Genomic DNA, 222,661 nt, shown 5'->3' on the forward strand with positions numbered 1-222,661 from the left:
ACGGAGCATCCCATGCGCGATCACGACGACTACGAACCGCATCATGAATCCTCACCCACCGACCATGTCCTCAACGAACTCCAGCTCCACGGCTACCGTCCCTTCACCGACGAGCCCGACCAGCGGCTTCTGCCCGACGGCAACCAGGTCGCGGGCGCCGTCGCCGACATCTTCGACGCCCTGATCGGCACCCTAGAGGACACGCGCCTCGAACCCGATCTCGACGATCTCCTCTGGTCGACCGTCAACGTCTTCCACCGCGCGACCGATCGGATCGGCCGGGAACTGGACGACAACGAGCAGGCCCAGAAGCGAGCGCAGCGCGAACAGGACGGCAGCGAGGTGAAGTCGGTCGAACTGGAGCGCCTGATCGCCGAAGGCATGACGCTCATCGAGCGGCAGAACGCCTTCGAACTGATGCGCGACCAGGCCGCCGAGCACTACGAACGCCATGTCGGCAAGCCGTGGCTCCCGCGCAGCGGATCGAAGGTCAACCATCGCAATCTGACCTCGGCGATGATCGACAGCCGCGACTTCCTGATGGCGAAGAAGCGCGCCGACCAGGAGGTGCTTCTGCCACCCGGTCCCAAGATCGTCGTCACCGGCGGGCTCGACTATGACGATCATCGGCTGATCTGGGCCAAGCTCGACCAGGTGCATACGAAGCACCCCGACATGGTGCTGGTGCACGGAAAGTCGCCCAAAGGCGCCGAAAAGATTGCCTCGCTGTGGGCCAAGAACCGCGACGTTCCCCAGATCGGCTTTGGACCCGACTGGACAAAGCACGGGCGCTCTGCGCCGTTCAAGCGCAACGATCAGATGCTGGAGATCATGCCGAAGGGCGTGTTGCATTTCCCGGGGACCGGCATCAACGACAACCTCGCCGACAAGGCCAAAAAGCTCGGCATCCCGGTGTGGAAGCACGGCGGCGCGTAAGCGCCGCCACGCACGCGATCCACTTAGCGCTTCATCTTCGTGACTTTGTAGACGCGCCCTGAGCTATCGTAGGTCGTCCACTCACCGACTTGCTGACCTTGATCAAAGTGGCCGGACCGCAGCTTCGAGCCATCGCGGCGGAACCACTCCCAATATCCGGTAGGTTGCCCATCCATCGTCTGGCCTACGACCCACAAGCTGCCGTCCTTGTGTAGCTTCTCGAAGGGGACCGTCGCCGCCATTCCGCGCCTCGCGCTCAGTCCGGCTCGCCGGTAACGGCGATCCGAGCGGAACGCGCGTAAAAGGCAAGCTCGGTATCGTTCTCGATCAGCACGTCGAGCAGCCTCTTCATGTCGGCCTGATCGGAGGCCGACTGAAATGGTCCCGGCTGCCGCTCGATCGCCAGCACCGCGATCGTCAGAGCTTTCTTCACGAGGTGCAGATCCCTGCCTGTGAACTCGGCCATCATCAGTCCTTCGCGACTCCACGCCCGCTACGTCGAGCATAGCGCAAATATCACCCTCAGAAGACTCCGAGGCGAACTAAGCAATGCGAGCATCGAGACTATGGGATGGTCTCCCGACGCGAAGCCACCTCCGCCTATCAGCGCTGATCCTTGGTCCATCCGCGAAATTGGCGCCATCAACCCGTAAAGGGTCGGCTATGCGAGCATGCCGCCGCTTCGGCTGCGCCTATGCGGTGATTGCAGTCCACGGCCGGACACTTCGGGCGCCTGTCGGCGGGGGATGGTCCCCCGCTCCAACAGGAGCCGCAACATGTCCCTCAACGACGCCCAGGCCTTCGCTTTCAGCCTCGCCACGACCCTGATGGCCGCGATCGTCATCTTCCAGGCAGGCGACGGCACCCTCTCGGTGACGCCCGCCAGCGAATATGATGGCGACATGGCCGCGATCGTCCACGAGATCGATCCCTTTGCCCCATAACCGGGGCAAACCAGCGCCGCCGTGCGGAAGGCGCTCGCGTTTTCCGCTCCCGCAAAAACCGATTTTCAGCTATAGTTCGAGCGCGCCGTGGTGGTGGTGGAGGCGCGACCGTCAGACCTTTCTTACGGAGCCACCACCATGATCCTACTTGCTATTATCGCGTCGCTCACGGCCATCGGCCTGCTCTGCTGGCTGCTTTTCACGCTGGCGGTCTTCGCTCTGCCAGCGTTCGTCGGCGCGACCGCTGGCGCCTGGGCGCACAGCATCGGCGCCGGCATCCCCGGCGCCCTTCTAATCGGGGTCGCCGCCGCAGCGCTCACACTCGCCGCCGGCCATCTTCTCATCACTTTCGTTCGGCCGATATGGCTAAAGCTGATCGTGGCCGCAGCTTTCGTAGCACCGGCGGCGATCGCCGGGTTCCACGCTACCCATGGCATTGTGAAGCACCTCATGCCCTCCGACGGCTGGCAGACCACGTTCTCCGTGATCGGCGCGGTCGCCGTCGGCATCACCGCCTTTGTACGGGTCGCTGGAATAGCGGCGGCTCCAGCTTCCTCCGGCGGGGCCGTCGCACAAGCCTGACCATCGTCATCACCGTTAGGAGGATCGCGGCAGCAGTGGTCGTGATCGCGCCCGCCATCTTGGGTCCGAGCGATGGGCGTGTGTGACGCGGATCGATGCTTCCCAGAAAGCCGGCCCTTGTTGCAGCGCTGGGGCTCCACATCATCTTGGCGGGCACCGGACATCGGGCGCTCGGCGATTTCCGTGATGGCAGCGGAAGGCCAGAATGCATCGACGCTAGCCTGCCGGGGAGAAGACCATGCCGGTAAGCATGTCGTGACGCCGGCTTGTCGACGCGGGATGGAAGCCATCCTCTCCGTTACCTGACCGTGCCTCGACCGCTCCAAACGGCCTCTTCAATGGCCTGATCTGACCGAAGGTCGGCTGCGCCTCGATCGCCTATGACGCAACAGCCGCGTCACACTTTCTTCCCCTGCCGGCTGCGCCGCCATTCCTCGCGAAACAAGAAAGTCCTCCTTAGCTGTCAGGCCCCTTCGGGGTGCGCCGCCGATCGCCTCCGGCCTGCCGATCGCCATCGAGGCCGCAATGGTGCGGGCTCGGGAACGGAAAACGGAGACTTACAATGGCGACCATCGGCACCTTCAAGAAGACCGGCTCGAACGAGTTCACCGGCGACATCGTCACCCTCAGCGTCCAGGCCAAGGGCGTGCGCATCGTCCCCGACCAGCGCGCCACCGGGGAAAACGCCCCCAGCCACCGGGTTCTGGTCGGCCGCGCCGAGATCGGCGCCGCATGGTCCAAGCGCTCCAACGAGGGCCGCGACTATCTGGGCCTCAAACTGGACGATCCCAGCTTCAACGCCCCGATCTACGCCAACCTTTTCGATGACGAAGACGGCGATACCTTCTCGCTGATCTGGTCCCGCCCCAATGGGCGACGCGGAGACTAAGGCGATCGCGCAAGGCCCCGGCCGGATCAGGCCGGGGCCGCCCTCTTTTGAGGGCGACCGAATCAGGCATCAAGAACCAAGCCTCCGCACTCGCCGAACGAGGCAGAAAACGGATGACCCAGCAGACCAGAGCGACTATAATAGTCGTAGTTCTGGCGTGTGCGTAGGTCCGAGTGGGAGGTGATCATGCATGATCACCGCCCGACAATCGCGGGCCGCACGCGCGTTGCTGGGTTGGACGCAGGAGACGCTCGCTGACAAGGCTCGGGTCTCTCTGACCGCGCTCAAGCGCCTCGAGTCTGAAAGCGGCTTGGAGGTGTACGAGAGTACGCGAGACGAGGTGAGACCCACCTTCGAACACGCAGGGATCGTGCTCCTCAACTCCGACCAAGGCGTGGGAGTCATGCTCGTTGATCGCAAAGGCCAAACCTGAAGCCTCACATCTGCAGCCAGCGACGCGGCGGTCCGGTTGTGTGGCGTGTGCACGAACCGACGCCTCAACGTCGTTAACAATTAGCTCCAAATCGGATAGATGCGCCCGCCGGGGGACACCTTGACGACCCGCGAATATCTTGATGAGCCACCAGGTGGCACCGCTTTGACCGCCTACGATCAGGCGAATGTGAAGCTGTACCTGCGCCTGCTCGACGCAGAGGCGCAGGGGGCGTCTTGGATGGAGGTGGTCGAGGCGCTCTTCGGCATCTCCGTCGATGCTGAACCTGATCGCGCAGCACGGGTGCATGGCTCTCACTTGGCCCGAGCCCGGTGGATGACGGAAAGTGGGTTCGCCGTGCTGCTGGCTGGCCGAATGAATTGAGGTGATGCACTCCACGCATCACGTTGCCCGTCCTTCGCTATTCCCAGGCCTAACACAACTTGGAATCTTCACAGCCACATAACTCGCGTTGAACGAAATTGCGCGGAGGTCGTGGAGGATGTCCGAAGAGGATAGCTGGCGGTCAGAAACTGCCTACGAGTATATTGACGCGTTAACTCCCGGCGAACTTGCGTGGGAGTTTCTCCGGCGGAACCTCGATTATATGACCGCCTACGAAGACTTACTCTCCGACGGCGAGATGACCGGGGAGGCGGCACGCGATTTCGCGTCGAAGTGGGGTTTGCGATTTCGTGGCAGATCCTACGCGGTCAGCATTGGCTCAGCCCATTTTTTGGACGGCACGGGTCGATCCTGCGGTCATCGTCCTACGCCCACAACTCACTGCTGATTGCGTCCAGGCGATCACGACCGATCGCCTCGCGCCGCACGTAGTCAGCCAGCCTGCCGATAGCGTGGTGCGGTTGTGTATCGGCGGGGAGCGCTTTGACGCTGATTTACCCGTGCCCGGAGACCAAGAACCTTTTGGCGCTTTGATCTTGCTCGATGAGCTGACGCCCGATCGTCTCGGCGCTCTTTCGCGGTTCTGGATGGCCCTCGCCGGGAAGAGCATTCCCCCTGATACGCGGCTCACCGGACAGCGCCGAAAGCGGGCGCGAGACATGCTGCGTGCCATCGATGGTCGCGCTACGGGCGCAACGTATCGAGCCGTTGGGGAAGGGATTTTTCCCCATCATGATTTGGACGCTGCGTCCTGGGTCGGCAGCGCTATCCGCGAAACAACAATCCGACTCGTCCGGGATGGGATGAAGCTCGTGCGCGGCGGCTACCGGTCCATCCTTCAGCAACCACGTCGGAAACGCTGACGCCACTGGTGTCGAAATTAACGCGATTACTTCGACATCGTCCCGCCCGCCTACCTCGCGCCACCGTGCTCGCAATCCGCCGCTTGTTCGAAGCGGCCGCCGCGAAAACACGGAGGTTCGATTATGGCCGAAGCAGCCACCCAAATGCCGCCACGCTACCTGAGGACCCAGGAGGCGGCGCGCTTTCTCGGCCTTTCGGAGCGTACCCTCGAAAAACACCGGACTTACGGCACCGGACCGACCTACCGCAAACTGGGTGGCCGGGTCGTCTATGGGTTGGAAGACCTCCAGGCATGGGCCGACCGGGGCACAGTCACGTCAACGTCGGACCCCAGGGGCGGCATCGTCGCTCCTGCCAAACCCGCAAGTGCGGCTGAAGCGGGCGCCTCTGCTCGCGCTGTCCGCTGAGCCGACTGCCGATGTTGCCCGGTCACCAGCGAGGGGAACGCGCGCAGCTCGATCTGTTCCGGGCCCTCCCGGGCGACCTCGCTCCCCGCGACGCCCAGGACCTGATGGCTTACCCGTTCTTCTCGCTCGCAAAATCAAAGCGCCTGGCGCCCATCGATTTCAAATCGGGCACGGTCAAGATCCGTGTCGAGGCCGTCCCTGAGCACGGCATGGCCACGATCTGGGATGCCGATATCCTGATCTGGGCTGCTTCCCAGATCGTGGAAGCCCGCGATGTCGGGATTCGGCCATCGCGCCTTATGGCGACCACCCCCTATGAGATACTGAACTTCATCGGCCGCGGCGTGTCGCTACGCGATTACGACCGCCTCAAGGCCGCCTTGGACCGGCTGCAGTCGACAACCGTCGCGACTTCGATCCGCCAGCCGACCGAGCGGCGGATGCACCGATTCTCCTGGATCAACGAATGGAAGGAGCGCGCCGATCACCGAGGCCGGCCGCTCGGCCTGGAGCTGATCGTACCCGACTGGTTCTACGGCGCCGTGCTCGATGACGCGCTCGTACTGACGATCGACCGCAATTACTTCGGCCTGACAGGCGGCTTAGAGCGCTGGCTCTACCGCCTCGTGCGCAAGCATGGCGGCCGCCAGGAGTTCGGTTGGAGCTTCGACTTCCCGCATCTCCACGCCAAGTCAGGCAGCCTCTCGCCGCTCAAGCACTTCGCCTACGACCTGCGTGACATCGTCCGACGCCAGCCGCTGCCCGGCTACCGCCTGGCCATCGAGCAGTGCCTCGGCGGTCCCGAAATCCTCTCCTTCGTGCCGACCGATCCAGATGCCCTCGGCATCCCGCGCCGGCGTCGACGGACCAAACCTCACCCTGGGGATAAGCTGTGAATCGTCTCGTGCTATCAGGGACCGGCACTATCGTGCCATCGGGGACCGGAATCTCGTGCTATCGGGGACCGAAATCGCCGAATTTACCCGTTGAATCAGTAAGTTACAGGCCCCGTAACTTATCTAACCAGAATTACTACGTAATTCTTCTAACGCGACCGCGCTTTTCGGCCGCTGTGGACGGGTCCCCGATCGCCGGGAAACCGTCATGATCGTCGCTCTGCTCAATCAGAAGGGCGGCGTCGGCAAGACGACGCTCGCCTTGCACCTGGCAGGCGAGTGGGCTCGCCATGGACAGCGTGTCACGCTGATCGACGCCGATCCCCAAGGGTCAGCGCTCGACTGGTCACAGCAACGCAGCCGGGAAGGGCTGGAGCGGCTGTTCCGTGTCGTCGGCTTGGCCCGCGACACCCTTCATCGTGAAGCGCCGGAGCTGGCTCGCGACGCCGACCATGTCGTCATCGACGGCCCGCCACGCGTCGCCGGGTTGATGCGATCGGCGCTGCTCGCCGCCGACCTCGTGCTGATCCCGGTGCAGCCTTCGCCGCTCGATGGCTGGGCGTCCGCCGAAATGCTCGCGTTGCTCGGCGAGGCGCGGATCTACCGCCCACAGCTCGCCGCGCGCTTCGTGCTAAACCGCTGCGCGGCCCGCACCGTGCTCGCCCGCGAGACCGCCGAGACGCTGGCGGATCACGACCCTCCCTTGCTCGCGACCACGATCGGTCAGCGCATCGTTTTCGCCGACGTCTTGCAGACCGGCCGGCTCGCTGCCGAGCAGGACGAGGATTGCCCCGGAGCACACGAGATCGCCGCGCTTGCAGCGGAAGTCGCGAGGATCGGCGCATGAGCGCGCGGTCCCCGAAACGCAGCTTTGCGACGCGTCCAGCCGATCCCGAAGACTGGATCAAGGCACCCGAACGCCAGGCTACCCGTAGCCATCCCGCCGAAGACTTCTCGGCCCGGCTGACGATCGACGTCACCGCCGACATGCGCGGCCGCATCAAGATCGTCGCCTTCCAGCGCGGCCAGACGGTCGCCGACATGCTGCGCGCGCTGTTCGAGCGGGAATTCCCACCGCCGTCAGGAGAAGGATCATGACCGGCCTCATCGCCGCGCCCCCACGCTCCAGCCGTGCTGCTGCCGAGCCGCCGACCGACGATCTCACTCAGGTAGAGCTGGTCTGGATCGAGAAGCAGACGGAGCACTGGATCCGCTTCGGCCGCGACGTGCGCGAGCAGATCCTCGATCGGCGCCGCCGCATCCTCTTCTTCCCTCCCGGCGCGGTTTTCGGCCTCGTGCGATGGGCCGCGAACGAGCACGGGACCGTGCTGTCCCGGCTCGACATCGTGCGGGCTATCGCTCCCGGCCGGCCCCTCCAGACCGTACCGACAGTGACGCCTGGCGGCGAGGTGCTGCTGCGCGCCGACGGCTGGCCGAAAGTCGAGCGGGTGCTCCAGCTCATCGATGGCATAGAGGCCATAGGCGTCGATCCGGTGGACGTCGCGCCCGACCATTGGCGCCACGTCCACAACCGTCTCGCCGTCGGCGAGGCACCGCGCGCCTATACCCTGCGGCGTCACCGCGCCTTCCTGCTTCGTCAGGAGATCGGCGCATGATCCGGCTCGGCTACGCCATCGCCACGACCTGCGCGGTGTCTGTCATGGGCGTGATTTCCATCGTCACATTCGTGCCGAGGGTCATCTGGAACGCCTCCGCCAGCACCCCGATCGGCTTCTACACCATCGACCCCGCCCCGTCGCCGCAGGTCACCGATCTGGTCGCTATCCGTGCCCCCGAGCCCCTCGCATCCTTCATGGTCGAGCGCGGCTACATAGGTCGCGGCGTGCCCCTGATGAAGCGCATCGCCGCGCTTCCAGGGCAGCGCGTCTGCCGGGCGGGTCAAGACATCACCGTCGACGCCATCAAGCTCGGCGAGGCGCTCGACCGCGACAGCAGCGGGCGTCCCTTGCCCGTCTGGCAGGGCTGCCGCGTCATCGCTGATGGCGAGCTGTTCCTGATGAACTGGCAGGTCCGCGGCAGCCTCGACGGCCGCTATTTCGGACCACTCCCGGCCTCCGCCGTGATCGGCCGGGCCACTCCCCTCTACACCGACGAAGATGGCGATGGCCGCTTCGTCTGGCGCGCGCCGACGCGGTGACGGCGCTCGCACGACCCTCTTCACCGCAATCTGAAGGAGACCTCCAATGTCCGTGATCGGCCAATTCATGCGCGAGAACGACGGCTTCATCGGCCACCTGACGACGCTGTCGCTGCATCAGGACATCATCCTCGTCGCGGCCGAGCCGTCCGATGCAGAGAACGCGCCCGACTATCGCGTCCATTTGCTCGACACCATGAGCAACGAGACCGGCGCGGAGATCGGCGCTGGTTGGAAGCGCACCGGCGAGAAGGCGGGCGACTACGTCTCGCTACAGCTCGATGACCCGACGTTCGCGCACCCGATCCGCGCCAACCTCTTCCAGTCCGCTGACGACAAGGCCGCATGGGGCCTGCACTGGAACCGCCCACCCAAGCGCAGCGAGCGGGACTGAGCGATGCCCATCGCCCGCATTCTGCCTGCCGTCGGAGGGAGGATCACCCTCCGGCGCGCAGCCTTCCTTTTCCTTTCCGGCCTGATCCTCGTGGAGGCGGGCGCAGTCCCTGCTCACGCGCAGCAGGCGCCGGCCGAGCGGCCGTCACCCCGCGATCCCTATGGCGCTTACATCGCCGAGGCGGCGCAGCGGTTCGGCGTTCCCGAAGCATGGATTCGCGCCGTCATGCGCGTCGAAAGCGCAGGCGATGTGCGCGCCATCTCTTCGGCCGGCGCGATGGGCCTGATGCAGGTCATGCCCGCCACATGGGCGGAGTTGCGCGTCCGGCATCGGCTCGGCGGCAATCCCTACGACCCGCGCGACAATATCCTGGCGGGCGCTGCGTATCTGCGCGAGATGCACGATCGCTACGGATCGCCCGGCTTCCTGGCGGCCTACAATGCCGGTCCGGGCCGTTACGAAGAGTATCTCGCCGGTCGTCCGTTGCCGGCCGAAACGCGCGCCTATGTCGCGACGCTCGCCCCCATTGTCGGCGGCGGTGATCTAGCCGGCCCTGTCGTGGTAGCGGCCGCCGATCCGCTCGCCTGGACCCGGGCGCCGCTCTTCGTCGTGCAATCAACCGGCAGCGGACCTGCCGCGCCGGTGCAGTCCGAAGGCGCGCCCGGTGACAGCACGGCGGCCGGTCCCGCGCGCGATCAAGGCCCGGTGGCTTCGCGCGCCGAAGGCCTTTTCGTTGCCCGCAATATCCCGGGTGGCCCGCGATGATCGCGTTCGCACCTCCTCGCACTGTAGCGTGTTCTGGCGGACGAAGGGCGGTCTGGAGAGGAGAAGTCGACAGCACAACCGCACGATGGCGAGATAAAAGCCGGCGATGTGCGGCTTGGTGCGGTCGTGTGTTTTCAGTGGCTTATGGCGCATCTGCGCGAGGTGCGCCTGATCGGCGCAGCCTGCGCATTCGCCATTTCGCCAAGGCTTTCCGCGCGTTTGCGCGATGTGCGGGGCCCCGACCATGAGCGGCGAGGACGATTTCCGCATCCGGCCCGGCCGCATCCGTTCGACCCGTGCGCAGCAGGCGCGGCCCTTCATTGCCCAGGCGCTCGCCGCCGCACAGCGGGCCGGTGGACGCGTCTCGCGCTCCGGCCAGATCAGCAAGGGCAATCGCTCGCGGTTCGGACGCGGACAGCGCGCGACCGTGCAGGCCAATCGGCTGCTCACGAGCCGATCGCGCAACACAGTCATCAAGGCACGCGTCGTCCGTCATAGCGCGCGGGCCGCGCCGCTCTCTGCACACCTCAGCTATCTCCGCCGCGAGGGCGTCACCCGGGATGGGGAGAAGGCGCACCTGTTCGGCCCCGCGTCCGAGGACGCCGATCCAAAGGCCTTCGCCGAGCGCACCCAGGACGATCGGCATCACTTCCGGTTCATCGTCTCGCCCGAGGACGCGACCGAGATGTCCGACCTCAAAGGCTTCGCGCGCGAGCTAATGGACCAGATGGAGAAGGACCTTGGCACCAAGCTCGACTGGGTCGGCGTCGATCACTGGAACACCGACAATCCCCACGTCCACATCATCCTGCGTGGGCGCACGGATGACGGCCAGGACCTCGTCATCTCCCGCGACTACATCAAGGAGGGCATGCGCGCCCGCGCGCAGGATCTCGTCACCCAGGAGTTGGGGCCGCGCACCGAGCAGGAGATCCGGCGCAACCTAGGGCGTCAGGTCGAGGCGGAGCGCTGGACCGATCTCGATCGCCAGATCGCCCGCGACAGCTATCGCACGGGCGTCGCCGACCTCGCCCCACATCCCGATCGGCAACCGGACGAATTCCACGCGCTGAAGGTCGGTCGCCTGCGCAAGCTGGAGACACTCGGCCTCGCCGATCAGGTCGGTCCCGGCCAGTGGGTCGTATCGGAGAATGCCGAGAAGACGCTGCGCGCGCTCGGCGAACGCGGCGACATCATCAAGCGCATCCACCGCAGCCTGACCGAACGCGGCATCGAGCGCGGTGCCGCGAGCTATGTGCTTGCCGGCGAGAGCATCAACGATCCGGTCATCGGTCGGCTGGTCGACCGCGGCCTCGATGACGAGCTGAAGGGCACGGTCTATGCCGTGGTCGACGGCACCGATGGGCGCACCCACCACATCAAGCTCGCCGATCTCGACGCCGCCGGGGACAGCGCACCGGGTTCGATCGTCGAGCTGCGCAAGTTCGACGACGCGCAGGGCCGCCGGCGTGTCGCGCTCGCCGTTCGCTCTGATTTCGATATCGAGCGACAGGTCCATGCGACGGGCGCCACCTGGCTCGACCGGCAGGCCATCGCCCGCGAGCCGGTAGCGCTCGGCGGCGGCGGCTTCGGCGCGGAGGTGCGTCAGGCGATGGACCGGCGCGCCGACCATCTCATCGCCCAGGGGCTCGCCGAGCGGCAGACGCGCGGCGTCAGCTTCTCGCCGGGGCTGATCGAAACCTTGCGCCAGCGTGAGGTCGAAGCACTCGGAGAGAAGCTCGCGGCCGAGACCGGCCGACCATTCTCGAAGGCCGGAACGGGCGAGTATGTGGCAGGCACCTATCGGCAGCGCTTCGCGCTCGCCTCGGGCCGCTTCGCCATGATCGACGACGGCCTCGGCTTCCAGCTCGTGCCCTGGTCGCCATCCCTCGAACGCCAGCTCGGCCAGCACGTCTCCGGCGTCTCGCGCGGAGGCGGCGGCGTCGACTGGAGCTTCGGCCGCAGTCGCGGCCTTGGCATGTAGCCCAACCAAGAAAGGAGCGCCCCGCCATGTCAGCGACAAAAATCCTCTGGGGTCAGATCCTCACCGTCTTCCTGATCGTGTTGATGACGACCTGGGGCGCGACACAATGGACGGCCTACCGTCTCGGCTTCCAACCACAGCTCGGAGTACCCTGGTTCGAACTGGCGGGCTGGCCGATCTACGATCCGCCCGCCTTCTTCTGGTGGTGGTATTTCTACGACGCCTATGCGCCGCCGATCTTCGTCGAGGGGGCCTATATCGCCGCGTCGGGCGGCTTCATCTCCATCGCCGTCGCCATCGGCATGTCCGTGTGGCGGGCGCGAGAAGCGAAGAACGTGGAGACCTACGGCTCGGCCCGCTGGGCGCGGCCGGAAGAGGTGAAGGCCGCGGGCCTGCTCGGTCCGGATGGCGTCGTGCTCGGCAAACACGAGCGCGACTATCTTCGACATGACGGCCCCGAGCATGTGCTGTGCTTCGCGCCGACGCGTTCCGGCAAAGGCGTGGGGCTGGTCGTGCCCTCGCTCCTGACCTGGCCGGGCTCAGCGATCGTCCATGACATCAAGGGCGAGAACTGGACGCTGACCGCCGGCTATCGCGCTCGGCATGGCCGCGTGCTGCTCTTCGATCCCACAAACGCGAAGTCCGCCGCCTACAATCCGTTGCTCGAGGTGCGACGCGGCGAGTGGGAAGTCCGCGACGTGCAGAACATCGCCGACATCCTTGTCGACCCGGAAGGCTCGCTCGAGAAGCGGAACCACTGGGAAAAGACGTCGCACGCGCTCTTGGTCGGGGCCATCCTCCACGTCCTTTATGCCGAGGCCGACAAGACGCTGGCCGGCGTCGCCGCGTTCCTGTCCGATCCGAAGCGGCCGATCGAGTCGACCCTCGCGGCGATGATGAAGACCGCCCATCTCGGCGAGGCCGGCCCGCATCCAGTCATTGCCAGCGCGGCGCGCGAACTGCTCAACAAATCCGACAACGAGCGATCCGGCGTGCTGTCGACGGCGATGTCGTTCCTGGGCCTGTATCGCGATCCCGTCGTCGCCGAGGTCACCCGTCGCTGCGATTGGCGCATCGCCGACATGGTCGGCGGCAAGCATCCGACCACCCTCTACCTCGTGGTGCCGCCCTCCGATATCAACCGAACCAAGCCGCTCATCCGCCTGATTCTCAACCAGGTCGGGCGCCGGTTGACCGAGGACCTGCAGGCGAAGGGCAACCGACACCGGTTGCTGTTGATGCTCGACGAGTTTCCGGCGCTCGGCCGCCTCGACTTCTTCGAGAGCGCCTTGGCGTTCATGGCGGGTTACGGCCTGAAGGCCTTCCTCATCGCCCAATCCCTGAACCAGATCGAGAAAGCCTACGGCCCGAACAATTCGATCCTCGACAATTGCCATGTGCGCGTGAGCTTCGCGACCAATGACGAGCGCACAGCCAAGCGCGTTTCGGACGCGCTCGGCACCGCCACAGAGATGAAGGCGATGAAGAACTATGCCGGCCACCGGCTCTCGCCCTGGCTTGGCCACATGATGGTGTCGCGCTCGGAAACGGCCCGGCAGCTGCTGACGCCGGGCGAAATCATGCAGCTTCCGCCGTCCGACGAGATCGTCATGGTCGCCGGCACTCCACCCATCCGCGCGAAAAAGGCCCGCTACTACGAGGATCGGAGGTTTCAGGAGCGCATCCTCACGCCGCCCACACTCACCAAGCCGACGAGCGCGAGGGTCGACGACTGGAGCGCGCTCGCGATACCGGAGCGCCCGGTGCGGAGCACGACCGTCGCGGGCGATGCCCTGACCGACGATGATCCGACGGATTCCGAGCGCCGTCACCAGCCCGAACTGAGCCGAACCAAGACCGTCGAGCGCAAGCCGATCATCGAAAACGAATTCGAGATCGATCCACGCGATGATGTCGACGAGGATGCCGCCCGCCTCAGCCGCATGACGCAGACGATGCGCCAGGTCGCGCGCCAAGCGTCGCTCGATCCGGGCGACGGCATCGATTTATAGGAGGCGGCCTTGATCAAGCCCCCCAAGAAGCAACGCCTGTCGGTCTATCTCGACCCGGACCTGATGAGGTCGCTCGCGGCCCATGCGGCGCGACGAGACCTCTCCCTATCGCTGGTTGCCGAGGCGGGCATCGCGTCGTTCGTCTCGCCAGACGCAGCGGAGCGACAGGAAGCGGCAACGACGAAGCGGCTCGATCAACTCGACCGGCGCATGGCCCGCTTGGAGCGGGATCTCGGCATATCGGTCGAGACGCTCGCCGTGTTCATCCGCTTCTGGCTGACCTCAAATCCGCCGCTGCCGGAGCCGGCACAGGCTGCGGCGCGCGCCAAGGCGGCGGAGCGCTACGAAGCCTTCGTGACCGCGCTCGGCAGACGGCTCGCGCAGGGTCCGAAGCTTAGGCAGGAGATCGCGGAAGACATCGCGCCCGCGCGCGACGCGGAATAATCACTGATCCGCGCATCACAAGTATTCCTGCGTTCCGCCATTTCCCTGTCTTTGTACGCCACAGTACGACGGCCACATGATGGTTGTTGTCAGGCCATGATTTCTGTCTCTTCTACTCATCCCCGATCCAGGGCCGCGCATCGCGGACCCACACAAGAACGGGGACGACGTGGCGGCAACTCACCAGAAATCGGAGGCGATCCTTCGCGGCGCGCGCATGCTGCGCACCGCGCTTGGCCCCGCCATCGCCCGGTTTCTGGAAGACCCCGCGATCGTCGAGGTAATGCTCAACCCCGATGGGCGGCTCTGGGTCGACCGTCTCTCCCAAGGACTTTCCGACACCGGTGAGCTGCTGTCGCCGTCGGACGGCGAGCGGATCATCCGCCTCGTCGCGCACCACGTCGGCGCCGAGGTCCATCCCGGCGCACCACGCGTCTCGGCTGAACTGCCCGATACGGGGGAGCGGTTCGAGGGGCTATTGCCTCCCGTGGTCTCCGCTCCGGCTTTCGCGATCCGCAAGCCCGCCGTCGCGGTGTTCACGCTCGACGACTACGTCGCCGCCGGCATCATGGCAGCGGGTCAGGCCGAGACGCTGCGCCAGGCCGTGGGGGATCGGCGCAACATCCTAGTCGCCGGTGGCACATCCACCGGCAAGACGACCCTCACCAACGCGCTGCTCGCCGAAGTCTCCAAGACCTCGGACCGCGTCGTCCTCATCGAGGACACCCGCGAACTGCAATGCGCCGCGCCCAATCTGGTCGCGATGCGGACGAAGGATGGCGTCGCCTCGCTCTCCGATCTCGTCCGGTCCTCTCTGCGCCTGCGCCCCGACCGCATTCCAATTGGCGAAGTGCGCGGTGCCGAGGCGCTCGACCTCTTGAAGGCTTGGGGCACTGGCCACCCCGGCGGTGTGGGGACGATTCACGCCGGCACCGCCATCGGCGCGCTGCGCCGCATGGAGCAGCTCATCCAGGAAGCCGTCGTCACCGTCCCGCGCGCGCTGATCGCCGAAACGATCGATCTGGTCGCAGTGCTTTCCGGCCGCGGCTCTTCGCGCCGCCTAGCCGAACTCGCCCGCATAGAGGGCCTCGGCCCCGACGGCGACTACCGCGTCACCCCCGCAAGCCAGCCCCTCACAGGAGACCTGCCATGATCAAGCATGCTTTGCGCATTCGCCGCCACATCGCCACGGCGGTGTCCGTCACGTTCCTGACGCTTGCCCTCGCGCCGGCCGCCCATGCGTCCGGTTCGTCGATGCCCTGGGAAGCACCGCTTCAGTCGATCCTCGAATCCATCGAGGGGCCGGTCGCCAAGATCATTGCCGTGATGATCATTATCATCACCGGCCTGACGCTCGCCTTCGGCGACACGTCGGGCGGCGCACGGCGCCTGATCCAGATCGTATTTGGCCTGTCGATCGCCTTCGCCGCGTCAAGCTTCTTCCTGTCGTTCTTCTCGTTCGGCGGCGGGGCGCTCGTCTGATGGCCGACGGCGCGGAACATGGCGGCGAGGTTCCGGGCTTTTCCGTTCCGGTGCACCGGGCGCTGACCGAGCACATCCTCCTCGGCGGCGCGCCGCGTTCGCTCGCCATCCTCAACGGCACGCTGGCCGCTGCGCTCGGCCTTGGCCTCCGCCTCTGGCTCGTCGGCCTCGGCCTGTGGGCCGTGGGGCATTTCGCGGCCGTCTGGGCGGCCAAGCGCGATCCCCAGTTCGTCGACGTCGTGCGCAAGCATCTGCGCATCCCCGGCCACCTGTCGGTCTGAGGAGCGACGCTGATGATGGACCTTGCCGAATATCGCAACCGCAACACCCGACTTGCCGACTACCTCCCTTGGGTCGCGCTAGTCGGCGAAGGCGTCGTGCTGAACAAGGACGGGAGCTTTCAGCGCACCGCGCGCTTCCGCGGCCCCGACCTCGACAGCGCCGTCCCGGCGGAGCTGGTCGCCGTCGCCGGCCGGCTCAACAATGCGTTCCGGCGTCTCGGTTCGGGCTGGGCCATTTTCGTCGAGGCGCAGCGCCACGGCGCCGCGACCTATCCCACCAGCGTGTTTGCCGACAGCGCCTCCGCGCTCGTCGACGCCGAACGCAAGGCCGACTTCGAAGAGGCCGGTGCGCATTTCGAGTCCAGCTACTTCCTCACCTTCCTCTTTCTTCCGCCGGCCGAGGATGCCGCCCGTGCCGAGACTTGGCTCTACGAGGGCCGCGATCACGCCGGTGTCGATGCGCATGAGATTCTGCGCGGCTTCATCGATCGAACCGATCGCATCTTGAACCTGATCGACGCCTTCATGCCCGAATGCGCCTGGCTCGATGATGGCGAGACGCTGACCTATCTGCATTCAACTGTATCGACGAAGCGCCATCGCGTCCGCGTGCCCGAGACGCCAATGTACCTTGACGCGCTGCTCGCCGATCAGCCGCTCACCGGCGGCCTGGAGCCCCGGCTTGGGGACGCCCAAGTTCGCATCCTCACCATCGTCGGCTTCCCGACGGCGACGACGCCTGGCATCCTCGATGAGCTTAACCGTCTCGCCTTTCCCTATCGCTGGTCGACCCGGGCGGTCCTGCTCGACAAGACAGACGCGACCAAGCTGCTGACCAAGATACGGCGGCAGTGGTTCGCCAAGCGCAAGTCGATCGCCGCCATCCTCAAGGAGGTGATGACCAACGAAGCCTCGGCCTTGGTCGATACCGATGCGGCCAACAAGGCGGCCGACGCCGATATGGCCCTGCAGGAACTCGGCGCCGACTATGCTGGCCAGGCCTATGTGACGGCGACCATCACCGTCTGGGACGACGATCCGCGCATCGCCGCCGAGAAGCTGCGGCTGGTGGAGAAGGTCATCCAGGGCCGCGACTTCACGGCGATGGCCGAGACCATCAATGCCGTGGATGCGTGGCTGGGCTCGCTGCCCGGTCATGTCTACGCCAATGTCCGCCAGCCGCCCATCAGCACATTGAACCTCGCCCACATGATCCCGCTCTCGGCGGTGTGGGCGGGACCGGAACGGGACGAGCACTTCGATGCACCCCCACTGCTTTACGGCAGAACCGAGGGCTCGACCCCGTTCCGGCTTTCCGTCCATGTCGGGGACGTCGGCCATACGCTGATCGTCGGGCCGACCGGCGCCGGCAAGTCTGTGCTGCTCGCGCTCATGGCGCTTCAGTTCCGGCGGTATCCGCAATCTCAGGTTTTCGCCTTCGATTTCGGCGGATCGATCCGCGCCGCGGCACTCGCTATGGGCGGCGACTGGCATGATCTCGGCGGCGGATTGACGGACGGCGCTGACGACAGCGTCTCGCTACAGCCGCTCGCCCGCATCGACGACGTCGCCGAGCGTGCCTGGGCCTCCGACTGGCTGATCGCGATCCTCTCCCGTGAGAGCGTGCAGGTCACGCCCGAGGTCAAGGAACACCTCTGGTCGGCGCTATCGTCGCTAGCGTCGGCGCCGGTCGCCGAGCGCACGCTGACGGGCCTGTCCGTCCTGCTCCAGTCCAACGACCTGAAGCAGGCGCTGCGACCTTATTGTGTCGGCGGTCCCTATGGCCGGCTGCTCGACGCCGAGTCCGAATATCTCGGCGAGGCAAATGTCCAGGCCTTTGAGACCGAGGGCCTGATCGGCACCGGCGCCGCCGCCGCCGTGCTCGCCTATCTCTTCCATCGCATCGAGGATCGCCTCGACGGCCGACCGACCCTCCTGATCGTCGATGAGGGCTGGCTCGCTCTCGACGACGAGGGGTTCGCCGGGCAGCTCCGCGAGTGGCTGAAGACACTGCGCAAGAAGAACGCCAGCGTGATCTTCGCTACCCAGTCGCTGTCCGACATCGACGGCTCGGCGATCGCGCCGGCCATCATCGAGAGCTGCCAGACGCGGATCCTGCTCCCCAACGAGCGCGCGATCGAGCCGCAGATCACTGCCATCTACCGCCGCTTCGGTCTCAACGACCGCCAGATCGAAATCCTCGCGCGAGCCATGCCCAAGCGCGACTATTACTGCCAATCCCGCCGCGGGAACCGCCTCTTCGAGCTGGGCCTCTCCGACGTCGCGCTGGCGCTCTGCGCCGCTTCTTCCAAGCAGAAGCAGGCCCTCATCGCCGAGGTCTACGCGCGCAGCGGCACCTCCGGATTTCTTGGCGAATGGCTGGCGGTGAACGGTCTCGGCTGGGCCGCAGACCTCATCCCCGACCTCACGAACGTCAATCCCCAAGCAGAACAGGAGGTATTGCCATGACACGCTCGATCCATGCGCGCTCGCGCGCACTGCGGTTTGCCGCGACCATCATCGCGGCGCCAATCGCCATCTCGCCTTTCATCAGCACGCCTGCGGCGGCTCAGTTCGGTGGCATCGTCTACGATCCGACGAACTACGCGCAGAATGTGCTGACCGCCGCTCGGACACTCCAGCAGGTCAACCAGCAGATCACGCAGCTTCAGAACGAAGCGACCATGCTGATCAATCAGGCCCGCAACCTCGCGAGTCTGCCGTACTCGTCGCTTCAGCAGCTCCAGCGGTCTGTCCAACAAACTCAGCAGCTGCTCCGGCAAGCGCAGGGCATCGCCTACGATGTCCAGCGCATCGACCAAGCTTTCACTTCCACCTACGGCAACGCGTCCATGACCGCCTCCGATCAGGCGCTCGTCGCAGGAGCGCGGGAGCGCTGGCAGAACACAGTCGGTGGGTTGCAGGACGCAATGCGCGTCCAGGCTGGCGTCGTCGGCAACATCGACACCAATCGCGCGGAGATGTCGGCGTTGGTTGGCCAGAGCCAAGGCGCCACCGGCGCTTTGCAGGCAACGCAGGCCGGCAACCAGCTCCTCGCACTTCAAGCCCAGCAGCTCGCGGACCTTACCGCCGTCGTTGCCGCCAACGGGCGGGCTCAAAGCCTCTCCGAGGCCGAACGTGCCGCCGCCGCCGAACAAGGGCGAGAGCAGCGCCGGCGCTTCCTCACACCCGGCAGCGGCTACCAGCCGGGCAATGCCCGCATGTTCCCGAACAGCGGAAACTGAGCATGGCTATGGACGGCAAGCTGCTCGCTCGCATCGGCGCCGTGGTCTTCGTCGCCGTCGCGATCACCGCGACCGCGATCGAGATGACCCGTAAGGAGGCGACGCCCGAGCGGTGGCCGTCAGGCCGTACAGTCGAAGCGCCGGCCGATCCGCTGCGCGATGCGCTGGTACGATGCCAAGCCCTGGGCGAAGAGGGGCCGCGCGATCCTGAATGCCGTCTCGCCTGGGCCGAGAACCGGAGACGTTTCCTGGCGCCAGGGGCCCGACCTCTGGAAAGGCTGCCACAAGCATTTCCGACACAGCCGGAGGGCCTCACGCCGCAAGCTCAACCTGACATCGAGCCCATGTCGCACGCCAAAGAAGCGCGGTAACGAGATGGGCAATACCGGCGTCATCGACCATTTCCTCGAAGTCTTCACTCGCTACATCGACAGCGGGTTCGGACTGCTCAGCGGCGAAGTAGCCTTCATCGCCACCACGCTGATTGTCATTGATGTGACGCTCGCGGCGCTCCTCTGGAGCTGGGGCGCCGACGACGACATCATGGCTCGGCTGGTTAAGAAGACGCTGTTCGTCGGCGTCTTCGCCTACATCATCGGCAACTGGAACAACCTGGCCCGCATCATTTTCGAGAGCTTTGCCGGCCTTGGCCTGAAGGCGAGCGGAACCAGCTTCTCGACCCCCGACCTGATGCGTCCGGGTAAGGTCGCGCAGACTGGTCTGGATGCCGGCCGGCCGCTACTCGACTCCATCTCAAGCCTGATGGGCTACTGGTCGTTCTTCGAGAACTTCATCCAGATCGCCTGCATGTTTCTCGCCTGGGCGCTGGTCCTGCTCGCCTTCTTCATCCTCGCCATCCAGCTTTTCGTCACGCTTATCGAGTTCAAGCTGACGACGCTCGCGGGCTTCGTGCTGATCCCGTTCGGCCTGTTCGGTAAGTCCGCCTTCATGGCGGAGCGCGTGCTCGGCAACGTCATTTCGTCCGGCATCAAGGTGCTGGTGCTCGCCGTCATCATCGGGATCGGCTCGACACTCTTCTCCGAGTTCACGTCCGGGTTCGGTGGCCAGAACCCCTCCATCGACGAGGCTATGGCGATCGTTCTCGCCGCTCTCTCGCTACTCGGCCTCGGCATCTTTGGACCGGGCATTGCCAGCGGCCTCGTGTCCGGCGGCCCACAGCTCAGCGCAGGCGCGGCCGTCGGAACGGGTCTGGCTGCGGGTGGCATGGTTGCGCTCGGCGCTAGCGCCGTTGGCGCAGCCGCCTCCGGTGGCGCAGCCTTGGCGGGAGGTGCTGCAGCAGCTGCCCGCGGTGGCGCCGCGATCGCAGGAGGCGCATCGACAGCCTACAGTCTCGGCGCAGCCGGACAGTCCGGTGCGGCCGGCGTCGCATCCGGTCTCGGCGGCGTCGCTCGTGCAGGCGGCAGCGCCGCCGTGTCGCCTCTGCGCCGTGCCGCCTCTCGCGCGGCCGACAGCATGAAGTCGAGCTTCAATGCCGGTGGCAAGGCGGCGTTTGAAGCCACGGGTGGCACATCCACCATGGGGTCGATCGGTGGTGACGCGGTGGCCGACGTGGCGGCGCCCGCGAGCGCCGGAGGCCCGCCCGCCTGGGCGCAGCGCATGCGCCGTTCTCAACGCGTGACCCACGCCGTCCAGGCCACGGCCCACGCCGTCCGCTCCGGCGACGCCCATGGCGGCGGCTCTTCCGTCAATCTGTCCGAAAGCGACCGCTGATGTTCAAACGACCCTCCACTCACTATGGCAAGGCACCCGAGCCGGAAACGCCGTATCAGCGCGCAGCTCAGGTCTGGGATGACCGCATCGGCGCCTCACGTATCCAGGCAAAGAACTGGCGCCTCATGGCGTTCGGTTCACTCATCTTGTCGGGAGGTTTCGCCGGCGCGCTTGTCGTGCAGTCGGCGCGCGGCACGATCGTTCCCTGGGTGGTGCAGGTCGATCGCCTGGGTCAGGCGCAGGCGGTAGCGCCCGCCGAAGCCGACTATCGACCGAGCGATCCTCAGATCGCGTTCCACCTGGCTCGCTTCATCGAACAGGTTCGCAGCATCCCGGCCGATGCGATCATCGTCCGGCAAAATTGGCTGCGCGCCTACGACTTCACGACCGATCGCGGAGCGATTGCGCTCAATGACTATGCGCGGTCGAACGACCCGTTCACGCGGGTCGGCCGTCAGCAGGTCGCCATCGACGTCTCCAGTGTTATCCGCGCCTCTCCGGACAGTTTTCGCGTCGCGTGGGTCGAGCGCCGGTACGAGAACGGCCAACTCGCCGAGACCACGCGGTGGACCGCGATCCTGACGATCGTCGTGCAGGTCCCCCGAAACGCCGATCGGCTGAGGGCAAATCCGCTCGGCATCTACGTCAACGCCATCAACTGGTCACGGGAGCTTGGGCAATGAAGCCGTCTTTCCGTAAAGCCGGAAACCCGGCTTCGCACACATCCGCAATTCCGGCTCTACGCAGGGCGGCGATCCCGATGGTTCTGCTGGCGACGACCGCGCTTGCGGGCTGCGCCACCACCAATCCGCCGCCCGAGATTTCTTACGACAACGTGGCTCCCGCCGTGCAGGCCGTCGATCCGCCGGCGCCCGTCACCGTGGTCGAGCTGCCGCGACCGCTGCCGCTGCCCGGCCAGTTGCAACGCGTGGAGCCTTCGCCGCGCGCGCCCGAGCCGACAGATCCGACCGCGCGGGTGAACCAGGCCAATGCCGCAGCCCGCATCCAGCCGGTGCGCGACGGCTTCATCAATTCGATGCAGGTCTACCCGTTCACGCAAGGGGCGCTCTATCAAGTCTATACGGCCGTGGGTCAGATCACCGACATCGCGTTGCAGCCGGGCGAGCAGCTCGTCGGCTCAGGTCCCGTCGCTGCCGGCGACACGGTCCGCTGGATCATCGGCGACACCGAGAGCGGATCGGGGGCGACACGGCAGATCCATATCCTGGTGAAGCCAACGCGGTCCGACCTGATGACGAACCTCGTCATCAACACCAACCTGCGCACCTACCACATGGAGCTTCGCTCGACCGAACGGACCTATATGGCGTCGGTCTCCTGGCAGTATCCGCAGGACCAGCTCATCGCGCTGCGCCGGCAGAACGCCGAGGCACAGGCCGCTCAACCAGTGGTGAGCGGCGTCGACCTCGCCAACGTCAACTTCCGCTATGCGATCGAAGGCGACCGAGCGCCATGGCGGCCGCTTCGCGCCTTCGACGACGGCCGCCAGGTCTTTATCGAGTTTCCGCGCGGCATCGGCCAGGGTGAGATGCCGCCGCTCTTCGTCGTCGGCCCGGAGGGCAATACATCCGAGTTGGTGAACTACCGGGTTCGCGGCCACCACATGATCGTCGACCGCCTCTTCGCGGCCGCCGAGCTGCGCTTCGGCGCCGGCGACCGCCAGCGGCGCGTCCGCATCACCCGCACCGATGGGAGGCCGACCTCGTGAGCGAGAACCCACCCCGGAATGAGGAAGTGTTGGACGACGCCGCCCAGCCGCTGAACGGCGAGCCGGCCAGCGCCGCGCCGATGCGGCTGCGCGCCGATCCGCCGCGTGTCACCCGGCTGTCGCGCAAGGTTCTCGCGGGCGCGGGTCTCGTCGCCAGCGTCGGGCTCGGCGGTGCGCTGATCTACGCGCTCCAGACCCGCGACGGGGTCCGGCCGAACGAAGAATTGTATTCTACGGAAAATCGCTCGACCGCCGATGGGCTCGCCGGTCTCCCGCGCGATTACAGCGGGGTGCCGCGATTGGGTCCGCCGCTGCCGGGCGATCTGGGAAGGCCAATCGTTGGCGCTCAGGAGCGCGGCCAGCCTGTACCGACGCCGAATGTCGCCACGCCAAATCCCGGCATCAGTCCAGAGGAGCAGAGGCGCCTTCAGGAGATCGAGACCGCGCGAACCAGTCGGCTGTTCTCCGGGACCGAGACCCGCGCCGGTGCGACCGCGTCGGCCCCTGCCATCGTGCCGCCTCCAGCGCCGGACTTGGCGAGCCTCGGACTCGCGCCGACGCCATCCACACCTTCAGCGCAGGACCGCCAGAACGCCTTTCTCAATGCGGCCGCCGACCGGAGGACGGTCGCGCCCGATCGCGTCGCTGCACCGGCGTCGCCGAACATCCTTCAAGCGGGCGCCGTGATATCCGCCGCGCTGATCACCGGCATCCGCTCCGATCTTCCAGGCCAGATCACGGCACAGGTCACCGAGAACATCTACGATAGCCCGACCGGCCGCATCCTTCTCGTGCCGCAGGGCACCCGGGTCATCGGGCAGTACGACAACAATGTGCAGTTTGGGCAGAGCCGCGTGCTGCTGGTCTGGAACCGGATGATCTTTCCAAACGGTCGGTCGATCGTTCTCGAGCGGCAGCCCGGCGCTGACGCCGAGGGATATGCCGGCCTGCAGGACAGCGTAGATTATCATTGGTGGGACCTCGCGAAGGCCGCTGGTCTCTCAACCCTACTTAGCATCGGCGCTGAGCTGGCCGTCGACGATGACGATCGCCTTCTGCGCGCGATCCGGAGCGGCGGGCAGGACACATTCAATCAGGCCGGACAAGACATAGTCCGACGCCAACTCAATATTGCCCCGACGCTGACAATCATGCCGGGTTTCCCCGTTCGCGTGATCGTAACTCGCGACATCGTGCTTGAACCCTACGGAGGATGACGGTGGCGAATTTGAAGCTTGGCCCCATCGCTGACGACAAGCCTGTCAAAGTGACGCTTGAACTCCCAGCAGAACTTAACCGAGACCTGTCCGCTTATGCTCAGGCACTTGCGCAAGAGGGAGGCGGACCAGCAATCGAGCCCGTGCGTCTGATAGTCCCCATGCTTGAGCGCTTTATCGCCACCGATCGTGGGTTCGCCAAGTACCGGCGCCAGGTAGCGGGCTAGGCTGGTACTGTTGTCGCAGCTGTCTGGTGAGGTTCTTCACAGCCGGGTTGGTGCTGCTGTTTGACCAGACCGCGCTCCAACAGAAGTGGTCCGCCGCCTTCACGGAGACGAGCTGCAAGCCCGGGTAGGTCGCGCCTAGCATCGACTTTGCCGCCAGCGTCAGGCCGAAACCTTCCTCCACAAGATACATAAGATTGTCCCGTCCCACGCGCTGCAGGGAAATGTGCGGCTTGCGCCCGAACCGCCGAAGCTGCGCGCCGATCACCTCAGCAACCTTCATACCGAAAGCGTCAGAGCTGATGAGAAAGGTCTCGTCGGCCAAGTCGCGCCACCGAACAGCAAAGTTTTTGGCAATGGGATGCTCGACCGGTGCCGCAACGAGTAGAGGCTCGTCCCAGATGCGAATGGCGTCACAGCCTTCAACCTGCGGCTCTCCGATAACGAATGCTATGTCGAGCCGGCCGCGCGAAATGCCTGCGAGGTTGTCGTCAAAGCTGGCCTCTTCGACGCGGATCTTTATGCCTGGATAGCTTGTTCGAAAGCTCGCGAGCAACTCTGGAAGCGGCCCTTGGACGATAGTGCCCATGAGTCCGATCCGTAACTGACCTTCATGGCCAGCACGCAGCGAAGCCAGCTCCTTGACGGCCCTGTGGAGTTGCTCCGCACCTATACGCGCCTCCTGGAGGAAATGACTTCCGAGGGGTGTCAGTGCAACACCCGTCCTTCTGCGCTCGAAAAGGATGATTCCGAGGCGCCGCTCAAGCAACTGCACGCGGCGCGTCAAGGTCGATTGATTAACGCCAATAGCTTGCGCAGCACGTCGAAACGACCCGTACTCCGCCACCAGGTGAGCGTATCGCAAGTACCTTAAGTCCAAAGCAAGATCGGGCATTCAGATGCGCCAAGTTATGCGCGCGCTACCGGCTGGACCATGCGCAATGTTTCACCGCCGCCCGTCCCATGCCATGGGACAGTGCGCGGCCACCAATCTCTTCGATGCCGCGGGCTGAAACCGTCAAAACCTCGTGCAGTGGCGTCCTTGAGTGAGCGAAGGGCGGGTAGTTTGAGAGACATCAGCTTTTCATGTTCAGAAGCTGCCTGCGCGGAGGCCGAGACCATGTCTCAGCGCCGCGCCGTTCGGTCGGGCGGAAGAAGATCATCGAAGCCCAGCCGTTCAACGAAGCGAGCCTGCGCATCGCTGACGGCCATGGCGATGGCCTCGGCGCCCTTCGCTTGCCCATCAACGAAGACATGATCGCGCCGCCTGCCTTGCGGCAGTTGAAGAGCCGCCACGAGACGTTCGCCCACCGCTTGCACCGTCAGGCCGAGACCTTCCTCCTGGTCGATGCTTTCGATCCGCCTGTTTAGCGCGGGAAGCCGGCCTGCCAAGGCAGCATAGGCGCCGGTTCGCTCCGCATCGTCCCCGCTGTGTGCATCGGCGAAATGGTCGGTGCCTACGGGGAAGGCTCCGGGCACCAGGAATAGGCTCTCGATCCCGAACGGTCTAACTTCCAGCGCCATGGCCCGTGCAAGCGCATCGCCTGCAGCCTTGCTCGCCTCATAGACGCCGATGAAGGGCTCGGGGATGTAGGTCGTGGTGCTGCCGACATACACGATTGTTCCGTGACCTTGAGCGCGCAGCACCGGAAGGACAGCGCGATTGACCCGCAGCCAGGACACGGCATTGGTGTCAAGGATCGACAGGAACTGGTCCGGCGTGAAACTCTCGGCCATGCCGTTCATCAACATGCCGGCGTTGTTGACCACCACGTCAAGCCTGCCGCCGGCGCGATGACTCTCCTCGACCGCCGCCACGCAGCTCTCCTCGGACAGGACGTCCATCTCGATCGGATGGACGCGGTCCCCGCCCTCGGCACGTAGCGACCCGGCCGCTTCGGCATTGTGACCTTCGACGCCGCGCATGCCAGCATAGACGATGTAGCCGGCGTCGCGCAGCGCTTCGGTCACCGAGCGCCCAATCCCCGAGGCCGAGCCGGTTACCAGCGCCACCTGGCGCTCTTCCTTATGAGCAGTCATGCCATGCCTCCATTGGCGCGCACGCTCTGACCGCTGATCCACTGTGCCTTGTCCGAGACGAGCAGTTCGATGGCGTCGGCGATGTCGTCGGGTTGCCCCAAACGCCCCGCAGGTGAGCCCGCAGCGCGCGCGGCGATCTCGTCCTTGCTCTTGCCTTTCAGGAAGAACTCGGTTTCGACCGGTCCCGGCGCGACGCAGTTGGCGGTGATGCCGCGCCCGCCCACTTCCTTGGCAAGGACGGCGATCATTGCCTCGATCGCACCCTTCGCGGCGTTGTAGATGCCGTAACCCGGAGGCTTCAGCGCGAGCGTCGTGGTCGAGATCGCCACGATCCGGCCGCCGTCACGCAGCCGCTTCGCTGCCTGGGCGAGGCATAGGAAGGTCCCCTTCAGATTGACCGCCATTTCGCGGTCGAAGTGCGCGTCGTCGGCTTCAGCAAAGGTGGCCGGCTTGAAGATGCCGGCGGCGGTCACCAGCACGTCGACGCCGCCGAACCGGTCTTCGGCCTTGTCGAACAGCGCCACGACCTCGCCAGCATCCGCAACGTTGGTCTTCATGATGATGACGGTGCCCGGCAGATCCCCGCTTGCATCCACGAGGGCCTGCGCCTCCTGCTCCGACGAGGAATAGCTCGCGACAACATCGTAGCCGCTCGCAGCGAGCCGGAGCACGGTCTCGCGGCCGATGCCGCCCGAACCGCCGGTGACGATGGCGACCTGTCCCGCGCCGCTCATTTCTCGTCTCCTTCGGAAGTGACGGGCCAGGCGCCGATCTGGTTCAGGAAGCCGAACCAGTCCTCCATGTGCCAGGTGTAGGCGATCTGCGTGCCGTGGAAGGTGTGGAACTCGTGCAGGCGAATGGCGTAGGATTTGCCGGTCGCGGCTACTCCGAAGAAATCTTGCGAGTGCGTGCCGCGCATCTCGGCGCGGACGGCCGCCTTGTCGTCGCCAAATACGACGTCCTTGATCTCGATCGTGAGATCGGGAAGCGCCTGGCGTACGCCGGCGATGAACCGCTTCATCGGCTCGCGTCCCGGCGCCTGTCCCTGGTTACGCGGTTCCTCGTCCCAATCGACGGCGATCGCGTGGTCGAGCTGGGCCGCATCGCCGGTAGAGAACACGCCGTAGAAGCGTTGGAGCGCTTCCAGACGCGCGGCTTGCGTCGCAGTCTTCGTAACGGTTGTTGTGGTCATAAGACTGTCTTCCTCGTGAATGTCGTTTGTGGATATGCGCCCGGTCAGAGTTGTGACGGCGCGATTGACGATGGGCTGGGCGATAAGGAGCGCCGGAAACGCCACGACCCAGGCGCTCGCCCAGGCCGAGATCCAGACACAGAAGGCGGGCAGCGCTCCAGCTACTCTCACGATCGCGACGAAGGCCACGAGACCGCTCATCAGGAGCGAGAGCAGGACGGGACGTAGCAACGCCTCCAGTCTGGAGTTGGGAGCAAACACCGTGACGGTCCGGTGCGCTCGGCTCAGTCGCGCGGCTTGAAGATGATCTTGCCCTTCGCCTCGCCGGCTGCCTGCCGGGCAAAGGCCTCCGCGCCGTTCTCGAGACCGACCATCCGGTCGAGGCGCACCTTCACTCCGTGATCGGCGCGCTCCGCGACATGGCCGAGCTTGGTGGCATCGGACATGTGAAAGACGAACTTTGCTTCGACACCGGCTTGGCGCGCGCGTTCCTCGTCCGGCGGCATTGGCGTGGCGATGAGCGTACCGCCCTGCTTGAGCACCTTCAGCGAGCGCTCCTCGACATCACCCCCGACCGTGTCGATGACCAGATCGATGTCGGACAGTTCGTCCTCGAAACGCTGGTTCTGGTAGTCGATCACCTTCGTGGCGCCGAGGCCGCGGACATAGTCGGCATCGGCACCCGACGCGGTGACGAACACATCTGCGCCCGCCTGGACCGCGAGCTGTGTAGCGAAGGCACCGACAGGGCCTGCTGCGCCATGAACGAGCACTCGCTGGCCCGGGGCTACAGCAAACTCCTCGAACAGGATCTGCCAGGCCGTCCCGCCGATCGTGACGAGGCCCGCGCTCTCCGCGAGCGGCATCGACGTCGGTGCGCGCACCAGCTGATCGGCCGCAACCACGGCGAACTCGGCAAAGGCGCCGCCCTTGGACGGGTCGAGCCTGGCGATGACCTCGTCCCCGGTCTTCCAGTCCGAGACGCCGTCGCCGACCGTCTCGATCGTGCCTGAGATGTCGGTGCCCGGCACATAGGGAAAAGCGACCGGAAAGAAATCTGTCATGTAGCCGGCATGGATCTTGGTATCGAGCGGATTGACCGCCGCGCCAGCGACCTTGACGAGCACTTCGCTCGTCGCAGCCTGTGGCACAGGACGTTCGGCAACGGCCGGCACCTGTCCATAGTCGGTGTATTCCAGGGTCTTCATCATGACTTGCTCCTTGATCATGCGATCAATGTGGCAAGCCAACCATCATTGCGTAAGTCGATAATCATGATACTACATTATCAGCAGTGGTTATATACGAGTTGGTGAAGGCGGTCTGTGGGCCATGAATCTCAGCAGTATTGATCTTAATCTGCTTGTCGGCTTCGAAGCGCTCATGGCCGAGCGCAACGTCACCCGCGCCGCGGCACGGGTCGGACGCACGCAGCCCGCGATGAGCGGCACGCTGGCCCGGCTGCGCGAGTTGATGGAGGACGAACTCTTCATCCGCACGGCGGACGGTCTTCAGCCCACGCCCCGCGCGCTCGAACTGCATGAACCCGTGGGCAAGGCGCTGGCGCAGATCGAGGCGGCGTTCTCGTTTCGCGACCGCTTCGTGCCGGAGACCGCCGAGATGGCGTTCACCATCGCGATGTCGAATCCGCCCACGATCTCGCTCCTTCCCGCGTTGTTCGAGGAACTGACGCGAGCCGCGCCGGGCATCACCATGCATGTGCGCGGCTTCGACGATCGCGACGAGGCGATCGCGCTCCTAGACAGCGGCGTGGTCGACGTCGCGATTGGCGTCCCGCCGACCGAGAAGGCCGGTCGGATTCTTTCGCGGCCGCTGTTCGAGGACGGCTTCGTCACGATGATGCGCGCCGGCCACCCTGCAGCGTCGAGCACATTGACCCGGACCACTTTCCTCGCCTGGCCGCATGTCCTCTTCTCACCTGAGGACGATCGGTTCGGGATTGTCGACGAACGTCTCGAGAAGCTGGGCCTGAAGCGCAAACTCGTGCTGACCGTGCCCAATGCCACCGCCGCGGCGCTCGTCGTCGAACGAACCGACGCGCTGTGTACGATGCTGACCGGTCTCGCGCTTCAGTTTCAATCAGCCGGCAGGGTGGTTCTCGCCAAGACGCCGCTCGATCTGCCCTCCGCGCCGTTCACGATGAACTGGCACCGCCGTAATGATGCCAATCTCGCGCAGCGCTGGTTCAGGGGTCTGATCGGCCAGACGGCGATGAAGCGTGATCGTTCGCCCGGGCAGACGGCGAGGCAACCCGCCCCGACAAAGATCCCTCAGACAGATTTGTCCGACAGCCACTGAGCGATGGCGCGATTGGTGCCGTCGGGGTCTTCGAGCGCGAGTTGGTGAGCGGCATCGATGATCACCTCGGTTAGATCGCTGCAGTCCTCGCGCATAGGTTGAGCAAGCGGGCTGCGCACGGTCTCGCAGACATCGTCGCGCGCGCCATGGAGGAACAGGACCGGCATCGCGAGACGCCCGAAATCATGCGCCTCTCGCGCATATTCCATGTTTGCATCGTCGTTCAGATACCAGGCGATTGGCCCGGAGAAACCGTTAGCGGCAAAGTCGCGCGCCATTTCCTCGACATACTGATCCTCCAGCAGGAGGTTGTCGCGGGGAATGTGTGCGAGACCGATGCCGCCGAACAGGCCGCCGCGCTGCCGCGCTGTCGCCGAAAATGCCGGACCACGCGTAGCGGACAGTGGTTTGCTGGGTTGAAAGACGAGGCGCAGGATGCCGGCGGGGTCTGCTTCCATGGTGCGCGCGACGGGGGTGAAGCGTTCGCGAAAAGCGAGCCAATAATCCCATTGACCGACAGGGAAGTCCTCGGCCGAGTAGATCTCGCGATCGAGCAGCGGAACGAGCGCCGGCAGCGCGAAGCCGCGCGCGAGATAGGGGATGCTGGCGCTCGCAACGCCACGACAGCGCTCGGGATAGTGCGCAGCAAGCGCCCAGACCACGGGGCTGCCCCAGTCGTGCCCGATCCAGACTGCCGGCGCACCGCCGAGGCTGTCATGCAGCTCGACAAGGTCGGCGACCGTTTCTCGGTTGGCGTAGGCGGCGACGTTGTTCGGGACCGACGAGGCCCCGTAGCCGCGCATCCAGGGTGCGATGCAGCGCCAGCCTTGCGCGACGAAATATTCGATCTGGCGGATCCAGACGAATGGCGCCTCGGGCCAGCCATGAACGAAGATCATCAGCGGGCCGTCGGACGGACCTGCCTGCAGATAGGCGGTACGATGCCTGTCGGTCTCGAACGTCTTTCTATCGATCATCATCTCACCTGATCCTTTGCATGCACGATGGCCGTGACAACCGTCACCCTGGCACACGCAGCGTCGTTCAGGCCTGAAGGCCGAACTGCTCACTGATTGAAGCTGCGAAGGCCGCGTCGTCCGTCTTGCGTCGAATCGCGAGCAGTTGCTGTGCGTCCTCGCCCGCTTCGAAGCGCAGTCGGTCGGTCGTGTCAGTCGCAGCGGCGTGGACGACCGCGGCGATGGCGTCCGCGGGCGACGCGCCCGCAGTGAGTTCACTGAACACTTGCATCACCTGCGCGACGGTGGGCTGATATTCGGCGAGCGTTTCGTCATTGCTGAAGGCAAGCGACCGTCCGGCAAAATCGGTGGCAATCTGTCCCGGCTCGACGATCTTCACGCGCACGCCGATCGGTGCCAGCTCATAGGCGAGTGCCTCCGAGAAGCCTTCGACCGCGTATTTCGAACTGTGGTACAGCGTACCAAGCGGGAAGGCGACGCGACCGCCCATCGACGAGATGTTGACGATCGTTCCCGAGCGATGGTGTCGGAAATGGGGGAGCAGCGCCTTCGTCGTCTCGATCATCCCGAACAGGTTCACATCGAACTGACGGCGGATCTCGTCGGACGACGTCGCCTCCAGCACGCCATAGGCGCCGTACCCCGCATTGTTGAGCAGCACGTCGATTTGTCCGAAGGTGTCGATACCGGCCGTGATCGCGCTGGTGATCGAGGATAGCTCCTCGACGTCGAGCCGTGCGACGAGGACGTTGTCGAGCGTATTCAACTCGGTTTCCGCGTGAGGTGAGCGCATGGTGGCTACCACATTCCAGCCTTGTGACTGGAACAGCTTGGCGCTCGCGCGACCCAGACCACTGGATGCGCCTGTGATGAGAACGGTCTTGGACATTGATGGACTCCTTATCGTGGCGTGTCGTTCAAATTCGAGCGGGCGCGGCAAGCGACGGCCTTGGCAAAACGGCCGTTCGGCGCTCCGCAAAATGCGCGATGATGTTCGTCATGCAGACGTCCATGTAGCCCTTCCACTGCGTGCTCACGAACAGACGGAGCGGAACCTTGGCGAGCCGATTTCTCGCGCGGAAGGTGTAGGTCCAGCGAACCTCGGTGCCGTGATTTGCCTCGGCAAACCAGAACTCGCCCCGCGCCTCGATCATCAGGTGCTTCAGCGCGAAGCTTGGGTCGCTAACCCTGTAGGCGAAGTATTGCGGCCGGTCGTAATGGGTAACACCCTCACGCACATGGCTTCCGTCAAGCAGATGGACGGTCCGCCGCGAGCCCGGCTGATCCCATGGGCCGGTGATGTCGGACGTGTGCGAAATTCCGGGCAAAAGACGATAGCCGGTAAGGATCTTCGGAAGGACATCCTCGGCAGCGACGAAGTCGAAGACGTCGCGGGTCGCGCCGGGAACGCGAGCCTCGCGCGTTACCGCAACGTCGTTCGGATCGCGGACGGGATCGGCAGTGCGGGTCATGGCGCATCTCCAGTTTCTGCGTCGGAGATTATGTCCTCGCCGGACGGCGAATAGAGGCGCGATTGGAACTGATCGTTCCACCAGAGAGACAGTTAGTTCCTGCTCCGCGTTCCGCGAGTGAAACGGCGCGTTCAAAATCCGCGGCTAGTGCAAGCACGGCGGCCCCTTAGCTTGCAGGTCGATCCAAACTTCGACCGCGAAGGACACGCCATGATCTATTCGACCGCCACCGTCCCGGTGAATTCCGAAGGCGAAATTCCTCTGACCCGCGACCAGGTCTGGAAAGGCCTCGAGCGCAAGGCGCGCGATGCGCGGCTGTTCCTGCCGCCCGGCGTCTGCACGCGTTGCGAGGTGACCGAAGAAAGCGCTACCCATTTGGTGCGCGAGGCGACCATCGCGAAGGAAGATGTGCGCGAGATCATTGTGCTCGAGCCGCAGTCCAAGGTGACATTCTTCCAAGCCAGCGGCCCGCGCGAAGGCGCGATTATCAACGAGCTGTTCGAGGACGATGAAGGCGCGCTGCAGCTCAAATTCTACTCCTATCTGGGTCTGCGCGGCAAAGAGCCTGGCGGACCGGAAGAACAGGCCGAACAGAAGCAATTCGACAGCGACAAGGGCTACAAAGCGGCACTTCTGTCGACCCTGAAGCGAACGCGCGAGATGCTGGCCGACGGCGCGCTGTAGAAGCGCGCTACCCCATCGAGTAAGTCAGCCTCTTGAAAACGGAACCATGTTCCGTATCTACATCCCCTGACTCGGCGACGTTGCCGGGGCCAAGGAATTGCCAATGCCAGCACATGCCAATCCCACAATTCGCTCAACCGCCATGGACCTCGCGCCCGCGCTGTCCATGGGACCTCTCTCGCTGCCGATCAAAGGGCGCGGCGAGGATCTGACCTATCGCGTCACCGCGCCTGCCGAAGGCGACAGCCTGCCCGTCATTATGTTCTCGCACGGCAACGGCCAGTCGCTTTACACCTACGGTCCGCTCGTCAATTACTGGGCCTCGCACGGGTTTGCGGTGATCAATCCGACCCATCTCGATTCCCGGATGATCGCGCTCGCCGGCGACGATCCGCGTCGGTCCCAGCTCTGGCGGCTCCGCGAGCAGGACATTCTCGCCCTGCTCGACAATCTCGATGCGGTCGAGCAGGCGGTTCCGTTCATCAAGGGCCGGATCGATCGGGACCGCATCGCGGTGGCGGGCCACTCCTGGGGTGCTCAGACGGCCAGCATGTTCCTCGGCGCCACCCATCCCGACCCCGACGACGGCTCGACCGTTTCGCTGCGCGACGCGCGGGTAAAGGCCGGCGTGCTGTTCGCAGTGCCAGGCACGGGCGGAGAAAACCTGAGCGCGTTCGCCGCCCAAAACTTCCCGTTTATGCACCCGGACTTCTCGGGGCTCGAGACCCCGACGCTGGTGGTCGCAGGCGACAACGACAACGGCGCGATGACGGTGCGCGGACCCGAATGGTGGCGCGAAGCCTACGATCTCAGCCCTGGCGCCAAGGCTCTGTTCGAAGTCAGCGGCGGCGAGCATTCGCTCGGCGGTATTCCGAACTACGAAGCCCGGGAGACAACGGACGAGGATCCGGCTCGGGTCGCCGCTGTCCAGCAGCTCTCGGCCGCCTTCCTGCTCAGCATTCTGTCGGGCTCGGAAGCGGCGTGGAAGTCGGCAGTGAGCGACATCAGTGGTGCCGCCGTCCCAAAGGGATTCATCGAACAGAAATGATCCAGGCCGGGGTCGGCCCCCGCAATCAGTGTTGCGGGCTGACGGAGTGTGCGTCAGTCAGCCCGCAGTCCATCGATCAGCACCTCCAGCATGCGCTGGCCCAGTCCCGTATCCTCGGGCGAGACAAGCCTGGCCACGGTCTTGACCAGATCGTCAGCTGTTAGACCCTGCCGGATCACCGCTGCTTTACGCGCGGTGTCCAGAAGCCCATCCAGGGCCGGGTAGAACCTTTTCTCAAAATGGACCGGCAATCCCGCATAGGCTGGATCGCCCGAATGCAGCGCGGCCGAGAAGCCGCGCTTGGTCGCAATGAAGGCCGCGAACCGTCGTAACCATTCGGCCAGCGCTTCGAAGGGCACCCGGGTTGCCGCCAGCTCGTCAGCCGCGGCCGCGCAGGCATCGATCTCCTGGCGGAAGACCGCAGCGATGAGGTCGGCGCGGGTCGGGAAGCGCCGGTAGAGCGTGCCGACGCCCACACCGGCGGTCTCCGCGATCGTCCGGTTGGGCACGTCGATCCCTTCGGCCGCGAACAGCGCACGGGCTGCTTCGATCACCGCCTCCTCGCTGCGACGCGCGTCCGCACGTAATCCGGATGGCTGTACCATGACCATGTGCGTTCCCTAGCCTGCGAGTGCGGCCGCAAATTCCTGCGGCGTCGGCGAAACCTCGAAGCTGGGTGTGTCATTTCCGATTGTCAGCCAAGGCTGCTTTTGCCGGATCCAGATATGCATGGCAGGCGCAACCTCGCTGCTGCGGTCAAGCGTGCCCACGCGAAGCACAAGCAAGCTCGGCAGTGCTGGATTGCGATTGGCAATCCGGGTGAGGCAGGCGGCGCATCCAATATGGTCGGACGACATGACCTCCTGTCCCTCGGGCAGACGAAACGCATGCGCGCTGTCGCTGATAGTAAGCGCGTCCTCAGCCACGATCGCGTGCAGCGCGAACGCGGACCCGCTCCAGGTCTGGCAATCGACACAATGGCAGGCATAAGTCAGCGGGAGATCGTCGACCGCCAGCTCGTATCGCACCGCGCCGCAGCGGCAACCACCTTCAAAACTCATTGAACCTGTCCTTTACAATACGTAATTCCAGCGCTGCGCTATTTGTGTGTGGAGCAACGCCAGGTGCTGTCCTGATCTATTTTGCGCGCGAGTAATCGACTCGATGCTTCGGCGAGAGACCATCAAGCGTGCCGCACTCAGCATGTATTCAGCCTGATTGTCTTGGTGAACTCCCGAACGTCCTTTTGTACGCGAAACCGAAGGCGCTTTGGGACACATAGCCGACCCGGCGTGCAACCTGCTCAACACTGATGTCGTTTCGCGCCAAAAGCTGCTGCGCAAGCATCATCCGCCAATGCCGCAGGTAGTCGAGCGGGGGGCGTCCTACCTTGCGTGAGAATCGCTCGGAGAAGCCCGATCGGGACATGCCGACCTCGGCCGCAAGACGCGGGACGGTCCATTGCCCTGCCGGATCGGCATGGATCAATGTGAGCGCCTCACCAACCTGCCGGTCACCCAACGCACCGATCCATCCGACGCAGAATGCTCCTTCCCCTGCGATGAAAACGCGAACGCCTTCGATCAGGAGCAGCTCGGCCAATCGCATGGCAGCGAGCCTGCTGCCCGGCCGCTCTAGCCGTGCTTCACGGTCGACGAACTCGAGCAGACGAGAGATCGACCCCGCTTCGCTGCGATCACCGGCAATCCGATAGAAGGGCGGCAGCGCATCCAGCACGAAGCCCGCGCCCGCGTCATCCAGTCCGACGCTGGAACCGATCAGCAGCACATCATCGCCGCCGAGGCGCAACGTATCTCCATCGCCCTGCGCGTAAAGCTCTGATCCATCCGCCGGCTCCAGGTGCGGGTCGCTTGCCACCACATAGTCGGTGCGCCCGATCAACAGCACGTCACCCTCTTTCAACCATGCGGGTTCCTGGTTCGGAAACAACAGACAGCATGTCCCGCGTACCAGGCCGATGAACTTGAGCCGATCCCGCGACGCGAAATGCAACGCCCAGTCGCCCGTTGCCTCGAGGCGCGTTGCCTGCGCTGCGCCGGTACCGAAGGCCATCAGCGCATCGGATAGCGGATCAAGGGCGATTCTGGAGATTCTCGACAAAATCATGGCATCTTGAGTGTAGTTAATCCGCCTCCCTCTGACTAGCTTGTTGCGTAAGGGAGATCAAAATGAGCGTAGAAGGCAAAGTCGTCGTGATCACCGGGGCGGGTAGCGGCATCGGCCGTGCCACCGCTCTTCGCCTTGCGGCATCGGGCGCCATACCCGTTCTGGGCGGGCGGCGCTCGGAACAATTGGCGGCAGCGGTCGCGGAGATCGAGGGAAGCGGCGGAACCGCTGCCTGGCGAGCGACCGACGTCACCCGACGCGAGGATGTCGATGTGCTCGTCGGCTTTGCATGCGAGCGGTTCGGGCAGGTCGATGTACTGATCAATAACGCCGGCATCAGCCCGACGTCCCGGTTCGACGCACTCCGGGTGGCCGACTGGGACGCGATGATTGACGTCAATCTGCGCGGAGTCCTCTACGGTATCGCTGCCGTGCTTCCGATCTTCGCGCGCCAGGGAAGCGGCCACATCGTCAATGTCGTCTCGACCGCTGGCCTGCGGATCGTGCCCACGATGGGGGTGTACGCGGCGACCAAGAATGCGGTCAGGACCATCACCGAAGCGCTACGTCAGGAAGCAGGTTCGACGTTGCGGGTGACGGAGATTTCGCCCGGCTTCACAGCCACCGAACTTGCTTCTTCGATGACGGACGATGCCGCCCGGTCCGCGACGCAGCACCGGATGGATGAGCTGGCCCTTCCCCCCGATGCGATCGCCAAGGCCATCGCTTTCGCCATCGAACAACCTCCTGAAGTCGATGTTGGAAGCATCGTCGTGCGCCCCACAGCTCAGGATTAAGCAGCGTGGGAGGGGTGGATCACTGACCATGGGCCAGTCCCTCAGAATTGAAAGGAACGCTCCAATGCAAATCGATCTTACAGCGAAAGTCGCTCTAGTGACGGGAGCCAGTTCGGGGATCGGCTTTGCCATCGCCAAGCGCCTGATCGAAAGCGGGGCGACTGTCGTCATCACCGGGCGCAAGCAGGATGCGATCGAAGAGGCAGCGGCCGCGCTTGGCGAGGATTGCATTCCGCTCGTCGCCGACGTGACGCAGGCAAGCGAGATGGATGGCGTTGTCCGACGGATCCAACAGACACTTGGCAAGCTAGACATCGTGGTCGCCAACGCCGGCGTGGGCGCAAACGCGCCGCTCGGAGAGATCGACGACGAAAAGTTCGAAAAAGTTATCGGCACGAATCTGAAAGGTGCTCTCAACACGGTTCAATCGGCCCTGCCGATGCTCCGGCCGGGAGCTTCCATCGTACTGATCGGATCGACCGGCTCATTCGAGGCACCCTCGACCATGAGCGTGTATGGGGCGACCAAAGCAGGCCTGCGCGCCTTCGCCAAAACATGGATCAAGGACATCGAGGGCCGCGGCATCCGCATAAATGTCGTGAGCCCCGGAGCGATCGACACGCCGTCGTTGCGTGACGCTCTGGGAGGTAACGGGAACAGCGCCATCAATGCCCTGAACGAGCGCAGCCCCATCGGGCGGATAGGCACGCCTGAAGAGGTTGCCAATGTCGTCGCCTTCTTCGCGAGCGATGCCGCCAGCTACATCAATGGGGAGGAACTTTATGTGGACGGCGGCCTAAAGGTATGACCGATCCTTCGTCCCGTTGACGGAACGACACATCCCAACTCCGTGTCTTATTAGCCTAGAACGGAACAGCTATCTCCGATGACAGAGAGACGGAAACGCTTTTCCGGCTCCAGCCATCAAGGAGAAGCACCATGAAGAACAGCGGCAACACCATCATCCTCACTGGCGGCGGCTCGGGCATCGGACGCCTGCTGGCGCAGCGTCTGCACGATGCCGGCAACACGGTCATCATCGCGAGCCGCAACATAGCTGCACTCGCCAACACGGCCGAAGGCTACGGCAACATCCACGCGCTGGAACTCGATCAGACCGATCCGGCGAGCATCGAGGCTTTCACGAAGCGAATCGCCGACAACTTCCCGCAGGCGAACGTCCTCATCAACAATGCCGGCATCATGCGCATGGAAGGCTCGCTCGCTTCCAAGCGCGACCTTGCCGACGCTGAGGAATCGGTCACCAACAACCTCCTTGGCCCGATCCGCCTCACCAATGCACTGATCGACCAGCTGGTCGCGCAGAGCGACGCAGCGCTGATCAACGTGACCTCGGGGCTCGCCTTCGTTCCGCTGGTGCTCGCGCCGACCTATTCGGCGATAAAGGCGGCCATCCACAACTACACCGTATCGCTGCGTGCGGTGCTCAAGGACCAGGTCGAGGTGATCGAGGTCGCCCCGCCGGCGCTGCGCACCACGCTGACGCCGGGCCAGGAGAACAACGAGCGCTTCATGCCGCCCGAGGTCTTCGTCGATCAGGTGATAGACCTGCTGCAGCGCGATCCCACCCCGGCGGAGGTGCTGGTCGAGGAAGTCGACTTCATGCGCCGCGCCGAGAAGGAGGACCGCTTCGAGGAGACGGTTGCCGCAATCAACCCCTTCCTCGCCAAGTCATGACGCGTCGTCTTACGACACCCCTTCACGAAAACCGGGCAGCGCCACCGCTGCCCGGCGACACATGCGTAACAGCGATACGTTGCCGTAAATTACACGTTGATTGTTTCGCGGCCGGGGCGGAAGGTGCCGATTATCACCCAATCGTTCTGTAGGTGGAACATGGATCTCGTCGCGCTTGCCGATTTCAACCTCGTCGCTCGCCATGGCGGCTTCAGCAAAGCGGCGCGGGAGGCCAATCGTCCCAAGGCGACCTTGTCGCGGCGTGTCGCGGAATTCGAGGCAGCTCTGGGGCTGCGCCTCTTTGAGCGCGGCGGCCGCGATCTAAAGCTCACCGAGGAGGGCCGCGCGCTATATGAGCGCAGCGCGAAGCTGCTGACCGATCTCGACGAGACGGTGACAGCCATCGCCTCGGGCGGCGAGACACCGCGCGGACACATGAAGATCAGCGCGCCGCTGCTGTTCTGCCAGATCGCGATGGGCGAGGTCGCCGCGCGCTTCGCCGCTGCCTATCCCGAAGTGCAGCTCGAGGTCATCACGGAGGACCGGGCGGTGAACATGGTCGAAGAGGGCGTCGATCTGGTGATCCGGATCAATCCTAGTGCCGACGCCAACCTCGTCGGCCGGGTGTTCCTGCGTGATTACCAGGTCGTCGTCGCACCCCCCGGTCTCAAGCGGCCGTCGGCGCGCAAGGCCGTGCCCGCGATCGTTCGCAGCACCGACTGGAAACAGACGAGTTGGCGGCTGCGTCATGGTGGCGACGGAATCGAGAAGGTCGATATCGAGCCAATCCTGTCGCTCTCCTCGCTCGTCATGGTGCGCGACGCCCTGCGCGATGCCAACGCCGCGGCGGCGCTGCCCTATTCGCTCGTCCATAACGAGGTTGAGCGCGGGGACCTGGTGCTGTGGGGCGAACTCGATGCACCGCGAACCGAACTCTGGGCGCTCTATCCCTCCCGGCGCCTGCTGAGCTCACGCGTGTCCGCCTTCCTCGATCATCTCAAGGCCATTTTCCCGACGGGATCAGCCGACGAGCTGGCGGCCTTCGTTCGCTGAGATGCTCGCGTGCGTTTCGTCCCGCTGATGGGACGGCGCGTCCAGATTGATGCTCTGCCGAGCGGTGTGGCGGGACGCTAGATTGCTGACCGTCACCAATCGAAGGAATCGACCATGAGCATCATTCATCACGACGAGGCGTTCCGCGACCGTGCCGCCATGCTGGCGATGCGCGCCATGATCGCCGTCTCGGGCAGCTTCTCGATCGAGCCGGGCGCCCGCGATGCCTATGACCAATTGATCGCCCGCACCAAGATCGTCGACGGCGTCGAGACCTCACAAGGCGAGGTCGCCGGCGTCAGCGGGTGGTGGGTCATTCCCGCCGGCACGCGCGCCGAGAACGGCGCCATCCTCTACGTCCACGGCGGCGGCTATGTTCTCGGCAGCGCCGAGGCCTATCGCGGGCTGGCGAGTCAGATCGCCTCACGCGCTGGTCGCCCGGTCTTCGTCATCGACTATGCGCTCGCGCCTGAGAATCCTTTTCCCTCCGCCTATGACGATGTGAGCAAGGCCTATGCCGAGCTTGCCCGCACCACCGGTGGCAAGGTTGCACTGATGGGCGATTCCGCGGGTGGCGGCGCGGTTTTCTCGGTGGCAATGAACCGCGACGAAGCGACGCCCGCTCCGGTCGCCATCATCGCCTATTCGCCGTGGACCGATCCCGCACTCAAGGGCGCGAGCGTTCAGACCCGTGCCGACGTCGATCCGATCCTCAACGAACGATCGCTCTCCGATGGCGCGCGGCAGTATCTTGCCGGTGCGGACCCGAGCGACCCGCGCGTCAACGCACTGAAGGGCGATTTCTCCAATCTGCCGCCGGTGCGCATCGACGTCGGCGACGACGAGATCCTGCTCGACGACTCGCTGCGTCTCGAGGCGCTGGCGGGCGAAGCGGGGCGTCAGGTGGAAACGCATGTCTGGAAAGGCATGGTCCATGTCTTCCCGACCAACGTCGCGATGCTGAAGGCGGCGGCCCAAGCGCTCGACGGCACCGCGGAGTTCCTCAATCGGTACTTCTGAACCAAGCCTGCAAGTTCCCGCACCTTGCCGTCGACATCGACGATCCCTGGTGCGGGACTTGTGGCCTTATCCGCTCGACGGCGGACAGACTTCCCGCAGCCCTTGTGCCACCGCCAGGAGGGGTGCGGGAAATTCTGCCGGCGCCGCGCTGGGCCGCTCGCTGAAGGCGGCGTACCAATCTATCAGCGAAGGGCAGACTTCAGGAACGGGAACGCCGTACAGCCTCTCGGCGAATTGCAACGTGGCCATCGCGATGCAATCGGCGATGGTGGGCTGATCGCCAGCAAGGAATCGTCCTTCCGTCTCGCCAGCCAGTGTGTCGAGCAGGCGCAAGCGGCGATGATACGCATCGGCCGCGAACGTCGCGGCTTCGATGCTTTGCGGTTCGCGCCCCGCGAACGCAGGGCTGCCCTTGTGACACCAGATACCAAATTGCAGCGCGGCTTCATCGATCACCGCGATCAACTCACGCGTCCGTGCCCGCATGGCCGGCGTTTGGCCGAGCATGTCAGGCGACGGAAAGCGCTCTTCCAAATATTCGAGGATCGCGATCGAGGAGCGGATCAGCGTGCCGCCCTCGGTTCTTAGGATCGGCACCGTGGCGAGCGGGCTCAATCGTTCCAGATCGGGCGGGGGCCATCCGGCCATGAGATCGAACGCCACCCGGTCAATGCCGGTGATCCCTTTTTCTGCCAAATAGATGCCGACGCGCCTGGGGTAGAGTTCCCAAGCGAGTTCATAGAGCTCCATGCTCATCATGATTGTCCCGTAACAGGCGGCTCGAACACCAGCGATTGGTGCAGCGAGATTCCGGCGGTGACGCCATCGGCGGCCGCCCAGCTGGCATTGTGCGGCGCGCGGGCGATGTCACCTGCCGCATAGACGCCGGCGATGCTGGTCAGCTTGGCCGCATCGGTGCGGATGATGGGGCCGAACGGCCCTTCGTCGAGCGCGCAGCCGAGCCGCTCGGCAATCGGACTGTTCAATCGCGAGCGCGGGGCGAGGAACAGTGCGTCGATTTCCGCCACTCGGCCGTCATCCAGCAGCAGCGAGGCCAGCGTGCCGTCTTCGCCCTGCAGCGAGCGGATCGGCGCGGGTTCGATCGTCACGCCGCGCCGGTCGAGCAGCGTCCGCGCGTCCCCCTCGGGCATGGCGTTGCCGTCGAGGTAGAGCGTGGTCGCACCCCAATCGGCGATGAGCGCCGCCTGATGCGCCGACAGGGCCGCGGTCCACAAGACCCCCAGCGTGCCGTCGCCATGTTCGTAGCCGTGGCAATACGGGCAATGCAGCACGGTCTCGCCCCACCGCTCGGCAAGGCCGGGAATCTCGGGAAGCACGTCGGAGATTCCGAAGGCCAGCACCAGCTTTCTGCCCGCAACTCTGCCCCCTCCGGCGAGAGCCACCTCGAAGCCTCCGTCCGCACCACCGACATCGGTCGCGGCGTCCGCGATCGTCCGCACGCCGGGATAGGCCTCCACCTGTGCCTTGGCTCCGCCGATCATCGCCGCCGGAGCGGCGCCATCCTGGCCGAAGAAGCCGTGAGAGGCGCTGGCGAAGCGGTTGCGCGGCGAGGCGGTATCGATGACGCAGACCGACCGGCGCGCTCGCGCGATGTGGATCGCGGCGGACAAGCCGGCATAGCTCCCGCCGATGACGACGGCGTCATACTTCATGGTATGTCTCCTGATCGGCAGTTTTTCCACGCGCGATCATGCGGCCGTGAAAATCGGCGCTGAGGTCGGCGAGCGTCACGGCGGCGAACCGATCGAGCAGCAGGGTCCGCGCTTCTTCGAAGGCGCCACCCAGCGCCGCATTGACCGCTTCCTCCACCAGGCATCCGGGCGCATCGGTCCGGTTGCCCATGGCGAACAGCTCGGGGCTGTCCAACGCGGCATAGAGGTCGCGCAGTGTGATCTTCGAAAGCGCGCGCTCGATCGTCCAGCCTCCACCATGACCCTTCTCCGATCGGACCAGCCCGGCTTCGCGCAGCCCCGACATCGTCCGCCGCATCGCGGCGGGATTGCTGCCCATGATGGTCGCCATCGTCTCGGACGTGACCGGTTCGTCCCGCTCGGCCATATGCAGCAGCACATGCAGCACACCCGACAATCTGCTATCTCGTCTCATGAGACTTTAAATGTTACGTGATTCTCGTTAGGTCAAGGGTCTTCAATAATTGCATCTTGATAAGAGCTCGCATCGAGAAGGGAGAGCGCCTCATGGCGACTGATGACAGACCTGTAGCCGTGGTAGTCGGAGCCGGTCCGGGGAACGGCGCGGCGCTTGCCGAGCGGTTCAGCAAAGGCGGTTACCAGGTCGCGCTGCTGGCGCGCGGTGCTGAGAAGCTCGAGACGATGGCGTCGCAAATTGCGCACGCGCAGGCCGTCGCCTGCGATGTGACCGATGCCGCATCAATCGAGGACGCCTTTTCGCAAATTCGCGAGACGATGGGGCCGGTGGAGGCGCTGCTTTACAATGCCGGCTCTGGTGTCTTCACGACCGTCCAGGAGCTCTCGCCGGATGATTTCGAGGCGTCTTGGCGGATCAACGCGATGGGGTTGCTACTGTGCGCGCAGCAGGTCATCCCGGCGATGACTGATAAGGGTTCGGGCTCGATCATCGTCACCGGTGCTACCGCGTCCCTACGCGGATCCCCGAAGACGGCCGCCTTCGCACCAGCCAAGGCGGCACAGCGCGCGCTTGCGCAATCCATGGCGAAGTCGCTCTGGCCGCTGGGCATCCACGTCGGCCTGCTGATCGTCGACGGCGTTATCGATCAGCCCACCGTCCGCGCGATGATGCGGGACAAGCCCGACGACTTCTTCGTCTCGCCCGATGGTTTGGCTGAGACCGCCTGGTCGCTGCATAGGCAGGATCGGCAGGCGTGGAGCTTCGAGGTCGAAGTCCGGCCCTATCGCGAGAACTGGTAGGATAGGTCTCCCTCGGCACGATGACGGGAAGAGCGACCCGATCGCTCCTCCCTCGCCCGGTTCCGGGTTCAGTCGACGGGGCGCATCAGGTAAGGCGTCGGCAGAATCTGGGCGATCTGCTGGCCTTCGGGGGTCGACCAATCCTGCGTCAGCTCGGCGATGATCGTGTTCGTCACCGTCATCTCGACGCCGGCACGATCGAGCCGATGCCGCGAGATGTCCTCGTTGATCCGATAGGGCGAACTCGACGCGTCCATCACCGCCTGCACCTCGTATCCCGCCTCGTGTGCGCTGATCGCGGGCAGGACCAGGCAGATATCGGTGGTGATCGCACCGATGATCAGCTGCCTGCGCCCGGTCTCCTCGACCGCAGCGCGGAAGGCGGGATCCTGCCAGGCATCGATCACGCCGCTGCGCAGGACGCGGCCTTCGTATGCCTCCGGGACGACGCGCGAGAACCAGTCGTGCGTGGGGCCCTGCACGCGGTCCTCTTGGCTGGCGGTCAGCACGACCGGGATGCCCAGCACCTTGGCGGCCTTGGCAAGCACGATCGCGTTGCGCAGCGCTTCATAGGCGGGCGTGGTGTTGGCAAGCTGAAGCGTGCCGACCTGATAGTCGACAAGCAGCAGCGCGGCGTCGGCGGATTTGAAGTGATATGTCATCGCTGCTCTCCAATTTCAGGCGGAGAAATCGTCTGCCGTCCGCAGATGGATCGGCACGGGGCAATCCGCCTCACGAGGTGCCCGGAGGCGGGGCCAGGCCGAGCCCGGCTCCGCCGCGAAAATCAGGCAGTTTCCAGCACGGGATAGTCGACGTAGCCCTCGGTGCCCGCGCCGTAGAATTTGTCGTATTTCACCTCGTTGAGCGGAGCGCCCATTCTGAGCCGGGCGACCAGATCGGGGTTCGACAGGCTCATCACGCCGATCGATTCCATGTCGGCCGTGCCTGCAGCGATATCGCTGCCGACCTGCTCGCGCGTACGGCCTGGCCGGTTGACGATCAGCGTGCCGGAGAACCGGTCCCGGATGTCGGCCAGCAGCTGCTCGTTGCCGCCATGCAGCAGGTGAATGTAGGCAAGACCGATCCGATCGAATTGCTCGGCGAGGTAGCGATAGACCTCGTCGTTCTCGCTGCCCTCCTTGATGCCGCCCATCGGAATGCCTGGCGAGAGACGGATGCCGGTGCGATCGGCGCCGATTGCGTCGGCGATCGCTTGGGCGACCTCCACGGCGAAACGCGCATGGTTCTCGACCGAGCCGCCATAGGCATCGATGCGGGTATTCGCGTTCGGCGCCAGAAACTGGTGCACGATATAGCCGTTCGCGCCGTGAATCTCGACCGCGTCGGCACCGGCTTCGATGGCGCGCCGTGCGGCGTAGGCGAAGTCGGCCACGGTCTGGGCGATCTCGTCGGTCTCCAACGCGCGAGGCTCCGGAATGTCGAGCATGCCGGTTGCCGTGAACATCTCGACCCCAGGCGCGATGGCGGAGGGCGCGACCGGCTGACGGCCGTGCGGCGTGTTGCTAGGGTGCGACATCCGGCCGACGTGCATCAGCTGGATGGCCAGCTTACCGCCTTCCGCGTGCACCGCGTCGGCGACCTGGCGCCAGCCTTTCACATGGGCGTCGGTATAGATGCCCGGCGTGGTCAGATAACCCTGGCCGTCGTCCGAAGGTTGCGTGCCTTCGGTGATGAGCAGGCCCATCGAAGCGCGTTGCTGATAATATTGCGCCGCGAGAGCGCCGGGCGTGCCGTCGACCTGCGCACGGCTGCGTGTCATCGGTGCCATTGCCAACCGGTGGGGCAGGCTCATGCGGCCAACGGTGATGGGGGACCAGATATCCGTCATGGCGAAAACTCCTTCATGGCAAGGAAGCACCGGGTTCGGTCGACCATCGACCTGGGCGCGCCTCATGCTGAGGAGATAATCGGTTCGCGAGGCGTGCAGGAGTGCATCAATGTGAACACAACGTCTCGCAGGCGGAACAGTGCTACATCGAAGAGGCGTGACTAGGCCTCCTAGCCATCCTGCAAGTTCGGCGCGACTTTACGGACAAGCTCTGCGACCAGAGTCACGGCGGGGTCCATGTCAGTGCGGCTGTGCCGCACAAGGTGGAGCGATATCGGATCTAGAGGTATCGGCGCGGGCTTGGACACCAGGCCCGCTGCCGCGGCGCTGCTCATGACAATTTGTGGGAAAGCAGCGATCAGGTCCGTGTCGCGCAGCAGTTCGAGTGCGTGCAGGAAGCTGGGCGCGACGGCGGCAACCCGCCGCTGTCGGCCGATGCGATCAAGAGCGGCATCTACCGATCCCCGCCTATCCCCTCGTCCGGAAACGACGAGATGAGGAAATGCCAGCCATAGATCGGTATCGAGCACCTCCGCGTCGGCAGCCGGATGCTTGCGGCGCATCACGATCGAATAAGCGTAGCTTCCCAGCGGCTCGCTGCGCAGTGATGCGCCCGAAGCGGATGTGACGCTGACGACGATATCGACCTCACCGCGTTCCAGGCGATCGACTTCGTCCCCCACGTGCCAGGGATGGAAGACCAAGTCTATTCCGGGTGCCCGCTGGGCCAGTTCTTTGGTGAGAACGCCACCGAGCGGCGCAGCCAGAATGTCCGCGGCGACAATCCGGACGGCGCCGCGAAGTCCTGCCAGGCTAATCGGGCCAAGTGAAACAACCCCGGCCAACTCAGCGAGAGCAACTCGGAGAGGTTCGCGAATCGCCTCTGCACGCGGTGTGCGGCGGAACCCCTTGGAAGACGCACGCACCAGAAGCGGATCGTCAAATAGGGCGCGTGCGCGCGCCAGCGCGTTCGAGGCCGCAGGCTGCGTAAGGCCGAGGCGCTCCGCCGCACGGCCCACATGCGCCTCGTCCAGCAACGCATCCACGATGACGAGCAGGTTGAGATCGACGGATCGTAAATTCATCGCGTGAATGATCTGGCATAAGAAACATCATTTTGAAAGATGGCGGCGAGGCGATCAGGTTTGGCAATGCAAGGAGACTTACATGACGACCGCACTGCTGCTCGCGCATCCTAATCTTGCGGCCTCCCGTGCCAATCGCGCGCTGCTCTCCGGCCTGGATGACCTGCCCGGACTTGAGATCGTCGATCTCTACGCCGCATATCCCGATGAAAAGATCGACCTCTCGGCTGAGCGCGACCGCCTGCTGCGGGCCGATCGTCTGGTTCTTCAATTTCCTATGTTCTGGTACTCTACACCGCCCCTGCTCAAGCGCTGGCAAGATGTGGTTCTAACTCCCTTGATTTACCTCGAACCAAACACCGCTTCACTGCTGAAAGGCCTCCCGGTCATGGCGGCCACCACGACGGGCGGACCTGCTGCGAGCTATCGTCAGACCGGCATGTCCATCGAGGAGCTATTTGCGCCCCTTAAGGCGACAGCGCGGAAGGCGCGCTGGGAATGGCAGACACCGTTCGCGCTGCACGACGTGCGCGCCCTCGATGACGAGGCAATGAGCGCGGCAAGCCAAAACTTCCGTTCGGCTGTTCTTTCCATGCCTACCAGGTCAGTAGTTGCACGGCGGTTAGCCCCGTCCGCGACATGATAGTCATGTTAAGGAACTATTTGTTCACCAACTTCATCGGGGCAAAGTCGTGGGGCAGCACGCCATGGCAGCGCTACTGTCGGAGCGATCGAGGTCCGAGATATTCGGTGACGCCTCAAGGCTGGTCGACGAAAATGGTCGTTACGGTCGAAAACGGACCGTCTCAGCAGAAGCGAAGCCCTCTTAATTCACAAGCCACGAAGGGGGTGCGCTCTTGGAACGCCGATAGAAGGTAGCAACGAAGTCGCCACTCTAAACAGCACGACCAACGTCCGCGGCTGGCGGCGTTGTCAATGAAGCCATCTCAATGAGAGAGATGGCGCCCCGCGCAGGATAAACATAACGAATATATTTCGCCGTTCGTACTACTCTAGAGGCGTCCGCAATCGCCTGGTCCTGCCGCCTGCCGTTCTCCGCGGCCGCAAATGCTACGCTCGGGCGATTTTCGCTTCTCGCCACAGTGAGAAGCTGTCGCTATCGAAGGCTCGTGGCATTGGGCTGGCGCCTCCGCTTATCGTGAGGTTATCCGCGGGAACCTGTGCGGGCGTAATCCGTAAGGCTTGCGCTTCAACGAACAGCAGCCCGAATCTCGGGCAGCATATCCTGCGTAACCTCGGCCGACCGCGCCGGCAGTGGCTGGGTGCCGCGTTCGCCGTTCCGATCGATGTCTTCGATGAGGAGCTTCATCTCGGCGATCTCGCGGACCTGGCTGGCGATGATCTGGTCGGCCAGCACGCGAACCCGGGGATCGCTGATGCTGGCCTTGCGCGCGTTGTTGATCGCGATCGAATGGTGCGGGATCATCGACTTCATGAAGGTGACGTCGGAGATAAGCGCCTGACTGCGATTGACCAGAAGCGAGGCCACGCCGAGGACCAGCGCAAACGCCAAGATCCCGAGCTTGATCGCCATGCCCTTGTACATCGACCACATGAAGCCGAGCATCACCATTGTCATCACCGCGCCCATCACCAGCGAGGCGACCAGCCGGTTGATGCTGAACATCAGATGCTCGGACGAATAGACGAGCTGGTACATCAGGAAGAACATGATCAACGTGGAGGTTGCGATCATCGCCGCAAAGCGACCCCACGACATACTCTTCATTTCGTGATCCTGTTCCATCGATTGAACCTTCCTATCTTTAGTGACGCGCGAACACTCGCTGGCCGTTCTCTCCGAAGGCGATGACGACGTAAGGCTGTCGCTTGGCGCCGGCGACTTCCATCCCGGGGGAGCCGATCGGCATGCCGGCCACGGCGAGGCCCTTGACACCCGCCGGGCGCGCGGCGAGCGCGCGCTTCATATCGGCGATCGGGACGTGCCCTTCGAACGCCATGCCATCGACGATCGCGGTGTGGCAGGACGACTGCGCGGCTGGGACACCGAGCCGGGCCTTAAGCGCCGCGCGGTTGGGATCGTCAATCATTCTGACTTGACGATCGAACCCGGCCTTCACTTGGCGTGCCCACTGCTCGCAGCAGCCGCAGCCCGGATCGCGATGAACGACGATGGGTCCCGCTGCCATCGTGACCGCCGGTGTGCCCAGCGCCAGTGCAAGAGCGAGAGTACGGAACATCTTCATCATTTATCTCCTTTCGACCTGGCGTGCCGTTCGCGCGCGGCTCGATCGTCCTGTCTAGTTCAGAACCAGGTCCTGATCCCAAACACGATGCTGGTGGATGACGGATTCTCACCCGCCGTGCGCGCGAAGTCGGCGGTGTCGCCGATCTTCCTGTCCCACGACACGCCGATATAGGGCGCGAACTGGCGTGTGATCTCGTAGCGCAGGCGCAGGCCAAGCTCGATGTCCGACAGGCCGGAGCCGATGCCGGTTTCCGGCACATCCTGCGCGGCAAGATTAAACTCGGCGCGCGGCTGCAGGATCAACCGCTGGGTGATCCGCTGGTCGTAATAGCCTTCGAGCCGGCCGAGCACGTCGCCTTTGTCGGAGAGGAACAGCGCGCCCTCGACCTCGAACCAATAGGGCGCAAGCCCCTCGAAGCCGATCGTGGCGTAGGTGCGTGAGGGATTGGGTTTGAAGTCGTAGCGGATGCCGGCCTGGAGGTTGAAGTAGGGGCCGATCGCGCGCGAATAGAGCGCCTGAATTTCGGCATCCTCGACCCCTTCGCCGAACGCGCCCGAGCCTTCGATCTTCACCACGAGCCGGTTGACGTCGCCGCCGAACCAACCCTCGCCGTCCCAGCGGAAGCCGTCGGCACCCTCGCGCGCCTGATATTCCGCGAGGTTGAACATCACCTGATAGAAAGGCTGGCCGCCCTGCTCGAACATCATCTGGCGGCGGGCATCCGCCATCTCTTCGGGTGGAAACTGGCGATCGGCATAATGATCCTCCGGCGGCTGCGGCGCCGGGGCATTGCCGGCCGGAAGCGCGGTGCCGGTCATCTCCATCGCGGGCGCCGCCTGGGCCGCGTCCGGCATGGCATGGCCCGCGTGCGGATCGGTTGCGGGCTTGGGCGTGCAATTGCCCATCGCTGCGTGCTCGGGCGAGCAATCGGGAGCGGCGGGGGCGGGGGCGGCATCTTGTGCCGCCGAAGGCGAAGGCGGCTGCTGAGCAGGTCTGGGCGCCGGCTCCGCTTGCGCCGGCATCGTCATGCCGGGCATGTTGGAATGGTCCATCGTCTGCGCCGCGGCGGGCGCGGCCAGGAGGACGACGGGAGCGGCGCCGAGCCGAAGCAGCGTCTTCATGCCGCGTCTCCCCGCGGCCGCACGCTCACGACGCGCATCATGCCCGCGTGCATGTGATAGAGGAGGTGGCAGTGGAACGCCCAGTCGCCGACCGCGTCGGCGGTGAAGTCCCAGGTCACCTTGCCGCCCGGCTGGACGATGACGGTGTGCTTTCTTGGCGCGCGGTCGCCGTGCCCCGTCACCAGCTCGAAGAAGTGGCCGTGGATGTGGATCGGGTGCCCCATCATGCTGTCGTTGATGAGGTTCACGCGCACGCGCTCGCCTTCGATGAACGGGATCGGCTCGTGGACGTCCGACATCTTCTCGCCGTCGAACGACCACATGAAACGCTCCATGTTGCCGGTGAGGTGGATGTCGATACTGCGCGACGGTGCGCGGACGTCGGGGTTGCGGTCGAGCGCCATCAGGTCGCGGTAGACGAGCACCTTGTGCCCGACATTCTCCAGCCCCTGGCCGGGCTCGCCGGTCCGGTCCATCGGCATCGGCGAGATCGTCTGGACGCCTGGGCCTTTCTTGACCTGCGGCGCATTGGAAAAATCGCGCATGCTCATCGAGCCCATGTCCATCGAACCGTGGTCCATGCCCGCCATCGCGCCGGACTGTCCGCCCATCGCCGAATGATCCATCCCGGCCATCCCGCCCGATTGGCCGGCCATGGCGCCGTGATCCATGCCGGCCATGCCGGAATGGTCCATCGGCATCGTGCTGTGATCCATATTGCCCACCGCCGCCGCGCCGCCGGCCATCGCGCCGGTCGCGAGCGCGGCCGATGGGTTCTGCTCGGCGGTGGGATCGACGCCGCGCATCCCGCCCGACATGTCCATCCCGCCCATGCCGCCATGATCCATCGACATGTCGCCCATGCCCATGTCCTTCATGGTCGCGAGCGGACGCTCGCGCAGCGGCGGCACCGCGGCGCTCATGCCGGCGCGCGGCGCCAGCGTGGCGCGCGCCATGCCCGAGCGGTCGATCGCCTCGCCGACTAGCGTGAAGGCCCGGTCCTCGCTCGGCGTGACGATCGCGTCGTAGGTTTCGGCGACGCCGATCTGGAACTCTTGGACCTCGACCGGCATGACGTTCTGCCCGTCAGCCTGGACGATGCTCATCGGCAATCCTGGTATGCGGACGTTGAAGGTGGTCATCGCCGATGCGTTGATGAACCTCAGGCGCACGCGCTCGCCCGGCGTGAACAGCGCGGTCCAGTTGTCCATCGGGCCGTGGCCGTTGACCAGGTAGGTGTAGATCGAGCCGGTTGCGTCCGAAATGTCGGTCGGGTCCATCCGCATGCCGCCCCACATCAGGCGTTGCGATGCTGTCTGGTCCCGTCCCGCCAGCAGGCCGGCCAGGGTCTGCTTCTGGAAATTGAACCCGCCGGGATTGAGCTTCATGTTCCGGAAGATCGCCTCGGGCGACATCCGGCTGTGGTCCGAAAGCACGATGACGTGCTCGCGGTCATACTGGGCCGGATCCTCGCCGACGGGGTCGATGACGATCGGGCCATAATGGCCGAGTTGTTCCTGCAGCCCCGAATGGCTGTGATACCAATAGGTGCCGTTCTGCTTGATCGGGAATTCGTAGAGATAATTCGATCGCGGCTTGATACCGGGAAACGAGACGCCCGGCACGCCGTCGTGCTGCGGCGGAACGAGGAGGCCGTGCCAGTGGATCGAGCTGTCCTCGTCTAGGTCGTTCACGACATTGAGCCGCACCATCTGGCCTTCGCGCAGCCGAATGAGCGGTGCCGGCACGGTGCCGTTGATACCGATCGCGGGCGAGGATCGCCCGTCGATCATCATCGTCTGGCGCGCGATGGTGAGCGTGATGTCCTCGCCTGAAACGGTCGGGAGCGGCCTTACGAGGCCTTGCGAGACGGGCTGCGCCCAGGCGGGAAACCATGCGGCAAGCGCGGCCGTGCCGCCCAGCGCGGCGGTTCCGCGAAGCAGTGTCCGGCGATCAATCGAAGCGGTCATTCATCGTCCTGAAATCTTGGCGAGGCTTACCGAACCATACGCGCGCGGCGATCATGCCCCTCATGGCGGAGTCGAAAAAAGCTGAAGGCAAGATGGGGTCTGACACCATGTCAGGGTCAAGCGTCTATCGTTGCCGGTCGATCTCGGCCGCGAGTCGCAGCCGGGCGCGATAGAGGCGCGTCTCGACCGCCTTCTCGCTGATTCCCAGCGCCTCGGCGGTTTCCGCCTGGCTCATGCCCTCGATCGCGCGCAGCACCAGCGTCTCGCGCAGATTGGCCGGAAGCGTGGCGATCGCCGCGCCCACCTGCCGCAGTTCTTCGCGGTCGGCCGCGAGCGTGTCGACCGCGGGCTGGTCGTCGGCGATGTCCGATGCGTGCTCGATGGGCAGCACCGCCCAAATCAATCGCCGCACCGCTCGGCGTCGCCGCCAGTCGCGCGCCTTGTTGATCGCGATGCGCGCGAGCCAGGCACGCATCGGCCGCCCCATGTCGAACCGGCGCAGCGATCCGTGCGCCGCGACGAACACGTCCTGGAGGACGTCGAGCGCTTCGTCGTCATCGCCGATGATCCGGGCGATCAGGCGGTGGAGCGGCTGCTTGTGCCGGCTGACGATCTCGGCGAAGGCCGCCTCCGGGCCGCCCAGCGCCAGCGCGACGAGCTCGCCGTCCGTGCGGTCGGCCAGACCGTCGTTCACCGGGGTTCTTCGGTCAGCGCCCTGGTCACGGCGGCATCGAACTTTGCCGCCTGCTCCGGTTTCAACAGCGCGCGCATCGCGAAGATGTGCGCCAGCGTCTCCTTCTGGAGCTGGCCCATCGTCCGGTGCGAGGCGTCGACCGCGGCGGCGACGCGAGGGCCATTGCCGTGCTCGGCGGCGATGGCATCGGCAAGACGGGCATTCTCGGCGCGCATCTCGAGCTCAAGCGCACGGCGCCGAACCGCGAAGCTCGCTTCCAGCGCTTCAAGCCGTCGCTCCTGCTCCGGATCGAGCGAAAGCTGCTCGTGCAGCACCGCGTGGAGCTCGGCCGCCGGCTGCGGCGGAGCGGGAACGAAATACCGCCCGACCAGCACCCCGATGACCGCAGCAGCGAACGCGATCAACCCGATGAGGATAAGCTGACGCGCTCTCATCGCGGTTCGAGCAGCAAGGAGGAGGGCGCCAGCGGGCTCGGCGCGCCGAACGGCGCGAGCGTCGACACCGCGCGCGCTTCGGCCAGCGGCACGGCATTGCTGACGATGCCGAGCACCAGCGCGAATGCGGCCGCACTCAGCGATGCGCCCATCGCCAGACCCGAAGACGACGATCGGCTCGCGATCGCGCACATTACGCGGTCTTCGAGCCCGGCGAGGCCGGCATGCGGTTCCGCCCCGGCGAAGCGAGCCAGCGCGCTGTCGATATCGTTGTTCATCGCCTGACCTTTCCTTCTGCCTCCCTCATACGCATGGCGCGGATTGTGCCCTCATCCAAGCTGGCGTGAGGGATGCGCGCGGCAACTGCGTATCGCCTAACATGGATTGCAAAAGGAGTTTGATATGAAGTTCCGATCGCTGATCGCCCCGTTCGCGGTGATGGCCGCACTGAGCGTGCCCGCCGCCGCGCACGCGCACCCGAAGATCGTCGCGGCGACGCCCGCCGCGAACGCCACCGTCGCACCGACCACGACGGTGCAGCTCACCTTCAGCGAGCGCGTCATGCCCCGATTGTCGAGCGCAACGCTGACGATGACCTCCATGCCGGGCATGGCGAACCACGTCATGAAGATGACGGGCGTGACGAGCGCGGTATCGGAGGACGGGAAGTCGATTACCCTCACCAGCGCCAGGCCGCTTTCGACAGGGAGCTACCGGGTCGATTGGGTGATCGTCGGCGCCGACACGCACCGCATCACGGGCACGCACGCCTTCTCGGTCCGCTAGGACATGACCGACTGGATCGGCGTGGCGCTGCGCTTCGGGGTCTATGCCGATCTGCTGCTGCTGTTCGGGCTGGCCGTGTATCCGCTTTATGCGGCCAGCCCATCTCGGCCATTCGGCGACCGCCTGATGATCGCCGGCCTCGCCGGGCTCGGCCTGCTGCTCTCGAACCTGTCCTTCTTGCAGATGGTCGCGTCGATGTCGAGCGCTACGATCACCGGCATCGGTCGCGAGACGTTCGATTTCGTCCTGTTCGAAACGCCGCCGGGTGCCGCATTTCTGTGGCGCACCGCGGCGCTCGCGACAGCGTTCGTCGCGGCGCTCTTGCAATCCGCGAAGATCCGATCGCCGGTGGTGACCCTCGGCGCCGGCGTCGCACTCGGCACGCTCGCCTGGACGGGCCATGCCGTAGTGACCGAAGGCGCTGCGGGCACCATCCATCGCCTGGCGGACGGGCTGCATCTGCTGGCGGCAGGTGCCTGGCTCGGCGCGCTCGCGGTCCTCGTCACGCTGCTCTTCGCGCGCATCGAGGACGATCAGTCGGTCGCCGCGGCACGCTCGGCGCTGGCGGGGTTTGCCGTGGCTGGCTCGATCATCGTCGCGCTGATCGTGGCTACAGGGCTCATCAACGTCTGGATGATCGTCGGCGTGGAGGGCGCCCTGCGGCTGCCGACGACACTCTACGGACAGCTCCTGATCGCAAAGCTGGTGCTGTTCGCGGCGATGCTCGGGCTTGCCGCCGCCAACCGGTGGCGGCTCACGCCGCGATTGGCATCGGGGGACGCCGGTGGCGCTTCCGGCGGTGTGCGTGCGCTGCGGGGCAGCATCGCGCTCGAAACGAGCGCGGCCATGCTGATCCTCGCGCTGGTCGCGTGGCTCGGGACGCTGTCGCCGCAGCCGACGATCTAGCATGTCTTGACTCTGACATGATGTCAGACTCCATATGAGTGGGCATGGAAGGATTCCCGCTATGAACCATGCCGATCACCACCATCATCAAGGCGCGAGTTGCTGCGCGACCAAGCCGGCGACCGGCGGCGCGATCGATCCCGTATGCGGGATGACCGTCGATCCCGCGACGACCCCGCACCACGCCCGACATGACGGCGAGGACTATCATTTCTGCAGCGCTGGCTGTCGCACGAAGTTCCTCGGCGATCCCGAGCGCTATCTCGGCGATGGGCCGCGCCCCGAGCCCGAAGCGACGCCGGGCGCGATCTGGACCTGCCCGATGCACCCCGAGATCCGGCGGGAGGGCCCGGGCACTTGCCCGATCTGCGGCATGGCGCTCGAACCCGAAGAACCGAGCCTCGACGATGCGCCCAACCCCGAACTGGTCGACTTCACGCGGCGCTTCTGGGTGTCGGCGGTGCTGGCGGTACCGCTCCTGGTCGTGTCGATGGTGGGCGAAATGCTCGGCTTGCAAATCGTCAGTCCGCAAGCCTCGCCTTGGGTGCAGCTCACCCTGACCGCGCCGATCGTGCTTTGGGCGGGCAAGCCGTTCTTCGAGCGCGGCTGGGCGTCGATCAGGACGCGCCATCTCAACATGTTCACGCTGATCGCGATCGGCGTCGGCGCGGCCTTCCTCTACAGCCTCGTCGCGACCTTCGCGCCCGGGCTGTTTCCGCCGACCTTCCGCATGCACGGCGGGATGGTCCCGGTCTATTATGAAGCCGCGGGCGTGGTGGTGACGCTGGTGCTGCTCGGACAGGTGCTCGAGTTGCGCGCCCGCGCCGCCACCGGCAAGGCGATCCGCGCGCTGCTCGACCTTGCGCCCAAGACCGCGCGCCGCATTCGTGATGACGGCTCGGAGGAAGAGGTATCGGTCGGCGACGTTATGGCCGGCGACCGCCTGCGCATCCGGCCCGGCGACGCAATACCGGTCGACGGCGTCGTAATCGAGGGCCGGTCCTCGGTCGACGAGTCGATGCTGACCGGCGAGCCGGTGCCGGTCGAAAAGATATCCGAGGCGCAGCTCACCGGCGGCACCGTCAACGGGACCGGCAGCCTCGTCATGGAAGCCCGCGCGGTCGGCGCCGACACGATGCTCGCGCGGATCGTTCGCATGGTCGCCGAGGCGCAGCGGAGCCGCGCCCCGATCCAAGCGGTTGCCGACCGCATCTCGGGCTGGTTCGTGCCCTTGGTCGTCGCCATCGCGCTCGCTGCCTTCGTAGTGTGGAACTTCGTCGGCCCCGAGCCGCGCTTCGGCCATGCGCTGCTGAACGCCATCGCCGTGCTCATCATCGCCTGTCCCTGTGCGCTCGGCCTCGCCACGCCGATGTCGATCATGGTCGGCACCGGCCGCGGGGCGCATGCCGGCGTGCTCGTCAAGAATGCCGAAGCGCTGCAGGCGCTGGAGACGGTCGACACGCTGGTCATCGACAAGACCGGCACGATCACCGAGGGCAAGCCGAGGCTTATTGCGGCCAAGACACTTGCCGGCGAGGACGAGGACGATCTTCTCGCGCTCGCCGCCGCGGTCGAGGCGCAATCGGAGCACCCGCTCGCGCATGCGATCGTCACGGCGGCGCAGGAGCGCGGATTGAAGCTGGCAGCGGTTCAGGATTTCGAATCGCAGACCGGACTTGGGGTCAGCGCAAACGTGGGCGGACGGTCGGTGGTGATCGGCAACGCCGCGCAGCTGCGTCGGATCGGTGCCGACCCTGGACCACTCGAAGAACTGGCGCAGTCGCACCGCGCAGACGGCGCCGGCGTCATGCTGGTGGCGATCGACGACCGGCCCGCCGGCCTGCTCGCGGTCGCCGATCCGGTCCGCGCCAATGCCCGCGAGGCGATCGCGGCGCTGCGCGCCGACGGGCTCAAGGTGATGATGCTCACCGGCGACAATGCGGCGACCGCCGAAGCCGTGGCGCGGCAGGTGGGCGGGCTCGATGCGGTCCATGCCGATTTGAGGTCCGACGACAAGGCGCGGATCGTCGGCGAGCTCAAGGCGTCGGGCGCCAGGCTGGCGATGGCCGGCGACGGTATCAACGACGCGCCCGCGCTCGCCGCCGCCGATGTCGGCCTCGCCATGGGCACAGGCACCGACGTGGCGATCGAGAGCGCCGGGATGACGCTGACCCGCGGCGACCTCTCCGCGATCGTGCGCGCCCGCCGGCTGGCTGACGCGACCATGCGCAACATCCGCCAGAACCTGTTCTTCTCGTTCCTGTTCAACGGCATCGGCGTGCCGGTGGCGGCGGGCGTGCTCTATCCGCCGTTCGGCATCCTGATGTCGCCGATGTTCGCAGGCGCGGCGATGGCGCTGTCCTCGTTCACCGTCGTCGCCAATGCGCTGCGCCTCAATCGGGTAAAGCTGTGAAGATCGGCGCCGCCTCGGACGCGAGCGGCGTCTCGCAGCGGATGATCCGCCACTATGAGAAGATCGGCCTGGTGCCGCAGCCGCCGCGCCGCGACAGCGGCTATCGCGATTATTCCGCCGCCGATGTCCAGCGGCTCCGCTTCATCGCCAACGCCCGCGACCTTGGCTTTCCGATCGAGGAAATCCGGACGCTGCTCGAACTGTGGAGCGATCGCGCCCGTTCCTCGTCCGACGTGAAGCGGCTGGCGACGACGCGCGCCGATGAATTGCACCGCAAGGCACAGGCGCTGGAGAGAATGCGCCTCGCCCTGCTCGACCTCGCGACCCGCTGTCACGGCGACGACCGGCCAGATTGTCCGATCATCGACACCCTCGAACGCCGTTAGTGATCGGGTTTGCGGGCAGCACAACCCTCACGCCTCGTGACGGAAGTACAGCATCGCCTCGAGGTGAATGACGCCCGTTAGGTTCGTTTCACCCGGAGCGATTCGAACGGCATCGCCGAAGCGCACCGCTGCGCCTACTACGTTGAACTCCCAGCGATTTCGCCGATCATAGCCATCGCGGTTCCTGCGTAGAAGACGGCGGCAGTCGGCGGTATTTGGCGCCCCGCACCGGATAAACATAACGAATACATTTCGCCATTCATACTACCCTAGACCCGCCGAGCACCGCCGATTAGCGGCCTCCGCCGCTTAACCTTGCCGCTCGCACTTCGACACCTTGGCGTGCTCGATTGTGGGCGATGCTTCATGAATGTTGGCGCCTTGGCAATCAACGCGCGGCCGACCTTGCCGGCGAGATTGGCCAACCGGCCGGATTCATCGGGCTGCCGGGCGGCTTGACAGCAGGCTCAGCGCGATCGGGAAGACGGCGTCGGCAAAGCCTTCGAACGGCCGGTGGGGTGCCGCGGGGACGATCTGGTTCCGATCGGTTCCTTGACGCATTGCGATGACTCCGACCGCGGCCCCGCACCCCACGGTCCTTGAGGGACGTCGATCTTGCCGCATTTGTTCACGCCGCCAGGAACGAACAAGGAGCAGCGGTAGTTGAAGCCTGAGAACGGCCCTCGCCTCGCGACGCCACTGTGCACATCGATGGGACGGTGACGCGGCAGCCGCGAAACGCCGGTCGAAAATGATCCAAGCGATCAACCCAAGGAAAACGTCATGACCATCAGCCAAGTATCCGTATCGCTCGAAGACGCACAGCGCGTGATCGCTGCCGGTCAGGCCAAGGCGGGCGAGATCGGGTCGCCGAGCAATGTGACCGTGGTCGACGCGGGCGGCAACCTCGTCTCCCACATCCGCATGGACAATGCGTGGGTGGGCAGCATCGACATCTCGATCAACAAGGCCCTTCACGGCGCGCGCGTTCGACATCGCCACCACGGACCTGGGGGAGAACGCTCAGCCCGGAAAGCAGTTCTACGGCATCCAGAACTCCAACCATGGCCGGGTGATGATCTTCGCCGGGGGCATCCCACTTCGCCAAGACGGCCAGGTAGTCGGGGCGGTAGGAGTGAGCGGGGGCAGCGGCGAGCAGGATCAGACGGTCGCCGAGGCGGCCGCAGCCGCGTTTTGATCATCGCGACAACCCGAGCAAGGCAAAGGAGAGATTCAAGATGGCAACGCAAGTCAGCAAAGCGGTTCTGGTACGCCTCGAAGCACTACCCGGCAAAGAGGACGATCTCCGCGCCTTCTTGAACCAGGGGCTGTCGATCGTCGAAGGGGAGCCCAAGACCGTAAGGTGGTTCGCAATCCAGTTCGGACCCTCGTCGTTCGGGATATTCGACGCCTTTCCCGACGAAGACGGGCGCCAGGCGCACCTGTCGGGCGACGTCGGGAAAGCGCTCGGTGAGAACACGGGCGTTCTCTTCGAGAAGCCCACGATCGAGCAGCTCGATGTCGTGGCGGAGAAGCAGCCTGCCTAGAACAGGTGGCGCCCGCGGGGCGGTGCGGATCAACCCAGACGCTGCATGAAGCGGGAGTTTGATTGGGGCGCTGGTCCGCGTGGCGTTCGGAGGGGGCGAGCCGCGGGCCAGACGGTTAGTTGGTTGAAGAGTTAGGGGTAGACGAAGCCAATCTCGAAGTGACAACTTGTAGGAGATGGAGAGATGGCGAATGAGATTCTCGTCGGCCTGAAGGTTGCGATCCTACTGACGGACGGATTCGAACAGGTGTCGCCGCGGGCGGTGGCCGCGTGACACACGCCGCCGCGCAGCAGGGGCCGTCTTCGCCGGGACAGGAGACCATGGAGCGGCGTCCCTTCGGTGCCGCACCCGGCGACGTCCCGGTGATCGGCCAGGGGACCTGGTATATCGACGACGCGCACCGGCCCACCGCGGTCGCCGCGCTGCGTCACGGCATCGACCTCGGCATGACCCACATCGACACCGCTGAGATGTACGGCGAAGCCGAGGTTGTGGTCGGAGAGGCCATAGCGGGGCGGCGAGACGAGGTTTTCCTCGTCTCGAAGGTGCTCCCCAGCAACGCTTCCCGTAGCGGGACGGTCGCCGCCTGCGAGCGCTCGCTCGCGCGCCTCCGGACTGACAGGTTGGACTGCTACCTCTTGCATTGGCCCGGGTCGTACCCCCTCGAGGAAACCTTCGCCGCCTTTGAGCGGCTCTGCGAACAGGGAAAGATCCTATCTTGGGGCGTAAGCAACTTCGACGTTCCCGACCTCGATGCCGCTTGGAAAGCCGGCGGCGAGGGCCGGATCGCCTGCAACCAAGTTCTCTACAATCTTGGTGAGCGCGCGATCGAGCATGCCGTGCTGCCTTGGTGTGAGGAGCACGGCGTCGCCGTGGTTGCCTACAGCCCGTTCGGCCATGGCAATTTCCCTGGCCCGGACACGCCGGGCGGCCGCGTGCTGGAGGAGATTGCAGCGAGCCATGGCGCGACAGCACGCCAGGTGGCGCTGCGCTTCCTTGTGCGTCGGCCATCGCTGTTCGCTATCCCCAAGGCGTCCAGCGCGGAGCACGCTGCCGACAATGCGGGCGCCGGCGCGCTGCGGCTGACGGACGCCGAACTCGCCATGATCGACGCGGCGTTCCCGCTTGGCGCCCGGCCGCGCGAACTTCCCATGATTTAGGCCCAGGACGCCTTCCGTGGAGCTCGAGGCGCTACCTTCGGAACAAGGAGAGAAAAGATGCACAAGGCACTGTTTGTAGGCATTGAAGCCGGGCCGACCCACCAGGAAGATGCCGCTGAATTCCTCCGGGGTGCGCTGGAGCCGGTCGAGCATGAGCAGGACACGCGGCACTGGTACGCGCTGCGCTTTGGCCCCGCCGACTTCGCCATCTTCGATACCTTCCCCGGCAATGCCGGCCGGCTGAAGCATCTGTTCGGCACGGTCGGCCGGGCGCTGGTGGTGAAGACCTTCACCATCCTCAACGGCTTGCCGGAGATCGAGCCGGCCGACATCCTCGCCCTCAAGGTGCCGGCGGCGGACGCCCTGCCGCGCCTGGCCCTGCATGTTCCGCTTGAAGCACGGGACGGTGCGGAGGAAGAGGTTGCCCGCTTCCTGCAAGGAGCCCGATCGGCCGTGGAGCGGGAGCCGGGCACCCTGTCGTGGTACGCTCTGCGTCTCGGAAAGACTCGGTTCGCCATCGTCGATACCTTCGCCGACGAGGCAGGGCGCGAGGCGCATCTGTCGGGCGAAGTCGGCACGGCGCTATCCGGAAGCTCCGCTTCGCTGTTCGCCGAGCCTCCCCAGATCCACCGCGCAGAGATCCTGGCGTTCAAGATTGCGTCCGCTGGTGATGAGGAGAGGACGAGCAGCAACACGTCGGTCACGCGGCCGCTTGAGAGAGGGACAGTCTGATGGACACGAAGCAGAAGGCGCTCGTCGGAGCCACCGTTGCCGGCACCGCAGCAGCCGGAGCCGCGTTCGCGTTCAAGTTCGCGGGCACGGATTCGAAGCTCACCAAGGTCGCGGATTTCGGCCATCAGGTGACCGGCGTAAGCGTCACCGAGGACGGCCGGATCTTCGTCTGTTTCCCGCGCTGGACCGACGACGCCCCGATCTCGGTCGCCGAGCTGCTGCCGAGCGGAAAGCTCAAAGCCTATCCGGACGAGAAATGGAATTCGTGGCGCAACGCGAAGGCGAGCGAAATGCCGGTCGACGAGTATTTCGTCTGCGTGCAATCGATCGTGGCAGACGGTCGAGGCGCCCTGTGGGTGCTCGATCCAGCGGCGCCCGGCAATGAAAAGATTTTGCCCGGCGGCCCCAAGCTGGTCGGCATCGATCTTGGCGCCGATCAGGTCACCAAGACGATCCTGTTCGACGAGACGGTGGCGCTGCAGGGCACCTATCTCAATGACATCCGCTTCAGCGCTGACGGCAAGACCGGCTACATCACCGATTCCGGCACGCGCGGCGCGATCATCGTCGTTGACCTTGACACCGGTGACGCCTTCCGCGCGCTCGACGGCCATAAGTCGACGCAGGTCGAGAAGGACGTGATCGTCGAGATTGACGGCAAGCCGCTGCGTCGGCCCGACGGCCGCCAGCCGACCTTCTCGTCGGACAGCCTCGCGATTTCCAACGATGGCGGCACGCTTTACTGGCAGGCACTTACCGGCCGAACGCTCTATTCGATCGAAACGTCGAAACTCAGCAAGGGCACTCCGACCTCCGACGTCGAAGCGGCAGTGAAGACCGTCGGCACGACCAATGTCGCGGACGGACTCTGGATGGGCAGCGACGACACACTCTATGTCACCTCGCCAACCGACAATTCGGTAAAATATTGGACGGGCGATGCGCTGGAGCCGGTGGTGACCGACAAGAGATTGCGCTGGCCCGATACGCTGTCGGAAGGGCCGGACGGGACGATCTACGTCACTGCCTCGCACATCCAGGATACGAACTGGTATAAGCCGGGCGCGCCTGCTTCGCTGCCAACCGCGCTTTTTTCCTTTCGTCGGTGACGCGATACGGTGAAGACCCAGACCCCTATCACGCAATCGAACCGACGCCCGGCGTGTCAGGGGCCAGGAGTCTCGCATGGGAGATAACAAGGCCTCCGGCTTCGTGTGCGTGCGCGGGGCGCGGGAGCACAATCTAAAGAACGTCGATGTCGACATACCGCGCGACGCTTTGGTCGTGTTCACCGGCGTGTCGGGATCGGGCAAGTCGTCGCTCGCTTTCTCCACCCTCTATGCGGAGGCCCAGCGCCGCTATCTGGAATCGGTCTCGCCTTATGCACGCCGCCTGTTCCACCAGATGGAGGTGCCCGAGGTCGACGAGATAGAGGGCCTGCCGCCGGCGGTGGCACTGCAGCAGCAGCGCGGGTCGCCAACCAGCCGCTCGTCGGTCGGCAGCGTCACCACCCTCTCCAACCTGCTGCGCATGCTGTACTCGCGCGCCGGCGACTATCCGCCGGGCCAGGCCCATCTCGATGCCGAATCCTTCTCTCCCAATACGCCCGAGGGCGCCTGCCCGCGCTGCCACGGCCTCGGCCGGATCCACGAGGTCACGGAAGCCTCAATGGTGCCCGATCCTTCGAAGACCATCCGGGAGCGCGCCATCGCCGCCTGGCCAACGGCCTGGGGCGGCCAGAATCTGCGCGACATCCTGATCAGCCTCGGGATCGACGTCGACACGCCGTGGCGCGACCTGCCGAAGAAGGTGCGCAAGTGGGTATTGTTCACTGACGAGCAGCCGCAGGTGCCCGTCTATCCCGGGTGGAGCCATGACGAGATCCAGCGCGCGATCCGTCGCAAGATCGAGCCGGCCTATATGGGCACCTTCTCGAGCGCCCAGCGTCATGTCACCCACAGTTTTGCGACCACCCAGAGCGCGATGATGAAGAAGCGCGCGGCGCGCTTCATGATCGGCCGTGCCTGCCCGCTCTGCGACGGCAAGAGGCTGCGCCGGGAAGCCCTGTCGGTCAGGTTCGAGGGGCTCGACGTCGCAGAGATGGGCCGGCTGCCCATGGCGCGCTTCTCGAAGATCTTCGCGCCTTATGCCGAGGGCCGAAGCGGCAAGCTCAAGGCGCTGCGCAAGACCCATCCCGGAAAGGCGCTGGTGGTGGAGCGGATCGCCGCCGATCTCTGCCGCAGGCTGTCCATTCTGCTCGACCTCGGCCTCGGCTATCTGACGCTGGAACGCAGCACCCCGACCTTGTCGCCCGGCGAGCTCCAGCGGCTGCGGCTGGCGACCCAGGTGGTCTCCAACCTGTTCGGGGTCGTCTATGTGATGGACGAGCCGTCTGCCGGGCTCCATCCCGCCGATACCGAGGCTCTGCTGCGCGCACTCGACGGATTAAAGGCGGTCGGCAATTCGCTGTTCGTCGTCGAGCATGAGATGGACGTGGTCCGACGCGCAGACTGGATCGTCGATGTGGGCCCCGCCGCCGGCGAGCATGGCGGCGAGATTCTCTACAGCGGCCCGATCGAGGGCCTGCGCAAGGTCGCCGCGTCGGAGACAAGGCGCCATCTGTTCGACGAAGGCGGCGGGATGCCGAGCCGGAAACGCGAGCCCGCCGGCTGGCTGCGTCTGGAGGGGGTTTCGCGCAACAATCTGAAGCAGGTCGACTGCGCAATCCCACTCGGCGTAATGACCACTGTCACCGGAATCTCCGGCTCAGGGAAATCGAGCCTGGTCAGCCAGGCGCTGGTCGAGCTGGTCGCCGCCGCGCTCGGCACTCCGGTCCCGGCCGAAGATGAGGCGGATGCCGAAGCCGCGCTTGAAGACCGCCCCGCCGGCCCCACCGAGGGCGGCATTCTCGGCGCTCTCGAAGGGATCAGGCGGCTGATCGAGGTCGACCAGAAACCCATCGGTCGCACCCCGCGCTCCAACCTCGCCACTTATACCGGCCTGTTTGACCATGTCCGCGCCCTGTTCGCGGCGACTCCCGAAGCCAGGAAACGCCGCTACGATGCCGGGCGCTTCTCGTTCAACGTAGTCAAGGGCCGCTGCCCGCGCTGCGAGGGGGAAGGCTTCGTGATGGTAGAACTGCTCTTCCTGCCGAGCGTCTACGCCCCCTGTCCGACATGTCACGGCACGCGCTACAACCCGAAGACGCTTGAGATCCGCTATCGCGGCAAGACCATCGCCGAGGTGCTCGCGCTCACTGTCGAGGGTGCTTCGGAGTTCTTCGACGACGCGCCCAACGTCTGCCGGTCGCTCAAGGTGCTTCGCGAGGTCGGGCTCGACTATCTCCGCCTCGGCCAGCCGGCGACTGAATTTTCTGGCGGTGAAGCGCAAAGGGTGAAGCTCGCCACCGAGTTGCAGCGCGCGCAGCGCGGCGGCGCGCTCTATGTGCTCGACGAGCCGACCACCGGCCTCCACCCGACCGATGTCGAGCGGCTGCTAGGCCAGCTTCACGCCTTAGTCGACGCGGGCAACAGTATCATCCTGGTCGATCACGACATGAAGGTGGCGGCGGCGAGCGACTGGGTAATCGACATCGGCCCCGGTGCCGGCGACGAGGGCGGGCGGATCGTCGCGAGCGGCCCGCCGGCCAAGATCGCCGCCTGCCAGGCGAGCCGCACCGCGCCCTATCTCGATCGCGCGCTCAGCGGACGGCTGGTCGCCGCAGCCACCTGAGCGTCGGCACCGAAGCGTTCTTCTCGCAGGCCGCGGCCACCGCGTCCTCTTTGCCTTCCTTGGCTTCGATGCGAATGAGCAAGGGTGCGATCAATCGTTTGTTCTCTCCTCTTCGCTCGGTTCTTCCCCCGACCGGTAGCGGGGCTTGGGCTGCGGCAATATCCAGTAGGCGGTGGCGGCGAAGCTGAGGCCAAGGCCGAGCCGAGGAGCGACCAGCGCGATCAGCACCGCAAGCGCCAGAACCGCCGTTCCCGCCACGTAGCGCCGCGTCATCTGAGTGACGTAGTCGGGCGCGAGGCGACGATCGATCAGCCGACGGTGTCGGCTCGCGTAGAACCACTTCATGAGCCAGAACAGCGATGGGAGCAGTAGCACGGCCGCGAGGATCGCACTCGCCTCAGCCTCTCCCGCGCTGCCCAGGTGAAAAGCCCAAAGCCGTGCCGGGTACGGCAAAGCCCCGATGCCGAGGAAGCTGACGATCAGCGCCAGGTGATCTCGCCACTGTTCGGCCACCGCCCGCGCGACGTCCGCGGCGGCGGGCGGCCCGTCCGGACTGCCGGGCGGCTGGATCTCGACGAACAGCAAGGTCAGCGCGATCGCGAAGACAGCGTCGGTGAATCCTGCGAAGCGCTTCAGCCCGTGCTCAGCACCATGCGTGGAAGCCATCAGCCTATCCCTGCCTAACTCCTGGCCCGCAGTTTCCAGCGTGCGCTGTAGCTGCTCGGTGGCAGGCGAGGTCCGGCCCGCCCGTACCTAGAAATGCCTGCGCCTGCGGCCACGACTTCATGTCGCACCTCACGGGCCAGATCGAGGCGTACCTTAACGCTGACTCGTCTCCGAGAGCCCTTAGATCGGCCTAACCAGCTGCTCCGGCATGGCGGATGTGGGTTCCATCGTCGAGGTCGATCCGGATCACATCGAGCCTGCGGCGTCTCCGGGCCGCAGAACCACCTTGATCACGCCGTTCTCTTTGTCGCGGAACTGCTTGTACAGTTCGGGCGCGTCTTCGAGGCTGGCGGGGTGGGTGACGACGAAGCTCGGGTCGATATCGCCGGCGACGATCCTGTCGAGCAAAGGCTTGGTATAGGCCTGGACATGGGTCTGCCCCATCTTGAAGGTCAGCCCCTTGTTCATCGCGGCGCCGATCGAGATTTTGTCGCCCATGCCGACGTAGACGCCCGGGATTGAGATGGTCCCCGCCTTGCGCACGCTCATGATCGCTTCGCGCAGGACATGGACGCGATCGGTAGCGAGGCGGACGGCCGCCTTGGCCTTGTCGAGTACGGCGTCGGCGGATCCGTGCCCCGAAGCTTCGCAGCCGACGCAGTCGATCGCGCTGTCGGGCCCGCGATTGTCAGTGCGGGACATCAGCTCGTCATACACATCGACGTCGGCGAAGTTGATCGTCTCGGCCCCGCCGGCCTCGGCCATGGCGAGCCGTTCGGGCACTTCGTCGATAGCGATCACACGGCCGGCGCCCATCATCAGCGCCGAGCGGATCGCGAACTGGCCAACCGGGCCGCAGCCCCAGATCGCAACGGTGTCGCCCGGCTTTATCTGGGCGTTCTCGGCCGCCATGTAACCGGTCGGGAAGATGTCGGACAGGAACAAGGCTTGCTCGTCGGTGATGTTGTCCGGAATCTTGATCGGGCCGACATCGGCCATCGGCACGCGCAGATATTCGGCCTGGCCGCCGCAATAGCCGCCCATCATGTGACTGAAGCCAAACAGGCCGGCAGGCGAATGGCCCATCGCCTTGATCGCCATCTCGGCATTGGGGTTGGTGGTGTCGCAGCAGGAAAACAGACCCTGCTTGCAGAACCAACACGAACCGCAGCTGATGGTGAACGGAACGACGACGCGGTCGCCCTTCTGCAGGTTTGTGATCTCGGAGCCGACCTCGACCACTTCGCCCATGTTCTCGTGGCCCAGGATGTCGCCGGCTTCCATGGTCGGCTGATAGCCGTCGAGCAAATGGAGGTCGGAGCCGCAGATCGCGCAGGCGGTGATCTTGATGATGACGTCGCGCGGATGCTTGATCTCGGGATCGGGGACGGTGTCCACCCGAACATCGCCTTTTCCGTGCCAGCAGAGCGCGCGCATGTCGGGTCTCCTTTTTGGTTAATGGTAGGTGAACTGGTCGCCTGACGAAACGTTCCCTGTCGTTACGGTGCCATTCAAACTAATCGAAGAAATAGTCACGAACTTGCTGCTCGCCCGACTTGTTGGCGTTATCGAATCGATTCTCGACGACCTGAAGGGACAGTCCGTGGGCACGAAGCAAAAGGCGCTGATTGGAGCAGCCGTCGCCAGCACCGCGGCTGCCGGAGCCGCGCTCGCGTTCAAGTTCGCGGGCACGGATTCGAAGCTCACTAAGGTGGCCGATTTCGACCACCAGGTGACCGGCGTAAGCGTCACCGCGGACGGCCGGATCTTCGTCTGTTTCCCGCGCTGGACTGACGACGCCCCGATCTCGGTCGCCGAGCTGCTGCCGAGCGGAAAGCTCAAGGCCTATCCGGACGAAAAATGGAATTCGTGGCGCAACGCCAAGGCGAACGAGATGCCGGTCGGCGAATATTTCGTCTGCGTGCAGTCGATCGTGGCAGATGGTCGGGGCGCCTTGTGGGTGCTCGACCCCGCCGCGCGCGGCAATGAAAAAATTCTTCCCGGCGGCCCCAAGCTGGTCCGGGTCGATCTCGCCACCGATCAAGTCACCAAGACGATCCTGTTCGACGAGACGGTGGCGCTGCAGGGCACCTATCTCAATGACATCCGCTTCAGCGCTGACGGCAAGACCGGCTACATCACCGATTCCGGCACGCGCGGCGCGATCATCGTCGTTGACCTTGACACCGGTGACGCCTTCCGCGCGCTCGACGGCCATAAGTCGACGCAGGTCGAGAAGGACGTGATCGTCGAGATTGACGGCAAGCCGCTGCGTCGGCCCGACGGCCGCCAGCCGACCTTCTCGTCGGACAGCCTCGCGATTTCCAACGATGGCGGCACGCTTTACTGGCAGGCACTTACCGGCCGAACGCTCTATTCGATCGAAACGTCGAAACTCAGCAAGGGCACTCCGACCTCCGACGTCGAAGCGGCAGTGAAGACCGTCGGCACGACCAATGTCGCGGACGGACTCTGGATGGGCAGCGACGACACACTCTATGTCACCTCGCCAACCGACAATTCGGTAAAATATTGGACGGGCGATGCGCTGGAGCCGGTGGTGACCGACAAGAGATTGCGCTGGCCCGATACGCTGTCGGAAGGGCCGGACGGGACGATCTACGTCACTGCCTCGCACATCCAGGATACGAACTGGTATAAGCCGGGCGCCCCCGCTTCGCTGCCAACCGCGCTCTTTTCCTTTCGTCGGTAACGCGCTGCCATCGATTATATGCGCCGGCTCGCTCAAGGCATCGCTGGCCCGGTGGCCTCGCTCGTTCGCACTGGGCCGCGAGGCGTGATTCGAACTCCGTCACCGACAAGGGGCGCCGGACCTGCTACCCTGACGTAGTCGGGGCGGCAGACGGGCTGGACACGGCGGCTTACGGCGGTAGCTGGCGCACCCATCAGGATTCGAACCTGAGGCCTCTACCTTCGGAGGGTAGCGCTCTATCCAGCTGAGCTATGGGTGCCTGTTGCTTACGCGGTGCTTACGCGGAAACTCTATGAGTTGGAAGCTCCATCGATGTCCTTTGCAAGCCCTTGTAAATCAACTACTTTCATTCATCTCTTTCCGACCATAACCCGTTGACAGCAGCCTTCGGAGGGCAGCGCTCTATCCAGCTGAGCTACGGGTGCGTTGCAGGGCGCTTAGCAAAGGGCGGGGGGCGCGGCTAGGATGAAATAGGCTGGGCTGAAATGGGGGCGGGGGTCTTCGGGGTGTAGGGGCAGAGGTCGTCCACCGGGCAGCGCCAGCATTCCGGGCGGCGCGCCTTGCAGATGTAGCGGCCGTGCAGGATCAGCCAGTGATGGGCATGGGCGCGGTAACGCTTCGGGGTGACCTTCTCCAGCCCCAGTTCGACCGCCAGCGGGGTCTTGCCGGGGGCGAGCCTGGTCCGGTTCGAGACGCGAAAGATGTGGGTGTCGACGGCGATCGTCTCCGCGCCGAAGGCGACGTTCATGACGACGTTGGCGGTCTTGCGGCCGACGCCGGGCAGCGCCTCCAGCGCGGCGCGGTCGCGCGGGACCTCTCCGCCATGTTGATCCACGAGGATGCGGGCGGCGGCGATGACGTTGCGGGCCTTGGTGTTGAACAGGCCGATGGTGCGGATGTGGCGCTTCAGCCCTTCCTCGCCGAGATCGAGCATGGCCTGCGGCGTCGTCACCTGTTGGAAAAGGAGGCGGGTGGCCTTGTTGACGCCGACATCGGTCGCCTGCGCCGAGAGGGCGACGGCGACCAGGAGGGTGTAGGGATTGACCCATTCCAGCTCGGTCTCGGGCGCTGGGTCGGCAGCGGCGAGACGGGCGTAGAACGCTTCGACATCGGTCTTCTTCATCTTTGATCATCGTTGATAATAAAGGAAAATCCAGCTTAAGTTGCGAAAGTTGCGGCTGGCGAAGGGTTAAGTTGCGGCTCGACTTAGCTGATGCCGAGCACGTCCGGCATGGCATAGCGCCCCGGCGCGCGGCCGATCAGCCAGCGCGCCGCCTTCACCGCGCCGCGCGCGAAGATGGCGCGGCTTTCGGCGCGATGGCCGAGTTCGATGCGCTCGCCCTCGGCCGCGAAGATGACGTTGTGGTCGCCGGCAACGGAGCCGCCGCGCAGCGAGGCGAAGCCGATGGCGCCCTCCCGCCGCGCGCCGGTCACGCCGTCGCGCCCGCGATCGGCGACGGTGGCGAGATCGACGCCACGCCCTGCCGCCGCCACCTGGCCGAGGAGGAGGGCGGTGCCGGAGGGGGCGTCAACCTTGTGACGGTGGTGCATCTCGACGATCTCGATGTCCCAGTCGGTGCCGAGGCGGGCGGCCGCCTCCTGCACGAGATGGGCGAGGAGGGTGACGCCGAGCGAGGTGTTGCCGGTCTGCAGGACCGGGATCGTGGCAGCGGCGCGGTCGATCGCGGCATGGTGATCGGGTTCGAGGCCGGTGGTGCCGATGACGAGCGGGAGGCCGGCGCGAACCGCGGCGTCGATCACGGCGGGCAGAGCGGCCGGATTGGAGAAATCCACGACGACGTCGGCGTTCGCAGATGAAAGGCCGCTGAGATCGTCGCCCGCATCGAAGAGCGGCCCGAGGATGCAGTCGGGGCTGCCGTCAAGCGCCAAGGCGATCGCCTGACCCATGCGACCGCGCGCGCCGATGAGCGCGATGCGTGTCATGCGGTCACCGCGAGAGATGCAGAAGATGCGGGGAACGTGGAATTATGTTTCAACGACGCGGCCTTCCGTCCGAAGCTCGGCCGTCAATGACAGCAAGACGGCGTGTAGGACAGAGCCATCATTTCAGGGAGGCGTCGATCCTGAAGTTGATCGTATGAGCATTGCCCGAGCAACCGATTGCCCCTTCGGGGCGGAAGCGTTGTTCGTACCGTGTGTCACGGACGACACCCAGGCTGGCGGCTTCGAAAACTATAGGCGGGTAAGCGACGACGACCCGCTGGTTGGCGGTGCGGCCATCTGCGGTGATGTCGTATTCGATGCGGGTGAAGCCTTCGAAGCCCCAGCGCATGGCTTCCATGGGGAAGTCGGCTGAACTTGCACCGGAGCTTTTCATAACCGGACGCGCATCTACTAGCGCGCATTGTTCGGCTTCCAGGCCGGTCTTCCTGAAGCTCTGCTCCGCGGCGGCGAAGTCCCGTTCCTGCGCCTGCAGATTGGCGAGACGGATCCATGCGCCGACGCGGAGAGGGTCGCGATCGGCCAGGCGATCGTCCTTAGCCACGGCTTCGATCATGGCGCGGCGGGCAGGAGCGGAGAGGGTGCGGCGGTCGGCCGCGAGAAGTCGTGCGGCGGCAGAGACCACCGGGTCTGCCGCGACCATCGGGTCGGTAAGGTAGCGCTGCAGAGCCTCGGCAAAGCCCTTCCTCCCGATATCGTCGTAGCTTGAGAGAAGAGACTCGATCTCGGGGTAGGCGCGCGCCGACAAAGGGGCGGATGCCGTGCGCAACCGTTCACGAATGTCGGCGCTCATCCGGTCGCCCTCCTCTTCCGGAATCAAATGGCTGTTGAGAAGCGCCATTTCGACGGGGATCGGATCAAGCGGATTTTGCGATGTCTTACGTGCGGCCAGATCGGCGCGAATGATCTCCAGCCCGCGCGCGCTGTTCACATTGGCACTCGCCACCGTAGAGCTGAGGGGTGCCACGTTCTGCGTGTTCAGCCATTCGAGCGTGCGATCGGCCAGCAGGGACATGATCGACGGAGTCTGCATCTCCCGCGTGCAGCGGAGCTGGAGACGGGTGCCGGCGCGGTAGAAGGCGGGGATCTTGGCGAGTTCCTCCGGCCGCCAGCTCCAGCTCCGCACGGCCTTGGCGAAGGCGGCGGCGATCGGCCCCGCACGTGAGGCGTAGATCGGCTGGACGTAGGAAACGGTGCCGTCTTCCCTGATGCCAAACTGTATGATCGCCATGTCGGTGGGCAGAAGCCCTGCCTCTCCGCCGCATTCCGCCAAGCTGCGTTCCAGGGGGTTGGTGAACGACGCCTGCTCGATGCGGCCCGCCCCGGTGTAGGCGAGAAGCTGGCGCGCATATGAGGTACGCTTGGCGAGCAGGGCGGTGATGGCGGCATCGCCGCGCGTCATGGCTTCCTGAAAGCTGGTCTTGAGCGTCAGGCCGCCCTGCAGGGACAACGCCTTCGCGAACGTGGCCTGCGCACCCTCGACGTCACCGGCGTTGAGCTGTGCGCGGCCTTTCAGTGCGTAGTAGCTGGAGAGAGCGTCCTTACCGAGGGGCGGCTGGGCCTTTTCGGCCAGCACGACTGCATCAGCAGCGTAGGATACGGCCTTTCCGTCACCATCGAACAATGTGTCACGCGCGAGAGCGCCCAGTGCGATCAACCGTGCGGCGTCCGATTCCGCAGTGTGGAGGGCAATCTGCGCGGCTGCGCGAGCGGCGGGATAGTCGACGGCGCGCTCTTCGACTCCGTGGAGCGTCAAGGCCGCATCGTGCCGTTCGCCGCGGGGCAGATCGGGCACGGCAAGCGCGGCGAGGAGTGCCGTCCGTGCACCCGCGTCGTCGCCCATCGCGGACAGAACGTAACCTCTACGCCCCTGAACGATTGCCAGTCCGGACGTCTTGTTCGACTTGGTGAGGCGGACCTGCAGGCCGTCGAGGATGGCGAGCGCGTCGGCATAGCGCTTCTCACCGGCGGCGGCGCTGGCGCGATCGAACAGGATCTGCGCGCTTTCCGGCTCGGCAGGAGCGGGTGCGACGGCCTGGACCATCAGAAGCAGCGGCAACATGCGGTGAACTCCCCCTCGTTCGCGGACAACATGCATGGGGCCGGGGGATCGTGCAATCGCGGCCCGCGACAGCGCGGACTGGCCATTGTTCCGGTTGGCCACCATATCTGCGGCAACCGACTCAACCGCCAAGAAGCGAGTGCCATGACCACCCACAAGACCCGCATGCTCATCCTCGGATCCGGCCCGGCCGGGCTTTCCGCCGCGATCTATGGCGCGCGGGCGGGGATGGAGCCGATCGTGGTGCAGGGCATCCAGCCGGGCGGGCAGCTGACCACCACCACCGATGTGGAGAACTATCCGGGGTTCCGCGACGTGATCCAGGGCCCCTGGCTGATGGAGGAAATGCAGGCGCAGGCCGAGCATGTCGGCACGCGGATGATCTGGGACCAGATCACCTCGGTCGACCTGTCGCAGCGGCCGTTCCGCCTGATCGGCGATGGCGGCGACGTATATGAGGGCGAGACCCTCGTCATCGCGACGGGGGCGCAGGCGAAATGGCTAGGCCTGCCGAGCGAGACGCATCTGCGCGGCAAGGGCGTGTCCGCCTGCGCGACATGCGACGGGTTCTTCTATCGCGGCAAGAAGGTGGCGGTGATCGGCGGCGGCAATACCGCGGTCGAGGAGGCGCTGTACCTGACCAACCATTCGCCCGACGTGACGCTGATCCACCGGCGCGACAGCCTGCGCGCGGAGAAGATCCTGCAGGAGCGGCTGTTCAAGCACCCGAACATCAAGGTGCTGTGGAACACGGCGGTCGAGCATTTCGTCGGCGGCGGCGAGCCGGAGGGGCTGGTCGCGCTCGATCTGAAGAACACGGTGACGGGCGAGAAGAGCCGGCTGGATATCGACGGCGGCTTCGTCGCGATCGGCCATGCGCCGGCGACCGAGCTGTTCCGGGGCCACCTGGCGCTGGACGAGGACGGCTATCTCATCGTCGAGAAGGGCGGCACGCGGACCAATGTGCCCGGCGTGTTCGGATGCGGCGACGTGGCGGACAAGACCTACCGGCAGGCGGTCACGGCGGCGGGCACCGGCTGCATGGCGGCGCTGGATGCCGAACGCTTCCTGGCGGAGGCGGAGTTCGAGGCGGAGCAGGCCAGCGAGGCGGCGTAAGTGCCGGCCTGCCCCGGAGGTCAGCCGAGCGCCTTGGCCTTCACGAATTCCAGCAGCGCGCCGAAGGTCTCCAGCATCTCGCCATCGACCTCGTCATCGTCGATGACGATGCCGAGGCGGTCCTCCATTTCGGTGAGGAGGGTGGCGACGGCCATCGAATCCAGCTCCGGCAGGGCACCGAAGAGGCCGGTGTTCGCGTCGAATGCGGCGACGCGATCGGGGGCGAGGCCCAGGCTGTCGGCCAGCACCGTGCGTACGGTCTGCTCCACCTCCGCTGCATCGGACAATGCCATCACTCCGCGACTCCCTGTTTTTTATAGGCGGGGGCGTAGCGAAGTGAGGGCGGTTTTCCAATCCTTCGCGCGTGCAGCATGATCGCGCCTGATTCCACGCCGTTTCCGATCGATCATCTGACGCGGCGGGGCGATCCGGCGGCGGCGGCGCTGGTGACCAAGGCGCGCGTGTTCGATTTCGCGGCGTTGGAGGCGGCGGTGGGGGCGGCCGCCCTGTGGCTGCGGGAGCAGGGGCTGCGGCCGGGGGAGCGGGTAGCGAGCTGGCTGCCGAAGACAGCGCTCGCCTGCATCCTGCCGCTGGCGGCGGCGCGGGCGGGGCTGATCCATGTGCCGGTCAACCCGCTGCTGAAGCGGGGGCAGGTGGCGCATATCCTGACGGACAGCGGCGCGGCGATGCTGGTGACGCAAGGGCCGAGGGCGGCGACGTTGCAGGCCGGGGATGTGCCGGCGGGTTGTCGCGTTGTCGAGGAGGGCGTGGTGCCGCTTGATGGCGCGGGGTTGCCGCCGTCCGGGGCCGATCCGGATGATCTGGCGGCGATCCTCTACACCTCCGGCTCGACGGGGCGGCCGAAGGGGGTGATGCTGAGCCACGCCAATCTCTGGCTCGGGGCGGTGTCGGTGGCGTCCTATCTGGGGCTGGCGGCGGACGACCGGACTTTGTGCGTGCTGCCTTTCGCGTTCGATTACGGGCAGAACCAGCTGTTCAGCAGCTGGTATGCGGGCGGGGCGGCGGTGCCGCTCGACTATCTGCTGGCGAAGGACGTGGTGAAGGCGGTGGCGCGGCACGGCATCACCACGCTGGCCGGTGTGCCGCCCTTGTGGTTGCAGCTTGTCGAGGCGGCGTGGCCGGTGGATGCGTTGGCTTCGCTCCGGCGGCTGACCAATTCTGGCGGACGGCTGCCGGTGCCGCTGGTTCGGCGGATGCGGGCGATGTTTCCGGAGGCCCGACTGTTCTCGATGTACGGGCTGACCGAGGCGTTCCGGTCGACCTATCTCGATCCCGAGCTCATCGACGCACATCCCGATGCGATCGGTGCTGCGATCCCCTTTGCCGAGGTGATGGTGGTGAAGGATGGGGTGGAGGCGGAGGCGGGCGAGCTGGTCCATGCCGGGCCGCTGGTCGCCAAGGGATATTGGCGCGATGCGGAGCGGACGGCGGCGCGGTTCCGGCCTGCTCCGGCGTTTTCAAAGATGGGGGGCATGGCTGTGTGGTCCGGCGACACGGCGACGCGGGGGGCTGACGGGCTGCTCCGCTTCGTCGGGCGCGACGACGAGATGATCAAGACCAGCGGCAACCGCGTCAGCCCGACCGAGGTGGAGGAGGCGGCGCTGGCGAGCGGGATGGTGGCCGAGGCGGTGGCGCTGGGTGTGGCGGATGCCGCGCTGGGGCAGGCGATCCGGCTGGTGGTGCGGGGGGGTGGCGATGATGCTGGGTTGCGGGCTTATCTCAAGGCCGAGCTCCCGGGGTTCATGCAGCCGCGCGAGGTGCTGTGGCGCGAGGAGATGCCGCGCACGCCGAACGGAAAGCTTGATCGCGCGGCCCTGAAGCGCGAGGCGGAGGCATGAAGCCGACCGGTCCAATCCCGCCCGATTTCTCCGCCAGCGAGGGCCAGCTTGTAATCGGCGGACAGAGTGTCCGCGAGATCCTCGACGGGGCCGAGACGCCTTTGTTCGTCTATGACGGCGGGGTGGTGCGGGCGCGGGTGGCGCGGCTGCGCGCGACGATGCCGGAGGGGCTGGGCATCCATTATGCGGTGAAGGCGAACCCGTATCGGCCGCTCCTGGCGATGCTCGGCGATCTGGTGGACGGGTTCGACGTCGCCTCGCGCGGGGAGATGATCCTGGCGGCGGAGGCGGGGATGGATACGGAGGCGATCTCCTTCGCGGGGCCGGGCAAGCGCGATGCCGAGCTTGAGGCGGCGGTGCGGCACCGGGTGACGGTGAACGTCGAGTCCGAGGGCGAGGCGACCCGGCTGCTGGCGATCGGCGCCCGGATCGGGGTGACGCCGTGCGCGGCGGTGCGGATCAATCCCGACTTCGACCTCAAGGGCTCCGGCCTGCGCATGGGCGGCGGGGCGAAGCAGTTCGGGGTGGATGCGGAGGTTGCGGCACCGCTGATCCGGCGGCTGGTTGACGCGGGCGTGGACTATCGCGGGCTGCACATCTTCGCCGGGTCTCAGGCGCTGGATGCCGGGGCGGTGGCCGAGACGCAGCGGCAGACGGTGGAACTGGCGGGCCGGTTGTCGGAGGAGGCGTGCGTGGCACCGCCGCGCGTCAATCTGGGGGGCGGGTTCGGGGTGCCTTACTTTGCCGGGGACAAGCCGCTGGATGTCGAGGCGGTCGGCGCGGCCCTGGGGGATGTGCTGGCCGCGCGGGTGGAGGTGTTGAAGGGCACCGCATTCGCCATCGAGCTGGGGCGCTGGCTGGTGGCGGAGGCGGGGGTTTACCTGACGCGGGTGATCGACCGGAAGGAGAGCCGGGGCGAGACCTTCCTGGTGGTCGACGGCGGGTTGAACCATGTGCTGGCGGCGAGCGGGAATTTCGGGACGGTGGTGCGGCGGAACTACCCGATCGCGGTGGCCGGGTGGTTCGGGGCTGCGGCGGAGGAGGTCGTGAGCGTGGTGGGGCCATTGTGCACGCCGCTCGACCGGCTGGGGGATCGCGTGGAGTTGCCGCGCGCGGAAGCGGGGGATGTGATCGCGCTGTTCATGACGGGGGCTTATGGGCGGAGCGCGAGTCCGGAGGGGTTCTTGAGCCATCCGGCGGCGGGAGAGATGTTGGTGCGCGGCTGACATCCTCCCTGAGCTTGCTCGGGGAGGGGGACCGCTCGGCGAAAGCCGAGTGGTGGAGGGGCCGGCGGGCGCAGTCCGCCGTCTTCGCGGCGGCCCCTCCAGCGCCTTCGGCGGTCCCCCTCCCCATCGCAGATGGGGAGGGTGTTAGGGGTAGGTCGCCTCCACGAAATACAGGCCGTCGGGTGGGGCGTTGAGGCCCAAGCGGGCGCGGTCTTTGGCTTCGAGCGCGTCGATCAGGTCCTGTTCGCTCCATCGTCCACGACCCACCAATGCCAGGCAGCCGACCATCGAACGCACCTGATGGTGGAGGAAGGAGCGGGCGGCAGCGTGGATCTCTACGACCTCACCGCTGCGGATCACGTCGAGGCGGTCGAGGGATTTGACCGGGCTGGCCGACTGGCAATGGGCGGAGCGGAAGGTTGTGAAGTCGTGGAGGCCGGTCAGGGCTTGCGCGGCGCGGTGCATGGCCTCGGCATCCAGAGCGGCGGGCACGCGCCAGGCGAGGCCGTTTTCCAGCGCGAGCGGCGCGCGGCGGTTGATGATGCGGTAGATGTAGGCGCGGCCGGTGCAGCTGAAGCGGGCGTGCCAGTCGTCCGGGACCACCGCGCAGTCGAGGATCGCGACGGGGTGCGGGCGGAGCCTCGCGTTCAGGGCCTCCATCAGCCGGAAGGGGGTGATGGCGCGGGCGATGTCGACATGGGCGGACATGGCGCGGGCGTGGACGCCGGCGTCGGTGCGGCCGGCGGCATGGGCGGTGACCTGTTCACCGGTGATCGCCTGCGCCGCTTCCTCGATCGCCTGCTGCACGCTGGGACCGTGGGCCTGACGCTGCCAACCCATGAAGGGGCGGCCTTCATATTCGACGGTCAGGCGGAAGCGGGTCACGTGAGGCGGGTGCCGGCGGCTACGGGCAAGCCGCGCAGGAGTTCGGCGGCGGCCATGCGGCTCTTTCCGGCGCGCTGGACGGCGAGCGGGCGTATCGCGCCTTCTCCGCAGGCGATGGTGAGTTGCGTGTCGAGGACGGTGCCGGGCTCGCCGGTCGCGTCCACGATCTCGGCGGAGAGGAGCTTGATACGTTCACCGCCGAGGCAGAACCATGCGCCGGGGGCAGGATCATAGGCGCGGGCGGCGCGCTCGATCTCTTCAGCGGTGCGGGCGAAGTCGAGATGCGCCTCGGCCTTGTCGATCTTGGCCGCGTAGGTGACGCCCTCCTCCGGCTGGGGGACGGGGGAATGCGCGGGGAGGTCGGCGAGGGTGGCGACCATCGCCTCCGCACCGAGCCGGGCCAGTTCGGCGGTGAGTTCACCCGCGTTCTTGCCGTCGATCGGTGTCGTCACGGTGCGGCGCACGGGGCCGGTGTCGAGGCCGCGTTCCATCTGCATGATGCAGACACCGGTCTCCTGATCTCCCGCGAGGATGGCGCGTTGGACGGGGGCCGCGCCCCGCCAGCGGGGGAGGAGCGAGCCGTGGACGTTGAGGCAGCCGTGGCGTGGTGCGTCGAGGATCGGCTGGGGCAGGATCAGGCCATAGGCGGCGACCACCGCGACATCGAGGTCGAGTGCGGCGAAGGCGGCCTGTTCCTCCGCACCCTTCAGCGAGATGGGGTGGCGGACTTCGAGGCCGAGCGCGTCGGCGCGCTGCTGGATGGGGGAAGGGCGGGGAGCCTTGCCGCGTCCGGCGGGACGGGGGGGCTGGCAGTAGACCGCCGCGATGTCGTGACCGGCGGCGACGAGCGCCTCCAGCGTCGGCACGGCGAAGTCGGGGGTTCCCATGAAGGCGATCCGCATGACGGGTCTGAACTCACCTAAAACGTGGTCGTGACGGGCTTCGCCCGCCGCTTCGCGGTTGACCATGAAGAACCGCCGAACGGCGTCGCTTGCTTGCGCGTAGCATGAGCTACGCGACTGCGCTGCGCTCCTTGTCGGCGGCTCTTCATGGTCAATCCCGTTCCTCGTTTCAGGTAAGTTCAGACCCTGGACGCCTTGCGACGCTGGCATCACCCCAGGCAACCCCCTATCTGTTCTCCTCTATGGCTTCCCATGAGATCGAGACGTTGACGCAGGCTTTGGCGCGGTTGCCGGGGCTGGGGCCGCGATCGGCGCGGCGGGCGGTCCTGCACCTCGTCAAGAAGCGGGAGACGGCGCTGGTGCCGCTGCTCCGCGCGATGGAGGCGGTGAGCGAGCGGCTGGCGACGTGTTCGACCTGCGGCAATGTCGACACGACCGATCCTTGCGCGATCTGTTCGGACCCGCGCCGCGACGCGCGCGCGCTGTGCGTGGTGGAGGAGGTGGCGGACCTCTGGGCGTTGGAGCGGTCGCGGCTTTTCCCCGGGCGGTTTCATGTGCTGGGCGGGCGGCTGGCGGCGCTGGAGGGGGTACGGCCGGAGGATCTGTCGATCGACGCGCTGGTCGGGCGGATCGCCGGTGGCGGGATCGACGAGGTGGTGCTGGCGATGAACGCCACGCTGGAGGGACAGACGACGGCGCATTATGTGGCGGACCGGCTGGAGAAGTTCCCGATCCGGTTGACGCAGCTGGCGCATGGTTTGCCGGTTGGGGGTGAGCTGGATTATCTGGACGAGGGGACTTTGGCGCAGGCTTTGCGGGCGAGAAGGCCGGTTGGGTAGTATCCTCGGCCGTTCGCGCTGAGCTTGCCGAAGGGCCGGCGCTGGGGCTTCGGCAGGCTCAGCCCGAGCGGCCGGGGAGATGTACTCCACCGCACAATCTTGACGTTACGGCTCCGTCCACCTAGCTGAAAACTATGGCCATTCGTCCGATCCTTGAGGCGCCGGATCCCCGGTTGCGCGTGAAGTCCACGCCTGTCGACACCGTCGATGACGAGGTGCGGGCGCTGATCGCCGACATGTTCGACACAATGTACGATGCGCCGGGCATCGGCCTTGCCGCGATCCAGGTCGGCGTGCCGAAGCGCATCCTGGTGATCGACCTGCAGGAGCCGGAGGAGGAGGGCGGCGAGCCGGTCCGCAATCCCCGCGTCTTCATCAACCCGGAGATCTCGGACGGGTCGGAAGAGCTGAACGTCTATCAGGAAGGGTGCCTTTCGGTCCCCGACCAGTTCGCCGATGTCGAGCGGCCGAAGCATATCCGCGCGAAGTGGCTGGACGAGAAGGGCAAGGCGCATGACCAGCTGATCGACGGGATGCTGGCGACCTGCTTGCAGCATGAGATGGATCATCTCGAAGGCGTATTGTTCATCGACCACCTGTCGCGGCTGAAGCGCGAGATGATCCTGAAGAAGCTGGACAAGGCGCGGCGCCTGCGGGCGGCCTGATGCCGCTCTACCGCCTCGGCACCGATGCGCCGAAGCTAAGCGAGGGCGTCTGGGTGGCGCCTTCCGCCGATGTGATCGGCGATGCGGTACTCGGCGCGGAAAGCAGCGTCTGGTTCGGCGCGGTGATCCGGGCGGACAACACCACCATCGCAATCGGCGCGCGCAGCAATGTGCAGGAAGGGGCGATGCTCCATTCCGATCCCGACGCGCCGCTGACGATCGGGGCCGACGTGACGATCGGGCATCATGCGATCCTGCATGGCTGTACGGTCGGCGACAATGTTCTGATCGGCATGGGTGCGCGGGTGCTGAACAACGCGGTCATCCCGGAGAACTGCCTCGTCGGCGCGGGCGCGCTGGTGACGGAGGGTAAGACCTTCCCGCAGGGGAGCCTGATCGTCGGGTCGCCTGCGAAGGCGGTGCGGGAACTGACGCCGGAGCAGATCGCCGGGATCGGGCGGTCTGCGGCGGGGTATGTGGCGAAGGCGCGGGTGTTCGCCGTGACGCTGGAGCGGGTTAGGTAGATCCTCCCTGAGCTTGCTCGGGGAGGGGGACCGCCGCCGAAGGCGGTGGTGGAGGGGGCCGGCGCAGCCGGTGCTGCGCACCGCCCCTCCACCATGCTTCGCATGGTCCCCCTCCCACGCTGCGCGTAGGGAGGATGATGGTCAGGCCTTCGCAAACGCCAGCAGGTCGGCGTTGAGCTTGTCCTGGTGGGTTGCGGCGAGGCCGTGGGGGGCGCCTTCGTAGACCTTGAGAATGGCGTCCTTGACGATTTTGGCGGTCAGTTCGCCGGCATGGGCGAAGGGCACGATCTGGTCGTCGTCGCCGTGGATGACGAGGGTCGGCACGTCGATCTTACGCAGGTCGGCAGTGTAGTCGATTTCCGAGAACTCGTGGATGCATTCGTACTGGCCGACGATGCCGCCGGCCATGCCTTCACGCCAGAACTCCTGGCGCAGGCCCTCGTTGATCGCCTGTCCGTCGCGGTTCATGCCGTAGAACGGGACGGCAAGATCGAGGTAGAATTGCGAGCGGTTGTCGAACACGCCCTTGCGGATGCCATCGAAGACCGAGATGTCGAGGCCGCCGGGGAACTCGGCGGAGGAGGCCATGATCGGCGGGACCGCGCCGATCAGCACGGCCTTGGCGACGCGGGCGGTGCCGTGGCGGCCGATATAGCGCGCGACCTCGCCGCCGCCGGTCGAGTGGCCGACCATGATGGTGTTCTTCAGGTCGAGCGCGTCCATCACCGCCGCGAGATCGTCGGCATAGGTGTCCATGTCGTTGCCCGTGGCGGGCTGATCCGAGCGGCCGTGGCCGCGGCGGTCATGCGCGACGACGCGGAAACCGTTCTGCAGCATGAAGAGCATCTGCCCGTCCCAGGCATCGGCCGAGAGCGGCCAGCCATGCGAGAAGAGGACCGGCTGCGCGTCCTTCGGTCCCCAGTCCTTGTAGAAGATGTTCGTGCCGTCGGCGGTGGTGATGGTGCTCATGTGAACCTCCCTGTGCTTGGGTGATGAGGGGAGGATAGGGCGGGTTGGTTGCGCGGGTAAGTTGGATAGTTCTGGTGGCGTTGTTCGATGAAGTAGAAAGACCGCTGGCTTTCGCCAGCGGCCCCTCCACCAGCTTCGCTGGTCCCCCTCCCCATCTGCGATGGGGAGGATGTCAGGTTAGAACTTTGCGGAGATGGTGACGCCGTAGGTGCGGGGGTCGCCGATCTGGCCGGCGATCAGGCCGGTGTTGCCGGGGGTGGTCGCGAGCTGTTCGAAATAATTCTTGTCGAGGATGTTGCGGACCCAGCCGAAGACGTTGAGGCCTTCGTCGTTGCGATAGCCGATGCGCAGGTTGTTCAGCGAATAGCCGTTCACGTCGGTGTAGATCGAGCGTGAGGCGTTCGACGAGAACTTGGACCGGTAGCTGCCGTCCCAGCCGATGTAGAACTGGCCCTGGGTGGAGAGCAGGCTGGTCGGCACGTTGAACTCCGCGCCGTAGGAGACCGCCCATTTCGAGATGCCGGGCAGCCACTGGTCCGACACGTCGCAGACCGCCGGGCTGAGCGCGCCCGCCTGACCGGGGCCGCCAGGAACGGTGCCGGTGCCGCCCGAGAACTCCGGCGGGCAGGGGGCGTTCTCGAACTTGCGGTAGGTCGCGTCGGTATAGGCGCCGTTGACGTAGAAGCTGACCTGCTCATGCGGGCGGGCCGAGAAGTCGGCCTCGACACCGCGGGTGCGGACCTTGTCGGCATTTGCGAGATAGCCGCGCAGGACCGAGGTCTGGCCGTTGTTGACCAGCGCCTGATAGTCGCGGACCTCGGTCCAGAACCCGGTCAGGTTGAAAGTCGCCTTGCGATCCCAGAACTGAGTCTTCAGCCCGACTTCGAAGTGATCGACCTTTTCCGGATCGACCTGCGCGACCTGGACCTGCGGCACACCCTTCGCATCAAGCGGCACGCCGTTCAGGTTGAGGCCGCCCGACTTGAAGCTGCGCGCATAGGTTGCGTAGCCGAGGACGTCGGGGCTGAACTTGTACGACGCAGTGATGTCGTAGGAGACGTTCCAGTCGCTGAACGTCTCGTCGAAGAACTGAGGTGCCTGCACGCCGCGCTGCGCGACCGTCCAGGGATCGGTGCTGGCGAAGGTGATCGGGGCGGTGACGCCGGTCGATGAGGTGCCGGTGACGACCGAGTCGTAGATGCCGTGCTTCTTGTCGTAATTGACGCGGATGCCGGGCGCGATGCTGAAGGCGTCGGTGATCTTCCAGGTGAGCTTGCCGAAGACGGCGGCGCTGGTGTTCTTCAGGCGGATGTCGTTGTTGGCGGCCAGACCGTCAAGCACCGCCGGGTTGAGGTACAGGGGAACCGGACCGCCGGGGACTGCGACCGTGCGGCTGAGCAGCCAGAAGCTGGCGTCCTTGCCGTAGGTCTGGATGCCGGAGGTGCGGATATTCTGGTGGAAGCCAAAGGCGCCGATGACGAAGTCGAAGCTGTTGCCCTCATATGCATAACGCAGTTCCTGGGTGTACTGCTTCTGCTGGGTCGGATTGTTCACCTTCGGATTGACCTGAAGGCCGGTGAAGTCGCGGTCGTTCGCCGGCTGCCAGTCCCAATAGCGATAGGCGGTGACCGAGGTCAGCGTGCCGGCGCCGAGATCCCATTCGGCGCGGAGCGAGGCGCCGCCATGCTCGTTGCGGGCGCGCAGCTCGGCATCGAGGTCGGTCTTGCGGTCGAACGGATCGGTGCTCGGCACCTGATACGGCGCGTCGGGGTGGAGGAGGTTATAGGCCGCGACCAGTTCGTTATACTGGCGGTTCGCCGAGCGCTGGGTGCGGCCGACGCGCGCGTAGATCTGCGCGCAGCAGATCGGATCCTGCACATTGTAGTCGCCGGAGAGATAGAGGCGGAAGGTCTCGCTCGGCTTCCACAGGATGGTGCCGCGGATGCCCAGATTATCCTGGCTGTTCACCCGCTGACGCGTGGCGACGTTGTCGATGGTGCCGTTGCGATCGGTGGTGGAGAGGCTGATGCGGGCGGCGACGGTATCGCCCAGCGCGCCGGAGACCGAGGCCTTGCCCTGCTTGAACCCGTAATTGCCGATCGAGACCTCGGCCCGGCCCTCGTAGTCGAAGCTGGGATCACGGGTGGTGATGTTGATCGCGCCCGCCGTGGTGTTCTTGCCGTAGAGCGTGCCCTGCGGGCCGCGCAGCACCTCGACCTGCTCGACATCGACGAAGTCGAGCGTCGTGGCGGCGACACGGTTGTAATAGACCTGATCGATGTAGACGCCGACGCCCTGTTCGATGCCGTCATTGGTCAGGCCGAGCGGCGCGCCGAGGCCGCGGATGTTGATCGAGGTGTTGCGCGGGTTCGATGAGTAGAACTGCACGGTCGGCTGAAGCTGCTGCAGGCGGTTCAGATTATAGGCGCCGGTCTGTTCGATCTGCGCGGCACCGACGACGGCGACGGCGATCGGCACGTCCTGAACCGATTCCTGGCGACGGCGGGCGGTGACGACGATGTCGTTCGCGGCGGCGGCGCCGGGCGCGTCGGCGGCAGCGTCAGCCGCTTCGGCGGCAAGGGCCGGAACGGCGGTGATCGCAGTGGCCGCGAGCAGGGCGGATAGCGCCAGACGCGGCGCGGTATTAGCGTTCCTCATGGATGGTCTCCCCTTTTCTCATGCTGCGCAGTAGAGAAAAGAGGCGAGTGGGCAAGAAATCTCTTCTCATGCGGTAGAGAAGATAATGTTTATGGATGATGCGCGAGGGGCGAGTGGGGCGGGCTGAACCTTCAGTCTTCTGGACCTTCAACGCCGTTCGCGCTGAGCCTGTCGAAGCGCCAGTGAGACGGTATGCCCCGGCCCCCTTCGACTGCCTGCCTGCGGCAGTCGCTCAGGACAGGCTTCGACAGGCTCAGGGCGAACGGCTTGGGGGTTGGTCGACGGGGATCAGCGCGCGGGGCAGATGTCCGATTTCGAGCGGTCGAGGTCGAGGCAGCGGCCATCCACCTTTGGAGCGGGGATGCCGGCGATCGCGGCAAGGGTGGGGGCGATGTCGACGGTTTCGATCGGAAGAGGCTGTTCGAAGCCTTCCGCGCCCGGCCACCAGAAGAGGATCGGCACGCGGCGGTCATACTGCCAGGGCGAGCCGTGGCCGGCGATGGAATCGCCCGCGCTGTCGGGATCGCCGAAGGACTCGTAGGGCTTGGTGACGACCAGCAGGTCGCCGCTGCGGACCGGATCGATGCTCTCGGCGAAGCGCTCCGTCAGGGTCAGTTCGTCGGCGGGCTTGCCGGCGGGGACCTCAACCTTGAGGATATCGGCCTTGCGGAAGACGTCCTGCACGGCGGGCAGCGCGCGAAGCAGGGCGATGGTGCGCGCCTCGATCTCGTCGCGGACGACGGGATCGAGCCGGGGATTGTAGTAGAGCTGCTCGTCGTTGACGTAGAACGGAGCGAGATCGAGGGCGAATTCGGCCTTCAGCGTCTCGCCAATCTTGCGGCCCTCGGTGCCGAGGCTGAAGCGGAGGGCGGGGATGCCACGCTCAGCCACACGCTCGGCGGCGTCGATCGCGCCGTGGTCGGCGGTGAGGACGACGGCGACGGGCACCTTCAGCGCGGCGAGGCGATCGAGGAGGGTGCCGATCAGGCGATCGAGATGCGCCTGATGATCGCACATCTCCGGCCCCTGATTGCCGTAGCGATGGCCGACGTAATCGGTCGCCGACAGGCTGATGGCGAGGAGGTCGGTCGCCTCGCCCCGGCCGAGCTTCTGATCGTCGAGGAGCTTGATCGCGAGGTCCATCGTAATCTGGTCGAACACCGGCGACGCGCGCAGCCATTTGAGCGCGGTCTTGTCGTTCACGTCGAAGGGCTTGGCCGGGGCGGGTGCGCCGACCGGGGGGGGCACCCGATGATCGATCGTCAGATGGCCGTAGGTGCGGCTTTCCGTCCAGCCGCAGCTCTTGTCGAGCACGGTCCAGGCGGGCGGCGCCTTCGCCCATTTGGCGAACAGCGCCTTGTTGAAGGCGGCGACGGGGGCCAGCCGCTGTTCGGCGGTGGTGCCGGCGGGGACGTAGGTGGTGAAGCCGTTCGCCTCATCCCACCAGAAGGTGCCGTCGGCGTTGTGGCCCGCCATCATGATCGCGCCGCGATCCTTGCCCGACACGGCGTAGACGCGCGAGCGGCCGTCCGCCTGCTTCAGCCATTCGCCCAAAGTCGGCACCTTGAGGTTGGCGGGGCCGCGCGGGTCCTTGGGGCGGCCGGGGACGGGGCCGGCGGGATCGAGGCTGCAATAGACCTCCTTCGCCGCGACCGGATCGAACCAGTTGTTGGCGATGATGCCGGTGGCGGACGGGTGCATTCCGGTCAGGATGGTGGAATGGCCGGGGCAGGTCTCCGTCGCGGCATGGCTCTGATAGCCGCTGGGGAAGACGACGCCTTCGCTCTCCAGCCGCTTGAGACCGGCGGTGTAGCGTTGCCGGAACTGGGCAAAGAGGTTGGCGGAGAACTGGTCGACCGAGATCGCGACGATCAGCTTCGGCCGGGGCGGTGCGGCCGCGAGAGCCGGAGCGGCAAGGACGGAGGCAAGCGCCGCCGCGATCATCGGTCGGATCATGAGGGTACTCCGTTACTTCAGCCCGAACAGGGCGATCACATCCGCCCAGCTGGCGTATTTGAAGTTCTGGGTGGAAGGAAAATTGTCGCCGTCCTGAACCACCAGAAGGCCATTCGGGAAGGCGGGACCGAAATCGCCGAGGGCGAGTTCGAGGCCGTCCGTCTCGCTGGTGCCGTCCACGCCGGCATTATCGGCGATGCGGAAGCGGCCGACATACGCATCGTCTTCCAACCGGTAGAGGACATAGGCGTTGTCGCCCTGGCTGGAGGCGACCAGATAGCCGCCCTTGTCGCCCGCGGGCGCGAGCGCGAGGCCTTCGACGTCATCATAGAGCCTGTCGCCGTCCACCCTGGCGATGGTGGTCGGCGTGTTCGGGGCCGACGGGTCGGCCCCGACCTTCCACAGACCGAGGTCTTCCTCCGCCACGTAGAGGATGCCGGTGCGATCATCGACCACGCAGCCTTCGGACTGCGTGCCGAATTTGACCTGGCGGACGAGCTTGCCCGTGGGCGTAGGGCCGGAGGCGTCGATCTGGACCTGATCGACGCGGCCGTCCTTCATCACGACGAAGCCGAACAGCGCCTTGTCCGCCTTTCGCGTCCACAGGCACATGCCGTAGGCCTCACCCGGGCCGACCGGGAGCGCGCCGATCGGCACGGCCTTGGCGGCGGTGGTGTCGAGCCGGAAGAGCGCGATCCTGGCATTCGCGATGTCGGCCCGGTCGCTGGCGGCGACGAGGACGCCCGGCGCGCCGTTGATCGTGACGCCGTCGCGCAGGTCGACATTGTTCAGGCGCGGGGAGGGTGTGAAGCCGCGCCGCTTGCCGTCCAGGCCATAGACGTGGAGCCCGGCCTTCTTGTCGGTGCCGATAACCAGGCTTTGCGCCGGATCGGCGGCGTTGCGCCAGATCGCGGGATCGTCGGCGGCGTCATCCACGGTTTCGACCGGGTCGGTCTCCACCCTCGCTTGGACGGTCGGCGCGGGTTTGAGGACGACGGGCGGCTGGGCCTGCGTGGTCGCGCAGCCCCCCAGGACGGGGAGGAGCGCGGCGAGGGGAAGGGCGGCCTTCATCAGAAGTTCGCCTTTACGCCGAACTTGGCGGTGTAGCTGTACTTCTCGAACTGCAGAAGGCGGCGGCCGACGGCGTGGTTCTGATAGGCGACGTACTTCGCGTTGTTGATGTTCACCCATTCCGCGAAGAGCTGCACACCCTGGTAGACGCGGAGCTTGGCCGAGGCGTCAAGCTGGAAGTGCTTGCGCACGTAGCGGTCGAGTTCGGGATCGTCGCCCAGTTCGTCGAGGTACTTGTCGCGGAAGGTGCCCGCGACACGCAGGCTGACCGGCCCCTTTTCGTAGCCGAGCGCCACGTTGAACGTGTGCCTGGACGAGTTCAGGAGCGGGATGTCGCGCATACCGCTGTCTTCGGTGGGCACCTTACCGTCGGCGTCGGTGTAGGTGTAGTTCACGTTTGCAAGCAGGCCGTCGAAGGGAGCCGGCAGCATCCGGAACGACTGCGAATAGCCGATTTCGAACCCCTTGATCGTGGCGTCTTCCCCGCTGTTGAAGCGGACGAGCGCCTCGTCATAGGCGAAGCCGTTATAGGAATAGTCTTCGAGGTTCTGCTCGACGATGTAGTCCTTGATGTTCTTGTAGAAGAACCCGCTTTGCAGCACGCTGGCGGAGGCGAAGTACCATTCCGCGCCGGCATCCAGGTTCCACGCCTTGTAGGGCTTCAGGTTGGGATTGCCGATCTCGACCTCGCTGTCGTCGCCGTCACGTTCGGCAAGTACGCGCGGCGCGAGCTGGCCGATGCTGGGGCGGACGAGGCTCTTGAAGCCGCCGAGACGCAGGACGAGATTGTCGGTCGCCTCGTAGCGGATGAGGGCCGACGGCAGCCAGGTGGTGTAGCTGCGCTTGGAGCGGGTCGGGTTCGATGAAGACGGTGTCCTCGTCCAGTTCGACGCCGTCCACCTCGGTGCCTTCGGCCGCGAGCGTCACGAAGTTGCCCTTGAGGTCGTTCTTGGTGTGCTCGACGCGGACGCCGGCGATGAGGCGCAGCGGACCCGCTTCGTAGCGGCCCATCAGGTAACCGGCGTAGATGTCCTCGCCGACCTTGTAGTCGGCGCCGGCCGACCCGACGGCGGTGTCGACCGGGTTCTGCTCGAAGCCGCTGAGGTTGCTGTTGATGAAGTTGCGCTCGCCGCGTTTCTTCACGACGGAGCCCATGTCGATCAGGCGGTAGGTCTGCTTGCCGAGCACGTCGGCGAGGGTGAAGTCGCCGTCGAAGCCGTCGAACACGTCCAGCGTGAGATCGTAGTTCTTCTGGCGGAGGCGGGCCTTGCCGCCCGCCTGGATGGTGAAGGTGCCCTGATCGAGCGGGATGGCATAGGCCGCGTCAGCGCGGAAGTTCCACTCGCGGTCGGTCGACTTGGAGAGGGTGGTCCGCTCGACCTTGTCGAACTCGTACTCGGAGGGATCGTTGAAGCCGGCGGCACCGGGGCCGGAGACCGCGAAGGTCGGCAGCTTGTAATTGCCGTAGTTGAAGTCGGCGAACATCTCGTCCCCGTCCACCGTACCATCGGCAGCGGTGGTCGTCTCCGCATCGCGGCGGAATACGATCGGGTCGATCGATCCCTTCTCGATCTCCTCGGCGCGCGACCAGGCGGCGGCGTATTTCAGAGTCAGGGGGCCAGAGACGGTCTCGCCGCCGATCTGGTAGGACTGGATCTTCTGCACCTCGAAGCGGTCCTTCAGGTCGCGCTCGACGCGGATGTTGCCCTCGGCGTCGTCCTCGCCCTCGTCAGGCGCGTCCTGGACGTTCGTGAAGCGGCCATTGCCGAGATAATTGGCGTCCCCGAGATCGAAGACGAGGCGGCGGCGGTCCTCCTGGTCGGAGAAACGGTTGTAGATGCCCTTGGCGTAGAGCTTGGTCGAAGGGGCGGGGCGCCAGTCAAGCGAGAGCGAGCCACCGGTGCGCAGGCGGCGCACGTCGTAGTCGCGGTACTCGACGGACTCGCCGAAGCCCTCGTCGTTATAGTCGTCGATCTCGATATTGTCGGTCTCGAAGCGGCGCTTGTAGTAGCTGGCACCGCCCGCAATGCCGAAATTGTCAGTGATCTTGGTCGAGAAATCGACGCTGCCCTTCGGCGTCACGGCGTCGGCGTAGTTGTTGTACGAGCCTTCGAGCGAGACGCCGAGCAGGTCCTTCTTGCGATCGAAGGCGCTGGTGGTGTTGATCTCGATCGAGGCGCCGATGGTGTCGGCGTCCATGTCCGGGGTCAGCGACTTCTTAACCTCGATCGATTCGATCAGGTCGGAGGAGACGACGTCGAGCGCGACCGAGCGGGTGTCCGCCTCCGGCGCGGGGATGCGGACGCCGTTGATCGAGGCGGCGTTGAGCGACGGATCGAGACCGCGCACCGCGATGAAGCGACCCTCGCCCTGGTCGTTCAGGACGTTGATGCCGGGCAGGCGGCGGATGGATTCGGCGACGTTCTGATCGGGGAACTGCCCGATCGCGTCACGGGTGAGGACGCTTTCGACGCCATCGGCGGCGCGTTGACGGGAGAGGGTGCTGGACTGATTGGCGCGCTGGCCGAGGACAAGGATGCTGTCGTCGCCGCCGACCGCCGCGAGAGCGAGGCTGGTGGTGACCACGCCGTCGGCGGGCGCGTCGACCGTCCGAGAGAGCGGCTGGGCGCCCGAATAGGTGGCGGTCACGGTGTAGCGGCCGGCGGGCACGTCGGAGAAGCGGAAGCTGCCGTCGCCCTGCGCCTCGACGCTGCGGCCGAGCTCGACGATGCGGACCTGCGCGCCTTCCAGCGCGCGGGTGCCGGTGGCGTCGACGACGGTGCCGGTGATGTCCGCGGCGAGCGCCGGAAAAGCAGTGGCCGACAAAAGAGCGGCTAAAGCTGCGCGGCGCGCAGCCGTTCTGTAGGACAGCATGACGTTCCCCCTGATCTTGGATCTTGTGTGAGGGGGCCGTTGCCGTAGCGAACCGACAGGCGCGTTACGATTGCATGTCAGATCTGTGACAATGACAGGCGCTGCCGAATGGCACGCGCCTTGCTTTGTCATGCTCGAACGGCCCGCATGGGCGCTGACGAGCAGGACTGATGACGGCGTTTATCCAGTTTCCAACTTCGAGCACCGACGGCGTCCGCAATGCGATTGCGAATGCCAGCCGGAAGACCGGCGTCGATTTCAGCTACCTTCTCGGCCAGGCGAATATCGAGAGCGGGCTGCGGCCGGACGCCAAGGCGGCGACCTCTTCCGCGACCGGCCTGTTCCAGTTCGTGGACCAGAGCTGGCTGGCGGTGATGTCGCAGCACGGGCAAGCGAACGGCCTCGGCTGGGCCTCCAACGCGATCCAGCAGACCTCCGGCGGGCGCTATTACGTCGCCGATCCGGCGATGCGGCAGCAGATCATGAACCTGCGCAAGGACCCGGAAACCTGCTCGATCATGGCGGCGGAACATGCCGCCGACAACAAGGCGGCAGTGGAGGGGTGCCTCGGCCGGACGGCGACCGGCACCGACCTCTATATCTGTCACTTTCTTGGCCAGAAGGGCGGGCAGAAGTTCCTGTCGGCGATGCAGAACAACGCCGGCGCCACCGCCGCCAGCCTGTTCCCGGCGGCGGGGCGGGCCAATCGCAACGTGTTCTACAACAAGGACGGCAGCGCGAAGACGCTGGCGCAGGTCTACGACCGCTTTGCGGGCAAGCTGGGGCAGGGGGCGGCAAGCAGCGGCAATTCCTTGCCGGGCGGCAACGGCCGCATGGACACGGCAACGCTGAACCGCCTTCAGCTCGCCCGCATGAACCCGGGGCAGGGCCAGAACAGCTTCCTGCGTCCCTCGCCGGACAATGCGCGCACCGCCTACCTCATGCTTGCGAACCTGGGAGCCTAAGCGATGAACAAGTTCGCCCGTAACGGTAAGATGGCGGCGCTGCCCGGCGCGATCCTGCTGGTCGTCCTCCTGATGGTCGTGCCGATCCCGGCGTTCATGCTGGACGTGTTCTTCGTGCTGAACATCGTCATCAGCCTGGCGGTGCTGATGGTGGCGCTGAATGCCGAGAAGCCGCTCGACTTCTCGTCCTTTCCGACCGTGCTGCTCTTCGCCACCTTGCTCCGGCTGGCTCTCAACGTCGCGTCGACCCGCGTCGTGCTGGTCCACGGGCATGAGGGCGAGGCGGCGGCGGGCCATGTCATCGAGGCGTTCGGCAACTTCCTGATCGGCGGCGACTATGTCGTCGGCATCTTCGTCTTCGCGATTTTGATGATCATCAACCTGATCGTCATCACCAAGGGCGCGGGCCGCGTGTCGGAGGTGTCGGCGCGCTTCACCCTGGACGCGCTGCCCGGCAAGCAGATGGCGATCGACGCCGATCTGAACGCCGGCCTGATGACCCCGGCCGAGGCGAAGGCGCGCCGCGTCGAGGTGTCGACCGAGGCGGACTTCTACGGTTCGATGGACGGTTCGTCCAAGTTCGTGAAGGGCGACGCGGTCGCGGCGCTCCTGATCCTGGCGATCAACGTCGTCGGCGGCCTGATCCTCGGCACCGTCTCTCACAAGCTGAGCCTCGGCGAGGCGGCGAAGACCTACACGCTGCTTGCCATCGGCGACGCGCTGGTCGCGCAGATCCCGGCGCTGATGCTGTCCATCGCCGCCGCCGCGATCGTCACCCGCGTTTCCTCCAGCCTCGACCTTGCCGGCCAGATCGGCAGCCAGTTCGCCTCGACCCGCACCTGGGCGCCGGTCGCTGCGATCATGGGCATCCTCGCGATGCTGCCGGGAATGCCGCACATCGTGCTCGGCACCTTTGCCGCCGGCGCGGGCTTCATCGCCTGGAAGCTGAAGGGTGCCCCCGCCAAGGCCGCTGCCGCCGCCGCCGAGACCAAGGCGCAGGAAGAGGCGGCTGCGCAGCCGGCGCATGACGAGAGCCGCATCGACTGGGACGAGGTCTCCGACCACATGCAGGTCGGCCTGCAGATCGGTTACGGCCTGGTGCCGCTGGTGGACGAGCGCGCGGGTGCGCCGCTGATGAAGCGGATCACCGGCATCCGCCGCCAGCTGTCCAAGGATCTTGGCTTCGTCGTGCCGCAGGTGCGCGTCCGCGACGACATCAATCTCGCCCCCTATGCCTATCGTGTCATCGTCGGCGGCGTGGTGGTCGGCGAGGACCAGGTCTCGCCGGACGAGATGATGGCGCTGGACACCGGTCAGGTCGTGGGTTCGGTCGAAGGTGTTCCGGCGCGCGACCCGACCTTCGGGCTGGAGGCTCTCTGGATCAGCCGCGCCGATCAGGACGCCGCGACCGCCGCCGGCTACATGGTGGTGGACTCGGGCACCGTCATCGCGACGCACCTGAACCACCTGCTCGGCCAGCATGCCGCCGAGCTGCTCGGCCCGGACGAGACGCAGAAGCTGCTCGACCAGTTGAAGGAAAGCTCGGCGGCTCTGGCGGGTGCGCTCTGCCCGCAGCCGCTGACGCTCACCACGCTGACGCAGGTGCTGCGCGCGCTCCTCGCCGAGAACATTTCGATCAAGGAGTTCCGCCGCATCGCCGCCGCCCTTGCCGTCGCCGCGCAGCGCACGGTGGATGCCGAGGAGCTGGTCGAGCTGATCCGGCCGGAGCTGGGCAGCCTGATCATCCAGAAGCTCTGCGGCGTGCACGAGCCCCTGCGCGTGATGACGCTGGAAGGCGGGCTGGAGCAGATCCTGGGCAACGCCGCCCGTTCCGACCCGTCGCACCGCCATGTCATCGAGCCGAACCTCGCGCGACGCATCATCGACGCGATGACCACCGCCGCGCAGCCGCAGATGGAGCGCGCGCAGCCCTTCGCACTCGTGGTGCAGCCGGCGATCCGCCAGTCTATGCGCAAGCTGATGAAGACTTGCCTGCCGGACACGCCGGTCCTCAGCTTCTTCGAAGTGCCGGACGGCAAGCCCGTCGAAGTCGTCGCCGTGATCGGCGCCCCCGAAGCCCTCGCGGCCTAAGCCTCAGGAAAGCAAGACAATGGCCTTTCACGCAGCCATCGACACCAGCGACGCCACCCCGGTGGTCTACACCCGCGTCGGCACGCCCAAGCCGGGGCCGGAGCAGCTGATCCGGGACAATATGAAGCTGGTGCGGCGCATCGCCTGGCATGTCCACGGCAGCGTCTCCTCCGCGATCGAGGTGGAGGATCTCTGCCAGATCGGGCTGGTCGCCCTGATCGAGGCGGCCTCGAGCTTCGAGGATCGGGGCCAAGTGACGTTCCAGCAGTATCTGAACACCCGCATCCGGGGCGCGATGATCGACCAGCTGCGCAAGCAGGCGACCGAGACGCGCGGGGCGATGCGGCGCCGGCGCGAGTACCAGAAGGCGGCGAGCGACCTGTCCGCCGAGCTGGGGCGGCGGGCGAAGGAGGAGGAGATCGCCGGGCGGCTGGGCGTCACGCCCGAGAAGCTGGCGCAGAGCTATGCGGGCGGGCAGTCGGTGCGGCTGGAGTCGATCGACAGCGTGTACGACGACGAAAGCCCCTGGTTCGTCAGCGACGACCTCAATGCCGAGGAATTGCTGGCACAGGGCGAACTGCGCCAGGTGCTGATCGAGGCGATCACCGACCTGTCCGAGAAGGAGCAGATGGTGGTGCAGCTGTACTATGTCGAGGAGCTGAACCTGGAGGAGATCGGGCAGGTTCTGGGCGTGGGCGCGGCGCGGGTGTGCCAGATCAAGAAGGCGGCGCACGACAAACTGCGCGCGGCGGTGAAGGCGCGGACGGAGTAGGGGGCAGGCGGAGCGTTCGCGAGGCGGTAGACGAAAGGAGCCGGATTGGCATAGGCGGTCCACGCTGGCGGCGGGGGAGTGTCTGTGGTCGATGCTGAGGCGATAGCGCTTGCGAACGAGCACGCCAGGCTGCGCGTCCGGCAGGAGATCACGGCGACCGGGCGGCCGCTGCGCGTCGCCTTCCTGGTCAATGATCGCACGAAGTGGAACGGGGATACCCTGCTCGCCGAATTGCGGCGTCATTCCGATATCGATGCGCGCCTGTTCGTCACGCTGACCCATCGCGACAAGACCCCTGCGGCGCGAAATACCAATTACGCCGAGGAATTGGCGTTCTTCCGCAAGATCGATCCTCTGGCGGTCGCATTGTACGACCCGGTCAAGAAGAAACGGGCGTTCCACAAGCGAGATCTGGACGTGGTGTTCTATCAGCAGCCCTGGGGCATGAAGGCGGTGCCATCCCATATGCTGGGCCGGAGCCTCGGCGTCAGCATGCATTACGGATACGCAATTTACAGCGACTTCGACGCGGAATACACCATCCCGACTTTTCACCCGTATATCTGGAGGTTCCTGGCGCAGAACGACGTTCATCGCGCCGTGCACCTGAGGCACGATCCGGAGGCGGCGGATCGCATCTTGGTGACCGGTTATCCGAAGCTGGACGCCTATTACGGCCGGCCGCCGAGCGCCGAGGCATGGCCCCACCCGGAGCGCGCCGGACCGCGCGTTATCTACGCCCCGCACCACGCGTTGAAGAACGAGATGCTGCGCATCGCGACCTTCGACTGGAATTACGACCTGATGTACCGGCTTGCCGCGGGATCAGGCGAGGTCGACTGGATCTACAAGCCGCATGGCCGGTTGAAGTACACGGTGCCGGCTAACGGCGTGATGTCGCTAGCGGAGTACGAGGCCTATGAGGCCAGCTGGAACGCCCTGGGTAATGCCCGAGTGTACAGGGACGGCGATTACTTCGACATCTTCCGGACATCGACGGCGCTGATCACCGAAGGGGCGTCGTTCCTGGGTGAGTATATGCCCACGGAAATGCCGATCATCTGGCTGAAGGCGGAGCATCCGGCCGTGACCTTCAACGCAGTGGGCGCGGACTTCGCGCAGACGTTCTACCCTGTCCATGATCGAGCCGAACTCGCCGCGACGTTCGAGGCGGTGGTGCTGCGCGGGGAGGATCCCAAGAAGGACTTGCGTCGCGAAGTCGCGGCGCGGCATTTCGGACGGAAGTCGCCGGTCGCGCCGTCGATCGTCGACATGCTCCGGCGCGAACTGATCCCGCCCGCGAGCTAGCCGTTCAGGACGGACCGATACCCACCGGAAATCGAATGCGTGGGGGAGGGCGTGCTGGCGCTTCGATGGGCTCCGCGCGAACGGGGCGGGGTGTCCGTGGGCGGGGCGCTTCGCAACCGAAAACCCCCGGCCTCTCTTGCGAGAGACCGGGGGTTCCCGGGGCAGAAGCCTGATCAGCCGTGAAACCCACCAGGCTTCACTGGAGACCTCACGCCCCGGACGGTCCCCCGCCCGGGACGATCGGTCTTAGCGCAGCAGGCTCATCACGTTCTGCGAGCTCTGGTTCGCCTGAGCGAGCATCGCCGTCGCTGCCTGGCTCAGGATCTGGGCCTTGGCGAGGTTGGTGGTCTCGGTCGAGAAGTCGGCGTCCTGGATCCGCGAGCGGGCGTCCGACAGGTTGGTGTTGACGGTCGTCAGGTTGCTGACCGTGCTCTCGAGGCGGTTCTGGACCGCACCGAGGTCACCACGGCTGACCGTGATGGAGCCGAGCGCCTTGTCGATCGCGGTGAGGGCCGAGGCCGCCGCGGTCTGGCTGGAGATGTCCAGCTTCGACGTCATGTTCTCCGAACCGCCCTGTGCCGAGAAGCCGATCTTGGCCGCACCGGTGCCTTCGACGCGGACTTCGCCGCCGTTGGTGGAGGTGAGGACCAGCTTCGAACCGCTGACCGTGGCCTTGACGCCCGACTGGTCGGTCTTGGCGTTGATCGCGGCGGCCTTGTCGGCGGCGCTGTCGGACGCCGAGACGCCGATCTTCGTGCCGTTCAGGACCAGCTCACCGTCGGTCAGCGCGGCAGCGGTCACGTCCTGGCCGGTGAAGGTGACACCGTCCGTGATGTTGAAGCCGAGCTTCTGAGCGGTCGCGACTTCCGTATCCTCGACGGTGCCGTCGGCATCGGCGTCGGAAGCGGTCAGCTTGATCGCCTTGCCCGAGGTGCTCTGCAGCGAGACATAGCCCTGGTAGGACGTGGCCGCATCCGGGAAGCCGTTGTTGGCGAGGGTGCCGTCGGTCTTGATGGTGGAACCGTCGCTGTTCGACAGGGTGACCGTGTTGTCCTTGTTGAGGACCGCAGTCACGCCGGCGGCCGACTTGTTGATGTTGGCGACGAGGCCTTCGAGGCTGTCGGCACCCTTGATCGACACGTCGTTGATCTTCAGATCCGCGTCTTCGAACGAGGTCTTGGTGATCTTGGCCGAGGTGACGCTGTTGGTCGCCGTCGCGGTGACGCCGGTCTTCGCGCTGTTCGAGTTGATCGCAGCGGCGAGCGTCTTGGCGAAGTCCTTGGTCTGACCCGAGGGGATCGCCGCGTCGAACGCGTTGACGCCGTTGATCTGGACCGCGGACGCCGTGACGGACGAGATGTCGGTGACGCGGCCGGAAACGAGCTGGCCGTCCTTGCCGCCGGCGGTGAGGCCGAGCGCGTTGGTCGACACGTCGCCGAGAGCGAGCGAGACGTTGTCACCCGCGTTCACGCCGGTCTGCAGCTTGATGTCCTTGGCGGAACCGTCGAGCAGCTTGATGCCGTTGAAGTTGGCGGTCTTCGCGACGTTGTTGATTTCCGACAGCAGCTGATCGGTTTCGGTCTGAAGGGCGGTGCGGTCTTCGTTGGACAGCGTGCCGTTCGAGGACTGAACCGCCAGCTCGCGCATGCGCTGCAGCATGTTGGTGACTTCGCCCATCGCGCCTTCGGCCGTCTGCATCATCGAGATGCCGTCGTTGGCGTTCTGGATCGCGACCGTGTAGCCCTTGATCTGGCTGGTCATGCGCGTGGAGATGGCGAGGCCCGCCGCGTCGTCCTTCGCGCTGTTGATACGCGAACCGGTCGACAGGCGCTCCATCGCCGTCGAGAGAGCGGATTCGGCCTTCTTGGCCCCCGCCTGGGCGCGCATCGCCGCAATGTTAGTTCCGATGACAGTCATGTCTGGTCTCCAAGTTTTCCCCGGCGGCTTGGGCTCCGAAGCGAACCCCGACGAGCCTTCGCCGACGAACCAGACAACGGCCGCAAATCGACGGGCTTAACCACGGCCGATCACTTTTTTCGGATCGGGGGCGGAAACGTGCCTGTTTTCCGTGACTTCGAAAAAATCACGCTATTCCGCAGGCTTGGGAGTTTAAAGCCTTCTTAACCATCGATGGTGCAAAACCTGTTCATGAGGATGAACGAGCCGGTCAGGAATTGCGCCATGACGACGATCCACTTCAGCGACAAGGCGATGGCCGAGCAGCCCATCCTGATGTCCTGGCTGCGGGGTTCGGGCGTCCAGCTGCGCCAGGGCGGCAAGGCCGACACGCGGAACGACGCCAAGTTCGTCGTGACCCAGGGCGAGGCCCTGCCGGCACCGCGTCGCACCGTCGTGATCGGCAACGGTGCCGATCGCTTCGTCATCCCCGCGACCGACGATGCGCCCGCCGAGATCTCCTTCGGCCATGAGGACGCGATCTTCGGCCACGCCTTTACCGCCGAGCTGCTGCGCGCCGAGGGTGCACCGACCGCTGCCGACCCCGCGACCATGGCGCTGTTCCAGCTGGCCGAGCGCGTCGCGGGCAGTGACGTCTCCGTGCTGATCAACGGCCCGACCGGCACCGGCAAGGAAGTGCTGGCCCGCCACATCCACAACAGCTCGCCCCGCCGCAACGGCCCGTTCATCGCGGTCAACTGCGCCGCGCTGCCCGAGACGATGCTTGAGGCGCTGCTCTTCGGTCATACCAAGGGCGCGTTCACCGGTGCTGCCGGCGCTGCCGAAGGTTTCTTCCGCGCGGCGAACGGCGGCACGCTCCTCCTCGACGAGATCGCGGAGATGCCGCTGGGCCTGCAGGCCAAGCTGCTCCGCGCGCTGCAGGAGCGGGAAGTGGTGCCGCTGGGCGCCACCAAGGCCGAGCCGATCGACGTTCGCATCGTCGCCTGCGCCAACCGCGACCTGCCGCTGGAGATCGAGGAAGGCCGCTTCCGCGCCGACCTCTACTACCGTCTGTCGGTCTTCCCACTGCAGACCCAGCCGCTTTGCGAGCGTCGCCAGGACATCGCCGCGCTGACCGCCGCTATGATCCTGCGCCACGTCGGCAACCGCCGCCCGGTGCCGTTCCCGACGCTCGACGCCTTGAACGCGTTGCAGGCGCATGACTGGCCTGGCAATGTCCGCGAGCTGGAGAACGTGATCCAGCGCGCGCTGCTCCTCGCCCCCGGCGACCGGATCGAGCGCAGCCATCTGGTGTTCGACATGACCGGCCGCCGCCAGGTGCAGGCCGCGCCGGCGCCGATCGGCCTCAGCGGCGCGGCACCGCTCGGCAAGGTGGTGCAGCTTTCCGAGTTCGCGGCGATCCGCGAGACGCTGGCGGCGTGCGGCGGCAGCCGGATCGAGACCGCCCGCCGCCTCGGCATCTCCGAGCGGACGCTGCGCTACCGCCTCGCCAAGGCCCGCGACGAGGGTGAAGTCCTCGACGTGAGGTCGGCATGAGCGGGATCGGCGGGGTCGGCGGGATCGACGCCAACCGCATCATGTCGATGCGGGCGCAGATCCTGGAGCGCAACCAGGCGCTCAGCAAGGCGGCCGAGGTCGGCGCGCCCGCTGAGACGACCACCAGCACCTCCAAGGCGGGCGGCGGCTTCGGCGACGCGCTCAAGGACGCGCTGAAGTCCGTCAACGAGACGCAGAATGCCGCGGGCCGCGTGTCCGACTCCTATGAGCGCGGGGAGAATGTCGACGTCGCTCAGGTCATGCTGTCGCGCCAGAAGGCGTCGATCAGCTTTGAGGCGACCCTCCAGGTCCGAAACAAGCTCCTGTCCGCGTACAAGGACATCATGAGCATGCCGGTGTAAGGTGATATGAGCGAGAACACTCTTCCGGCGCCTGCTGGCGCAGTCCTCCCCGCCGAACTCCCGAACCCGCTGGCGCGCCTGTCGGGTCCGTTCGCGCAGGTCAAGAACGTGATGGGCCAGCCGGCCGTCAAGAAGGCGCTGCCGATGATCGGCCTGGTGCTGATGGTGGCGCTCGCCGCAATCGCGTGGAGCGTGCTGCGCACCCCGCCGCAGCGGACGCTGTATCAGGGCTTGGGCGATGCCGATAAGGCGGCGATCAGCGAGGCGCTGACGGGTGCGGGGATCAAGAGCAGCTTCGACAATAACGGCACCTTGACCGTCAACGAGGACGATTTCTACAAGGCGCGCATGACGCTGGCGGCTCAGGGTCTGCCGAAGAGCGAGCCGGGTGGATACCAGATCCTCGACCAGCTCCCCCTCGGCGTCAGCCGCGCGGTGGAGGGCGAGCGCCTGCGCCAAGCGCGCGAGACCGAGCTGGCCCGTTCGATCCAGGAGATCGAGGCCGTGGCCGAGGCGCGCGTCCACCTCGCGACCCCGGAACAGTCCGTGTTCCTGCGCGACAATGCACAGCCCTCCGCCTCCGTCGTTCTCCGACTGAACGCCGGGCGTTCGCTCAGCCAGGATCAGGTGCGTTCGATCGTCAACCTCGTCGCCTCCTCCGTGCCGGGCATGAAGCCCGATGCCGTGACGGTGGTCGATCAGGCGGGCGAGCTGCTGACCAAGGATGGTGCGGCGGGTGGCGACAGCGCCGGCGACAAGCGCATCGAGTTCCAGCGCAAGCTGGAGGACAAGTACCGCCAGCAGCTTATCACCCTGCTGACCCCGCTGGTCGGCGCGGGCAACTTTACTGCCGAGGTGCAGGCCGATGTCGACCTGGACGAGACCCAGGCGACCCGCGAGAGCTATGACAAGGAGGGTGCCGCCCTCCGCGCCGAGCAGGGCCAGTGGACCGCGACCGACGCCAACAATGGCGAGAACGCCGGCGGAATTCCGGGTGCGCTGTCCAACACGCCGCCTGCCGCCGCCACGGTGCAGCCGGGTGCGCCCGGCCAGCCGCCGGCCAACGCCGCCGAGGCCGCCGCCCAGCCGAACCCGACCAAGCAGAACGACAGCTTTACCCGCAGCTTCGAACTGGGCAAGGAAGTCTCCGTCACCAAGGCGACGCCGGGTTCGGTCAAGCGCCTGTCGGTCGCGGTGGTCCTGCGCGAAGCGGCCGGTGCCAAGAAGCGCACCCCTGCCGAGGTCGAGCAGATCACCCAGCTGATCCGTGCGGCGACCGGCTTCACCCAGCAGCGCGGCGATGTCGTCAGCGTCATCTCCCGCCCGTTCGACGGGGCGGCTGCCGACGAGGCCAGTGCCAAGTGGTACGAGGCGAGCTGGCTGCCGATGGTGGTGCGCAATGCCACCGCCCTGGTGATCGCGCTCCTCGTCCTCTTCATCGGGGTGAAGCCGCTGGTCGGCATGATGACCAAGAAGCAGGCCGCCGCCGCCAAGGCCGCTGCCGAGCCGGTCGATGCCGAGGGCCGCGCCCTGCCGACGCCGGACGGTGCCGCCGCCGAGGGGAATGACGAGCAGGCCGCCGCCGACGCCGCCTTCGCCGCCCGCAAGGCCGCCGCCCGCTCCGCCGGGTCGAGCCTGGAAATGTTGGACAGCGCACGGAGCTATGACGACAAGGTTGCGTTGGTCCGTGAGTTCACCCGCGAAGACCCGACGCGCGCCGCGCTCGCCGTCAAAGAAATGATCCGGAGCTAGAACGACATGGCGATGGAACCCCCGGCCCGTGGCTTTACCGGCGCAGAGCGCGCCGCCGTCTTGATGATGCTGGTCGGCGAGGAGGAGGCGGCCGCCATCCTCCAGAAGCTGGAGCCCGATGAGGTCCAGCAGCTCGGCAAGGCGATGTTCGCGGTGGCAGACGTCGGCGAGGACCAGGTCTCCGTCGTGCTGGACGATTTCGTCAGCAAGGCGCGTGAGCAGACGGCGATCGGCTTCAACCGCCGCCCGCAGATCGAGCGGGTAATGACCAACGCGCTCGGCGCCGACAAGGCGGAGAGTGTGCTCGCCCGCATCGCGCCGCCGGAGGTGACGTCCGACATCGACCTGCTGAACTGGCTGCAGCCGAAGGAGATCGCCAAGCTGATCGAGCGGGAGAACCCGCAGATCGCGGCCGTGCTGATCGCCAATCTCGACAGCGGGCTTGCCGCCGACGTCCTCCAACTGCTGCCCGAGGCCGTGCAGCCGGACATCGTGCATCGTGTGGCGAAGCTCGGCCCGGTGACACCGGCCGCGCTGGAGATGCTGAAGAGCGTGCTGTCCGAGCGCCTCGCGCCGGGGCAGACGCAATCGACGATCACGCTTGGCGGCGCGAAGGAAGCCGCCAAGATCATGAACAACACGCGCAAGGCGACCGAGCAGCGCGTTATCACCAAGCTGCAGAAGGTCGACCGCGAGACCGCCAAGGCGATCGAGGACGAGATGTTCATCTTCGATCACCTGATGGCGCTGGACGACAAGTCGATGGGTACGCTGCTGCGCGGTGTCGAGGCGGACCTGCTGATCGTCGCCCTGAAGGGCGTGGACGAATACAAGCGCGAGAAGATGCTCCGCTGCATGTCGGCGCGCGCCGCCGATTCCATCCGCGACGAGATGGAGGCCAAGGGGCCGGTGCGGATGAGCGAAGTGCTGGAGGCGCAGCGCGGGATCCTGGTGATCGCCCGCAACCTCGCCAAGGAAGGCACCATCATGATGGGTTCGGGCGACGACGACTATGTCTAAGGAAGGCTGGACCGCCGATTTCGCGGCGGCTGTTGCGGGCGCGGTGTCGCCGAAGTCGTTCGTGCCGCAGGGCGATGCCGGTGCGTTCGTCGCGGGTGCGCCCTTCGCGGTGCCGGTGACGGAGGAGGCGTTCGGCCGCCTGCTGGAGGCGCGTCGCCAGAGCTTTGCGCCGCAGCCTGCTGCGTGGACGCGGCCCGCGGCGAGCGACGGTTTCACGCCGGGCTTCGCCGGTGCGCCTGCCGCGCCCTTCGTGGCGCCCGCCGTGGCTGAGCCGGTGATCGAGATCGTGGAAGAGATCGTGCCGGAGGTGATCGAGCCGCCGGTGCCGCAGTTCGACGAGGCCGAGGTCTATGCCGCCGGCTTCGCCGAGGGCGAGCGGGTGGCGCGCGAGGCCTATGAGGCGTCCACCGACGCCTGCGCCAAGATGATCGCGGGCCTGGCGGGCGCGACCGGGTTCGACCGCGCCGCACTTTCCGAGCGGTTGCGGAACACGGTGCTGGCGCTGGTGCAGCAGGTGGTCGGCGAGTGCGGAGTGTCGCCCGCGCTGCTGAGCCAGCGGATCGATCGCGCGATCGGGATGCTGGCGGATGTGACCGAGCCGGCACGCCTGTTCCTGCACCCGGACGATCTGGCGATGCTGGACGGCAGCCTGCCGGGCAACGTCGCGAGCGTTGGGGATGAGAAGATGAGCCGCGGCAGCTTCCGGCTTGAGACGCTGACCGCCGAGGTCGAGGACGGCCCGGCGATGTGGCTGGATCAGTTGACTGCCGCGCTCGACACCGTCGCCCTTCCGGAGTGATCCGCGCCTTATGATCACCGAGCACGCCAGCGCCGTCCTCGACCGGCTCGCCCAGACGCCGATCCAGCTGATGCCGAAGATGACGGCGCGGCTGTCGTCCTTCGACGGACTGCTGATGGAGGCGGTGGGCCTCGCCATGCCGATCGGCATGATCTGCGAGGTGGATACGGCGGACGGCGGCAAGATCCAGGCGGAGGTCATCGGCTTCCGCAATGGCCGCACGATCATGATGAACCTGGGCGGCCAGGCGCCGTTGCTGCCGCGCGCCGCCGTGCGCCCGATGGGGTCGCCGGGTGCGGCCGAAGTGGGCGAAGCGATGCTGGGGCGCGTGGTCGACGGGACGGGCGCGCCGATCGACGGGCTCGGCCCGATCCGGGGTGCGGCGCGTTGGCCGCTCGCCGGCAAGATGCAGAACCCGCTGGATCGCGGCCGCGTGCTGGAGCCGCTGGATGTCGGCGTGCGCGCGATCAACGGGCTGCTGACGATCGGGCAAGGGCAGCGCATCGGCATCATGGCGGGATCTGGCGTCGGCAAGTCCGTGCTGCTGGGCATGATGGTGCGCGCGACCAACGCCGACGTCGTGGTCGTCGGCCTGATCGGCGAGCGCAGCCGCGAGGTGACCGATTTTCTTGAGACCAAGCTGCCGGGCGAGGCGCGGGCCAAGGCGGTGGTGGTCGCGGTGCCGGCGAACCATTCGCCGGTGCTGCGTATCCGAGGCGCAATGCGCGCGACAGCGATCGCCGAGGCGTTCCGCGACGAGGGCAAGCGCGTGCTGCTGATCATCGACAGCCTGACGCGCGTTGCCCATGCGGGTCGCGAGATCGGGCTGGCGCTGGGCGAGCCGGCATCGGCGCGCGGCTATCCGCCGTCCGCCATTGCCATGCTGCCGAACCTGATCGAGCGGGCAGGGGCGGATGTGAACACCGGCGGGTCGATCACCGCGATCTACACCGTGCTGGCGGATGGCGACGACGGGTCCGACCCGGTGGTCGATTCGGCGCGCGCGATCCTCGATGGGCATATCGTCCTGTCGCGCAGCCTGGCCGAGCGGGGCATCTATCCGGCGATCGACGTGGGACCTTCGGTCAGCCGCGTGATGAGCGATATCGTGGTGCCGGAACACGCCAAGGCCGCGCGCAAGCTGCGCCGCCACCTCGCCACTTATGAAGAGAACCGCGACCTCATCCTCATGGGCGCATACCGGCACGGCACCGATCCGGAGATCGACAGCGCGATCGCCCATCATGGGGCGGTGATGAATTACGTCCAGCAATCGCCCGAGGACAAGGTGAGCCTGGATACGGCGGTCGGTGAACTCGTCGCGGTGTTCGGCTGAGATGCGCGATCCCAAGCGCCTCGGCCGGTTGCTGCGCGTCCGCGAGGTGCAGCGCGACATCGCGCAGGCGCAGGAAAGCCAGGCGCGCGGGCAACTCGCCACCGCCGAGCAGCTGGTGCAGCGGATCGACCAGCTGGTCGCCGATCAGGCGCCGTCGGAGGGGTTCGCCCATGCGCTGACGCTGGCAGCGGGGGCGGTTTATCGGACACGCCTGACCGACTCGCGCGTGAACGCGCAGGGGCGCGTGTTCAACGCAGAGCGTGCCGTGGAGATGAAGGTCGAGGCGACCAAGTCGGCGCGGCGCGACCATAACGCGATGGAAAAGCTGGTCGAGCGCGCGAAGAAGCAGCTGGCCATGCAGGAGATGCGCAAGCTCTCCGACGAGATGCCGAGCGGACGGGCTGGCACGAAGCTTGCGAAAGAGGAAGCTGGCCGGGGCTGACGATGCGCCCCGCATAAGGGGCAGGCATGGACGTCACCAGCGTTTCGATCGGTATCACTGGCAAGACGAGCGGATCGGCCGCCGCGCCCGGCGGAGGCGGGGAGGCGTTCGGCGGCCTGTTTGCGGCCCTGGGCGAGCAGGTTGCCGTTGAGGGGGAGACCCCGTCCGTTACGATCCCCGATGTTCCTCTGAGCGGTGCGGCCGTGCGGCAGGTGCTTGCCGATGGCGGCAAGATCCTGCCGCCCGACGATCCCACCGCGATCCTGGCGCTGTTCAGTCCGCAGCCTCCTGCGAGTGTGGAGGACGGCGAGGCCCTGCCGGCGGCAAAAGCGCCAAGGCCGACGACGCATGGTCCTGCCGTCTTGCTTCCCGCCGACATCGCCGAAGATGCGGAGCCGGTTGCTGCCTCGCAAACGGAAGAGGCGAAGACCGCCGAGGCGAAACCCGCACCCACCACCCGGAAATCTGTCGAGCCGCAGCCTCTTGTGCAGAATGCGCTCGTGCCGATCGAGCCGAAGATAGCCGCGCCCAGCCCTGAGCAGGAGCGGCCGCCGGTAACCTTAGCGTCCAAGGGCAAGGGTGCTGTCGATCCGATCCGGCCGGTGCGGGAACAGGGCGCCGCTGTTCTGGCTCCGGCAGGTGTGTCGGCACCGCAGGCCGCCGACAAACCTCGCTCGGCGACTTCGCCGTCACCCGCCACAGTCCTGATCGCGCCAAAGGAAGGCGCGCCTGATCTCGATCGTGCGGCGATGCCGCTGCCGCGCAAGGGCGAAGGTGCGGTCGATCCGATCCGGTCCGTGCCGGACCAGAGCACTGCTGCCCCAGCTCCGGTCAAGGTATCGACACCACAAAACGCCGGTAAGCCCACCCCGGTGGCGCCACCACCGAGCAACAAGGTTGCTCCTGCGCCCGAGCGCGCTGAGGTTGTGGGGACACCATCGCCCACGCTAGCCCTGAACCAGCGTAAGGTGGCCGCGCCTGATCGCGGACGCGGAGAGGTGCCGCTGCCGCCAAGGGGCAAGGGTGCGGTCGATCCGATCCGGTCCGTGCCGGACCAGAGCACTGCTGCCCCAGCTCCGGTCGAGGTATCGACACCACAAAACGCCGGCAAGCCCACCCCGGTGGCGCCACCACCGAGCAACAAGGTTTCTCCTGCGCCCGAGCACGCTGAGGTTGTGGGGACACCATCGCCCACGCCAGCCCTGAACCAGCGTAAGGTGGCCGCGCCCGATCGCGGACGCGGAGAGGTGCCGCTGCCGCCAAGGGCCAAGGGTGCGGTCGATCCGATCCGGCCCTTGCCGCACCAGAGCGCCGCGGTTCCGGCTCAAGCGGATGGCGCTGCTCCGCAGGCTCCTGATGACCGATCGGCGCCGACGCAGTCTTCCGCTGTCATGATCGAGCCTATGGTGGTCACGCCTGGTCTTGATCGCGAAGCGCCCGCGGTGACTTCGCCGCAGAAGGGCAAGGGCGCTGTCGACCCGATCAGGCCGCTCCTCGTCGGCGCAACGGACATTATTCCGCAAGAGCCTGTAAGCGAAGTTCCCATCGTAGTACGACCGGCGGGCGACGAGGTGACTGTGAGCCTGCCAGCGCAGCCGCCATATGCGGCAGTTCAGCCGACGACGGAGCGAGCGCTGGGGCTGCAACGTGTAGCCGTAGCGGCTCCGGTACAGACCGGACCAGTCTTGCAGCCTCAACCTACTCCGGCTTTGGTAATGCCTGAGCGCGTGCCCGAGGTGATGACCTTCACCAAGCCTTCGGTCGCCACGCCCGAACTGCCGCGTCTGCGGGACGCGCTGGTTGGGGGGAAGGCCGGGGGGAGTGTGACGCCGGCGGCGAACATGGACATTCAGGCGCGCTTCGCGGCGGCTTCGGTGGTGCAGCCGCCGCCGATGCCAATCGGCGTGCAGATCAACGGGGCGACTCTGGCGTCGCTCGCGGCGGCGGGGGCGATCGTGCGCAATCCTGCCGATGATCCGCCGCCTGCCGACGTGTCCGGCGATGCGATCGCGGCGCTGGCGGGAGTGACGCAGGCTCAGCCGGTCGGTCCTGCAGCGGTGTCAACTCCAGGTCAGGCCGTGGTCGATACCAGCCAGCAGGACTGGATGACGGCAATGATCGACCGGATCAGCGAGATGCAGGGGGCGGATGGATCGAAGGAGACGCGAATCCGCCTGCTGCCCGACGCTCTGGGCGCGATCGACATCTCCTTCCATCAGAAGGATGGCGAGATGCGGGTCTCGTTCAACGCGGAGAACCCGCATGCCCGCGCGCTCCTCGCCGAACATGCTTCAAGGCTTCAGGAGATGGCGGATCAACGCGGTCTTAAGCTTAATGAGGCACAAGCCGGCGGAAATGGTCCTGCCCCCAACATGGGTGGTGAGGCCTGGAGCCGGCAGCAGCAGAACCAGCAGCAGCAACGGCTCGCCGAGAACCCGGCCTCCCGAGCGCGCGCGACGCGTGAGGAGCCGGCCGATGCGCCCGAGCCCGCCCGCGCGCCCCGCGAGCGACTCGCCTGACACGAGACGGAGACTGAGCGATGAGTGAAGAGAAGCCGGCCGGCGAGGCCAAGAAGAAAAAGGGCGGCATGGGGAAGATCCTCATGCTGGGTGGCGGCGTGGTGCTGGTGCTGGGCGCCGGCATCGGCGGCGGCATCTATGCGACCCAGTCCGGCATCGTCGGCGGCGGCGCGCATGCAGCGCCCATTGAGGACCCGAACATCCCCAAGCTCGTCAAGAAGGGCGAGGGGCATGAGGAGGAAGCGGCCGAGGGTGGCGAAGGCGGCGGCCATGGCGGGGGCGAAGGCGAAGGTGATTCGGGCGGCAAGGCCGAAGGCACCGAGGGCGGCGAGAAGTACGAGTCGACCTACTACACGATGGAAAAAGAATTCACGTCGAACCTGCGCGACAGCCCGCACTTCGTCCAGATCGGCCTGTCACTGTCGACGCATTACGACAAGCGCGTGATCGGCAACGTCAAGAACAACGATATCCCGCTGCGTTCGGCCATCCTGATGACGCTGTCCAACGCAACCGAGGACCAGGTCTTCACTCAGGAGGGCAAGGAGCAGCTGGCGGAGCAGATCCGTAAGGCGATCAACACGACGCTGGAGAAGAAAGCGGGCTTCGGCGGGATTGGTAACGTCTATTTTACCAACTTCATTGTTCAATAGGTAACGATGACAGACGCCCTCCTCCGTGACGCGCCAGGCGTGGCCTTTGCCGAGCCCGATGATTCGGTGCTCGGCGCGGGTCCGCGTGCGCGCCATGCCGAGGTGCTGGGCTCCGGCAAGCTTTCGACGCTGGGCGATCTTCACTCTCTGCAGCAGCTCTGCGACAGACAGGCCAAGCTGATGCGCGACGTGTTCGAGCCGCTTCTGCGCCGCCAGCCGCGCGTGGTGGCGGAGCCGCTAAGGGTCGAATCGTTCGGGAACTACGTCGCCTGCCTGCCGCAGGGGCTGATCAGCCTGAACCTGCTGCGCATGGCACCGCTGACCGGCAACGCGCTGGTGGTGATGGACGCGGGCTTCGTCCTGTCGGTGGTGGACCTTTTCTTCGGCGGATCGGGCGCGGTGCCCAACGCATTGCCGCCCGAGTTCACGGGTGCCGAAGAGGCGATCGCCAAGCGCGCGGTGAGCGAGATCGCCGACATGCTGACGCGCAGCTGGGTCGAGCTGGCCGAGGTCAGCTTCGCGCCGTTCGCCCGCGAATCGAACGTGAAGATGCTGAGCCATCTCGACGCCGACGACTCGGTGGTCATCACGCGCTTCGAGCTGACGACGGCGGGCGGGCAGATGACGCATGTCGACATCGTCTATCCGGTGATGGCGCTGAAGCCCCTCGCCCCGGTGCTGGGTGCCAAGGTGCAGTCGAAGCGGGGCGGCGGCGATCCGAAGTGGAAGCATGAGCTGACCCGCGCCGTGATGCAGGTGCCGCTGTCGGTCCGCACCGTGCTGGCCGAGCCGGTCGTGCCGCTCTCCATGCTGATGGACCTGAAGCCCGGCGACATCATCCCCATCGAGTTCGGGCAGGAGATCCCGATCATCGTAAGCAACAACCGCTTCGCCACCGGCACCGTCGGCCAGGCGAACGGCCGGACCGCGCTCCGGCTAGAGCGGCTCGAAACCGTGAAAGACGAGGAATAAGATGAGCGACATGAGCAATCCGCCGTTCCCGATGGAAGCCGCGGGCGCCGCCAATCTCCGCCTGCTTCAGGACGTGGACGTAAAGCTGACGGTCGAGATCGGATCGACCTCGCTCAAACTGCGCGAGCTGCTCAGCCTTGGTGAGGCGAGCGTGGTCGAACTCGACCGGCAGGCGAATGAGTTGCTCGACGTGCTGGTCAATGGCACGCTAATCGGGCGCGGCGAGGTGGTCACGATCGGCGACCGCTTCGGTATTCGCATCACCGAGCTGGCCGACCCGCGCGGAAGGGCTGTCAGCCCGGCCTGAGGAAGGCAAAAGGGTGGCATGATCGGGACGTATCTCCTCAAGCTCGCGATCACGCTGCCCATCGTCATCGGTTTGATGATCGGTTGCCTGTACCTCTGGCGTAAATTGCAGAGCCGGTTGCCAGGGCAGACGGGCACGCGCAGCCTGGCGGTGCGCGAGACGATGATGGTGTCGCCGGGGCTTCGCCTCGCGGTGCTGGAGTTCGAGGGACGGCGGTTGCTGGTCTCCGTCGGGCGCGGTGGGGTGAACCTGATCGACAAGATCGAGACGCCGACCCATGTCGAATAGGGTCGGGGCGCGGCCGTTCCCCAAGGCTCCTGCCTTTGCAGGAGCACTGTTGCTCCTCCTCCTGCTGTTCCTCGCGTTTCCCGCCTTCGCGCAGACCGCGCCGGTGACACCCGCGCCCGCGTCGCCCGTAACCGGGGCGCTCGATCGTACGCTGAACCAGCTGACCGGCCAGGGTCAGGCGCCGATGGCGCTGTCGCTGCAGGTGCTCATCATCATGAGCCTGCTGACGATCCTGCCGTCGCTGATCCTGATGATGACGAGCTTCACCCGGATAATCATCGTGCTGTCGATTCTGCGGCAGGCGCTGGGATTGCAGCAGACGCCACCCAATCAGGTGCTGATCGGGCTTTCGCTGTTCCTGTCGCTGTTCGTGATGGCGCCGACGCTGACGCGGGTAAACGAGATAGCGCTGAAGCCGTATAATGCCGGCCAGATCGACAGCGGGACGGCGATCACCCGCGCGGCCGACCCGATGCGGGCGTTCATGACGCGGCAGACGCGGATCAAGGACATCAACATGTTCGCGGGGATCGCCCGGTCTGGGCCTTACGCGACCCCCAAGGACATTCCGATGTCGGTGCTGCTGCCGTCCTTCATCACCTCCGAATTGAAGACGGCGTTCCAGATCGGGTTCCTGATCTTCCTGCCGTTCATCGTCATCGATCTGGTGGTGGCCTCGGTGCTGATGGCGCTCGGCATGATGATGCTGTCGCCGAACATCATCTCCCTGCCGTTCAAGCTGTTGCTGTTTGTCCTCGTCGATGGCTGGGCGCTGACGATGGGCAGCCTCGCCAATAGTTTCGCGACCTAAGGGCGGGCGGTGGACCAGTCCTACTTCCTCGGCGTGGCGCAGGAGGCGATGTTCGTCCTCGCGCTTGCTGCCGCGCCGATCCTGATCCCGGCGCTGATCGCGGGCGTGCTGCTCGGCATGGTGCAGGCGGCGACCTCGATCAACGAGCAGACCCTGTCCTTCGTCCCCAAGCTGATCGTGGTGATGGTGGCGATCATCATTTTTGGGGGGATGATCATGGGGCTGCTGTCAGACTTCATCGTGCGGATCTTCGAGCGGATTCCGGATGTGGTGAAGTGAGGGTTCCACGATCCTCCCCGGCACGGGGAGGGGGACCATGCGGAGCATGGTGGAGGGGGCGCTTAACAAGCGACCCGCTCACCCGCTGACGCCCCCCTCCGTCACCGCTTCGCGGCGCCACCTCCCCGTGCCGGGGAGGATGTTCTAGATGCTCGGCTTGGGCGTACCCGATGTCGAGCCGATGCTGTGGACGCTCATCTTCGTGATGGTGCGGGTGGGGGCGGCGTTTACGGCGGCGCCGGTGTTCGGGGCGGTTGGCGTGCCGGTGCAGGTGCGCATCATCCTGGCCGGGGCAATCGCGGTGTTGGTGCTGAACGCCGCGCAGGTGCAGCCGCCGACGGTGATCTTCTCGCTGACCACCATGCTCGCGGTGGTACAGGAGGCGCTGGTGGGCCTTGCCCTCGGCTTCGTCGTGCAGATCGCCTTTGCGGCACCGCTGCTGGCAGGCGAGGCGATCTCCGGGTCGATGGGCCTGAATTTCGCCGCGACGGTCGATCCGATGAGCGGGGCGGGGACGCAGGCGATCGGGCAATTCCTGTCGATCATCATGATCCTGCTGTTCCTCGCCATCGACGGGCATCTGGTGCTGACCGACCTCGTAGTGCGCAGTTACCAGGTGCTGCCGCCGGGGCAGGGATGGCTGTCACCGAACGTGGTTAAGAACATCGCAACCTTTGGCGGCTACGCGTTCCTGGCGGGCTTCCTTTTGGCCCTTCCGGTGGGATTCACGTTGCTCTGCCTTAACCTCGTCGTCGGTATGATGTCGCGTTCGGCGCCCTCGCTGAACCTGTTCGCGGTGGGCCTGCCGGCCAGCCTCGTCGTCGGCATCGTGACGGTGGCCGTCGCCTTTCCGGCGATGGGCGAGTTCATGGGCGGCGTGGTGCGGGAAGGGTTGAACGCGGCGGCCAGGCTGGTCTTCGGAGGCTAAGCGGCCATGTCGGAGTCCGCAGGCGAAAAGACCCAGGCACCAACCCAGAAGCGCAAGGACGATGCCGCAAAGAAGGGCGACATCCTCCGCTCCAAGGAACTCGCCACCGCCGCCGTGGTGATGGCGGGTGCCGCGTGGATGGCGATGTCCGGCCCGGCGCTCATCGACGCGTTCAAGGCGGTGATGACCGAGAGCCTGCAGTTCAGCCATGCGGATGTGGAAGATTTCCAGCCGCTGCGGCCGATCTATGCCGTGGGGTGGCAGCTGCTGCCCTCGCTTGCCAGCCTGTTCGCGATCACGATGGTGGTGGCGATCGTCAGCCAGGCGGGCCTCGGCAATGTGCGTTTCAACGCGTCGCTCCTGGCGCCCAAGGCGAGCCGGCTCAGCCCGGTTTCCGGCTTCAGCCGCATGTTCGGCAAGCAGGGGCTGATCGAACTCGGCAAGTCGATCCTGAAGGTGATCCTGCTGGGCGCGATCGGCGGATGGCTGCTGTGGTCCACCCGCTATGAGGCGATGGGGCTGGCGGCGGGCGATCTCAATTCGGGCATCGGCAAGATGGGGGCGAGCTTCGTCAGCCTGCTGCTCATCATGTCGGGCGGGCTGCTGCTGATCGCCGGCATCGACGTGCCGATGCAGCTGGTGCGGTTGCTGGGCAAGCTGAAGATGTCGCTGCAGGAGGTGAAGGACGAGCACAAGGAGAGCGAAGGCTCGCCGGAGCTGAAGGGTCATCTGCGCCAGCGTCAGCGCGAGATCCTGATGGGCGGCGCGCGCAAGGCGGTGCAGGAGAGCCATGTCGTGCTCACCAACCCGACGCACTTCGCCGTGGCGCTGCGGTACGATCGCGGGCGCGACCAGGCGCCGACTGTGACGGTGAAGGGGAGGGGTGCGACGGCGCTCGCCATTCGCGAGCTGGCGGCGGAGAACAAGGTGCCGGTGCTGGAATATCCGGCGCTTGCGCGTGGCCTCTACTATACCTCGAACGAGGGGCAGGAAATCCGCGACGACCTCTACATGGCGGTGGCGACGGTGCTGGCCTTCGTCTTCGGCCTCAACCGCGCGGCGGGCGGGCAGCAGCCACATATCATCGTGCCGGAAACCGCGCTGTTCGACGAGAACGGGGTGAAGCAGGGTGGGACGGTTCACTGACCCTGCTTCCGCCGCCGTTCGCCCTGAGCTTGTCGAAGGGCCGGTGAGACGGTGACGCTGGGGCTTCGACAGGCTCAGCCCGAACGGCGTGGTGGAGTTCTCGAGGCCTAAAACTCTCACCCGACCGGCCGTTAATCATCATGTGGGTGCCGCGTTCCCGGCGGACCCGAAGGGGCGAGTTTCCGGATGTCGATCGCAACCACGCTTGGAGTTGGATCGGGGATCGACACGACCCAGCTGGTCACCAACCTCGTCTCCGCGCAGCGCGAGGCGAAGGACACGATCTTCAAGGCCAAGACCGAGAAGCTCACCACGCAGATTTCCGGCATTTCGCAGCTGAAGAGCGGCATCCTCAACTTCTCGACCGCGCTCACCTCGCTGATCGCGGGTGGGACGCTGACGACGCAGCCGACCACGTCGGATGCCAACGCGATCTCGGTCGCGGGGATCGCTGGGGTGAAGCCGAGCGGCGCGGCCAGTCAGATCGAGGTCAAGCAGCTCGCCGCCGCGCAGTCGGTCAGCAGCAAGGCTTTCGCCGATGCGAACACGCCGCTCGGCACCGGCAAGCTGACCTTCACCTTCGGCAATGCAACGGTCGACAGCGCGACGAGCACGATGACCGGCTTCGACGCGAAGGCGCTGCCGGCCGCGATCAGCATCGACATCGACAGCAGCAACAACAGCTTGTCCGGCATCGCCGCCGCGATCAACAAGCAGGCGACCGGCATGACGGCCACCGTTGTGTCCGACGCGACGGGCGCGCGGCTGGTCATCAAGGGCGCGACGGGCGATGCCGCCGCCTTCACGATCAACGCCACCGAGACGGCGGGAGCCGAGGGGCTGGCGCAGCTGAACTACGGGCCGGGGGCGACCAGCGGCGCGGTGCTCAATCAGGCGGCGGGCGATGCGATCGTCACCTTCGACGGTCTGACGGTGCGCCGGCCGTCCAACAGCATCTCCGACCTCGTCACCGGCGCGACGCTGACGCTGAAGAGCGTCACCACGTCCAAGGTGGTGATCGGATCGAGCCAGCCGACCTCCTCGTTGAGCGCCGCCGTCTCCGACTTCGTGGGTGCGTATAACGAGCTGCTGGGGATCGTCGCCGAGCAGACGGACAAGGACACGGGCAGCCTGAACGGCGATTCCTCGGTTCGCACGATGATGTCGATGCTCGCCAAGCTGACCAGCACGCCGTTGGTCGCAGGCGGATCGCCTTCGACATTGGCGGAGCTGGGGGTCAGCACCAATCGCGACGGCACGCTGAGCGTCGATACCGGGCGGCTGAACAAGGCGGTGGCGGCGAACCCGGCGGCGGTCGAGGCGATGTTCAACCCGACCCAGAAGAGCAGCAGCAGCCTGGTCGGGATCGTGTCGCTGGTCAGCGCGACCAAGCCGGGGACCTATGCGGTGACCGATCTGGTGGCCGCGACCGGCGGCAAGCTGACCGGCAGCGCGGTGCCGACGGCTTTCGACATGCCGCTGGTGCTGGACGCGACCAACAACGTGTTCAACGTGGCGCTGGACGGCAAGACGCCGGTCGCGGTGACGGTGCCCGCGGGCAGCTATGCGAGCGGTGCTGATTTCGCCGCCGCGCTGAACGATGCGATCCAGAACAACACGAGCATTACCGTGCTCGCCAGCATCGGCTGGGATGGGGACCATCTGACCGCCGCTTCGAAGACGCTGGGCAGCACATCGCGGATCGAGATCGGTGCGGCGGATGCGACGGTGTCGGACCTGCTCGGCCTGACCAACGCGACCAGGGCCACAGGCACCAACGCCTCGGGCAAGATCGATAGCGTGGCGGCGGTCTCGTCGGGCTCGTTGCTCTTCGCCGCCAGCAGCAGCGCGGCCAAGGGTTTGACGATCCAGCCGCTCGCGGGTGCCACCTCCGCCACGATCACGGTCGATCGCGGCTTGCTCAACGCGCTGAACGATGTCGCCAGCAGCCTGACCGCCTCGGGCGGTGCGCTTTACAGCGCGAATGAGCGGCTGACCAAGGCGCAGAAGGATGTCGAGGCGCAGAAGACCAAGCTCGACGAAAGTTCGGCCAAGATGAAGGCGAACTTGACCCGGCAGTTCGCCGCAATGGACTCGCGCGTCGCTGCCTACAAATCCACGCAGTCGTTCCTGGAGCAGCAGGTCGATGCGTGGAACAACAGTAACCGCTAACCGGCGATGAGCTTCATGTACGCATCTCCGCTGCGTGGCGACCCGGCCGCGATCTACCGTCAGGTGGACGTCTCGAGTCGCGTGCAGTCCGCCTCGCCGCACCGGCTGATCCAGCTTCTCTACGAGGATCTCGATGTCGCGCTCAGGCAGGCGGCGTTCGCGATCGAGAAGAAGCAGTTCGAGATCAAAAGCGCGCGGATCACCAAGGCGCTAGCGATCCTCTTCGCGCTGGAGGCGGGCCTCGACTTCACCAAGGGTGGGGACGTGGCAGAGACCTTGTCGCGGCTGTACCGGGGCGCGCGATCCGAAGTGACGGGGGCGGGCGTGTCGGGCGATGCCGAGGCGCTGCGGGTCGTGGCGGCGAACCTTGCCGAGATCGCGGCGGCGTGGCGGCAGATCGAGCAGCAGCAGCGGGCCGCGGCTTAGGGTCGTTCTGATCCTCCCCCCGCTAGGGGGAGGTGGCAGGCGTAGCCTGACGGAGGGAGAGGTTGGGAGCCAACTCGCATCCTTGAGCACACCGCCGTCCTCCCCCTCTGTCGCCTTCGGCGCCACCTCCCCCTGGCGGGGGAGGATGAGTGAACGCCTTTGTTTCCGGGGAAAGCCGCGATATGGCTGGGCCATGATTGCGGGATTTCGCGCGTTTTGAAGGCACCGAGACTTGTCGCGGCAGTCGTGCTGGCGGCGCTGGGCGGCTGCGCGGTCGGCCCGAACTACGTCGCGCCTCCCTCCGATCAGCTGGTTGGCCCGGCATGGGACGCCGGGCTGGTGGGGGCACCGCAGGAGGTGGACCTTGCCGACTGGTGGGAGAGCTTCGACGATCCGCTGCTGTCCGACCTGATCGCGCGGGCGGCGGGCGGTAATCTCGACATTGCGGTGGCGGTCGCGCGGCTCCGGCAGGCGCGCGAGGCGATGGTGCAGGCCCGTGCCGGCCTGTTCCCCAGCCTGTCGGTGTCGGGCGGGGTGACGCGAAACTTCACCGAAGGCAGCCGATCGAACAACGTCATCATCGGTGGCGGCACCGGGGGTGGCAGCGGGATCATCGTCGATACCGGCGGATCGGGAAACACGCGGCTAAACCTCAACGCCAATGCTTCCTGGCAGGCGGACATCCTGGGCGGAACAAGGCGGTCCATCGAGGCGGCGCGGGCGGATCGCGATGCCGCCGCATTCGACCTGGCGGACGTGCGCACCTCGATCGCGGCGGAGGTCGCGACCAACTACATCCAGGCGCGGCTGGGGCAGGCGCGGCTGGCGATCGCCGAGGGGACGCTGAAGACGCAGGACGACAATCTGCAGATCGCGCGCTGGCGCGTGCAGGCGGGGCTGGTGTCCTCGGTCGATGCCGAGCAGGCGCGGACGCAGCGGGCGCAGACTGCGGCGTCTATCCCCACGCTGCGCACGAACTACCTGAACGCGATCAACCGGCTGGGCGTGCTGACGGGTGCTCTGCCGGGAACAGTTCGGCCGGAGATGGAAGCGGCGCGGCCGGTGCCGGTCGGGCCGGACGCGATCGCTGTCGGTATTCCCGCCGATACCCTGCGCCAGCGCCCGGATGTGCGGAGCGCGGAGCGGCAGTTGGTGGCGGCGACGGCGCGGATCGGGGTGGCGAAGGCGCAGCTGTTCCCGGCGCTGAACATCACCGGCAATGTCGGGACATCAGCGCTGTCGCTTGGGTCGCTCGGCGATATCATCACCGGCAGCCTATTCGCCGGGCTGACGCAGTCGATCTTCCAGGCGGGGCGGCTCGGCGCGCAGGTGCGGTCGCAGCGGGCGGCGGCGGATGCCGCCTTCGCCACCTATAAGTCGACGGTGCTGACGGGACTGGAGGAAGTCGAGAACGCGCTGATCGCGGTCGAGGCCGCCAAGAGCCGGCAGCAGGAGCAGGCGATCGCCACCGACGCCGCCGGCAACGCCGCCTTCTACGCGCGCAGCCAGTATCAGGCGGGGCTGGCCGACTTCCAGACCTTGCTTGAATCCGAACGCTCGCTCTTGTCGGCGCGCGATAGCCTCGCCTCGGCACAGGCGGATCAATCGCTTGCGCTGGTGCAGCTTTACCTCGCACTTGGCGGCGGATGGCGGCCCGACGCCCCGCTGGAGACCGGAAACTCGCGATGACTGAGAGCCAGAACCTCGACGAGTTCCTCGGCGCGAAGCCGGTGTCCGTCTGGCAGCGGCGGGGCAAGTGGATCGGCGCGGGCATCGGCCTGATCCTCATTCTGCTGCTGCTCGCCCGGTGCTTCAACGCCAAGCAGGAGGTGACCTATGCGACCGAGGACGCGACGCGCGGCGCGCTGACGGTCACGGTCTCCGCCACTGGCAAGCTGCAGCCGACCAATCAGGTCGAGGTCGGGTCCGAGCTTTCGGGGCTGGTCGAGCAGGTGCTGGTCGACGTGAACGCGCGGGTGGGGAAGGGGCAGGCGATCGCCATCCTCGATACGTCGCGGCTGGACGACACGATTACCCAGTCGCGGGCGACGCTCGACGCGCGGCGCGCGGCGGTCGAGCAGGCGCAGGCGACGGTGCGCGAGGCGGAGGCGACGCTTGCCCGCTTCCGCGAGGTCAGCAAGCTGTCGGGCGGCAAGGTGCCGTCGAAGACCGAGATGGACACCGCGATCGCCACCGCCGCCCGCGCGCGTGCCGATCTTGCCGCCGCACAGGCGAACGTGACGCAGGCGGATGCGCAGCTTTCCTCCGACCAGACCAACCGGTCGCGTGCGGTGATCCGGTCGCCGGTGAACGGCGTGGTGTTATCGCGCTCGGTCGATCCGGGGCAGACGGTCGCGGCGTCGTTCAACACGCCGACCCTGTTCGTCATCGCCGAGGACCTGCGCCAGATGAAGCTGGAGGCGTCGATCGACGAGGCGGATGTCGGCGCGGTCAAGCAGGGGCAGAACGCCAGCTTTACGGTGGACGCTTATCCCGGCCAAACCTTCCCGGCGAAGATCACGCGGGTAAACCTGGGGTCGGACAGCACGTCGACCAGCTCGTCTTCGAGTTCATCCACAACCGCGAGCGCGAGCAGTTCGTCGGTGGTCGCCTATACCGCCGTCCTGTCGGTCGCGAATCCGAGCGAGCAGCTGCGGCCGGGGATGACGGCGACGGCGGACATCCTGGTGCAGGAGAAGCGCAACGTCCTGCTGATCCCCAATGCCGCGCTCCGCTTCACGCCGCAGCAGGCGACGGGCGGGCGGCAGAAGAGCGGCTTCATGTCAGCGATGGCACCGGGTCCGCCGGGCCGCCGCAATCGTCCGGAGCAGGAGCGGACGATCGGCGCGGGGAGCCGCCAGACGATCTATGTGCTGCAGGGGAATACGCTGAAGCCGGTGCAGGTGGTGACCGGTGCGACCGACGGGCGGCATACCGAGGTGACGAGCGACGACCTCAAGCCCGGCATGGCGGTGGTGACCGGCCAGAAGGCCGCGGCCGAGTGACGGAGCCCCCGATCCGCGAACCGCTTATCCGGCTTCGCGGGATCACCAAGACCTTTGGCGAGGGCGAGGCGGCGTTCCAGGCGTTGCGCGGCGTCGACCTGGACATCGCGGCGGGTGATTTCGTGGCGGTGATGGGCGCGTCCGGATCGGGCAAGTCGACGACGATGAACATCCTCGGCTGCCTCGATGTGCCGACCGGCGGCGAGTATCTGTTCAAGGGCGTCGCGGTGCAGAACCTCGACCGGGACCAGCGATCGCTGCTGCGGCGTCGCTATCTCGGCTTCGTGTTCCAGGGGTTCAACCTCTTGGCGCGGACGACCGCGCTGGAGAATGTCGAGCTGCCGCTGCTGTACCGTGGTGAGCCGCGCGAGAAGCGGCAGGCGGCGGCGCTGGCGGCGCTCGACAAGGTCGGGTTGGTGCCTTGGGCGCGGCATACGCCGGCCGAACTTTCGGGCGGGCAGCAGCAGCGCGTGGCGATCGCGCGGGCGATCGTCACGCATCCCGACGTGCTGCTGGCCGACGAGCCGACGGGCAATCTCGACAGCGAGCGGTCGGTGGAGATCATGCGGCTGTTGACCGACCTTAACCGGGAGAGCGGGATCACCATTCTGATGGTGACGCATGAACCGGAGATGGCGGCGTTCGCGCATACGGTGGTGCATTTCAGGGACGGCGTGGTCGAGCGGACTGAGGTGCGGGAGGGGGTGCGGTGAAGGAGCTAAACTCCACCTCTGTTCGCGCTGAGCTTGTCGAAGCGCCAGTGAGACGGTCGGCGCTGGCCCTTCGACAGGCTCAGGGCGAACGGCGTTGGAAATGCGTCGGTCCGTACTTCGGGGAGGAGGAGTAAGGATGCTCGGCACCACAATCCTCCTCGCTTTCCGGGAGATCCGGCGGCACCTGCTGCGGTCGTTCCTGACCATCCTTGGCATCGTCATCGGTGTGGCGGCGGTGATCACGATGGTCACGCTCGGCAACGGCGCAACGGCGGCGGTGAAGGAGCAGATCTCCAGCCTCGGCTCCAATCTGCTGATGATCCGGCCGGGGCAGCGCATGGGGCCGGGCGGTGGCGGGGAATCGCCGCCGCCATTCAAGCTGGAGGACCTGGACGTCATCCGCGAGCAGATCGGCGGGGTGCGGGCAGTGGCCGGACAGGCGCAGGCGTCCGGCACGGCGGTGCGCAACGCGCAGAACTGGTCGACGACGGTCAACGGGACGACCAACGACTATCTGGTCGCGCAGAACTGGGCGCTGAAGGAGGGGCGGCAGTTCTCAACCGCCGAGGAGCAGGCGGGCAAGTCCGTCTGCATCATCGGCAACACCATCGTCACCAACCTCTTCCAGGGCGTCGATCCGATCGGGGAGCGGTTCCGCATCAAGGACGTGTCCTGCGAGGTGATCGGCGTGCTCGCTACGCGTGGCCAAGGCGGGTTCGGCAACGATCAGGACGACACCGTGGTCATGCCGCTGAAGACGGTGCAGCGCCGCTTTTCCGGCAATCGGGACATCCGATCGATCATGGTCGCGGTCGATCCCGAATACGACACGGCGATGGTCAGCCGGAGCCTGACCGCGCTGCTCCGCGAACGGCGGAACCTGACCGGCAGCCAGCCGGACAACTTCAACATCCTCGACACCAAGCAGATCTCCGACGCGGTTTCCGGTTCGACGCAGGTTATGACGGCGCTCTTGGGCGCGGTCGCCGCGGTGAGCCTGATCGTCGGGGGGATTGGGATCATGAACATCATGCTCGTTTCCGTGACGGAGCGGACGCGGGAGATCGGCATCCGCCTTGCGATCGGTGCGCTGAGCCATGAGGTGTTGTTGCAGTTCCTCGTCGAGGCGGTGGCCTTGTCGTGTCTCGGCGGGATCATCGGCATCATCCTGGCGCTGATCGCGACCGTCAGCCTTGCGCCGGTGATGGGTATCCCGTTCACGTTCGATGTCGGGATCAACGTGCTGAGCTTTGTTTTCTCAGCCCTTATTGGGGTGGTGTTCGGCTATTTTCCCGCGCGGCGGGCGGCGGGCCTGAACCCGATTGAGGCGCTGAGGCACGAGTGAACAGGATGTCGTCACCCCAGCGTAGGCTGGGGTTGCTTGGACCGAAGCGATGCCAGCCTTCGCTGGCATGACACAGTAGGGCATGTCAGGAAGCAGAATGGCGAACCCTCAGCACCCCGGCCTTCCCAGCCGCCAGCAGATCCTCGAATTCATCACCTCGTCCGAACAGCCGGCGGGCAAGCGGGAGATCGCCAAGGCATTCGGGCTGCACGGTGCGGACAAGATCGCGTTGAAGGCGCTGTTGAAGGACATGGGTGACGAGGGGCTGATCGACAGCGCCCCCGGACGCGCGTTCCACAAGATGGGCGGCATCCCCAAGGTCACGGTGCTGCGCGTGATCGACATCGACGGGGATCAGGTGATCGCCACGCCCGAGCGGTGGGAAAGCGACGCGCCGCCGCCGAAGCTGCGCGTGCGGGAGAAGGGGAAGCGATCGGCACTGGGCGTCGGTGATCGCATCCTCGCGCGGACCGAGGAGGCGGGGCGCGGCTGGATCGCGCATCCGATGAAAAAACTGGCGCGCGGCGAGGAGCTGGTGCTGGGCGTCGTGCATGAAGAGGGCGACCGCCACTGGCTGAAGCCGGTCGACAAGCGCGAGCGGCGCGAGCTGATGATCTCCGACCTGGGCGGGGCAGCGGTCGGCGACCTCGTGCTCGCGGAGAAGACCGGACGCTTGCCACGCATCACCGCGCGGGTGACCGAGCGGCTGGGTGATCCCTTCGCACCGCGCAGCTTCAGCCTGATCGCGATCCACAAGTTCGGCATCCCCGATGTCATGCCGGAGGCGGCGATCGAGGAGGCGGAGCGGGTCGCCGAGAAGGCGCTTGGCGAGCGCGAGGACCTGACGCACCTGCCGATCGTCGCGATCGATCCCGCGGATGCGCGCGACCATGACGATGCGGTCTGGGCGACGCCCGACGACGATCCGAAGAATGCGGGTGGTTTCAAGGCGATCGTGGCGATTGCTGACGTGTCGTTCTACGTTCGGCCCGGTTCGGCGCTGGACCGCGAGGCGCGGAAGCGGGGCAACAGCGTCTATTTTCCGGACCGGGTCGTGCCGATGCTGCCGGAGAAGCTGTCGGCCGACATCTGCTCGCTGAAGGAAGGCGCGGACCGGGCAGCGCTGGCTTGTCACCTGACGATAGACAAGGCTGGTAAGCTGTTGAATTGGCGGTTTGCGCGCGCGCGGGTGCGTATCGCTGCGAACATCGCTTATGAGGATGCGCAGGCGGCGATTGACGGCACGCTCGATCACTCGCTTACCGAGGAGGCGCTCAAGCCGCTCTGGGCGTGCTGGGGTGCGCTGAAGGCCGCGCGTGATGCGCGGCAGCCGCTCGACCTCGACCTGCCTGAGCGGCGGGTGGTGCTGGACGAGAAGGGGCGCATCATGTCGGTCGCGGCGCGCGAGCGGCTCGATGCGCACCGGTTGATCGAAGATTACATGATCGCTGCCAATGTCGCCGCCGCCAAGGCGCTGGAGGCCAAGAAGGCACCGGTCATGTACCGCGACCATGAGGTGCCGAGCCGCGAGAAGCTGGTGGCGCTGAAGGACTATCTGGAGACCTTCGGGATCAGCTTTGCACTAGGTCAGGTGATCAAGCCGGCGACGTTCAATCATTTCATCGAGTTGGTGAAGGATCATGACAACCGGCAAGAGATCATGGAGATGGTCCTGCGGTCGCAGACGCAGGCCTATTACGCGCCGACCAACACGGGCCATTTCGGGCTGTCGCTCGGCTCCTACGCGCATTTCACCTCGCCGATCCGACGCTACGCCGACCTGCTGGTCCACCGGTCGCTGGTGCGGGCCTATGGCCTCGGCGAGGGCGGGCTGACCGACGACGAGACCGAGACGATGAGCCGGCTGGGCGAGCTGATCAGCCAGGCCGAGCGTCGCGCGATGGAGGCGGAGCGCGAGACGATCGACCGTTATGTCGCTGCTTATCTGTCGACGCATGTCGGCGAGCTGCTCGATACGCGGATCACGGGTGTACAGGCGTTCGGCTTTTTCGCGACAGTGGAGGGACTTGGCGGCGACGGCTTGGTGCCGGTATCAACACTCGGCGTCGAGCGGTTCAACTATGACGAGGCCGCGCGCGCGCTTGAGGGCGAGCAGACGGGAGATCGCTATACCGTCGGGCAGAAGCTCCAGCTGCGGCTGGTCGAAGCGAACCCGATCAGCGGATCGCTGCGCTTCGAACTGCCGGAAGGGGCGAACCACCTTCCGGTGCGGCGCGACGGCAAGGACCGGCGGCCGATGGGGCGCCGGGGCCGGCCCGCCAATATCCGTCACAAGGGCGGACGCCGCTAGGTCAGAGGCGCAGCCCGGTCGCCTCGTCGAGCCCGGCGAGGATGTTCAGGTTCTGCACCGCCGCGCCGCCCGCGCCCTTGCCGAGATTGTCGAGCGCGGCGACGAGGTTGACCTGTCCGGTGGCTTCATTGGCGAAGACGAAGAGGTCGAGGCGGTCGCTGCCGGCAAGGTGCTCTACAGGCAAACCGGCCTGATCGTAATCGGCAACGACCCGGACGACGCGCGAGCCTGCGTAGTGATCGCCCAGCGCCTGGCGGAGTTGCTTCGCACTTCCTGAAATGGCGCTGGCGGGCAGCGGCACCTCCACAATCATGCCGCGGTGGAGGTTCGCCACTGCCGGCGTGAAGAGCGGCGGGTGAGCGAGGCGGCTATGCGCCTGCATCTCCGGAACATGCTTGTGGGCGAGGCCGAGGGCGTAGGTGCGCCATGCCGACGGCGCGCTATCCGCACTCTCGTACTCGGCGATCATCGCCTTGCCGCCGCCGGAATAGCCCGAGACGGCGTTGCAGGTGAGCGGCCAGTCGGTGTGGATCAGCCCCGCCTTCACCAGCGGAGCGACGAGCGCGATGAAGCCAGTGGAATAGCAGCCCGGATTGCTGATCCGCTTCGACGCGGCGACGGCTGCATGGCCGACCAGCTCGGGGAAGCCGTAGGTCCAGTCCGGTGCGGTGCGGTGCGCGGTCGAGGCATCGACGATCCGGGTATCGGGATTGGTGATCAGGGCAACCGCCTGCCGCGCAGCATCGTCGGGAAGGCAGAGGATGACGATGTCCGCGGCGTTCAGCGCCTCCGCCCGCGCGCCCTCGTCCTTCCGGCGGTCGTCGGGGATGGTGATGAGGCTGATGTCGGTTCGGCCGGTCAGCCGGTCGCGAATCTCCAAACCGGTGGTGCCGGCGGCACCGTCGATGAACACCTTCATGTCAGTTCTCCAGCCGGCGGACGGCGAGGATCGGTTCGGGATACGTGGCGAGGCGCGCGACCACGTCGGCCAGCGGCTCGGCAACCACCGCCATCCAATGGGCATTGGCGTGGAGCAGGGTGCTTTCGTCCGTCATCAGGCCGACATGGCCGGGGAAGAAGACGATGTCACCCCGCCGCAGCGGCGCATCGCGGTCGATCTCCACGCCGATCGATGCGCGTTGCTGGTCGCTGTCGCGCTGAACCTCCACGCCTGCGAAGGATAGGGCAAGCTGGACCAGACCGGAGCAATCCACGCCCCCGCCGCCGCGACCGCCCCAGAGATATGGCGCTCCCATCAACCGGGCGGCGACTTTGACGGGATCGCTATGACGGTCGAGCGGCTCGGCATGGCGGGCGTGGACGTAGCCGGTGTCCGTCGCGATGAACGCTCCCTCCGCTTCGCCAGCGAAGCGTGCGCCGATCGGCCAGCAGGCGGTCACGGGAGACTTGATATCAGGTTTAGAGAAGAGCAACGCGGAGCGGGCTGATACGCGATGATTGGGCATTGTAAACGAGCCGAGCGCGTCCTCCCGGATGTAGCCCACATAATGGTCGTGGGCCGAATATCCCCAGGCCCATCCGCCCGCCATTTCGAGGACGGCGAAATCCTCCCCGAGGAGCAGTTCAGATGTCGCTGTGGCTGTTGACGAGGCTGCGGCGCGGATTGGTTCCGCCGGGGCACGGGAAGCCATGACCTGCGGCCGCACATAGTGAGGCGCGAACAGGCAACCGGCGAGCGCCACGTCGGCGATGTCCTTCCGCGCCGCGTTGACGCGTGGATCGAACGTGACGGATGGGCCGGTGAGGCGGAAGCGCTCAGTGGTGGGCGTGCGCGGCCTCTGGGGACTTGCTGGCGGCGCCAGGCTCGTCGCCATCGATAAGGTCGGCAAATCCGTCAAGGAAACTGGCCCCCGGGCTGGTGCGCGTCACGAACACGTTGCGCTTGTCGGCATCGTCGCGTTCGCGGCGCAGATAGCCCAGCGCGCCAAGCGTGTTCAAGGCGCGCGTCACCACGGGTTTCGAGACCGACAGAGCCTTGGCGAGCCCGCGCACCGTATGAGGCCCAGGGGTGAGATATACGATCATCAGCAAGGCCATCTGACGGTTGGTCAGATCCGGCGCGCCCGACCGGACGTATCCGACCAACGCATCCTTCCAATACGATAAGGCGATGGCACCCATGGTTCTTTGTCCTGTTACGCGAGTACTGCAGGGACTACCCCCCTACAGAGCCAGAACACCCAGAGAGGCCGTTCGTTTCAAGTGCGTCCGTATTCGAGAAGAAGGTAGGACCATGCGGCGCGAAGCCCCAGCGCCTCTCCTCCGCGCGGCCTTCCGGGCCGGGGCGAGTGACGCCAGGCGAAGGTGTCGAAATGCGCCCAAAGGGTTTCAGGGCGGACGAAACGCTGCAGGAAAAGCGCTGCGGTAACCGCACCTGCCATGCCGCCCTCGGGCGCATTGTTAAGGTCGGCGATATCTGACTTCAGAAGCTCCTCATATCCCGCGTGAAGCGGCAGGCGCCAAAGCGGGTCGCCACTTTCCTCTCCGGCGGATAGGAGCGCACGGGCGAGGTCGTCGTCATTGGCGAAGAGGGCCGGGAGGTCGGGGCCGAGCGCCACGCGGGCGGCGCCGGTCAGGGTGGCGAAGTCGAGGATGAGCGCGGGCGCCTCCTCGCTCGCCAATGCCAGCGCGTCGCCGAGGATCAGCCGGCCTTCCGCATCGGTGTTGCCGATTTCTACCGTCAGACCCTTACGCGAGGCGAGGACGTCGCCGGGGCGGAAGGCATCGCCAGCGACCGCGTTCTCGACGGCGGGGACGAGCAGGGTCAGGCGGACGGGCAGATGCGTCCGCATGACGAGCTGGGCGAGCGCGAGCGCATGGGCCGCGCCGCCCATGTCCTTCTTCATCAGGCGCATGGCGGAAGCCGGCTTGATGTCGAGGCCGCCGGTGTCGAAGCAGACGCCCTTGCCGACCAGGACGACATGCGGGGCGGCGGGATCGCCCCAGTCGAGGCGGATCAGGCGCGGCTGCCGATCGGGTGCGGCGGCGCGGCCGACGGCATGGATCATGGGAAAACCGGCGGCGAGGGCGTCACCCTCGATCACCGCGATGCGCGCACCATATGCCTCGCCGGTCTCGACGATCGCGGCGGCAAGTTCGGCCGGACCCATGTCGACCGTTGGCGTGTCGACGAGGTCGCGGACAAGCGCGACGGCCTCTGCGATGGCCACCCAGCCGTCGATGTCGCTCGCTTTGCTGGTCAGGAGCGTGCGCGGCGTGCAGTCCTTCGGTGTAGAGCGGTACTTGTCGAAACGGTGCTGAGCGAGGAGCCAGCCGAGGCCGCCTCCGCCGATCTCCCCCGACAGGCGGTAGGTGCCGGCGGGCAGTGCGGCGGGAAGCGGTGCGAGGTCCCAGGGGCCGATGGTGGCTGGGACGCCGAACGCTACAAACCATTCCTCCGCGTCGCCGGGCAGGATTGCTAAATCGCCCGGTGCGCCCTTGAAGCGGGCGGCCGCTGCTGCCGCGCGAATACGCGGAGGTTGATCCGTCAGCCAGGTCTCCAGACCATCCTTGGTCAGGAGGTGGATGGCGGTCGCGGGTTCGCCACGGTCGGGCTTCAGCAGCGATGTGAAATCGGTCATGGTCCGGTCATAAGGAGGACGGATGGCCGATCCAAGCGTGTCGATATGGAAGCCGGTGACCGGCGCATTCGTCGCTTTGTTGCCCATCACCGCCGTGGCGGCGCCGGTCTGTGCGGTTCCTGCGCGGGTCATTCCCGCGCCGGAGACTGCGCCGCCGCCGGGCGAGATCGTCCGGGATGCGCCGACGACGCATTATGTCCTCGCGATGACCTGGTCGCCGGAGTGGTGCCGGACGCATGCGGACAATCCCGACAGCCGGTTCGAATGCCACGACAACCGCTTCGGCCTGATCCTTCATGGCTTGTGGCCGAGCAATGCCGATGGGCGGCATCCGCGTTATTGCGGGCCAGCACCTGCCTTGTCGCCAGGCCTGGTGCGGCGGATGCTGTGCACCACGCCATCGGCCAAGCTCCTGCAGCACGAATGGGCGGCGCATGGCACCTGCGGCTGGGACAGCGCGGCACGGTATTTCGGGCAGGCAACGACGCTTTGGCAGAGGCTACGGCGACCCGAGTTCCGGGAGGACATGACGGCGGGTGCGATCCGCGACCGCTTCGTCGCGCTCAACCCGGCGCTACCGCGCAAGGGCGTCCACATCCGGGTGGCGAGCGGCAATCGGCTGGACGAGATCTTCATCTGCTACGACCTGAAGTTCCGGCCGCGCGGCTGTCCGATGGGACCCGGAACACCCGACGGCGTGCGGATCAGGGTGGAGCCGGTCGCGCCTAAAGGGTGAGTTCGAGCGACGCGTAGCCGTATTCGGTGTCGCTCGTGTCCGGTGCGTTCGGTGCCGTGCGGAGGAAGCGGCCCTTGGCGAGGTAAGCGGCGCCCGCCTCGGCGCGGAGCAGCTTCGGCACAATCCAATAGCGGACGCGCCCTTCGAGCTGGTGGCCGGCGAACTTGCCGGACGCTCCGGCCGCATCGCGAACCCCAGTCGCGCCGAAGCTGTCGGTCGCGCTGTCCAGCCAGGTCGGGCGGTAGGCGATGAACGCGTCGAGGCGGTCGGTCGGAACCAGATCGACTTGAACCTCGGGCGAGCTGAGGTTGGAGCGCTGGATCGGGCCGTAGAGGCTGGTCGGTCCGTATTCCCAGCGCCGCGCGCCGAACAGCGTGTCGAAGCGGTTATATCGGCCAGGACTGCGCTTGTCGCCGGAGCCGAGATCGTACTTGGCGGCGATGCGTGGCGACCATGCCGCGGCGAAGGTGTGGCCGATCTCGGCGTGGAGGAAGTAGGCCAAGACATCGAGGTCGGTGAGGTCGGTCGCAGCGGTAGAGCCGCGCGCCTAGCCGAACTGGTAATCCGCCTCGAAGTCCCAATCCCATGCTCCGATCGCCGGCTTGCGGAACGCGCGTGCGCCGGTCGTCCAGAGGCGGCGATTGCGGGTGGCGAAGCGACGCGTGTCGTGCTCGGTCAGGCGATAGCCGTAGAACTCGATCGATCCGCCGAGCACCTTCTGCTTGGTGAACGAGCCGCCCAAGAACTGGAGGTCGGTGCCTTCGTGATCCCAGCGGATCTTGTTGTCGGCGATGCCCTCCGCGTCGTTCGGCAGGCGGTTGTGTGGCATCAGCCAGAAGGCGCGGATCATGTCCTTGTCGGCGTTGGTCCAGTCGAGCCGGGCGCCGGTGAAGCTGTTGATCGTGTTGCGGAACTGGTTGCGGGCGATGAGGCGGCGCGAACCGTCGTTGAAGATCTGACGGCCAAGCGTGAGGACCGCGCTCCTGCCTCCGAGCGCCTCGGTGAAGTCGTAGCCGATATAGGCCTGGCTGAGTTCGAGGGCGTTCACCTCGGTGGTGCCGACGGAGGTCACGTCTCGCTGGAAGTACGCGCGGGCGTCGATCACCTCGCCGCCTACTCGGAAGCCGCTGTTCTCGTACTGGGCGAACAGGCGGGTCTGGATGGTGAGCGCCGCATCGTCCTTGTTGAGGGCGGGACGGAACTGCCCGTCGATGCCCTCGCCGCGAACCCGGATGCTGCCGTTGATCGTGACGCCTTCGGGCGAACCGATCGCTTTGTGGAGCGTCCCGTTCTGCATCTCCTGCGCGCTCGCTGGTACGGCAACGAGGGCGACAGCGAGCAGCGCGCGCCTCATGTCAGGATAGGAACCCCGAACAGCTCGTGTTCGTCGGCATCCTCGATCTCGACGCGAACGATGTCGCCTGCCTTCAGCCCCTCGGCATCGCGGAGGTGGACCTGACCGTCGATTTCCGGCGCGTCGGCCTTGGAGCGGCCGGAGGCGCCGCCCTCGTCGTCCGCCTCGTCGATGATGACGTCGAGGATGCGGCCGATCTTCGCCTGCAGCTTGGCGGCGGAGATAACGGCGGTCTTCTCCATGATGCGGGCGTAGCGTTCTTCCTTGACCGCCTCGGGCACGGCACCGGGCAGCTCGTTGGCGGGCGCGCCGGCCACAGGCTCGAACCGGAACGCGCCGACGCGGTCGAGTTGCGCTTCCTCCAGCCATTGCAGGAGGTAGTCCAAATCGGCCTCGGTCTCGCCGGGGAAGCCGACGACGAAGGTCGAACGGATGGCGATGTCGGGTGCGATCGTCCGCCAGTTGCGGATACGGTCGAGCACCTTGGCTTCGTTCGCCGGGCGCTTCATTGCCTTCAAGACGGAGGGTGCCGCGTGCTGGAACGGGATATCGAGATAGGGGAGGACGAGGCCCTCGGCCATCAGCGGGATGACCTGATCGACATGGGGGTAGGGGTAGACGTAGTGCAGGCGGACCCAGGGCGCGATGCGGCCGAGTTCGCGCGCGAGGTCCGTCATATGGGCGCGGGCCTCGCCGCCCTTCCACGGCCAGGAGGCGTGGCGCAGGTCGAGGCCGTAGGCGGAGGTGTCCTGGCTGATGACCAGCAGCTCCTTGGTGCCGGCGGCGACCAGCTTCTCCGCCTCACGAAGGATCGCGTCGGGGCGACGGCTGACGAGATCGCCGCGCAAGGACGGGATGATGCAGAAGGAGCAGCGGTGATTGCAGCCTTCGGAGATCTTCAGATAGCTGTAGTGGCGCGGGGTGAGCTTGAGGCCACTATCCGGGACCAGGTTCAGGAACGCGTCAGGCGGCATCGGCGCGGCGTCGTGGACGGCACCGACCACCTGTTCGTACTGATGCGCACCGGTGACGGCGAGGACCTGCGGGAACTTGGCGCGGATCGCCTCCGCCTCATTGCCCATGCAGCCGGTGACGATGACGCGGCCGTTCTCGGCCATCGCCTCGCCGATCGCCTCCAGGCTCTCCTCCTTGGCGGAATCGAGGAAGCCGCAGGTGTTGACCAGCACCACGTCGGCACCCGCATAGTCGGGGGACATGGCGTAGCCGTCCGAGCGCAGCTTGGTGAGGATACGTTCGCTGTCGACCAGGTTCTTGGGACAGCCGAGCGAGACCATGCCGACTTTCGGCGGGGAGGGAAGTACGCGTGCCATGGGAGCGCGCGCACATAGTCGATCGCCGCGCGATTTGCGAGGGGCGCGGTCAGACCTGCTGGAAGGGGTAGGGCGAGGCGGTCCGCTGGTAGGGGCTGACCGCCAGTGTGCGGGTGACGGGCGGCAACGCGCGGTCGGGACAGGCCGTCCGCTCGCAGATGTGGCAGGCCGGGCCGATCGAGTTGGCGCGGTCGAGCAGCAGGCCGTCGGCGGCAAGAATGCGGGGCGCGTGCTTCACATGACAGCCGAGAGCAATGGCGCGAGTGCTTCGCGCATTCCGGTTATGCGCGGGGTCTGGCAAGGTGCGGCAGATGGTGAAGTATTTTTCACCATCGGGCATTTCGACGATCTCCGACAGGCTTTGGCCGGGCGCCTGGAAAGCGCGGTAGAGGTTCCAGCGCGGGCAGGCGCCGCCGAACCGGGCGAGGGGCACGCCTTCCCCGGAGAAGCGCTTGGACACGGTGCCGGCGATATCGACCTTCAGCATGAAGAAGGGCGCGCCGCGTGCGCCGGTGCGCGCCAGGGTGGTCAGTCGGTGGGCGACCTGTTCGTACGAAGCACCAAAGCGGGTTTCCAGCAGCGCAATGTCGTAGCGCGACTCCTCCGCCGCGGCGAAAAAGCGACCATAGGGCATGACGAGTGCGGCCGCCGTGTAGTTGGTCAGCATGACGCGGAGCACGGCCTGAGCCTCGCCCTCAGCCCCGGCGCGGGCGATCTGGTCAGCGATTGGCCGGTCGAGGCTCAACATGCAAAGCTGGAACGCGGCGGCGAAGAGGCGCGCGGACGTGGGCAGGCGATCGGAGACGAGAAGCCGGCGGCGGTGGAGATCGTAGAAGCGGAGCGCGCTGCCCATCATCCGGTCGTTGGCGATCCGAAGCGAGACGCCGTGATCGCGCTCCAGCCGCTGGCGAAGCGCGACGTATAGGTCGGCAGGATCGTCCGGCAACTGGGCTGCGACGTCCTCCGCCGCGCTTTCCAGTTCGGGGAAGTGGTTGTGGTTCTGCTGGACGTAATCGCGCACCCAGTCGAGCGCCGAGCCGACGGCCCCCGATCCGCTCAGGCGGTCGATCGCGTCGGGGATGCGGCGGAGGTCGGTGACCGCCTGGTAGAGGCGGGTCATCGCCTCCACGACGCTCGGGTAGTTCTCGGCCAGCTCCATCGACTCATCTCGCGGCACGCCGATGTCACGGAGGAGCGGATCGGAGAAGATCTCACGCAGGCGGCCGGAGGCGTCGGTGGATGATCCCGCCACGAATTCGCGGATGTCGATGTCGTACACGTCGGCGAAGCGGAGCAGCATCTGCGCGGAGAGCGGGCGCTGGTTGCGTTCGAGGTGGTTCAGATAGCTGGGGCTGACGCCCAGCTCCTCGGCCATCTGCGACTGGTTGATCCCCAGCTCGCGCCTGAGCAGGCGGAGGCGGGGGCCTAGGTACAGCTTCCGATCACGACCACTTTCAGCCATGACTGTCACGTTGTCACATATTTACAAGATCGGCAAACATGATTGTGACATCACCACCTTGGGAGGGCTGTTCTGCGGGCCGGAGCCGAGCGTAGTACCGGTCCAACCGCAAAGGAGTGAATGCCATGGAGCCCCAGCGTTCCCGCGCCGTCTTCTCGTCCGAGGACTTCACGCTGATCCGCAATGCGATCGGCCGCTATCTCGAAGACAAGGACGCACCGGATTCGATCAAGTACGCGAACCTCTACCACCGGATCGGCCGCGTTGCCGGCGACGGCGGGGCTGCCCGCTGAGATGACGGACATGACGGTCGATCGTGCCGGGCTGCGCGTGGGAAGCAGCCTTGCCAGCTTCATCGATGATACGGTGCTGCCCGCGACAGGGCGGGATGCGGGCGCGTTCTGGGCGGGGGTCGCGGACATCTTCGCCCGCATGACGCCGCGCAACCGGGAGCTTTTAGCCAAACGTGACACGCTGCAGGCGCAGATCGATGCCTGGCATATCGACCGTCGTGGGCAGGCCATCGATGCGGCCGAGTATCAGGCGTTCCTGCGCGAGATCGGCTATGTCGTGCCGGAGCCGGAGGCTTTTTCGATCGCGCCGCACAATGTCGATGCGGAGGTTGCGACGATGGCGGGGCCGCAGCTGGTGGTCCCGATCCTCAACGCGCGCTTCCTGCTCAACGCCGCCAATGCGCGCTGGGGTAGCCTCTATGATGCGCTCTATGGAACGGATGCAATTCCGGGTGCGCCGCAGGGGAAGGGCTATGATCCGACGCGGGGTGCGCAGGTCATCGCCAAGGCCAAGGCGCTGCTCGATGAAGCCGTGCCGCTGGCTGACGGAAGCTGGGCTGATCTCGGCGAAGTGGCCGGGGAGATCGCGCTTGCCGATCCTACGCAGTATGTCGGCCGCAGCGAGAAGGGCCAGCTGTTCCGGCACAACGGCCTGCATATCGAGGTGGTGTTCGACCGGGCGCATCCGATCGGCCGGGATGATCCGTCCGGCATTGCCGACGTCATCCTCGAATCCGCGCTGACTACCATCTGCGATCTGGAGGATTCGGTCGCGGCGGTGGACGCCGAGGACAAGGTTGCGGCCTATGCCAATTGGCTGGGCCTGATGACGGGCGATCTGGAGGATACGTTCGAGAAGAACGGAGCGCCGCTGACCCGTCGACTGAACCCGGACCGGACCTATACCGCTGCCGATGGCAGCACCGTTACCTTGCCGGGACGCAGCCTGCTGTTCGTACGCAATGTCGGCCATCTGATGACGACGCCCGCGATCCTCCTGCCTGACGGAAGCGAGGCGCCGGAGGGGATCATGGACGCGATCTTCACGTCGCTGATCGCCGGGATCGACCTGAAGGGCCAGGGCAGGTTCCGCAACAGCCGGACGGGATCGATCTACATCGTCAAGCCGAAGATGCACGGTCCGGAGGAAGCGGGGTTCACCAACGACCTGTTTGATGCGGTCGAGGATCTGCTCGGCTTCGCGCGGCACAGCATCAAGGTCGGCGTGATGGATGAGGAGCGGCGGACCTCCGCTAATCTCGCCGCCTGCATCGCGGCGGTGAAGGACCGGATCGTCTTCATCAACACCGGCTTCCTCGACCGGACCGGTGATGAGATGCACACGTCGATGCAAGCGGGGGCGATGATCCCGAAGGCGGAGATGAAGGCGAGCGCCTGGATCAAGGCCTATGAGGACCGCAATGTCCGCATCGGCCTCGCCTGCGGACTCTCCGGAAAGGCGCAGATCGGCAAGGGCATGTGGGCCGCGCCGGACAAGATGGCCGACATGCTCGATCAGAAGATCGGCCATCCGAGGAGCGGGGCGAGCACCGCCTGGGTGCCGAGTCCGACGGCGGCGACGCTCCACGCCATGCACTACCATCAGGTCGACGTGTTCGCGCGCCGGGCGGAGCTTGCCGGCGAAGCGCCGCCGCCGATCGGCGATCTGCTGACGGTGCCGCTGGCGGGACAGCGCAACTGGACGCCGGAGGAGATCCGCGCCGAACTGGACAACAACGCGCAGGGCATCCTCGGCTATGTCGTGCGCTGGATCGACCAGGGCGTCGGCTGTTCCAAGGTGCCGGACATCCACGATGTCGGCCTGATGGAGGACCGCGCGACGCTGCGCATCTCCTCCCAGCACATGGCCAACTGGCTGCTGCATGGGGTCACGACGGAGGCGGAGGTGAAGGCCGCGTTCCGCCGCATGGCCGCGAAGGTCGATGCGCAGAACGCGGGCGACCCGCTCTACCGCCCGATGGCACCGGGCTTCGACGGGATCGCATTCAAGGCGGCGACCGCCCTCGTCTTCGAAGGGGTGGCGCAGCCCAACGGATATACCGAACCGCTCCTCCACCGCTTTCGCCAGCAGTTCAAGGCGGGGGTAGGAGCGCAGGGGGAGGCCAAGGCCGCCGCCTAAAACGCGGCATCGCGCGTGACAGCAATTGGCGGCGGACCGGCCGGTTCGCCGCGGGGAGGCGCTTTGCCTTCGACGATCGAGAAAGGGAGATCGATATGACATACCAGAACCAGACCCTGACCACGGGTGAACTGATCGCCGGCAATGGCCCGTCCTGGGCCGGGATCGACGCGGAGTCGGTGACGCGGATGCGCCTGCAGAACCGGTTCAAGACCGGCCTCGACATCGCCAAGTACACCGCGAAGATCATGCGCGAGGACATGGCCGCCTATGACGCGGACCCGGCGAACTACACGCAGTCGCTCGGCTGCTGGCACGGCTTCATCGGTCAGCAGAAGCTGATCTCCATCAAGAAGCATTTCGGCACCACCAAGCGCCGCTACCTCTATCTTTCCGGCTGGATGGTCGCCGCGCTGCGCAGCGAATTCGGCCCGCTGCCCGACCAGTCGATGCACGAGAAGACCAGCGTGCCCGCGCTGATCGAGGAGCTCTACACCTTCCTGAAGCAGGCGGATGCCCGCGAACTGGGCATGATCTTCCGCGATCTCGACAAGGCGCGCGAGAGCGGCAACGAGGTCGAGGTCGCCCGCATCGCCCACACGATCGACAATTACGAGACCCATGTCGTGCCGATCATTGCCGACATCGACGCTGGGTTCGGCAATGCCGAGGCGACCTATCTGCTCGCCAAGAAGTTCATCGAGGCGGGCGCCTGCTGCATCCAGATCGAGAACCAGGTGTCCGACGAGAAGCAGTGCGGCCATCAGGACGGCAAAGTCACCGTGCCGCATGAAGACTTCCTCGCGAAGATCCGCGCAGTCCGCTACGCCTTCCTGGAACTGGGCGTGGACGACGGCATCATCGTCGCGCGCACGGACTCGCTGGGCGCGGGCCTCACCAAGCAGATCGCTTTCGTTCGCGAGAAGGGCGACATCGCCGACCAGTACAACAGCTTCCTCGATGTCGAGGATGTCGATGCAAACAATGTCGGCCACGGCGACGTCCTGATCGCGCGCGACGGCAAGCTGGTGCGGCCGAAGCGCCTGCCGTCGAACCTGTTCCAGTTCCGCTCCGGCACGGGCGAGGATCGCTGCGTCCTCGACTGCATCACCTCGCTGGAGAACGGCGCGGACCTGCTGTGGATCGAGACCGAGAAGCCGCATATCGGCCAGATCGGCGGCATGGTCAGCCGTATCCGGGAGGTCATTCCCAACGCCAAGCTGGTCTACAACAACTCGCCGTCATTCAACTGGACGCTGAACTTCCGTCAGCAGGTGTTCGATGCCTGGACTGCGGCGGGCAAGGACGTGTCGGCCTATGATCGCGCCCGGTTGATGAGCGTCGATTATGACGCGACCGAGCTGGCGGCCGAGGCCGATGAGCGCATCCGCACCTTCCAGAAGGACGCGGCGGCGCAGGCGGGCATCTTCCACCACCTGATCACCCTGCCGACCTATCACACGGCGGCGCTCAGCACCGACAACCTCGCCAAGGAGTATTTCGGCGAGGCGGGGATGCTCGGCTATGTCGCGGGCGTGCAGCGCAAGGAGATCCGCGAGGGGATCGCCTGCGTCAAGCATCAGAACATGTCCGGCTCCGACATCGGCGACGACCACAAGGAGTATTTCGCGGGCGAGGCGGCGCTGAAGGCCGGCGGCGTCCACAATACGATGAACCAGTTCGCCGCGTGATCGGACTTTAGCCAATCACGTTCGGGGAGAGGAGGACCGGCCGTCGCGTTCGATCGCGGCGGCCGGTTTCGTCAGTGGAAGTCGCGGGTCTTCTGGCGGACGACATCCTCCGGGTCCATGCCGGTGCGGAAGGGCGCGTGGTAGCTGTCGCGCGGGGCGGGGCGCCAATCGGGCTTGCGGTCGCGGGGATCGATGGTGCCGCCATGGGTCGCGCCGTCGCCGGGGGTGGGGCGGAACGGGAAATCCATCTCTCCGACATGGCGCAGCATCGGCGTGTAGTCCGCGACATCGTCGGCGATGATGTGGGTGACCTGCCCCTCGCGCTGCAGCTGCCCCTTCACGCTGATCATCGCGGAGGAGAGGACGATGCGGCGCAGCGCCTCGAACCGGTGCGGCCAGAGGATGATGTTGGCGATGCCGGTCTCATCCTCGATGGTGATGAAGAGGACGCCCTTGGCCGATCCCGGCTTCTGCCGGACGAGGATGATGCCCGCGACCTCGACCTTGCGGCCGTCCTTCACCCGATCGAGATCACGTGCCGAGAGGATGCGGCGGCGGGCGAGTTCGGGGCGTAGGAAACTCAAGGGATGGGCGCGGAGCGTCAGCTGGGTGTGGCGGTAATCCTCCACCACCTCTCGCCCTTCGGTGAGCGGGCGGAGGGTGACGGCCTCCTCCAGCGCCTCCGCCTCGATCCGTTCGGCGCGGACATCGGCGGCGGCGAAGAGGGGGAGCTGTTTCGCGCCGAGACCGCGCACTTCCCAGAGCGCCTGGCGACGGTCCAGGCCGAGGCAACGGAAGGCGTCGGCATTGGCGAGCTTCTCAAGGGCGGCGGGGGGCACGCCGGTGCGGCGCCACATCTCCTCGACAGAGGTGAAGGGCTGGGTGCCGCGCGCGGCGACGATGCGGGCGGCGTCGGCGTTGGCGAGGCCGGTGACCTGGCGCATGCCGAGGCGGAGGGGGTGTAACATCCTCCCCAAGCGAAGCTTGGGGAGGGGGACCGCGTCGCGAAGCGGCGTGGTGAAGGGGAGGGCGCAACCGCCGCTTCGCGTCGCCCCTCCACCATGCTGCGCATGGTCCCCCTCCCCAAGCTCCACTTGGGGAGGATCTAGCAGGTGGCAATCCCAGCGGCTCTCGTTGACGCAGACCGGCAGCACCTCCACGCCATGTTCGCGCGCGTCGCGGACGATCTGGGCGGGGGCGTAGAAGCCCATCGGCTGGGCGTTGAGGAGCGCGCAGCAGAACACGTCGGGGTGGTGGCACTTCACCCAGGACGAGGCGTAAGCGATCTTGGCAAAGGAGGCGGCGTGGCTTTCGGGGAAGCCGTAGCTGCCGAACCCCTCGATCTGGCGGAAGGTGCGTTCTGCGAAGTCCGGGGTGTAGCCCTTGGCGATCATACCGTCGATCATGCGGTCCTTGTACGTCCCGACGCCGCCGGTGAACTTGAACGTCGCCATAGAGCGACGCAGGCCGTCCGCCTCCGCCGCCGTGAAGCCCGCGCCGACGATCGCGACCTTCATCGCCTGTTCCTGGAACAGGGGGACGCCGAAGGTCTTCTCCAGAACCGCGCGCAGTTCCTCCTTCGGGTATTCCGCCTTCTCCTTGCCTTCCCGTCGGCGGAGATAGGGGTGGACCATGTCGCCCTGGATCGGGCCAGGGCGGACGATCGCAACCTGGATGACGATGTCGTAGAATTCGCGCGGTTTCATTCGCGGCAGCATCGACATCTGCGCGCGGCTCTCGATCTGGAACACGCCCAATGTGTCGGCCTTGCAGATCATGTCGTAGACGGCGGGATCGTCCTTCTGCATCTCGTCCGACCACATGGTCAGGCGGATGTTCTTGTTCTCCGCCAGGAGATCGAAGGCGCGGCGCATGCAGCCGAGCATGCCAAGGCCGAGGATGTCGACCTTCATGAACTTCAGTGTCTCGATGTCCTCCTTCTCCCATTCGATAACGTGCCGCTTCTCCATCGCGGCAGGCTCGATGGGGACGAGGCTGTCGAGCCGTTCGCGGGTGAGGACGAAGCCGCCGGGATGCTGCGACAGATGGCGTGGCGTGCCGATCAGCTGGCGCGACAGGTCGAGGGTCAAAGCAAGGCGTGGGTCGGTCGCGTCGAGGTTGAGCTGTTCGACCTGATCGGTCTTCACGCCCTCGTTCGACCAGCCCCAGACCTGTCCGGCCATCGCCGCCGTCATGTCCTCCGGCAGGCCGAGCGCCTTGCCGACCTCCCTGACCGCGCCGCGCGCGCGGAAGCGGCTGACCACGGCGGTGAGCGCGGCATGATCGCGGCCGTAGGTGTCGTAGATCCACTGGATCACCTCCTCGCGCCGCTCATGTTCGAAATCGACGTCGATATCAGGCGGCTCATCGCGCTCGCCGGAGATGAAGCGTTCGAAGAGGAGCGTGTGCTTGATCGGGTCGATCGAGGTGATCTCAAGCAGGTAGCAGATCATCGAGTTCGCAGCGGAACCCCGGCCCTGGCAGAGGATATCCTGGCTTCGTGCGAAGCGGACGATCGAGTTTACGGTGAGGAAGTAGGGCGCGTATTCGCGCTCGGCGACGAGGCGGAGTTCGTGTTCCAGCTGTCGGGCATATTCGGGCGGGGGGCCGTCGGGGAATTTGGTGGCGAGCGCCTGGCGGCTCAGTCGTTCGAGCGCCTCCTGCGGGGTCTGGCCGCTCATCACGATCTCGTCCGGATATTGGTAGTCGAGTTCGGTGAGCGCGAAGGTGCAGCGTTCGACGATGTCGAGGCTGGCGCGGAGAGCATCGGGATAGTCCGCGAAGCGGCGGGCCATCTCCTCCGGCCCCTTCAGGTGGCGGTCGGCGGTGCGTTCGCGACGGAAGCCGAGATCGTCGATGGTGCATTTGTTTCGGATGGCGGTGACGACGTCCTGCAGCATCCGCTTGTCCGGACTGTGATAGAGGACGTCGCCGGTCGCGAGCGGGCGAACGCCGTGGCGGCGGGCGAGCGCATCGAGATCGTGGAGGCGGAGCGCGTCGTTGGGGCGGCGCTGCTGGGTCAACGCCATATGCGCGCGGTTGCCGAAGATGTCAGCGGTGAGGGCGAGCTGATGCTCGGTCCTCGCATCGGCCTCACCGGGGATGAGTGCTGCGACGAGGCCTTTCGCCTGCGCTTCGACATCCTCCCAGTGGAGGAAGCATTGGCCCTTCTCGCCCTTGGCCGGATCGGCGCGGAGCTTGCCGATGGTGAGCAGGCGGGTGAGGCGGCTCCAGGCGGCGCGATCCTCCGGCCAGACAAGCAGCGCGGAGCCGTCCATCAGGTCCAGGCGACAGCCGGTGACCATCCGCATGCCCGTGTCGCGTGCGGAGCAATGAGCGCGCACCAGCCCCGCCACAGAGTTGCGATCGGTGATGCCGAGCGCGGGCAGGCCGATCAGCTGGGCGGCGGCGAACAGCTCGTCGCAGGAGGATGCGCCACGCAGGAAGCTGAAATGCGTGGTGGTTTGGAGTTCGGCGTACACGGGCTTCCGCCAAACTCAATTGTCATGCCAGCGTAGGCTGGCATCGCTGAGATAAAGGGCGCTCAGGTTGAAAGCGATCCCAGCCTTCGCTGGGATGACAGGGGAAGTCACCCGAACAGGCCGTGAAGGTGCCAGCTCATGTCGCCGGTGCGGCCGTCAGCGCCGTCGCCGCGGCGGAAGAGCCAGAAGCGGGCGCCTTGGTCGTCCTCGACCCGGAAATAGTCGCGGACGGCGTCGGCTTCCCGACGCCCTCGCCACCATTCACCATAGATGCGTTCGGGGCCGTCGCCCCGGGTAACGCGATGGGGCTGGCCGCGCCAGGTGAAGCGCTTGGGGGGGCGGTCGGGGAGTTCGGCGAGGACGTTGGCGACCGGCTCCGGACGGCGGAGCAGGGTGACGGGGCGGGGCCAGTTGGTGGACCAGGCGGCACCCTCCGCAAGCGGGGTGATGCGCGTGGTGCTGCGTTCGGGGACGTCGCTTTCCACGGCGGCGCGGCGGAACAGGCGGCGAGGGCCGAGGCGGCCGGCGAGCTGATCGACGAGTGGCGCGAGGTCCGGCCGGTCATCGACCAGACCGCCGATCGCCTGCGCACCCAGCGGATCGCTGCGGATCGCGACGAGCCGGATCGCCTCGATCCCGAAGCCGGGGTCGATCCCCTCGATCCGCATCCGCATCAGGCGGAGGAGATGGGCGGCGTCACGGGTGGCGCGCGCGGTGCCGATGCCGGCGACCTGATCCCCGCCATCGACGCGGCGGCAGAGCATCGTCACCGCGCGCGCGCCGAGTCCACGCGCAGCAAGCTCCGCCATCAGGAGCGCCATGGCGTGGCGGATCGCCTCCTCGATCGCTTCGGCGGTGGCGATCGGTTCGAGGAAGCGGACCTCCGCCTCCGCCGCATCGGTGGGGATGACGGGGCAGAGCGGCTCGGGACGATGACCGAGCGCCTGATCGAGATGGCGGAGGAGGGTGCGGCCGAAGCGGCGGGTGAGTGGGCCGCGCGGCAGGGCCATGAGATCGCCCACCGTGTCGATGCCGAGCCGGCGGGCGGCGTCGGTGACGTGCTCTTCATCGCCTAGGCAGGTCAGGGGTAGGGGTGCGAGCGCCTCCGCCTCGCGGCCGGGTTCGAGGAGGGTGACGGGGCCGGGCAGATGGCGGGCCATGGCGTTGGCGGCGCGGCCGGTCTCCGCCACCGCGATCCGGGCGGAGAGGCCGAGGCGGGCGCAGAAGCGGCGGATGCGCGCGCAGGTCTTCGCTTCCCCGCCGAAGAGATGCGCGGTTCCGGTGAGGTCGAGCCAGAGGCCGTCGCCGGTCGCCATCACGGCGGGGCTCCAGCGGCGCGCGGCATAGTCGGCAAAGCGATCGAGGAAGGCGGCGTCGCCCGCCGGGTCGGCATCGCGTACGTCGAGGCCGGGGACGAGCGCGCGGGCATGGGTCAGCGCCATGCCGGGGGTGAGGCCGAGTGCCTGAGCGGCGGGGCAGGCGGCAGCGACGAGGATCTTGTTGCCGTGCTTTTGGGCGGTGACGAGGGGGCCGGTTTCCTCCTCCACAACCGTTCGGTTCGAACAAAGTCGAAGCGGTGCGTTCGTGGCTGGTTCTCGACTTTGCTCGAACCGAACGGTGAAGGGGGGGTGATGGGAGGGGGAGAGCGGGGCGATCGTCCTTGGCATATGGCCGTGGGTACTGCCGCGGTCGCGCGACATGCCTTCGGCGACGGCGCGGGTCATGATCGCGCCTTGCTGCCAGAATGCGCCTTCGAGGTTGTAGGGCGGGCGGGGCGCACGCGCGCCTTCGTCCGGAGGCATTGCTTTAAAGGGCATCGGCGCGGGTTCGCTGCGGCGGCCGAGTTCGCGCATCGCGGGGCGCTGGTGCGCGGGGAGCTGGTCGATCTGCGCCTGCAGTTCGTCGCGCTTGGCGCGCTTCTTCGCGATGCGGCGTTCCAGCCAGGGGTCGCTGCCCTCCGGTGCGTCCGGGCTTTGTGCCCAGCGTGCGCCGGGGCGCCAGCCGCCGGAGCGGTTGGGGATTAGGCCATCCTCCGTCCGTTCGGGCTGAGCCTGTCGAAGCCCCGGTGCCGGCCCTCTCACTGGCCCTTCGACAGGCTCAGGGCGAACGGCGTTGGGGGAGGAGGATCGGGTGAACGGGGGGTGGGGATCCGCCGGTGCCTCAGGCCGCTTGCCGGCGCGCGCCTCGATTGCCCGCAGCCGGTCGATCGCGAGCTGGGGCAGGTAGAGCGAGGCGACCCGTGGCATCACATTCCTCCAATATCCATTCATGGCCGTCGCCGCCGCGCTGGCGGGCGAGGGTGACGCGCCAGCAGGCGCGGCCGACGCCTTCGACGGGCAAAGGCGCAGACGGCGCGCAGGCCAGCCGCCAGCGGGTCATCGCCGCCGATGTCTCGGCCAGCGGATCGCTGCCCGATTTCTTATGGCGGCGGTGGAGGAGCGCCATGGTGCCGCCTTCCTCCGCCGCAAGCTGTAGCCGGCGGGTCGCAGCCATCGAGGCCTTCGCCACCTCCCCCACCACCGCGGCGAGGCCGCCATGGCGCAGGCCTTCCTCCATCACCGCCAGCACCTCCTCATCGGAGCGCGCCTCGGCATAGAGCACCCGATCGGCGTTCAGCCCGGCGCAGGCGAGGCCGGGGGCGAAGAGGTCGCGCCGGGTGAGCGTCCAGAGCACGGTGCCGGGGAGGCGGGCGGCGATCCCGGTGACGAACAGGGTGGCGGCGGCATCATCCCACAGGCCGGAGGACGCGCCCGCCGCCTCGTGCAGCGCAGCCAGGGCCAGGCCGCCCTCGGCAAGCCGGCCGTCGATCTCGTTGATGCCGAAGGGCAGGGCACCGGCATCACCGCGGCGACCGGCATGTTCGATCGCCTGCACTTCCGCACGCAGGGCGGCCAGACGGACATCACGGGCAGGCGACAGGGACACGGCGACTCACAATCTCTATGTTCCTATTATGTTCCGTTCTCGGAGTGCGAGTGTCAATCGCTCACAGGTGCTTCGAGCGGCCAAGTCGATCAGGATGATTGGAGCAATCGGTTATCCCCGCACCGGGCATAGGGGTATCAGGACGCATGGCGATCGGAGGCGGTCGCCCTCCCCAAGGTACGCTTCAGAGGAGCCTGAACATGGATGCGAAGACCGGAGAGAATGGCGGCGCTTGCCCCTTCGGACATGGCGCGCCCAAAAAGCGGCGGCAGGGCAATCGCGACTGGTGGCCCGAGGGTCTGAGCCTCACCGGTCTCAACCAGCATTCGCCGCGATCGAACCCGCTGGGCGCGGATTTCGATTATGCGGCGGCGTTCAAGACGCTCGATCTCGATGCGGTGATCGCCGACCTGACCGCGCTCATGACCGACTCGCAGGATTGGTGGCCGGCGGATTTCGGCCACTATGGTGGCCTGTTCATCCGCCTCGCCTGGCATAGCGCGGGTACCTATCGCATCACCGACGGGCGCGGTGGCGCGGGCGGCGGGCAGCAGCGTTTCGCGCCGCTGAACAGCTGGCCGGACAATGCCGCGCTCGACAAGGCGCGCCGGCTGCTTTGGCCGATCAAGCAGAAATACGGGAATGCGCTGAGCTGGGCGGACCTGTTCGTGCTGGTCGGCAATGTCGCGCTGGAATCGATGGGGTTCAAGACCTTCGGCTTCGCCGGCGGCCGCGCCGACACCTGGGAGCCGGAGGAGCTTTACTGGGGACCGGAAGGCACCTGGCTGGGTGACGAGCGCTATTCGGGCGAGCGGCAGCTGCACCCCGGCCTCGGCGCGGTGCAGATGGGCCTGATCTACGTCAACCCGGAAGGGCCGAACGGCAACCCCGATCCGCTCGCCTCGGCACGCGACATCCGCGACACCTTCGCCCGAATGGCTATGGACGACGAGGAGACGGTCGCGCTGATCGCGGGCGGCCACACCTTCGGTAAGACGCATGGCGCGGGCGACCCGTCCTTCGTCGGCGTCGAGCCTGAAGGCGCGGTGATCGAGGACCAGGGCCTCGGCTGGCGCAGCAAGTTCCAGTCGGGCGTGGGCGCCGACGCGATCACCTCCGGCCTTGAGGTGATCTGGAGCCAGACGCCGACCCAATGGTCGAACCGCTATTTCGAGAACCTGTTCGGTTTCGAGTGGGAGCTGACCAAGAGCCCGGCGGGCGCGCATCAGTGGGTGGCGAAGGATGGGCCGGAGAACGTGCCCGATCCGTTCGACCCGGAGAAGAAGCGCAAGCCGACGATGCTGACATCCGACCTCGCGCTGCGCGTGGACCCGGAGTACGAGAAGATCAGCCGCCGGTTCCTGGAGAACCCGGACCAGTTCGCCGACGCCTTTGCCCGCGCCTGGTTCAAGCTGACCCATCGCGACATGGGCCCGCGCGGCCGGTATCTCGGCAAGCTGGTGCCGGATGAGGTGCTGATCTGGCAGGATCCGATCCCCGAACTCGACCATCCGGTGATCGACGAGGCGGACATTGCGACGTTGAAGTCGACACTACTCGGCCTCGGCTTCACTGTGCCGCAGCTGGTGTCGGTGGCTTGGGCTTCCGCGTCGACTTTCCGCGGGTCGGACAAGCGTGGCGGGGCCAATGGCGCCCGTATCCGCTTCGCCCCGCAGAAGGACTGGGACGTCAACAACCCCGCGCTGCTGGCCAAGGTGCTGGAGAGGCTGGAGACCGTGCAGGCTGAGTTCAACGCCGGTGCCAGCGGCGGCAAGAAGGTGTCGATGGCCGATTTGATCGTGCTGGCCGGTGCGGCAGCGGTCGAGAAGGCGGCGCGCGATGGCGGTGTGGACATCACCGTCTCCTTCACGCCGGGCCGCATGGATGCGTCCGAGGAATGGACCGACGTGCATTCGTTCGAGGCGCTGCGCCCGGTCGCCGACGGCTTCCGCAACTACTACCACAACAGCAACTTCATGGCGCCGGAGGAGGCGTTGGTCGACAAGGCGCAGCTCCTTCGACTTTCCGCCCCGGAGATGACGGTGCTGGTGGGCGGCCTGCGCGTGCTCGGCGCGAATGCGTTCGAGGCGACGGAGGGTGTGTTCACCGATCGGGTCGGCACGCTCAGCAACGACTTCTTCGTCAACCTGCTCGACATGCGGACGCAGTGGGTGGCGACGGAGGACAAGAACCGCTTCCAGGGCGTCGACCTGAAGAGTGGGGCCGCGCGTTGGACCGCGACGCGGGTGGACCTGATCTTCGGATCGCAGTCGGAGCTGCGGGCGCAGGCGGAGGTCTATGCGCAGTCGGACTCGAAGGAGAAGTTCGTCCGCGACTTCGTGGCGGCCTGGGACAAGGTGATGAACGCCGATCGGCTGGACATGCTGAAGCCGGCGGATGCGTTCAGCCAGAAGCTGTCGGCGTAAGCGGAGAGCGGCGGGCAAGGCTTGCTCGCCGCCTCTCACGCAAGCTCCGATTTGGCGGAGCATAGAAGAACGAGTTTATCTACTTCATAGATAGACATTAAGGTTGACTGGTCCTTTGGAGGATCGGTCGTGTCCATGAAGCTTGCAGATAACTACCGAGGCAGGGCGTCATGGCGGTGACCTGCCTGATCGTGCCCGGCCTGATGGGATCGGGGCCGGACCACTGGCAGAGCCGGTGGGAGGCGGAGCGGGATGACTGCCGCCGCGTTGATCTCGGCTGTTGGGATCGGCCGCGCCGCGACATCTGGGTCGAGGCGCTCGACCGCGCGGTTGCCGCCAGTCGCCGGCCAGTGATCGTCGCGCATAGTCTCGGCTGCCATGCCGTCGCCTGGTGGGCGCGGCTGGCGGGCGCGCGTGCGGGCAAGGTGGCGGGGGCCTTGCTGGTCGCCCCGCCCTCCGTCGACCGGGCGAGCTGCGATCATCGGCTGACGCGGTTCGCGCCGACCGCCGACATCATCCTGCCGTTCGAGGCGCGGCTGATCGCCAGCCGGGACGATCCTTATGCGACCATCGAGGAAGCGGGCGACATGGCGGATCGCTGGGGCGCGGAACTGGTCGACCTCGGTGCGCTGGGGCATATCAACGCGAAGTCGGGTCTGGGCAGCTGGCCAGCGGGGCAGGCGATGCTGGATCAACTTATCCGGCGCTGCGGCGGCTTGAGCACGACCGCAGACATCACGACAGGGATCAGAGCATGAGCGGAAGGAGCACGGCGCTGCGCGTCCTGGACAGTGGGGTCGTCGCGGAGGCGCCCTGGAACATGGAGGTCATCGGCCGGCAGCTTCGCGCTGCCCGACAGGCCTGGCGTGAGGCGCATCACCGCCATCTTGAGGTCGGTTTCGAGGGCTTCCCGTCGCGGCAGCGGGTGGAAGAGGTGGTGAACGGGTTGTGCGCCGCGCTCTTCCCGCGCCGGCTGGGCGAGGCGACCGGGGAGACCGACGAGGACGCCTATGTCGAGGCGACGCTGGGCCGGGCGCTCGACCTGCTCCACGAACAGGTGAAGCTGGAGCTGCGGTACTGGAGCGCCGAGGCGGCGCAGCCCTTCGACGATGAGGATGCCGCTAACATCCTGCGCCACTTCGCGGCGGGCCTGCCGGAGATCCGGTCGCTGATCGACAGCGATGTGGAGGCGGCGTTCCTGGGCGATCCGGCGGCGCGCAGCGTGGACGAGATCCTGATCTGCTACCCTGGCGCGCTGGCGGTGATCCACCACCGGCTGGCGCATCGACTGCATGGACTCGGCGCGCCGCTGATCGCGCGGATCATCTCCGAGATCGCGAATACGCGCACCGGCATCGACATTCATCCGGGGGCGACGATCGGCCCTAATTTCTTCATCGATCACGGCACCGGCGTGGTGATCGGCGAGACGGCAATCATCGGCGCGCGGGTACGGCTGTACCAGGCGGTGACGCTGGGTGCGCGCAAGCTGCCGGGCAACGGCCTGTCGATGCGCGAGCGGTTCGCACGACACCCGATCATCGAGGATGACGTGGTGATCTATGCGGGGGCGACGATCCTCGGCCGAGTGACGATCGGGCGGGGATCGGTGATCGGCGGCAATGTCTGGCTGGTCGAGGACGTGCCTGCGGAAAGCTTCGTGACGCAGGGCGAGGTGCGCCTTCGCGTGACCTCGGCGAGCGGACTGCCGGAAGAACGCTAGGCCGCGCGCCGCCGTCCGTCCGCGACGCAGGCGGCGGCGATGTCGTTGGTGACGTTGCCGACGGTGCGGAAGAGGTCCGGCACCGCCTCGATCGCGAGGAGGAGGGGGAGCATGACGGTGGGCACGCCCACCGCGATGCACACAGGTGCGATGGTCGCGAAGAAGGAGACCTGAGCAGGTAGCCCGACCGCGCCTAGGCTGACCGGCACCGCCACAAGCGCGACGATAGCTAGGCCGGACACGCCAAGCGGAACGCCGTGAAGATGAGCGAGGTAGACGGCCACCCCGACATTCGCCGCCGCACTCGCCGCGCGGAAGATCGACACGGCGAGGGGGAGCACGATACCGGTGGTCGTTTTCCTGACGCCGAGCCGTCCGGCCGCTTCGACCATCAACGGCAGGCTGGCGAGCGAGGACTGCGTGCCGAGGGCGACCGACTGGGCGGAAAGTGTGGCGGCAGCGAAGCGATGGGGCGCGGCACCGCCGAACGCCGCCCATCCGTAAGCGAGAACTGTGGCGGCAAGGCAGCAGACGGCGACGACCACGACATATTGGCCGAGCAGCCCGAAGGCAGAGGAGCCGAGGCTTGCGCCGGCACCGACCGCAAGCGCGGCTATGCCGATAGGCGCTACCAGCAGCACCCAGCCGACGATGACCAGCATAGCCTCGACCAGCGCCTGCAGCGGGCGAAGCAGCGTGTCGGCGAGCGCGGCGTCGATCCGGGCGAGCGCGAAGCCGAGGAACAGGGCGAAAACGACGAGCGGCACCATCGCGGTGTCCGCGGCGGCCTTGATCGGGTTGGCCGGGATGATGCCCTGGTACCATGCGCCCTCCATCGGCGGCACGGGGGCAATACCCTGCGGCGGCACGCCGATGACCGGCCAGAGGCGGAGCAGCGATTCCGCACAGGCCGCCGCCGTGACGGTGGCGAGAATCAGCATCGCGGCGAAGGTGACGAAGGCGCGCAGCGTGGTGCCGCCCGCCGAGGCGGCGCGCGACGCGGTGCAGATGCCGTTGACCAGGAGCCCGAAGACCAGCGGCACCACCGTCATCGTCAGGGCGGAGAGCCAGAGGCTGCCGATCGGTTCGGCAATTTGAAGGAGCGCGGGGACGCGGTCACCCGCCGCGATGCCTGCGATCAGCCCGATAGCCAGACCGGCCAGCAAACGGAGCGGACGTGCCTTGATCACCGCCCGCGTTCGATCACGGCGCTGACGAGGGCGATGCGCTCGACGCCGTGATAGGCGGGTTCGTCCAGCTCTTCGCCGAATACGTCGGGGTCGATCTCGCGATAGTCGAGCGCACAGTGCTGGTCGTCCGCCAGGCTGCTGAGCGCGGCTTGGAGTGCGTCCTGGCCGTCGATGATCGCGCTGCCGGTATAGAGGACGAAGCGGCCGGCTGGGGCGAGGCGGGGCACCGCCTCCTTCGCCATGTCCAGCGACACCTCTGCCCCGTGCATACCGCCCCCGTCGCGATAGGTACGGGCGGCGGCGTTGATGATGTAGGGCGGATTGGCGAAGATGAGGTCGAGATCGCCTTCGATCGGTGAGAGATCGCTGGTGAGGTGGAAGTCGCTGCGGACGCCGGCCGCCGCCGCATTGACGCGGGCGAAGGCGAGCGCCTTGGGATTCACGTCGGTCAGCGCGATTTCGACGTTCGGGCAGAGCATGGCGGCGGCGATCCCGCCGACACCCGCGCCCGTGCCGATGTCGACGAGACGCGCGCCGTCCCGTTCGGGACAGCGGGAGAGTTCGCGCGCGATCAGGTCGGCGAAGCGATAGCTGTCCGGGCCGAAGAAGACCGAGTCCTCAGCCTCGGTCGGGAAAGCGGAATGGACGAACAGGTTCGGCCCGAGCGACGAGACGCGGACGTTAGACCTTATGGCGTCGCCTTCTGCGGCGAGATGACCTGCGGAAAGCAGCGCCTGGAGTAAGCCGCCAGCGAGGATCGTGGGATCGAACGGCAGGCTCCAGCCGAAGGCGTCGCGCAGGTCTCGACTCGGGCCGGGTAGCTTGTGGCGAAGGACGCGTTCATGCGTCGCCGGTGTGGGCGTGATGAAGTGGTAAGCCTGCCGACGCAGATAAGCCAGCAGGCCGACGAGGGTCTCGTCGACCTGCTGGTCCGGGCTTTGGGTCGGGGTGGGATCAAGCAGGGCTAAGGTCGCCTCCTCGCATCGAAACAGAACGGCTCAACCCTGCGGCGAGTCCTTGGAGGGAGGCGCGACATCGTCGCTGCCCTCGGCAGGCGCCTGCGTGGACGGAGCCAATCCCTGCGCGTCCTCGTCAGTCGCGTTCTCGGGATCGCTGTCGAGGATTTCGGAAACCGAGGGCTGAATGACGCCGGACTCGTCTTCCTTGCCGGCTGCCTTCTCGATATCCTGCGGGTCGATCTTGTCAGTGCTCATGCCGCTCTCCTCTGCATCAGGAAGCCGCAGAACGCGCGGGAAGCGATTGGGTCCCTCCCGCAATCTCGCTGTCACGGAAGCCGAGTTGCCGGCATCGGAAGAGTGCCCCATAGTAAACTGGATAACGAGCCCGTCAGGCAAGGAGTGGATCGATGAGCGAAGTAACGACGCGCGGCGCAGCGGAGACGGTGAGCGCATTTCTCGCCGAGTGGCCGAAGGGCGTGGCCGAGCTTGGCCGATCTTTCGAAGGGTATCTTGCCGACGACCTCGACTACGAGAATGTCGGCCTGACGCATACCCGGACCAAGGCCGAAGCGAAGGCGCTGATCGAGAACTTCGCACCGGGACTGGACAACATCGCGCTCGACATGCTCGCAGTCTCCGAGGACGGGGAACGTGTGTTCACCGAAAGGGTCGACCATCTTCGCCGCAAGGACGGATCGGTGATCGCCTCGATCCGCGTTCTCGGCATCTTCATCGTACGCGGTGGGCTGATCGTCGAGTGGCGGGACTATTTCGACACGATCCCCTTCGCCGCGAAGCCCGCCTGAGCGTGCTCACGCCGGACGGTACGAGCCGACGGCGCGGACATGTTCCAGATAGTCGATCGGCCAGCCGAATTCGAGCCAGCCGGAGCCGGGAACGCCGTCGATCGCGATGTCGGCGGCGCCTTCGTTGAGCACGAAGTTGGAGTGGGCGACGAGAGGGTAGACGCCAAAGACCTTGGCGTCGACGCTCGTCTCCCGCCCTGCCTCGTCCTTCACACGGCACTGGAAAGCGGTGTGGTTGAACGCCTCGTCACCCTGCCAGGTCACATCGAGGTCGGTGATCTCGGCCATTAGCCCACTCTTGCAGACATAGCCGCGAATCTGGCGTTGGCCGAGGGCGTAAAACTCCCAGAAATGGACGGACGTGTCATCGGGGGCCTGGCATTGCAGCCACCGGTAATAGTGCAGCGCATCCCAGTCGCGCGTGCCCCAGCTGTGATCGCGATGACCAAAGGTGGCGAAATCGATGCGACGGTCGCCGATCTGCAAAGTGCCGGTGATCTTGCCGCTCTGTTCGATGCGATCGTCGGCCGCATAGGGCGGGCAGCCGTCGGCGTGCTTGGAATAGGCATAGGGCGGGTGGAACGCCTCGAAGCGGAAGTCGACTGTCGCCGCCTCACTCTCCCAACGTACCTCGGCGGTGTTGAAGGCGAGGTCCTGCTTCATCGTGAAGCCTTCGATCCGCCAATCGTCGAAGTTCATGTCGCGCGGCACTTCGCGATCGGGGAGGCGCGCCGCGATCGGCGTCGGCCCGATACCCGGACCCCAGATGCCGAATGCCGCGCCGGCGACGCTGTCCTTGTTGACCCAGGTATAGGTGAACAGCGCGATCTTCTCCTCCGGGATCACTACGCAATAGGGGATCGACTCGCGCTTGAGCGGCAGGTCCTCCAGGACGTGACGCCCGTCGTGAACCGGGTCGATCGTCATGTCGGGGCGGAACAGCTTGACCGTCATAATCTCTCCATTGCGATCCGGGCGCTCTCGCCGGGCCGGGTTGCCTGGAAACTGACCGGAAATTCAGGATAGTCAATCCGTGATACGGCACGAGAGGTTCCCGTTGACCAATAGGTCAGCCCCCGATAGCCTTCGGAAAAATAGCGGGAGAGGGCATTGTCGCGCAATCAGTCGGGCGCCGGAATAGCGCCGAAGGCACTTGCCGTGCCGCTCCTGTTGATCGGCTTCGCGATCGCGGCGGGCGGCGCGATGCTCGTCACGCTGGGCGGATCGCTCTACTATCTGCTGGGCGGCGTTGCCGTGGTCGCGGCGGCCGTCCTCCTGTGGCGGCGGCATGGTGCCTCCGGGTGGCTTTATGCCGGTTTCCTGCTGGCGACTTTAGCCTGGGCGTTGTGGGAGGCGGGACTGGGCGGCTGGGCGCTCGCGCCGCGCCTTCTGGGTCCGGCGGTGTTCGGCCTGCTGTTCGCCTTGCCGGGCGTTCGCCGTGCCATTGGGCCTTCGGGTTGGGCCGCGGCCGGGGCGGCGATCCTCCTCATCGCTGTGCAGGTGGTGGCGGGTTCGATCGGTTCGCCCGACCGCTTCGTGGCACCCGCCAGCCCGGCATTGCTGGCGGGGGATGCGCCGGCGGCCGGCGCGGAATGGGCGGCATGGGGCGGCACCAATGCCGGGCAGCGTTATTCCGGGCTCGACCAGATCACGCCGGCGAATGTCGGCGATCTGGAACTGGCCTGGACCTATCACACCGGCGTCAAGCAGGAGGGCGTGAAAAGCCCGCTTCAGACCACCCCGATCATGGTGGGCGACACGCTCTATGCCTGCACGCAGACGAATATCGTCGTCGCGCTCGACCCCGAGACCGGCCGCGAGAAATGGCGCTTCGACCCGAAGGTCGATGCGACCGGCGCGTCGGCCGTCACCACCTGCCGAGGTGTCGCCTTTGCGCGCCTCGCGGATGCGGTGGATTGTCCGGAGCGGATCATCACGGCGACGTTCAACGCCAAGCTGATCGCGCTCGATGCGCGGAGCGGCGAGCCTTGTCCCAGCTTCGGCAAGGGGGGCTTTGTCGATCTGACCACCGGCCTCGGCGTGGTGGACAAGGGTTTCTACTATGTGAGTTCCGCGCCGACGATCGTGCGGGGACGCATCGTGCTCGGCGGCTGGGTTGCGGACAACCAGAGCACCGACGAGCCGTCGGGCGTGATCCGCGCCTATGATGTCGCGACGGGCACCTTTGCCTGGGCGTGGGACATGGGGCGACCGGACTTCCACGGCGAGCCGGGGGCCGGCGAGCATTATACGCGGTCGACGCCGAACAGCTGGGCACCGATGAGCGCCGATGAGGCGCTCGGCCTCGTCTATGTGCCGACCGGCAATGCGACACCGGATCATTGGGGCGCTAACCGCTCGCCCGCTTCCGAACGGTTCGGCAGCTCGGTCATCGCGCTGGACGCCCAGACCGGGGCGATGCGCTGGTCGTTCCAGACGGCGCATCACGACCTCTGGGACTATGACGTGGCGTCGCAGCCGACGCTGATCGACGTGCCGGCCGGTGGGCGAATAATTCCCGCTTTGGCGCAGCCGACCAAGCGGGGCGAGCTCTTCCTCCTCGACCGTCGCACCGGCAAGCCGGTGGCCGCTGTCGAGGAACGGCCTGCGCCGCAGAGGGGCGCTGCCCCCGGCGAGCGGCTGGCGAAGACGCAGCCCTTTTCCGTCGGCATGCCGTCCTTTCGCGGGCCGCCGCTGACCGAGACAGACATGTGGGGCCTGACCCCGCTCGATCAGCTGTGGTGCCGCATCCGCTTCAAGCAGCTTCGCTACGACGGGCCCGCGACCCCGCCGGGTACGGATGAGTCGCTGATCTATCCGAGCATCGGTGGCGGCATGAACTGGGGCGGGGTCTCGGTCGATCCCCGGCGCGGGCTGATGATCGTTAACAGCATCTATTACGGGACGATCGCGCAGCTCGTGCCGCGCGCCGAGACCGACCGGCTCCATGCCGCAGCGGCCGGCCAGATGCACAATTTCAGCCTGCCCCAGCCGCAGAAGGGAACGCCTTATGGTGTCCTGCTGACCGGCCTTGTCTCGCCGCTGAACGTGCCATGCAACACGCCGCCTTTCGGCAAGATCTCGGCCATTGATCTCAGGACGCGCAAGCTTGTCTGGTCGCGGCCGATCGGCTCGGCGCGCGACAGCGGGCCGATGGGTTTCGCCTCGCGCCTGCCGATCGGCATGGGTATGCCGATGTTCGGCGGATCGATGGTGACGAAGAGCGGGCTGATCTTCATCGGCGCGACCCAGGAACGCGCCTTCCGCGCCTTCGATGTGAGCAACGGCCATGAGCTATGGCGGACGGCCTTGCCGGCCGGCGGGCAGGCCAATCCGATGACCTATGTCTCGCCGAAGAGCGGGCGGCAGTTCGTGCTGATCGCGGCCGGCGGGCACGTGATGCTGCAATCGCCGCTGGGGGACTCGATTGTTGCCTATGCGCTTCCGAAGAAACGATGATCTTTATTTAAGGAGATAGACGAGATGGCCAATCGGCTCGAAGGTAAGGTGGCGGTGATCACGGGTGGTGCCTCGGGCATCGGTGCTGCGACGGCTCGGCTGTTCGTCGCGGAGGGCGCCAAGGTGATCGTCGCCGATCGCCAACCGCCGCTCGACAAGGAACTCGCCGCGCTGATCGCTGACGCGCCGGACGACGTGAAGTTCGTCCAGACCGACGTGACGCAGGAGGATCAGGTGAAGGCGGCGGTGGACGCGGCCGTCAGCGCCTGGGGCAAGGTCACCTCGGCGGTGGCATGTGCAGGCGTGCCGGGGCAGGGCAGCGATATCGACCTGAGCGAGGCGGAATGGGACCGCATCTTCGCGGTCAACGCTAAGGGCGTGTTCTTCCTGACGAAGCACACCGTGCCGGAGATGATCAAGGCGGGTGGCGGATCGGTCACCAATATCTCCTCCGCCTACGGGATCGTCGGGGCACCGGGTTACGCGGCCTATTGTGGGTCGAAAGGTGCCGTCCGCACCTTCACCAAGTCCACCGCGATCGAGCATGCGATGCAGGGCGTCCGGGCCAATTCGATCCACCCGGGCGTGATCGAGACGCCGATGGTCCAAGATATCTTCGACCGTAGCGAGGACCCGGAGGCGACCCGCGCCGCCTATACCGCGCAGCAGCCGAACGGGTTCAATGGCGCGCCCGAGGATATCGGCTGGGGTTGCGTGTACCTCGCCTCCGACGAGGCGCGGTTCGTAAGTGGTGTCGAGCTGCCGATCGATGGCGGCCTGGTCGCACGTTGAGGAGAGAAGAGATGTCCACGGAAGAAAACAAGGCGCTGGTGCTGAAGGCATTGAAGGCGCTTGGCGATCGTGACCTGCCGACATTGTTCGGCCTGATCCATGAGGAAGGGTCGTGGAGCGTGCCCTTCGATCCGGCGCGGTTCCAGTTCGGCGGGTTCAAGGACAAACCCGCGGTGATGGAACTTCTCACCGGCTTCCTAGGCGCGTTCGACAGCTTCGCGTTCACGGTCGAGAATGCGACGGCGGAAGAGGACCGGGTGGTTGTGGAGGCGCGATCGGAGGGCGTTGGCCCGGCAGGTGCGCGCTACCAGAACAACTACATCCTGATCTTCTTCATCAAGGACGGGCAGTTGCACACCGTGCGCGAGTATTTCGATCCGTTCAAGGTGTATGCCTATGTCGAGCAGTTACCGGCTGCCGACGGATGAGGCGGAACACATCTTGACTAAATGGTCAGGTTTGAAGACAAACGTCTGGTAGGACGAAGGCGCGATCAGCCGCGCTTAGAGAGGGTGATGCGTGATGAAGGTGATTGAGACCCCGGTTCTCATCGTCGGCGGGGCGGGATGCGGGCTGACATCAGCGATCATGCTCGCCCATCTGGGCGTGGAATCGTATCTGGTGGAGCGTTATCCAACCACCTCACCGGCCCCAAAGGCGCATTACCTGAACCAGCGGACGATGGAGATCTTCCGCGAGATCGGTCTCGCGGACAAGATCTATGGCCTCAGCACGCCTGCCGAGAACATGTCCCGCGTGGGCTGGTTCACCTCGCTTGGGGGCGATGGAGAGCTCGATCGCAAGACGATCCACCTGATGGACGCGTTCGGCGGCGGGGAGTTGAAGGAAGTCTACGAGCGGGACAGCCCGTGTCGTTCGGCCAATTATCCGCAGCTTCGGCTGGAGCCGCTGCTGCTGGAACACGCCCGCACGCTGCCGCTGGCGAACATCAACTATTACCATGAGGTCCAGTCGTTCACGCAGGATGCCGATGGTGTCACCGCGACGGTGCTGGAGCGCGAAAGCGGCGAAACCTATCAGGTTCGCGCGAAGTACATGATCGCGGCGGACGGCGGCCGCTTCGTGGGACCGGCGCTGGGCATTCCGATGGATGGTCTCGAGCGGCTGTTCGATATGGTGACCTGCCATTTCGGCGCAGACCTTAGTGCCGAGATCGACGATGACGGCCCGATGATCCGCTGGTTCATCAACCCCGAGAAGGGCGGATCCTGGGGCAGCGGTGTGATGGTGGCGCTCGGGCCGACCAAGTACGACCGGCATAGCGAGGAGTGGCTGCTGCACTTCGCCTTCCAGCCGGATGACCCCGCGCAGTTCGACGCGGACTCTGTGCTGCCCCGCCTTAAGGAACTGTTGCGGCTGCCCGATCTGGATGCCCGGATCATCCGCATGAACAACTGGAAGGTACAGGGCGTGCTTGCCCGCAAGTTCCAGGAAGGGCGCATCTTCCTGGCCGGCGATGCGGCGCACCGCCATCCGCCGACCACCGGCCTCGGCCTCAACACCGCCGTGCAGGATGCGCAGAACCTGACATGGAAGCTGGCGGCGGTGCTGCAGGGCAAGGCGGGGCCTTCGCTGCTCGACACCTATGAGGCGGAGCGGCGGCCTGTGGCGCAGCGAAACGTCAACTGGGCCATGCTGACGTTCCAGAATCATCTGGTGATCGATGCCGGGATCGGCCTGATCCCCGGGGCGCCGGTGGAGATCAACCGGGAAGCTTTCCGCGTCCTGTTCTCCGACACGCCTGAAGGTGTGACGCGGCGGCAGCGGCTGGATGAGGTGATCAAGACTCAGCGAACCGAATTCCAGGCGCATGACCTTGAGATCGGGTTCTATTATGGTGGTGACGCGGTGATCGGCGATGGCACCGACGCGCCGCCGCAGAGCCCGATGGGCGACGTCTATCATCCGGTCACGCGGCCCGGACATCGCTTCCCTCATGCCTGGCTGAACGGACCGGAAGGGCGCGTCTCGACGCTAGATCTGGTCGGACGGGGCAAGTTCACCCTGTTCGTGGGGAGCGATCAGGCCGGCTGGCAACAAGCGGCGAACGATGCGGCAAGTGGGGTGGACATCGACGTCGTGCTGGTTGGTTTTGGCGGCTATTCGGCAGCGGACGATCAATGGGCCAAGCTGCGCGGCATTTCCGACGAGGGCGCGATCCTCGTTCGGCCGGACGGGCATGTCGGCTGGCGCGCGCAGGACTCTTCCGGACGTTCGCAGCTTTCGAATGCGCTCGGGGCAATCCTCGGCCGTCAGGAGCGGGTCGCCCAAGCTGCGTGATTGTAATTGACAGAATGGTCAGGATTGGAGCAGGATCGTCTCGGGCGCGATAGACGGTCCGGCTCCGCACCAGCGCCAGGGAGAGTTCGATGGCGGACGATGCGCTTCCCCTAGGTTTCGAAGACCTCGCTCCGTTCCAGGCCTATTGGGGCGTCGGCACGATCCAGGAGCGGCGTGACCGGCGGGAGGCCGCCAGCATGGCCGAGATCACCGCGTTCTACGAGGTTATGCTCGCCCGCGCGCCCGACGCGATGAAGCATCTGGAGGCTTTTCCGATCGACGCACTGCCGCCGGCCGAAACCCGTTTGTACGAACTGGTGCTGATGCTGGCGCATGTGTCGATGGCGACGGAACTGCACGGCAGCCCGCGCGCGCCGAACACGCCCTATCCGCACGGCGTGCGTCTGGTTCAGGCGCCGGCGCTGTTCGGATAATCCTCCAGGAGGGAACAGAAATGTCTGACGACAACACGCAATTGCGCGATGCGAATGTGGCGCTGGCGACCGAACTGATGGAGCGGTTCGGCCGCGACATGGACGGATGGTACGACCATCTGCACGACGACGTTGTCATGGAGTTCCCGTTCGGACCCTCCGTCGGGATGCCCGCGCGTGTCGAGGGGAAGGACGCGGTCGCCGGCGTGTTCAAGGTCGTCTGCGATGTGGTGCAGGTGCAGTTTTCCAACATCAGGATCACGCCCACCGCCGATCCGGCGCGTCTTGTCGTCGAATATACCGGCTACAGCGAGCCGAACGGCAAGGTTTACGACCAAACCTACATCTCGGTTCAGGAATTTCGCGACGGCAAGATGATCCTGTTTCGTGAATACTGGAATGCGATCGTGGTGCGCGATGCCTTCGGTGATCTCAGCGGTCTGGGCAGTTAACCGACGCAGCGCTTTATCTTCTCTCCCTGATCTGGAATTCCGAAATGGTTACGAAGTCCTCGGCAGCGGTTACCGCGAGTGATCAGGTCAGCGCGCAGCTGATCCAGCAGCTCTCCTGGCTGGACGCGCGGCTACGTTGGCTGTCCGCATGGACGATCCACAACGCCAATCACCTGCGCGAAAGCCGTGACGGGCTGAAGGTCGGCGGGCATCAGGCGTCCTGCGCGTCGATGACGACGATCATGTCGGCCTTGTATTTCCACGCGCTGCGCCCGCAAGACAAGGTGGCGGTGAAGCCGCATGCTGGGCCGCTGCTGCACGCGATCCACTACATGCTTGGCAATCAGTCGCTGGACCAGTTGCAGCGTTTCCGCGGCTTTGGCGGAATGCAGAGCTATCCGAGCCGGACCAAGGACAAGATTCCCGTCGATTTCTCGACCGGATCGGTGGGTCTAGGCGTGGCGGTCACCGCCTTCGCAAGTCTCGTCCAGGATTACCTGATCGCGCATGGCCAGATCGCCGAAGCCGACGCGGGCCGCATGATCGCGCTGATGGGCGATGCCGAGCTGGATGAAGGCAACATCTACGAGGCGCTGATCGAGGGCTATAAGCACGACATCCGCAATTGCTGGTGGATCGTCGACTACAACCGCCAGAGCCTGGACCACACCACCGCTGATCGGATGTTCCGTCGCTTCGACGACATCTTTGAAACCTGCGGCTGGCGGGTGATCACGCTGAAGCACGGCAAGCTGCAGAAGGCGGCATTCGCGAAGCCGGGCGGGCGGGCGCTGCAGGAGTGGATCGACAACTGCCCCAATGCCGAGTTCGCGGCGCTGACCTATCAGGGCGGGGCCGCCTGGCGGACCAGGCTGATCGCGGACATCGGCACGCAGCGTGGGGTCGCCAAGCTGCTTGAAGGCTATGACGACGTGCATCTGGCCGAGCTGATGACCAATCTAGGCGGGCATTGCCCGGCTTCTCTGGTCGAGGCGTTCGAGAGTGCTTCGGGCGACGATCGCCCGACCATGTTCATCGCCTACACGGTCAAGGGCTATGGCCTGCCGTTCGCGGGGCATAAGGACAACCATGCCGGGTTGATGAACCCGTCGCAGATCCATGCGCTGCGCGACACGCTGAACATTGCGGAAGGGCAGGAATGGGAGCCTTTCGGCGGGCTCGGCGACAATGCAGCCGCCGAGCTGAAGGCGTTCATCGAGAAATCGGCACTGGCGCAAGGGTCGGGCGACAAGCAGGCGGAAGCGGTGCCGGTGCCAGCCATTCCGACGCCGGAGGGCGCGGAACAATCCACCCAGGCGGCGTTCGGCCGCATCCTGCTCGATCTCGCGAAATCGGGCCATCCGCTCGCCGATCGCATAGTCACCACCTCGCCCGACGTGACGGTCTCCACCAATCTCGGCGCGTTCGTGAACCAGCGCGGGCTGTTCCGGCGGCAGGAGCTGAAGGACGTCTTCGCCAGCGCCAAGATCCCGTCGGCGCAGAAGTGGCAGGGCGGCGGCGCCGGCCAGCATATCGAGTTGGGCATTGCGGAGCATAATCTGTTCCTGATGCTCACCGCGCTCGGCCTCGCCGCGCCGCAATTCGGCACGCGGCTGATGCCGATCGGGACGGTCTACGATCCGTTCATCGCCCGCGGCCTCGATGTGCTCAATTACGGCTGCTACAACGATGCGCGCTTCCTGCTGGTGGCGACGCCGTCAGGGCTGACGCTTGGGCCGGAGGGTGGTGCGCATCAGTCGATCAACACGCCGCTGATCGGCATGGGCCAGCCGGGCCTCACCTATTTTGAGCCGGCCTTTGTCGATGAACTCGCCGCCTGCATGGAATGGGCGTTTGGCCATATGCAGGAGGACGTGGGCGGGTCGGTCTATCTGCGCCTGTCCACGCGCAGCGTCGCCCAGATCGCGCGTGAGGACGATGGCTGGCGGGGCGACGCCCTGGCTGGCGGATATTGGCTGAAGAAGCCGGGTGGCGACGCTCGGGCGGCGATCGTCGCCACCGGCGCGATTATGACCGAAGCGCTGGAAGCGTGGGAGACGCTGAGCGAGGACATTCCCGGCCTCGGCCTCCTCAACGTCACCTCGCCGGATCTGCTGCATCGCGGCTGGTCGGCCCGGCGGGCAGTGCGGTGGAACGGCGGCAAGGCCGAGCCCTGCCATGCCGATACGCTGCTCGGCGCGCTGGCGCCGGATGCCGGCCTCGTCACCGTGATCGACGGCAGTCCGTCCGCTCTGTCCTGGCTCGGGGGTGTTCGCGGGCAGCGGGTCAGCCCGCTTGGCCTCGACCGCTTCGGCCAGACCGGCGACCTGCCCGACCTCTACCGCCAATACCGGCTGGACGCCGACGCGATCGTCGATGCCGCCGCCGAACTCTTCCTGGAAGCCTGATCATGCCGACCGACATCATGATGCCCGCCCTCTCGCCGACGATGGAGAAGGGCACGCTCGCCAAATGGCTGGTCGGCGTGGGCGACCGTGTCAAGGCGGGCGACCTCATCGCCGAGATCGAGACTGACAAGGCGACGATGGAGTTCGAGGCTGTGGACGAGGGCGTCGTTGCCGAACTGGTGATCGCAGAGGGCAGTGAGGACGTGCCGGTCGGCGCTGTGATCGCCCGTGTCGCAGACGAGGGTGAGGCCCCGCCGGAGGCCAAGCCGCAAGCGGAAGCGCCCAAGGCCCAGCCCGAGGCTGCGCCTGCACCCGTGCCCGAACCAGTCAAGGCGGCCGCACCGCCGGCACCAGCGCGCGAGGTTCCTCACGCCCGCCTCGCCGACAAGGTCAAGATCAGCCCGCTGGCTGCCCGGATCGCGGCGGTGCGTGGCATCGAAGTCGCGGGTCTCAAGGGAACCGGTCCTGGCGGCCGGATCGTCAAGGCCGACCTTGGCCTTACCGACACCCGCGCTCCTGTCGCACTAACGGCCACTGCGCCCGCGACCGCACCTGTCGCCGAGATCCTGCCGCCGCCCGAGGGCGTACCGCATCGCGCGACCAAGCTGCCGGGGATGCGCAAGACGATCGCGCGCCGCCTCACCCTTTCCAAGCAGACGGTGCCGCATTTCTACCTGAGCGTGCACTGCAACCTCGACCCGCTCTTGAAATTGCGCGCCACGCTGAACGGCGATCTGGCTGCTTCGGGCGTGAAGCTCTCGGTCAACGACCTGCTCATCAAGGCTCTGGCCGCCGCGCTGACCGAGGTCCCGGCGGCGAACGTGCAGTTCGGTGGCGACACGCTCTTCGAGTTCGACCGCGTCGATGTTTCGATGGCGGTGGCGATCCCCGGCGGGCTGGTGACGCCGGTCCTCCGCGATGTCGGCAGCAAGTCCGTCAGCCGCATCGCGGGCGAATCAAAGGCGATCGCCGGCAAGGCCCGCGACGGCAAGCTGACGCCCGAGGATTACCAGGGCGGCACCGTCTCGATCTCCAATCTTGGCATGTTCGGCATTTCCGAGATGCTGCCGGTGATCAATCCGCCGCAGGCCATGATCCTGGGTGTCGCGGCCGGTGAGCAGCGCCCCTGGGTGGTCGATGGCGCGGTGGTGCCCGCCACGGTGATGACGGCGACCGCAAGCTTCGATCATCGCGCCATCGACGGTGCGATCGGAGCCGAGGTGCTGGCGGCGTTCAGGGCATTGATCGAGTCACCGATCAAGATCATCGCCTGACGTCGAGAGGCCGAGCCGCCGACAAGGCCGCCGGGGAGGGGGACGGATGACGACGACCAAACAGGATTTGATCGCGCGAGCCGAGACCCTCGCGCCCGTATTCGCTGCGCGCGCCGACGAGATCGATGTGGCGCGCAGGGTGCCGGATGACCTGATCGCGACGATGACGGATGCGGAGTTCTTCGCGACGATCGCGCCCAAGGTTTATGGCGGGCTGGAACTCGGGCTGGACAGCTTTGCCGAGGTGGTGCGGCGGATCAGCGCGGCGTCACCATCCGCAGGTTGGGTGGCGGCGTTCCTGATGGGCGCTGCCTGGCGCCTGCTGGTCTTCCCGCGCGAGGGGCAGGAGGAGATCTACGGCGCGCGAAACTACGTGCTCGGGGCAGGTGCCGCCCAGCCGATCATGGGCGTCGTGCGGGAGGAGGGCGGGTATCGCCTGACCGGGCGCACGGCGTGGAACTCCGGCTCGTCGCATGCCGAGTGGTTCACGATGAACGGCGTGCTGGTGGAGCCGGGGCGAGAGCCCGAACTGCTGATCTTCGCCCTTCCGCGCACCGAGGTCGAGATCGTCGACACCTGGCACATCATGGGGATGCGCGGCACGGCGAGTTGCGATGTCGTGGTGAAGGATCTGTTCGTGCCCGACAGGCGCGCCGCCCCGTTCATGCCGGCGCTGGCGGGGCGGTCGGCCGGCCATGCGCTCCATGCCAACCCGATGTACCATATCCCGTTCCTGCCTTTTGCCATGAACGAAGTCATGCCGGTGATCGTCGGTACGCATCGCGGCGCGGCCGACGCGCTGCTCGATCGGACGCGGGCGCGGATGGGCACGATCTCGGGTGCGAAAGCGACGGAGAAGGCGACGGCACAGATCCGGCTGGCGAAGGCGCTGGTCCAGGCGCAGAATGCGGAGACGCTGCTCGACGCCCTGGTTACCCGGAACATGGTGGCGCGCCCCGATGCGGGCGACCCGGTCAATCGGAGCGAGATGAAGCTGCACGCGGCGCTCCTCACCGCATCGTGCCTCGACAGCATCAACGAGATGGCGTGCGGCGTGGGCGGCAACTCGTTCCGCGACGATGCCGCGTTCCAGAGATACTTCCGCGACCTTAACGTCGTCGCGCGGCACGCCTTCCTGGATGTCGAGACGGCGGGCGAGAGCTATGCCCGGCTCGTGCTCGGCCTACCGGTCACCGATCCGCTGATCTGAGGCTAGCGCTTCAAGTTTTCAAAGCGGTCGATCGGTGCGAAATTGACGTCGCCGATGGAGACATAGATCGGCTCGAAGAATTTCGATTGGTCGATATCGTCCGAGAACTTGTACTCGGGGCGATCGGCAAAGGTCGCCTTGACCTTCTCCATGAAGGCGGCCGCGTCATCGGCCTCGAAATAGTACATCGACAGGTACTGGAACTGGTTGTCCATCTCGAAGGGGAACATGTGCGGCACGTCCACCGCCTTGAACCGGCCGAGCGGTACGAGACCGGGGATCGACTTGTAGGTCGGGTAGGCGGTGTTCTCGTACCAGTCGTTATATTCGGCGTCGCGGCCGGGAAGCGGGTTGGTCATCGCGAGCAGGACATGCTTGGCCATCGGGGTACCCTCTCGTCTGTCATTGTCGTTCAGGCGGTCTCGTCCTCACCGTTGCCCGCCCAGGGGAAGCGGAAGCCGCACTCGCCGAGACCGTAGCCTTTTGTGCCGTCTTCCAGCGTGTATTCCATCATGTGCTCGGTGAGGACGTAGGTGTCGAAGGGGAAGGTCCAGACGTAGAGCCGCTTGGCGGTAAAAGCGTGAGTTTCGCCGTCCGCGCCCGTGACCTTCCAGTCCATGCCCTTCAGGGTCATGCCGTCATCTTCGTAGATGTTGCGATCTTCGATCTTCGTGACCGGAGTCCAGCGCCCATCCCGCCCGATCATGCGGATATATGCGTGCTGCCCATCGACCGAGGTGCCGTGCGTGGAGACGATCGAAAGACCGTTGTCGAAGATCGGCCATGCCAGCCGATAGTGACGGATGAAGTCCCAGTTGCGCGGGCCAACGGCGATGTCGCGGAAGCCTTTGCCGTCGATGTTCAGAACGGTGCCGTCGCGCAGGCGAATCGTGCCGGTGACCGCGCAGGTGCCCTCCATGTGAACATGCGCGATTTCCTTCGCAAAACCGTCATCCTCGCCGTTCTGGGTCAGGTCGATCGCGTCCTGCATCGGCAGGATCTCGTTCCATTCCAAATCGACGGCGAAGTCCTGATGCTCGAACTCCACCTTTGCCCGCTGCAGCCGCTCCAGCGAGGTGATGCGGATGCCCGCCACCTCCAGCCCGTCCGCGATCCGCTTTTCAGTGTAGGGCAGGTTCATGTTGATCCGCGTGAACAGCGGCTTGCCGTCGCGGAAGAAGGCGAACCAGCAGTTCGTCTCACGCTGATTTTCGAGAATACCCACTCGAATGAAGCAGCCGGTCTTCTCAGCGGGATCGTAGAAGTTGAAGTAGACGCTCTGGTTCCAGCGCGGGTGATCGCTTGCCGGGCAGTAGCCTTCGGGGTCGAGATTGGTGCTTCTGCTCATTGCAAATCCTCAGCGCCCGGTGACGTGCTTCAGTAGTCCGTCGATATCGTCCGGCAGGGCATCGCCGCGCCAGGCGACATGCTGATCGGGCCGAACGAGGATCAGGTTGCGTTCGTAGAGATCGCGGAGGTCGGGCCGCCCGAGCCGCAGCACGTCGAGTGGAACGCCGAGCGCCTGCGCCGCGCTCTCGATCGCGGCCGTATCGGCATCATCGATCACGACGAGCGTGAACCAGAGGCCGAGCTTGTCGTGGATCGATACGCCATCCTCAAGGAAGATGTGCGGCAGGCGCGCGCCCGGCCAGGTGGTCGGATGGTAGGTGAGGGGATCGATCTCGGGCGGGTTCGCCTCCGCGCAGATGACGGGCGACTTATCGTAACGATAGCCGAACTCGACGCCCCAGCTCTCGTTCTCCGCATTGCCGAGCGCCTCGATCTTGCGCCCGGCCTCGGCCCGGCGCGCATCGGCCTCCGGCCCTTCGCCGAGGAGATCGCCGGCCTGCGCATAGACCTCACCGATTTGCAGGCGGACGCCCATATGGCGGCGCGATGCTTCGAGGTGCCACCATGCGGTCGGCAGACGCTCCGCCTCATAGCCGTCGAGCAGCTTGTTGCCGCCCCAGCCGAGTACGTTTGCCGCCAGCACCCAAGAGAGGGCCGCCGCATCGGCGATGCCCGAGTTCATGCCGTAGCCGCCGGTCGGGATGTACTGGTGCGCGCTGTCGCCGGCGAGAAGCGCGCGGCCCGCGCGGTAACGCTGCGCAACCACGAAGTTCGCGGTCCAGGGGTTCGCCTGAAGAATCTCGTAGTCGAACTTCTGCCCGACCCAGCCTTCAAGCACGTCTTCCGGCCGCATGTCCTCGACACCGAGACCGGGGATCAGCCAGGCCTGCAGCGTGTAGATGTCATGATCGTTCTGGGCGATGATGGTGCCGCGGTCGCTCTGCAGATGATAGACCGGGCCCCAGCGCTGCAGCACGTCCCGCGCGTGGGTGCGGAAATGGACCATATGCGCGCCCGCCACCGCCATGTCGCCGTCCAGCTCGATCCCGAGCGCGCGGCGGACGCGGCTGCCGCCACCGTCGCAACCGGCGAGATATTGGCAGCGAACGGTTTCCGTCTCGCCGGTCGCGGAATCGCTGATCTCGAGGGTCACGCCATCGGTGTCCTGTGAGACGATCCGCTCGAACTTGGTGCCGAACCGGACGTCGATCAGCGGGTTGTCGTCGATCGCCTTCTTGAGCACCGGCTCGATCTGGACCTGGCTGACGCGCAGCGGGGCCTCGCTCGCGTGATGTCCGTCGTTCTCGCGACGGATGATCTCGGTCTTCTCGCTCGCGGACGGATAGACGAAGCGGTGCAGTTCGTGCCCGGCCAGCGTCGTGATCCACAGGATGTCGAAGCGGTTCTCACGCGGGACGCCGGCGTCCCGCAGCTGCTCCGTCAGGCCGAGCCGCTTGAACAGCTCCATACTGCGCGCATTGGTCAGGTCCATCTTCGGATGGCGCGTCGTGGTTGGGTTGCGCTCCGCAAGGATCGACCGGACGCCGTAACGGGCCAGGTTGAGCGCCAGCGTCATGCCGACAGGTCCGCCACCCGCGATAAACACGGGCGTTTCGAGTATGTTGCCCATTCCGCTATCCATCTCTCTCGACTTCTTGGTCGATTCCCCGTGTCCCTGGCCGGGCCGGGGATCCCCCTGAACGATTATGAACCAGATGGTCAGTTGTCTGCGCGATCATCCGCGGCTCGTCAAGCGCTTTACGGCTTTCCCGCATGGGTGATTCGTGTTGCGCGCCGTGGCGTTACGGGAAATAGATCTACGAACTTATCTTGCGGCAAGGAATGGCGTGTTGGTCACAAAGCAAGGCACTGACGCGAAAACCAAAGGAGCCAAAGCTCCGGCGCGCGGCGGCCGTTCGGCGGTGCGTCTGGTCGATGATGTCGACACGGGGGGCCCGGCCGCTTCGGAGATCGTGACCACGCGGCAAGGCAAGGTCCGGCGTGGCGACGAGGTCCGCGAGCGCATCCTGAAGGCGGCCCTGGAATGCTTCGGCGCCTTCGGTTTCGAGGGAACCTCCACACGCGCCGTGGCTGAGCGCGCGGAGGTGACGCATACGCTCGTCCTCTACCACTTTCAGTCGAAAGATCAGTTGTGGATCGCCACGATGGATGCGGCGCTCACGCAATATGCGGAGGCGATCAAGCACAATCTTGAGGCGAGCGCCGGGCGTACCGCGCGCGATACGCTTGCGACCTTCATCGACCAGTTCGTGCGTATGTCCGCCCGTCAGCCGCAGATCCATCGCATCCTGACCGCGGAGGGAAACCAGCAGACGCACCGGTTGGAGTGGATCGTCGAGAATTTCATTCGCTGGCACTTCACGCTTGTCCGTGACCTGATCCGTCGTGGTCAGGCCGAGGGGACGGTCCGCGAATGCGATCCGGCGCGGCTCTACTATCTGATCATCGGTGCGGGCGGCACGCTGTTCACGCTGTCGACCGAATACAAGGCGATGACGAACCGCGACGTATTCTCGGAGGTCGAAATTCTGCGGAATATCGCCTTCATCTACGAAATCGTGTTCACCTGAAAGGGCGCAGGCTTCACGTCTCTCTTGACCAAATGGTTTAGGCGACGCATCCTCATATCGACGCCGGGCAGGGCGCCCGGATGACACTCGACGTGCTCCGGCGCGGCCGAGCCTTAGAATAAGTCGGAGGGTGCATGTCGGTCGAAACTGCCGAGCGGAGCGACGCTCAAGCCAAGGTGATCTCACCGGAGAGGCTGGCCCATTTCGTGGTCCGCACCTCCAAGTTCGAGGAGCTGGTCAACTGGTATCAGACGGTGCTGGGAGCGGTGCCGGCGTTCAAGAACGACATCCTGGCGTTCCTGTCCTATGACGAGGAGCACCACCGCGTTGCTATCCTGAACGTCCCCGATCTCAAGCCGCAGCCGGACGGCGTCGCGGGCGTCCACCATAACGCCTTCACCTACGCATCGCTCGCGGACCTGATGGCGACCTATGAGCGGCTGCGCGACCTGGGCATCAAGCCGGTGTTCCCGATCAATCACGGGCCGACCACGTCGATGTATTATGCCGATCCCGACGGCAATCAGATCGAGCTGCAGGTCGACAACTATCCCACGGTCGAAGAAGCGACCGAGTTCTTCTATTCTGAGGCCTTCGCCGAGAACCCGATCGGCGTCGAGTTCGATCCGGAGGATCTTCTCCGCCGCCTGAAGGCAGGTGAGCCGGAAGCCGACCTCAAGCGCCGGCCGGATATCGGCAAGCGCGGCCTCGCCGACATCAAGCTGCGGTGAGCGACATGGTAAACACACTCTCCCTCGAGGACCGGATCGCCGCGACGGACGTGGTCGACCGCTTCTTCTGGCTGGTGGATAATGGTCGCGCGGCCGAGACTGCGGCCTTGTTCGCCAGCGACGGCAGCCTGACGTTCGGGCCGGGATCGCCGAAGCCTGGCACTGTCTCCGGCGCCGATCTTGTGCCGGCAATGGCGGCGCGGCAGGCCCAGACCCACGTCACCACCCGGCACGTCGTCACGCATCCGCATGTCGAGGCGGGCGAGGACGGGTCGATCACGATCCATTCGCTCCTGACGCTGTACCGGTCCGAGGACGAGGGGCGCGACACTTATCCCACCTCCGTGGCGGACATTCTGGACGTGCTCGTCCAAGAGGCCGGGGCGTGGCGGATCAAGACGCGAACGATCTCCCCGATCTTCAACCGGGCCTGATCGGCTGACATCGTAAGACATCAAGCACCGGCGCCGATCAGTGAGCGCCGGAACGAGGAGAGTTGCGCGTGGCAGGTAGGCTCCAAGGCAAGATCGCGATCATCACCGGCGGCGGCAGCGGTATCGGCGCGGCCCATGCGCGAGTCTTCGCCCGTGAAGGCGCGCGCGTCGCGGTTACCGACATCCGTCCGGCGGCAGGCGAGGCCATCGTCGCCGAGATCGTCTCGGCAGGCGGCGAGGCCATGTTCGTGGAACATGACGTCGCTTCGGAGGCGAGCTGGGCGGCGGCGGTGAACGCGGTGGTCGGGCGGTTCGGCGGGGTGACCACCCTCGTCAACAATGCCGGCCTTAACCACATGCGCGGGGTCGAGGACGAGACGGTGGAGGGGTGGAACCACATCGTCTCGATCGACCAGATGGGCACCTGGCTGGGGATGCGGACGGTGATGCCCCATCTGCGCGCGAGTGGAAACGGCGCGATCGTCAACATCTCCTCGATCCTCGGGATCATGGCGACCGTGACCTGCCTGTCCTTTCACGCCGCGAAGGGGGCCGTCAGGATGATGAGCAAGGCCGCGGCGCAGGAATATGCCGCCCTCGGCGTGCGGGTGAATTCAATCTACCCGGGCATGATCGACACGCCGCAGCTGGATACGATGCTGCCGGATGAGCGCGAGATGATCCGCACCTCCATCCCGATGAAGCGCATCGGGATACCTGAGGAGGTCGCGAACTGCTCACTGTTCCTCTGCTCGGACGAGGCGAGCTACGTCACCGGCGCGGAGATCATCGTCGATGGCGGATTGCGGCCGGGCTGATCCCAGCCACGCTAGAATACGGACTGATTCTTGTGGAGAGCGTTATGCAGGCGGATGTGGTGGTTGTCGGATCGGGCGCTGCGGGGATGACGGCGGCGATCGTCGCTGCGCGCTCCGGCCTGAAAGTCGTGCTGCTGGAGGCGACGTCGGTGTTTGGCGGAACGACGGCCTTTTCGGGCGGCGGCGTGTGGATTCCCGCCAATCATCATCAGCCGGAGCTCGGCGTCTCGGACACGAAGGAGGAAGCGCAGGCTTATCTGCAATCCGTCCTCGGCAACTTCTACGACGCGGAAAAGATCGAGACGTATCTCGACAAGGCACCGGAAATGTTGCGCTACATGGAGGCGAATACCGAAGTCCTCCTCGCCGCCAGCACGATTCCTGATTACTCGCCCGGCGCGCCCGGGTGGAAGACGGGACGGTGCCTGCTGACGGCCGACTATGATGGCGGGCGATTGGGTGCGGATTTCGAGCGGCTGCGTCCGCCGATCCCGGAAATGGGCCTGTTCCACAGCATGCAGGTCAGCCCCGCCGATGCCTACCGCCTGCAGCGGTGGAGCAGCGGCGTCGGCGAGGCGCTCTGGGCGCTCCGCCGCGTGGGCCGCTACGCGCTCGACCGCGTCAAGGGATCGCGGGGCAAGCACCTCGCGAACGGCAATGCGCTTGCGGGGCGCTTGCTGAAGTCTGCGCGGGATGCAGGCGTCGAACTGATCAACAACGCCCGCGCCCGCAGCCTGGTGACGGAGGGTGACCGGGTCACCGGTGTCACCTTCGAACGGAACGGCAAGGAGGAGGTCGCCTCCGCAGCGCGCGGCGTGGTGCTCGCGAGCGGCGGCTTCGGCGCGAATGCCGAGATGCGGCGCAAGTATGTCAAGCAGGCCGATGACGGCTGGTCGCTGCAGCCCGAGGGATCGCAGGGCGACGGCGTGAACATGGGCACGGCCGTGGGCGGCACCATCAACGAGACGAATGCGGCGAACGGCATCTGGGTGCCGGCTTCGGCGATGAAGCGCGATGACGGCACGCTCGCCAAGTTCCCCTCGCTCGCCTTCGACCGGCATTGCCCGGGGCAGATCATGGTGGATGCGCGGGACGGCAAGCGCTTTGTCGATGAAAGCTTCCACTACCAGAACTTCGGCGAGACGACGGCGGAGAAGGGCGTCACCAAGATCTGGCAGATCGCCGATAGCGAGGCTGTTTCCAAATACGGCCTCGGCATGGTCAAGCCCGCCCCGTTCAGCCCCAAGCCGTGGGTGAAGAAGGGCTATGTCTTCGAAGCGCCGACGATCGGCGCGCTGGCCGCCAAGATCGGGCTCGATCCGGCAGCGTTGGAAAAGACTGTTGCCGACTTCAACGGCTATGCCGATGCGGGCAAGGATCCGGATTTCGGCCGCGGCGACAATTACTATTCGGCCTTCATGGGGGATGCCACGCACAAGCCGAACCCGGCATTGGGCGCGCTGCGCAAGGCCCCGTTCTACGCGCTCGAAGTGCGGCCGAGCGACCTCAGCACGCTGGCCGGGCTCGACACCAACGCCAAGGCGCAGGTGGTCGGCAAGGACGGCAATCCGATCCCCGGCCTCTATGCGGCGGGGCTCGACAACAACACGATCATGCGCGGGCGTTATCCGGGCGGCGGCTCCAGCCTGGGGCCGGCGATGACCTTCGGCTACATCGCCGCGCGGCATCTGGCGGAGGCGGCGTGATGGCGGGTTTCTTCGATCTTTCGGGCAAGGTGGCGGTGGTCACCGGCGGTGCGTCCGGCATCGGCGCGGCGATCGCCCAGCGCTTGCGCAAGGCGGGCGCGGCCGTCGTCATCGCTGACCTGACCGATGCCGCAGCGCAAGCCGCTGAATGGGACTGCGACTTCCGCCGGACCGATGTCTCGCAGGAGGCGGAGATCGCGGCCTTGCTGGACCATGCGGTCGAGAAACATGGTCGCCTCGACATCCTCGTCAGCAATGCCGCTGTCGCCAATGTGCACGAAATCGCCTCGGCCGATCTCGCGCGGGCCGAGCGCTATTTTCAGGTCAATTCATTGAGCGCGCTTTCCGGCATCCGCGAGGCGGCGAAGCGGATGGAGGCCGGGGGATCGATCATCAACACCGCGTCGCTCTCGGGTATTCGCGGAACACCCGGCTGGGGCGAATACGCTATGTCTAAAGCGGCGGTGGTCGCCGCTACCCAGACGGCGGCGATCGAACTCGGCCCGCGTGGGATTCGGGTCAACGCCGTCTGCCCCGGCGGGGTGCGCACGCCGTTGGCGGTGGCGGTCAATGGCGATGCGCTCGACAAGGCGATGAAGGTGCTGTCGCCGCTCGGGCGCATCGGCGAGCCCGACGAGATCGCCGCAATGGTCCATTTCCTGGCGAGCGACGATGCCAGCTACGTCACCGGCCAGGCCTATCTGGTGGATGGCGGCTGGAGCATCGGGACGACGGTCGCCACGATCGGCCTCGCGCTCGGCCAGTAATCAAACAAGACAAGGGAGAGGATCATGGCGGGTTTCGACAAGCTGTCGATGACGCACAAGGTGGTGCTGATCACCGGCGGCGCAAAGGGCATGGGGGCCGCCCATTCGCGGTTGATCGCCTCGCGGGGAGGGACCGTGATCCTGACCGATGTCGACGCGGGGGGCGAAGAAACGGCGGCGTCGATCCGGGCAGACGGCGGTCAGGCGGAGTTCCTGCGACATGACGTCACGTCCGAGGCGAAGTGGACGTCGATCATCGAGCAGGTGACGGCGAAGCACGGCCGCATCGACGGGCTGGTGAACAATGCCGGCGTGGCGGTCGTGAAATCCGTCGAAGAGACGACCGTCGAGGATTACGAGTTCGTCTTCGGCGTGAACTTCAAGGCGGTGTTCCTCGGCTGTCGCGCGGTACTGCCGGCGATGAAGGCGGCGGGCGGGTCCATCGTCAATGTCGGCTCGGCAAGTGCGATGAAGGCGCTGTTCCCGCAGCTTTCGATGTATTCGGCGAGCAAGTCGGCGGTGCGCATGTTCACCAAGGTCTGCGCCTGGGACTATCGCCAGTATAACATCCGGGTGAACGCGCTTCACCCCGGCCTTGTCGAGACCTCGCTCAACGCGGAGAGCCTCAAGGATCCGGAGACCCGCCGGATGATGATGGGCACCACGATGTTCGATCGCGCCGGCCTGCCGGAGGAAGAGGCCGAGATGGTGGCGTTCCTCTGTTCCGACGCGGCGTCCTATATCACCGGTGCCGACATGCTCGTGGATGGCGGCTGGACCGCCAACTGATCGGTCCTCACGCCACAAATCATACGCCGAGTTTCGACAGGATGAACGCCAGCAAGAACCCTCCCACCGTGATCAGTCCCGAATATTCGTGCGTCTCCTCGGTCGCTTCGGGGATCATGGTGTCCACGAGCATCGCCAGGATCGCGCCGGCTGCGACGGCGGTGGTCCCCGCGATGACGTCGGGACTGGCACCAGCCAGGCAGACGTTGCCGACGAGCGCCGCGATTCCGGAGAGGAGGGCGATGCCGCCCCAGACGCCGAAAACATAGGCAGGGCCGTGTCCCGCCTTCTTCATGCCGGCTGCACTGGAGAGGCCTTCCGGCACGTTCGACAGGAATACGGCCGCAACCGTGACAAGGCTGACGCCGGTGCCCTGGAGCAGGCTGACGCCGATGACCACCGACTCCGGTATGCCGTCGAGCAGCGCGCCGATCGCGATCGCGAGGCCGGAACCGCTATCCGCCGGGGCCTGGCTTTCTGCCGCGTTCGAGCCTGAACGCTTCCTGTGTTTCGCGCCCGCCCGCGAGACGACGACGTTTGCCAGGGTATAGGCGACCGCTCCACCCAGGAACCCGGCGGACGTCGAGTCGAAACCGCCGCGTTGATAAGCTTCGTCCATCAGATCGAAGGCGACAGCCGAGATCAGGACGCCGGAGCCGATCGCCATTATGGCTGCGATCAGGCGCTGGGGAAGCTGGGCGACATAGGCGACGGTCGCGCCCAGCAGGAGCGCCGACCCGCCCACCAAGCCCCAAAAGCCTGCCTCAAGTGCCGTGCCCATCGCCTCGGGAACGGGTCGTGCCCGCAATCGATCCGGTCCGAGCGGCGCGACCATATTTCTAGAACGGTCACAGCAGCCCGTTTCCTCTTGGAAGAAGGCGCAACACCGATCTATCACGCCGGCATCGTAGCTGCGGTCGAGAATGTGCCGCTCGTATGGAAGGTCCCGGCGCAATCATGACATCGGTGAAGGACGTGGCAAGCTTCCGGCAGATCCTCGGGCACTATCCGACGGGCGTATGCGCGATTACCGGCATGCAGAAGGACGGAACGCCGGCGGCGATGATCGTCGGCTCCTTCACCTCGGTCTCACTCGATCCGCCGCTCGTCGCCTTTTTCCCGGACAAGGGTTCATCGAGCTGGCCGAAGATCGAGGCTTGCGACGGGTTCTGCGTGAACGTGCTGGCGGACAGCCAGGAGCCGCTCTGTCGCACGCTCGCCTCCAAGGACCCGAACAAGTTCGACGGCGTGCCGCATCACTATTCCGAGCGTGGCGCGCCGATCATCGACGGTGCGCTCGCCTGGATCGACTGCTCCTTCTACGCCAAGCACGAGGCGGGCGATCACTACATCGTCATCGGCGAGGTGCACTCTCTCGACATTCACCACCCCGGCACGCCGCTCCTCTTCCACAAGGGCGCGTACGGCAAGGTCGCGCCGCTCCTCTGAGCGGGCGGGCTCCAGGCCCATTGGGTGCTGGCGACGTTTCATGTTGCAAAGTCCGACAGGGCGGCAAATGAGTGCGGTCGCCGCCTAGGTCCGGGAGCAGACAGAGATGCGGATTGCGATCCTGGAAGACGAGCCGCCGCTCGCGGCCCAGATGTCTCAGCTGCTGACGGGCGCCGGCCACAACTGTCACGTCTTCCCCACCACGCGCGCCTTCCAGACCTGGCTGCAGCGCGAAACGTTTGATCTTCTGGTCATGGACTGGATGCTGCCGGACGGGACCGGTCTGGAGGCGTTGAAGAAGGCGCGCGCCAATCTGGAGGCCGTTCCGCCGACGATCTTCGTCACCAGCCGGAGCGAGGAGGGGGACATCGTCGCCGCGCTGGAGGCCGGGGCCGACGATTATGTGGTGAAGCCCATCCGCCCGCAGGAGATGCTGGCGAGGGTCGGCGCGCTGCTGCGTCGGAACTATCCCGCCGCCACCGGCGCGGTGGAGACCTTCGACGACTATGTCTTCGATCCCGCTGGAGACATGCTGACGATCGCCGGCGAGCGCGTGGTACTGACGGCAAAGGAGTTCGCGCTCAGCCTGCTCCTCTTCCAGAACATGCACCGGCCGCTTTCGCGGGCTTATCTGCTGGAGAAGGTGTGGGGGAGGAACCCGGACCTGCCCACCCGCACGCTCGACGCGCATATCTCGCGGGTCAGGACGAAGCTCGGTCTGCGCCCGGACCAGGGCTTCCGCCTCTCGCCGGTGTACAGCTTCGGCTACCGCCTGGAGAGGATCGAACCGGCGGCAGGTGCTCAGCCGGAGTGACAAGGGCGAACACCTCCAGACCCTAGATGCGTAACCGGCTGATCCTCGAATGGCTGATGGCCGCGATGATCACCTGCGGGCTCGTGATCTATCTCGTTCAGGCATGGTCGACGTTCCGCATGGACACGTTCGTCTACGACAGGCTCGTCAGCTCTGCGGCATTGCCGCCATCCGACCGGATCGTGATCGTTGCCATCGACGATGACAGCATCAGGCGGATCGGTCGCTGGCCCTGGCCGCGGGAGGTGCATGCCGAACTGATCGACAGGTTGACGAAGGCGGGTGTGAAGCGCGTGGGCTATGACGTGCTGTTCATCGACCCTTCGTCAGGGCGCGGCGACGACGCACTGGCCGGAGCGATGAGGCGGAACGGCGATGTGCATCTGCCGGTCTACTTCCAGGTGCCGGGATCGAACGGGCAGGCCTTCGATCTCATACCCCCGGTGCCGGCCATCGCATCCGCCGCTGCGGCGCTCGATCACGTGAACCTGTCGTTCGATCCGGACGGAGTGGTCCGTGGTGTGTCTCTCCTCGAAGGATCGAAGGCGCGAAATGCGATCGATCTCGCGGAGTCGATCTACCGCAAGGAAGCCGGGCGGTCATCACCGGCATTCGATCGGGCTTCGGGAACGCCGCTTCCTGCCGCTACACTCAGTCGAACCCGGACGGTGATGCTGCCCTTCGCCGGCCCGCCGGGTACGTTCCGAAGCATCTCTTACGCCAGCGTTCTTAGGGGCGAGGTGCCGGCAAGCTTTCTGGCGGGGAAGATCGTTCTGGTCGGCAGTACGGCGGCCGGGTCGGGCGATCTGTATCCGGTCTCGGGCCGGCACGGCGTGATGCCGGGTGTCGAGATCCACGCCAACGCCCTGAATGCACTCTTGGCCGATCGGACGATCACGGCGGCCCCCCTGTGGCTCCGCTACGTGGGCGCGCTTCTTCCGGTTGCGCTGCTGCTCGCCGGCTTTCTCATGCTCTCGCCGCGAAGCAATCTGCTTGCCGGGATCCTCCTCGGTGGCGCCACGATCATGGGTTCGGTGAGCCTGCTCTGGTACGGTGGCATCTGGCTGCCGCCGTCGCCGGCGCTCATCGGCCTCGCATTCCTCTATCCCCTCTGGGCCTGGCGACGACTCGCTGCGGTGAACGGCTACTTCGTGAGCGAACTTGGGCGCCTCGCGGAGGAGCATGATCCGTTGCCGACCACGAGCCCCATGGTTGCATCGGTCGGTGACCCGATCGCGCGACAATCGGCTTTGCTGCACGGCGCGATCGACCGGGTCCGAACCTTGCGCCATTTCTTCGACGACGTCGTCCGCGGCCTTCCCGACGTGACGGTGGTCACCGATGCCGACGGCAAGATCCTGGTCGCGAATGCCGGCGCGGACGTCCTGATGCAGTCACTGTTCGGAGAACGGCCGACGACCGTCGGGGAACTCCTGGTCAGGATCGCGCCGAAAAGCCAGTGGCGCGGCTTGGTGCAGGACGATCAGGAGATCGCGACGGCGCAAGGGGCGGCGTATATCGTCAGGTCGGCGCCGTTTCGCGATGCCGCCGGCACCGTCGCCGGTGCGATCGTCAGCCTGATCGACATCACCGAGATGAAGGTCGCCACGCGGCAGCGCGAGCAGGTCATGGAACTGCTCACCCACGACATGCGATCGCCACAGGCCGCCATCCTCTCTTTGCTCGACCAATCTTCGCCGGCAACCGACGAGCAGACCCTGAAACGGCGTGTCGCGCGCTATGCGCGGCGGACGCTGAAGCTGGCCGACGACTTCGTGATGCTCGCCCGCGCCCAGTCGGCGAGCTACCAGCGCGAGGTTCTCAACCTTTTCGACCTCGTCATCGAGGCCGCGGACGACCTCTGGCCAAATGCCAATCAGCGCACGATGGCCATCGACGTGACCGGCGACGGGGAGGACGTCCTGGTCGCGGGAGACCGCTCGCTCCTTGGGAGGATGCTGACCAATCTGATGGGCAACGCCATCAAATACGGCCATAAGGGTACACGCGTGACCTGCGTCGTCGAGGCCGATGGCGAATGGGCGGTCTGTTCGATCACGGATCAGGGCGAGGGCATCCCGGCGGACCGGCTGTCGAGCTTGTTTCAGCCGTTCAGCCGGTTGCCCCAGCATGTCGGACGCGTCGGCGGCGTGGGCCTCGGCCTCGCCTTCGTGAAGAGTGTCGTGGAACGGCATGGGGGTATGATCACCTGCGACAGTCGCGAAGGTGTCGGCACGACGTTCACGGTAAGACTGCCTCTGACGATCGAAGACGACCCACTGTAAACGAGTGTGACGCGATCAGGGGCTTCGGTTTGTCTTTACCGATCCCCTCGTATGACGGCTTTCGAAGCAGCGCCGGAATACAGATATGATACGCTCTCTCTTGGCATCGAAGACCACCAAACTGGTTGCCGCGTGCGTGTGCCCGGTCGCGGGCACAGGGGCTCTGACGGCCGCCGTGCCGCAGGTGCGTCAGGCCGTCCACAAGGCGACCGGGCCGCGTGCCTATGCCGCGCCGAAGACGCGCGTCAGACCAGCCGGCGCGGCCCCCTGCCAGCAGAGCGCCGGGGATATGCCCACCGTAGGTAATGCGCCCCTGGCCCTGGTGGACCCGGCTCCGGTTGCGGCGGTGCCCGCAGCTGCGACACGGGTCGCCACCGCCGTCCCTCGTAGCAGGAACGGCAATGTTCCGCTCGATCCGGTCGGGAACGTACCTGCGAACATCGGTGCCGTGCCGGAGACCGCCACCTGGGCGCAGCTGATCGTCGGCTTCGGTCTGGCGGGGCATGCCTTGCGCTCAGCCACCAAAAACCGCTCGTCTGGAGAGACCGGACTCGTCTAAGCCTGATCCCCTGCGCTGCCGGCGCTTGGCAGGGGGAACTGATGAGCATCGTCACCATAGGCTGGTTTTCCGGGGCGCTGATCGCGCTGGTCGCTGTCCCGGCAAGTGCCGCGGATTGGCAGCTCGTCGCGGAGGGGGACGACGGCGCGCGCATCTTCATCGACAATGAGAGCGTCGCCAGGATGGGCGATCTCGCCCAAGCGTGGATCCGGACGGACCTGACCGAAGTCGCGAGTTACAAGCAGATCATCAATCAGTTGTGGAAGATCCGCTGCGAGTCGAACACGTTGTCGATCGATCGCGAGACTCGACAGAAGACGGTCAAGGATGCGGCGAGCACCGTGGCGATCGGGCCTGCTGCCCGGCGTTTCGAACTGATCGATCCGGACTCAGCGGGGGCGATCGTGAAGACAACGGTTTGTCGACCGCCTGCGTCCGTTCCGCCCCAGGTAGATCAGTAAGCGGCCGCTTCGTTCAGGAGCGAGGCGATCGCGGTGACCAGCTGGGCGGACGCAAACGGCTTCTGGAGCATGATGCTGCGCGGGACGCCATGCGCGGTCCATGCGCTCGCGCTGTCGCCCGACATGTAGATGACAGGCAAATCGGGGCGAAGCGCGCGGGCGCGTCGCGCGATGTCCCAGCCGGTGATCTCGTCGGGCAGGCGAATATCGGTGAGGAGCGCCGAGATGCTGTCGATCGAGTCCTCAAGCGCGCGGATCGCGCTCTCGCCATCGCCGAGCCAAGCCACGCTGAAGCCGCCATCCTCCAGCGACGCCTGCATCACGCTGGCGAGCATCACTTCGTCTTCTACTAGCAAAATCATGGTCATAAGTGGCGGTTTCGCGAGATCGTTACACTACCGCTAGGTATGTAAAGTGCGACGCGCAAATCCTTACTGCGGATCGTTGCACTTGTTTACAATCATTTGACCAGCGACCATTCCTCCGTCTCTCGGATAAGCTGCGAGACGGGTTCGCCGCTTGCGCTGCGAGCCGGGGCGAAGCGGAAGCGCTTGGTGATGACGCGGCATGTCATGGTATCGATATTCGAATGACCACTGGACCGCGTGACGGTGCAGTCGGATACGTCACCGTCCGCGCCGACGAGAAAGGCGACGTCGAGGCTCACGTCGCCGAGATCCCGCGCAGAACGCGGAAAGTCGCCGTTGCGGAAGTCGCCGGCGATCTGGCGGGCAGGCTCGGCGATGCCGCCTCCGCCGCCAGATCCGGCGCCGCCGCTGCCGGTTCCGCTTCCTGCGCCTGACAGCGCGGAGCCGTCGGCGGCAATCGGCACCGTATGAACCACCGTCGGAGAGGGGAGGGCGACCACCGGTACGATCCTTTCGATCGGTGCGGCGGCAGCCCGGGGCGCGGGATCCTTCCGGGGTTCAGGGAGCGGCGGCGGGGGTGGCAGGTCCGTCTGGAGCTGGAAGAGCTTGAGCGCGGGAGCCGGAGCAACCGGAACCGAAGGGATGCCGAGCTCGAGGAGAAGTGCGAGCGCGATGAGCGCCTGAACGGCCAGCGCACCGATCACGGCAATCGGATGAGGACGATCCTGCGTCACCCTTCGACAACGACTTTCGCGCGCCGAGGCTCCCCATCTTACGGCACCAGCCTGTCGAGACCGCCCGTGTAAGGCCGCAGCGCGTCGGGCACGATCACCGATCCGTCCGCCTGCTGATAGTTCTCCAGCACGGCGACGAGCGTGCGCCCGACGGCCAGCGCGGAGCCGTTGAGGGTGTGGACGAAGCGCGTGCCCTTCTCCCCCTCGGCACGGAAGCGCGCGGCCATGCGGCGCGCCTGGAAGTCGCCGCAGTTCGAGCAGCTCGAAATCTCGCGATAGCGGTCCTGACCCGGCAGCCAGACCTCCAGATCGTAGGTCTTGCGCGCCGCGAAGCCCATGTCTCCGGTGCACAGCAGCATGCGGCGGTAAGGCAGGCCGAGCGCCTCCAGGATCGACTCCGCCTGTGCCGTCATCTGCTCCAGTTGCTCGTCCGAGCGGTCGGGGTGCGTGATGGCGACCATCTCTACCTTGTCGAACTGGTGCTGGCGGATCAGGCCGCGTGTGTCGCGCCCCGCAGCACCCGCCTCCGACCGGAAGCAGGGGGTAAGCGCGGTGAAGCGCAGCGGGAGCACCGCCTCGTCAAGGATCGACTCGCGGACGAGGTTGGTCACGCTGACCTCGGCTGTCGGGATCAGCCAGCGATCGTCGGTGGTATGGAATAGGTCCTCGGCGAACTTCGGCAGCTGGCCGGTGCCGTAGAGCGCCTCAGCCTTGACGAGCAGCGGCGGGGCGATCTCGGTAAACCCCGCGTCGATGTTGCGATCGAGCATGAACGCGCCGAGCGCGCGGTTGAGGCGCGCCATCTGCCCGCGCATCACCACGAAGCGTGCGCCCGCGATCGCCGCCCCGGCGGTGAAGTCGAGGCCCAAAGCGGGGGCGAAGTCGGCATGTTCCCGCGCCGGGAAGTCGAAGCTGCGCGGCTCGCCCCAGCTTTTCACGACGACGTTGCCGTCCTCGTCGGCGCCTTCGGGAACGGCGGGGTCGGGAAGGTTGGGGATGGCGGCGAGACGCGCGTCGAGTTCGGTCGCGAGGGTCGCCGTCTGCCCTTCCAGCGCCGGTATGTCGGTCTTCAGCGCGGCAACCTCGGCCATCAGCGCGGCCGCGGTGGCCTCGTCCTTCTGCGCCTTGGCCTGGCCGATCGCCTTGGACGCCTCGTTGCGGCGGGCGAGCTTCACCTGCAGGCTGGTCTGCGCCTCCCGGCTGGCGGCATCGAGCGCGAGGAGATCGGCCGACATCGGTGCCAGGCCGCGAAGGGCGAGACCCCGGTCGAAGGCTTGCGGATCGGTCCGGATGAGGCGGATGTCGTGCATGGCGGCGCTATGGCTGGGCAGGGGCGGGGAGGCAAGCGAGCCGGCGCCCGCGCCGCCAGGAACTGCCTTTCGCGGAAACCTCGCGCCCAAAATGCGTTGACCTGCCAAATCCAAAGGAGAGCGTCATGCAGGTTCCGCACAACAGCCTCGTCCTCGTCGCCGACGGGAAGAAGATGCTGTTCTTCCGCAACCAGGGCGACAGTGAGTACCCGAACCTGCAGGTGGAAAGCGCGGAGGAGCACCAGGACCTGCGCAGCCGCGAACAGCGCACCGATGCAGCCGGGCAGGCGTCCTCGCCGCAGGGACAGTCGCGCAGCGCGATCGAGCAGACCGACTTTCAGCAGCTGGAGGAAGATCGCTTCGCGGCACATGCGGCCGAGCTGTTGAAGAAGCGCGCCCTGGCGAACGACTTCGAGAACCTGATCATCGTCGCGCCGCCGAAGACCCTGGGTGAGTTGCGCAAGCATTACCACCTCGAGGTGGAACAGCGTTTGAACGGCGAGTTGGCGAAGGACCTGACCAGCCATCCGGTCGACCAGATCGAGAAGCTCATCATCGCCGCGTGACGGTCCATTCGTCCCGGACACGTCACGATCCGACCAAAGATACGGAACATTCCGCCCTATCCTGCGTGGATGACGCCGTGATTATCCGTACACAGCCACAGGAGAGCCTGATGAAGTTCGATCGCAAGTTCCTGATGATTGGCGCGGCCCTGGCGCTTCCGGCGGCACCGGCCTTTGCGCAGACCCCCATGCCGGCGCCAACCGCGGCCCCCACCCAGTCGGCTCCTGCCGCCAACCCTGCGCCTACCGCCGCGGCCGGTCAGCCCCAGCTTGCCGCTGGCGGCAAGGTTTATGACACCAAGGGTGGCGAAGTCGGCACGATCGAGAGTGTCGACGCGTCCGGCGCCGTCGTTTCGACCGGCACCAACAAGGTGAAGCTTCCGACGAATTCCTTCGCGGCCGGCAAGACCGGACCGATGATCGCGATGACCAAGGCCGAGCTGGACGCCGCCGCAGGTGCCGCCGCCAAGCCGCTGGCGCTGAACGTCGGCGCGACGATCTACGGCCCGCAGAATGCAGAGGTCGGCAAGATCGAGGCGGTCGAGGGTGACCTCGTCACCGTGGCCACCGCAAAGACCAAGGCCAAGCTGCCTAAATCCGCCTTCGCGATGGGCGATAACGGCCCGGTCATCGGCATGACCGCAGCGCAGCTTGACGCGGCCGCCGGTGCGGCATCGGCGAGCACGTCGACGCCGGCGAACCCGAGCTAAAACCGACCTGATTCCCAGGCGCCTTTCCTTCCCGACCGGAGGAAAGGCGCTTTCTTATCCACAAGTTGCCATGGGCTGACCCAAATCAGCCCGCTTGTGCGCCCACCACGCCATCGCTATAGCGCCCGCGGGGCGACCGCGCGGAAGTCCGCGCGAAGAGCGGGAGAGTGCGCGATGGCGACCACGGTAGCGTTCAAATCCGACCTGTCCGGCGGCGAGGTGTATCGCCCGTCCGCCGACGAAGACTTCATGAACGAGCGCCAGCAGCGCTATTTTCGGGCCAAGCTGCTCGCTTGGAAGGAGTCGATCCTCCTGGAGGCTCAGGGCACGTTGAGCCAGCTTCAGAACGACTCGCTTCTCCAGCCGGATCTTACGGATCGTGCGTCGAGCGAGACCGACTGGTCCATCGAACTGCGCACCCGCGACCGCCAGCGCAAGCTCATCTCCAAGATCGACGCCGCGCTTCGCCGGATCGAGGAGGGCGAATACGGCTATTGCGAGGTGACGGGCGAGCCGATCTCCCTGGCACGCCTCGAAGCGCGTCCGATCGCGACGATGACCGTCGAGGCGCAGGAGCGTCACGAGCGGAACGAGAAGGTCTCCCGCGAGGAATAGATCCGGTCCGCTTTCGGGCGGAAAGTCTCAAAGGTCTTCCCTCAACGCGTGGGCGGGCGCGCCTGTGCGCACGCGAGGGTCGATTCTAAACTATCCAAAGAGCCAGAAGCGGCTCTTTCAAAACTTTTCCTACATTGGAAGTGTTTTCAGCGGACGATGGTCGTCAGACGCTTAACCGATTGCTGACATTTGGCGTGGATAACATCCCGATCCGTCGTGCTGGGCCGGGCGTGGAAGATGAGCGAACTCGTAAACGACAACGATGATGACGATGCCTTCGCGGTGCTGCGAAAGCGAGGCGCGCGGGATTCGATGTTCCTGATGGCGACGCTGCGGCGAGACGCGAACGGCGAGACGCTCTCGGTCCGCGTGCGCAACATCTCGAATGGCGGGGTGCTGGTCGAGTGCCCGAACCCGTTCGCGCGCGAGGAGCGCGTGGCGCTGGAGTTGCGCGGCATCGGCTGGGTCGGCGGCAAGGTCGCCTGGTCCGCGCCGGGCAAGTTCGGCGTCGCCTTCGACATCGACATCGACCCGAAGCTGACCCGCAAGCCACTGGCGACCGGCGGGCCGCGCGCGGCCCCGATGGGCCCGACCGTGGTGAACATCCGGCGGCCGGGCCTGCGGTTCGACTAAGTCACTGAAGGCCGGCGATTTCCTGCTTCAGCTGGAGCTTTTCCTTCTTGAGACGTGCGACCACAGTGCTGTCCGGGAAGGGCCGGCGCGCCTCGTCAGACAGGCGGGCGTCCAGGCCGGCATGCTTGTTCCTGAGGGCAGTCAGGTGGGACGTCTCCATAGTCAGTCTCCTTCTCTCTGGGTTGACGGTGTGAACAGACAGGATCGGCATGCGGCGGCCAAGCAGATGGCGACCGGCAGAGGGTCGACCGCGACGGACGGCGCGCGCTTTTTCGCGCTGAGCGCTTGAGCGTTTCGCACGCGCGACGTAACGATCCGCACAGGCCACGGGGAATAAGGGCGAATGGATCCTGACGAGATCGGACCGCGACTCGAACTGCTGCGTCAGGAGCACCGCGATCTGGACGCCGCGATCGAGGCGCTGCGCGAGCGGGCGGTGGCGGACCAACTCCAGCTTCAGCGGCTGAAGAAGCGCAAGCTGCAGCTGAAAGACGAGATCGCGGTGCTGGAAGACGCGATGATCCCGGACATCATCGCCTGAGGTTGCGCAGGTTGCAGGCCGGGGACACGGGCCTGGGGGTCCGTCGGCTCGAACGTCCATGTGCGCACAAGGCAACATCGTCGGCCGCTCTCCTTTAGGAGGGGGCGGTGACGCTAACACGCGCCGACCGAGTCGCAAAGTGGGACAGGTCAATTTCTCGGCCTGCCCCGTTGCGCGATTCAGCTGAGGGTATGCGTGAGGGTGATCTCGGCGTTCAGCAGCTTGGAGATCGGGCAGTTCGCCTTGGCGCCAGCCGCGATCTCGGCAAACGTGTCGGCATCGATACCGGGCACCGAGGCGGTGAGGGTGAGATCGGAGCGGGTGACCGTGAAGCCCTCGCCGTCCTTTTCGAGCGTCACCTTGGCGGTGGTTTCGAGCGTGCCGTCCGAATAGCCAGCGCCCGCGAGCGCGAAGGACAAGGCCATGGTGAAGCAGCTGGAATGCGCGGCGGCGACGAGTTCCTCGGGATTGGTGCCCTTCTCATCGCCAAAGCGCGTGCCGAAGCCGTAGGGTGTGTCGTCGAGCACACCGGAGGGGCTGGAGATATGGCCCTTTCCGTCCTTGCCGAGGCCGTCGTAGCGGGCGGTGGCGGTGCGCGTGGTCATGGGTCTGTCTCCTTGTTGTCGGCACGGCCATGTGGTGCCGGGCGCGAGCGATGCTAGAGTGGCTTTCGTGACACAGGTAGGACAGAGGGGGAGGACAGAACATGCAGACCGAATTCATCCTGCTGGGCGCGACGATCGTGCTGGCGCTGGTCAACATCTTCTGGGCGGCGAACGCGCGGACGAAGCAATATGGCGTCACCTGGAACATGGGGCCGCGCGATGCTGAGATGCCGGCACTGAACCCGCTGCCGGCGCGGCTGCTGCGTGCGCAGGCCAACCTGTTCGAGACGTTCCCGCTGTTCGCCGCCGCCTTGTTGGGCGCGTTCGCGGCGGGGCATTTCGGGTGGAAGACGCTGGTCGGCGCGCATCTCTATTTCTGGGCGCGGCTGATCTACCTGCCGCTCTACGCCGCCGGCGTGCCGAAGGTACGGACCCTCGCGTTCATGGTGGCGACAGCGGGACTGGTGCTCATCACCTGGGCGCTGATCTTCGGCTGATACGGAGAAGAGAGTGGAGAGGAACGGCACCGGGCGGATCATCGCCGCCGCGATCCTGGCGATCGGGTTGGTGATCGGCGGCTATCTGATGGGCAACGGCCTCGTCCGTATGAAGCAGGCGGAACGCTCGGTGACGATGCGCGGACTGGCCGAGCGGGACGTCACGGCCGACCTCGCCACCTGGAACCTCGCTTACTCGGCGACCGGCGGCGATCTTGCCAGTCTGCAGGCGCAGATCGATAGGAACACGGCCGCGATCCTCGCCATGCTGAAGGCCAACGGCTTTGCGGCGGGCCAGGTGTCGGTGGCGAGCGTGGGGGTGAACCAATACCGTGACAACAATGGCGGGCTGAACATCACCATCCGCCAGAAGCTGCAGCTGCGCACGCCCAAGGTGATGCAGGCGCGCAAGGCCTTCGCCGAGCAGGCGGCTTTGGTGCGTCAGGGCGTCGCGCTGGAGGACGGATCGGGCATCACCTACAGCTTCACCAAGCTCAACACGATCAAGCCGGCGATGATCGCGGCGGCGACGCGCGACGCGCGGGCGGCGGCGGAGCAGTTTGCCAAGGATTCGGGGGCGCGTGTCGGGGCGATCAAGTCCGCGACACAGGGTTACTTCTCGATCGGCGCGCGCGACGGGGAGAATGCGGGCTCCGGCTCCGACTCGCCGTTCCAGAAGGTGCGGGTGGTGACGACGATCGACTTCTATTTGTCCTGACCTAGAGGGCGAGGAGCCGGTCCTCGCCGAGGTCGCCGAGGAAGCTGACGAGGCCGCCGGCTTCGATGTGGTCGGGGAGGATCACGCCGGACAGCGCCAGGCCGGTCTGGCAGGCGAGGAGCGTCACCCCGAGATCGAGCGCGTCGGCGAGAAGCTGTGCGAGCGTCGGCAGCCCGGCCGCTTCGTAGCGCGCGTCGTCCGGCGAGGCGGGTGCTGCCGCTAACGCCACCGCATCGGCATGGAGATAGACCCGCGTCCGGCCGCCCAGTGCCGCATTCGCCGCCGCGATCGAGAGGGCGGCGTGGAAACGGGCGGGGTCCGCAGTTGCGACGATGATCGCGAGGCCCGTCATGCCGCGCACCGGCAGGCGGAATCCTTCGGCAGGGTGATGGTGCGAAAGCGGAAGGCGAGGGCGTCGATGAGGAGGAGCTTGCCGGCCACATCGTCGCCGAAGGGCACGATGGCGCGGATCGCCTCCAGCGCGGCGAGGCTGCCGAGCACGCCAGTCAGCGCGCCCATCACACCCTGATCGGCGCAGCTGACATCGGGCCGGTCGGGATCGTCGCCGACCAGGCAGCGGTAGCAGGGCGACCGCTTCTCCCAGCCGCGATAGACGGCAAGCTGGCCGTCGAACTGACCCACAGCTGCCGAGACGAGCGGGATGCGCAGCGCGGTCGCGGCGTCCGATACCGCGAGGCGAGTGGCGAAGTTGTCGCAGCCGTCGACGATCACGTCCGCGCCGCTGAGGATTTCCTGCGCGTTGGCGGCAGTCAGCCGGCTGTCGATCGGATGGAAGCTGACATCGGGGTTGAGGCGCTGCACCGCGTTCGCCGCCACGACGACCTTGCGGGTGTCCACGTCTCGGGTGGTGAACAGCGTCTGCCGCTGCAGGTTCGACAGCGAGACATGGTCATCGTCTATCACCCGGAGCGTGCCGATCCCGGCCGCCGCGAGATATTGGATGACGGGCGAGCCGATGCCGCCCGCGCCGATGACCGCGACGGTGGCGCTGAGCAGAGTCTGCTGTCCCGCGCCGCCAATCTCCTTCAGGATGATGTGGCGGGCATAGCGTTCGAGCTGGGTGTCGGTGAGGGTCACGCGCTCTTCACCCGCGTAGCTCCCTCAAGGCCGTTCGCCCTGAGCCTGTCAAAGGGCCAGCGCTGGCGCTTCGACAGGCTCAGTGCGAACGGGGCTGAGGAGAAGCTCACCGGCCGGTCGAGCCGAAGCCACCTTCGCCGCGCAAGGTCTCGCTCAACTCCGCCACCTCGGCGAAGCTCGCCGCCGTGACAGCAGCCGGGACAAGCTGTGCGATGCGTTCGCCGCGCACCACCTCGAAGGGTTCGGAGCCGAGGTTTGCGAGGATGACCTTCACCTCGCCACGATAATCCGCGTCGATGGTGCCGGGCGTGTTGAGGCAGGTAATGCCGTGTTTCAGCGCGAGGCCGGAGCGCGGGCGGACCTGCACCTCGTAACCCTCCGGGATGGCGATGGCGAAGCCGGTGGCGACCGCATGACGCGCGCCGGGGGCAAGGGTCACGTCCTCGGCCGCGACGATATCCATGCCGGCGGCGTGCGCGGTCGCGTAGGCGGGGAGGGGAAGGCCTTCGCCATGGGGGAGGCGCTTGAGCTGGATCGTGATGGTCATGCGAACCTGTCCGTCATCCCAGCGGAGGCCAGGATCGTTGTGATATAAGCGCCTGCGTTCGAAGCGACCCCAGCTTCCGCTGGGGTGATGACTGCACTCATGAAAGTTTCCCCGCCACCCAATCGGCCAGTCGAGAGGCGACCTCCGCCTTCGACAGCTTCGGCCAGCGATCGAGGCCGTCTTTGGTTACCAGCACCACGGTGTTCTCGTCGCCGCCCATGACGTCCCCCGAGACATCGTTGGCGACGATCGCGTCGCAGCCCTTGCGCGCGAGCTTGGCCTGCGCCTCCGCCTCGAGGTGCTGCGTCTCTGCGGCAAAGCCGATGACGAGGGCCGGGCGGCGCGGGTCGCGGGAGAGATCGGCAAGAATGTCGGGGTTTTTGGAGAGGGCCAGTTCGGGCGGGCCATCGCCCTTCTTCAGCTTCTGCGGTGCGGCATCGACCGCCCAGTCGGAGACGGCGGCCGCCATGATCGCGGCGTCAGCCGGGAGGGCCGATCGGACAGCGTCGGCCATCTCGCGCGCAGTCTCGACATCGACGCGGGTCACGCCGGCGGGGGTGGGGAGCGCGACGGGGCCGGCGACCAGCGTGACCCTGGCACCCCGCTCGGCGAGCGCTGCGGCGATGGCGAATCCCTGTTTGCCGGACGATCGGTTGGCGATGTAGCGGACAGGGTCGATCGGCTCGTGGGTTGGGCCTGCCGTGACGAGGATGTGCTTTCCGTGAAGCGCACCGCTCGTGCTGAGCGAAGTCGAAGCATGGGATGCAAGTGGGCCGCTGGTTCCCCGTCCTTCGACTTCGCTCAGGAGGAACGGGTGAGTGTTGATGGCGTCGAAAATCGCTTGCGGCTCCGGCAACCGGCCCGGGCCGTACTCGCCGCAGGCCATCGGCCCCTCATCCGGCTCCATCACCGTCACGCCGCGGGACCGCAAAGTTGCGACATTCGCCTGCGTCGCAGGATGCCGCCACATCCGCACGTTCATCGCGGGGGCCGCCAACACCGGCTTGTCGGTGGCGAGGAGGAGGGTGGTGGCGAGATCGTCGGCGATGCCGGCCGCCATCTTGGCCATCAGGTCCGCTGTCGCTGGCGCGACGACGATGAGGTCGGCCTGCCGGCTGAGCTGGATATGCCCCATCTCGACCTCGTCCTTCAGATCCCAGAGGCTGGTGTGGACCGGCTGCTCGCTAAGCGCGGCGAGGGTCATGGGCGTCACGAAATGCTGCGCGCCTTCGGTCAGCACGCAGCGGACGCTGCCGCCTCCCTTGCGGATCAGGCGGACGAGTTCGCTCGCCTTATAGGCCGCGATGCCGCCGCCGATGACGAGGAGGATGCGCTTGTTCATGCGCGAGCGGCTTTAGCGGCTTGCGTCGGCGATGGACAGATGTCGAACCTTCCGGCCGTTCGGGCTGAGCTTGTCGAAGCGCCAGAGTTCACCGTCTCACTTGGGCTTCGACAAGCTCAGCCCGAACGGACGGGAATGTGTTTTGGAAGCTGAACTCTGGACGCGGGCGGGAGCGCAAAGCAGAAAGGGCGTATGATCGCGCTCCTCGCCGCCCTCCTTCAGGCCGCCGCACCGGCCCCGCCCGCCGGCCCGGTGATCACCGTCACAGCCCAGCCGCAGCCGCCCGCGCCGCCGCGTCCGCGTGCGCGGGAGATCGGCATTCCGTTCGAGGGAACGCCGGGGCTGAACAACGCGATCACCGACGTGGGCGGGGTTGAGGTGGGGCAGGTCACGCTCGTGTCCGGAGAGGGGCCGCTGGTGGTGGGGCAGGGGCCGATCCGCACTGGCGTCACTGTCGTTTTTCCGCGTGGCAAGGTGAACCAGCAGCCGGTCTATGGCGGGCAATTCGACCTGAACGGCAATGGCGAGATGACCGGATCGGCCTATCTTGCCGACTTCGGGATCATCTCCGGACCGATCGGTATCACCAACACCAATGCGGTGGGGCAGGTCTATGCCGGCATCCAGGAATGGACCCAGCTGCAGACCGGGACCGCCGCCTGGCCGGTGGTGGCCGAGACCTGGGACGGCGATCTGAACGACATGGCCGGCTTCCACGTCAACTCCGACACCGCGATGGTCGCCATCGACCTCGCCAAGGGCGGGCCGGTCGAAGAGGGCAATGTCGGCGGCGGCACCGGCATGCAGTGCTTCGGCTTCAAGGGCGGGATCGGCACCTCCTCCCGCCGGGTCACGGTGGACGGAAGGAGCTACACCGTCGGCGTGCTCGTGCAGTGCAATACCGGCGACCGCGACGTTCTGCGCATCGCCGGCGTGCCGGTGGGTCGCGCGCTGGGGCAGCGTTGGCTGCCGTGCTACGACCTGAAGCTGTCGCCGCCCGACAAGATGCCGAAATGCGAGGCGGACGGCAGTGCCGGTACCAAGCCGCGCGATTCGGGATCGATCATCATCGTCGTCGCGACCGACGCGCCGCTGATGCCGGTGCAGTTGGATCGCGTGGCGAAGCGGGCGGCGATGGGGCTGGCGCGGCTCGGCTCCTATGCGGGTAGCGGTTCGGGCGACCTGATCGTCGCCTTCACCACCACGCCGGCCAAGGTGAACCACCCGGAAGCGCGGACACCCGATCCCGTCGCGTCGCTGGCGAACTTCACGATCGACCCGCTGTTCCAAGGCACGGTCGAGGCGACCGAAGAGGCGGTGGTGAATGCGCTGATCGCCGCGCAGACCATGACGGGCGCGAACGGATACACGGTATACGGCCTGCCCCAGGATCCGCTCCGCACCATCCTCAAGCGGTACAATCGGCTGGAGGGGCGGCGGTGATTCACCCGCATTCGTCACCCCAGCGAAGGCTGGGGTCGCTCAGGAGATGGCGATGCCAGCCTGCGCTGGCATGACGGAAGCAGGATTTAGATCGCCGAGGGGTAGCTGGAGCCCGTGCGCGTGCGGCTCGCCAAAGCGACGATCGTGAAGAGGATCAGCGCCAGCACCGGGGTTGCGGGAAGCATCTGGTCGCCGATACCGGCCGCCGCAGCCTGAAGCAAGCTCTTGGAAACAGAGGAATCGATCGCAGACGCGGGCGCGGCAAACGCAAGTGCGGATGTTGCAGCGCCTAGGAGAATACCCTTCATAACGCTCACTCCCTCGAACCAATCGCGGAAAACCGTCCTGTTTCGTTAACGACTCATATACCATAGCTTATGCTGCATTGCAAAACGGTGAAACCTTCGGAAACAAGTCGTGCGTTCTGCGGCACTTGCGCGGATCGCGGCAGGGTGTGAGGTGGTCGGATGGATGAAGTGGCAGCAGTCCCGTTGCATATCGCGATACTGACCGTTTCGGACACGCGCGACGCGGCTACCGATACCTCGGGCGCGCTGCTGGCCGATCGGATCGAGGCGGCCGGTCATGTCCTCGTCGACCGCGCGATCGTGCCGGATGACGTCGACATGATCCGCGTGGCCGTGGGGCCGTGGATCGACGATCCGGCGGTCGACATCATCCTGACAACGGGGGGGACAGGGTTCAGCGACCGCGATGTCACGCCCGAGGCGATTCGCCCGCTGTTTCGGCGCGAGATGGACGGGTTTTCCGTCGTCTTCCATCAGGCGAGCCTCGGCACCGTCGGTGTCGCCACCCTCCAGTCGCGCGCTTTCGCCGGGCAGACGGAGAACGGCACCTTCATCTTCTGCCTGCCCGGATCGACAGGCGCCTGCCGCGACGCCTGGGACCTGGTGCTGGGGAAGGAGTTCGACAGCCGGACCAAGCCGTGTTCGATCGTCATCCACATACCGAGGCTGAGGAAGTGAGCGGCCCGACCCATATCGACGCCGAAGGCCGCGCCCGCATGGTGGACGTGACCGAGAAGGCGGTGACGGCGCGGCGTGCGGCGGCGGCCGGCTTCGTTACCTGCAAGACCGAAACGCTGGCGATGGTGCGCGATGGGACGACGCCGAAGGGAGCGGTGATCGCCACCGCCGAGCTGGCCGGGGTGATGGGGGCGAAGCGGACGGCGGACCTGATCCCGCTCTGCCACCCCCTGCCGCTCACCAAGGCGGTGGTGACGATCATGGCGGATGAGGCGATGCCCGGTTTTGCGGTCACGGCGGAGGTGCGGACCAACGGGGTGACCGGTGTGGAGATGGAGGCGCTAACCGCCGTGTCGGTCGCCTGCCTGACGCTGTTCGACATGCTGAAGGCGGTCGATCGGTCGATGGTGATCGGCGGCGTCACCGTCACCGCCAAGGAGGGCGGAAAGTCGGGCAGCTGGCGAGCGTGATTTCCTTTGACGAGGCGTTCGACCGGGCTGTCGCGCTGGCGGAGCCGCTGGGTGCGGAGCGGATCGCGATCGGGGCTGCGCGCGGGCGCGTGCTGGCCGAGCCGGTGGTGGCGGCGATCGACAGCCCGCGCGCCGACGTTTCGATGATGGACGGCTATGCGGTTCGCGATGGCGAGACCGGGCCGTGGCAGGTGATCGGCGCGAGCTATCCGGGTGTGCCGTTCACCGGATCGGTGAAGGCCGGTCAGGCGGTGCGCATCTTCACCGGCGCGATGGTGCCGTCGGGTGCCGGGCGCGTGCTGGTACAGGAGATCGTCGCGTGCGACGGGGAACGGGCGGCGCTTTCCGATGTGTTCGGGACGAACTCGTGGATCAGGCAGAGGGCCTCTGATTTCGGATCAGGGACGGAGATGCTGGGGCCGGGGACCGTCCTTGACGCGGGCGCGCTGATCTTGGCCGCCGGGTGCGATGCCGGGGAAGTGATCGTGCACCGCCGGCCGCGCGTTCGGATCGTGACCACGGGTGACGAACTGACCGCGCCGGGTCAGGCAGCGGCGAACAACACGATGATTCCCGAGAGCGTCTCCATCGGCATTGCTGCCCTCTCTGATGCTTGGGGAGCCGTGGTCCAAGGCGCGGCGCGGATCGGCGACGAACTCGCGGCGATCGCTGCGGCAGCGGGCGAGGCGCTGGAGACGGCGGATGTGCTGGTGATGACCGGGGGAGCTTCGGTCGGCGAGAAGGATTTCGCCAAGGCGGCTGTGGTCGAGCACGAGCTCGAACTTGCCTTTAGCGGCGTGGCGATGCGGCCGGGCAAGCCGGTCTGGGCGGGACGCACCAAGGGGCGGGTGGTGATCGGCCTCCCCGGCAATCCCGGCTCCGCACTCGTGACGGCGCGGCTGTTGCTCGTGCCGATGCTGCTCCGACTGGGCGGCAGGCAGGCGGAAGATGCGGCGCAATGGGAGCAGGCGACGCTCGATGGCGCGCTGCCCCCCTGCGACACGCGTGAGACGTTCGCGCGCGGGCGGCTGGATCGCGGGCGTGTGCGGCCGGTGGCCAATCAGGATTCAGGCGCACAGGCGGCGCTGGCGCTCAGCAATGCGGTGATCCGGCAAAGGCCGGGAACGCCGGCACTGTCCGAGGGCGCACGTGTGGAGGTGTTGCGCTTCTAACCTGCCGATTGCCCTTTCCGGCAGGCGCATTACTTTCTGGCGGATGACGGCACGCAATCCCCTGATCGACGGCTTCGGCCGCAGGATCGACTATGTGCGCCTGTCGGTCACCGACCGCTGCGATCTGCGCTGCCGCTATTGCATGGGCGAGAACATGGTGTTCGCGCCGCGCCGCGCACTGCTGACGATCGATGAGATGCTGGTGCTCGGCCGTGCCCTGGTCGCACGCGGCGTGCGGAGGATCCGGCTGACCGGGGGGGAGCCGCTGGTCCGGCGCGGTGTCCTCGATCTGGTGCGCGGATTGGACGGGCTGCGCGGCGAAGGGCTGGAGGAGGTCACTCTCACCACCAACGGCACCCAGCTTGGCGGCATGGCTGAGAGCCTGTTCGCAGGCGGCGTGCGGCGCATCAACGTCAGCCTCGACAGCCGCGACCCCGCGCGTTTCGCGGAGATCACGCGGGGCGGGGACCTCGCCAAGGTGCTCGCCGGGATCGAGGCGGCGCGCGAGGCGGGGATGGCGATCAAGATCAACATGGTGCCGCTGGCGGGCATCAACGACGACGAGATCGCCGACATGCTCGTCTGGTGCGGTGCGGGGGGCATGGACCTCTCGCTGATCGAGGCGATGCCGCTCGGCGAGATCGAGGATGATCGCTACGCCCGGCACCTGTCGCTCGGCGTGGTCAAGGAAGCGCTTGCCGCGCGTTTCACGCTGATCCCGACGCTCTACCGGACAGGCGGACCTGCGCGCTACTTCGAGGTGGCGGAGACCGGGCGGCGGCTCGGCTTCATCACCCCGCTGACCGAGAACTTCTGCGCCGGGTGCAACCGCATCCGCATCGCCGCGACGGGCACCGTCTATGGCTGTTTGGGCCACGACCAAAAGGTCGAGTTGCGCGAGGTGCTGCGGAGCGAAGGCGGGGCGGGGATCGACGCGGCGCTCGACCGCCTCCTTGCGGGCAAGCCGCTCCGGCACGACTTCGACATCGCGGCAAAGGCACCGGCGGTTGCGCGGCATATGAGTGTGACCGGGGGGTAGGCGGGCTCCTTCGATACGGCACTTCGACTTCGCTCAGTGCCTACTCAGGACGAACGGACCTTTAAGGAAAACCGTTCGTCCTGAGTAGCCGCTGAGCCTGTCGAAGCGGCGTATCGAAGGATTGGCCGTCAGATATGCAGCGGGCGCCCCTCGGACGCGAGGACGCTCTCGTGCATCATCTCGCTGAGCGTCGGGTGCGGGAAGATGGTGCCGATCAGCTCCGCCTCCGTCGTCTCCAGCTGACGGCCGACGACATAGCCCTGGATCAGCTCGGTCACCTCCGCGCCGACCATGTGTGCGCCGATCAGCTCGCCGGTCTTCGCGTCGAAGATCGTCTTCACGAACCCTTCCGCCTCGCCAAGCGCGATCGCCTTGCCGTTGCCGATGAAGGGGAACTTGCCCACCTTGATCTCGACTCCGGCTTCCTTCGCCTTCTTCTCGGTCAGGCCGACGGATGCGACCTGCGGGCGGGAATAGGTGCAGCCGGCGATATTGTCGGTGCGGTTCTCGTGCAGATGGCCGTCATATTTGCCGAGCGCGGCGGCGATCGCCTCGGCGGCGATGACACCCTCGTGCATCGCCTTATGCGCGAGCCAGGGGCCGGCCACCACGTCACCGATGGCCCAGATGCCCTCGACATTGGTCTTGCCGTAGCTGTCGACCTTGATGTGGTTGCGCTGGTCCTGCCCGATCTTGAGGGTGTCGAGGCCGATACCCTCGATGTTCGGCACGATGCCGACCGCGACGATGACATGGCTGAAGTCCTCGACGGTCTCCTTGCCGTCCTTCGCCTTGATCGTTGCCTTGACGCCCGACTTGGACGCATCGATCTTGCTGACGCCGGTGCCGGTCAGGATCTTCATGCCCTGCTTGCCGAACGCCTTGGTGACGAAGGCGGCGACCTCGTGATCCTCGACCGGCAGCATCTGATCGAGCATCTCGACGATCGTCACTTCCGCACCCATGTCGCTGTAGAAGCTTGCGAATTCGCATCCGATCGCGCCGGAGCCGATGACCAGCAGCTTGGTCGGCATCTCCTTCGGCGTCATCGCGTGGCGGTAAGTCCAGATGCGTTCGCCGTCAGCCTTGGCGAAGGGCAGTTCGCGGGCGCGCGCGCCGGTGGCAAGGATGATGTGCGGGGCCTCCAGTTCGGCGGGCTTATCGCCGGTGACTGTGAGCTTGCCCTTGGCCGTGAGCTTGCCGACGCCCTCGTAGACGGTGATCTTGTGCTTCTTCATCAAGCCCTTGACGCCGTTGTTCAGCTGGTCGGCGACCCCGCGGCTGCGCTTCACGACGGCGGCGAGATCGACGCCCGCCTTCTCGACCGTCAGGCCGTAGGACGCAGCGTTGCTCATGTAGTGATAGATCTCGGAGGAGCGGAGCAGCGCCTTCGTCGGGATGCAGCCCCAGTTGAGGCAGATCCCGCCCAGCCGCTCCCGCTCCACGATCGCGACCTTCAGGCCCAGCTGCGCCGCGCGGATCGCGCCGACATAGCCGCCGGGGCCGGAGCCGAGGACGATGAGGTCGTAGGTGTCAGCCATGGGATGCTCCTGCGGGGAGAGGGGTTGCGAGCGCAGCGAGCAAGCTGGTCAGCACGCCCTCGGGATTGGTGAGGATGTCGTTGTTCCAGAAACGGAGGAGGTGCCAGAGCGCGGTTTCGGCGTCGGTCTGGTTGTGGCGGAGAGACTTGGCCCGGCTCCGCATCACCTTCGATACGGGCGGCAAGCCCCTCTCCCCTTGTGGGAGAGGGGTTGGGGAGAGGGGTCGCGAGCGATAGCGAGCGTCTCGCCCCTCTGGCGCTGCCGCCGGCATCGAGCCGACGTCACCGCCATCCCTCTCCCAACCCTCTCCCGCAGGGGAAGAGGGCTTTCGATCCGCTCGCTCCTTCATCCCCCAACTGGCCTCGGTTTGCCCTCGTCGTCGATGGCGACGAACGTAAACGTCGCCGCCGTCACCTTCTGGCTCTCGTGCTGGAAACGCTGGCGGCGCCAGGCCTCGACAGCGATCTTCATCGAGCTGCGGCCGGTCTGGGCGAGGCGGGCGTAGACCGATACGACGTCACCCACCGCCACGGGCCGCAGGAAGGTCATGCCGTCCGCCGCGATCGTCACCGCGCGGCCGCCAGAGACCTGCGCCGCCACCGAACCGGCCGCCGAGTCCATCATGCTCATCAGCCAGCCGCCGAAGATGTCGCCATAAGGATTGGTGTCCGCCGGCATCGCCACCACGCGAATGGCGGGGATGTCGTCCGGCGGAGTCTCGTCGGCCACGCTTTCGCTCAAGCAAGCATCCCCAGCGGGTTCTCCACCAGGCGCTTGAACGCGGCCATGAATGCGGCACCGTCCGCGCCGTCGATGGCGCGATGGTCGAAGCTTCCGGTGGCGGACATGATCGTGGCGATGGTCAGCTCATCATTCACGACATAGGGCCGCTTCTCGCCCGCGCCGATCGCCAGGATCATCGCCTGCGGCGGGTTGATGACCGCGTCGAAATTCTTGATGCCGAACATGCCCATGTTGGAGATGCTGGCGGTGCCGCCCTGATACTCCTCCGGCTTCAGCTTGCCGGCCTTGGCGCGGTCGGCAAGGTCCTTCATCTCGGTCGAGATCCTCGCCACGCCCTTGTTGTTGGCATCGCGGATGATCGGAGTGATCAGCCCACCCTCGATCGACACCGCGACCGAGATGTCGGCGCGGCCGAACTTGAACAAAGTGTCGCCGGCGAACTGCACGTTGCAGGTGGGGACCTCCATCAGGGCGGCGGCCTGCGCCTTGATCAGCAGGTCGTTGACGGACAGCTTCACGCCGCGTGCTTCGAGCCCCTTGTTCAGCTCGCCCCGCAGCTTGAGCAGCGCGTCGAGACGGATATCGACCGTGAGGTAAATGTGCGGAACGGTCTGCTTGGATTCCGTCAGGCGGCGCGCGATCGTCTTGCGCATACCGCTGAGCTTGATCGCCTCGGCAGGCACGTCGGCCGTCTCGGGTGCGAGGCCCGAGGGTGCAGCCGCCTTCTCCGGGGCAGCGGCAGGCGCGGCCTTCGCGGATTCAGGGGACGTCTCGGACTTGGCGGCGGCGGGCTTGGTGGCGGGCTTCGCGCCGTCCAGGTCAGCCTTGACGATGCGCCCGTTCGGGCCCGATCCGCTGATCCCGGCGAGGTCGATGCCTGACTGTTCGGCAAGGCGGCGCGCGAGCGGGCTGGCCTTCACGCGATCGTCTGCCGCGGATGCGGGCGCCGGGGCGGGCTTCGCCTCTGCCTTCGCGGCCGGTGCTTCCTGCTTCGAAACCTCAGACTTCGGCGCTTCGGCCTTCTCTTCCTTCACGTCGGCCTTGGCCTCGGTCTTCTTCGGTTCGGACGAGGCGGCAGCGGACGCGTCCTCGCCCTCTTCGGCGATGATCGCGATCGGCGCTCCGACCTTCACGCCCTCGGTGCCGGCCGGAACGAGGATCTTGGCGACGACGCCCTCATCGACGGCCTCGAACTCCATCGTGGCCTTGTCGGTCTCGATCTCGGCCAGGACATCGCCGGACGCAACCGTGTCCCCTTCCTTCACAAGCCATTTGGACAGCGTGCCCTCCTCCATCGTCGGGGAAAGCGCCGGCATCTTGAGCTCGACGGGCATCGGGACCTCGTTACTGTTGAGGGCGTCCGTCTCGGACGGAAAGCGCTGTCGGTCAACCCCGCGCACCCGCTTGCAAGGCGGGTGCGTTCGGATAACGGTCGCCGTCAACAGGAGGGCCTAAAGGGTGCGCATCTATCTCGTCGTGATCGACGAAAGTCCCGAATCGCGGGTTGCCCTGCGCTTCGCCGCTCGCCGCGCCATCAAGACCGGCGGCGCGGTGGAGATCCTGGCGCTCGTCCCGCCACAGGAGTTCGTCGCCTGGGGCGGCGTCCAGGCGGCGATGGAGGAGGAGGCGAGGCTGCGTGCGGAGGCCTTGGTTGTCGCGGCGGCGGGCGCCCTCTTCGAGGAAAGCGGGGTCGAGCCGAAGATCACCGTCTGCGGCGGCGAGCCGGTGGCGGTTGTGAGGGAGCTGCTCTCCAATCGTCCCGAGACGGCGGCACTGGTGCTCGGCGCGTCGGAAACCGGCGGGCCGGGCCCCCTTGTCAGCTACTTCGCGGGCTCGGCGGCGGGCACGATGTCTTGCCCGGTGATGATCGTGCCGGGCGGTCTCAGCGACGAAGCGCTGGATCGCCTCAGCTGACGTGATGCTGACGACCGACTTCGCATGGTGTAGAATGATCGCCGTAAGAGGAGCCGATTATGATTGGTATGGGTCAGGGTGAGGCGGGAGACGCCTGCCCCTTCACCTTCAATTTCGATCCCGCCACCTTCAAGGTCGGCGACATGGTCAGCTATCGCGTGACCGGCAGCCTCGCTGGTATGCCGTTCATGGGCACGCTGGCCGAGGTCCACGACGACCATGTCGTGATCGAGGCGGGCGACGAGCGCTATCGGGGCACGCGCGAGAGCAGACCGGTCGTTCAGGAGAGCGAAATCGGCTGATATAGGCCTGGCGGAGTTCCCGCTGGTCAGCCAAGGCGCGAGGCGAGCAACTCCATCAGCGCCTCGCACCCTGCCGCATCATCCGGTGTAAACCGGGCGGGCACGGGGCTGTCGAGGTCGAGCACGCCGATCAGCCGCTCGCCATCGAGGATCGGCACGACCAGCTCGGACCGCGAGGCGGCGTCGCAGGCGATGTGGCCGGGAAAGGCATGGACGTCCTCGACGAGCTGGGTTTCGCGGGTAGCGGCGGCGGTGCCGCACACGCCCTTGCCGAGGGGTATGCGGATGCAGGCCGCCTTGCCCTGGAACGGGCCGAGGACGAGTTCGCCGCCCGCCATCCGGTAGAAGCCGGCCCAGTTGAGATCGGGCAGGTATTCCCAGAGCAGTGCGGCGGCGTTTGCCATGTTGGCGATCGCGTCCGCCTCGTCCGCGGTCAGCGCGTCGAGGGCTGAGCGGAGGTCGGCGTAGAGCGCGGCCTTGTCGGTGGCGGTGATGTCGAACTGGTACATGGGGTCTCGCTTGTGGCCCGTGCTTCGACTTCGCTCAGCACGAACGGGGGATGGTTGAGGTTAGATATAGAATGACGTTCGTGCTGAGCGAAGTCGAAGCACGGGTTCAATCCAACGCCACCCGTCCGCGACCCTTCTTCACAGCCCCCCGCGCCGCCTTGGCATCCACCCGCTTCAACTTGGCGGCCCGGCTGGGCTTGGTCGCGATGCGCCGCTCAGGCCGGACGAAAGCCGCCGCCAGCAGTTCCGACAGCCGGGCGCGCGCATCCTCGCGGTTCGCCTCGCGCGTGCGGAAGCGGCGGGCGGTGATCAGGATCTCGCCGGCCGATGTCATCTTCGATCCGGCGAGCACCCGGAGCCGCGTATAGACTGGCGGCGGCAGGCGCAGCGCGAACACGTCAAGGCGCAGCTGGCAGGCGGTCGCCACCTTGTTGACGTTCTGCCCGCCGGGTCCGGTCGCGGCGAGGAACTTCTCCTCGATCGCATCCTCGGGGATGGGGAAGCGGTCAGGCGACGGCATCGGTAAAGCCTGCCGCCAGGAAGCTTTGCGGTAGCGGGGCGGTTGCGGCGACCGGCGGCTTCGGCCCACGCGGCAGGGTGAGCGCGCGGGCATGGAGCAGCATCGGCCCGCCCTTGCGTCCATAGACGGGGTCGCCCGCGATCGGCACGCCGATACCGCTCGCCGCATGGACGCGGAGCTGGTGGGTGCGGCCGGTCTCCGGGCGAAAGGCGACGAGGGCGCGGCCGTTGCTGGTCGCGATCACCTCCCAACGCGTCACTGCGCTCTTGCCCTTCGCGTCCGGCACCATCCGCCAGCCCGCCTCCCGCGTGGAGGTCTTGGCGAGCGGCATGTCGATTACGCCCGCGCTTTCGCCCGGTACGCCGTCCAGCACCGCCCAATAAAGCTTCTCGACCTCGCCAGCCTCGAACGCCTGCCCAAATCTCTTATGCGCCTTGGGGTTGCGCGCGAGGAGCAGGCAGCCGGATGTGTCGCGATCAAGACGATGCACCGGAAGGGGGACGCGCTGGAAGCCCATTCGCAGCGAATCCAGATGGTTATGGACGGACAGCGCCCCGTCGCGACTCGGATCGACGGGGAGACCGGCGGGCTTGTCGACGATAATTGCTTCGCCGTCGATGAACAGGATGTGCTCGTTAAGCATTATAGCCGCATAGACGAACGCACAGGCCAACGCATCACGCTGGTAATCTGACTTAAGTGGGTGTTAACCTTTTGCGTTCACAAAGGCGCTTAACAGGTGTCCGGGACCGGCGAGGGGACCGTCTGGACGATCCACAGAGCGGATGAAGGAATTGTGACATGCGCGTACTGCTGATCGAAGACGAACCCACTGTCGCCAAGAGCATCGAGCTGATGCTCGCCACCGAGGGGCTGAACACGTACACGACCGATCTGGGCGAAGAGGGCTTGGACCTCGGCAAGCTCTACGATTACGACATCATCCTTCTCGACCTCAACCTGCCGGACATGCACGGCTATGACGTCCTGAAGAAGCTGCGCGTCGCCAAGGTGCAGACGCCCGTCCTGATCCTGTCCGGCAATAACGAGATGGACTCCAAGGTCCGCTCCTTCGGCTTCGGCGCGGACGACTACGTCACCAAGCCCTTCCACCGCGAGGAGCTGGTCGCCCGCATCCACGCCGTCGTCCGCCGCTCGAAGGGTCATAGCCAGTCGGTCATCCGCACCGGCAAGCTGGCGGTCAACCTCGACGCAAAGACGGTGGAAGTGGACGGCAACCGCGTCCACCTGACCGGCAAGGAATACGCGATGCTGGAGCTGCTGTCGCTCCGCAAGGGCACGACGCTCACCAAGGAAATGTTCCTGAACCACCTCTATGGCGGCATGGACGAGCCCGAGTTGAAGATCATCGACGTGTTCATCTGCAAGCTGCGCAAGAAGCTGTCGCTGGCCTGCGGTGGCGAGAACTACATCGAGACCGTCTGGGGTCGCGGCTACGTGCTGCGCGAGACCGAAGAGGGCGAGGTCGCCCAGGTAGCCTAAACCGGCTCTACCGGGGGTAAACGGCCGCCGCGGTCCCATGCAGGGGCTGCGGCGGTTTGCGTTTCGGATCAGCGTAAGGACCCGCTTCGGTTCCCGTCCGTTACCCGTCGTTCAGCACATCTCTTGTGCTGTGCAGCAAAGCGTTGCAGTCTCATGGCAACCGAGCGGAGGAATATGGCGGCGAGCGGGGCTTTCGACGAAATCTGGGGGAAGAGCGCCGGTGGAGAGCCGCGCGCCGGTTTTGCTCCGCTGACCGAGTGGATGGTGACGACGCCCCAGTCCGAACTCAACCGCCGGCAACAGGCTGCGGAGGCTGCGTTCCGACAGCTCGGTATAACCTTCGCCGTCTATGGCGAGCAGGAATCCGCCGAGCGGATCATCCCCTTCGACATCATCCCGCGCATCTTCACAGCGCGCGAGTGGACCGCTTTGTCCGAGGGGCTGGTGCAGCGCGTCGAGGCGCTCAACGCCTTCATGCGTGACGTCTACGGCCCGCGCCGCTGCATCGCCGACGGCATCGTGCCGGAGGAGCTGATCCTTCGAAATCCGCAGTTCCTGACGCAAGTGGCGGGCGCGAAACCGCCGCATGGCATCTTCGCCCATATCTGCGGCATCGACCTGGTCCGCACCGGCCCGGACGAGTTCTTCGTGCTGGAGGACAATGCCCGCACTCCCTCCGGCGTCTCCTACATGCTGGAAAACCGGGAGGCGATGCTGCGCCTTTGTCCCGAGCTGTTCGAGATCTTCGAGGTGGCGGCGGTCGACAGCTACCCCGATCGCCTGCTGGAGACGATGCAGTCGGTCAGCCCGCGCGCCAAGGGCAAGGACGCCGTCTGCGTTCTCCTCACCCCCGGCCATTTCAACTCCGCCTTTTACGAACACAGCTTCCTCGCCGATGCGATGGGGATCGATCTGGTCGAGGCGGCGGACCTGGAGGTCATCGACGACGTCGTCTGGATGCGGACCATCGAGGGTCCGGTGCGGGTGGACGTGATCTACCGGCGGATCGACGACGAGTTCATCGATCCGCTCGTTTTCCGGCCCGATTCGATGCTGGGCGTGCCCGGACTGATCGCCGCCTATCTGGCGGGGAACGTCGCGCTGGTGAACGCGCCCGGCACCGGCATCGCCGACGACAAGGCGATCTACAGCTACATGCCTGAGATCGTGCGTTATTATTCCGGCGGCGAGCCGAAGCTGCCGAATGTCGAGACCTATCGCTGCCGGGAGCCGCAGGCGCTGCAGTATACGCTCGACAATCTCGAGAGGCTGGTGGTGAAGCTGGTCGATGGTTCCGGCGGCTACGGCATGCTCGTCGGCCCGACCGCCAGCAGGGGGCAGATTGAGGAGTTCCGCGCCGCGCTCATCGCCGAGCCGCATCGCTACATCGCCCAGCCGACGCTCGCGCTGTCCACGGTGCCGACCCTGGTGGAAAGCGGCGTGGCACCGCGCCATGTCGACTTCCGCCCCTTCGTGCTGACCGGATCGGACAGGGTGCGGATCGTGCCCGGTGGCCTCACCCGCGTCGCGCTCAAGGAAGGGTCGCTGGTGGTCAATTCGAGCCAGGGCGGCGGCACCAAGGACAGTCTGATCCTGATGGACACGCCCGATCAGGCGCAGTTCCCCGGCTTCCAGGTCCAGCGCGGATTGGGTCGCTAAGATGCTGTCACGTACCGCATCCTCGCTCTACTGGATGGGCCGCTACATGGAGCGGGCCGAGTTCACCGCGCAGCTGGTGGAGGCGACGCTTCGTCTCGACGCACTCTCGCCGCGACCGGCTGGCGCCGAGGCCTGGGCCAGCGCGCTGCATGTCGCCTCTTCGGACCTCGGCTTCCAGGCGACCGGCGACCCGCTCAGTCCGCTCAGCGTCAACCGCTACCTGACGCTCGCGCGCGAGAACCCGAGCTCGATCCGCAGCTGTATCGAGGCGGCGCGCACCAATGCGCGGGCCGTCCGCACTGCGCTCACCCGAGAGGCGTGGCTGGCGATCAACCGCGCGTGGATGGGGTTGCGCGATCGCTCCAGTCCAGGCGGCGCGCAGGCGACGCTCGCGCTGGTGGAGGACGTGAAGGCCGAGGCGCGGGGCTTCGAAGGGGCGCTGCACCGGATGCTCCGCAACGAGGCGAACTATTTCATCTCGCTGGGGCAGGCGATCGAACGGTCGGACAACACCGCCCGCCTGCTCGACGTCAAGTACCACCTCCTCCTGCCGGAGGGCGAACAGGTCGGCGGCACCGTCGATCGTGACCAGTGGACGGCGATCCTGCAGACCGTCTCCGCCGTCACCGCCTACCGCTGGCTCTATCGCGAAGGACTTCAGCCCTGGCTGGTGGCCGAGCTGCTGATCCTGCGGCCGGAGATGCCGCGCTCGCTAGTCGCTTCGGCCGAGCATATCGTCAGCCTCCTCAACCGCCTTAGCCAGCGCCTCGGCAGGCAGGGCGAGGCCGATCGGCTGGCGAAGGCGCGGCATACCCGGCTTCGTCAGGCGACCACCGACGGCGTTTTTCAGTCCGGATTGCACGAGTTCCTGCAGGCGCATGTCGCCCGCAACGCGGAGCTGGACGCGGCGATTGTCCAGCAGTTCAGGTTCTCGTGATGGAGACCCGCAACAATCCTCCCCCGCCAGGGGGAGGTGGCGCCGAAGGCGACGGAGGGGGAGGGCTGCGGCATCCTTTCATCTTCGGGTTCACCGCCGTCCTCCCCCTCCGTCAGGCGGCGCCTGCCACCTCCCCCTTGCGGGGGAAGATGCTGTCTTCCGGATCTGCCTGATGCGCCTGTTCGTCAACCACCGCACCGAATACCGCTTCACCGAGGCGCAGCGCCGGATCGTGCAGCTCCTGCGCGTGACACCCGCCAATTTCGACGGGCAGAACATCATCGACTGGCAGATCGACGTCGATTGCGACGCCCGGATCAGGGCGGGCCGGGACGGCTACGGTAACGAGACCGCGATGCTCTACATCGACGGACCGGTCGATCGCCTGACGGTCACCGTCTCGGGCGAGGCGCTGACCGAGGACAAGGCGGGCCTTGTCGCCGGCGCGCCCGAACCGCTGCCGGCGATGGTGTTCCTGCGCACGACTCCGCTCACCCGCGCGAGCGGCGCGATCGGCGCGCTGGCGCGGGAGGCAAGCGGGGCGGAGAAGGGGATCCTGGCCAGGGCGCATCGCCTTAACCAGCTGATCTTCGAGCGGCTGTCCTTCGACAACACCCGCATGGATGTCGAGCGATCGGCCGAGGACGCCTTTGCGCTCGGCCACGGCGTCTGCCAGGATTTCGCGCATATCTTCGTCGCGGCCGCCCGCGCCATGAATGTGCCCGCGCGCTACGTCTCTGGCCATCTCTACCGGCACGACGGCGCGCAGTTCCAGGAGGCGAGCCATGCTTGGGCGGAGGCCTATGTCGAGGACCTCGGCTGGATCGGTTTCGACGCAGCTAACGGCATCTGCCCGGACGATTCTTACATTCGCGTGGCAATCGGGCTTGATTATCGCGAGGCGGCACCGCTTTCTGGCGCGCGGATTGGCGGCGGAGTCGAGACGTTGGACGTCGGGGTCAACGTGGCTCAGACGCAGACGGCGCTCCAGTCCCAGAGTTAAGATTTCAAAGCCGGGGGGCTAGAGCGTACACGATGACCTATTGCGTCGGCATGCTGGTGAAGGACGGCCTCGTCATGATGGCCGACACGCGCACCAATGCGGGCATCGACAACATCTCGATCTATCGGAAGCTGCATGTCCTGGCCGAGGGGTCGGATCGCCTGATCGTGGCGCTGACCGCCGGCAATCTGTCGGTCACCCAGCTTGTCCTGTTCGATGCTGGCCGAAGGGATGCCGCCGCTGGCCGACGGCGACGCCCCCCGCCGCCTCGCAGACATGCCGTCCATGTTTCGCGCGGCGCAGCTGGTGGGCGAGGCGATGGCCCATGCGCGCGAGGATGTGCGCGAGGCGCTGGAGGCGGAGAAGGTGTCCGCCGGCATTTCTATGCTGGTCGGCGGGCGGATCGGTGACGGGCCGCTCAAGCTCTACATGCTCTACGCCGAGGGCAATTTCATCGAGTGCCAGCAGGACCAGCCCTTCCTGCAGATCGGCGAGACGAAGTACGGCAAGCCGATCCTCGACCGTGTGCTCACCTGGGAGACGCCGATCGACGAGGCGGTGAAGGTCGGGCTGATCTCCTTCGATTCGACCATCCGGTCCAACCTCGCGGTGGGGCGTCCGATCGACCTGATCGTCATCCCCTCCGATCGGACGGACACGGTGGTGAAGCGGCGCATCGCCACCGACGATCCCTATTTCAACGACCTGTCTGCCCGCTGGTCGATGCTGCTGAACGAGAGCCGTGCGACCATTCCGGCGCCGCCGTTCATGATGGGGCTGTAGTCTCGCGAGAAGACAGGCAAGTTGATCTGCTTTGTGCCGAATAAGGACCTCAAATCGCCCTTAACCACTGGTTAATCGCGCCCGAACTGCTACGCCCCCGAGACTGAATGATCGGGGGGACTTCATGAACAAGTATATGTTGGCGTTGCTTACCGCGACCACGCTGGTTGTTCCGGCGGCTGCTCAGGCGGCGGTGACCGTGACAACCTATGCCGTCTCCGGCACCTTCGCGTCCGGCCCGTACACGACGCTGAGTGGCACGTTCGCCACGTCCTACGACGATGTGACCAGGGCCTTCACGCTGACAGCTGCCGACTTCAAGGTCGGCAACACCAGCTTCACCGGCGTGAACACCGCGTTCACGACGCAAAGCAACGGCGCACCGAACTTTTTCGGCAGTTCTCCCAAGGTCGCCACGCTGACCGCCAACACCGACGGCTTCTGGATCAATGTCTATGCGCAGAGCGGTGTTCTGAAGAAGACGGCGAACATGCAGTTCGGCTACAGCACCGTCGACATCGCGGTGCCGAAGTACACGACCAACTGGACGATTACCCCCGCTGCGCCAGCCGTGCCGGAACCGGCCAGCTGGGCGATGATGATCGCCGGCTTCGGCCTGACCGGCACCGCGATGCGCCGCCCCGCGCGGGTTTTCGCGCTGATCGCTTAAGACCGCCTCTCACGTCCGTTCGGGCTGAGCTTGTCGAAGCTCCAGTGCACCCGTGGTGTCGGCACTTCGACAAGCTCAGTGCGAACGCCGTAGTGCCGGTTCTGAGAACTGATCGGTCGATCGAAAAGCGGCCTAACCGTATCGCGGTTCCAGTCCCCGTTCGCGCTGAGTTTGTCGAAGCGCCAGCGCAGCACTTCGACACGCTGAGCGCAAACGGCGGTCTGGCTTACGGAAATGCGATCATCGGCGCGTCCAGCGGGGCCGCGAACGCCTCCAGCGTGTGGCGGAGCATCGTTTCCACCGAATAATGCTGCACCGCGCGTTCGCGGGCGAGGGCGGAGATATGCGCCCGATCCGTGACCGGCATGGCCGCGAACGCCGCCAGCCGCGCCGCCGCCTCTTCCGGATCGATCGTCTCGCCGCCATCCAGCACATGACCGGTCACACCGGGGATGATCGTCTCCGCGGCCGCACCGGCGGGTGTCGTTATCACCGGCAAACCGGCAAGTTGCGCCTCGATTAGCACATTGGGCGTGCCCTCGAACCGGCTGGTCAGCATGAAGGCGTCCATCCGCGACAGCCAGTAGCCCACCGCCGCCGATCGACCCGTGAAAAGCACCCGATCGGCGATCCCCCGCCGCGCCGCGAACTCCTGCGCGGCGCCGCGCAACTCGCCATCCCCGACTAGGATGAAGCGGGCGTCGGGCAGGCGTGCAGCCAGCCGGTCGGCGATGGCGAGCCAGTCGATCGGCCGCTTGTTCGCGTCGAAGCGCATCACGCCTCCGACGGTGAAGCCGCCGCTCGTCCGTTCGTCGAACAGCCGCCAGCGCTCCTCGTCATCCGGACTGGGCGCTATGGGCAACGGATTGACGCCGTTCGGCACGACCCAGCCGGTCCTTTCCGGCAGGCCCAGCCATTGCTCGTACCGCCGCGCCGCAAGCGCCGAATTGGCGGTCAGCGTTACGCCGGGCGAGGCGAGGAGCGCGCGGTAGATGGGGATCTGCTCCTCCTTGAACCGGTCGGCGCGGTCGCTGGGCGGCAAGGTCCGAACGTTGAGGACAATGCGCGGCACCTTGGCCAGCAGCGCGGCAAGCCCGGCGGCGAGGATCATCCCGTCCTGCCAGATATGCACGACATCGGGCGCGAGATAGCGGAGGAGGTCGGTCAGATGCTCCACCCCCTCGCGCACCCGCTCGGGCAGTTCGCGGATGGCGGCGCGCTCCCCGGCGACGACCGAGAGTGACGGTTTACCGCCATATCTCGGCGCAGCGAGATAGCCGGTCACCTGGATGCCCTGCGCCGTTAGGGCGGGCATGAAAAAGTCCTGCCCGCGTCGCGGGTCGAGCTTGCGGCACAGCACCGAAACCGGACCGGTGAAGGCGCGATCACCGATCATCCGCCCTTCCTTTGCCGCGCGGTCGAGGGCGAGGGCGCTCGCCACCAGCTGCCGCTCCGCCCCGCCGCCGCCAAGCGTGCCGCCGATCATCACCACGGAGCCTAGCTGCCCGTTGGCGATGCGCGGCGGATGGGCGATGCGCGCGGCGACGGTGCGGGCGAGGAGGTCGTCGAGCACCGTCCGCCACACGGGCGCGCCGGTGAAAGCGAGGCGTGGGAAGCTCTTCTGGAGCCGGTCCAGCTCAGCCCTCAGCCGCTCGCGTTGTGCGTGGACTTCAGCGTCGCCTTCAGTCCCCGAGGCCGCTTTCACCGCCTCCGCGATCAGCCCACGCTCCTCCAGCAGGCGGATCAGGCGAAGGCGGGTCTCGCCGTGGTCGGGGCGCAGCGCCACCGCCCGACGACACGCCGCCTCCGCCTCCTCATGGCGGCCGAGCACCTCCAGGGCGAGAGCCGCCATCAGCAGCCTTTCGGGATCGGTGATCGCCTCGGCATCGCCGAAGCGGCGGCGGTACTGCGCCTCCGCCGCCTCCCGCCCGAGTGCCTTGGCGGTCAGGCGAAAGGCCTGCGTCGCCGCCTCGACCGACCGCGGAAAGCGCGCCGATACGCCGCGCCAGGCGCGCTGTGCCGCGCGGATGTCGCCCTTGCCCTCAAGCAGATGGGCGACGATCCGCTGGACATGCTCCTCCTCCGGAAAGCCGGCCGCGAGTTCCAGCGCGCGGGGGAGCGAGGCGGCGAAGCTGCCGTCGCCATGCGCGGCACGCAGCAGGTCGCTCGCCTGCCGACGCGCGCTCGCCGCATCGAGTCCGCCGATCGCCGGATCGGGAAAACCGGGGGCGAGCGCGTCCTCCAGCAGATCGCCGGTGCCCGCCTCCGATTGCGCCGGGAACGTGAAACTGTCACTCACGCGTCATGGCTTACGCGGGGCGCAACGGCTGGGCAACGTGCCGCTGATCTCGGACGCGATGCTCGGCCGGCTGGTCCGCGCGCCCGTCGCGGCGATCCGGCTGGCGGCGGCGCGCAAGGCGGCGCGGCGGGCGCTGCACGCGGTGGCGCTGACCGGCGCGCCGGAGGATGCGGCGGTGCTGGCGCTGCTGGGGCTCCACAGCGATGCGGCGGAGGCCGAAGGGCGCGATGCCGAGGCGCGTGCCGGCGTGATGGTCGGGCGTGCCGCGCTCGGCGCGCTGCCGACGCGGGGAGAGGCGAGGGCGCTGCCCCTCGAATGGCAGCGGCGGTTGGCGGCGGTAGCAGCGGTGCATGATCCGGCCTTTGCGGCGGAGGTCCTGGGGCCGGGCTCGGATCAGGCCGCGTGTCTTTACGCGATCGGACCGGGGACGGCAGCGCCGGTGCTGGAGGACTTCGAGGGGCGGGATGTCGCGGCCATGCGCGCTGGGGTAATGCTGACGCGAGGTACATTCCGAGAAGCGCGGGCGGCGCTGAACGCGGCGTTCGAGGCGGATGGCCTGGCCGGACCGCTCGAGATCTCCGACGAGCCGCTCGACATTCACACCCTCAACACACTTCCGCCCGCCGTCCGGGCTGAGCCTGTCGAAGCCCCGGCGCTGGCCCTTCGACAGGCTCAGGGCGAACGGCGTGGGGGAGACGATGCCGCAGAAACAGTCTCCGTCATCGTCCCGCTCCACGACAACGCCGCGACGATCCAGACAGCCCTCCACTCGCTCCTCGCGCAAACCCATGCCAACCTCGACATCATCGTGGTGGACGACCGCTCCCGCGACGACGGTCCGCAACGCGTCGCCAGCCTCGCCGACCCTCGCATCCGCCTGATCCGCAACAAAGGACCCAGGGGCGCCGCCGCCGCGCGCAACGCCGGATTGGCCGAAGCTCGCGGCACCTTCATCGCCTTCCACGACGCCGACGACTGGGCGCACCCCGAGCGGATCGCCCGCCAACTCGGCCGCATGGGCAGCGCCGGCTCGGTCGCCGGGCACTTCCGCATGGACGAGGACGGCATGCCCATCGCCCCGCGCGTCTTCCCCTTCGTCCGCCTCTGCCCCATTTCGATGCTCATCCGCCGCCAAGCCTTCCTCGCAGCCGGTCCGTTCGAGGAGGCGCGTACCGGCAGCGATGCTGAAATGCTGGCGCGGCTCGACACGTTTTACGGGCGCGGCGCGATCCGGCGCGACCCGGCGATCCTGACGGTGCAGCTGTGGCGCCCGGGTTCGCTCAGCAACGATGGCGGCATGGGCCTTTCCAGTGCCGACCGCTACGCCTACCGCGCGGCGTGGATGCGGCGTCATGCGGCGTTGTGGCGGGCGGGCGGCTTGCCAATGGCCGTGCCTGCTTCGTAAGCCGCCGGGGAATGACCGACCACGATCCGCCCGAAGACGCCGCAGCCCTGCGCGCGCAGCTTTCCGCCGAGATCGAGCGCCGCCGGGAGCGGGACCGGGAACTTGTCGAGCAACGCGCTCGCGCCGATGCGGCGGAGGCGCAACTCGGCAACATCCGCCTGACTCTGTCCTACGGTTTGGGTCAGGCGCTCGTCGAGGCGCTGACCTTGCGCGGGCTTTTGCGCTTGCCGATGCGGATCATGGAGTTGCGCAAGCGACAGCAGGCGAAGCGGGGGCGCTTGCCGGCGCATTATGCAGGCATCCGCGCGGCCGAGGCGATGCGGATGGTGCCGCAGGACATCGAGGCGATGGACCGCGACGCGCTGATCGCCGCCGCCCGCGACCTGCAAGGTGGGTCGCCCGTCGAACGCGCGCGGGCGCTTGCCGAGATCGCGCTGGCGCTGGTCAGGTTCGATCCGGCCGAGGCCTTGCGGATCGGCGAAGAGGCAGCGGTGGTGCGGCCAGACGAACCCCGGCTCTTCAACCTGGCGATGGCGCTTCACGGCGCGGGCATGTTGGATGGGCCGCTGCGGCTGCTGGAACGTATCGAGGGAAAGCTGCCCTTCTCGACAGCCATGTCTGCGCGCCTTAATGCGATACGTGCGGAGGCGGCTGCCCCGGCACCCTATCCGGGGCGACCGGAGCGGATGCAGAGTGCCGGGAATGTTCTCGTGGTCATCGGAGAAGAGGCCTTCTCTGACGGGGGAGCGGATGCGTATCGCGCCTTTGCCGCCGCTCGGAGCGCAGCTTGTCAGCTCTTCGTCGTCACAGCTGAAGTCGGGGAAGTGCGATCGTTCGAGCGATCGGGGGTCATCGTGAGCGTTGGCGGAGCCGCCGACCTGCCGGGTTCGACCGGGATCGCCCACGTCGTCGGACTTGAGATGGAAGTGCCAGTCCGACACCTCCTCGCCCAAGGAACGCGCGTGCTGATCGACACGATGTATGTGCCAGTGGTGGAGGGGACGGAGCGGGCCGTCGCACGGGGCGTCCGTCTCGCAGCGCTCCTCGCCGCCGCCGACCGCGTAATCGTCCGTTCGGAAGCGGCGGCTGTGGAGATCGCGCGGCTTATTCCAGACGCAAACCCCTTGGTCGTTCCTTCGGAAATCCCAGTGTTGGAAATCGGCGAGGAACGCCTGACCGACTTACGCCGTGAGTTGGACCTTCGTCCCGAAAGGCCGGTGATCGTCTGCGCCGGACCCTTGATCGACGATCCCGGCCTGTTCGACCTCATCGAGGCGCACGCCGACGTCGGTCGACCCGACCTTACCCTGCTCTTCATCGGAACCGGTCCGGCCGCGCCCGCACTGGCCCGGGCGGCCGCACGTCGGGGGATCAGCCGCAATGTGATCTTCGCCGGAACGATCCGGCCGGAGGACATGCCCGCCTATCTTGCCCTCGGCCAGATCGTCGCCGTGCCGCATCGAGGCGAGGCTGCCCGCCGGGCTGCCGAGGCGCTGGTCTTCGCAGAGGCGATCGGCGTGCCTTGTGCCGCCTCCTCTGCGGCATGGGCGTGGAGCGGATTGCCGAATCAGGTCGCCGCTGACGACCGCGAAGCAATGGTCACGATCCTCTCCGGTCCACTCCCCCGGACGACGAGATCGGAACGACAGCAGACGCCGGACTTCTCAGCGATTTACGCTGCAATGCAGCACTAGCTGAGCTAAGCCACCTCAACCGGGCTGGTCAGGGCCGGGCGGCTTGTTTAACAGGATGTAACTTCACCCGCGGGGACGATTTCAGATGCGCATCACGATGGTTGGTACGGGCTATGTCGGTCTGGTTTCCGGCGCGTGCTTTTCCGACTTCGGCCACACCGTGACCTGCGTGGACAAGGCGGCACAGAAGATCGAGGCGCTGGAAAACAACATCATGCCGATCTACGAGCCTGGCCTCGCCGAGCTGGTGTCGAGCAACGTGAAGGCCGGCCGCCTGAAGTTCACGACCGATCTGGCGGCGGGGGTGGCGGATGCTGACGCGGTGTTCATCGCGGTGGGCACGCCCTCGCGCCGTGGCGACGGACATGCCGATCTCAGCTACGTCTATGCTGCGACGCGGGAAATCGCGGCGGCGATCAAGGGGCGGACGGTGATCGTCACTAAGTCGACCGTGCCCGTCGGCACCGGCGACGAGGTGGAGCGGATCATCCGCGAGGTGGCACCCGACGCCGAGGCCTATGTCGTTTCCAACCCCGAGTTCCTGCGCGAGGGCGCGGCGATCGACGACTTCAAGCGCCCCGACCGCATCGTCATCGGCACCGACGATCCTGTCGCGCGTGAGGTGATGAGCGAGATTTACCGTCCGCTTTACCTCAACCATTCGCCGATCCTGTTCACCGGCCGTCGCACGTCGGAACTGATCAAATACGCCGCGAATGCGTTCCTCGCGACCAAGATCACCTTCATCAACGAGATCGCCGACCTCTGCGAGGCGGTGGGCGCGGACGTGAAGGACGTTTCGCGCGGCATCGGTCTCGACAATCGCATCGGCACCAAGTTCCTCCATGCGGGTCCCGGCTATGGCGGCTCGTGCTTCCCCAAGGACACGCTTGCTCTCCTCAAGACTGGCGAGGACTCTGACGCGCCGCTGCGCATCGTCGAGTCCGTCGTGCGCGTGAACGACGCCCGCAAGCGCGCGATGGGCCGCAAGGTCCTGAAGATGGTCGAGGGCGACATTCGCGGCAAACGCGTCGGCATCCTCGGTCTGACCTTCAAGCCGAACACCGACGACATGCGCGACGCACCGTCCATCTCCGTGATCCAGGCCTTGCAGGATTGCGGCGCCATCATCCGCGCCTACGATCCCGAGGGCGTCGAGCAGGCGCGCGGTATGGTCAACGACGTCGAGTTCGTCGGCAGCGCCTATGAGGTCGCCGAGGATGCCGAGGCGGTCGTGCTAGTGACCGAATGGGACGAGTTCCGCGCGCTGGACCTGAAGCGGATCAAGGAGTTGATGACCGGCGACGCCCTGATCGACCTCCGCAATGTCTACCCGCCCGCCGAGATCGAGAAGGCCGGCCTGCGTTACGCCGGGATCGGCCGTGGCGCCGTCACAAGCCTTTGATGCGTACCTGCTTTTTCCCGGTTTCACCGGGCGCGGTAAAGGTCTAGAGCGCGCGGATGGCGGGAGGAAGCAAGGATCGGTCGCCAGAGCGATTGCCGCTGATCGATCCGGTAGAGTTCAGCGATTTTCTGAAGAGCGCGCAGGTCATGCTGCGCGTGATCTATGCGGTCGTACTGCGTGAATCACGGACGCGGCATGGCCGTTCCGACCTCGGATACGCATGGGCCATCTTCGATCCATTGATCGAACTCGGCGTTCTGATGCTGGTCTTCATCGCATTGGGCCGGACCTCGCCACTCCCGGTTCCGCTCCCTGTTTTCCTGCTTACGGGCCTTTTGCCCTTCCACTTCTTCAGAGACTGCGTCTCGCGCGGGGCGAGCGCTGCGTCCGCGAATCAGGCTTTGCTGACCTACCCCCAGGTCAAGGTCATGGACATCGTTGTCGGGCGGGTCGTACTTGAGATGATCACGGCCTGCCTAGTCTATGTATGCTTCATGGTCGGCCTGCATTACATAACCGGTGAGTCCTTTTCGAGCTGGTACGACCACCCGACCGAGATGATGTGCGCGTTGCTCGGGATATTTCTGTTTGGCCTGGGGTTCGCGGTATTCAGCTGCAGTCTTGCTCGGCTTAGCCCGGTTTGGACGACGATCTGGCCGTTTCTTTCGCGACCCCTTTGGTTCACTTCAGGCATGTTCTTCGTGCTGGAGCACCTGCCGAACAACGCGCGTGCCTATGCGATATACAATCCGATCGCGCACATGATCGAATGGTGGCGCTCCGCCTCACTGCCCAGTTTCACGAGCACCGTTGGCAGCCCCACCTATGTAATCGCGACAGGGGCGGTGACCTTGTTCATCGGCCTTGGGCTCGACCGCCTGCTGAACCTCGTCGGGCACAGCGACGAACCGGCGTCCTGATCAATGATCGAACTCGTCAATATCGAGAAGAGCTACCGCAAGAAGGCCGGTGGCCGCCGCCAGGTCCTTGACGGGATCAGCGCCACCTTCGAACGCGGCCATAGCTACGGCCTGATCGGCAACAACGGCGCGGGCAAGTCTACGCTTCTCCGCATCATGGGCGGCGCGGAGCGCCCCAATTACGGCGTGATCCGCAAGGACGTGCAGATCTCATGGCCACTGGGGTTCTCGGGCTCGTTCAACGGCTCGCTGTCGGGCCTGGAGAATCTGCGCTTCGTCTGCCGCATCTATGGGGCGGACATTCCGGCAGTGACCGAGTTCGTCCATGACTTCGCCGAACTCGGCAAGAGCATCCTCGAACCGGTGAAGACCTATTCCAGCGGCATGCGGCAGCGTCTCGCCTTCGCGCTCAGCATGGCGATCGATTTCGAGGTCTACCTCGTCGACGAGACACTGGCCGTGGGGGACGCCGCGTTCCAGGCGAAATGCCATCGCGAGTTCGAGGCGCGACGCGCGCATTCCGATGTGCTCTTGACCTCTCACTCGCCGCAGATGCTGGAAGAATATTGCACGCGCGGCGCGGTGCTGCACGAAGGCCGGTTGACGATGTTCGATTCGATCAAGGACGCGCTCGATTACTATCGGGGGATGAACGCATGAACGTGATGATGCATGAGGATCGCGTCGTCCGCGAGGCGCGCCGCAAGGCCGAGCGCGCCCGCCGCATGCGCTTCGTCGGCTGGGGGATCCTGATCCCCACGCTGATGGCCCTGTTCTACTACGCGGTCATCGCGCGCGAGGAATATGTCACGCGCATGAGCTTCACCGTGCAGGGCACCAAGCAGGCGCCGGTAGGGGACGGTCTTGCGGCGCTCGGTATCCCCGCCGCTTCCTCTTCCGGCAGCGACGGCCTGATCGTTTCGGAATTCATCAAATCGACGGAAATGGTGCGGCGCCTCCGCGAGGACTTCGGCCTCGACAAGGCCTATCGCGGCCCGTCGGTCGATCCGGTCGGCTACCTGATCCCGCGTGCGCCCACCGAGATCGCGACGCATTACTGGAACAGCCATGTCAAGGCGACCTTCGAGCCGCTGGCCAACGTCGTTCAGGTCGAGGTGTCGGCCTTCACGCCGCAGGACTCCTACCGTCTCGCCCAGGGCGTGATGGCGGAATCCGAGAAGCTGGTGAATTCTCTCAACAGCAAGGTCCGGGCGGAGAGCGTGAAGTTCGCGCGCCGTGAACTGGGGCAGAAACAGCGCGAGTACGAGGCGATCCGGCAGCGGATGACGCAGACGCGCGCGACCGACCAGACCTCGCTCGATGCCGAGGTCACGCAGCAGATCGAACAGGTCGGCGCTTTCGACAAAAGCATCGCGGAACTGAAGGTCGAACGCGCAGGCGCCCAGGCCACGTTCGTTCCGGGCTCTCCTCAGGTTAGCGGCCTCGATCAGCGGATAGCGGCGCTTGAAGCGCAGCGCGCCCAGCTGATCGCGCGCATGACGCGTGGACCTGGCTACGGAGAGGCGTCTCGTGCGGTCGGCACCCAGGGACTGCAACTCGATTTCGAGTTCGCGCAGAAGGGTTACTACGCCGCGCTCGAAGCCTACCAGCGCGCGCAGACGACGATGGAGGGTGAGCGTCGCTATATCGTGCCGTTCATTCCGCCGCACATTCCCGAAGTCTCCAACTACTGGGATCGCTTCGGCAACGTCGTCGGCGTCGCTCTGGCCTCCGCGCTGCTGATCGGTGTCGGCGCGCTCATCTTCTCCGTGATCAAGGACCATCTGCAATGACGTCAGCCTCGGGGTATTTCCGCAATGGGCTGATTGCGGCCGTTCTGCTCGCGTCGGCGCCCGCCTTCGCGCAGTCGCAGAACAATCTGCAGAACCTCGCCCCCGGCGGGGAGAGCGTGGCCGGGGTCGCGCAAGGTCCCGCCTCGGCGCTGCTCGACGATCAGCGCGGAACCAGCGGCAAGCGCCCGACCCTGCTGCAGGACCAGCGCGCCGGCGTCCGTCCCGCGCCCTTCGGGTCGGAGCTGTTCACGGGCGGCGGCGGTGAAGGCGGCGCCTCGCAGATCGACCCGAACTATGTGCTGCGTCCGGGTGACCAGATCACGGTCAGCACCTTCGGTGCCGTCAACGAGAGCCAGCAGCTCACCGTCGATGCGGCCGGCATGATCGTCGTGCCGAATGTCGGCCCGCTGAAGGTCGAAGGCCTGACCGCCGGCGAGGTCAACGGTGCCATCAGCCGCGCCGCCGGCCGCGTCTACCAGAGCACGGTCAAGGTCTACGCCAGCGCGGTCGCCTCGGCGAAGACCCAGGTCTTCGTGACCGGCCCGGTGCTGAAGCCGGGCGGGCAGCAGGGATCGGGCCTCGATTCGGTCGTCGGCTTCCTGCAGCATGCCGGCGGCATCGATCCCAACCGGGGCAGCTACCGCCACATTCTCCTGCGGCGCGGCGGCCGTACCCTCACCGAAGTCGATCTCTACGACTTCCTCCTCAACGGCGACATCACCGACATCCCGCTGCGCACCAACGACGTGATCGTGGTGGGGCAGCAGGGGCCGGTGGTGTCCGTATCCGGCGACGCCCGCGCGCCTTATACCTTCGAGTTCAAGGGGCAGGGGGGCACCGGTCAGGAACTGCTCCGCTACGCCCGGCCACGACCGGAGGTGACGCATGTCTCCGTGCTCGGCACGCGTGAGGGCAAGCCCTACAACGCTTATCTGACCCGCGCGGAGTTCGCCGCCTTCCGCCTGTTCGACGGCGATCGCGTCGGGTTCGAGGCGGATGCGCCGGCCGACACCTTCGTCGTGCGCATTGAAGGCGCGCAGAACGGCCCGTCCGCCTTCACCGTGCGTCGTGGGGAGACTCTCGGGCCGCTCCTCGCGCGTATCCCGCTCGATCCGCTCGCCGACACGCCGATGATCCATCTGGAGCGGCAGAGCGTCGCCGCCGCGCAGAGGCAGCTTCTGCAGGAGAGCCTCGCCCGTCTCGAAAAGGCGATCTACACCACCTCGTCGAGCACGTCCGCCGTCGCGGCCGCGCGTCAGGCCGATGCGGCGGGGCTGCAGCAGTTCATCAACCGCGCCCGCTCGGTCCAGCCGCGCGGTCTGGTGTCGCTGCCCGAGAATGCCGACCTGAACACGGTCATGCTGGAGCCGGACGACGTGATCGTCATCCCGTACCAGTCGCAGGTGGTGGTCATCGCGGGCGAGGTCGAGCTGCCGCAGACCCTCCTCTGGACGCCTGGCGGCGATGCCAAGGACTATGTCGAGCGGGCCGGTGGCTATGCGCCTCGCGCCAATCGCGGCGATACGCTGGTGATCCATCCGGACGGCAGCACGGCGCGCGGCGGGCCGGTGCGTCAGGGCGACCGCATCCTGGTCCCGCCGAAGCTCTCCGGCCAGTTCCTGGCGGTGGTGCGTGACGTGACCCAGATCATGTCGCAGCTGGCGATCACCGGCCTGGCGCTGTTCCGCTAGGGGACGATCGGAACGGAGGAGCACGGTGACGCAGGGCAATCACCGCCTCCGTTCCATCATCGGCGGCTCGGCCGGCAACCTGGTCGAGTGGTACGACTGGTACGCCTATTCCGCCTTCACCCTCTATTTCGCGCCGCACTTCTTCCCCTCGGGCGATCGCACGGCCGAGCTGCTGAGCGCGGCGGTCGTCTTCGCGGTCGGCTTCGTCATGCGTCCGGTCGGGGCCTGGGTGATGGGCGTCTTCGCCGATCGGCGCGGGCGCAAGGCCGGGCTGACCCTCTCCGTGTCGCTGATGTGCGCGGGATCGATGTTGATCGCCGTCGCTCCAACCTATGAGGTCGCGGGCTGGCTGGCCCCAGCGCTGCTGGTGATCGCGCGGCTGATGCAGGGGCTGTCGGTCGGCGGCGAGTACGGCGCGAGCGCCACCTATCTGTCCGAGATGGCGGGCAAGCGGCATCGCGGCTTCTATTCCAGTTTCCAGTACGTCACCCTGATCGCGGGGCAGTTGGTGGCGCTGATCGTGCTCCTCGTCCTGCAATCGACGATGAGCGAGGCGGCGCTCGACGCCTGGGGCTGGCGTATCCCCTTCGCGATCGGCGGCGTGCTCGCGGTCATCGTCTTCTACATCCGCCGCCGCCTCGCCGAGACGCAGAGCTTCGAGAAGGCGAGGGCGGAGGGGGCACCGCGATCTGGCTTCCTGCAACTGGTGACCAGGCATCCGCGCGAGACGCTGACCGTCATCTTCCTGACCGCCGGCGGCACCGTCGCCTTCTATGCCTATTCGATCTACATGCAGAAGTTCCTGGTCAACACCGCCGGGTTCAGCCGCGAGACCGCGTCCGAGATCAATGCGGTGACCCTCTTCCTCTACATGCTGCTGCAACCGGCGGCGGGTGCCCTTTCGGACCGGATCGGGCGCAAGCCGCTGATGATCGGCTTCGGCATCGGCGGCGTGCTCTTCACCGTGCCGATCTTCACCCTGCTTGGCCGTACGACCGATCCCGTTCTCGCTGGCGTGCTGGTCATGGCCGCCCTGGTGATCGTCAGCGGCTATACCGCGATCAACGCGGTGGTGAAGGCGGAGCTGTTCCCCGCCCACATCCGCGCGCTCGGCGTCGCTCTGCCCTATGCCATCGCCAACACCCTGTTCGGCGGCACGGCGGAGTCAATTGCGCTCCTCTTCAAGCGCTGGGACGTCGAACACTGGTTCTACTGGTACGTGACGGCTCTGATCGCCGTATCGCTGATCGTCTACCTGCGGATGCGCGACACCCGCGAACACAGCCTCATCACCGAAGACTAACCCTCATCCTCCCCATCGCAGATGGGGAGGGGGACCGCCGAAGGCGGTGGAGGGGAAGTCCCGCCCGCCGACACCCCTCCACCACTCGGTCCCCCTCCCCAAGCGAGCTTGGGGAGGATGAAGATACTCGCTCTTTCCGCTCCGTTTCCGTAAAGCGACAGCGATGTCCGCCGCCCTCTACAACGCCGAAATCCTCCGCCTCGCCGCCGGCATTCCCCATCACGAACGTCTCGCCACACCCGGTGCCACGGTGGAGAAGCGGTCGCCGATCTGCGGCAGCCGGGTGACCGTGGACGTTACCGTCGATGAACACGGACGGGTGACCGCGCTCGGTCAGAAGGTGAACGCCTGCGCGCTCGGCCAGGCGTCTGCCGCGCTGATGGGTGCGGAGGCACTCGGCCGCACCCCGGATGAGCTCGCCGCGGCCCGCGACGCACTCACCGCTTTCCTGAACGGAGAGCGGGAGGATCCCGGCGACTGGCCCGGCCTCCACATCTTCGCGCCCGCGCGGCCCCACACCGCCCGCCACGCCTCCATCCGCCTCGCCTTCGAGGCGGTCGCCGAGGCCGCTGCCCTGGCGGCCGCCAAGGCACCGGTGCGCTGATGGAGCAGGGGGGTACGCATCTGCTGCACGACGGCGTCGTCCTGCTGGGGGCGGCGCTCGCCTCGGTGCTCCTCTTCCGCAAGCTCGGCCTCGGTGCCGTCCTCGGCTATCTCGTCGCCGGTGTCGCCATCGGCCCCTATGGCCTCGGCCTCGTCGGCGATGCCGAACAGAAGCTGGGGATCGCCGAACTCGGCATCACGCTCCTCCTTTTCATCGTCGGCCTCGAACTCCATCCCAGCCGGCTCTGGCGGCTGCGCAAGGACATCTTCGGCTTCGGCCTCGCCCAGGTGGTGCTCTGCGGCCTCGCGCTCTGCGTCGTCGTGTTCGCGGCGACACCGCTCACCTGGCCGGCGATCGTCGCACTGGCCCTGCCGCTCGCGCTCTCGTCCACCGCGCAGGTCCTGCCGATGCTGCGCTCCGCCGGCCGCCTCAACACACCCTTTGGGGAACGCGCCTTCTCGATCCTGCTGTTCCAGGATCTCTCGATCGTCCCGCTCATCACGATCATAGCGGCGCTCTCCCGCGCGCCCGCCGATCCGAGCGCGCCTCCGGGCTGGCTGCTCGGCATCTACACCGTGCTCGCGATCGGCGGGCTGGTCCTTGCCGGCCGCTTCATCCTCAACCCGCTCTTCCGGCTGATCGGGCGCTTGGGCGAGCGTGAGATGTTCGTCGTGGCCGGTCTCTTCACCGTCCTCGCCGCCGCGACGGTGATGGAGCTGCTCCATCTCTCCACCGCGCTCGGCGCCTTCGTCGCGGGTGTGATGCTGGCCGACTCGCCCTACCGGCATGAGCTGGAGAGCGATGTCGAGCCGTTCCGCTCGATCCTGCTCGGCCTGTTCTTCCTTGCGGTCGGCATGTTGCTCGACGTCGACGCCATCCTCCATCGCCCGGCGTTGGTGATCGGTGTCGCCGCCGCGCTGATCGCGGTGAAGACCGGCATCATCTTCGCCATCGCCCGGTTGTTCGGAATGAGCTGGCGTCAGGCCTTTTCGCTCGGCCTGCTGCTCAGCCAGGGCGGCGAGTTCGGGTTCGTCCTCTTCGGTCAGGCGCAGGCGGCGCTCCTCATCGCGCCGGAGGCGGCGAGCCTGTTTAGCGCCGTCGTCACCCTGTCGATGGCGACGACGCCGTTCCTGATGGAGATCTCCCGCCGCTTCCGCACCGAACCGGCGAAGAAGCGCGATGATCTCGAAGGGCCGGAGAAGTCGGAGGTCACGCCCATCGTCATCGTCGGCTACGGCCGCTTCGGCCAGACGGTCGCGCAGATGCTGACCGCGAAGAAGATCCCCGTCACCTTGATCGATACCGATCCGGAAATGATCGACATCGCCGGCATGTTCGGTGCCAAGGTCTTCTACGGCGACGGCACCCGCATCGACCTCCTGCGGCACGCGGGGGTGGGGGAGGCGCAGATTCTCGTCTTCTGCCACAATGTCGCGATCACGCCGGACCACCTGCGTGTCATCGCCGAGACCTTCCCCGAGACCAAGATCTTCATGCGCGTCTACGATCGCCGCCAGCTGATCGAGTATGGCGATCTGGAGGTGGCGGGCTCGGTGCGCGAGGTGTTCGAGAGCGCCGTCCGCCTCGCGCGCGACGTCATGGACGAACTCGATATCGAGGCCGAGGAGATCAACCGCGCCGAGGAGGAATACCGAAAGCGCGATGGCGAGCGGCTGGCCAAGCAGCGTTCGGCCGGCGACCTCTATGCCGCGCGCGAGATGATGTTCCGGCCGTCGTCAGGGGAGCAGTGACATGCTGGGTGTGATCGCAGCCCTGTCCGGCGCGGTGGCGGTGATCGCCGGAGCCTTCGGTGCCCATGCCGCCAAGGGTGATGCGGTCGAATGGCTCAAGACTGGCGGCCACTACCAGCTGATCCACGCCGTCGCCGCGATCCTCGCGCTCACCGTCGTGCGCGGCAACCTCGCCGCCGCCCTGTTCATCGCCGGCGGCTGGGTGTTCGGCGGATCGCTCTACCTGATGGCAGCGGGCGCCCCCCGCTGGTTCGGCGCGATAACCCCGCTCGGCGGCCTCCTCCTGATCGCCGGCTGGCTGGCGTTGGGGTGGACGTTCCTGCGACGATAAGCCGTCAAGCTTGACGGCAGCGAAAGCAATCGCGGCACGACCAGGCCGCGGCTGCACTGCATTGGCTTTGTGCATCGCCGAGGCGCGAGGTTTTCTGCCTTTTCTTGAACAATGCAGAAATTGTGAGTTTCGCATCACGAACGCGAAAGCAGACGGGCTTAAAATAATCCATTTTTAGAGAAGCAGTTATTTACCTGCGGTCGACTCGACCAAGGCCTGCGCCGCGCGTTGCCCGGAAAGTGCTTTAAGGGTTAGCTCCGTTGGCACGGGACGGTAGCTTCGGACGATTTTAGCAGCTCGCCTCTTATCGCCGTTTGAAAGGTGCTCTACAAAGTCCTTGAGCCAAGCTGTCTGCTTGTCGTTAGGTTCTGAACGGACAAGAAAGAGTTGGAAGTAAGCCGCCGTCTTCGCAGCGTCAGGTTTCACACCGGCCGCTCCGTTGTACACGGAGGCAAGCGTCATCAAACCGCCCGACCAACCCTGTGCCGCTGACTTTTCCAGCCAAGCGAGTCCGGTAGGTACGTCTCCGCTTTGGGCATACAAAACCCCGACATCATGCTGTGCAAGTGCATAGCCAGCCTCCGCCGCAACTAGCTTGTACTTCAAGGCCAATGCTGCATCAGACTCTATTACTCCATCGCCCTGCCCGTCGTAGTAGCAGCCCAGCTTATAGGAGCCCAGCGGATCGCCTAAGCCTGCCGCCTTACGGAAGGCATCAAGCGCTTTCGCATGGTCTTCTGTGACGCCTGATCCCGTCTGATATGCCATGCCAAGTTGGTAAATGGCTTCCGCGTTGCCGGATTTTGAAAGCCGTTCGAGGGAAGGGATCAACGTTGTGGTTTGAGCATTCCCGCAGCCCGCCCCCGTCACCAAAGCTGCGGCAGCAATCATCTTAATGACCGGTCGCATGCTGACTCTCCAATTGCAGGCTGAACTTACCTAGGGTCCGGACTCACAACCACCAGATGACGGTGGCGGCGAGGGCGATAGCGCTCATGAAGTTCTTGATGTTGCGATCGAAGCGGGTGGCGAGCCGCCTCCAGTCCTTGAGGCGGCAGAACATGCGCTCGATGACGTTGCGCTGTTTGTAGATGGTGCGGTCGTAGTCGTACTGGACCTTGCGGTTGCAGCGCGGCGGGATGACGGCCTGGGTGCCGCGCTGGTCGAGCCACTCGCGCAACTCCTGACTGTCATAGCCCTTGTCGGCGACGAGTTCGACGGATGGGGGCAGCGCCGCGATGCAGGTCTTGGCGACCTTGCAGTCGTGGACGTTGCCGGGCGTCAGCAGGAGGACGTGAGGGCGGCCCTTGGCGTCGCAGACGGCATGGACCTTGGTGTTCCGGCCGCCTTTGGTGCGGCCGATACCATGGGCCAAGGCCCCCCTTTTCCACCGCCTGCGCAGCGGTGGACCTTGATGCAGCTGCTATCGATGAACAGCCGGTCCGGCGCGTCGTCGGCGCCTGCCAGCGCGCTGAAAATCCCCTCCCAGATGCCGCGCTCGGACCAGCGCACGAAGCGATTGTAGAGCGTCTTCTTTGGCCCGTACACGTCCGAGCAGTCCACCCAGCGACCGCCGCAGCGGAGCGCATGCACGATCCCGCTCAGCACCCGGCGATCATCCACACGTGCCTTGCCGCGAACGTCCGTCGGCAGCAGTGGTGCGATCCGCTCCCACTGCGCATCGGAAAACCAGAAGAAATCAGCCATTCCACCGCCTCCACACCAACGCAGTGAATCACGATCCAAGCGGTAGCAAAAGCCGTTATTGGGTCCGGACCCTAATCATTCGTTGGTCGCAACTTTCCGGTGCTGTAAAACTTTTAAGATTCGCATTAAAGGTGGCCAAGGGTAGAACCCCTTCGGACTCGCTCCCCATCTAGGAAAGCCGCCACCTCAGCCAAATCCACATCCTTCGCCAGGAACGTTCGCCCGATCCCGCGCGCCAGCAGGAACGGCAGCCGCCCGCCCTCCATCTTCTTGTCGTGCATCATATGCGCGACCAGGGTCTCCCCATCGGCAGTAACATGTGCCTCGGCCGCGCTCGCCGGGAGGCCGGCGGAGCGCAGATGCGCCGCCACCCGCGCGGCGTCTTCCGCCGGGCACAGCCCCTGCGCGGCCGAGAAACGGAACGCCAGCGCCATTCCCGCCGCGACCGCCTCGCCGTGGAGCAGCCGGTCGGAAAACCCGGTCTCCGCCTCCAGCGCATGGCCGAAGGTGTGGCCGAGGTTGAGGAGCGCGCGGGTGCCGGTCGTCTCCCGCTCGTCCGCCGCCACGATCGCCGCCTTAGCCCGCACGCTGCGCTCGATCGCGGTCGTTCGTGCCTCCGCATCGCCCGCAAGCAGGGCAGGGCCGTTCGCCTCGCACCAGGCGAAGAAATCCGGATCGTCGATTAGCCCGTACTTCACGACCTCGGCATAACCCGCCGCCGCCTCGCGCGCGGGCAGGGTGTCGAGCGTCGTGGGATCGATCAGCACATGCACCGGCTGGTGGAACGCCCCGATCAGGTTCTTGCCCGCCCGCGCGTTGATCGCCGTCTTGCCGCCGACCGAGCTGTCCACCTGCGCCAGCAAGGTGGTCGGCACCTGCACGAAGCCGCATCCGCGCTTCACGATCGACGCCGCGAAGCCGACGAGGTCGCCGATCACCCCGCCGCCGAGCGCCACGACGTTGTCGGACCGCTCGACCCCGCGCTCCAGCAGCCCGTCGGTCAGCCGCTCCAGCACCGCCCAGCTTTTCGTCCCTTCGCCCGGCGGCAGGACGATCGCATCATGCGCGATCCCGCCCCGGTCGAGCGCCGCCTGTAGGCGCGGCAGCTGCGTCGCCGCGAGGTTCTCGTCCGTCACGATCACGAAGCGGCCTCGCCGCGCAAACCGGCCGATCAGCGCGTCGGCCCGGTCCAGCCCCCCGGCCACGATGTTGATATCGTAGCTGCGATCGGCCAGCGACACGGATACGCTCGTCACCTCGATAACTCCCGGATAATCGCTTCCACCGTCGCCTCATGCGGCTGCGCGACGCTCGCCACACGGATCGGCGCCAGCGCGTAGACCGGGTTCCTGACTGCCGCCAGCTCCGCCAGCACCACCTTCGGATCGCGCCCCTGCAGCAACGGCCGCCCCTCGCGCCGCCCGACCCGGTCGCACAGAACGTCGATATCGGCATCCAGCCAGACCGTCGTCGCGCGTTCGAGGAGGAGGGCGCGCGTCTCCTCATGCATGAACGCCCCGCCGCCCGTCGCCACCACCTTGCGCTCCCCGTCGATCAGCCGCGCGATCACCCGCCGCTCGCCATCACGGAAATGCGCCTCGCCAAAGCGCGCGAAGATCTCCGGGATCGTCAGCCCCGCCGCCCGCTCGATCTCATGATCGGCATCGACGAAGGGCAGGTGCAGCCGCGTCGCCAGCCGCTTGCCCACCGTCGACTTGCCCGCGCCCATCAGGCCGACGAGCACGATCGGCCGGCCCGATCGGGCGGCGCGCGCGTCGGTCCGGCTGGCGCTGTTCTGCTGCATCGGCGCGGGGCTATACACAGCCCCCCGCATTCGGGCAAAAGCCCGCGCGACGCCGACATCGTTCAAGGCAGTAGAAGGGTATTCATGTGTCACGGCCGCTGGTCATCCTGATCGTCATCGTGGTTGCGGTGGTCGCCGCCCTGGTCGCCCTGTCGACGCTGGATACCGAGGTTCCGTTGACGCCGGTCGAAAAGCCGATCGAGAACGGTGCCCTTGCGCAATAAGGGCTGGGCCGCCGGCCTCGTACTGGCGCTGCTCGGCGGTGGGATCGCGGTGGCGCAGAGCGCGCCGGAATCGCTGCTGCCCCCCGGTTTCGGCAACACCCCCGCTGCACCAGCGCCGGTTCAGCCGGCGGGGCCCGCTCCCACGCCGCTGCTGCCCCCCGCCTCGACGCCCGACCCTCTCGCCGCGTTCGATACGGGCGAGGACAATTCCGTAGTTGCCGAGGAGGACCCGGCCGAACTGGCGGAGAAGGAACTGCCCTCCTTCGCCCGGCGCGACGTTTCGACGGTCGGCTTCCTGACCCCGGATCAGGGCGGTTATGCCGAGGGCGCCTTCGGCACCACCGACGGCCGCTATCTCGCGACCTTGCTCCACCGCCTGAACGCGCCGCTCCCCTCACGCTGGGGCAGCATCCTCCTCCGCCGCGCCCTGACTTCCCGCGTGGGCGCGCCCGCAGGCGTCCCTGCCGCCGACTGGGTAGCCGAGCGTGCCTGGACGCTGCTGCGCATGGGCGAGGCGGATGCCGCGCGAATGCTGGTTCAGGGTGTCGACGGCGATCGCTATTCCCCCTGGCTCGTCTCCGTCGCCAAGCAGACCGCGCTCGCCACCGGAGATCCGTCGGCGCTCTGCCCGATCGCGCAGGCGGGCCTCTCCGCCGCACCCAAGGACAAGAGCTGGCGACTGGTGCAGGCGATCTGCGCGGCTTTGTCCGGCGAGGGCGGCACCGCCACCGCGATGATCGAGCGGGTGCGCCAGGGCTCCGGGCGCGACATCGATCTGCTGCTGGCCGAAAAGGTTGCCGGAGCCGGCATCGGTGGCCGCCGCTCGATCTCGATCGACTGGGCGGGCGTCGACCGGCTGACCGCCTGGCGCTTCGGCCTCGCCAACGCGACCGGCGTCGCGATCCCCGCCGATCTCTACCCCACGGCCGGGGGGCAGGTCCGCGCCTGGGCCGCGCGCGCGCCGATGATGACGGTGCGGCAGCGCATCCCCTTCGCCCGCACCGCCGCCGCTCTCGGCGTCTTCTCCAACGCCGCTCTGGTCGATCTCTACGCCAACGATGCGGCCGAGACCGACGCGATGGATATCGAGGGCAGCACCGCGCAGACCCTGCGCCAGGCCTATGTCGCCGCCGACGCTGGCGACCGCCTCACCGCGATCAAGGCGATCTGGGCCAAGGCATCCAGCCCGCAGGACCGCTACGCCGCCGCGATCCTCACCGCCCGCGCCGCCGCTCGCATCGCGCCGAGCGAAGACCATGACGATGACGCCGCCGCGCTGATCGCCGCCATGTTCTCCGCAGGCCTCGACATCCCCGCCGCGCGTTGGGCTTCCGTCGTCACCGCCTCCGGCGACGATGCCGCCTGGGCGCTGCTCGCCGTCGGCGCGGAGCGTCCGGTGGTGGACAGCAGCACGGGCCGGGTCGAGGATTATGTCGACAATGCCGGCGACGAGGGTCGCCATCGTGCCGCCCTTCTGGTCGCCGCACTCGCCGGCCTCGG

The 222,661-nt window shown here is 66.2% G+C and carries 224 protein-coding genes, 1 tRNA gene and 5 pseudogenes (1 of these 230 only partly in view); 148 read left to right on the forward strand and 82 right to left on the reverse strand.

Going from position 1 to position 222,661, the window contains the following annotated elements:
* Positions 1 to 12 precede the first annotated feature (12 nt).
* Positions 13 to 936, forward strand: coding sequence for a DUF2493 domain-containing protein (locus ACM608_RS06125; RefSeq protein ID WP_419682370.1), 924 nt, complete (start codon positions 13 to 15; stop codon positions 934 to 936).
* A 256-nt stretch (positions 937 to 1,192) separates the two neighbouring features.
* Here the strand turns inward: ACM608_RS06125 and ACM608_RS06130 are convergent, their stop codons facing one another.
* On the reverse strand, positions 1,193 to 1,402 hold the full coding sequence (locus tag ACM608_RS06130) for a hypothetical protein (RefSeq protein WP_419682371.1): 210 nt from the start codon (positions 1,400 to 1,402) through the stop codon (positions 1,193 to 1,195).
* 310 nt (positions 1,403 to 1,712) lie between these two features.
* Between ACM608_RS06130 and ACM608_RS06135 the strand changes: the two genes are divergently transcribed.
* The 29 genes from ACM608_RS06135 (at position 1,713) to ACM608_RS06275 (ending at position 24,025) form a co-directional block, all read left to right on the forward strand.
* Positions 1,713 to 1,880, forward strand: coding sequence for a hypothetical protein (locus ACM608_RS06135; protein WP_419682372.1), 168 nt, complete (start codon positions 1,713 to 1,715; stop codon positions 1,878 to 1,880).
* Positions 1,881 to 2,018: 138 nt separating this feature from the next.
* Complete coding sequence (locus ACM608_RS06140) at positions 2,019 to 2,462, forward strand: hypothetical protein (RefSeq protein WP_419682373.1); 444 nt, start codon at positions 2,019 to 2,021, stop codon at positions 2,460 to 2,462.
* 562 nt (positions 2,463 to 3,024) lie between these two features.
* Positions 3,025 to 3,351: a DUF736 domain-containing protein gene (locus tag ACM608_RS06145; protein ID WP_419682374.1), complete on the forward strand. Its 327-nt coding sequence runs from the start codon at positions 3,025 to 3,027 to the stop codon at positions 3,349 to 3,351.
* Between the two features lie 190 nt (positions 3,352 to 3,541).
* A complete protein-coding gene (locus tag ACM608_RS06150; protein WP_419682375.1) occupies positions 3,542 to 3,784 on the forward strand; it encodes a helix-turn-helix domain-containing protein in 243 nt (80 codons plus the stop codon).
* A gap of 99 nt (positions 3,785 to 3,883) precedes the next feature.
* Entirely contained in the window at positions 3,884 to 4,168 is a 285-nt protein-coding gene (locus ACM608_RS06155; protein ID WP_419682376.1) for a DUF2285 domain-containing protein, read from the forward strand.
* Positions 4,169 to 4,286: 118 nt separating this feature from the next.
* Positions 4,287 to 4,577: a transcriptional regulator domain-containing protein gene (locus ACM608_RS06160; RefSeq protein WP_419682377.1), complete on the forward strand. Its 291-nt coding sequence runs from the start codon at positions 4,287 to 4,289 to the stop codon at positions 4,575 to 4,577.
* Positions 4,504 to 5,052 (forward strand): DUF2285 domain-containing protein, encoded by a 549-nt coding sequence (locus ACM608_RS06165; RefSeq protein ID WP_419682378.1) that lies wholly within the window; start codon positions 4,504 to 4,506, stop codon positions 5,050 to 5,052. The genes ACM608_RS06160 and ACM608_RS06165 overlap by 74 nt, the downstream gene beginning before the upstream one ends.
* Positions 5,053 to 5,175: 123 nt before the next feature.
* Positions 5,176 to 5,460 (forward strand): helix-turn-helix transcriptional regulator, encoded by a 285-nt coding sequence (locus ACM608_RS06170; protein ID WP_419682379.1) that lies wholly within the window; start codon positions 5,176 to 5,178, stop codon positions 5,458 to 5,460.
* 11 nt (positions 5,461 to 5,471) lie between these two features.
* Positions 5,472 to 6,356: a replication initiator protein A gene (locus ACM608_RS06175; protein ID WP_419682380.1), complete on the forward strand. Its 885-nt coding sequence runs from the start codon at positions 5,472 to 5,474 to the stop codon at positions 6,354 to 6,356.
* 208 nt (positions 6,357 to 6,564) lie between these two features.
* Entirely contained in the window at positions 6,565 to 7,203 is a 639-nt protein-coding gene (gene parA / locus ACM608_RS06180; protein ID WP_419682381.1) for a ParA family partition ATPase, read from the forward strand.
* Complete coding sequence (locus tag ACM608_RS06185) at positions 7,200 to 7,454, forward strand: hypothetical protein (RefSeq protein ID WP_419682382.1); 255 nt, start codon at positions 7,200 to 7,202, stop codon at positions 7,452 to 7,454. The genes parA and ACM608_RS06185 overlap by 4 nt, the downstream gene beginning before the upstream one ends.
* Positions 7,451 to 7,972 (forward strand): DUF2840 domain-containing protein, encoded by a 522-nt coding sequence (locus ACM608_RS06190; protein ID WP_419682383.1) that lies wholly within the window; start codon positions 7,451 to 7,453, stop codon positions 7,970 to 7,972. Before ACM608_RS06185 ends, ACM608_RS06190 begins: the two co-directional genes overlap by 4 nt.
* A complete protein-coding gene (locus tag ACM608_RS06195) occupies positions 7,969 to 8,514 on the forward strand; it encodes a S26 family signal peptidase (RefSeq protein ID WP_419682384.1) in 546 nt (181 codons plus the stop codon). Before ACM608_RS06190 ends, ACM608_RS06195 begins: the two co-directional genes overlap by 4 nt.
* 46 nt (positions 8,515 to 8,560) lie before the next feature.
* Complete coding sequence (locus ACM608_RS06200; RefSeq protein WP_419682385.1) at positions 8,561 to 8,908, forward strand: DUF736 domain-containing protein; 348 nt, start codon at positions 8,561 to 8,563, stop codon at positions 8,906 to 8,908.
* 3 nt (positions 8,909 to 8,911) lie between these two features.
* A complete protein-coding gene (locus tag ACM608_RS06205; protein ID WP_419682386.1) occupies positions 8,912 to 9,673 on the forward strand; it encodes a lytic transglycosylase domain-containing protein in 762 nt (253 codons plus the stop codon).
* Between the two features lie 244 nt (positions 9,674 to 9,917).
* The gene (locus ACM608_RS06210; protein ID WP_419682387.1) at positions 9,918 to 11,657 is read left to right on the forward strand and encodes a relaxase/mobilization nuclease domain-containing protein; all 1,740 of its coding nucleotides are present in this window, start codon (positions 9,918 to 9,920) and stop codon (positions 11,655 to 11,657) included.
* A gap of 26 nt (positions 11,658 to 11,683) precedes the next feature.
* Positions 11,684 to 13,669, forward strand: coding sequence for a conjugal transfer protein TraG (locus tag ACM608_RS06215; RefSeq protein ID WP_419682388.1), 1,986 nt, complete (start codon positions 11,684 to 11,686; stop codon positions 13,667 to 13,669).
* A gap of 9 nt (positions 13,670 to 13,678) precedes the next feature.
* Positions 13,679 to 14,113, forward strand: coding sequence for a CopG family transcriptional regulator (locus ACM608_RS06220; protein ID WP_419682389.1), 435 nt, complete (start codon positions 13,679 to 13,681; stop codon positions 14,111 to 14,113).
* A gap of 169 nt (positions 14,114 to 14,282) precedes the next feature.
* Positions 14,283 to 15,266: a P-type conjugative transfer ATPase TrbB gene (trbB, locus tag ACM608_RS06225; protein WP_419682390.1), complete on the forward strand. Its 984-nt coding sequence runs from the start codon at positions 14,283 to 14,285 to the stop codon at positions 15,264 to 15,266.
* Complete coding sequence (locus ACM608_RS06230) at positions 15,263 to 15,595, forward strand: TrbC/VirB2 family protein (RefSeq protein WP_209159349.1); 333 nt, start codon at positions 15,263 to 15,265, stop codon at positions 15,593 to 15,595. The genes trbB and ACM608_RS06230 overlap by 4 nt, the downstream gene beginning before the upstream one ends.
* Complete coding sequence (locus tag ACM608_RS06235; RefSeq protein WP_419682391.1) at positions 15,595 to 15,876, forward strand: VirB3 family type IV secretion system protein; 282 nt, start codon at positions 15,595 to 15,597, stop codon at positions 15,874 to 15,876. The genes ACM608_RS06230 and ACM608_RS06235 overlap by 1 nt, the downstream gene beginning before the upstream one ends.
* A 12-nt stretch (positions 15,877 to 15,888) precedes the next feature.
* Positions 15,889 to 18,345, forward strand: a complete 2,457-nt coding sequence (gene trbE, locus ACM608_RS06240; protein WP_419682392.1) for a conjugal transfer protein TrbE — start codon at positions 15,889 to 15,891, stop codon at positions 18,343 to 18,345.
* Complete coding sequence (trbJ, locus tag ACM608_RS06245) at positions 18,342 to 19,121, forward strand: P-type conjugative transfer protein TrbJ (protein ID WP_419682393.1); 780 nt, start codon at positions 18,342 to 18,344, stop codon at positions 19,119 to 19,121. The genes trbE and trbJ overlap by 4 nt, the downstream gene beginning before the upstream one ends.
* An 8-nt stretch (positions 19,122 to 19,129) precedes the next feature.
* Positions 19,130 to 19,492, forward strand: coding sequence for a putative entry exclusion protein TrbK-alt (gene trbK-alt / locus ACM608_RS06250; protein WP_419682394.1), 363 nt, complete (start codon positions 19,130 to 19,132; stop codon positions 19,490 to 19,492).
* A 4-nt stretch (positions 19,493 to 19,496) separates the two neighbouring features.
* Positions 19,497 to 20,852 carry a P-type conjugative transfer protein TrbL gene (trbL, locus tag ACM608_RS06255; protein ID WP_419682395.1) on the forward strand — a complete coding sequence of 452 codons (1,356 nt, stop codon included), beginning with the start codon at positions 19,497 to 19,499 and terminating at the stop codon, positions 20,850 to 20,852.
* Positions 20,852 to 21,535: a conjugal transfer protein TrbF gene (gene trbF / locus ACM608_RS06260; protein WP_419682396.1), complete on the forward strand. Its 684-nt coding sequence runs from the start codon at positions 20,852 to 20,854 to the stop codon at positions 21,533 to 21,535. Before trbL ends, trbF begins: the two co-directional genes overlap by 1 nt.
* Entirely contained in the window at positions 21,532 to 22,581 is a 1,050-nt protein-coding gene (gene trbG / locus ACM608_RS06265) for a P-type conjugative transfer protein TrbG (RefSeq protein ID WP_419682397.1), read from the forward strand. The genes trbF and trbG overlap by 4 nt, the downstream gene beginning before the upstream one ends.
* A complete protein-coding gene (locus tag ACM608_RS06270; RefSeq protein WP_419682398.1) occupies positions 22,578 to 23,798 on the forward strand; it encodes a TrbI/VirB10 family protein in 1,221 nt (406 codons plus the stop codon). The genes trbG and ACM608_RS06270 overlap by 4 nt, the downstream gene beginning before the upstream one ends.
* Positions 23,799 to 23,800: 2 nt before the next feature.
* A complete protein-coding gene (locus ACM608_RS06275; RefSeq protein ID WP_419682399.1) occupies positions 23,801 to 24,025 on the forward strand; it encodes a DUF2274 domain-containing protein in 225 nt (74 codons plus the stop codon).
* Here the strand turns inward: ACM608_RS06275 and ACM608_RS06280 are convergent.
* The 5 genes from ACM608_RS06280 to ACM608_RS06300 all read right to left on the reverse strand — a co-directional run bounded on the left by ACM608_RS06280 (position 23,973) and on the right by ACM608_RS06300 (position 28,465).
* Positions 23,973 to 24,917 (reverse strand): LysR substrate-binding domain-containing protein, encoded by a 945-nt coding sequence (locus ACM608_RS06280; RefSeq protein WP_419682400.1) that lies wholly within the window; start codon positions 24,915 to 24,917, stop codon positions 23,973 to 23,975. The genes ACM608_RS06275 and ACM608_RS06280 overlap by 53 nt on opposite strands.
* A 230-nt stretch (positions 24,918 to 25,147) precedes the next feature.
* Positions 25,148 to 26,035: an SDR family NAD(P)-dependent oxidoreductase gene (locus tag ACM608_RS06285; protein WP_419682401.1), complete on the reverse strand. Its 888-nt coding sequence runs from the start codon at positions 26,033 to 26,035 to the stop codon at positions 25,148 to 25,150.
* Positions 26,036 to 26,058: 23 nt separating this feature from the next.
* Positions 26,059 to 26,796, reverse strand: coding sequence for an SDR family oxidoreductase (locus ACM608_RS06290; protein ID WP_419682402.1), 738 nt, complete (start codon positions 26,794 to 26,796; stop codon positions 26,059 to 26,061).
* A complete protein-coding gene (locus tag ACM608_RS06295; RefSeq protein WP_419682403.1) occupies positions 26,793 to 27,515 on the reverse strand; it encodes an ester cyclase in 723 nt (240 codons plus the stop codon). Before ACM608_RS06295 ends, ACM608_RS06290 begins: the two co-directional genes overlap by 4 nt.
* Positions 27,516 to 27,538: 23 nt before the next feature.
* Positions 27,539 to 28,465: an NADP-dependent oxidoreductase gene (locus ACM608_RS06300; RefSeq protein WP_419682404.1), complete on the reverse strand. Its 927-nt coding sequence runs from the start codon at positions 28,463 to 28,465 to the stop codon at positions 27,539 to 27,541.
* A 121-nt stretch (positions 28,466 to 28,586) separates the two neighbouring features.
* Here ACM608_RS06300 and ACM608_RS06305 point away from each other — a divergent pair, with 121 nt between their 5' ends.
* Complete coding sequence (locus ACM608_RS06305; RefSeq protein ID WP_419682405.1) at positions 28,587 to 29,573, forward strand: LysR family transcriptional regulator; 987 nt, start codon at positions 28,587 to 28,589, stop codon at positions 29,571 to 29,573.
* Here ACM608_RS06305 and ACM608_RS06310 read toward each other — a convergent pair.
* The 3 genes from ACM608_RS06310 to ACM608_RS06320 all read right to left on the reverse strand — a co-directional run bounded on the left by ACM608_RS06310 (position 29,546) and on the right by ACM608_RS06320 (position 32,022).
* Positions 29,546 to 30,553, reverse strand: a complete 1,008-nt coding sequence (locus tag ACM608_RS06310; protein ID WP_419682406.1) for an alpha/beta hydrolase — start codon at positions 30,551 to 30,553, stop codon at positions 29,546 to 29,548. The two genes, ACM608_RS06305 and ACM608_RS06310, sit on opposite strands and share 28 nt — an antisense overlap.
* Before the next feature lie 64 nt (positions 30,554 to 30,617).
* Positions 30,618 to 31,490 carry an SDR family oxidoreductase gene (locus tag ACM608_RS06315; protein WP_419682407.1) on the reverse strand — a complete coding sequence of 291 codons (873 nt, stop codon included), beginning with the start codon at positions 31,488 to 31,490 and terminating at the stop codon, positions 30,618 to 30,620.
* On the reverse strand, positions 31,468 to 32,022 hold the full coding sequence (locus tag ACM608_RS06320) for an SRPBCC family protein (protein WP_419682408.1): 555 nt from the start codon (positions 32,020 to 32,022) through the stop codon (positions 31,468 to 31,470). Before ACM608_RS06320 ends, ACM608_RS06315 begins: the two co-directional genes overlap by 23 nt.
* A 210-nt stretch (positions 32,023 to 32,232) precedes the next feature.
* Here ACM608_RS06320 and ACM608_RS06325 point away from each other — a divergent pair, with 210 nt between their 5' ends.
* The gene (locus ACM608_RS06325; protein WP_419682409.1) at positions 32,233 to 32,706 is read left to right on the forward strand and encodes an SRPBCC family protein; all 474 of its coding nucleotides are present in this window, start codon (positions 32,233 to 32,235) and stop codon (positions 32,704 to 32,706) included.
* A gap of 103 nt (positions 32,707 to 32,809) precedes the next feature.
* Positions 32,810 to 33,754 carry an alpha/beta hydrolase family protein gene (locus ACM608_RS06330; protein ID WP_419682410.1) on the forward strand — a complete coding sequence of 315 codons (945 nt, stop codon included), beginning with the start codon at positions 32,810 to 32,812 and terminating at the stop codon, positions 33,752 to 33,754.
* 53 nt (positions 33,755 to 33,807) lie between these two features.
* Here the strand turns inward: ACM608_RS06330 and ACM608_RS06335 are convergent, their stop codons facing one another.
* The 3 genes from ACM608_RS06335 to ACM608_RS06345 all read right to left on the reverse strand — a co-directional run bounded on the left by ACM608_RS06335 (position 33,808) and on the right by ACM608_RS06345 (position 35,881).
* Complete coding sequence (locus ACM608_RS06335; RefSeq protein WP_419682411.1) at positions 33,808 to 34,365, reverse strand: TetR/AcrR family transcriptional regulator; 558 nt, start codon at positions 34,363 to 34,365, stop codon at positions 33,808 to 33,810.
* A 9-nt stretch (positions 34,366 to 34,374) separates the two neighbouring features.
* Entirely contained in the window at positions 34,375 to 34,815 is a 441-nt protein-coding gene (locus ACM608_RS06340) for a GFA family protein (protein WP_419682412.1), read from the reverse strand.
* A 148-nt stretch (positions 34,816 to 34,963) separates the two neighbouring features.
* The gene (locus ACM608_RS06345; protein ID WP_419682413.1) at positions 34,964 to 35,881 is read right to left on the reverse strand and encodes an AraC family transcriptional regulator; all 918 of its coding nucleotides are present in this window, start codon (positions 35,879 to 35,881) and stop codon (positions 34,964 to 34,966) included.
* Between the two features lie 62 nt (positions 35,882 to 35,943).
* Between ACM608_RS06345 and ACM608_RS06350 the strand changes: the two genes are divergently transcribed.
* From ACM608_RS06350 to ACM608_RS06370, 5 genes are all read left to right on the forward strand, one after another.
* Positions 35,944 to 36,678, forward strand: coding sequence for an SDR family oxidoreductase (locus ACM608_RS06350; RefSeq protein WP_419682414.1), 735 nt, complete (start codon positions 35,944 to 35,946; stop codon positions 36,676 to 36,678).
* Between the two features lie 64 nt (positions 36,679 to 36,742).
* On the forward strand, positions 36,743 to 37,486 hold the full coding sequence (locus tag ACM608_RS06355; RefSeq protein ID WP_419682415.1) for an SDR family NAD(P)-dependent oxidoreductase: 744 nt from the start codon (positions 36,743 to 36,745) through the stop codon (positions 37,484 to 37,486).
* 131 nt (positions 37,487 to 37,617) lie between these two features.
* Positions 37,618 to 38,376, forward strand: a complete 759-nt coding sequence (locus tag ACM608_RS06360; RefSeq protein ID WP_419682416.1) for an SDR family oxidoreductase — start codon at positions 37,618 to 37,620, stop codon at positions 38,374 to 38,376.
* Between the two features lie 159 nt (positions 38,377 to 38,535).
* Entirely contained in the window at positions 38,536 to 39,429 is an 894-nt protein-coding gene (locus tag ACM608_RS06365) for a LysR family transcriptional regulator (RefSeq protein ID WP_419682417.1), read from the forward strand.
* A 114-nt stretch (positions 39,430 to 39,543) separates the two neighbouring features.
* Entirely contained in the window at positions 39,544 to 40,449 is a 906-nt protein-coding gene (locus ACM608_RS06370; RefSeq protein WP_419682418.1) for an alpha/beta hydrolase, read from the forward strand.
* A 66-nt stretch (positions 40,450 to 40,515) separates the two neighbouring features.
* Here the strand turns inward: ACM608_RS06370 and ACM608_RS06375 are convergent, their stop codons facing one another.
* Genes ACM608_RS06375 through ACM608_RS06385 form a run of 3 tightly spaced genes read right to left on the reverse strand, consistent with a single transcriptional unit; the run spans position 40,516 to position 42,576 of the window.
* The gene (locus ACM608_RS06375; protein WP_419682419.1) at positions 40,516 to 41,205 is read right to left on the reverse strand and encodes a glutathione S-transferase family protein; all 690 of its coding nucleotides are present in this window, start codon (positions 41,203 to 41,205) and stop codon (positions 40,516 to 40,518) included.
* A complete protein-coding gene (locus tag ACM608_RS06380; protein WP_419682420.1) occupies positions 41,205 to 42,122 on the reverse strand; it encodes an NAD(P)/FAD-dependent oxidoreductase in 918 nt (305 codons plus the stop codon). The genes ACM608_RS06375 and ACM608_RS06380 overlap by 1 nt, the downstream gene beginning before the upstream one ends.
* A complete protein-coding gene (locus tag ACM608_RS06385) occupies positions 42,112 to 42,576 on the reverse strand; it encodes an Rrf2 family transcriptional regulator (RefSeq protein ID WP_419682421.1) in 465 nt (154 codons plus the stop codon). The genes ACM608_RS06380 and ACM608_RS06385 overlap by 11 nt, the downstream gene beginning before the upstream one ends.
* Before the next feature lie 92 nt (positions 42,577 to 42,668).
* On the opposite strand from ACM608_RS06385, the gene ACM608_RS06390 reads away from it, so the two are divergent.
* Complete coding sequence (locus ACM608_RS06390) at positions 42,669 to 43,379, forward strand: SDR family NAD(P)-dependent oxidoreductase (protein WP_419682422.1); 711 nt, start codon at positions 42,669 to 42,671, stop codon at positions 43,377 to 43,379.
* 68 nt (positions 43,380 to 43,447) lie between these two features.
* On the opposite strand, the gene ACM608_RS06395 is transcribed toward ACM608_RS06390, so the two are convergent.
* From ACM608_RS06395 to ACM608_RS06405, 3 genes are all read right to left on the reverse strand, one after another.
* Positions 43,448 to 44,041 (reverse strand): isochorismatase family protein, encoded by a 594-nt coding sequence (locus tag ACM608_RS06395; protein ID WP_419682423.1) that lies wholly within the window; start codon positions 44,039 to 44,041, stop codon positions 43,448 to 43,450.
* A 122-nt stretch (positions 44,042 to 44,163) separates the two neighbouring features.
* Positions 44,164 to 45,228 (reverse strand): alkene reductase, encoded by a 1,065-nt coding sequence (locus ACM608_RS06400; protein ID WP_419682424.1) that lies wholly within the window; start codon positions 45,226 to 45,228, stop codon positions 44,164 to 44,166.
* A 170-nt stretch (positions 45,229 to 45,398) separates the two neighbouring features.
* On the reverse strand, positions 45,399 to 46,313 hold the full coding sequence (locus ACM608_RS06405) for a LysR family transcriptional regulator (protein WP_419682425.1): 915 nt from the start codon (positions 46,311 to 46,313) through the stop codon (positions 45,399 to 45,401).
* A gap of 82 nt (positions 46,314 to 46,395) precedes the next feature.
* Between ACM608_RS06405 and ACM608_RS06410 the strand changes: the two genes are divergently transcribed.
* Positions 46,396 to 46,956, forward strand: a complete 561-nt coding sequence (locus tag ACM608_RS06410) for an NAD(P)H-dependent oxidoreductase (RefSeq protein ID WP_419682426.1) — start codon at positions 46,396 to 46,398, stop codon at positions 46,954 to 46,956.
* A gap of 567 nt (positions 46,957 to 47,523) precedes the next feature.
* Here the strand turns inward: ACM608_RS06410 and ACM608_RS06415 are convergent.
* From ACM608_RS06415 to ACM608_RS06445, 7 genes are all read right to left on the reverse strand, one after another.
* On the reverse strand, positions 47,524 to 48,063 hold the full coding sequence (locus ACM608_RS06415) for a DUF305 domain-containing protein (protein WP_419682427.1): 540 nt from the start codon (positions 48,061 to 48,063) through the stop codon (positions 47,524 to 47,526).
* Between the two features lie 37 nt (positions 48,064 to 48,100).
* Positions 48,101 to 48,544 carry a DUF411 domain-containing protein gene (locus tag ACM608_RS06420; protein WP_419682428.1) on the reverse strand — a complete coding sequence of 148 codons (444 nt, stop codon included), beginning with the start codon at positions 48,542 to 48,544 and terminating at the stop codon, positions 48,101 to 48,103.
* Between the two features lie 56 nt (positions 48,545 to 48,600).
* Positions 48,601 to 49,665, reverse strand: a complete 1,065-nt coding sequence (locus tag ACM608_RS06425) for a copper resistance protein B (protein WP_419682429.1) — start codon at positions 49,663 to 49,665, stop codon at positions 48,601 to 48,603.
* On the reverse strand, positions 49,662 to 51,635 hold the full coding sequence (locus ACM608_RS06430; RefSeq protein WP_419682430.1) for a copper resistance system multicopper oxidase: 1,974 nt from the start codon (positions 51,633 to 51,635) through the stop codon (positions 49,662 to 49,664). The genes ACM608_RS06425 and ACM608_RS06430 overlap by 4 nt, the downstream gene beginning before the upstream one ends.
* 124 nt (positions 51,636 to 51,759) lie before the next feature.
* The gene (locus tag ACM608_RS06435; protein ID WP_419682431.1) at positions 51,760 to 52,329 is read right to left on the reverse strand and encodes an RNA polymerase sigma factor; all 570 of its coding nucleotides are present in this window, start codon (positions 52,327 to 52,329) and stop codon (positions 51,760 to 51,762) included.
* Complete coding sequence (locus ACM608_RS06440) at positions 52,326 to 52,763, reverse strand: periplasmic heavy metal sensor (RefSeq protein WP_188073333.1); 438 nt, start codon at positions 52,761 to 52,763, stop codon at positions 52,326 to 52,328. The genes ACM608_RS06435 and ACM608_RS06440 overlap by 4 nt, the downstream gene beginning before the upstream one ends.
* Positions 52,760 to 53,041: a hypothetical protein gene (locus ACM608_RS06445; RefSeq protein ID WP_188073332.1), complete on the reverse strand. Its 282-nt coding sequence runs from the start codon at positions 53,039 to 53,041 to the stop codon at positions 52,760 to 52,762. The genes ACM608_RS06440 and ACM608_RS06445 overlap by 4 nt, the downstream gene beginning before the upstream one ends.
* A 124-nt stretch (positions 53,042 to 53,165) precedes the next feature.
* Here ACM608_RS06445 and copC point away from each other — a divergent pair, with 124 nt between their 5' ends.
* From copC to ACM608_RS06500, 11 genes and pseudogenes are all read left to right on the forward strand, one after another.
* Entirely contained in the window at positions 53,166 to 53,549 is a 384-nt protein-coding gene (gene copC, locus ACM608_RS06450) for a copper homeostasis periplasmic binding protein CopC (RefSeq protein ID WP_419682432.1), read from the forward strand.
* A 3-nt stretch (positions 53,550 to 53,552) separates the two neighbouring features.
* A complete protein-coding gene (gene copD, locus ACM608_RS06455; protein ID WP_419682433.1) occupies positions 53,553 to 54,455 on the forward strand; it encodes a copper homeostasis membrane protein CopD in 903 nt (300 codons plus the stop codon).
* 61 nt (positions 54,456 to 54,516) lie between these two features.
* A complete protein-coding gene (locus ACM608_RS06460) occupies positions 54,517 to 56,868 on the forward strand; it encodes a heavy metal translocating P-type ATPase (RefSeq protein WP_419682434.1) in 2,352 nt (783 codons plus the stop codon).
* Positions 56,865 to 57,254: a Cu(I)-responsive transcriptional regulator gene (cueR, locus tag ACM608_RS06465; protein ID WP_188073328.1), complete on the forward strand. Its 390-nt coding sequence runs from the start codon at positions 56,865 to 56,867 to the stop codon at positions 57,252 to 57,254. Before ACM608_RS06460 ends, cueR begins: the two co-directional genes overlap by 4 nt.
* A 783-nt stretch (positions 57,255 to 58,037) precedes the next feature.
* Positions 58,038 to 58,166, forward strand: a pseudogene (locus tag ACM608_RS06470) (heme-binding protein); the annotation flags it as partial.
* Between the two features lie 19 nt (positions 58,167 to 58,185).
* Positions 58,186 to 58,452 carry a heme-binding protein gene (locus ACM608_RS06475; RefSeq protein ID WP_419682435.1) on the forward strand — a complete coding sequence of 89 codons (267 nt, stop codon included), beginning with the start codon at positions 58,186 to 58,188 and terminating at the stop codon, positions 58,450 to 58,452.
* Positions 58,453 to 58,492: 40 nt separating this feature from the next.
* Entirely contained in the window at positions 58,493 to 58,801 is a 309-nt protein-coding gene (locus ACM608_RS06480; protein WP_188073327.1) for a putative quinol monooxygenase, read from the forward strand.
* Between the two features lie 269 nt (positions 58,802 to 59,070).
* Entirely contained in the window at positions 59,071 to 59,961 is an 891-nt protein-coding gene (locus tag ACM608_RS06485) for an aldo/keto reductase (protein WP_419682436.1), read from the forward strand.
* Positions 59,962 to 60,018: 57 nt separating this feature from the next.
* Positions 60,019 to 60,693, forward strand: a complete 675-nt coding sequence (locus ACM608_RS06490; protein WP_184724585.1) for a putative quinol monooxygenase — start codon at positions 60,019 to 60,021, stop codon at positions 60,691 to 60,693.
* Positions 60,693 to 61,802, forward strand: coding sequence for an L-dopachrome tautomerase-related protein (locus ACM608_RS06495; RefSeq protein ID WP_419682437.1), 1,110 nt, complete (start codon positions 60,693 to 60,695; stop codon positions 61,800 to 61,802). Before ACM608_RS06490 ends, ACM608_RS06495 begins: the two co-directional genes overlap by 1 nt.
* A gap of 76 nt (positions 61,803 to 61,878) precedes the next feature.
* Complete coding sequence (locus ACM608_RS06500) at positions 61,879 to 64,425, forward strand: excinuclease ABC subunit A (RefSeq protein ID WP_419682438.1); 2,547 nt, start codon at positions 61,879 to 61,881, stop codon at positions 64,423 to 64,425.
* A gap of 90 nt (positions 64,426 to 64,515) precedes the next feature.
* Here the strand turns inward: ACM608_RS06500 and ACM608_RS06505 are convergent, their stop codons facing one another.
* Both ACM608_RS06505 and ACM608_RS06510 read right to left on the reverse strand, forming a co-directional pair.
* The gene (locus ACM608_RS06505) at positions 64,516 to 65,091 is read right to left on the reverse strand and encodes a TMEM175 family protein (protein ID WP_419682439.1); all 576 of its coding nucleotides are present in this window, start codon (positions 65,089 to 65,091) and stop codon (positions 64,516 to 64,518) included.
* Between the two features lie 246 nt (positions 65,092 to 65,337).
* Entirely contained in the window at positions 65,338 to 66,528 is a 1,191-nt protein-coding gene (locus tag ACM608_RS06510) for a zinc-dependent alcohol dehydrogenase (protein WP_419682440.1), read from the reverse strand.
* A gap of 166 nt (positions 66,529 to 66,694) precedes the next feature.
* Between ACM608_RS06510 and ACM608_RS06515 the strand changes: the two genes are divergently transcribed.
* On the forward strand, positions 66,695 to 67,804 hold the full coding sequence (locus ACM608_RS06515) for an L-dopachrome tautomerase-related protein (protein WP_419682441.1): 1,110 nt from the start codon (positions 66,695 to 66,697) through the stop codon (positions 67,802 to 67,804).
* Between the two features lie 182 nt (positions 67,805 to 67,986).
* On the opposite strand, the gene ACM608_RS06520 is transcribed toward ACM608_RS06515, so the two are convergent.
* The 4 genes from ACM608_RS06520 to ACM608_RS06535 all read right to left on the reverse strand — a co-directional run bounded on the left by ACM608_RS06520 (position 67,987) and on the right by ACM608_RS06535 (position 71,828).
* A tRNA-Arg gene (locus ACM608_RS06520) sits at positions 67,987 to 68,063 on the reverse strand.
* Between the two features lie 201 nt (positions 68,064 to 68,264).
* Positions 68,265 to 68,927, reverse strand: coding sequence for an endonuclease III (gene nth / locus ACM608_RS06525; protein WP_419682442.1), 663 nt, complete (start codon positions 68,925 to 68,927; stop codon positions 68,265 to 68,267).
* Between the two features lie 83 nt (positions 68,928 to 69,010).
* Positions 69,011 to 69,748: a 4-hydroxy-tetrahydrodipicolinate reductase gene (gene dapB, locus ACM608_RS06530; protein WP_419682443.1), complete on the reverse strand. Its 738-nt coding sequence runs from the start codon at positions 69,746 to 69,748 to the stop codon at positions 69,011 to 69,013.
* Positions 69,749 to 69,866: 118 nt separating this feature from the next.
* The gene (locus tag ACM608_RS06535; protein WP_419682444.1) at positions 69,867 to 71,828 is read right to left on the reverse strand and encodes an energy transducer TonB; all 1,962 of its coding nucleotides are present in this window, start codon (positions 71,826 to 71,828) and stop codon (positions 69,867 to 69,869) included.
* 144 nt (positions 71,829 to 71,972) lie between these two features.
* On the opposite strand from ACM608_RS06535, the gene trxB reads away from it, so the two are divergent.
* Positions 71,973 to 72,944, forward strand: coding sequence for a thioredoxin-disulfide reductase (trxB, locus tag ACM608_RS06540; protein WP_419682445.1), 972 nt, complete (start codon positions 71,973 to 71,975; stop codon positions 72,942 to 72,944).
* 20 nt (positions 72,945 to 72,964) lie between these two features.
* Here trxB and ACM608_RS06545 read toward each other — a convergent pair whose 3' ends face one another.
* Positions 72,965 to 73,237 (reverse strand): acyl carrier protein, encoded by a 273-nt coding sequence (locus ACM608_RS06545; RefSeq protein WP_419682446.1) that lies wholly within the window; start codon positions 73,235 to 73,237, stop codon positions 72,965 to 72,967.
* 78 nt (positions 73,238 to 73,315) lie between these two features.
* Here ACM608_RS06545 and ACM608_RS06550 point away from each other — a divergent pair, with 78 nt between their 5' ends.
* Positions 73,316 to 74,803, forward strand: a complete 1,488-nt coding sequence (locus tag ACM608_RS06550; RefSeq protein WP_419682447.1) for an AMP-binding protein — start codon at positions 73,316 to 73,318, stop codon at positions 74,801 to 74,803.
* Positions 74,800 to 76,029: a pyridoxal-dependent decarboxylase, exosortase A system-associated gene (locus tag ACM608_RS06555; RefSeq protein ID WP_419682448.1), complete on the forward strand. Its 1,230-nt coding sequence runs from the start codon at positions 74,800 to 74,802 to the stop codon at positions 76,027 to 76,029. Before ACM608_RS06550 ends, ACM608_RS06555 begins: the two co-directional genes overlap by 4 nt.
* A gap of 144 nt (positions 76,030 to 76,173) precedes the next feature.
* On the opposite strand, the gene truA is transcribed toward ACM608_RS06555, so the two are convergent.
* On the reverse strand, positions 76,174 to 76,914 hold the full coding sequence (gene truA, locus ACM608_RS06560; protein WP_419682449.1) for a tRNA pseudouridine(38-40) synthase TruA: 741 nt from the start codon (positions 76,912 to 76,914) through the stop codon (positions 76,174 to 76,176).
* Positions 76,911 to 77,816: a methionyl-tRNA formyltransferase gene (fmt, locus tag ACM608_RS06565; RefSeq protein WP_419682450.1), complete on the reverse strand. Its 906-nt coding sequence runs from the start codon at positions 77,814 to 77,816 to the stop codon at positions 76,911 to 76,913. The genes truA and fmt overlap by 4 nt, the downstream gene beginning before the upstream one ends.
* Before the next feature lie 242 nt (positions 77,817 to 78,058).
* Here fmt and recR point away from each other — a divergent pair, with 242 nt between their 5' ends.
* The 3 genes from recR to ACM608_RS06580 all read left to right on the forward strand — a co-directional run bounded on the left by recR (position 78,059) and on the right by ACM608_RS06580 (position 79,844).
* Positions 78,059 to 78,655, forward strand: coding sequence for a recombination mediator RecR (gene recR / locus ACM608_RS06570; RefSeq protein ID WP_419682451.1), 597 nt, complete (start codon positions 78,059 to 78,061; stop codon positions 78,653 to 78,655).
* Between the two features lie 134 nt (positions 78,656 to 78,789).
* Positions 78,790 to 79,320: a peptide deformylase gene (gene def, locus ACM608_RS06575; protein WP_419682452.1), complete on the forward strand. Its 531-nt coding sequence runs from the start codon at positions 78,790 to 78,792 to the stop codon at positions 79,318 to 79,320.
* Entirely contained in the window at positions 79,320 to 79,844 is a 525-nt protein-coding gene (locus tag ACM608_RS06580; RefSeq protein ID WP_419682453.1) for a gamma carbonic anhydrase family protein, read from the forward strand. The genes def and ACM608_RS06580 overlap by 1 nt, the downstream gene beginning before the upstream one ends.
* A 141-nt stretch (positions 79,845 to 79,985) precedes the next feature.
* Here ACM608_RS06580 and ACM608_RS06585 read toward each other — a convergent pair whose 3' ends face one another.
* The 6 genes and pseudogenes from ACM608_RS06585 to ACM608_RS06610 all read right to left on the reverse strand — a co-directional run.
* Complete coding sequence (locus tag ACM608_RS06585; protein WP_419682454.1) at positions 79,986 to 80,813, reverse strand: alpha/beta fold hydrolase; 828 nt, start codon at positions 80,811 to 80,813, stop codon at positions 79,986 to 79,988.
* A 177-nt stretch (positions 80,814 to 80,990) separates the two neighbouring features.
* A complete protein-coding gene (locus tag ACM608_RS06590; RefSeq protein WP_419682455.1) occupies positions 80,991 to 83,471 on the reverse strand; it encodes a TonB-dependent receptor in 2,481 nt (826 codons plus the stop codon).
* A 288-nt stretch (positions 83,472 to 83,759) separates the two neighbouring features.
* Positions 83,760 to 85,427: an alkaline phosphatase family protein gene (locus ACM608_RS06595; protein WP_419682456.1), complete on the reverse strand. Its 1,668-nt coding sequence runs from the start codon at positions 85,425 to 85,427 to the stop codon at positions 83,760 to 83,762.
* 12 nt (positions 85,428 to 85,439) lie between these two features.
* Entirely contained in the window at positions 85,440 to 86,498 is a 1,059-nt protein-coding gene (locus ACM608_RS06600; protein WP_419682457.1) for a phytase, read from the reverse strand.
* Entirely contained in the window at positions 86,498 to 87,322 is an 825-nt protein-coding gene (locus ACM608_RS06605) for a TonB-dependent receptor domain-containing protein (RefSeq protein WP_419685114.1), read from the reverse strand. Before ACM608_RS06605 ends, ACM608_RS06600 begins: the two co-directional genes overlap by 1 nt.
* Positions 87,323 to 88,736: 1,414 nt before the next feature.
* A pseudogene (locus tag ACM608_RS06610) lies at positions 88,737 to 89,504 on the reverse strand (carboxypeptidase regulatory-like domain-containing protein); the annotation flags it as partial.
* A gap of 38 nt (positions 89,505 to 89,542) precedes the next feature.
* On the opposite strand from ACM608_RS06610, the gene ACM608_RS06615 reads away from it, so the two are divergent.
* The 4 genes from ACM608_RS06615 to ACM608_RS06630 all read left to right on the forward strand — a co-directional run bounded on the left by ACM608_RS06615 (position 89,543) and on the right by ACM608_RS06630 (position 94,508).
* Positions 89,543 to 90,337: a lytic transglycosylase domain-containing protein gene (locus ACM608_RS06615; RefSeq protein WP_419682458.1), complete on the forward strand. Its 795-nt coding sequence runs from the start codon at positions 89,543 to 89,545 to the stop codon at positions 90,335 to 90,337.
* Positions 90,338 to 90,340: 3 nt separating this feature from the next.
* Complete coding sequence (gene flhA, locus ACM608_RS06620; RefSeq protein WP_419682460.1) at positions 90,341 to 92,428, forward strand: flagellar biosynthesis protein FlhA; 2,088 nt, start codon at positions 90,341 to 90,343, stop codon at positions 92,426 to 92,428.
* Positions 92,429 to 92,447: 19 nt separating this feature from the next.
* Positions 92,448 to 93,200 (forward strand): sigma-70 family RNA polymerase sigma factor, encoded by a 753-nt coding sequence (locus ACM608_RS06625; protein ID WP_419682461.1) that lies wholly within the window; start codon positions 92,448 to 92,450, stop codon positions 93,198 to 93,200.
* 84 nt (positions 93,201 to 93,284) lie between these two features.
* Positions 93,285 to 94,508 carry a hypothetical protein gene (locus ACM608_RS06630; RefSeq protein ID WP_419682462.1) on the forward strand — a complete coding sequence of 408 codons (1,224 nt, stop codon included), beginning with the start codon at positions 93,285 to 93,287 and terminating at the stop codon, positions 94,506 to 94,508.
* Between the two features lie 246 nt (positions 94,509 to 94,754).
* Here the strand turns inward: ACM608_RS06630 and ACM608_RS06635 are convergent.
* Positions 94,755 to 95,006: pseudogene (locus tag ACM608_RS06635) on the reverse strand (flagellin); the annotation flags it as partial.
* A gap of 144 nt (positions 95,007 to 95,150) precedes the next feature.
* Positions 95,151 to 96,425, reverse strand: a pseudogene (locus ACM608_RS06640) (flagellin hook IN motif-containing protein); the annotation flags it as partial.
* Between the two features lie 264 nt (positions 96,426 to 96,689).
* On the opposite strand from ACM608_RS06640, the gene ACM608_RS06645 reads away from it, so the two are divergent.
* The 23 genes from ACM608_RS06645 (at position 96,690) to rnr (ending at position 121,547) form a co-directional block, all read left to right on the forward strand.
* The gene (locus tag ACM608_RS06645; protein WP_419682463.1) at positions 96,690 to 97,961 is read left to right on the forward strand and encodes a sigma-54 interaction domain-containing protein; all 1,272 of its coding nucleotides are present in this window, start codon (positions 96,690 to 96,692) and stop codon (positions 97,959 to 97,961) included.
* Positions 97,958 to 98,323 carry a flagellar hook-basal body complex protein FliE gene (fliE, locus tag ACM608_RS06650; RefSeq protein ID WP_419682464.1) on the forward strand — a complete coding sequence of 122 codons (366 nt, stop codon included), beginning with the start codon at positions 97,958 to 97,960 and terminating at the stop codon, positions 98,321 to 98,323. Before ACM608_RS06645 ends, fliE begins: the two co-directional genes overlap by 4 nt.
* Positions 98,324 to 98,329: 6 nt before the next feature.
* On the forward strand, positions 98,330 to 100,075 hold the full coding sequence (fliF, locus tag ACM608_RS06655) for a flagellar basal-body MS-ring/collar protein FliF (RefSeq protein ID WP_419682465.1): 1,746 nt from the start codon (positions 98,330 to 98,332) through the stop codon (positions 100,073 to 100,075).
* A 6-nt stretch (positions 100,076 to 100,081) separates the two neighbouring features.
* The gene (fliG, locus tag ACM608_RS06660; protein ID WP_419682466.1) at positions 100,082 to 101,095 is read left to right on the forward strand and encodes a flagellar motor switch protein FliG; all 1,014 of its coding nucleotides are present in this window, start codon (positions 100,082 to 100,084) and stop codon (positions 101,093 to 101,095) included.
* Positions 101,088 to 101,894: a FliH/SctL family protein gene (locus ACM608_RS06665; RefSeq protein ID WP_419682467.1), complete on the forward strand. Its 807-nt coding sequence runs from the start codon at positions 101,088 to 101,090 to the stop codon at positions 101,892 to 101,894. Before fliG ends, ACM608_RS06665 begins: the two co-directional genes overlap by 8 nt.
* Before the next feature lie 70 nt (positions 101,895 to 101,964).
* Complete coding sequence (locus ACM608_RS06670; protein ID WP_419685115.1) at positions 101,965 to 103,230, forward strand: FliI/YscN family ATPase; 1,266 nt, start codon at positions 101,965 to 101,967, stop codon at positions 103,228 to 103,230.
* Between the two features lies 1 nt (position 103,231).
* On the forward strand, positions 103,232 to 103,672 hold the full coding sequence (locus ACM608_RS06675) for a hypothetical protein (RefSeq protein WP_419682468.1): 441 nt from the start codon (positions 103,232 to 103,234) through the stop codon (positions 103,670 to 103,672).
* Between the two features lie 26 nt (positions 103,673 to 103,698).
* A complete protein-coding gene (locus ACM608_RS06680; RefSeq protein ID WP_419682469.1) occupies positions 103,699 to 106,191 on the forward strand; it encodes a flagellar hook-length control protein FliK in 2,493 nt (830 codons plus the stop codon).
* A gap of 20 nt (positions 106,192 to 106,211) precedes the next feature.
* Positions 106,212 to 106,844, forward strand: a complete 633-nt coding sequence (locus tag ACM608_RS06685) for a flagellar basal body-associated FliL family protein (RefSeq protein WP_419682470.1) — start codon at positions 106,212 to 106,214, stop codon at positions 106,842 to 106,844.
* Between the two features lie 6 nt (positions 106,845 to 106,850).
* Positions 106,851 to 107,816, forward strand: coding sequence for a flagellar motor switch protein FliM (locus ACM608_RS06690; protein ID WP_419682471.1), 966 nt, complete (start codon positions 106,851 to 106,853; stop codon positions 107,814 to 107,816).
* 1 nt (position 107,817) lies between these two features.
* Positions 107,818 to 108,123 (forward strand): flagellar motor switch protein FliN, encoded by a 306-nt coding sequence (fliN, locus tag ACM608_RS06695; protein ID WP_419682472.1) that lies wholly within the window; start codon positions 107,818 to 107,820, stop codon positions 108,121 to 108,123.
* An 18-nt stretch (positions 108,124 to 108,141) separates the two neighbouring features.
* On the forward strand, positions 108,142 to 108,411 hold the full coding sequence (locus ACM608_RS06700) for a FliO/MopB family protein (RefSeq protein WP_419682473.1): 270 nt from the start codon (positions 108,142 to 108,144) through the stop codon (positions 108,409 to 108,411).
* Positions 108,401 to 109,222: a flagellar type III secretion system pore protein FliP gene (fliP, locus tag ACM608_RS06705; RefSeq protein ID WP_419682474.1), complete on the forward strand. Its 822-nt coding sequence runs from the start codon at positions 108,401 to 108,403 to the stop codon at positions 109,220 to 109,222. Before ACM608_RS06700 ends, fliP begins: the two co-directional genes overlap by 11 nt.
* Before the next feature lie 9 nt (positions 109,223 to 109,231).
* A complete protein-coding gene (gene fliQ, locus ACM608_RS06710) occupies positions 109,232 to 109,501 on the forward strand; it encodes a flagellar biosynthesis protein FliQ (protein WP_419682475.1) in 270 nt (89 codons plus the stop codon).
* Positions 109,502 to 109,649: 148 nt separating this feature from the next.
* Positions 109,650 to 110,429: a flagellar biosynthetic protein FliR gene (gene fliR, locus ACM608_RS06715; protein WP_419682476.1), complete on the forward strand. Its 780-nt coding sequence runs from the start codon at positions 109,650 to 109,652 to the stop codon at positions 110,427 to 110,429.
* Between the two features lie 6 nt (positions 110,430 to 110,435).
* Entirely contained in the window at positions 110,436 to 111,575 is a 1,140-nt protein-coding gene (locus tag ACM608_RS06720) for an EscU/YscU/HrcU family type III secretion system export apparatus switch protein (RefSeq protein ID WP_419682477.1), read from the forward strand.
* A 186-nt stretch (positions 111,576 to 111,761) separates the two neighbouring features.
* Positions 111,762 to 113,747: a flagellar filament capping protein FliD gene (fliD, locus tag ACM608_RS06725; RefSeq protein ID WP_419682478.1), complete on the forward strand. Its 1,986-nt coding sequence runs from the start codon at positions 111,762 to 111,764 to the stop codon at positions 113,745 to 113,747.
* Positions 113,748 to 113,762: 15 nt separating this feature from the next.
* Positions 113,763 to 114,173 (forward strand): flagellar export chaperone FliS, encoded by a 411-nt coding sequence (gene fliS / locus ACM608_RS06730; protein ID WP_419682479.1) that lies wholly within the window; start codon positions 113,763 to 113,765, stop codon positions 114,171 to 114,173.
* A 216-nt stretch (positions 114,174 to 114,389) separates the two neighbouring features.
* On the forward strand, positions 114,390 to 115,862 hold the full coding sequence (locus ACM608_RS06735; protein ID WP_419682480.1) for an efflux transporter outer membrane subunit: 1,473 nt from the start codon (positions 114,390 to 114,392) through the stop codon (positions 115,860 to 115,862).
* On the forward strand, positions 115,859 to 117,178 hold the full coding sequence (locus tag ACM608_RS06740) for an efflux RND transporter periplasmic adaptor subunit (RefSeq protein WP_419682481.1): 1,320 nt from the start codon (positions 115,859 to 115,861) through the stop codon (positions 117,176 to 117,178). Before ACM608_RS06735 ends, ACM608_RS06740 begins: the two co-directional genes overlap by 4 nt.
* Before the next feature lie 11 nt (positions 117,179 to 117,189).
* The gene (locus tag ACM608_RS06745) at positions 117,190 to 117,891 is read left to right on the forward strand and encodes an ABC transporter ATP-binding protein (protein ID WP_419685116.1); all 702 of its coding nucleotides are present in this window, start codon (positions 117,190 to 117,192) and stop codon (positions 117,889 to 117,891) included.
* Positions 117,892 to 118,027: 136 nt separating this feature from the next.
* On the forward strand, positions 118,028 to 119,236 hold the full coding sequence (locus ACM608_RS06750; RefSeq protein WP_419682482.1) for an ABC transporter permease: 1,209 nt from the start codon (positions 118,028 to 118,030) through the stop codon (positions 119,234 to 119,236).
* 97 nt (positions 119,237 to 119,333) lie between these two features.
* Complete coding sequence (rnr, locus tag ACM608_RS06755; protein ID WP_419682483.1) at positions 119,334 to 121,547, forward strand: ribonuclease R; 2,214 nt, start codon at positions 119,334 to 119,336, stop codon at positions 121,545 to 121,547.
* A 1-nt stretch (position 121,548) separates the two neighbouring features.
* Here rnr and argC read toward each other — a convergent pair whose 3' ends face one another.
* The 4 genes from argC to ACM608_RS06775 form a co-directional block, all read right to left on the reverse strand.
* The gene (gene argC / locus ACM608_RS06760; RefSeq protein WP_419682484.1) at positions 121,549 to 122,466 is read right to left on the reverse strand and encodes an N-acetyl-gamma-glutamyl-phosphate reductase; all 918 of its coding nucleotides are present in this window, start codon (positions 122,464 to 122,466) and stop codon (positions 121,549 to 121,551) included.
* Position 122,467: 1 nt separating this feature from the next.
* Positions 122,468 to 123,382: a C40 family peptidase gene (locus ACM608_RS06765; protein ID WP_419682485.1), complete on the reverse strand. Its 915-nt coding sequence runs from the start codon at positions 123,380 to 123,382 to the stop codon at positions 122,468 to 122,470.
* A complete protein-coding gene (locus ACM608_RS06770; protein WP_419682486.1) occupies positions 123,324 to 123,689 on the reverse strand; it encodes a MarR family transcriptional regulator in 366 nt (121 codons plus the stop codon). The genes ACM608_RS06765 and ACM608_RS06770 overlap by 59 nt, the downstream gene beginning before the upstream one ends.
* 77 nt (positions 123,690 to 123,766) lie before the next feature.
* Complete coding sequence (locus ACM608_RS06775) at positions 123,767 to 125,149, reverse strand: leucyl aminopeptidase family protein (RefSeq protein WP_419682487.1); 1,383 nt, start codon at positions 125,147 to 125,149, stop codon at positions 123,767 to 123,769.
* Positions 125,150 to 125,171: 22 nt separating this feature from the next.
* Here ACM608_RS06775 and ACM608_RS06780 point away from each other — a divergent pair, with 22 nt between their 5' ends.
* On the forward strand, positions 125,172 to 125,885 hold the full coding sequence (locus tag ACM608_RS06780) for a ribonuclease T2 (protein WP_419682488.1): 714 nt from the start codon (positions 125,172 to 125,174) through the stop codon (positions 125,883 to 125,885).
* On the opposite strand, the pseudogene ACM608_RS06785 reads toward ACM608_RS06780, so the two are convergent.
* The 3 genes and pseudogenes from ACM608_RS06785 to ACM608_RS06795 all read right to left on the reverse strand — a co-directional run bounded on the left by ACM608_RS06785 (position 125,875) and on the right by ACM608_RS06795 (position 130,032).
* Positions 125,875 to 127,239 (reverse strand): annotated as a pseudogene (locus ACM608_RS06785) (alginate export family protein). The gene ACM608_RS06780 and the pseudogene ACM608_RS06785 sit on opposite strands and share 11 nt — an antisense overlap.
* Positions 127,236 to 128,570, reverse strand: coding sequence for a 30S ribosomal protein S12 methylthiotransferase RimO (gene rimO, locus ACM608_RS06790; protein WP_419682489.1), 1,335 nt, complete (start codon positions 128,568 to 128,570; stop codon positions 127,236 to 127,238). Before rimO ends, ACM608_RS06785 begins: the two are co-directional and overlap by 4 nt.
* Positions 128,571 to 128,619: 49 nt before the next feature.
* Positions 128,620 to 130,032 (reverse strand): helix-turn-helix domain-containing protein, encoded by a 1,413-nt coding sequence (locus tag ACM608_RS06795; RefSeq protein WP_419682490.1) that lies wholly within the window; start codon positions 130,030 to 130,032, stop codon positions 128,620 to 128,622.
* Between the two features lie 125 nt (positions 130,033 to 130,157).
* Between ACM608_RS06795 and ACM608_RS06800 the strand changes: the two genes are divergently transcribed.
* The 3 genes from ACM608_RS06800 to ACM608_RS06810 all read left to right on the forward strand — a co-directional run bounded on the left by ACM608_RS06800 (position 130,158) and on the right by ACM608_RS06810 (position 134,156).
* Positions 130,158 to 130,325 carry a hypothetical protein gene (locus ACM608_RS06800; protein WP_419682491.1) on the forward strand — a complete coding sequence of 56 codons (168 nt, stop codon included), beginning with the start codon at positions 130,158 to 130,160 and terminating at the stop codon, positions 130,323 to 130,325.
* Position 130,326: 1 nt separating this feature from the next.
* Positions 130,327 to 132,465: a malate synthase G gene (locus ACM608_RS06805; protein ID WP_419682492.1), complete on the forward strand. Its 2,139-nt coding sequence runs from the start codon at positions 130,327 to 130,329 to the stop codon at positions 132,463 to 132,465.
* A gap of 95 nt (positions 132,466 to 132,560) precedes the next feature.
* Positions 132,561 to 134,156, forward strand: a complete 1,596-nt coding sequence (locus tag ACM608_RS06810; RefSeq protein WP_419682493.1) for an isocitrate lyase — start codon at positions 132,561 to 132,563, stop codon at positions 134,154 to 134,156.
* 71 nt (positions 134,157 to 134,227) lie between these two features.
* Here the strand turns inward: ACM608_RS06810 and ACM608_RS06815 are convergent, their stop codons facing one another.
* From ACM608_RS06815 to ACM608_RS06825, 3 genes are all read right to left on the reverse strand, one after another.
* Complete coding sequence (locus ACM608_RS06815; protein WP_419682494.1) at positions 134,228 to 137,638, reverse strand: error-prone DNA polymerase; 3,411 nt, start codon at positions 137,636 to 137,638, stop codon at positions 134,228 to 134,230.
* 107 nt (positions 137,639 to 137,745) lie between these two features.
* Entirely contained in the window at positions 137,746 to 139,884 is a 2,139-nt protein-coding gene (locus tag ACM608_RS06820; protein WP_419682495.1) for a DUF6504 family protein, read from the reverse strand.
* Positions 139,799 to 140,563, reverse strand: coding sequence for an ImuA family protein (locus tag ACM608_RS06825; RefSeq protein ID WP_419682496.1), 765 nt, complete (start codon positions 140,561 to 140,563; stop codon positions 139,799 to 139,801). The genes ACM608_RS06820 and ACM608_RS06825 overlap by 86 nt, the downstream gene beginning before the upstream one ends.
* 200 nt (positions 140,564 to 140,763) lie before the next feature.
* Between ACM608_RS06825 and katG the strand changes: the two genes are divergently transcribed.
* The 3 genes from katG (at position 140,764) to epsC (ending at position 144,712) form a co-directional block, all read left to right on the forward strand.
* The gene (gene katG / locus ACM608_RS06830; RefSeq protein WP_419682497.1) at positions 140,764 to 142,989 is read left to right on the forward strand and encodes a catalase/peroxidase HPI; all 2,226 of its coding nucleotides are present in this window, start codon (positions 140,764 to 140,766) and stop codon (positions 142,987 to 142,989) included.
* 170 nt (positions 142,990 to 143,159) lie between these two features.
* Positions 143,160 to 143,747, forward strand: coding sequence for an RBBP9/YdeN family alpha/beta hydrolase (locus tag ACM608_RS06835; protein ID WP_419682498.1), 588 nt, complete (start codon positions 143,160 to 143,162; stop codon positions 143,745 to 143,747).
* A gap of 62 nt (positions 143,748 to 143,809) precedes the next feature.
* Positions 143,810 to 144,712, forward strand: coding sequence for a serine O-acetyltransferase EpsC (gene epsC, locus ACM608_RS06840; RefSeq protein WP_419685118.1), 903 nt, complete (start codon positions 143,810 to 143,812; stop codon positions 144,710 to 144,712).
* On the opposite strand, the gene ACM608_RS06845 is transcribed toward epsC, so the two are convergent.
* Together ACM608_RS06845 and ACM608_RS06850 are read right to left on the reverse strand one after the other, a co-directional pair.
* Positions 144,709 to 145,902: a dicarboxylate/amino acid:cation symporter gene (locus ACM608_RS06845; protein WP_419682499.1), complete on the reverse strand. Its 1,194-nt coding sequence runs from the start codon at positions 145,900 to 145,902 to the stop codon at positions 144,709 to 144,711. The two genes, epsC and ACM608_RS06845, sit on opposite strands and share 4 nt — an antisense overlap.
* The gene (locus ACM608_RS06850; protein WP_419685120.1) at positions 145,899 to 146,804 is read right to left on the reverse strand and encodes a methyltransferase; all 906 of its coding nucleotides are present in this window, start codon (positions 146,802 to 146,804) and stop codon (positions 145,899 to 145,901) included. Before ACM608_RS06850 ends, ACM608_RS06845 begins: the two co-directional genes overlap by 4 nt.
* On the opposite strand from ACM608_RS06850, the gene ACM608_RS06855 reads away from it, so the two are divergent.
* Positions 146,745 to 146,870, forward strand: coding sequence for a hypothetical protein (locus ACM608_RS06855; RefSeq protein WP_419682500.1), 126 nt, complete (start codon positions 146,745 to 146,747; stop codon positions 146,868 to 146,870). The genes ACM608_RS06850 and ACM608_RS06855 overlap by 60 nt on opposite strands.
* A 30-nt stretch (positions 146,871 to 146,900) precedes the next feature.
* Here ACM608_RS06855 and ACM608_RS06860 read toward each other — a convergent pair whose 3' ends face one another.
* The gene (locus tag ACM608_RS06860; RefSeq protein ID WP_419682501.1) at positions 146,901 to 147,116 is read right to left on the reverse strand and encodes a hypothetical protein; all 216 of its coding nucleotides are present in this window, start codon (positions 147,114 to 147,116) and stop codon (positions 146,901 to 146,903) included.
* Positions 147,117 to 147,268: 152 nt separating this feature from the next.
* On the opposite strand from ACM608_RS06860, the gene ACM608_RS06865 reads away from it, so the two are divergent.
* The gene (locus ACM608_RS06865; protein ID WP_419682502.1) at positions 147,269 to 147,667 is read left to right on the forward strand and encodes a limonene-1,2-epoxide hydrolase family protein; all 399 of its coding nucleotides are present in this window, start codon (positions 147,269 to 147,271) and stop codon (positions 147,665 to 147,667) included.
* A gap of 6 nt (positions 147,668 to 147,673) precedes the next feature.
* On the opposite strand, the gene ACM608_RS06870 is transcribed toward ACM608_RS06865, so the two are convergent.
* Positions 147,674 to 148,621 carry a DUF7064 domain-containing protein gene (locus ACM608_RS06870; protein ID WP_419682503.1) on the reverse strand — a complete coding sequence of 316 codons (948 nt, stop codon included), beginning with the start codon at positions 148,619 to 148,621 and terminating at the stop codon, positions 147,674 to 147,676.
* A 156-nt stretch (positions 148,622 to 148,777) separates the two neighbouring features.
* Between ACM608_RS06870 and ACM608_RS06875 the strand changes: the two genes are divergently transcribed.
* The 9 genes from ACM608_RS06875 (at position 148,778) to ACM608_RS06915 (ending at position 159,997) form a co-directional block, all read left to right on the forward strand.
* Complete coding sequence (locus tag ACM608_RS06875; protein WP_419682504.1) at positions 148,778 to 151,126, forward strand: membrane-bound PQQ-dependent dehydrogenase, glucose/quinate/shikimate family; 2,349 nt, start codon at positions 148,778 to 148,780, stop codon at positions 151,124 to 151,126.
* 24 nt (positions 151,127 to 151,150) lie between these two features.
* Positions 151,151 to 151,918, forward strand: coding sequence for an SDR family NAD(P)-dependent oxidoreductase (locus ACM608_RS06880; RefSeq protein WP_419682505.1), 768 nt, complete (start codon positions 151,151 to 151,153; stop codon positions 151,916 to 151,918).
* 11 nt (positions 151,919 to 151,929) lie between these two features.
* A complete protein-coding gene (locus ACM608_RS06885) occupies positions 151,930 to 152,346 on the forward strand; it encodes a nuclear transport factor 2 family protein (RefSeq protein WP_419682506.1) in 417 nt (138 codons plus the stop codon).
* A 94-nt stretch (positions 152,347 to 152,440) separates the two neighbouring features.
* Entirely contained in the window at positions 152,441 to 154,219 is a 1,779-nt protein-coding gene (locus ACM608_RS06890; RefSeq protein ID WP_419682507.1) for an FAD-dependent monooxygenase, read from the forward strand.
* 89 nt (positions 154,220 to 154,308) lie between these two features.
* Positions 154,309 to 154,653, forward strand: coding sequence for a hypothetical protein (locus ACM608_RS06895; RefSeq protein ID WP_419682508.1), 345 nt, complete (start codon positions 154,309 to 154,311; stop codon positions 154,651 to 154,653).
* A 20-nt stretch (positions 154,654 to 154,673) separates the two neighbouring features.
* Positions 154,674 to 155,105 carry a nuclear transport factor 2 family protein gene (locus ACM608_RS06900; protein WP_419682509.1) on the forward strand — a complete coding sequence of 144 codons (432 nt, stop codon included), beginning with the start codon at positions 154,674 to 154,676 and terminating at the stop codon, positions 155,103 to 155,105.
* A 44-nt stretch (positions 155,106 to 155,149) separates the two neighbouring features.
* Positions 155,150 to 157,513 (forward strand): transketolase, encoded by a 2,364-nt coding sequence (locus ACM608_RS06905; RefSeq protein WP_419682510.1) that lies wholly within the window; start codon positions 155,150 to 155,152, stop codon positions 157,511 to 157,513.
* Positions 157,514 to 157,515: 2 nt separating this feature from the next.
* Positions 157,516 to 158,787 (forward strand): dihydrolipoamide acetyltransferase family protein, encoded by a 1,272-nt coding sequence (locus ACM608_RS06910; RefSeq protein WP_419682511.1) that lies wholly within the window; start codon positions 157,516 to 157,518, stop codon positions 158,785 to 158,787.
* 46 nt (positions 158,788 to 158,833) lie between these two features.
* Complete coding sequence (locus ACM608_RS06915; RefSeq protein ID WP_419682512.1) at positions 158,834 to 159,997, forward strand: acyl-CoA dehydrogenase family protein; 1,164 nt, start codon at positions 158,834 to 158,836, stop codon at positions 159,995 to 159,997.
* Between the two features lie 2 nt (positions 159,998 to 159,999).
* Here the strand turns inward: ACM608_RS06915 and ACM608_RS06920 are convergent, their stop codons facing one another.
* The 3 genes from ACM608_RS06920 to ACM608_RS06930 are packed head-to-tail and all read right to left on the reverse strand — an operon-like array spanning position 160,000 to position 162,977.
* Positions 160,000 to 160,380, reverse strand: coding sequence for a hypothetical protein (locus ACM608_RS06920; protein WP_419682513.1), 381 nt, complete (start codon positions 160,378 to 160,380; stop codon positions 160,000 to 160,002).
* A gap of 29 nt (positions 160,381 to 160,409) precedes the next feature.
* Positions 160,410 to 161,345 carry a DUF7064 domain-containing protein gene (locus tag ACM608_RS06925; protein WP_419682514.1) on the reverse strand — a complete coding sequence of 312 codons (936 nt, stop codon included), beginning with the start codon at positions 161,343 to 161,345 and terminating at the stop codon, positions 160,410 to 160,412.
* A 9-nt stretch (positions 161,346 to 161,354) separates the two neighbouring features.
* Positions 161,355 to 162,977: an FAD-dependent monooxygenase gene (locus ACM608_RS06930; protein WP_419682515.1), complete on the reverse strand. Its 1,623-nt coding sequence runs from the start codon at positions 162,975 to 162,977 to the stop codon at positions 161,355 to 161,357.
* Positions 162,978 to 163,143: 166 nt separating this feature from the next.
* On the opposite strand from ACM608_RS06930, the gene ACM608_RS06935 reads away from it, so the two are divergent.
* From ACM608_RS06935 to ACM608_RS06965, 7 genes are all read left to right on the forward strand, one after another.
* Positions 163,144 to 163,938 (forward strand): TetR/AcrR family transcriptional regulator, encoded by a 795-nt coding sequence (locus ACM608_RS06935; RefSeq protein WP_419685122.1) that lies wholly within the window; start codon positions 163,144 to 163,146, stop codon positions 163,936 to 163,938.
* 134 nt (positions 163,939 to 164,072) lie between these two features.
* Complete coding sequence (locus ACM608_RS06940; protein WP_419682516.1) at positions 164,073 to 164,669, forward strand: VOC family protein; 597 nt, start codon at positions 164,073 to 164,075, stop codon at positions 164,667 to 164,669.
* 5 nt (positions 164,670 to 164,674) lie between these two features.
* Positions 164,675 to 165,103: a nuclear transport factor 2 family protein gene (locus tag ACM608_RS06945; RefSeq protein ID WP_419685123.1), complete on the forward strand. Its 429-nt coding sequence runs from the start codon at positions 164,675 to 164,677 to the stop codon at positions 165,101 to 165,103.
* Between the two features lie 68 nt (positions 165,104 to 165,171).
* On the forward strand, positions 165,172 to 165,921 hold the full coding sequence (locus ACM608_RS06950) for an SDR family NAD(P)-dependent oxidoreductase (RefSeq protein ID WP_419682517.1): 750 nt from the start codon (positions 165,172 to 165,174) through the stop codon (positions 165,919 to 165,921).
* A 44-nt stretch (positions 165,922 to 165,965) separates the two neighbouring features.
* Positions 165,966 to 167,627: an FAD-dependent oxidoreductase gene (locus ACM608_RS06955; RefSeq protein ID WP_419682518.1), complete on the forward strand. Its 1,662-nt coding sequence runs from the start codon at positions 165,966 to 165,968 to the stop codon at positions 167,625 to 167,627.
* The gene (locus tag ACM608_RS06960) at positions 167,627 to 168,394 is read left to right on the forward strand and encodes an SDR family NAD(P)-dependent oxidoreductase (RefSeq protein ID WP_419682519.1); all 768 of its coding nucleotides are present in this window, start codon (positions 167,627 to 167,629) and stop codon (positions 168,392 to 168,394) included. The genes ACM608_RS06955 and ACM608_RS06960 overlap by 1 nt, the downstream gene beginning before the upstream one ends.
* Before the next feature lie 24 nt (positions 168,395 to 168,418).
* Complete coding sequence (locus ACM608_RS06965; protein WP_419682520.1) at positions 168,419 to 169,183, forward strand: SDR family NAD(P)-dependent oxidoreductase; 765 nt, start codon at positions 168,419 to 168,421, stop codon at positions 169,181 to 169,183.
* 19 nt (positions 169,184 to 169,202) lie between these two features.
* Here ACM608_RS06965 and ACM608_RS06970 read toward each other — a convergent pair whose 3' ends face one another.
* Positions 169,203 to 169,964, reverse strand: a complete 762-nt coding sequence (locus ACM608_RS06970) for a ZIP family metal transporter (protein WP_419682521.1) — start codon at positions 169,962 to 169,964, stop codon at positions 169,203 to 169,205.
* A gap of 176 nt (positions 169,965 to 170,140) precedes the next feature.
* On the opposite strand from ACM608_RS06970, the gene ACM608_RS06975 reads away from it, so the two are divergent.
* From ACM608_RS06975 to ACM608_RS06995, 5 genes are all read left to right on the forward strand, one after another.
* A complete protein-coding gene (locus ACM608_RS06975; RefSeq protein ID WP_419682522.1) occupies positions 170,141 to 170,632 on the forward strand; it encodes a flavin reductase family protein in 492 nt (163 codons plus the stop codon).
* A 106-nt stretch (positions 170,633 to 170,738) separates the two neighbouring features.
* Entirely contained in the window at positions 170,739 to 171,446 is a 708-nt protein-coding gene (locus tag ACM608_RS06980) for a response regulator transcription factor (protein ID WP_419682523.1), read from the forward strand.
* A 26-nt stretch (positions 171,447 to 171,472) separates the two neighbouring features.
* Complete coding sequence (locus tag ACM608_RS06985; RefSeq protein WP_419682524.1) at positions 171,473 to 173,731, forward strand: CHASE2 domain-containing protein; 2,259 nt, start codon at positions 171,473 to 171,475, stop codon at positions 173,729 to 173,731.
* An 85-nt stretch (positions 173,732 to 173,816) separates the two neighbouring features.
* On the forward strand, positions 173,817 to 174,290 hold the full coding sequence (locus ACM608_RS06990; protein ID WP_419682525.1) for a PEPxxWA-CTERM sorting domain-containing protein: 474 nt from the start codon (positions 173,817 to 173,819) through the stop codon (positions 174,288 to 174,290).
* 41 nt (positions 174,291 to 174,331) lie between these two features.
* Positions 174,332 to 174,751 (forward strand): surface-adhesin E family protein, encoded by a 420-nt coding sequence (locus ACM608_RS06995; RefSeq protein WP_419682526.1) that lies wholly within the window; start codon positions 174,332 to 174,334, stop codon positions 174,749 to 174,751.
* On the opposite strand, the gene ACM608_RS07000 is transcribed toward ACM608_RS06995, so the two are convergent.
* The 3 genes from ACM608_RS07000 to serS form a co-directional block, all read right to left on the reverse strand.
* Complete coding sequence (locus tag ACM608_RS07000; protein ID WP_419682527.1) at positions 174,745 to 175,119, reverse strand: response regulator; 375 nt, start codon at positions 175,117 to 175,119, stop codon at positions 174,745 to 174,747. The two genes, ACM608_RS06995 and ACM608_RS07000, sit on opposite strands and share 7 nt — an antisense overlap.
* A gap of 92 nt (positions 175,120 to 175,211) precedes the next feature.
* A complete protein-coding gene (locus ACM608_RS07005; protein WP_419682528.1) occupies positions 175,212 to 175,823 on the reverse strand; it encodes an energy transducer TonB in 612 nt (203 codons plus the stop codon).
* Positions 175,824 to 175,891: 68 nt separating this feature from the next.
* The gene (serS, locus tag ACM608_RS07010) at positions 175,892 to 177,163 is read right to left on the reverse strand and encodes a serine--tRNA ligase (protein ID WP_419682529.1); all 1,272 of its coding nucleotides are present in this window, start codon (positions 177,161 to 177,163) and stop codon (positions 175,892 to 175,894) included.
* 125 nt (positions 177,164 to 177,288) lie between these two features.
* Between serS and ACM608_RS07015 the strand changes: the two genes are divergently transcribed.
* The 4 genes from ACM608_RS07015 (at position 177,289) to ACM608_RS07030 (ending at position 179,687) form a co-directional block, all read left to right on the forward strand.
* Entirely contained in the window at positions 177,289 to 177,729 is a 441-nt protein-coding gene (locus ACM608_RS07015) for a host attachment family protein (RefSeq protein ID WP_419682530.1), read from the forward strand.
* Positions 177,730 to 177,839: 110 nt separating this feature from the next.
* A complete protein-coding gene (locus ACM608_RS07020; RefSeq protein WP_419682531.1) occupies positions 177,840 to 178,439 on the forward strand; it encodes a hypothetical protein in 600 nt (199 codons plus the stop codon).
* Positions 178,440 to 178,613: 174 nt separating this feature from the next.
* Complete coding sequence (gene dksA / locus ACM608_RS07025) at positions 178,614 to 179,054, forward strand: RNA polymerase-binding protein DksA (RefSeq protein WP_419682532.1); 441 nt, start codon at positions 178,614 to 178,616, stop codon at positions 179,052 to 179,054.
* Positions 179,055 to 179,291: 237 nt separating this feature from the next.
* Complete coding sequence (locus ACM608_RS07030) at positions 179,292 to 179,687, forward strand: PilZ domain-containing protein (protein ID WP_419682533.1); 396 nt, start codon at positions 179,292 to 179,294, stop codon at positions 179,685 to 179,687.
* A gap of 1 nt (position 179,688) precedes the next feature.
* Here ACM608_RS07030 and ACM608_RS07035 read toward each other — a convergent pair whose 3' ends face one another.
* Positions 179,689 to 179,847, reverse strand: a complete 159-nt coding sequence (locus tag ACM608_RS07035) for a YdcH family protein (RefSeq protein WP_419682534.1) — start codon at positions 179,845 to 179,847, stop codon at positions 179,689 to 179,691.
* Between the two features lie 183 nt (positions 179,848 to 180,030).
* On the opposite strand from ACM608_RS07035, the gene ACM608_RS07040 reads away from it, so the two are divergent.
* On the forward strand, positions 180,031 to 180,228 hold the full coding sequence (locus ACM608_RS07040; RefSeq protein ID WP_419682535.1) for a YdcH family protein: 198 nt from the start codon (positions 180,031 to 180,033) through the stop codon (positions 180,226 to 180,228).
* Positions 180,229 to 180,407: 179 nt separating this feature from the next.
* On the opposite strand, the gene ACM608_RS07045 is transcribed toward ACM608_RS07040, so the two are convergent.
* Positions 180,408 to 180,833, reverse strand: coding sequence for an OsmC family protein (locus ACM608_RS07045; RefSeq protein WP_419682536.1), 426 nt, complete (start codon positions 180,831 to 180,833; stop codon positions 180,408 to 180,410).
* A gap of 101 nt (positions 180,834 to 180,934) precedes the next feature.
* Here ACM608_RS07045 and ACM608_RS07050 point away from each other — a divergent pair, with 101 nt between their 5' ends.
* Together ACM608_RS07050 and ACM608_RS07055 are read left to right on the forward strand one after the other, a co-directional pair.
* Positions 180,935 to 181,330 (forward strand): MAPEG family protein, encoded by a 396-nt coding sequence (locus tag ACM608_RS07050; RefSeq protein ID WP_419682537.1) that lies wholly within the window; start codon positions 180,935 to 180,937, stop codon positions 181,328 to 181,330.
* An 88-nt stretch (positions 181,331 to 181,418) separates the two neighbouring features.
* Positions 181,419 to 182,048: an SIMPL domain-containing protein gene (locus ACM608_RS07055; RefSeq protein ID WP_419685124.1), complete on the forward strand. Its 630-nt coding sequence runs from the start codon at positions 181,419 to 181,421 to the stop codon at positions 182,046 to 182,048.
* A 1-nt stretch (position 182,049) separates the two neighbouring features.
* On the opposite strand, the gene ACM608_RS07060 is transcribed toward ACM608_RS07055, so the two are convergent.
* The 4 genes from ACM608_RS07060 to ACM608_RS07075 form a co-directional block, all read right to left on the reverse strand.
* On the reverse strand, positions 182,050 to 182,400 hold the full coding sequence (locus ACM608_RS07060; RefSeq protein WP_419685125.1) for a peroxiredoxin: 351 nt from the start codon (positions 182,398 to 182,400) through the stop codon (positions 182,050 to 182,052).
* The gene (locus ACM608_RS07065) at positions 182,397 to 183,146 is read right to left on the reverse strand and encodes a HesA/MoeB/ThiF family protein (RefSeq protein WP_419682538.1); all 750 of its coding nucleotides are present in this window, start codon (positions 183,144 to 183,146) and stop codon (positions 182,397 to 182,399) included. The genes ACM608_RS07060 and ACM608_RS07065 overlap by 4 nt, the downstream gene beginning before the upstream one ends.
* Positions 183,147 to 183,252: 106 nt before the next feature.
* Positions 183,253 to 183,693 (reverse strand): dUTP diphosphatase, encoded by a 441-nt coding sequence (gene dut / locus ACM608_RS07070; protein ID WP_419682539.1) that lies wholly within the window; start codon positions 183,691 to 183,693, stop codon positions 183,253 to 183,255.
* Between the two features lie 97 nt (positions 183,694 to 183,790).
* Positions 183,791 to 185,035, reverse strand: coding sequence for a bifunctional phosphopantothenoylcysteine decarboxylase/phosphopantothenate synthase (locus ACM608_RS07075; protein ID WP_419682540.1), 1,245 nt, complete (start codon positions 185,033 to 185,035; stop codon positions 183,791 to 183,793).
* A 192-nt stretch (positions 185,036 to 185,227) separates the two neighbouring features.
* On the opposite strand from ACM608_RS07075, the gene ACM608_RS07080 reads away from it, so the two are divergent.
* Entirely contained in the window at positions 185,228 to 186,478 is a 1,251-nt protein-coding gene (locus ACM608_RS07080; protein ID WP_419682541.1) for a P1 family peptidase, read from the forward strand.
* An 86-nt stretch (positions 186,479 to 186,564) separates the two neighbouring features.
* Here ACM608_RS07080 and ACM608_RS07085 read toward each other — a convergent pair whose 3' ends face one another.
* Positions 186,565 to 186,786: a hypothetical protein gene (locus tag ACM608_RS07085; RefSeq protein ID WP_419682542.1), complete on the reverse strand. Its 222-nt coding sequence runs from the start codon at positions 186,784 to 186,786 to the stop codon at positions 186,565 to 186,567.
* Between the two features lie 159 nt (positions 186,787 to 186,945).
* Here ACM608_RS07085 and moaB point away from each other — a divergent pair, with 159 nt between their 5' ends.
* From moaB to moaA, 4 genes are read left to right on the forward strand one after another with little or no spacing between them, the layout of a single operon-like run.
* Positions 186,946 to 187,464: a molybdenum cofactor biosynthesis protein B gene (gene moaB, locus ACM608_RS07090; protein ID WP_419682543.1), complete on the forward strand. Its 519-nt coding sequence runs from the start codon at positions 186,946 to 186,948 to the stop codon at positions 187,462 to 187,464.
* A complete protein-coding gene (gene moaC, locus ACM608_RS07095; protein ID WP_419682544.1) occupies positions 187,461 to 187,934 on the forward strand; it encodes a cyclic pyranopterin monophosphate synthase MoaC in 474 nt (157 codons plus the stop codon). Before moaB ends, moaC begins: the two co-directional genes overlap by 4 nt.
* Positions 187,931 to 189,106, forward strand: a complete 1,176-nt coding sequence (locus tag ACM608_RS07100) for a molybdopterin molybdotransferase MoeA (RefSeq protein ID WP_419682545.1) — start codon at positions 187,931 to 187,933, stop codon at positions 189,104 to 189,106. The genes moaC and ACM608_RS07100 overlap by 4 nt, the downstream gene beginning before the upstream one ends.
* Before the next feature lie 43 nt (positions 189,107 to 189,149).
* Positions 189,150 to 190,145: a GTP 3',8-cyclase MoaA gene (gene moaA / locus ACM608_RS07105; RefSeq protein ID WP_419682546.1), complete on the forward strand. Its 996-nt coding sequence runs from the start codon at positions 189,150 to 189,152 to the stop codon at positions 190,143 to 190,145.
* Between the two features lie 128 nt (positions 190,146 to 190,273).
* On the opposite strand, the gene lpdA is transcribed toward moaA, so the two are convergent.
* The 4 genes from lpdA to ACM608_RS07125 form a co-directional block, all read right to left on the reverse strand.
* A complete protein-coding gene (gene lpdA, locus ACM608_RS07110) occupies positions 190,274 to 191,686 on the reverse strand; it encodes a dihydrolipoyl dehydrogenase (protein ID WP_419682547.1) in 1,413 nt (470 codons plus the stop codon).
* Entirely contained in the window at positions 191,679 to 191,870 is a 192-nt protein-coding gene (locus ACM608_RS07115) for a hypothetical protein (protein WP_419682548.1), read from the reverse strand. The genes lpdA and ACM608_RS07115 overlap by 8 nt, the downstream gene beginning before the upstream one ends.
* A gap of 161 nt (positions 191,871 to 192,031) precedes the next feature.
* The gene (locus ACM608_RS07120) at positions 192,032 to 192,364 is read right to left on the reverse strand and encodes an acyl-CoA thioesterase (protein WP_419685126.1); all 333 of its coding nucleotides are present in this window, start codon (positions 192,362 to 192,364) and stop codon (positions 192,032 to 192,034) included.
* A 59-nt stretch (positions 192,365 to 192,423) separates the two neighbouring features.
* The gene (locus ACM608_RS07125; RefSeq protein WP_419682549.1) at positions 192,424 to 193,764 is read right to left on the reverse strand and encodes a pyruvate dehydrogenase complex dihydrolipoamide acetyltransferase; all 1,341 of its coding nucleotides are present in this window, start codon (positions 193,762 to 193,764) and stop codon (positions 192,424 to 192,426) included.
* A gap of 124 nt (positions 193,765 to 193,888) precedes the next feature.
* Between ACM608_RS07125 and ACM608_RS07130 the strand changes: the two genes are divergently transcribed.
* Entirely contained in the window at positions 193,889 to 194,344 is a 456-nt protein-coding gene (locus ACM608_RS07130; protein WP_419682550.1) for a universal stress protein, read from the forward strand.
* A gap of 59 nt (positions 194,345 to 194,403) precedes the next feature.
* Positions 194,404 to 194,646, forward strand: a complete 243-nt coding sequence (locus ACM608_RS07135; protein ID WP_419682551.1) for a hypothetical protein — start codon at positions 194,404 to 194,406, stop codon at positions 194,644 to 194,646.
* A 26-nt stretch (positions 194,647 to 194,672) separates the two neighbouring features.
* On the opposite strand, the gene ACM608_RS07140 is transcribed toward ACM608_RS07135, so the two are convergent.
* The 3 genes from ACM608_RS07140 to ACM608_RS07150 form a co-directional block, all read right to left on the reverse strand.
* Positions 194,673 to 195,155, reverse strand: coding sequence for a GAF domain-containing protein (locus ACM608_RS07140; protein WP_419682552.1), 483 nt, complete (start codon positions 195,153 to 195,155; stop codon positions 194,673 to 194,675).
* A gap of 106 nt (positions 195,156 to 195,261) precedes the next feature.
* On the reverse strand, positions 195,262 to 195,675 hold the full coding sequence (gene arfB / locus ACM608_RS07145; protein WP_419682553.1) for an alternative ribosome rescue aminoacyl-tRNA hydrolase ArfB: 414 nt from the start codon (positions 195,673 to 195,675) through the stop codon (positions 195,262 to 195,264).
* On the reverse strand, positions 195,662 to 196,318 hold the full coding sequence (locus ACM608_RS07150; protein ID WP_419682554.1) for an RluA family pseudouridine synthase: 657 nt from the start codon (positions 196,316 to 196,318) through the stop codon (positions 195,662 to 195,664). Before ACM608_RS07150 ends, arfB begins: the two co-directional genes overlap by 14 nt.
* A gap of 158 nt (positions 196,319 to 196,476) precedes the next feature.
* Here ACM608_RS07150 and ctrA point away from each other — a divergent pair, with 158 nt between their 5' ends.
* The 6 genes from ctrA to ACM608_RS07180 all read left to right on the forward strand — a co-directional run bounded on the left by ctrA (position 196,477) and on the right by ACM608_RS07180 (position 202,230).
* Positions 196,477 to 197,178 carry a response regulator transcription factor CtrA gene (gene ctrA, locus ACM608_RS07155; RefSeq protein WP_419682555.1) on the forward strand — a complete coding sequence of 234 codons (702 nt, stop codon included), beginning with the start codon at positions 196,477 to 196,479 and terminating at the stop codon, positions 197,176 to 197,178.
* A gap of 174 nt (positions 197,179 to 197,352) precedes the next feature.
* Positions 197,353 to 198,837 carry a circularly permuted type 2 ATP-grasp protein gene (locus tag ACM608_RS07160; RefSeq protein WP_419682556.1) on the forward strand — a complete coding sequence of 495 codons (1,485 nt, stop codon included), beginning with the start codon at positions 197,353 to 197,355 and terminating at the stop codon, positions 198,835 to 198,837.
* 1 nt (position 198,838) lies between these two features.
* A complete protein-coding gene (locus tag ACM608_RS07165; RefSeq protein ID WP_419682557.1) occupies positions 198,839 to 199,774 on the forward strand; it encodes an alpha-E domain-containing protein in 936 nt (311 codons plus the stop codon).
* Between the two features lie 172 nt (positions 199,775 to 199,946).
* Entirely contained in the window at positions 199,947 to 200,777 is an 831-nt protein-coding gene (locus ACM608_RS07170) for a transglutaminase family protein (RefSeq protein WP_419682558.1), read from the forward strand.
* A gap of 216 nt (positions 200,778 to 200,993) precedes the next feature.
* On the forward strand, positions 200,994 to 201,560 hold the full coding sequence (locus tag ACM608_RS07175) for a peptidase (RefSeq protein WP_419682559.1): 567 nt from the start codon (positions 200,994 to 200,996) through the stop codon (positions 201,558 to 201,560).
* Positions 201,561 to 201,684: 124 nt separating this feature from the next.
* Complete coding sequence (locus ACM608_RS07180; protein WP_419682560.1) at positions 201,685 to 202,230, forward strand: PEPxxWA-CTERM sorting domain-containing protein; 546 nt, start codon at positions 201,685 to 201,687, stop codon at positions 202,228 to 202,230.
* 226 nt (positions 202,231 to 202,456) lie between these two features.
* Here ACM608_RS07180 and ACM608_RS07185 read toward each other — a convergent pair whose 3' ends face one another.
* On the reverse strand, positions 202,457 to 204,529 hold the full coding sequence (locus ACM608_RS07185) for a glycosyltransferase (RefSeq protein ID WP_419682561.1): 2,073 nt from the start codon (positions 204,527 to 204,529) through the stop codon (positions 202,457 to 202,459).
* On the opposite strand from ACM608_RS07185, the gene ACM608_RS07190 reads away from it, so the two are divergent.
* The 11 genes from ACM608_RS07190 (at position 204,513) to ACM608_RS07240 (ending at position 217,426) form a co-directional block, all read left to right on the forward strand.
* Complete coding sequence (locus ACM608_RS07190) at positions 204,513 to 205,934, forward strand: glycosyltransferase family 2 protein (protein ID WP_419682562.1); 1,422 nt, start codon at positions 204,513 to 204,515, stop codon at positions 205,932 to 205,934. The two genes, ACM608_RS07185 and ACM608_RS07190, sit on opposite strands and share 17 nt — an antisense overlap.
* Positions 205,935 to 205,945: 11 nt before the next feature.
* Positions 205,946 to 207,628, forward strand: coding sequence for a glycosyltransferase (locus ACM608_RS07195; protein ID WP_419682563.1), 1,683 nt, complete (start codon positions 205,946 to 205,948; stop codon positions 207,626 to 207,628).
* 85 nt (positions 207,629 to 207,713) lie between these two features.
* Positions 207,714 to 209,033 (forward strand): UDP-glucose dehydrogenase family protein, encoded by a 1,320-nt coding sequence (locus tag ACM608_RS07200; protein WP_419682564.1) that lies wholly within the window; start codon positions 207,714 to 207,716, stop codon positions 209,031 to 209,033.
* A 56-nt stretch (positions 209,034 to 209,089) separates the two neighbouring features.
* Positions 209,090 to 209,953 carry an ABC transporter permease gene (locus ACM608_RS07205; protein WP_419682565.1) on the forward strand — a complete coding sequence of 288 codons (864 nt, stop codon included), beginning with the start codon at positions 209,090 to 209,092 and terminating at the stop codon, positions 209,951 to 209,953.
* Positions 209,954 to 209,956: 3 nt separating this feature from the next.
* Entirely contained in the window at positions 209,957 to 210,613 is a 657-nt protein-coding gene (locus ACM608_RS07210) for an ABC transporter ATP-binding protein (RefSeq protein ID WP_419682566.1), read from the forward strand.
* The gene (locus ACM608_RS07215) at positions 210,610 to 211,746 is read left to right on the forward strand and encodes a hypothetical protein (protein WP_419682567.1); all 1,137 of its coding nucleotides are present in this window, start codon (positions 210,610 to 210,612) and stop codon (positions 211,744 to 211,746) included. Before ACM608_RS07210 ends, ACM608_RS07215 begins: the two co-directional genes overlap by 4 nt.
* Positions 211,743 to 213,437, forward strand: a complete 1,695-nt coding sequence (locus tag ACM608_RS07220) for a polysaccharide biosynthesis/export family protein (RefSeq protein WP_419682568.1) — start codon at positions 211,743 to 211,745, stop codon at positions 213,435 to 213,437. Before ACM608_RS07215 ends, ACM608_RS07220 begins: the two co-directional genes overlap by 4 nt.
* 25 nt (positions 213,438 to 213,462) lie before the next feature.
* A complete protein-coding gene (locus ACM608_RS07225; RefSeq protein WP_419682569.1) occupies positions 213,463 to 214,740 on the forward strand; it encodes an MFS transporter in 1,278 nt (425 codons plus the stop codon).
* 163 nt (positions 214,741 to 214,903) lie between these two features.
* Positions 214,904 to 215,344, forward strand: a complete 441-nt coding sequence (locus ACM608_RS07230; RefSeq protein WP_419682570.1) for an iron-sulfur cluster assembly scaffold protein — start codon at positions 214,904 to 214,906, stop codon at positions 215,342 to 215,344.
* Positions 215,344 to 217,095, forward strand: coding sequence for a cation:proton antiporter (locus tag ACM608_RS07235; RefSeq protein ID WP_419682571.1), 1,752 nt, complete (start codon positions 215,344 to 215,346; stop codon positions 217,093 to 217,095). The genes ACM608_RS07230 and ACM608_RS07235 overlap by 1 nt, the downstream gene beginning before the upstream one ends.
* A 1-nt stretch (position 217,096) precedes the next feature.
* Positions 217,097 to 217,426, forward strand: coding sequence for a DUF423 domain-containing protein (locus ACM608_RS07240; RefSeq protein WP_419682572.1), 330 nt, complete (start codon positions 217,097 to 217,099; stop codon positions 217,424 to 217,426).
* 186 nt (positions 217,427 to 217,612) lie between these two features.
* Here the strand turns inward: ACM608_RS07240 and ACM608_RS07245 are convergent, their stop codons facing one another.
* The 4 genes from ACM608_RS07245 to ACM608_RS07260 form a co-directional block, all read right to left on the reverse strand.
* Positions 217,613 to 218,335: a tetratricopeptide repeat protein gene (locus ACM608_RS07245; protein WP_419682573.1), complete on the reverse strand. Its 723-nt coding sequence runs from the start codon at positions 218,333 to 218,335 to the stop codon at positions 217,613 to 217,615.
* A gap of 43 nt (positions 218,336 to 218,378) precedes the next feature.
* A protein-coding gene (locus ACM608_RS07250; protein ID WP_419681188.1) for an IS5 family transposase occupies positions 218,379 to 219,133 on the reverse strand; the annotation gives its coding sequence in 2 pieces (ribosomal slippage) (positions 218,379 to 218,789 and positions 218,792 to 219,133; 753 coding nt in all).
* Positions 219,134 to 219,258: 125 nt separating this feature from the next.
* The gene (gene aroB / locus ACM608_RS07255) at positions 219,259 to 220,389 is read right to left on the reverse strand and encodes a 3-dehydroquinate synthase (RefSeq protein WP_419682574.1); all 1,131 of its coding nucleotides are present in this window, start codon (positions 220,387 to 220,389) and stop codon (positions 219,259 to 219,261) included.
* On the reverse strand, positions 220,386 to 220,937 hold the full coding sequence (locus ACM608_RS07260; RefSeq protein WP_419682575.1) for a shikimate kinase: 552 nt from the start codon (positions 220,935 to 220,937) through the stop codon (positions 220,386 to 220,388). The genes aroB and ACM608_RS07260 overlap by 4 nt, the downstream gene beginning before the upstream one ends.
* An 86-nt stretch (positions 220,938 to 221,023) precedes the next feature.
* On the opposite strand from ACM608_RS07260, the gene ACM608_RS07265 reads away from it, so the two are divergent.
* Together ACM608_RS07265 and ACM608_RS07270 are read left to right on the forward strand one after the other, a co-directional pair.
* The gene (locus ACM608_RS07265) at positions 221,024 to 221,161 is read left to right on the forward strand and encodes a hypothetical protein (protein ID WP_419682576.1); all 138 of its coding nucleotides are present in this window, start codon (positions 221,024 to 221,026) and stop codon (positions 221,159 to 221,161) included.
* On the forward strand, positions 221,145 to 222,661 hold the 5' portion of the coding sequence (locus tag ACM608_RS07270; RefSeq protein WP_419682577.1) for a hypothetical protein. It continues 262 nt past the right edge of the window; 1,517 of the gene's 1,779 nt are visible here — the first part of the coding sequence; the start codon lies at positions 221,145 to 221,147; its stop codon lies off the right edge, out of view. The genes ACM608_RS07265 and ACM608_RS07270 overlap by 17 nt, the downstream gene beginning before the upstream one ends.

The organism is Sphingomonas sp. ID0503 (genome assembly GCF_048565625.1).
Lineage (GTDB): Bacteria > Pseudomonadota > Alphaproteobacteria > Sphingomonadales > Sphingomonadaceae > JBLZUR01.

Excerpts from the sequence above, each read along its gene's own strand:
- ACM608_RS06125 (WP_419682370.1), top strand. The coding sequence starts at position 13 with ATGCGCGATCACGACGACTACGAACCGCATCATGAATCCTCACCCACC.
- ACM608_RS06130 (WP_419682371.1), bottom strand. The coding sequence starts at position 1,402 with ATGGCCGAGTTCACAGGCAGGGATCTGCACCTCGTGAAGAAAGCTCTG.
- ACM608_RS06135 (WP_419682372.1), top strand. The coding sequence starts at position 1,713 with ATGTCCCTCAACGACGCCCAGGCCTTCGCTTTCAGCCTCGCCACGACC.
- ACM608_RS06140 (WP_419682373.1), top strand. The coding sequence starts at position 2,019 with ATGATCCTACTTGCTATTATCGCGTCGCTCACGGCCATCGGCCTGCTC.
- ACM608_RS06145 (WP_419682374.1), top strand. The coding sequence starts at position 3,025 with ATGGCGACCATCGGCACCTTCAAGAAGACCGGCTCGAACGAGTTCACC.
- ACM608_RS06150 (WP_419682375.1), top strand. The coding sequence starts at position 3,542 with ATGATCACCGCCCGACAATCGCGGGCCGCACGCGCGTTGCTGGGTTGG.
- ACM608_RS06155 (WP_419682376.1), top strand. The coding sequence starts at position 3,884 with ATGCGCCCGCCGGGGGACACCTTGACGACCCGCGAATATCTTGATGAG.
- ACM608_RS06160 (WP_419682377.1), top strand. The coding sequence starts at position 4,287 with ATGTCCGAAGAGGATAGCTGGCGGTCAGAAACTGCCTACGAGTATATT.
- ACM608_RS06170 (WP_419682379.1), top strand. The coding sequence starts at position 5,176 with ATGGCCGAAGCAGCCACCCAAATGCCGCCACGCTACCTGAGGACCCAG.
- ACM608_RS06175 (WP_419682380.1), top strand. The coding sequence starts at position 5,472 with ATGTTGCCCGGTCACCAGCGAGGGGAACGCGCGCAGCTCGATCTGTTC.
- parA (WP_419682381.1), top strand. The coding sequence starts at position 6,565 with ATGATCGTCGCTCTGCTCAATCAGAAGGGCGGCGTCGGCAAGACGACG.
- ACM608_RS06185 (WP_419682382.1), top strand. The coding sequence starts at position 7,200 with ATGAGCGCGCGGTCCCCGAAACGCAGCTTTGCGACGCGTCCAGCCGAT.
- ACM608_RS06190 (WP_419682383.1), top strand. The coding sequence starts at position 7,451 with ATGACCGGCCTCATCGCCGCGCCCCCACGCTCCAGCCGTGCTGCTGCC.
- ACM608_RS06195 (WP_419682384.1), top strand. The coding sequence starts at position 7,969 with ATGATCCGGCTCGGCTACGCCATCGCCACGACCTGCGCGGTGTCTGTC.
- ACM608_RS06200 (WP_419682385.1), top strand. The coding sequence starts at position 8,561 with ATGTCCGTGATCGGCCAATTCATGCGCGAGAACGACGGCTTCATCGGC.
- ACM608_RS06205 (WP_419682386.1), top strand. The coding sequence starts at position 8,912 with ATGCCCATCGCCCGCATTCTGCCTGCCGTCGGAGGGAGGATCACCCTC.
- ACM608_RS06210 (WP_419682387.1), top strand. The coding sequence starts at position 9,918 with ATGAGCGGCGAGGACGATTTCCGCATCCGGCCCGGCCGCATCCGTTCG.
- ACM608_RS06215 (WP_419682388.1), top strand. The coding sequence starts at position 11,684 with ATGTCAGCGACAAAAATCCTCTGGGGTCAGATCCTCACCGTCTTCCTG.
- ACM608_RS06230 (WP_209159349.1), top strand. The coding sequence starts at position 15,263 with ATGATCAAGCATGCTTTGCGCATTCGCCGCCACATCGCCACGGCGGTG.
- ACM608_RS06235 (WP_419682391.1), top strand. The coding sequence starts at position 15,595 with ATGGCCGACGGCGCGGAACATGGCGGCGAGGTTCCGGGCTTTTCCGTT.
- trbE (WP_419682392.1), top strand. The coding sequence starts at position 15,889 with ATGATGGACCTTGCCGAATATCGCAACCGCAACACCCGACTTGCCGAC.
- trbJ (WP_419682393.1), top strand. The coding sequence starts at position 18,342 with ATGACACGCTCGATCCATGCGCGCTCGCGCGCACTGCGGTTTGCCGCG.
- trbK-alt (WP_419682394.1), top strand. The coding sequence starts at position 19,130 with ATGGACGGCAAGCTGCTCGCTCGCATCGGCGCCGTGGTCTTCGTCGCC.
- trbL (WP_419682395.1), top strand. The coding sequence starts at position 19,497 with ATGGGCAATACCGGCGTCATCGACCATTTCCTCGAAGTCTTCACTCGC.
- trbF (WP_419682396.1), top strand. The coding sequence starts at position 20,852 with ATGTTCAAACGACCCTCCACTCACTATGGCAAGGCACCCGAGCCGGAA.
- trbG (WP_419682397.1), top strand. The coding sequence starts at position 21,532 with ATGAAGCCGTCTTTCCGTAAAGCCGGAAACCCGGCTTCGCACACATCC.
- ACM608_RS06280 (WP_419682400.1), bottom strand. The coding sequence starts at position 24,917 with ATGCCCGATCTTGCTTTGGACTTAAGGTACTTGCGATACGCTCACCTG.
- ACM608_RS06290 (WP_419682402.1), bottom strand. The coding sequence starts at position 26,796 with ATGAGCGGCGCGGGACAGGTCGCCATCGTCACCGGCGGTTCGGGCGGC.
- ACM608_RS06300 (WP_419682404.1), bottom strand. The coding sequence starts at position 28,465 with ATGATGAAGACCCTGGAATACACCGACTATGGACAGGTGCCGGCCGTT.
- ACM608_RS06305 (WP_419682405.1), top strand. The coding sequence starts at position 28,587 with ATGAATCTCAGCAGTATTGATCTTAATCTGCTTGTCGGCTTCGAAGCG.
- ACM608_RS06310 (WP_419682406.1), bottom strand. The coding sequence starts at position 30,553 with ATGATGATCGATAGAAAGACGTTCGAGACCGACAGGCATCGTACCGCC.
- ACM608_RS06320 (WP_419682408.1), bottom strand. The coding sequence starts at position 32,022 with ATGACCCGCACTGCCGATCCCGTCCGCGATCCGAACGACGTTGCGGTA.
- ACM608_RS06325 (WP_419682409.1), top strand. The coding sequence starts at position 32,233 with ATGATCTATTCGACCGCCACCGTCCCGGTGAATTCCGAAGGCGAAATT.
- ACM608_RS06330 (WP_419682410.1), top strand. The coding sequence starts at position 32,810 with ATGCCAGCACATGCCAATCCCACAATTCGCTCAACCGCCATGGACCTC.
- ACM608_RS06335 (WP_419682411.1), bottom strand. The coding sequence starts at position 34,365 with ATGGTCATGGTACAGCCATCCGGATTACGTGCGGACGCGCGTCGCAGC.
- ACM608_RS06340 (WP_419682412.1), bottom strand. The coding sequence starts at position 34,815 with ATGAGTTTTGAAGGTGGTTGCCGCTGCGGCGCGGTGCGATACGAGCTG.
- ACM608_RS06345 (WP_419682413.1), bottom strand. The coding sequence starts at position 35,881 with ATGATTTTGTCGAGAATCTCCAGAATCGCCCTTGATCCGCTATCCGAT.
- ACM608_RS06350 (WP_419682414.1), top strand. The coding sequence starts at position 35,944 with ATGAGCGTAGAAGGCAAAGTCGTCGTGATCACCGGGGCGGGTAGCGGC.
- ACM608_RS06355 (WP_419682415.1), top strand. The coding sequence starts at position 36,743 with ATGCAAATCGATCTTACAGCGAAAGTCGCTCTAGTGACGGGAGCCAGT.
- ACM608_RS06360 (WP_419682416.1), top strand. The coding sequence starts at position 37,618 with ATGAAGAACAGCGGCAACACCATCATCCTCACTGGCGGCGGCTCGGGC.
- ACM608_RS06365 (WP_419682417.1), top strand. The coding sequence starts at position 38,536 with ATGGATCTCGTCGCGCTTGCCGATTTCAACCTCGTCGCTCGCCATGGC.
- ACM608_RS06370 (WP_419682418.1), top strand. The coding sequence starts at position 39,544 with ATGAGCATCATTCATCACGACGAGGCGTTCCGCGACCGTGCCGCCATG.
- ACM608_RS06375 (WP_419682419.1), bottom strand. The coding sequence starts at position 41,205 with ATGAGCATGGAGCTCTATGAACTCGCTTGGGAACTCTACCCCAGGCGC.
- ACM608_RS06380 (WP_419682420.1), bottom strand. The coding sequence starts at position 42,122 with ATGAAGTATGACGCCGTCGTCATCGGCGGGAGCTATGCCGGCTTGTCC.
- ACM608_RS06385 (WP_419682421.1), bottom strand. The coding sequence starts at position 42,576 with ATGAGACGAGATAGCAGATTGTCGGGTGTGCTGCATGTGCTGCTGCAT.
- ACM608_RS06390 (WP_419682422.1), top strand. The coding sequence starts at position 42,669 with ATGGCGACTGATGACAGACCTGTAGCCGTGGTAGTCGGAGCCGGTCCG.
- ACM608_RS06395 (WP_419682423.1), bottom strand. The coding sequence starts at position 44,041 with ATGACATATCACTTCAAATCCGCCGACGCCGCGCTGCTGCTTGTCGAC.
- ACM608_RS06400 (WP_419682424.1), bottom strand. The coding sequence starts at position 45,228 with ATGACGGATATCTGGTCCCCCATCACCGTTGGCCGCATGAGCCTGCCC.
- ACM608_RS06405 (WP_419682425.1), bottom strand. The coding sequence starts at position 46,313 with ATGAATTTACGATCCGTCGATCTCAACCTGCTCGTCATCGTGGATGCG.
- ACM608_RS06410 (WP_419682426.1), top strand. The coding sequence starts at position 46,396 with ATGACGACCGCACTGCTGCTCGCGCATCCTAATCTTGCGGCCTCCCGT.
- ACM608_RS06415 (WP_419682427.1), bottom strand. The coding sequence starts at position 48,063 with ATGAAGAGTATGTCGTGGGGTCGCTTTGCGGCGATGATCGCAACCTCC.
- ACM608_RS06420 (WP_419682428.1), bottom strand. The coding sequence starts at position 48,544 with ATGATGAAGATGTTCCGTACTCTCGCTCTTGCACTGGCGCTGGGCACA.
- ACM608_RS06425 (WP_419682429.1), bottom strand. The coding sequence starts at position 49,665 with ATGAAGACGCTGCTTCGGCTCGGCGCCGCTCCCGTCGTCCTCCTGGCC.
- ACM608_RS06430 (WP_419682430.1), bottom strand. The coding sequence starts at position 51,635 with ATGACCGCTTCGATTGATCGCCGGACACTGCTTCGCGGAACCGCCGCG.
- ACM608_RS06440 (WP_188073333.1), bottom strand. The coding sequence starts at position 52,763 with ATGAGAGCGCGTCAGCTTATCCTCATCGGGTTGATCGCGTTCGCTGCT.
- ACM608_RS06445 (WP_188073332.1), bottom strand. The coding sequence starts at position 53,041 with ATGAACAACGATATCGACAGCGCGCTGGCTCGCTTCGCCGGGGCGGAA.
- copC (WP_419682432.1), top strand. The coding sequence starts at position 53,166 with ATGAAGTTCCGATCGCTGATCGCCCCGTTCGCGGTGATGGCCGCACTG.
- copD (WP_419682433.1), top strand. The coding sequence starts at position 53,553 with ATGACCGACTGGATCGGCGTGGCGCTGCGCTTCGGGGTCTATGCCGAT.
- ACM608_RS06460 (WP_419682434.1), top strand. The coding sequence starts at position 54,517 with ATGAACCATGCCGATCACCACCATCATCAAGGCGCGAGTTGCTGCGCG.
- ACM608_RS06475 (WP_419682435.1), top strand. The coding sequence starts at position 58,186 with ATGCGTGGGTGGGCAGCATCGACATCTCGATCAACAAGGCCCTTCACG.
- ACM608_RS06480 (WP_188073327.1), top strand. The coding sequence starts at position 58,493 with ATGGCAACGCAAGTCAGCAAAGCGGTTCTGGTACGCCTCGAAGCACTA.
- ACM608_RS06490 (WP_184724585.1), top strand. The coding sequence starts at position 60,019 with ATGCACAAGGCACTGTTTGTAGGCATTGAAGCCGGGCCGACCCACCAG.
- ACM608_RS06495 (WP_419682437.1), top strand. The coding sequence starts at position 60,693 with ATGGACACGAAGCAGAAGGCGCTCGTCGGAGCCACCGTTGCCGGCACC.
- ACM608_RS06500 (WP_419682438.1), top strand. The coding sequence starts at position 61,879 with ATGGGAGATAACAAGGCCTCCGGCTTCGTGTGCGTGCGCGGGGCGCGG.
- ACM608_RS06505 (WP_419682439.1), bottom strand. The coding sequence starts at position 65,091 with ATGGCTTCCACGCATGGTGCTGAGCACGGGCTGAAGCGCTTCGCAGGA.
- ACM608_RS06510 (WP_419682440.1), bottom strand. The coding sequence starts at position 66,528 with ATGCGCGCGCTCTGCTGGCACGGAAAAGGCGATGTTCGGGTGGACACC.
- nth (WP_419682442.1), bottom strand. The coding sequence starts at position 68,927 with ATGAAGAAGACCGATGTCGAAGCGTTCTACGCCCGTCTCGCCGCTGCC.
- dapB (WP_419682443.1), bottom strand. The coding sequence starts at position 69,748 with ATGACACGCATCGCGCTCATCGGCGCGCGCGGTCGCATGGGTCAGGCG.
- ACM608_RS06535 (WP_419682444.1), bottom strand. The coding sequence starts at position 71,828 with ATGTTGCCGCTGCTTCTGATGGTCCAGGCCGTCGCACCCGCTCCTGCC.
- trxB (WP_419682445.1), top strand. The coding sequence starts at position 71,973 with ATGACCACCCACAAGACCCGCATGCTCATCCTCGGATCCGGCCCGGCC.
- ACM608_RS06545 (WP_419682446.1), bottom strand. The coding sequence starts at position 73,237 with ATGGCATTGTCCGATGCAGCGGAGGTGGAGCAGACCGTACGCACGGTG.
- ACM608_RS06550 (WP_419682447.1), top strand. The coding sequence starts at position 73,316 with ATGATCGCGCCTGATTCCACGCCGTTTCCGATCGATCATCTGACGCGG.
- ACM608_RS06555 (WP_419682448.1), top strand. The coding sequence starts at position 74,800 with ATGAAGCCGACCGGTCCAATCCCGCCCGATTTCTCCGCCAGCGAGGGC.
- fmt (WP_419682450.1), bottom strand. The coding sequence starts at position 77,816 with ATGCGGATCGCCTTCATGGGAACCCCCGACTTCGCCGTGCCGACGCTG.
- recR (WP_419682451.1), top strand. The coding sequence starts at position 78,059 with ATGGCTTCCCATGAGATCGAGACGTTGACGCAGGCTTTGGCGCGGTTG.
- def (WP_419682452.1), top strand. The coding sequence starts at position 78,790 with ATGGCCATTCGTCCGATCCTTGAGGCGCCGGATCCCCGGTTGCGCGTG.
- ACM608_RS06580 (WP_419682453.1), top strand. The coding sequence starts at position 79,320 with ATGCCGCTCTACCGCCTCGGCACCGATGCGCCGAAGCTAAGCGAGGGC.
- ACM608_RS06585 (WP_419682454.1), bottom strand. The coding sequence starts at position 80,813 with ATGAGCACCATCACCACCGCCGACGGCACGAACATCTTCTACAAGGAC.
- ACM608_RS06590 (WP_419682455.1), bottom strand. The coding sequence starts at position 83,471 with ATGAGGAACGCTAATACCGCGCCGCGTCTGGCGCTATCCGCCCTGCTC.
- ACM608_RS06595 (WP_419682456.1), bottom strand. The coding sequence starts at position 85,427 with ATGATCCGACCGATGATCGCGGCGGCGCTTGCCTCCGTCCTTGCCGCT.
- ACM608_RS06600 (WP_419682457.1), bottom strand. The coding sequence starts at position 86,498 with ATGAAGGCCGCCCTTCCCCTCGCCGCGCTCCTCCCCGTCCTGGGGGGC.
- ACM608_RS06615 (WP_419682458.1), top strand. The coding sequence starts at position 89,543 with ATGACGGCGTTTATCCAGTTTCCAACTTCGAGCACCGACGGCGTCCGC.
- flhA (WP_419682460.1), top strand. The coding sequence starts at position 90,341 with ATGAACAAGTTCGCCCGTAACGGTAAGATGGCGGCGCTGCCCGGCGCG.
- ACM608_RS06625 (WP_419682461.1), top strand. The coding sequence starts at position 92,448 with ATGGCCTTTCACGCAGCCATCGACACCAGCGACGCCACCCCGGTGGTC.
- ACM608_RS06645 (WP_419682463.1), top strand. The coding sequence starts at position 96,690 with ATGACGACGATCCACTTCAGCGACAAGGCGATGGCCGAGCAGCCCATC.
- fliE (WP_419682464.1), top strand. The coding sequence starts at position 97,958 with ATGAGCGGGATCGGCGGGGTCGGCGGGATCGACGCCAACCGCATCATG.
- fliF (WP_419682465.1), top strand. The coding sequence starts at position 98,330 with ATGAGCGAGAACACTCTTCCGGCGCCTGCTGGCGCAGTCCTCCCCGCC.
- fliG (WP_419682466.1), top strand. The coding sequence starts at position 100,082 with ATGGCGATGGAACCCCCGGCCCGTGGCTTTACCGGCGCAGAGCGCGCC.
- ACM608_RS06665 (WP_419682467.1), top strand. The coding sequence starts at position 101,088 with ATGTCTAAGGAAGGCTGGACCGCCGATTTCGCGGCGGCTGTTGCGGGC.
- ACM608_RS06670 (WP_419685115.1), top strand. The coding sequence starts at position 101,965 with ATGCCGAAGATGACGGCGCGGCTGTCGTCCTTCGACGGACTGCTGATG.
- ACM608_RS06675 (WP_419682468.1), top strand. The coding sequence starts at position 103,232 with ATGCGCGATCCCAAGCGCCTCGGCCGGTTGCTGCGCGTCCGCGAGGTG.
- ACM608_RS06680 (WP_419682469.1), top strand. The coding sequence starts at position 103,699 with ATGGACGTCACCAGCGTTTCGATCGGTATCACTGGCAAGACGAGCGGA.
- ACM608_RS06685 (WP_419682470.1), top strand. The coding sequence starts at position 106,212 with ATGAGTGAAGAGAAGCCGGCCGGCGAGGCCAAGAAGAAAAAGGGCGGC.
- ACM608_RS06690 (WP_419682471.1), top strand. The coding sequence starts at position 106,851 with ATGACAGACGCCCTCCTCCGTGACGCGCCAGGCGTGGCCTTTGCCGAG.
- fliN (WP_419682472.1), top strand. The coding sequence starts at position 107,818 with ATGAGCGACATGAGCAATCCGCCGTTCCCGATGGAAGCCGCGGGCGCC.
- ACM608_RS06700 (WP_419682473.1), top strand. The coding sequence starts at position 108,142 with ATGATCGGGACGTATCTCCTCAAGCTCGCGATCACGCTGCCCATCGTC.
- fliP (WP_419682474.1), top strand. The coding sequence starts at position 108,401 with ATGTCGAATAGGGTCGGGGCGCGGCCGTTCCCCAAGGCTCCTGCCTTT.
- fliR (WP_419682476.1), top strand. The coding sequence starts at position 109,650 with ATGCTCGGCTTGGGCGTACCCGATGTCGAGCCGATGCTGTGGACGCTC.
- ACM608_RS06720 (WP_419682477.1), top strand. The coding sequence starts at position 110,436 with ATGTCGGAGTCCGCAGGCGAAAAGACCCAGGCACCAACCCAGAAGCGC.
- fliD (WP_419682478.1), top strand. The coding sequence starts at position 111,762 with ATGTCGATCGCAACCACGCTTGGAGTTGGATCGGGGATCGACACGACC.
- fliS (WP_419682479.1), top strand. The coding sequence starts at position 113,763 with ATGTACGCATCTCCGCTGCGTGGCGACCCGGCCGCGATCTACCGTCAG.
- ACM608_RS06740 (WP_419682481.1), top strand. The coding sequence starts at position 115,859 with ATGACTGAGAGCCAGAACCTCGACGAGTTCCTCGGCGCGAAGCCGGTG.
- ACM608_RS06750 (WP_419682482.1), top strand. The coding sequence starts at position 118,028 with ATGCTCGGCACCACAATCCTCCTCGCTTTCCGGGAGATCCGGCGGCAC.
- rnr (WP_419682483.1), top strand. The coding sequence starts at position 119,334 with ATGGCGAACCCTCAGCACCCCGGCCTTCCCAGCCGCCAGCAGATCCTC.
- argC (WP_419682484.1), bottom strand. The coding sequence starts at position 122,466 with ATGAAGGTGTTCATCGACGGTGCCGCCGGCACCACCGGTTTGGAGATT.
- ACM608_RS06765 (WP_419682485.1), bottom strand. The coding sequence starts at position 123,382 with ATGGCGACGAGCCTGGCGCCGCCAGCAAGTCCCCAGAGGCCGCGCACG.
- ACM608_RS06770 (WP_419682486.1), bottom strand. The coding sequence starts at position 123,689 with ATGGGTGCCATCGCCTTATCGTATTGGAAGGATGCGTTGGTCGGATAC.
- ACM608_RS06775 (WP_419682487.1), bottom strand. The coding sequence starts at position 125,149 with ATGACCGATTTCACATCGCTGCTGAAGCCCGACCGTGGCGAACCCGCG.
- ACM608_RS06780 (WP_419682488.1), top strand. The coding sequence starts at position 125,172 with ATGGCCGATCCAAGCGTGTCGATATGGAAGCCGGTGACCGGCGCATTC.
- rimO (WP_419682489.1), bottom strand. The coding sequence starts at position 128,570 with ATGGCACGCGTACTTCCCTCCCCGCCGAAAGTCGGCATGGTCTCGCTC.
- ACM608_RS06795 (WP_419682490.1), bottom strand. The coding sequence starts at position 130,032 with ATGGCTGAAAGTGGTCGTGATCGGAAGCTGTACCTAGGCCCCCGCCTC.
- ACM608_RS06800 (WP_419682491.1), top strand. The coding sequence starts at position 130,158 with ATGGAGCCCCAGCGTTCCCGCGCCGTCTTCTCGTCCGAGGACTTCACG.
- ACM608_RS06805 (WP_419682492.1), top strand. The coding sequence starts at position 130,327 with ATGACGGACATGACGGTCGATCGTGCCGGGCTGCGCGTGGGAAGCAGC.
- ACM608_RS06810 (WP_419682493.1), top strand. The coding sequence starts at position 132,561 with ATGACATACCAGAACCAGACCCTGACCACGGGTGAACTGATCGCCGGC.
- ACM608_RS06820 (WP_419682495.1), bottom strand. The coding sequence starts at position 139,884 with ATGCCACGGGTCGCCTCGCTCTACCTGCCCCAGCTCGCGATCGACCGG.
- katG (WP_419682497.1), top strand. The coding sequence starts at position 140,764 with ATGGATGCGAAGACCGGAGAGAATGGCGGCGCTTGCCCCTTCGGACAT.
- ACM608_RS06835 (WP_419682498.1), top strand. The coding sequence starts at position 143,160 with ATGGCGGTGACCTGCCTGATCGTGCCCGGCCTGATGGGATCGGGGCCG.
- epsC (WP_419685118.1), top strand. The coding sequence starts at position 143,810 with ATGGAGGTCATCGGCCGGCAGCTTCGCGCTGCCCGACAGGCCTGGCGT.
- ACM608_RS06855 (WP_419682500.1), top strand. The coding sequence starts at position 146,745 with ATGCGTCGCCGGTGTGGGCGTGATGAAGTGGTAAGCCTGCCGACGCAG.
- ACM608_RS06860 (WP_419682501.1), bottom strand. The coding sequence starts at position 147,116 with ATGAGCACTGACAAGATCGACCCGCAGGATATCGAGAAGGCAGCCGGC.
- ACM608_RS06865 (WP_419682502.1), top strand. The coding sequence starts at position 147,269 with ATGAGCGAAGTAACGACGCGCGGCGCAGCGGAGACGGTGAGCGCATTT.
- ACM608_RS06870 (WP_419682503.1), bottom strand. The coding sequence starts at position 148,621 with ATGACGGTCAAGCTGTTCCGCCCCGACATGACGATCGACCCGGTTCAC.
- ACM608_RS06880 (WP_419682505.1), top strand. The coding sequence starts at position 151,151 with ATGGCCAATCGGCTCGAAGGTAAGGTGGCGGTGATCACGGGTGGTGCC.
- ACM608_RS06885 (WP_419682506.1), top strand. The coding sequence starts at position 151,930 with ATGTCCACGGAAGAAAACAAGGCGCTGGTGCTGAAGGCATTGAAGGCG.
- ACM608_RS06890 (WP_419682507.1), top strand. The coding sequence starts at position 152,441 with ATGAAGGTGATTGAGACCCCGGTTCTCATCGTCGGCGGGGCGGGATGC.
- ACM608_RS06895 (WP_419682508.1), top strand. The coding sequence starts at position 154,309 with ATGGCGGACGATGCGCTTCCCCTAGGTTTCGAAGACCTCGCTCCGTTC.
- ACM608_RS06900 (WP_419682509.1), top strand. The coding sequence starts at position 154,674 with ATGTCTGACGACAACACGCAATTGCGCGATGCGAATGTGGCGCTGGCG.
- ACM608_RS06905 (WP_419682510.1), top strand. The coding sequence starts at position 155,150 with ATGGTTACGAAGTCCTCGGCAGCGGTTACCGCGAGTGATCAGGTCAGC.
- ACM608_RS06910 (WP_419682511.1), top strand. The coding sequence starts at position 157,516 with ATGCCGACCGACATCATGATGCCCGCCCTCTCGCCGACGATGGAGAAG.
- ACM608_RS06915 (WP_419682512.1), top strand. The coding sequence starts at position 158,834 with ATGACGACGACCAAACAGGATTTGATCGCGCGAGCCGAGACCCTCGCG.
- ACM608_RS06920 (WP_419682513.1), bottom strand. The coding sequence starts at position 160,380 with ATGGCCAAGCATGTCCTGCTCGCGATGACCAACCCGCTTCCCGGCCGC.
- ACM608_RS06925 (WP_419682514.1), bottom strand. The coding sequence starts at position 161,345 with ATGAGCAGAAGCACCAATCTCGACCCCGAAGGCTACTGCCCGGCAAGC.
- ACM608_RS06930 (WP_419682515.1), bottom strand. The coding sequence starts at position 162,977 with ATGGGCAACATACTCGAAACGCCCGTGTTTATCGCGGGTGGCGGACCT.
- ACM608_RS06940 (WP_419682516.1), top strand. The coding sequence starts at position 164,073 with ATGTCGGTCGAAACTGCCGAGCGGAGCGACGCTCAAGCCAAGGTGATC.
- ACM608_RS06945 (WP_419685123.1), top strand. The coding sequence starts at position 164,675 with ATGGTAAACACACTCTCCCTCGAGGACCGGATCGCCGCGACGGACGTG.
- ACM608_RS06955 (WP_419682518.1), top strand. The coding sequence starts at position 165,966 with ATGCAGGCGGATGTGGTGGTTGTCGGATCGGGCGCTGCGGGGATGACG.
- ACM608_RS06960 (WP_419682519.1), top strand. The coding sequence starts at position 167,627 with ATGGCGGGTTTCTTCGATCTTTCGGGCAAGGTGGCGGTGGTCACCGGC.
- ACM608_RS06965 (WP_419682520.1), top strand. The coding sequence starts at position 168,419 with ATGGCGGGTTTCGACAAGCTGTCGATGACGCACAAGGTGGTGCTGATC.
- ACM608_RS06970 (WP_419682521.1), bottom strand. The coding sequence starts at position 169,964 with ATGGGCACGGCACTTGAGGCAGGCTTTTGGGGCTTGGTGGGCGGGTCG.
- ACM608_RS06975 (WP_419682522.1), top strand. The coding sequence starts at position 170,141 with ATGACATCGGTGAAGGACGTGGCAAGCTTCCGGCAGATCCTCGGGCAC.
- ACM608_RS06980 (WP_419682523.1), top strand. The coding sequence starts at position 170,739 with ATGCGGATTGCGATCCTGGAAGACGAGCCGCCGCTCGCGGCCCAGATG.
- ACM608_RS06985 (WP_419682524.1), top strand. The coding sequence starts at position 171,473 with ATGCGTAACCGGCTGATCCTCGAATGGCTGATGGCCGCGATGATCACC.
- ACM608_RS06990 (WP_419682525.1), top strand. The coding sequence starts at position 173,817 with ATGATACGCTCTCTCTTGGCATCGAAGACCACCAAACTGGTTGCCGCG.
- ACM608_RS06995 (WP_419682526.1), top strand. The coding sequence starts at position 174,332 with ATGAGCATCGTCACCATAGGCTGGTTTTCCGGGGCGCTGATCGCGCTG.
- ACM608_RS07000 (WP_419682527.1), bottom strand. The coding sequence starts at position 175,119 with ATGACCATGATTTTGCTAGTAGAAGACGAAGTGATGCTCGCCAGCGTG.
- serS (WP_419682529.1), bottom strand. The coding sequence starts at position 177,163 with ATGCACGACATCCGCCTCATCCGGACCGATCCGCAAGCCTTCGACCGG.
- ACM608_RS07015 (WP_419682530.1), top strand. The coding sequence starts at position 177,289 with ATGCAGGTTCCGCACAACAGCCTCGTCCTCGTCGCCGACGGGAAGAAG.
- ACM608_RS07020 (WP_419682531.1), top strand. The coding sequence starts at position 177,840 with ATGAAGTTCGATCGCAAGTTCCTGATGATTGGCGCGGCCCTGGCGCTT.
- dksA (WP_419682532.1), top strand. The coding sequence starts at position 178,614 with ATGGCGACCACGGTAGCGTTCAAATCCGACCTGTCCGGCGGCGAGGTG.
- ACM608_RS07030 (WP_419682533.1), top strand. The coding sequence starts at position 179,292 with ATGAGCGAACTCGTAAACGACAACGATGATGACGATGCCTTCGCGGTG.
- ACM608_RS07035 (WP_419682534.1), bottom strand. The coding sequence starts at position 179,847 with ATGGAGACGTCCCACCTGACTGCCCTCAGGAACAAGCATGCCGGCCTG.
- ACM608_RS07040 (WP_419682535.1), top strand. The coding sequence starts at position 180,031 with ATGGATCCTGACGAGATCGGACCGCGACTCGAACTGCTGCGTCAGGAG.
- ACM608_RS07045 (WP_419682536.1), bottom strand. The coding sequence starts at position 180,833 with ATGACCACGCGCACCGCCACCGCCCGCTACGACGGCCTCGGCAAGGAC.
- ACM608_RS07050 (WP_419682537.1), top strand. The coding sequence starts at position 180,935 with ATGCAGACCGAATTCATCCTGCTGGGCGCGACGATCGTGCTGGCGCTG.
- ACM608_RS07055 (WP_419685124.1), top strand. The coding sequence starts at position 181,419 with ATGGGCAACGGCCTCGTCCGTATGAAGCAGGCGGAACGCTCGGTGACG.
- ACM608_RS07060 (WP_419685125.1), bottom strand. The coding sequence starts at position 182,400 with ATGACGGGCCTCGCGATCATCGTCGCAACTGCGGACCCCGCCCGTTTC.
- dut (WP_419682539.1), bottom strand. The coding sequence starts at position 183,693 with ATGACCATCACGATCCAGCTCAAGCGCCTCCCCCATGGCGAAGGCCTT.
- ACM608_RS07075 (WP_419682540.1), bottom strand. The coding sequence starts at position 185,035 with ATGAACAAGCGCATCCTCCTCGTCATCGGCGGCGGCATCGCGGCCTAT.
- ACM608_RS07080 (WP_419682541.1), top strand. The coding sequence starts at position 185,228 with ATGATCGCGCTCCTCGCCGCCCTCCTTCAGGCCGCCGCACCGGCCCCG.
- ACM608_RS07085 (WP_419682542.1), bottom strand. The coding sequence starts at position 186,786 with ATGAAGGGTATTCTCCTAGGCGCTGCAACATCCGCACTTGCGTTTGCC.
- moaB (WP_419682543.1), top strand. The coding sequence starts at position 186,946 with ATGGATGAAGTGGCAGCAGTCCCGTTGCATATCGCGATACTGACCGTT.
- moaA (WP_419682546.1), top strand. The coding sequence starts at position 189,150 with ATGACGGCACGCAATCCCCTGATCGACGGCTTCGGCCGCAGGATCGAC.
- lpdA (WP_419682547.1), bottom strand. The coding sequence starts at position 191,686 with ATGGCTGACACCTACGACCTCATCGTCCTCGGCTCCGGCCCCGGCGGC.
- ACM608_RS07120 (WP_419685126.1), bottom strand. The coding sequence starts at position 192,364 with ATGCCGGCGGACACCAATCCTTATGGCGACATCTTCGGCGGCTGGCTG.
- ACM608_RS07125 (WP_419682549.1), bottom strand. The coding sequence starts at position 193,764 with ATGCCCGTCGAGCTCAAGATGCCGGCGCTTTCCCCGACGATGGAGGAG.
- ACM608_RS07135 (WP_419682551.1), top strand. The coding sequence starts at position 194,404 with ATGATTGGTATGGGTCAGGGTGAGGCGGGAGACGCCTGCCCCTTCACC.
- ACM608_RS07140 (WP_419682552.1), bottom strand. The coding sequence starts at position 195,155 with ATGTACCAGTTCGACATCACCGCCACCGACAAGGCCGCGCTCTACGCC.
- arfB (WP_419682553.1), bottom strand. The coding sequence starts at position 195,675 with ATGCCGTCGCCTGACCGCTTCCCCATCCCCGAGGATGCGATCGAGGAG.
- ACM608_RS07150 (WP_419682554.1), bottom strand. The coding sequence starts at position 196,318 with ATGCTTAACGAGCACATCCTGTTCATCGACGGCGAAGCAATTATCGTC.
- ctrA (WP_419682555.1), top strand. The coding sequence starts at position 196,477 with ATGCGCGTACTGCTGATCGAAGACGAACCCACTGTCGCCAAGAGCATC.
- ACM608_RS07160 (WP_419682556.1), top strand. The coding sequence starts at position 197,353 with ATGGCGGCGAGCGGGGCTTTCGACGAAATCTGGGGGAAGAGCGCCGGT.
- ACM608_RS07165 (WP_419682557.1), top strand. The coding sequence starts at position 198,839 with ATGCTGTCACGTACCGCATCCTCGCTCTACTGGATGGGCCGCTACATG.
- ACM608_RS07170 (WP_419682558.1), top strand. The coding sequence starts at position 199,947 with ATGCGCCTGTTCGTCAACCACCGCACCGAATACCGCTTCACCGAGGCG.
- ACM608_RS07175 (WP_419682559.1), top strand. The coding sequence starts at position 200,994 with ATGCTGGCCGAAGGGATGCCGCCGCTGGCCGACGGCGACGCCCCCCGC.
- ACM608_RS07180 (WP_419682560.1), top strand. The coding sequence starts at position 201,685 with ATGAACAAGTATATGTTGGCGTTGCTTACCGCGACCACGCTGGTTGTT.
- ACM608_RS07195 (WP_419682563.1), top strand. The coding sequence starts at position 205,946 with ATGACCGACCACGATCCGCCCGAAGACGCCGCAGCCCTGCGCGCGCAG.
- ACM608_RS07200 (WP_419682564.1), top strand. The coding sequence starts at position 207,714 with ATGCGCATCACGATGGTTGGTACGGGCTATGTCGGTCTGGTTTCCGGC.
- ACM608_RS07205 (WP_419682565.1), top strand. The coding sequence starts at position 209,090 with ATGGCGGGAGGAAGCAAGGATCGGTCGCCAGAGCGATTGCCGCTGATC.
- ACM608_RS07210 (WP_419682566.1), top strand. The coding sequence starts at position 209,957 with ATGATCGAACTCGTCAATATCGAGAAGAGCTACCGCAAGAAGGCCGGT.
- ACM608_RS07215 (WP_419682567.1), top strand. The coding sequence starts at position 210,610 with ATGAACGTGATGATGCATGAGGATCGCGTCGTCCGCGAGGCGCGCCGC.
- ACM608_RS07220 (WP_419682568.1), top strand. The coding sequence starts at position 211,743 with ATGACGTCAGCCTCGGGGTATTTCCGCAATGGGCTGATTGCGGCCGTT.
- ACM608_RS07230 (WP_419682570.1), top strand. The coding sequence starts at position 214,904 with ATGTCCGCCGCCCTCTACAACGCCGAAATCCTCCGCCTCGCCGCCGGC.
- ACM608_RS07235 (WP_419682571.1), top strand. The coding sequence starts at position 215,344 with ATGGAGCAGGGGGGTACGCATCTGCTGCACGACGGCGTCGTCCTGCTG.
- ACM608_RS07240 (WP_419682572.1), top strand. The coding sequence starts at position 217,097 with ATGCTGGGTGTGATCGCAGCCCTGTCCGGCGCGGTGGCGGTGATCGCC.
- ACM608_RS07245 (WP_419682573.1), bottom strand. The coding sequence starts at position 218,335 with ATGCGACCGGTCATTAAGATGATTGCTGCCGCAGCTTTGGTGACGGGG.
- ACM608_RS07260 (WP_419682575.1), bottom strand. The coding sequence starts at position 220,937 with ATGCAGCAGAACAGCGCCAGCCGGACCGACGCGCGCGCCGCCCGATCG.